Source organism: Streptomyces sp. SP17BM10, from assembly GCF_036322405.1.
Taxonomy (GTDB): Bacteria; Actinomycetota; Actinomycetes; order Streptomycetales; family Streptomycetaceae; genus Kitasatospora.
On sequence record NZ_JAQYXB010000661.1, the window covers coordinates 1 to 230,686 of the forward strand.

Here is a 230,686-nt window from a genome sequence, read left to right on the forward strand (position 1 = left end):
GATGTCAACATATCTGGCGTTGACTTTTGGCACGCTGTTGAGTTCTCAAGGAACGGACGCTTCCTTCGAGCCGCCTTCCAGCGGGCCCTCCGGGCGCTTCGTTCTTTCGTGTTTCCAGCTTATCAGACGTTTTCCGCTCCGTTTTCCGGAGTTTCATTCATCGGATTTGCTTTCCGCTTTCGTCGCCCCGGTCTCCCGCGGCGACTCCGGAACTGTACGGGGCCGGGCCCGCCAGGTGCAAATCGTCCCGCCCTGCTGACGCAGGACGGGACGATCCGCTGATGGGGCGCCGTCAGGCGCGGCCCATCTCCTCGGCGATGGCCGCCGCGAAGGCGTCGATGTCGGCCTCGGTGGTGTCGAAGGCGCACATCCACCGCACCTCGCCGGTGTGCTCGTTCCAGAAGTAGAAGCGGTACCGCTTCTGCAGCCGCTCGCTGACCTCCCGCGGGAGGATCGCGAACACCGCGTTCGCCTGGACCGGGCGCACGACCTCCACGCCGTCGATCTTCCGGACGGCCGCCTCCAGGCGGCTGGCCATGGCGTTGGCGTGGCCGGCGTTGCGCAGGTAGAGGTCGCCGGAGAGCAGCGCCTCGAACTGCACGGAGACGAAGCGCATCTTCGACGCGAGCTGCATCGAGGTCTTGCGCAGGTACTTGATGTTGCGGACCCGCTCGGGGTTGAGCACCACGACGACCTCGCCCAGCAGCAGGCCGTTCTTCGTGCCGCCGAACGACAGGACGTCGACGCCGACGTCCGTCGTGAAGGCGCGCAGCGGCAGGCCGAGCGAGGCGGCGGCGTTGGCCAGGCGGGAGCCGTCGACGTGGACGAGCATGCCGAGCTCGTGGGCGTGCTCGGTGATCGCGCGGATCTCGTCGGCGGTGTAGAGGGTGCCGAGCTCGGTGCTCTGGGTGATCGAGACCGCGAGCGGCTGCGCGCGGTGCTCGTCACCGAAGCCCCAGGCCTGCTGGTCGAGCAGCTCCGGGGTGAGCTTGCCGTCGGGGGTCGGGACGGTGAGCAGCTTGATGCCGCCCATCTTCTCCGGGGCGCCGCCCTCGTCCACGTGGATGTGGGCGGTCTCGGCGCAGACGACCGCGCCCCAGCGCGGGAGCAGCGACTGGAGGGCGACCACGTTGGCACCGGTGCCGTTGAAGACCGGGTAGGCCTCGGCCTTCTCGCCGAAGTGGCGGCGGAAGACGTCCTGCAGGTGCGCCGTGTAGTCGTCCTCGCCGTAGGCGACCTGGTGGCCACCGTTGGCGAGTGCTATCGCGGCGAGGACCTCGGGGTGCACGCCGGCATAGTTGTCGCTGGCGAAGCCGCGGACGGCGGGGTCGTGCCGCCGTACCGCGTCCGTGCGGGTGGAGTCGTTCATCGGGCTGTCAGCCACAGGTGCTGTCCGTTCAGTTCTGCTGCGGGGCGGTCCCAGAGGCCCGCCAGGTGAGTGGCGAGGTCGGCCGTGTCGGTGAAGCCGGCGAACTTCGCGTCCGGCTTCTCTGCCCGCATCTCCGGGCTGACCAGTGCCTTGATCACCAGGATGGCAGCTGCGGCGGTGGGCTCGCCGTCGGCCGAGGTGGTCTCCTTCTTGAAGGAGTCGGCCATGGCGAGGGTCCACGCCTCGGTGGCGGCCTTGGCGGCCGCGTAGGCGGCGCCGCCGGCGGTGGGCTTGTGGGCCGCGGCGGCCGAGACCATCGCGTACCGGCCGGCGGGGCTGCGGACCAGCGCGGGCTGGAAGGCCAGCGAGGTGTGCTGGAGGGTCCGCACGACGGTGTCGTGCAGGAAGTCCCAGTCGTCGAGGCGGGTGTCGAAGAACGTCTTGCTGCCGCGCCAGCCGCCGACCAGGTGGAACAGGCCGTCGACGTGGCCGTGCTCCGCCTCCAGGTGGTCGGCCCAGTCGTGGACCTCCTGCGGGTCGAGCAGGTCGATCACCTGGCCGCTGACCTTCGCCCCGCGCACGGCGACGCGGGTGGCGTCGAGGGCGCTCTCCAGCCGGACGGCGTCGATGTCCGCGCCGATCACGGTGGCGCCGTCGGTGGTGAGGCGGCGCAGCACGGCCTGGCCGGCCGGGCCGCTGGCTCCGGCGACGGCGATGACCTTGCCGGCCAGCGGGGCGTTGGGGGTGGTGGTCACGCGGCGGCTCCCTTGGTTCCGGTGCCGGTGATGCCGGCGGTGGCGGCGATGACGCCGCCGAGCTTCTTGGACAGGGCCTCGTAGAACATGCTCAGCGGGAACTCGTCGGGGAGGACCGCGTCGCACAGCGCCTTGTTGAGGGCCTTGCCGTCGGTGATGTCGAGCGGCAGCGCGTCGGCACCCTTCGCCCAGGTGGAGGCCGGGTGCGGGGTGAGGTAGCGGGAGACGAGCTCGTAGGCGGCGATCCAGTGGGCCGGCTTGGGCCGGTCGATGCCGTCGCGGTACAGGGTCTCGATCTCGGCGCAGAGGTCGTTGGTGACCTGCGGGGCGCGGTCCCAGTCGATGGTGAGGCGGTTGTCGCGCCAGCGCAGCGCGTCGTTCTTGTGGAGGTACGCGAAGAGCAGCTGGCCGCCCATGCCGTCGTAGTTGCGGACGCGGTCGCCGCTGACGGGGAAGCGGAACAGGCGGTCGAAGAGGATCGCGTACTGGACGTCGCGGGCGTGCGCGTTGCCCTCGGCCTCCAGCTTCACCGCCTCCTTGAAGGTGGTGAGGTCGCAGCGGAGCTCCTCGAGGCCGTACATCCAGAACGGGCTGCGCTGCTTGATCATGAAGGGGTCGAACGGCAGGTCGCCGTGGCTGTGGGTGCGGTCGTGGACCAGGTCCCACAGGACGAAGGTCTCCTGCGCGCGCGCCTGGTCCTCGAGCAGGCCCTCGGCGTCGGCGGGGATCGCCAGGCCGAGCTGCTGGACGGCGCTGGTGGTGACGGCGCGGAAGCGCGCGGCCTCGCGGTCGCAGAAGATGCCGCCCCAGGTGAAACGTTCCGGCGCCTTGCGCACGGCGACCGTCTCGGGGAAGAGGACGGCGGAGTTGGTGTCGTACCCGGCCGTGAAGTCGGTGAAGGTGATCGGGACGAACATCGGGTTGTCGAAGCGCGTGCGCTCCAGCTCGGCCAGCCAGTCGGGCCACACGACGCTCAGCAGGACGGCTTCGAGGTTGCGGTCCGGGTTGCCGTTCTGCGTGTACATCGGGAAGACCACGAGGTGCTCGAGGCCGTCGACGCGCTGGTCGGCGGGCTGGAAGGCGAGCAGCGAGTCCAGGAAGTCGGGCTCCCGGTAGCCGGTGTCGGCCCACTTGGCCAGGTCGGCGTCGACGGCGGCCAGGTAGGCCTCGTCGTGCGGGAAGAGCGGGGCCAGCTCGGCGACCGCACCGCGGACGGTGGCGACCAGCGGATCGACCGTGTGCCGCTGGACGGCGGCCAGGTCGATCGAGCCGTCCTTGGACTGCAGCGGGCGCAGGGTCTCGACGGCCTCCTTCAGGCGCAGCCACGCCGGGTGGCCGGCGAGGGTCGAGACCGGGGCGTCGGCCGCCACAGCGAGCCTTGGCGAAAGATTCTGCATCGTGGACTCACTTCGACAGGAGGTTTTCGATGGAGACACCATAGATACGAAAGGTTCTCCTGTTCAAGGGGGCTCCGATCGGAGAACCTCCGGTGGCGGGGGGTTCGGCGGCGCCGCGACCGGATGTCCGGCATGTGGACGCCGCGGTGGATGTTCTGGACACGGAAGCCGTCGGGATGCGAATCTCCCGCCATGCTCCCGGCAGTGATCACGATGACCGAGCGCCACGACGGCCTGTTCCGGTTGCCCTCTCGTTGTCACACCTGCCGTGGCACGCGCGGCCGTTGCCGCTGCCGCCGCTGTTGTCGTTGATCCGCCGATCCGCTCGTCAGCCGATCCGCCGATCAGGCTCGGAGGGCGCCGCGGACGCGGGCCCGTACGCCGACCATGCCGCGTGTGTTCCGGCGCCGCCACCGGGGGAAGTGATCCGCCGGGTCCGCGGCCGCCTCCCGGCCCGGCCGCCGCCTCTCCCGTCCTGCCCGGCCTTCCTTTCCAGGAGCCCTGCCATGACCGACCTCCGTCTCCGCCCCGGCCTCCGCACGTCCACCGCCCTCCCCGTCGCCGTGCTCGTGGCGGCCGCCGCGCTGACCGCGTGCGCGCCGCAGGACGCCAACACCGACGGGACCGCGGCCGCGGGCGCGTCCGGCACGGCGGCCGGCTGCGCTCCCGGGGCGCTGGCGACCCGGACGGCGGGCACGCTGACGATCGGCACCGACAAGCCCGCGTACGACCCCTGGTTCTCCGACGACAAGCCCGAGAACGGCAAGGGCTTCGAGTCGGCGGTCGCCTACGCGGTCGCCGACAAGCTCGGCTACCCGAAGGAGAAGGTGACCTGGGTGGTGGCGCCGTTCAACAAGGCCACCTCGCCCGGCCCGAAGGACTTCGACTTCGACGTCAACCAGGTGTCCATCAGCGCCGAACGCAAGCAGGCGGTGGACTTCTCCTCCGGCTACTACGACGTCCGCCAGGCCGTCATCGCGCTCAAGAACTCCAAGGCCGCGGGCGCGAAGAGCATCGCCGACCTCAAGGGTGCCAAGCTCGGGGCACAGGTGGGCACGACCAGCCTCGACACCATCACCAACACCATCAGGCCGAGCGCCCAGCCGGCCGTCTTCGACTCCAACGACCTGGCCAAGGCCGCGTTGAAGAACGGCCAGGTCGAGGCGCTCGTGGTCGACCTGCCGACGGCCTTCTACATCACCGGCGCCGAGGTCCCGGAGGCCCAGGTGGTGGGGCAGTTCGAGAGCGCGTCGCAGGGCGAGCAGTTCGGACTGGTCCTGGACAAGGGCTCCAGGCTCACCGGCTGCGTGTCGCAGGCCGTGGACGCACTGCGGGCGGACGGGACGCTCGCGAAGCTGGAGAAGCAGTGGCTGTCCGACGCCGTCTCGGCACCGGTGCTGAAGTGAGCGGCGGTGGCGTCGACGTGGATAGTGCCGCGGGCGTACGGGAAGGCGGTGCGCCCGGCCGTGGGGAGGGCCACGGCTACCGTCCGTCCGAGCGCCGGCTCGCCCGGGACGCCTACCGCCGCGGGCGGGCCCGGCGCTCGGCGCTGATCGCGGGCTCGTCGACCCTGCTGACGGCCGTCGTGCTGTATCTGCTCATCGTCAACTCCCCCGGCTGGGCGGTGACTCGACGGACCTTCTTCAACCTCGACTACGCCCGGAAGGCGCTGCCCGAGGTCCTCACCGGGCTCCGGCTCAACCTGGAGCTGATGCTCGGCTGCGGCGTGCTGATCCTGGTGTTCGGCCTGCTGCTGGCGGTGCTCCGAACCCTGCGCGGCCCGGTGTTCCTGCCGGTGCGGCTGCTGGCCACCGCGTACGTGGACTTCTTCCTCGGGCTGCCAATGATCATCTGCCTGCTGGTGATGATCACGGGGGTGCCGGCGCTGCGCCTCACCGGGGTCACCACCGATCCGCTGCTGCTCGGCGGGGCGGCGCTGGTGCTGACGTACTCGGCGTACGTGTCCGAGGTGTTCCGCGCGGGCATCGACTCCGTGCACCCGAGCCAGCGGGCCGCGGCGCGCTCGCTCGGGCTCACCAACGCGCAGGCGATGCGGTACGTCGTGCTGCCGCAGGCGGTGCGGCGGGTGGTGCCGCCGCTGATCAACAACCTGGTCAGCCTGCAGAAGGACACCGGGCTCGTCTCGATCGGCGGGGCGATCGACGCCGTCTACGCGGCGAAGATCATCGCGTCCCGGTCGTTCAACTACACGCCGTACCTGGTCGCGGGGCTGGTGTTCATCGTGCTGACCATTCCGCTCACGCGGTTCGCCGACTGGCTGACCGCGCGCATGAACCGTCGGCAGGTCCAGGGAGGTTCGGTGTGAGCGGCGTCGGCGGTGTGAGCGGCGTGAGCGGCGTGAGCGGGGCCCCGGTGGCTGGTGGGGCGGCCGTGCTGCGGCTGGAGTCGGTGCGCAAGACCTTCGGCTCGCAGGTGGTGCTGCGCGACGTCGACCTCGCCGTGCCCGAGCACTCGGTGACGGCGCTGATCGGGGCGTCCGGCTCGGGCAAGTCCACGCTGATGCGCTGCGTGAACCTGCTGGAGGGCGTCGACGACGGAGCGATCTTCCTGGACGGCGAGGACATCACCGACCCGCGGGCGGACGAGGACGCCGTCCGGCGCCGGATCGGCGTCGTCTTCCAGGCCTACAACCTCTTCCCGCACATGACGGTGCTGGAGAACATCACGCTCGCGCCGCGCCGGGTGCACGGGCTCGGGCGGGCGGAGGCGGAGGCGAAGGCGCTGGAGCTGCTGGACCGGCTCGGGCTGGCGGCCAAGGCGAAGGAGTACCCGGACCGGCTCTCCGGCGGTCAGCAGCAGCGCGTCGCCATCGTGCGGGCGCTGGCCACCGGGCCGCGGCTGCTGTTGCTCGACGAGATCACGGCGGCGCTCGACCCGGTGCTCGTCGGGGAGGTGCTGTCGGTGGTGCGCGACCTGAAGGAGCAGGGCATGACGATGGTCCTGTCGACGCACGAGATGGGGTTCGCGCGCGAGGTGGCCGACCAGGTCTGCTTCCTGGACGGCGGGGTGGTGCTCGAACAGGGGCCGCCGGAGCAGGTGTTCGGCGATCCGCGGGAGGAACGGACCCGCCGGTTCCTCAGCCGGATCGTCGCGTCGGGACGGCTCCAGGGCTGAGGCTGGGCCGGACGGGGGCCGGACGGGACCGGCAGGGTCCGGCGCAGGGGCTTGTCGAGGCAAGCACACGGCGCTCGCGGGGACGCACTCCGCCGGTCACCACCGTGCGCCCCTGCACGCGCCCTGGCCTCCCGGGAGCGGCAGCGGTGATCGTGGACAGGACGAACGCCGCAGAGGACGGGCGGGGGCCGAACAGCTGACAGGTTTCAGATAACAGATTTCGTCATCTGTTATCTGAAACCTGTCAGCTGTTCGCTGCCCGCCGTCCTCCCGTCGCCCAGGAGGCCGCCGTTGCACGGACCCACCCTGGTCAACTGGCTCCTCGCCCTCCTCACCGCCACCGCCGGGGCCCACTGCCTGGCCCGACTCCGGCACGCCCCGGGGTCTCCCCACGCACCAGACGCCCCGCACGCGCTGCACACCGCCTGCGCACCCTCGCCCGCTCCCCCGTCCGCCACCCACCCGACGGGCCCCCGCCGGCTGCTCGCCCGTGAGACCGACGCGGCCGAGGCGCTGATGGGGCTCGGCATGGCCGGAATGGCCGTCACCGGCGCCGCCGTCCCGGCATCCGTCTGGGCCTGGCTGTTCGGCATCCCCGCCGCCGTCTTCCTGCTCGCCGCCGCCGGCACCCCGGACCGCCGCGGACACCGACTGCACCACGCGGTGGGCGGCCTCGCCATGGCCTACGCGGCCCTCGCCATGACCGCCTCCCACGGCCATCACCACCACGTCCCGAGCACCGGCGCCCCACTGCTCACCGGCGCGCTGCTGCTCTACTTCGGCGCCTACTCCCTCTGGACCGGCACCCGGCTCCTGCACGCCCCGGACGGAACCGTCACCGTCGGAACGGCGGGCCTGCCGCAGGCCTGCCGCCTCACCATGGGCATCGGGATGTTCGCGATGCTCCTCGGCCTGTGACCCCACCCCCGCCGCTCGCCCAGCCTGCGGCCGACCGGGCCCCCGGACACTCACCCGGGACCAAGGCCCCGGGGCCGCGTGGCGTTGGTCACTGGCCGGTCGAAAGCCGTTCCACCGGGCGTCGCCAGCGCATAGGTTGGCGAGGAGCGCGCTGTCGCGCTCCGTGCGTACTCGGGGAGCCCATGCGATGACTGCCCTGATCGGCCTGCTGCTGCTCGGCCTGCTGCTCTCCACCGCCGTGCCCCGGCTGCTCGCCCGGGCCCGCTGGGTGGAGCGCGAACCCGTGCTGGCGCTGCTGGTCTGGCAGTGCCTGGTCGTGGCCGTCCTGCTGTGCTGCGCGCTGAGCCTGGTCCTCGCCGCTTCGGCCGCGCTGCCCGAACTGCGCGCGCTGGTGTTCTCGGGCGCACCGCACGGGGTGGAAGCGGCGTACGGGCTCCAAGACGCCGAGGGCTGGGGCCGACTCTGCGCGGCGGTGCTCGCCGCCGGCGGGCTGCGAACGGTGCTGGCGGTCACCCGCGAGGTTCGTTCGGCGAAAGCGCTGCGCGATCACCGCCACGCTCAACTCTCCGACCGTGCGCCCGAGTTGCCGGAGGCCATCGCGGCCGCCCGTAACCGCCGGGAGCGCCTGGTGGTGCTGGAGAACGTCCGGCCCGAGGCTTGGTCGCTGCCCGGTCCGAACTCCCGGCTGGTGGTCACCACGGGTGCGCTCCAGCAGCTGACGGCACGGGAGTTGGCCGCCGTGCTCAGCCACGAGCGCGGTCACGTCCGCGCCCGGCACGACTGGCTCGCGCAGGCCGCCCAGGCCCTCGCGTCCGGATTCCCGGGCGTGCGGGTGTTCAGCACCTTCCGGGACCAGGTCGGCGAGCTGGTCGAGCTCGCGGCCGACGACCGCGCGGCCCGTCGGCACGGCCGGCACACCACCGCCCTCGCGCTGGCCGAACTCAACCTGGACCGCGGGGTGTTCGGCTCCTGTCCGCCCGGCCTCGCGCAGTCCCCGAAGCGGGTGGACCGCCTGCTCGCGGGCCGCCCGCGACTGTCCGTGCCACGACGGCTCCAGCTCACCGTGGCGGCGCTCGCCGCACCCGTGGCCGTCGTACTACTCGCCGCCGCGCCCGGACTCGTCTCACAGTTCTTGCGGTTCTAGCCCCGCCGCCCCGCCGCCCCGCCGCCCGCCAGCCCTTCAGCCTCTCCAGCCGCCATGACGGACCGTCAGCGTCACGCCTCGCAGGGGCCGGTGACCTCGCCGCCGAGCTTGCGAGCGAGCACGTCCCGGTGGAGCGGCCGGGCCTGCCGGTAGCGCTCGCGCCCCTCGTCCGTGAGGACGATCAGGATGCCGCGGCGGTCGTCCACGCACATCTCGCGGGTCACCAGGCCCGCCTTCTCCAGCCGGCCGATCAGCCGGGACAGCGCGCTCTGACTGAGGTGGACGACGTCGGCGAGCTCCTGGACCCGGAGGCGGTGACTGCGGTCGACCGAGCAACCCTCGACCAGGCGCTCCAGCACCTCGAACTCGCTCATCCCGAGCCCGTGCTTCTCACCCAGCTCGCGGTCCAGCGCGCAGGAGGTCTCCGCGTGCCGGGCCAGCAGTTCGCGCCACTGCGCGACGAGACCGGCCTCCGCCGGGGAGTCGAGTTCAGCCACGGCGCCAGCCTACCACCGCCGCCGCAACTTATGCGTTTACATTTTATTCGCTTGCATTGAATGCATGTGCATGTAGTGTCCTCCCCATGACCACCGCGACCGTCACGCAATCCGACGCACCGTCAACCAGCGGGCAGCCCTGGACTCCCCGCCTCTGGGGCACCCTGATCGTGCTCTGCGCCGCGATCTTCCTGGATGCCCTGGACATCTCCATGGTGGGAGTCGCCCTCCCCTCCATCGGATCCGAGCTGCACCTCTCCACCTCCACCCTGCAATGGGTGGTCTCGGGCTACGTGCTCGGCTACGGCGGCCTGCTCCTGCTCGGCGGACGGGCGGCCGACCTGCTCGGTCGCCGCCGGGTGTTCCTGGTCGCCCTCGGCGTCTTCGGCGCCGCCTCCCTGCTCGGCGGGCTTGTCGACGACGGCGGCCTGCTGATCGCCGCCCGCTTCCTCAAGGGCGTCGCCGCCGCGTTCACCGCCCCGGCCGGCCTGTCGATCATCACCACGACCTTCGCCGAGGGCCCGGCCCGCAACCGGGCGCTGTCGATCTACACCACGTGCGGTGCGAGCGGCTTCTCGCTCGGCCTCGTGCTCAGCGGCCTGCTCACCTCGGTCGGCTGGCGCTGGACGTTCCTGATGCCCGTCCCGGTCGCGCTGATCGCCCTCGTCCTCGCCGTCCGCCTGCTCCCCCGCCCGGTCGAGGAGCGCGCCAAGGGCGGGTACGACGTCCTCGGCGCGATCACCGGCACGCTCACCGTCCTGCTGCTCGTGTTCACCGTCACCGAGGCACCGGGCGCCGGCTGGCTCAGCCTGCGCACGCTCGGCTCGTTCGCCGTGGTCGCCGCTCTGGCGGCCGCGTTCCTGGTGACCGAGAGCCGTGCCGCCCATCCGCTGGTGCGGCTCGGCATCTTCCGCAACGGCGCGGTGGCCCGGGCCAACGTGATCGCCTTCACGATGACCGGCGCGTACGGCGGCTTCCAGTTCATCGTGACGCTCTACCTCCAGCACCTGCTCGGCTGGTCCGCCCTGGAGATGGCGCTCGGGCTGCTGCCGGCCGGCGCGTTCATCGCCCTGTCCGCGCCGTTCATGGGCCCGATCGTGGACCGCTTCGGCACCGGCCGGCTGCTGCCCATCGGCGTCCTGTCGCTGACCGCGGCGTTCGCGCTGTTCTTGAGGCTGGACGAGCACAGCTCCTACCCGGCGCTGGTGCTGCCGTCGATGCTGCTGCTCGGTGTCGGCTTCGCACTCGCCTTCCCCTCCGTGAACATCGCCGCCACCGACGGCGTCGCGGACTACGAGCAGGGCCTCGCCTCGGGCCTGGTCAACACGGCGATCCAGGTCGGCACCGCCGTCGTGCTCGCCGGCGCGACCGCGATGATCACCGCAGGAAGCGCCGGCGGCGACAGCCCGCAGGCGCAGCTGGCCGGCTACCGGCCGGCCCTGTTGTTCGTCACCGGGGTCGCGCTGCTCGGATTCCTGATCGCCCTCGTGGGTGCGCTACTTGAGCGACGGAAGAAGGCAACGCCCCTGTCCGCTACGGACGATGACCATCCGTCATGGTTGTCCGAGCCGACCGACCGGGTCGACGTACTGGCCGAGCGCTGATCGCTCCGCCTACATCGGCACCCCGCACCGGACCCCGCCGAGCCGACGCGGATGTCCGCCCCCACCGGTGCAATGCCGCCGGCTCCACCAAACCCCCGTGTTGGTGGAGCCGGCCGTCTTCGTATCGGCCGTCCCCGCACCAGCCGCCCGTGCGCCGCTCGTAGCCGCGGTTCCACGGATCGGCCGTCGGCCCCCCCAGTATATTGGCCGGGAGCCAACGAACGTTCGGAGCAGTCACGATGGCACCTCGCGGGGATTCGGTCAATGAGGAAATGCGTCAGCGGTCGCGCCGGCGCATCATGCGGGCCACCGTCGAACTGATCGACCAGCACGGATACGCCGGGACCACGCTGAGCGACATCGCCGAGCGCGCCGGACTCGCGCGCGGGCTGCTGTCGTACTACTTCGACGGCAAACGGCTGCTCATGCAGTCAGCCACGCACCGGATGATGCACCAGACGCTCAGCGGCGCCCTGGCCGCACTCCCGCCGGACGCGACGCCCGAGGCCCGGCTGGCCAGTGCCATCGACGCCGTCCTCGGCCTCGCCCTGGAGCACCCGCGGGTGATGCGCTCCCACCTGGCGCTGATCCTCGACCCGGACTCGGGCTCCTTCGTCCAGGACCCGGAGCAGCAGCAACTGGGCGCGATCCTCCAGGGCCTGCTGCGGGACTGGGGCGCGCCGGACCCGGCCGCCGAACACGCGGTGCTGCGCAGCGCGCTCATGGGCGGGTGCATCGGCGTCCTGCTGCCGGGAGCGGAGGTGCCGCTGGCGCCGATCCGGGCCGACCTGTTCCGGCGCTACGACCTGTCGTGGGAGCTGGGCCGCCCGCCGCAGCCACTGCCGCCGGAACGCGAACGGCCGCCGGCCCGCGGCTGACGGCGGGTGGGCGGCGACGGGTGGGCCCCCAGGGGAGCGGTTCGGCTGTTGCGGCCCGGCCGGTCCGGGCCCGGTCGGGCCACGTCCGGTCGTTCCACGTCCGCCAGTTCGGCGTCCGACCGTTCGGGCCCGGAGGTCCAGGCCCTTCCGGGCGGAGGCTCAGCGTTCCTTCAGGATCGAGGCGAGCAGGTCTATGGTGCGCTCGGGCGTGAGGCTGTCCACGCAGAGCCGCTCCATGACCTGGATGTAGGCGTCCACGTCGTCCCGCTTGTCGAGGTAGAGCGCGCTGGTGAGCTGCTCCAGGTAGACGACGTCGGCGAGGTCCTGCTCCGGGAAGCGCAGGATCGTGAACGCGCCGGACTCGCCCGCGTGCGCGCCGAAGCGGAACGGCATGACCTGGATGACGACGTTGGCCTGCTCGGCGACGTCGATCAGGTACTGGACCTGGCCCCGCATCACCTTGGGCCCGCCGACCGGGCGGCGCAGCGCGGCCTCGTCGATGACGGCCCACAGGCGCGGGTTGTTGCCCTCGGTCAGCAGCTTCTGACGGCGCAGGCGGAGGCTGACCCGCCGTTCGACCTCCTCCTCGCTGATGACCGGCCGACTCTGGCCGAAAACCGCTCGCGCGTACTCCTCGGACTGCAGGAGCCCGGGGATGAACTGCACTTCGTAGGTGCGGATCAGCTGCGCGGCCTCTTCGAGGCCGACGTAGGTCTGGAACCAGCCCGGCAGCACGTCGTTGAAGCTGTGCCACCAGCCGGACTTGTTGGCCTCGCGGACCAGGCCGAGCAGGGCCTCCCGCTCCAGTCCGTCGTCGACGCCGTAGAGGCTGAGCAGGTCGGCGACGTCGCGCTCCTTGAAGCTGACCCGGCCGAGCTCCATGCGGCTGATCTTGGACTCGGAGGCGCGGATCGCGTAGCCGGCGTCCTCGCGGGTGATACCGCGCGCCTCGCGCAGGCGTCGGAGCTGTGAGCCGAGGAGGATCCGGCGGACCATCGAGCCGCCGCCCGGCTGAACTGTGGTCATGCGGTCGAAACCTCCACCTAGGGCAAACAGCGCACAGTCTGCCATCAGTTGAGCGCTCACGGTGCCGATACTGACGGATGTTCCTATCAGTTCTGCACCCCACACACCAGGATGCACGTGCATCCGGCGCTTGCATATGCCAATAGTGCGACTGCACGTGAATCGACTCTTGCATCTGCAGTGAGCGCAGAGGACCATGGTGCACGTGCACCTGCACATCCCTGACAACCCCGCGGGCTCCGCGTCGACCCCACGCGCGACTCCGTGCACCAGCCCGGCAGCGTCCCCCGCGCCACCGGGCCTTCGTGTGCGCGCGCGCCTCGTCGAGGAGCGGGCCGTGCGGCCGAGCGAGTCGGAGGTGACCGGCATGACCCCGGCGGGTCCAGCCGTGTCCGCCCCCTTATGGGAGGAGCTCTTCATGGGCACCGGTACGGCTTTGGCGGTTGACCCCCATGTGGTCACCTGTACGCTCGCTCCTCGCTTCGAAGCCGTCAGAACCGCACGCGACTTCGCCAGGACCGCTCTGCAGCGCTGGGGGCTGATGGAGCTGTTCGACGACGTCGCGCTGGTCGCGTCGGAACTCGTGACCAACGCGCTGCGGCATGCGATCGGCGCACGGCCCGGCCCGATGGGCGGCGCCCTGGGCGAGTACGACTTTCCCACACAGCCCGTCGGCGACGGCAGACTGCCGATCCGAATAAGCCTCGTGCACCGCGCGCCGCAGATCGTCTGCGCGGTCAGCGACCCGAGCAGCACCGGCCCGGTGGCCCGGGAGGCGGACTTCGTGGCCGAATCCGGCCGCGGGCTGCACCTGGTGGACTCCTTCAGTCACTCCTGGGGCTGGCACCCGCTGGGCGGCGGCAAGGTCGTCTGGGCGCTGTTCGAGGCCGAAGCCCAGGCCGCGACCCCCGAATTCGGTGGCCGGCACCGGCGCTCCGCCTAGCGGCGGACGGGCTCGCACCCCCGCAGCGCGGGCGCGCGTCCCCGGATCGATGGAAACCCCGGGAGCAGCGCAGCCCCGGGAAGAAGCGGCAGTTCACCCCGGCCGGGCCTGCGCCGCAGACTCCCGGTCACCCCGCAGCGCAGTGCGCGGGGCAGGAGTGCGCTGGAGGGCGCAGAAGCCCGGGAAGGTGCACACCACCGAGCGCGTGACCACGCGCTTGACCACGCGCTTGACCCAGCGGCCGATCGGGCACGCAACCGAGCGCGCGACGAACCGCGCGGACGATCGCGGGGCCGAGCCCGCGAAGAAGAAAAAGGCCGTCGTGGTGTCAGCACCCACGACGACCCCCGATGGCTCCGAGTTCGGAGCGGTGGCCGGACCGACGGACGTCCGGTGAAGCGGCCGGACGACCGGACGAACGGCCCGGTGAACAGCCGGTCAGGCGGACAGGTGGTCGAACTCCCCGTCCTTGGCCCCCAGCAGCAGCGCGGCGATCTCGGCCCGCGTGTAGATGAGCGCCGGACCGTCCGGGAAGCGCGAGTTGCGCATCGCCACGTCGCCCCCCGGCAGCGCGGCGAACTCGACGCAGTTGCCCTGGGAGTTGCTGTGCAGGCTCTTCTGCCAGACCACTCCCTCCAACTCGGTGGCGGCCATCCCGTTGTAGGGAGCGTACGAGCCGCCCAGGTCCTGCGATTCGTGCGAGTCGTGCATAGAAGTCTCCCGAAGAGCCCCGGAGTTGCGGTCCAGCGCGGCGCTCCCGGCACCCGCCGAACGAACGGGCCGGCCCCGTACCAGCCCGGCACAACGCCTCACTTGACGCGATGATAGCTGCTGTGCACGTGCATCAGCACGAGACGGTGCAGGTGCACGAGGCCTTTCACCGGCCGACCTGAACTCTTCACGGACCCTTCTCGCGACGGTACGTAAACGGACATAGTCGACCGAACCGTCCACCCTCCGATAACCGGCCGTGAGCGGCCCCCCGCTGAATGTTGATCTTCGAAAGCCGGGAGTCGCGCACTCGTGACGCTCCGTCAGACAGCCCGTCGACTGTGAGACATCTCACGCGCCACGGATGCAACGTGACGCCCTGCCGACCGCGTCTCCAGGAGATACCGGTGGACGCGCGGGGGTTGGGGCAGGTATGTCCGGAATATGACCCAATGACCGCTCATCGGCCCGCGTACGCGGGACCTCCGCGCGCCGCGCACACCACGCTCGCGCGAAACCGGCACGGCAGCCGACTGCAGTCCTGACGGGCCGATGACCTACGATCTCCGCCATGAGCACCGCAGCCATCCCGGGCGCGCCACTGCCCGTTCGCACTCCAGGCTCCCGTGCGCGGGGGCGCCACCGTCGCCCCGAGCGCCCCGAGATCCCGGCCGGCTCCCCGGCCCTGGTGCTCGCCGTGCCCGCGACCGCCGGGCCCGAGTCCCGCTCGGTCGTCGAGGAACTGCTCTCGATCGTCCGCAGCGAGCAGAACGGCGTCCAGACCGCGGTGGGCTACCTCCCCGGCGAGGGCACCGAGGGCGCGGACGGCACCGAGCGCAGCATCGGCGAGCTGCTGGCGTCCGCCGCGGAGGCCGGCGTCCCGGCGCCGATCCTGGTGCCCCTGGTGCCCGGCCCGCACGACTTCCTGCCCGAACTCCACGCGCTCGCCGCCGAGTACGGCGCCCACGTCACCGACGTGCTGGGCCCGCACCCGCTGCTGGCCGAGGCCGTCCACGTGCGCCTGTCCGAGGCCGGGCTGGCCCGCGCCGACCGCGCCCGCCTGTTCGCCATCGCGACCGCCGCGGACGGCGTCGTGCTGACCACCGTGGGCGGCGAGGACGCCGCGGCCGCCGCCGGCATCACCGGCGTGCTGCTGGCCGCCCGCCTGGCCGTCCCGGTCGTCGCCGCCGCGCTCGACGTGCCCGGCTCGGTCGCCGCCGCCGTCGCGCACCTCAAGGAGACCGGCTCGCAGCGCCCCGCACTGGCCCCGCTGGTGATCGGCCCGGAGGCGGACTCCGAGCTGCTCGCCACGGCCGCCGAGGAGACCGGCTGCCCGTCCGCCGCGCCGCTCGGCGCCTACCAGACGGTCGGCCAGCTCATCGCCTCGCTGTACCTGGCCGCGCTGCCGACGCCGTCCGCGGAGGCCCTGGCGGCCGCCCAGGCCCAGGCCGAGGCCGAGGCGGCGGAGGCCGCCGCCGAGGGCTCCCGCGCGGCCCACGCGGCCACCGGGACGGCCCCCGGGGCGCCCGCGCAGGAGGTCGGCGAGTAGCCGCCGACCGCACGCACCGAAAGGGCCCGGAACGACTCCGTTCCGGGCCCTTTCGGCTTGCGGCGTAAAGGAATTAAGAACCTAATGTGCGAGATGTCCGTTCTGTGATTGTTTGCGATCGGGTGACCTTCCGTCATCCGAATCCTGAGCATCTGCCAGTTGTGCACATCCGCAGGTTTATTGCGAGAAAACGATCATTTTCGATCTTGGAAAAGGAAAGTTTTGGTGACTTTCCATAACCCGTGATGCGCATCACAGGTATTTGCAGTTCGAACTTAAGTCTGCTTAACGTGCTCCCCGTTCGTGACCACACGGACCCAGCTCATCCGCAACGCCGAGTCCTGCCGTCGGGTGCGCTGGAAGCGCGAAAACGCACCACGGCAGGAGCGGGGGACCCACAGGTAAGTCGCCCCGGACCGCTCCACGGAACGGTTCTGGGCTAGGGGTGAAGCCGCGCCACAGCGCGGCCGGGCAACTCCGGCCCGAATCCGACAGCTCACCTCGCAGGCGTGGGAGAGGACCGCGTCTTCATGCTGCCCACCAACGGCACTCGCCTGTCCAGCCGCACCCGCCGTGTGATCGCCGCCCTCGGCGTCGCGGGCGTCGGCCTCACCATCCCCTGCCTCACCTCCGGCACCGCCTCGGCCGCCTCCATCGCCACCTGGGACAAGGTCGCCCAGTGCGAGAGCAGCGGCGACTGGAGCATCAACACCGGCAACGGCTTCTACGGCGGCCTGCAGTTCACCTCCAGCACCTGGGCCGCCTTCGGCGGCACCTCGTACGCCCCGCAGGCCAACCAGGCCACCAAGGACCAGCAGATCGCCGTCGCCGAGAAGGTCCTCGCCTCGCAGGGCCCCGGCGCCTGGCCCGTGTGCTCCGTCCAGGCCGGCCTGACCGCTGGCGGCGCCCCGGCCGCGGTCGACACGTCCGCCGCCGCGAGCGCCACGAAGGCCGCCCCGGCCGCCCAGCCGTCCTCGAAGCCCGCCGTCAAGCCCGCCGCCCCGGCGCAGGACCAGGCGCAGGCCCCGGCCGCCGCCGACTCCGCCAAGGGCACCTGGGCGCAGAAGCGCCAGGACTGGGCCCAGGGCGGTGCCCGCACGGGCGCCCAGGCCGGTGCCTCGGACTACACCGTCGTGGCCGGCGACTGGCTGTCGACGATCGCCGACAAGCACAACGTCAAGGGCGGCTGGCAGCGTCTGTACGAGCTGAACCGCGGCACCCTGACCGACGGTCCGAACACCATCTACCCGGGCCAGCACCTGTCCTTCGGCGACTCCGCCCAGGCGCCGGCCGACCAGTCCGGTGACTTCAACTGGTTCGACCGCTCGCAGAAGCCGGGCCAGTCCTCCGCCGGGAACACCGTGAACGCCCAGCCGGCCGCCGCGGCCCAGACCCCGGCCGCCAAGCCGTCCTCGAAGCCCGCCACCCAGACCCCGGCCCCGGCCGTCACCGGCTCGATGGCCGCCGCGGTCGACTTCGCCAAGGCGCAGGTCGGCCAGGCGTACGTCTACGGCGGCACCGGCAACGGCGGCTGGGACTGCTCGGGCCTGACCCAGGCCGCGCTGCGCGCCGCGGGCATCTCGGTGCCGCGCGTCGCCAACGACCAGGCCGCCGCGAGCACCCACGTCTCGCTGGACAGCCTGCAGCCGGGCGACCTGCTGTTCTGGTCCAACAACGGCCAGGACTCCGGCGTCTACCACGTCGCGATCTACATCGGCGGCGGCCAGTACGTCGAGGCCGCCAACCCCAGCGCGGGCGTCCGCCTGCAGACCATCGCCAACTGGGCGCCGGACTTCGCCGGCCGCGTCTGAGGGTCCTTCCGGAACCGTCCCGCCGGGGGCGGTTGACGGATCGCGGGTAGCAGCGCGCAGCTGACAGATAACAGATAACAGCTGACAGATAACAGATTTCAACATCTGTCATCTGTCAGCTGCCACCCGCCCGCCCCCGGGGAGAGACTGGTCGCTCTCCCCGGGGCTTCGCCGTACCCGCACGCACCCGCCCCTCCGCGCACCGGAGCATTCGCATGGTCAAACCCCGGCCCAACGGGCATGCTGCTGCTCTGCACCCGAGGAGGAGTCACCCATGGCCCAGGTCACCGTCACGCTCGACGCGAACCTCGCGATCGACGCGATGATGCTTTCCGGCACCAAGAGTCCTCAGGACGCCGTCGAACTGATCCTGCGCGACTACCTGGCCCGCGGTCGCCGCACCGAGACCCGCACCGGCGACGCCGCCGACGGCCACCGCGTCACCGCCGACCGCCCGGCCGTCCAGGAGGGCTGACCCCGGCCGACCCGTTACGGCGCGCCGAAGGGCCCCGGAGAGCAACCGCCCTCCGGGGCCCTTCCCGCGGCCGTCACGGCCGTCGCCGGCCGGCCCGCCCTCAGCGCGCGCAGGCCCCTGTGGAGCCGCGCATGACCAGCTCCGGCTGGAACATGAACTCCCCGCGCTGGGCGGCGTTCGCGCCCACTTCCTCCAGCAGCGCGTCCACCGCCGCCGTCGCCATCGCCTCGACCGGCTGGCGGATCGTCGTCAGCGGCGGCTCGGTGAAGGCGATCAGCGGCGAGTCGTCGAAGCCGACCACCGACACGTCGTGCGGCACCGACAGCCCCCGCTGCCGCACCGCCCGGATGACCCCGAGCGCCATCATGTCGCTGCCGCACACGATCGCCGTGCACCCCTTGTCCAGCAGCGCGCCCGCCGCCGCGTGCCCGCCCTCGACGCTGAACAGCGTGTGGTGGACGAGCTCCTCGGCCTCCTCCTGCGTCCGCCCGAGGACGGCGCGCATCGCGGCCGTGAAGCCCTCGATCTTGCGCAGCACCGGCACGTACCGCTTCTGCCCGACCGCCAGCCCGATCCGCTCGTGCCCGAGCTCGGCGAGGTGCTGGACGGCCATCCACATCGCGGCCCGGTCGTCCGGCGAGATGAACGGCGCGTCGATCCGCTCGCTGAAGCCGTTGATCAGGACGAACGGCACCCCGCGCCCGGCGAGCCGGGCGTAGCGGTCGTGGTCGGCGGTGGAGTCGGCGTGCAGACCGGAGACGAAGACGATGCCCGCCACGCCCCGGTCCACCAGCATCTCGACCAGTTCGTCCTCGGTGGACCCGCCGGGCGTCTGGGTGCACAGCACCGGCGTGTAGCCGTGTCGGCTGAGCACCTGCTCGATGACCTGCGCGAGCGCGGGGAAGATCGGGTTGCTGAGCTCCGGCGTGATCAGCCCGATCAGCCCGGCGCTGCGCTGGCGCAGGCGGGTCGGCCGCTCGTACCCGAGCACGTCGAGGGCCGCCAGCACGGTCTGCCGGGTGGCGGCGGAGACGTTCGCCTTGCCGTTGAGTACGCGGGAGACGGTGGCTTCGCTGACCCCCGCCTGCGCCGCGATGTCTGAAAGTCGCGCCGTAGTCACGGTCCCAGAGCCTATTGCAACCACGTCAGACCGCCCACCAGCCGGTGCTGTCCGGTGCGAGCACCGTCTCGCCGCCGTCCACGACCAGCTCCGCCGAGGCGAGCAGCAGCCTCCCGGGGGCGGGTATGCGCACCGGCTCGGCACCGGTGTTGACCGTGCAGACGAAGGAGCCGCGGCGGAAGGCGAGCGTGCCCTGCGGGGCGTCCAGCCACTCGACCGCGGTGCCCGCGCCCAGGTCGGGCCGGGCCCGGCGGACGGCGAGCGCGCTGCGGTACAGCTCCAGGGTGGAGGTCGGGTCGCCGGTCTGCGCCTCGACGCTGAGCTCGGCCCACTGGGCCGGCTGCGGCAGCCAGGACGGCCCGCCGGCGACCGGTCCGAAGCCGTACGGCGCCTCGGTGCCGGACCACGGGATCGGCACGCGGCAGCCGTCGCGGTAGCCGTCCTGGCCGGCCTGGCGGAAGAAGGACGGGTCCTGGCGGACCTCGTCGGGCAGGTCGGTGACGTCCGGCAGACCGAGTTCCTCGCCCTGGTAGACGTACGCGGAGCCGGGCAGCGCGAGCATCAGCAGGGTGGCGGCGCGGGCCCGGCGCAGGCCGAGGGCGCGGTCGCCGGGGGTGCGGATCTGGGTGCCGAGGCCGGGCTCGTTGGCGAAGCGGGTGGCGTGCCGGGTGACGTCGTGGTTGGACAGCACCCACGTGGTGGGGGCGTCGACCGGGCGCATCGAGTCGAGCGAGACGTCGATGACCTCGCGCAGCGCGGCGGCGTCCCAGTCGGTCCCCAGGTACTGGAAGTTGAAGGCCTGGTGGAGCTCGTCGGGGCGGACGTAGTTGGCGGTGCGCTGGACGGTCGGGGTCCAGGCCTCGGCGACGCCGATCCGCTGGCCCGGGTACTCGTCGAGGATCTTGCGCCAGCTGCGGTAGATCTCGTGGACGCCGTCCTGGTCGAAGAACGGCATGACGTCGTTGCCGAGCAGCTTGAGCTGGTCGGAGCCGCCGAGGTCGGGCAGGCCGGGGGCCTTGACCAGGCCGTGCGCGACGTCGATGCGGAAGCCGTCCACGCCCATGTCGAGCCAGAAGCGCAGGATCGAGCGGAACTCGTCGGCTACGGCCGGGTTCTCCCAGTTGAAGTCGGGCTGCTCAGGCGCGAACAGGTGCAGGTACCAGTCACCGGGGGTGCCGTCCGGGTTCTCGGTGCGGGTCCAGGCCGGGCCGCCGAAGATGGACTCCCAGTCGTTGGGCGGCAGTTCGCCGCTCTCGCCCTTGCCGGGGCGGAAGTGGTAGCGCTCGCGCAGCGGGGAGGCGGGGCCCTCGCGCAGCGCGCGCTGGAACCACTCGTGCTGGTCCGAGGAGTGGTTGGGGACGAGGTCCACGATGATCCGCAGGCCCAGCTCGTGGGCGTCACGGATCAGCGCGTCCGCGTCCAGCAGGGTGCCGAACATCGGGTCCACCGCACGGTAGTCCGCCACGTCGTAGCCGGCGTCGGCCTGCGGGGAGGCGTAGAACGGCGAGAGCCAGACGGCGTCCACGCCGAGGTCGCGCAGGTAGGGCAGGCGGCTGCGGATGCCCGGCAGGTCGCCCATGCCGTCGCCGTTGGAGTCGGCGAAGCTGCGCGGGTACACCTGGTAGATGACCGCGTCCCGCCACCAGCCTCTGGACGCGCCGACGTTCGCCTCGTGAGCGGTGTCGGCGGCGGGCCGGGAGGTGTCGGCCAGGTTCTGGGTCATGGACGGAATCCCTCGTGGACTAGAGGAGCGACGAGCGCTGAGACGTGTGGTGGCGTTACGACTTGGAGGCGCCGGCGGTCAGGCCGGTCACCAGGTGCCGCTGCACCAGGTAGAAGAAGACCGAGGACGGGATCGCGATCAGCACCGCGGTGGCGGCCATGAAGTTCCACTGGGCGTCGTGTTCGCTGACGAAGGTCTGCAGGCCGACGGCCAGCGTGTACTTGTCGGAGCTGAGCATGAAGGTGGAGGCGAACGCGACCTCGGCCCAGGCGGTCAGGAAGGAGTAGAACGCGGCCACCGCCAGGCCCGGGCGGGCGAGCGGCAGGACCAGGCGCCAGAAGGTGCCGATCGGGCTGAGCCCGTCGACCCGGCCGGCCTCGTCGATCTCCACCGGGATGGTGTCGAAGTAGCCCTTCAGCAGCCAGGCGCAGTAGGGCACGGTGGTGGTCGAGTAGACCAGGATCAGGCCGGTGTAGCCGTCGAGCAGGCCGAGCTCGGACAGGATCGTGTACATCGGCACGATCAGCACCGCGATCGGGAACATCTGGGTGACCAGCAGCGACCACATCAGCGGCTTGTGGCCGGGGAACTTCATCCGGGAGACGGCGTAGCCGGTGGTCGCGGCGACCATGACGCCGAACGCCGTGGTGACGCCGGAGACCAGGAAGGAGTTGCCGAACCAGGTGAAGAAGTCGGTGCCGAACAGCACGTGGTCGTAGTTCGACAGGGTCAGCTTGCCGAGGATCTCGCCGGGGTGGAGGTAGTCCGTCTTGTCCGGGCCGAGGGAGATGTAGAGGATCCACAGCACCGGGAACAGGGCGATCAGGCTGGCGAGGATCAGGGCGCCGTGGGACAGCGCGGTGACCAGCGGGCTGCTCTGGCCGCGGCCGCGGACCTTGGCGGGCCGGGCGGCCGGTGCGGGGCGCGCGGCCTGCGCGGGGGCTTCGGTGGTGGTGCTCATCGGGGGTACCTGCCTTCGTGGGTCAACTGGGTCCGGGGCCACAGCCGTTGGCCGCCTGCTGTTGGCTCGCCGGCCATCGGCCTGCCAGCCGCTGGCCTGCCAGCCGTTGGCCTGCTAGCCGTTGGCCTGCTCGTTGCGGGCGAGCCAACGCCGGTAGAAGGCGGTGAAGACGATGAGGATGGAGAGCAGGATCACGCCGTACGCGGCGGACTGCGCGTAGTCCCGGGGCTGCTGGCCGAAGCCGAGGCGGTAGGCCCAGGTGACGAGCAGCTGGGCGTCGGAGCCGCCGCTGGTGCCGAACAGCAGGAAGATGACGGCGAACTGGTTGAAGGTCCAGATCACGCCGAGCAGGACGACGGTCGAGGAGACGGTGCGCAGTCCGGGCAGGGTGACGTGGCGGAAGCGCTGCCACGGGGTGGCGCCGTCCATCTCGGCGGCCTCGTACAGCTCGGCCGGGATGGACTGGAGGCCGCCGAGCAGCGAGATCATCATGAACGGCACGCCGACCCAGGTGTTGACCAGGACGGCGGCGGCCTTCTGGGCCAGCGGGTCGTCCAGCCAGCCGGGCTGGGGCAGGTGGAGGGCGGAGAGCAGGCCGTTGACGGCGCCGCCGTCGGCGAGCATCAGGCGCCAGGAGAAGACGGTGACGAAGGTCGGGACGGCCCACGGGAGGATGAGCAGCATCCGGTAGACGGCGCGTCCGCGCAGCTTCTTGTTCAGCAGCAGGGCGAGGCCCAGGCCGATGGTGTAGTGCAGGACGACGCAGAGCACCGTCCAGGTGATGGTCCACACGAAGTGGGACCAGAAGCGGTCGTACGAGCCGGGGCCCCACAGGATGTCGGCGTAGTTGTGGAAGCCGACGAACTTGTAGCTGGCCGGGATGTGGTTGACGCCGATGGTGCGGGCCGAGTTGAGGCTGTTGGCGTCGGTGAGGGTGAGCCAGACGCCCTCGACGAGCGGGTAGAGCACGAGCACGCCGAGCACGAGCACGACCGGGGCGATCATCGCGTAGGCGTACCAGTGCTTGGCGTACGAGCGCTTGAGGCGCTCCAGCGGGCCCGGACGCTGCTCGCGCGGCCGGCTGCCCTTGCCGGTGGCGCCCTGCACGGCGACTGACATCGATTGCACCTTCTCGGGGGGAGGTCTCGGGGAGAGCGGGTCCGGCCGCCTCGGGTGGAGCTGGTCGAGCGGGTGGAGCTGGTCCGGCCGCCGGGCCCGCCGGGGGGTGAGGGACGTGGGGGTGTCCCTCACCCCGGCGGCGGGCCGGGCGGCTGACGACTACTTGGCGAAGCCCGGGAGGAGCTTGGCGTAGTCGGTGGCGACGGTGCTCAGCGCGTCCTGGGTGCTGGTGCCCTGGACGGCCTTGCCGAGGTTGGTGCCGAGCGAGGCGAACAGCGAGCTGTACTCGGGCAGTTCGGGGCGCGGCTTGGCACTGGCGAGGACGGCCTGGAAGCCGGCGATGCCCGGGTCGGCCTTGACGTCGGCGGTGAAGGCGTCGGAGCGGGTCGGCAGGGTGGAGTTCTTCTGCGCGATGAACGCCTGGCTCTCGGCCGAGGTCATGAAGGCGGCGAACTTCTCGGCGGCGGCCTTGTGGGCGGCGTCGGAGCCGGCGTAGACAGAGATGTTGTGGCCGCCGGTCGGGGCGCCGGCCTTGCCGCCGGAGCCGGCCGGGACGGCGGCGATGCCGAGGTTCTTCTTGTCGGCGAAGGCGGAACCCTTGTAGATGTTGGTGATCTCCCAGGGGCCCTGGATGATCGCCGCGACCTTGCCGCTGTTGAAGGCGTCCATCATGTGCGCGTAGGCGTCGGTGGTGACGTCGGCCTTGGCGGTGCCGGGCGAGGTGAACATCGACTTGTAGGTCTCGATGCCCTTGACGGCCTCGGGCGAGGTGATGGTGATCTTCTTGCCGGCGGCGTCGACGGTGTCGGTGCCCTCGCCGAACAGGAACGGCATCGCGTAGTAGCCGTCGGCGGCCTTCAGCCAGAAGCCGTCGACGCCGTCCTTGTCCTTGACGGTGGCGGCGTCGGCCTTGAGCTCGTCCCAGGTCTTCGGGGCCTCGGTGATCCCGGCCTTGGCGAAGAGGTCCTTGTTGTAGAGCAGGCCCAGGGTGTCGGTGACCAGCGGGACGCCGTACAGCTTGCCGTCGTACTTGGCCTGCTGGATGAGGCTGGGCTGGAAGGCGGAGGTGTCGGCGGCCGCGGGGGTGCCGTCGAGCGGCTCCAGGTAGCCGGCCTTGGCGAAGGCGGCGGTCCAGCCGACCTCGGAGCGGAAGACGTCGGGCGCGCCCTTGGCCCCCATGGCGGTCTGCAGCTTGTTCTGGGCCTGGTCGAACGGCACGTTGACGAAGTCGACCTTGATGGTCGGGTTGGCCGCCTCGAACTTCTTGACCAGTTCCTGGTAGTTCGGCGCCTCGTTGGTGGCGTTCGAGGTGTCCCAGTACGTGAGGGTGACCGGCCCGTCGGCCTTGCCGTCCGAGCTGGAGCCGCTGCTGCCACAGGCAGCCATCGAGACCGCGAGGGCCACAACGAGGGCAGAGGCCGCGATGCCACGCCGCATGAGAACTCCTTGGGAGGGTGGGGGTGCCCGAGATGTTCGGAGACAGGCGCATAATGGCTGCCTCGTGCCGACTGCACCTTCGCTGCCGTCGGGCTGGAAGGAAGTTAACAGCGGGCGAAACGTCACGGAAACCCCTTGCAGAAACTTTCTGCAAGAAACGGCGATCGTTACAGCCGCGTGTCCTGGATGTTGCCGCACGGTAGTGGACCGTGCCCGGCTATGTCCGAGTTCGAGCGTTTCGCTCCGGCAGCCTGTGCCCTGGAACACCACCCTGTGTGGCGGAAAGCCGCTTGCAGGAGATTCGGCGGCATGCGCATCAGACCAGCCGTGAAGGACGAACTGCCCCTGCTGTGCGGGCTGGAACGGGCCGCCGAATCCCCTTCACCGCCATCGGCATGCCGGAGATCGCCGAGGACGAGACCGCTGCGGCTTCCCCCCCGCTCGCCGACGGCGACCTCACGCCGGGCCTGCGGGAGATCCGCCGCAAGGAGGCCGAGCACGGCCTCGACCGCTGACCCCGGCTCCGCATGCGCCGGGACCCGCCGGAATCCCGGCAGGACTAGTTCGTCCCGAAGCGCAGGACGGTCGTCGAGCGGAACTCCTCCCCCGGGCGCAGCACCGTGCTGGGGAAGTCCGGGTGGTGCGGGGAGTCCGGGAAGTGCTGCGTCTCCAGCGCGATCCCGGCGAACGGCCCGTACGCCACGCCGCTCGCGCCCGTCACCGCGCCCTGGAACTTGTTGGCCGTGTAGACCTGGACGCCCGGCTCGGTGGTCAGCACCTCCAGGGTGCGCCCGCCGGTCGGCTCCTCCAGGAACGCCGCCCGGGCCGGGGTGCCGTCGGCCGGGCGCGGGCGCAGCACCCAGTTGTGGTCGTACCCGCCGGGCCCGGTCAGCTGCGGGTGCTCGTCGTGGACGGACTTGCCGATCGGCCGGGCCGTGGTGAAGTCGAACGGCGTGCCGGCCACCGGTTCGGTCCGGCCGGTCGGGATCTGCCGCTCGTCGGCCGGGGTGTAGGCGTCGGCGTCGAGGGTGAGCAGGTGCCCGAGGACGTCGCCGGAGCCTTCACCCGCCAGGTTGACGTAGGCGTGGTTGGTGAGGTTCAGGACGGTGGGCTTCGTGGTGACGGCCCGGTAGGCGATGGTCAGGTCGCCCCCGGCCTCGAGGGTGTGGTCGAGGGTGTAGGTGACGGTGACGTCGAGGGCGCCGGGGAAGCCCTGGTCGCCGTCCGGGCTGTGCAGCCGCAGTTCGACGCCGCCGGGGACCTCGGTTGCGGCCCACATGCGGTGGGCGAAGCCGTCCGGGCCGCCGTGCAGGGTCATGCCGCCGCCGGTGGGGGCGAGCGGGTGGTCCTCGCCGTCGATGGTGATCCGCGAGCCGTCGATCCGGTTGGCGTAGCGGCCGACGACGGTGCCGTAGTGCCGGGCCGGGCCGAGGATCTGGGCCAGTTCGTCGGCGGCGAGCAGGACTTGGGCGCGGCGGCCGGCCCGGTCGGGCGCGGTGAGGGTGTGCAGGGTGGCGCCGAGGGTGAGCACGCTCGCCTCGTACGGGCCGGCGGTGAGCGTCCAGCGCTGGATCGCGGCGCCCGCGCCCGAGGGGTCGAGGGGTTCGTGGCGCACGCCGGTGGCCTGAGTCGCCATGCCCTGCTGCTCCTCACTGGCGGCCGCGCAGGTGTCGCGGTCGCGCCGAACGGGGGTCGGTCCGGGGGGGCCGGGGGTGGGCCGGGAACACGGTCGGGGTTCGGCCGGGAACACGGTCGGGACGTCGGCCGTGGCCGCCCCGGTGTGCGTCAGCCTAACGACGGGAACGGCCGCGGGGGCGCTCCCGAACCCCCGCGCGCCGCCCGTGCGCTTCCATCCGCCCGGCCCGGACGAACGGTCGCGGATGCCCGTGCGCGGACGGGCGGCGCGCGGGAGGGGTCAGGAGTCGCCCGCCTGCTCCTCCTCCGACTCCCCGATCGGCCCCGTCGGCTGGGCCGGCGTGGTCGGCCGGGTGGGCCGGGTGGCGCGCGGCTGGCCCGGCAGCCCGAGCGCGGTGGCCAGGCCGTCCGGCCCGCTGCCCGCCTTGCGGTAGACCGCGGCCAGCCGCCGGTTGACCAGACTCAGCTGCAGCCCGAGTTCGTCGGCGATCCGCTGCGGCGGCACGCCCCGCAGCGCGAGCTGGGCGACGTCCCACTCCGGCTGGCTGAGCGCCTCGCGGGAGGCGCGGAAGTCGCCCAGACGGTTGGGCCGCAGGCCGTAGTTGGCGAGCTCCCGGCGCGCCTGCTCGACCAGGCCCTCGGCCGAGCAGTGCTGGGCCAGCTCGATGCCCTGGTAGAGGTACTCCTGGGCGTCCTCCAGCCGCCCGACCCGGCGCAGCGCCGCGCCGAGCTCGACCAGCGCGACGGCGTGCTCGTAGCCGGCCGGGGACTGGCCGAGGTAGGTCACGGACTGTTCCAGGAGCTCGACCGCCTGCTGGCCGTCCTCGATCTGGGCGTGCAGGCGCAGCGCGGTGCCGATCGCCGAGGCGGTGCCGAACGTCCGGGCGTCATGGACGGCCTTGTGGGCGTACTCGCGGGCGCGGTCGGGCTCGTCCTGGGCGATGGCGATGGCGAGGTGGCCCGCCCATGGCGCCCAGACGGTGTTGTGCCAGCCGCGGGCCTCCAGCTGGGCGCCGGCCTCGGTGAGCGCGGCGGCGGCGCCGGCGTAGCGCCGCTTGGCGACGAGCAGCTTGCCGTACAGCGAGGGCGCGTCGGGCAGCACCATCGCGGTGTCGTGGTACGGCGGCTGGAAGCCGAAGCCGGTGGCGAGGTCCCAGGCCTCCTCGACGCGTCCGCGCGCGAGCAGGGTGTCGACGAGCACGCCGACGGCGTCCCACGCGAGCGGCAGCTTGGGGGCGATCCGCTCGGAGAGCCGCAGGGCGCGGCGCAGGAAGTCCTCGGCCTCGGCGAGCAGGCCGCGGCGGAAGCGGGCGAGGCCCATCAGGAAGTAGGCGAAGCCCCGGTGGGCACCGCTCCACCCGGCGACCTCGAACTGGACGATGGCGTCGGCGAACAGCCGCTCGGCCTGGGCGATGCGGTCGTTGTAGGTGTAGGTGAGGCCGAGCATCGAGGGCAGTTCGAAGCCCCAGGTGTTGTCGGTCCAGCCGAGGCCCTTGGGCAGCCGGCCGGCCTCCAGGACGTCGTCGGCGTGGGCGAGGGCGTCGGCGGAGGGTTCGCCGCGCAGGGTGAGGTCCCAGGCGCGCATCGCGAGGACGGCGCGGTCGGCGGCCTCGCGGCCGGTGAGGCCCTCGCACATCTCGCCGAGCCGCCGGGAGCGGCCGGGCCCGTCCTCCTCGGACTTGCGGAAGGCGTGCCACATGAACGAGGCGGCCTGCAGGCGCAGCCGGCCCGCGGCGTCGCCGGTGGCGGCGACCTCCTCCTGGCACACCAGCGCGGCCTCGCGCAGTTCGCCGCTGTGCGCGAGCACCTCGGAGAGCCGGAACGTGGCGTCCACCCGCAGTTCGGGGCGCAGCGGCCCCTCCTCCGGGTCGAGGGCGAGCTTGAGCTGGTTGACGGTGGCGACGGGGTCGGTGAGCAGGGCGGAGCAGCCGAGTTCGTAGAGCACCTCGGCGCGGATGTCGTCGGCGGGCGGCTCGTTGAGGGCGCGGTGCAGGCAGCGCTGGGCGGCCTCGGGAGCGCCGATGAGCAGGTGTTCGGCGGCGGCCTTGCGCAGCTTGCGCACGGTGCGGTCGTCGCCCTCGCCCGCGAAGGTCTCGACGAGGTGGCGGGAGGCGGCGAGCAGGCCGAGCCCGGCGTTCTCGATCTCGGCCGCGGCGACGCCGTGCATGCCGGTGCGGGTGGCCTCCGGCATGGTGTTGTAGATCGAGCTGCCGATCAGCGGGTGGACGAACTCCAGGTTCCCGTTGGGGGTCTGGGTCAGGACGCGGTGCTTGCGCAGCTGCTTGATGGACTCGCGGGCACCCTCGGCGCTCTGGGTGGAGATGCGGGTCGCGAGGTCGATCCGGATGTCGGTGCCGAGCATGGCGCAGGCCCAGGCGAAGCGCAGGGTGCTGGCGCCGAGCCGGTCGACCCAGGTCTTGAGGGTCATCCCGTTGGCGTCGACGGCGAGTTCGCGCAGTTGGACGGAGTTCTCCTCGACCGGTTCGAGCTCCTGGTCGCGGACCTGGTCGAGCAGGGCGATGGCCTCGTAGGGGTTGCCGTTGACGACGTTCCAGAACTCGTAGCAGAAGGCGTCCTCGGCCTTCTCGCCGAGTTCCGCGCGGATGATGTCCGTGACCGAGACGAGGGACAGGCGGTTGAGTTCGTGCCGACGGGTGGCGAGCTTGAGGACGGTGGAGTGGTGGGGGTGGGCTTCGGGCTGCCAGTCGTGTTCGTCCTCGCGGAACGCGAAGACGAGCAGGACGGGCAGTTCGCGTGCGCGGACGGCGAACTGGGTGAGCCAGGAGAGGGATTCCAGGTCGGCCCAGTGCAGGTCGTCGACGATCATCACCAGGGGTGCGCTGCGGGGCGCGAGCTGCGTGAGGACGTAGTCCAGTCCGTCGCGCACGCCCTGCGGGTCGAGCCGACGGGCGCCGGCCTTGGGCTGCTTGAGGCCCATGGCCGGTCCGACGACCTCTTCCCAGGTGCCCATCACCTGGCGGAACTCGGCGGGCGGGAGAGCGGTGAGCGCGGGCTGCAGCAGCTGGCGCAGCACGTGGTAGGGCTCCTTGACCTGCTGTTCGCCGCCGCGGGCGAACAGCACGGTGGCACCGTCGCGGAGCTTGGCGGTGCGCCGCACCTCGTGGAGCAGACTGGTCTTGCCGATGCCGGGGCGGCCGGAGATGGTGAGGAGTTCGCCGATCTCGGTGCCGCCGGCGGCGAATTCGCGGCACAGCTTGTCGACGGCGGTCTCGGCGGAGCGCAGTTCCGCGTCGCGGTCGCGCAGTCTGACCCGGGGAGCGGCGCCGTCCCCGTCCCGGCCGGGGCCGGTTCCCGCCCGAAGTCCGTTGCCCTGCTCGGTCACGTCATGCCTCCGCCGCTCCTGCTGGCTGCCTGGTCGTGTGCCGAGGTTAGCGCCGTGGGGGGCGTGCCGTGCGGCATTCGCGCAGGCTGAGACGGACGGTGAGGGTTCGGAAGGCTTGCCAAGGGCAATTGCCCTATATCCCTAACGTCCGATCATTACATCCGATACCCTACGGCCCGCGAGGCGAAGATGATCTTGTCCTGTCACCGTCACCCCCCGAGCCTCGCTGCGCCAACTCCCCCCACACACCGTATCCGAACCGCTAGCGCCCCCACCCTCCGCTGCACCGGGAGTCCGATGTCTGACGACAGCTCACTTCAGATCCCGTTCCCGCACCGCCGCAGTTCCCACATCCCGCACGCCGCCGCGCTGCACCGGGACTGGCTCCACCGCCACCCGTTGCTGCCCGACGCCGATCGCACCGGGTACGCCCACTGGGAGATCGTCGAACTCGCCGCCCTGGGCTACCCGGACGCCGGGCCGGACGACCTCGCGCTCGCGGCCGACCTGATGGGCTTCTACTTCCTCTTCGACGACCAGTTCGACGGCCCGCTCGGCCGCCGGCCCACCGAGGTCGCCCCGATCTGCGAACGGCTCATCGCGGTCCTGCACGGCGCGCGCGCCGACCAGCGATCCCCCGTCGAGACCGCGTTCGCGGACCTCTGGAACCGCAGCGCGCGCGGCATGCCCGCCCGCTGGCAGGCCCGCGCCGCCTACAACTGGGAGTGGTACCTGGCCAGCCACCCGGCCGAGGCCGCCGGACGGATCTCCACCCGCCCGCCGGACCGGGCCGGCTACCTCGCGCTCCGGCGCGGCACCGCGGCCATGGAGACCATCTTCGACATGGTCGAACGGCTCGGCCAGTTCGAGGTGCCGCCCGCCGTCCTGCACCACCCGGTGCTCCGCCAGCTGCGCCAACTGGCGGCCGACATACCCTCGTTGAGCAACGACGTGCGGTCCTTCCCGCTGGAGGCCCCGCGCGGCGACGTCAACAACCTCGTGCTGATCGTCCAGCGCGAGCGCCGCTGCTCGGCCGAGGAGGCCTGCGCGGTCGTCCTCGACGAGGCGCAGATCATGGTGGAGCGCTGCGGCGAACTGCACGCCCAACTCCCCGAGGTCTACCGGGAGCTGGGCCTGTCCCGGGTCGAGGCGAGCATCGCCCAGCGGTACGCCGACGGGCTGCTCACCTGGCTGGCCGGCTACCAGCACTGGGAGTCCCGCACGGGCCGCTACCACTCCGTCTGACACCGCTGCCGCCCGGCGCCACCCGCCGGGACACCGCCCCGTCCGGCACCACTGCGCCGGACGCCACCGCGTCCGACCCCGGACGCCCGCCGGTACCACGCGGCGCGCGGCCGGGCCCCGGCGATCTCCACAACGGCCGGAACGCGCACCCTCCGTACACGAGTTCCGTACGGAACGTATCCGCACCGCGCCGTCGCGACTATCGTGCTCCGCGGCGGACGCCCGAAGGGCGCCCGCCGCGAGCGCGCGTTCACATCCCTCCCGCCGGACCGCTCCCGAACCGGGCGGTCCGGCGCGCCGCCCCGCCACAGGGCGCGGGCAGCGCCCGACGTCGCGAGGAGACACCAGAGCATGACGGTCTACCAGCCGCCCGGCACCCCCGGCAGCATCGTCGCCTACCGTCCGCGCTACGAGCACTGGATCGGCGGCGACCGGGTGCCACCGGTGCGCGGCGAGTACTTCGGGAACCCGACCCCGGTCACCGGGGAGGTCTTCACCGAGGTCGCCCGCGGCACCGCCGAGGACATCGAGGCCGCCCTGGACGCCGCCCACGCCGCCGCGCCCGCCTGGGGACGCACCAGCGCCGCCGAGCGCGCCCAGGTGCTCCTGCGCCTGGCCGACCGGATGGAGGCGAACCTGGAACAGCTGGCCGTCGCCGAGAGCTGGGAGAACGGCAAGCCGGTGCGCGAGACCCTCGCCGCCGACCTCCCGCTCGCCGTCGACCACCTGCGCTACTTCGCGGGCGCGCTGCGCGCCCAGGAGGGCGGCATCTCCCAGCTGGACGAGGACACCGTCGCCTACCACTTCCACGAGCCGCTGGGCGTGGTCGGCCAGATCATCCCGTGGAACTTTCCGATCCTGATGGCGATATGGAAGCTCGCCCCGGCGATCGCGGCCGGCAACGCCGTCGTCCTCAAGCCCGCCGAGCAGACCCCGGCCTCCGTCCTCCTGCTCGCCGAGCTGACCGCCGACCTGCTGCCGCCCGGCGTCGTCAACATCGTGACGGGCTTCGGCGAGGAGGCCGGCGCCCCGCTCGCGGCCAGCCCCCGGATCCGCAAGATCGCCTTCACCGGCGAGACCAGCACCGGCCGCCTCATCTCCCGCGCCGCCAGCGACAACCTGATCCCGGTCTCGCTGGAGCTCGGCGGCAAGAGCCCCAACGTGTTCTTCGAGGACGTCGCCGACGCCACCGACGCCTTCTACGGCAAGGCCGTCGAGGGCTTCGCGATGTTCGCCCTCAACCAGGGCGAGGTGTGCACCTGCCCGAGCCGGGCCCTGATCCAGTCCTCGGTCTACGAGCGCCTGCTGGCCGACGGCCTGGAGCGGGTCCGCGCGATGCGCCAGGGCAACCCCCTCGACACCGAGACCCAGGTCGGCGCGCAGGCCAGCGCCGAGCAGCTGAAGAAGATCCTCTCCTACTTCGACATCGGCCGCGCCGAAGGCGCGAAGGTCCTCGCCGGCGGCGAGCAGGCCGACCTCGGCGGCGCCCTGGCCGGGGGGTACTACGTGACGCCGACGGTCTTCGAGGGCGACAACCGGATGCGGGTCTTCCAGGAGGAGATCTTCGGCCCGGTGGTCTCCGTCACCCGCTTCGCCGACTTCGCCGAGGGCGTCGCGCTCGCCAACGACACCCAGTACGGCCTCGGCGCGGGCGTCTGGACCCGGGACCTCAACACCGCCCACCGCGCCGGCCGTGCCATCCAGGCCGGCCGCGTCTGGACGAACTGCTACCACGCCTACCCGGCCCACGCGGCCTTCGGCGGCTACAAGAACTCCGGCATCGGCCGGGAGACCCACAAGGCGCTGCTGGAGCACTACCAGCAGACCAAGAACCTGCTGGTCAGCTACTCCCCCGACGAGGTCGGCTTCTTCTGAACCGGAACCTCCCGACCGGAATCCTCCCGCTGGATCCCTACCGCTGGATCCCTACCGCTGGCTGCCTCCCGCTGGATCCCTGCGGCCGAACGGGAGCGGGAGGCCGTCACCGGCCTCCCGCTTCGCCGCCACTCCCCGTGGCCCGCGGCGCGGACGCCTGACGTCCGCACCGCATCCCTGCGTTTCAGGGCGAACCGCCCGATCCAGGATGATTCCGGATCAAAGCACATGAATCATCGAATTTTCCGACGCGCCGCCGACATGCCCGGACACGCCCGGCGGACGGCCTAGACAGGAGGCCCGTCCCTTCCACCCCGGGAGTCCCCATGACCATCTCCCCCGCCAAGCTCTCCGACCCGACCGTGCGCGCCTTCGTCACGGCGGTCAACGCCGGCGACCGCGACGCCTTCCTCTCCGTCCTCACCCCGGACGCCACCATGTCCGACGACGGCTCCGACCGCGACCTCGACGACTGGACCGAGCGGGAGATCTTCTCCTCGCGCGGCCGCATGGACGTCCAGACCGAGTCCGCCGGCGGCCACGCCCTCGTCGCCGACTTCACCAACGACACCTGGGGCCAGATGCGCACCGCCTGGCGGTTCACCGTCCACGCCGGGAAGATCAGCCGATTCGAGACCGGCCAGGCGTGAGCGCCACCGTCCAGCGGGCCGGGACGGTCCCGGCCCGCTACCCGTCCAGCCCGAGGCACCCGCGCACGGCGCGGATGAGGTTGCGCGAACGGATGTCCCCGGTGACGCCCGGCTGCATCCCGTTGGTGACGTAGCCGAAACCGAGCCCGAGGTCCGGGTCGGCGAAGCCCAGCGAGCCGCCCCGGCCCGGGTGCCCGAAGCTCGCCCGGGAGGCCATCGGGGCCGTCGGGCCGTGCCGCCAGAAGCCCAGCCCGAACGTGGAGTTGACGATCAGCACCCGGTCCGGGCCGTTCACCGCCGGCCCGACCGCCCGGGCCAGCACCCGCGGCCCGAGCAGCGGGGCGAGCGCGGCGCCCGAGCCGTCGTGCCGGTCCGCCGCCCCCACCAGCGCCGCGTAGAACCGGGCCAGCGAGCGGGCCGTCCCGATCCCGCCCGCCCCGGGGATCTCGGCGGCCTGCACCGCCGGGTCGTTGAGGTCCACCCCCGGACGCACCGAGGCGAACGAGCGGGCGGTCAGCGAGGACGGGTCCTGGTAGGCGTCCCGGACGGACTGCTTGGGCCGCAGCCGCAGCCCGCTCGGCCCGGTCCTCGCCGCCTCGGGGGCGGGCAGGTCGACCAGCTTCCCGACCCGCGGCGCCGCGCCGGCCGGCAGCCCGATCCACAGGTCCAGGCCGAGCGGACGGGCGATCTCCTCGGCGAAGTACCGCCCTACGCTTCGCCCGCTCGCCCGCCGCACCACCTCGCCGACCAGCCAGCCGAAGGTGTACGGGTGGTAGCCGTGCGCGGTGCCGGGCTCCCAGGCGGGTTCCTGCGCGGCCACGGCCGCGGCCGCCCGCTCCCAGGTCAGCACGTCCTCCAGGCGCAGCGGCACGTCCAGCGCGGGCACCCCGGCCCGGTGCGAGAGCAGCCAGCTCACCGGCACCCCGCCCTTTCCGGCCGCCGCGAACTCGGGCCAGTAGGAGGCCACCGGCGCGTCCAGGTCGAGCTCGCCCCGCTCGGCGAGCAGGAGGGCGGTGGTGGCGGTCAGGCCCTTGGTGACCGAGCGCAGCACCTGCGCGGTGTCCGCCGTCCAGGCGACGGCGGGCGCGGGCCGGCCGCCGACCTCCGGCCGGGCGTCGCCGCCCCACACGTCGACCACCTTGCGGCCGCGCACGTACAGCGCGAAGGCGGCGCCGAGCTCGCCGTACTCGCGGAAGTTCCGCGCGAAGGCCTCCCGCACCGGCTCGAAGCCCTCGGCAGTCTCGCCCCAGATCTCCACCATCACGCGCCGTCCTCAGCCCGTCCGTTGCGATCGGCTCCGACCGCACCGGCGTGTTACGTGTCCGGATTCGTTCGTGCCCGCGTTCGAGCCGGGCCCGGAAACCCTAACCTGTCGGTCATGACCAACCCTGCCGCGGTGAACCCCGCCGAGGAACTGCTGGACGTCGTCGACGAGCACGACCGGGTGATCGGGACCGCCGTGCGCGGCGAGGTGTACCGGCTGGGCCTGACCCACCGGTGCGTCTTCGTCCTGGTCCGCGACCCGGCCGGGCGGATCTTCGTCCACCGGCGCACCGACACCAAGCTGTTCGCCCCGGGCGCGTACGACATGTTCGTCGGCGGCGTCGTCGGCGCCGGCGAGACCTACGGCGAGGCGGCCGTCCGCGAGGCCGAGGAGGAACTGGGCGTGAGCGGCATCGCCCCGCGCCCGCTGTTCAAGTTCCTCTTCCGCCAGGACCACCTCTCCTGGTGGTGCGACATGTACGAGGCCCAGTGGGACGGCCCGGTCTCCCCCCAGGAATCCGAGGTCGCCTGGCACGACTGGCTGACCCCCGCCGAACTCCACGCGCGCCTCGCCCGCGACGACTTCGTCCCGGACGGCCGCGAGGCCTACCGCCGCTACCTGGACTTCCACGCCGCATAGGGCCCGTTGCGCCCGCCGGATAAGGTGGCGCGCATGGCCTCCCGTACGCCGTCGCCGACGGCCGCCCGCCGCACCGGACGGACCGCCGGACCGGACCGGACCCCAGCACCCGCCGCGCCCGCCGCCGCACCCTCCGCGGCGGGCGAGCGCCCGCGCCGCCGGCTGAGCGTCGACGAGCGGCGCGAACAGCTGATCGCCGTCGCGCTGGAGCTGTTCAGCGTGCGCCCGCCGGAGGAGGTGTCGATCGACGACATCGCCGCCGCCGCAGGCGCCTCCCGGCCGCTGGTCTACCACTACTTCCCCGGCAAGCAGGCGCTGTACGAGGAGTCCCTGCGCCGGGCCGGACGCGAGCTCGCCGGGCGCTTCGAGGAGCCGCCCGAGGGGCCGCTGTCCGAGCGCCTGTACCGCGTGATGGGGCGCTACCTGGACTTCGTCCAGAGCCACGGGCCGGGCTTCGCGGCGTTGCTGCGCGGCGGCTCGGTGGCCGCCAGCGCGGGCACCTCGGCGGTGATCGACGAGGTCCGGCGGGCCGCCCACGACCAGATCCTCAGCCACCTCGCCATCGCCGACCCGAGCCCCGGGCTGCGGCTGACCGTCCGCGCCTGGATCGCCAACGCCGAGATCACCTCGCTCGAGTGGCTGGCCGAGCGGTCGGTGCCGCTGGAGGAGCTGCAACTGCACCTGGTGCAGGAGTTCGTCGCCGCGCTCGTCCTCACCGCCGCCCGGGAACCGGCCCTCGGCGCCGAGCTCGCCTCCTTCCTCACCGACGAACGGCCGGACGGGCCCACCGGGCGCCTCGTGCACGACCTCGCCGGGCTGCTCGCCGTGCCCGGGATCGCCGAGGCCCTCGGCGCGCTCGCGGCGCCTGTCACTGCGCCGCCGGCTTCGCCGGTCTCTCCGCCTCCCGGTCCGCCGGCCGCTTCGCCAGGCGCCGACGGGCCGTCAGCGCAGGCCACGGAGTAGCCGGCCCCGGGCGGACCGGCCGTCCGGGAGGCGGCCGCCGGTTCTGCCCCGACGTGGGCTCTGATAGGAATGACCACGGCCGGGAACAGCCGCGGACCCCGGCGGCGCGCCACCGGGCGCGCGCCCGGACCACCCGGACACCGACCGCAGACGCACCAGAGCGGGGGGCTCAACAGTTGACCCAGGACGGCCAGTTCGACAGCCAGTTCGGCGGCCGGTTCGACGACCGGTCCACCGCGGAGGCCAATCCCTTCGCCGCCGCGGAGCAGGTCAGTGCGACCCTTGGCACCCTCACCGACGCCCTCTTCGACGGACGCACCTCCCGTCACCCGGTGGCCTCGCTCGACCCGCGGCGCGGTTCGCCGGCCCCGCACCCGGCCGCCGAGGCCCTGTTCGGCCTGCCGCTGGCGCCCAACGGACCGGTGCACGCCGCCGTCGACCGGCTCGGCACCGTCGTCACCGCCGGAACGGCCCGCCCCGGCACCGGCGCGCCGGTCGCGGAACGGACCGTCACCGCACTCCTCGCCCGCTACGGCGGCGGTCCGGTGCGCGGCACCACCGTCGACCGCGCCACCGGTAGCGGCACCACGCCCGCCGCGCTCTTCCAGCTGCCCGTCACCGGCGAGATCGCCGACCCGAAGCTGCGCCCGCCGTTCGCGCCCGCGCTGGCGGCGCTGGCGGGCGGTCAGCAGACCAGGCTGCCCGTCGAACTGGCCACCGGCGCCGGCACCGAGGTCCGCCTGGTCGTCCCGCCCGGCTTCCACTCCCTGACCTCCCCCGACGGGCCCGCGGGCGTCTCGTCCCGCTCGGTGCCGCCGCCGGGCGGCACGCTCGACCGCGGCGACGACCGGGCCGTCGTCGCGGCGGTCGACGGACTGACCGGACACCTGGCCGAGGTCGCCGAGGAACTGTTCAGCGCCACCGACGGCGGCCCGCGCCGCGACTTCGCCGTCATCACGGCCGCCCTCGCCGACGTCGTCCACGCCGCGGGCGCCGTCTACGCGGGCGTCTGCGCCCTGGAGGCGGACGGCCGCACCACCGAGGCCACCCTGGTCGTCTCGCTCGCCCGGCACCCGCTGCCGATCACGGCGCTCGCCACCGAACTCGCCACCGTCCGCCGGCACGCCGAGGTGTGGACGGTCCTGCTGCCGGCCGGACCGGCCGCCGTCCTGGTCGAGGGCCGGACCGTCCCGGTGCCCGCGGCGCTGGCCTCCGACGGGCAGCGGCGCTGGGTGGTCACGTCGGTCGTCGAGGCCTTCGTCCCGCTGCCGGACGGCGTTTCGGTGCTCTGCGTCCAGCTCTCGACGGCGCAGCCGGAGGACTGGGACCTCTACACGGAGGCGTTCGCGGAACTGCTGAAGAGCGTCCAGTTCGGGTGGGACGGCACGCCGGGCGTGCCCGCGCCCGTCCCCGGGTCCGTGCCCGGGTCCGTGCCCGCCGAGCCGGAGACGGCCGCACCCCTGGACCACAACCCGTTCGCCGCGCTCGTCGAGGCGGCGGACGCGCCCGCGACCGAGGAGGAGCCGGCCCTGCCGGACTTCAACCCGTTCGCGGCCATCGCCGAGGAACCGTCCGAGGACGAGCCGGAGCAGGGCGACCCGGCCCTCCGGGGCACGCCCGTCCAGGTGCCCCCGCCGGACTTCAACCCCTTCGCCCCCGAAACCCTCCCGCCCCTGCCGGGCGATGCCCCGGCCGAAGCCGCGCCCGCCGCACCCGCGGTGGCCGCCGACCCGTTCGGCACGGTGGTGGCCGACGAGCCGAGCGACCCCTTCGGCACCACGCTCGCGCCCCAGCGTCCACCCGTCCCGCCGCCGCCGTCGGTCCCGCCGCGCATCCCGGCCCGGACGGATGGCCCGGGGTACGCGGCGGCGGACGAGAACGACGGCGAGGGCCACAAGAACGGCGAGGACGGCGAGGACGACGAGCCGTCCGGCGACCCGGCCCTCCGGGGCACGCCCGTCCGGGTGCCCCCGCCGGACTTCAACCCCTTCGCCCCCGAAACCCTCCCGCCCCTCCCGGGCGATGCCCCGGCCGACACGGCCTCCGACACCCCGGCCACGCCCCCGGTGCCGGAGGCCCGCCCGTTCGGCTGAGCCGACGACGGCGGATGCGGCGACGGCTGCGGCGACGGCGACGGCGAACAGATGACCACTGACAACTAACAGATTTCAGATTTCGTTCGCTGAAATCTGTTAGTTGTCAGCTGTCCGCCGTCAGCCCCCGCCCGACCGCCGCGCGATCACCGCGCCGATCCCGTCGAGCATGCGCGCCACCCCGAACGCGAACAGCGCGTCCAGGCTCATGTCGATCTCCGGTCCCCGGTTCAGCGCGTCGAACATCGGGAACCGCTCCGGGTCCGCCATCAGCTGGTCCCTCTCCTCGACGTCCTGGCGGTCCATCCACTCGTCCGCGGACATCCCGCTGTCCTGGACGGCCTGCGCCTCCCGCTCGAAGTGCACCGCCAGCCCGCACACGAAGGCGGCCAGCGTGACCGACGCCTGGACCATCTCCTCGGCGCCCAGCCCCAGTCCGACGAGCGCGGCCATCGTGCGCTCGGTGTGCACGGCCGCGTCGGGCGCCAGCACCGGCCGGGTGAACGACATCGTGCCCGCCAGCCACGGGTGCCGCCGGTAGATCCGCCACTGCACCCGGGCGACCGTCTCCAGCGCCTCCCGCCACCCCGTCGGCAGCGGATCGGGCAACGGCTCCTCGCCGAAGACCCGGTCCGTCATGAGCCTCAACAGCTCGTCCTTGCCCGGCACATGGCGGTAGAGCGACATCGTCGCCACACCGAGGTCGGTCGCGATGCGCCGCATCGACAGCGCCGCGATCCCCTCCTCGTCCGCCATCCGCACGGCCGTGGTGACGATCCGCTCCCGGGACAACTCCCGGTCCCCACCCCGCTCCACGGCCCGCGCCCGACGAGCAACTGCCGCCCCCGCAGGCTCGGTAGAGGCGATCGGAGCCGCAAGCGGGACCGACGGGGCAACAGCGGCCCCCGCCACCACCGTCCCGACTCCGGGCACCGCCCGGACCAGCCCTTCCTCCCGCAGCCGGCTCAGCACCTTGGTGGCCGTCGCCATCGCGACCCCCCACTCCCGGGTGATCGCCCTGGTCGACGGCACTCGCTCCCCCGGCGCCAACTCCCCCGAGGCGATCCGCCGTCGAAGCTCCGCCAGGATCCGCCCCGACGGCGTCCCGTCCTCCGCCATGCCCAACTCCTCAGCCTCACAGCACAGAAAGCCCTACAGCGCGGAAAGCCCCCAACTCGGAAAGCCCACAGCTCGGAAAGCCCATAGCACCGAAAACCCGCAGCACGGAAAGCCCACAGCGCCGAACCGAACGATCGGGTCTCAGCCGGCCCGAGCCGGATCAGTCCGCGCGCCGCGCCAGGTGCACGACGTCCGGCACGCCCCGGGAGACGGGGACCTCGCGCGAGGCGACGTCCGAGAACCCCGCCGCCCGCAGCGCGTCGTCGAACGCCGCCGACGGCTGCGCGCTCCACACCGCCAGCACCCCGCCCGGCCGGAGCCGGTGCCACAGCACGGCGAGCCCGTCGGCCCCGTACAGCGGCGCGTTGCCGTCGGTGACGGTCCAGTCCGGCCCGTTGTCGATGTCGAGGCACAGCGCGTCGTAGCGCTCGCCGTCGGCGGCGGCGAGGTACTCCAGCAGGTCGGTGTGGAGCACCTCGACCCGCTCGTCCTCCAGCGCGCCGCCGGAGAAGGCGCCGAGCGGCCCGCTCCGGTGCCAGTCGATGATCGCGGTCTCGCGCTCGACGATCGCGATCCGCCCCCAGCGCGGCTCGGCGACCGCATAGGCGAGCGAGAAGCCGACGCCGAGGCCTCCGATCAGCACGGACGGCCGCGCGGCGGCCGCACCCGCGCGGTCGAGCTCGTCGAGCGCGGCCTGGATCAGCAGCCGCTCCGAGCGGCCGTCGGCGGTGTCCATCAGGAAGCAGCCGTTGGCGATGATCTCGAAGTCCCGCCCGCGCCGGCGCAGCACCACCTCGCCGAACGGCCCCTCGCGCCGGTCGAGCGTGACCACGGCGTCGCGGTCGTTCCGTTCGGGCAGTGCGGTCGGCATGCGCATTCCTCGGCGAACTCGGGTGCGGGACGGTCCCGCGGGACCACTACCCGCCCGACAATACCCAAGCCCGCCGCCGTGCCAGCAGCCGTTTTCCTCAGGCCGTGAGCAGCACTCCGGCGTACGAGACGCCCGCGACCATCACCCAGGAGCCGAGGCCGAGCAGGGCGATCCGCCCGCCGGTGCGGACCATGGTCGGCAGGTGGACGGCGCTGCCGAGACCGAACAACGCGGCGGCGAGCAGCAGCTCCTGGGCGTCCCCGGCCAGGGTGAGCGCCCGCTCGGGCAGCGCGCCGGTGGTCCGCAGGACGATCATCGCGAGGAAGCCCGCGACGAACAGCGGGACGATCGGCGGCCGGCTGCCGCTTTTGACCGATTCTTTAGCAGTTGCTCCGCCAATGTTCTCTTTGTCCCATCGCTGCCTGCGCCGCACGGCGACCGCGACCGCGGCGACCAGCGGTGCCAGCAGCACCACCCGCATCAGCTTGACCAGGACGGCCTCGCGCAGCGCACCGGGCCCGCCGGTCTGCGCCGTGGCGACGACCTGCCCGACGTCGTGCACGCTCGCGCCGACCCAGCGTCCGAACTCCACCTCGCCGAGCCCGAGCGGATGCTGGAGCAGCGGCAGCACGGCGATGGCGAGCGTGCCGCACAGCGTCACGAGCGCGACGGAGGCGGCGACGTCCTCCTCGTCGCTGCCGGAGGCCTGGCTGACCGCGCCGATCGCCGAGGCACCGCAGATCGAGTAGCCGGTGGCGACCAGCAGTGGCTGGTCCCCCGGCAGCCCGAGCCTGCGTCCGAGCCACAGCGTGCCGCCGAAGGTGGCCGCGACCACGGCGAGCACCATGAGGACGGTGACCCAGCCGAGGCCGAGCACGTCGCCGAGGCTGAGCTTGAGCCCGAGCAGCACGATCCCGAGCCGCATGAGCCGCTTGCCGGCCGTGGACAGGCCGGGCCGGGCCACGCCGCGCACGACCGGCCGCAGCCCGGGTAGGTGGGCCGCCGCCATGCCGAGCACGACGGCGGCGGTGAGCTTGGGCACGGCCGGCACGGCCGCGTGGACGGCGAGCGCGGCGGCGACGCCCGCGGCCGCGAGGAGCAGACCGGGGGCGTCGCCACCGAGCGGGGGCAGGGAGCGGGTGCGGGTGGTCCGCTCCCGGAGGGTCAGCGCCACGCGTTCACCGCTGCCCGTCGGCGGGCAGCCGGTAGACGCGCCGGATGCTGGTGCCGAGGCGCGAGACGTCGGCGCCATACACGTGGATGGAGATGGCGGTGGTGCTGCACGCGTTGCGCACGAGGTGGATGTCGCCGGGCGGGGCGAAGGCGGCGACGGTGCCGGCCGGCCCGGCGACGTGCTCGGTCTCGACGAGCCGGGCGGTGCGGCCGTCGGAGACGAGGCGGTAGCGGATCTCGCTCTCCTGGCCCTCGTGGACCCCGGCGACGCACCAGGAGACGTGGTCGTGGATCGGGGTCTGCTGGCCGGGCAGCCAGACGAGGGCGACGACGGAGAAGCTGCCGTCCTCCTCGGCGTGCACGACGTGCTGCCGGTAGCGGGCGGGGTCGGCCTCGCGCTGGGCGGGGGTGAGCAGGGCGCCGGGGCCCTCGGGGTCGGCCGAGAGGTGGGGGGCGAGGCGTTCGCCGACCAGGTACGCCGTGAGCTCCGGCGGCAGGCCGCGGTCGACGACGGCGCGGATCTCGCCGATGAGGGCGTTCATCCGCTCGGTGAGACGGTCGCTGCCGACCGTGGCTGAGGCTGTCATGCCAGCAGGTTCGGCCAACCGGACCTATCACGTCCAACGAGGGATCGTAAGCAGTATCCCAACGCGCGCTTATAAGTCCGCAGGCGATCGGACCCCCCACGCCTGCGGCCCCGGGCACCGTCGCCACCCGTCGCCACCCGTCGCCACGCGTTGCCGCCAGCCGCCGCCCCGGCGGCGCACCGGGACCAGGCTCAGCACCCCACCCGGCTCGCCGCCGCCTGCCGCAGGTGGTCGAGCACCAGCGCGGTGGCCGGGATCCGCCGGTGTTCGCGCAGCACGTACGCGCTCACGTGCCGCCGCAGGTGCGGCTCCACGGCCCGCCCGGTGACCTTGCGGTGACACATGAAGGAGAGCACGAGCGCCGGCATCAGCGCGATCCCGACGCCGGCCGCGACGAGGCTCTGCACCGCGAGGTTGTCGTCCGTCGAGAAGACGATGTCCGGCGCGAAGCCCTCCTCCGCGCACACGTGCAGCAGGTTGGCGCGGCAGCGCGGACACCCGGCGATCCACCGCTCGCGGTCGAGGTCGGCGAGCCGCACCGCGTGCCGGCGCCCGAGCGGGTGGCCGACCGGTAGCAGTACCGTGAGCAGGTCCTCCATCAGCGGGATCTCGTCCAGCCCCTCCGGCACGTCGGCGGGGGCGCCGGGGTAGCGGAAGGCCAGCGCGATGTCGCACTCCCCGCGCAGCAGCCGCTGGACGGAGTCCGGCGGCTCGGCCTCCAGGAGCTCGACCCGCACGCCCGGGTGCTCGTCGAGCAGCCGCGCCATCGCCTGCGGTATGAGGGTCGCGTTGGCGCTCGGGAACGCGCAGACCCGCACCCGCCCGGTGCGCAGCCGGGCGAGCGCGGCGAGCTGCTGCTGGGCGGCGGAGAGGCTGCCGAGGATCACCTCGGCGTGCCGGGAGAGCGCCTCGCCGGCCTCAGTGAGGCGCAGTCCGCGTCCGGCGCGGGTGAACAGGGGGACGCCGACGGTGCGTTCGAGCGCCTTCATCTGCTGGGTGATGGCGGGCTGGGTGTAGCCGAGTTCGCGGGCCGCCGCCGAGTAGGACCCGGCCCTGACCACCGCGTGGAACGTCCTGATGTGCCGCGAGTCGAACACCGGCTCCATGGCCCCTCCGCCCGGTCGTCTGCCTCCAGCCTCCGCAATCATAAGTGGAAATTTGAGATTGCGGTCCTGACCCCGAGCGCATCTATGGTTCAGTCGCGAACCAGCCCCCACGTCGGCACGGCGGAACGCACCCGCCACACCCGCCACACCCGCCTCACCCGCCTCACTGCTGCGCCGCCGGCGGCAGTCCCAGCGCCACCTCCGCCTTCGCCACCGGCGCCCCGCCCCGCACGCTCGGGCTGCGCCGGCTGCGCTGCTCGACCCACCGGGCGAGCCAGGAGAGCAGGAGGCACATCCCGATGTAGATCGGGGCGATCACGATCACCACGGGGATGAAGGGGAGGTCGTAGTCGAGGTTGGTCGCGATCAGCTTGCCCGCGTGCAGGAACTCCTCGTAGGTGATCAGGAAGCCGAGCGAGGTGTCCTTGAGCGCGACCACCAGCTGGCTGATGATCGCCGGCAGCATCGCCCGGTTGGCCTGCGGCACCAGCACGTAGGCCATCACCTGGGTCTTGCGCAGCCCGAGCGCGTAGGCCGCCTCACGCTGCCCCTTCGGCACGGCGAGCACGCCGGCGCGGAACACCTCGGCCAGCACCGAGCCGTTGTACAGCACCAGCCCGGCGACCAGCGCCCACAGTGGCTGCACCTTCAGCGCGACGAAGATGAAGAAGATCATCACCAGCAGCGGCATGGCCCGGAAGAACTCGACCACCAGCGTGGAGAACCAGCGCACCACCCGGTGGTCCGACAGCCTCCCGGCCGCGAACAGGGCCCCGAAGGGCAGCGCGAACAGCACCGTCCAGCCGAACGCCCGCAGCGTGTTGCCGAGCCCGCGCAGCAGCAGCTCCTGGACGCCGCGGTACTCGAACGGCTCCCACTTCGCGGCCGTGAACTGGTGCGTGTGGAAGAGCATGTAGACGACCCACCCGATCAGGCCCGCGATCAGCACGAGCGCGATCGCGCCGTACATCCGGTGCCGGGCCAGCGCCTTGGGGCCGGGAATGTCGTACAGCGCCGAGGATTCAACGGTCATCGCGACACCGCCAGTCGTCGTTCGAGGAGGTTGAACACGGCGCTGATGGCCAGGGTGATGATCAGGTAGCCGACGGCGATCCAGACGAACGTCCAGACGATGCTGTAGCCCAGCTCGTTGATGGTCCGGTAGGTGCCCAGCAACTCGGTGACGCTGAACGAGCCGGCGATCGCCGTGTTCTTCGCCAGCGCGATCAGCACGCTGCCGAGCGGCGCGACCACCGACCGGTACGCCTGCGGCAGCACCACCAGCCCCATCGTCTGCCCGAAGGTCATGCCCAGGCTGCGCGCCGCCTCGCCCTGTCCGGTCGGCACGGTGTTGACGCCCGAACGCATCGCCTCGCAGACGAACGCCGAGGTGTAGCAGCCGAGGGCGAGCACCGCGAACGTGTAGAAGGGCAGCGTGATGTCGAAACGGGGCAGGCCCAGCACCACGATGAAGAAGAGCAGGGTCAGCGGCGTGTTGCGCAGGATCGTCACCCACGCCGTGCCGAAGATCCGCAGCGGCTTCACCGGTGAGACCCGGAAGCTCGCGATCAGCACGCCCAGCACCAGCGAGAGCACGGCGCTCACCACGAACAGCGAGAGCGTGCCGAGGAACCCGTGCCAGTAGGTCGACCAGTTGTCGGTCAGTGTTTTCACGGCGAGGCGCCTCTCAGTACCGGTCGATCTGCGGCGGGGTCGGCGCGGGCTCCCCGGACAGGCCGAGGGTCACGTCGAACGCCTTCTTCCAGTCGCCGTTCTGCTCGTGCCGGGCCAGGGCGTCGTCCAGCGCGTACCGCAGCACGGTGTCGTTCTTCGGCGTCCCGATCCCGTACGGCTCCGTCGAGAACAGCGGTCCGACGACCTTGAGCTCGTCCGGCACCTTCGCCGCGTAGCCCAGCAGGATCGCGTTGTCCGTGGTGACGGTGTCGACCTGGCCGGTGATCAGGTTGTCCACGCAGGCCGAGTAGGTGTCGTAGCCGATCAGCTTCGCCTTCGGGTACTGCGACTTGATCCGCTGGTACGGGGTCGAGCCCGCGGCCGAGCACACCTTCTTGCCGTTCAGGTCCTGCGGGCCGTGGATGCTGTTGTCGTTCTTGCGCACCAGCAGCGACTGCCCCGCCACGAAGTACGGCCCGGCGAAGCCGACCAGCTTCTTGCGGTTGTCGTTGATGGTGTAGGTGCCGACGTAGTAGTCCACCTGGCCGTTCTGCAGCGCCGTCTCGCGGTTGGCCGAGGCGATGGTCTTGAACTGGATCTTGTCCGGCCCGAACCCGAGCGAGGCCCCGACCATCTTGGCGATCTCGATGTCGAAGCCCGAGTAGACGCCGGTGGCCGGGTTCTTCTGCCCCAGGTACGGCTGGTCCTCCTTGGCGCCGACCACCAGGTGGCCGCGGCTGCGGGCCGCGTCCAGGGTGGACGAGCCGGTGATCGCGGCGGCGTCCTGCACCTGGTAGCTGGGCAGGGCGCTGGGCTGCGGGCCTTTGGGCGGCGGGGTGCCGGCCTTGCCGCAGGCCGCCGCCAGCACGGCGAGCACCAGCACGGCGGCGGCCCTGCGCCTCTTCCTCACGGCCTTCCTCATCACCGGCGCCGCCTCAGTGCTTCAGGATCTTGGAAAGGAAGTCCTGGGCGCGCTCGCTCTCGGGAGCGCTGAAGAACGCCTCGGGGGCGCGGTCCTCGACGATCCGGCCGTCCGCCATGAAGACCACCCGGTTCGCCGAGGCCCGGGCGAAGCCCATCTCGTGCGTGACGACGATCATCGTCATGCCCTCGTGGGCGAGCTGGCGCATGACGTCCAGCACCTCGTTGATCATCTCGGGGTCGAGGGCCGAGGTGGGCTCGTCGAACAGCAGCGCCTTGGGGTCCATCGCCAGCGCACGGGCGATCGCCACGCGCTGCTGCTGGCCGCCGGACAGCTGCGCGGGGTACTTGTCGGCCTGCGTCGCCAGTCCGACCCGCTCCAGCAGTGTCCGGGACTTGGCGTCCGCCTCCGCCCTGGACCGCCCGCGCACCTTGATCTGGGCGAGCGAGACGTTCTGCAGCACCGTCTTGTGCGCGAACAGGTTGAAGGACTGGAACACCATCCCGACCTCGGCCCGCAGCCTGGCCAGCCCCTTGCCCTCGGCGGGCAGCGGCTCGCCGTCGATCAGGATGGTGCCCTCCTCGATGGGCTCCAGCCGGTTGATGGCCCGGCAGAGCGTGGACTTGCCGGAACCGGAGGGACCGATCACCACGACGACCTCGCCGCGGCCGACCGTCAACTCGATGTCCTGCAGGACGTGCAGGTCCCCGAAGTGCTTGTTGACGCCGCGCATCTCGATCAGCGGCGCGAACCCGGACGCGCCGCCCCGCGCCGGCCCGGGGCCAGTGGTCACCGGGCGCGCCGCCCCTTCAGCAGCCAGCCCAGCGCGCCGCCCGCGAGCAGGGTGGCCAGCAGGGCGATCCACAGCGGCGCGGTGACGGTGAACACCCAGAACTGGATCTTCACCTTGTCGAGGTTGGCGAACAGGAACCACACCGCGAGGACGACGATGACGCCGATCCCGATGTACCGGGTGGGGATCCCGCCGATCTCGCTGCGCTGGGGGCTGGACGAGCCGCCTGAAACTTTGGTCACCGGAGCAGTCTGCGGCCCCCGACCCCGGTTTGCCCGGATGCGCGCCCTTCGGTGCGGGCGGAGTAACCCGCACGGGGCAATCCGGCCCCGCGCGGGTTTGGGACGCGCAGGGCGCGGAGGCCACCGACCCCGAGGCGTACTACCGCTCGTCCCGCCAGGAACGCCACAGCGCCGCGTACGGGCCGCCGGCCGCGACCAGCTCCGGGTGGCTGCCGTACTCGCTGATCCGCCCGCCCTCGACCACCGCGATCACGTCGGCGTCGTGCGCGGTGTGCAGCCGGTGCGCGATGGCGATGACCGTCCGCCCCTCCAGCACCCGGGAGAGCGAGCGCTCCAGGTGCCGGGCGGCGCGCGGGTCGAGCAGCGAGGTGGCCTCGTCCAGCACGAGGGTGTGCGGGTCGGCCAGCACCAGCCGGGCCAGAGCCAGTTGCTGGGCCTGCGGCGGAGTCAGCGCGGCGCCGCCGGAGCCGACCTCGGTGTCCAGGCCCTCCGGGAGGGCGTCCACCCAGGAGCCGGCGTCCACCGCGTCGAGCGCGGCCCGCAGCTCGGTGTCGTCGGCCCCGGGCGCGGCCAGCCGCAGGTTGTCCCGCAGCGTGCCCACGAAGACGTGGTGCTCCTGGTTGACGAGCGCCACCTCGGCCCGCACCCGCTCGGCCGGCATCCGCGCGAGCGCCGCCCCGCCGAGCGTGACACTGCCCCGGCCGGGCGCGTAGATCCCGGCCAGCAGCCGGCCGAGGGTGGACTTGCCCGCCCCGGACGGCCCGACCAGCGCCACCCGACTGCCCGGGGCGACGTCCAGGCTGATCCCGTGCAGGACGTCCGCGCCCTCGCGGTAGCCGAACCGCACGTCCGTGGCCTCGACCCGGCGGCCCTGCGGACGCGCGCCCTCGTCGCCCTCGTGCTCCGGTACCTCGCGGACGCCGACCAGCCGGGCCAGCGAGGCCTGCCCGATCTGCAGTTCGTCGTACCAGCGCAGGATCAGGTCGACCGGGCCGGTGAGCATCTGCGCGTACAGCACCCCGGTGGTCAGCTGGCCGACGGTGATCCACCCGCGGAGGGCGAAGAGGCCGCCCAGCACCAGCGTGGCCAGCACCGCTGAGGCGTAGACAGCGTCGACGGTCGGGAACCACACCGAGCGGAGCCACAGCGTGTACCGCTCCCAGGCCAGCCACTCGCGCAGCTTGCGGTCCGTCAGCCGGACCCGCTGGTCGCCCAGGCGCAGCGCCTCGACCGTCCGCCCGGCGTCCACCGTCTCGGCGAGCACGGTGTTCACCGCGGCGTACCCGGCCGACTCGTTGCGGTAGGACCGCGGCGCGCGCCGGAAGTACCAGCGGGAGCTGGCCAACAGCAGCGGGAGCCCGACCAGCGAGGTGAGCGCGAGCAGCGGCGAGGTGACCAGCAGCGCTCCGAGCACGAGCAGCAAGGAGACGACGGCGACGGCGAGTTCGGGCACCGCCTCGCGCACGGACTTGTCCAGCCGGTCGATGTCGGTGGTGCCCCGGGAGACGAGGTCGCCGGTGCCGGCCCGCTCCAGGACGCCGGTGGGCAGGGCGACCGAGCGGACCAGGAAGTCCTCGCGCAGGTCCGCGAGGACCCGCTCGCCGAGGATCGCGCCGCGCATCCGGGACCAGCCGGTGAAGGCGGACTGCACCGCCAGCGCCAGCAGGTACCAGCCGACGGTCACCCCGATGGAGGCGCGCGCGCCGTCCGCGGCGAGCGACTCGACCAGCCCGCCCAGCACCCAGGGCCCGACCAGCCCGGCGAGCGTGGCCACCGAGTGCAGCGTGACCACCCCGGAGAAGGCCCCGCGGTGGCGCCGCGCGAGCAGCCGCAGGTACGAGCGCACGGCGGCCGGGGAGCCGACCGGCAGGGTGGCGGCCGGCCCCTGCTCCTGATGCAGAGGGGGCTTCATGAGGTACTCCTCGCTGGCGTCGCAGGACAGGTGACGGACGTGCTCACGCGGCACCCTCCCCGGCTCTCGCCGCGACCGGAGCCGCAGCCACAGCCGCCACCGCGGGCACGGCCTCCTCGTCACGGGTGACCACCGACCGGTACGCGGGCTCCGCCCGCATCAGCTCGCGGTGCCGCCCGGCCGCGACCGCCCGGCCGTCGCGGATCAGCACCACCCGGTCCGCCTGGTCGAGCAGCAGCGGACTGGTCGCGAACACCACCGTGGTGCGCCCGGTCCGGACCTCCCGCAAGCCGGTGGCGATCCGCGACTCGGTGTGGGCGTCGACCGCGCTGGTGGGTTCGTCCAGGACGAGCACCGGCGGGTCGGCCAGCAGCGCGCGGGCCAGCGCGAGCCGCTGGCGCTGGCCGCCGGACAGCGACCGGCCGCGCTCGGTGATCAGGGCGCGCATCGGGTCTCCCCCGCACTCCGGCGAGCCCTCCACCAGGGCCTGCAGCACGTCCTCGGAGCGGGCCGCCGCGAGCGCCTCGGCCACCGGCACCCGGCCCGAGGACGGGATGTCGAACAGGCCGGCCAGCGTGCCGGAGAGCAGCACCGGCTCCTTGTCGTGGACCAGCACCGCGGCCCGGGCCTCGGCCAGCGGCACCGCGTCCAGCTCCGTCCCGCCGAGCCGGGCGCAGGGCCGCCGCTCCTCCTCGGCCGCCGGGACGTGCCCGCCGAGCCGCTCGGCGAGCGCCCCGGCGAAGTCCGGGTCGCCGCAGACCACGGCGGTCAGCTCACCGGCCCGGGCGGTCAGCCCCGTCACCGGATCGTGCAGGTCGCAGTGGTCCGGCCGGGTCAGCGAGGCCTGCGCGGCGCCGCTGGTCCGGCGCAGCGAGAGCACCCGGACGGCGCGGCCCGCGGAGACCCGGGCGACACTCCAGGCGTGCGCGGCCTCGCCGAGGATCCGCAGCGGCGCCGCCAGGAAGGCGGTGGCGCCGTACACGGCGATCAGGGTGCCGACGGCGAGCTCGCCGGAGGCCGCCAGCCGGGCCCCGTACCAGGTGACCCCGATGACGAACAGGCCCGGCAGCAGCACCTGTTGGGCCTGCATCAGGGACCACAGCCGGGCCGAGCGGACGGCCGCGGCGCGGACCTTCTGGGAGGCCGCGCGGTAGCGCTCCAGGAACAGTTCCTCGCCGCCGATGCCGCGCAGCACCCGCAGCCCGGCGACGGTGTCGGCGGCGAGCTCGGTGGCCTTGCCGCCGAGCTCGCGCTGCTTCTCGTAGCGCCGCTCGAACGGTCCGATCAGCGGCCAGACGGAGGCCGCGAGCACCGGCACGCCGAGCAGCACGCCGAGGCCGAGCACCGGTTCGCTCACCAGCACCACCGCGCTGACGGCCAGCCAGACGATCACCGCGGCCCGGACGCGGGCGACCAGCTCGACGTACCAGCCGATCCGCTCGACGTCCCCGCTGCCGACCGCGACGACCTCGCCGGTGGCGATCCGCCGGGACAGCCCGGCGCCGAGGTGCGAGGCCTGCCGGGCGACCAACTGCCGGACGTGGGTGGCGGCGTGGATCCAGTTCCAGACCGCCTGGCGGTGCAGCAGGACGGTGCCGAGCGAGGCGACCGCGGCGAGCAGCACCACGAGGGCGCCGGCCCGCCAGATCCCGCCCGCGTCGCCGTCCACGGCGGCCTGGACGCCGTGTCCGAGCGGGACGGGCAGGGCGGCCTGGCCGCCCATCTCCAGCAGCGCCCAGCAGGTGGAGAGCACCTGCCCGCGCCGCTGGGCGCGCTGGAGCCAGCGCAGGAGGGCGAGGGGTGAGGAGAGGTCGGGACGGCCGGGATCGGCCAGGGGGAGGGTTGCGAGCGGCATGACACTCCGATGCCGGTGGTTCGGGGGACGGTCCTGGGCGGCCCGGACCGGCGCGCGGAACGGCGGCACGCCAGACGACGGCACGCCGGTTCGGCGGCACGCGGCCCGCGGCGAGCAGGGCCGCGGTGCGCACGGTCCGGGAGGGTTCGGGATGGTTCGGGGCGCCGCGCGTCACGGACGGCACGGGCGGCAAGGCGACGGAAACGCGCCCGGCGACGGCCCGGGCGGACTGGGGAGGGCACGAAGGGCCCGTGTCTCAGGAGGTCATGGCCGCGAGCCTGCCAACCCGGATGTGATCCGCGCAACAGGTTTTCCGGGCCCGCCCCCGCGGTTCCGCGCCCGGGCACCCCGCGGCCCCGCAAGGTTCACCCGAACGGCGGGAACAAACCCCCCCGGAGCACCAGTTGCCCCACTGGAACCCATGGTCGACCAGGAGGGCACCCCTTCCCGTGAGCAACATCCCCACCGTGACCCTGAACGACGGCACGCGGATCCCGCAGCTCGGCTTCGGCGTGTGGCAGGTCCCGGACGCGGAGGCCACCCCGGCCGTCCGCACCGCCATCGAGGCGGGCTACCGCTCGATCGACACCGCGGCGATCTACGAGAACGAGACGGGCACCGGCCAGGCCGTCACCGAGGCGCTGGCCGGCGGCGTGGCCCGCGAGGACCTCTACATCACCACGAAGCTGTGGAACTCCGGCACCCGCGACTGGTCCGGCGCGCAGGGCCGGGACGCGGTCCTGCGCGAGTTCGACGCCTCGCTGGCCAAGCTCGGCCTGGAGTACGTCGACCTCTACCTGATCCACTGGCCGCGCCCGATGCACGGCACCTACCCGAACGTCTGGAAGGCACTGGAGCAGCTCAAGGCGGACGGCCGGGCCCGCTCCATCGGCGTCTCGAACTTCGGCCCCGAGCAGCTGACCCGCCTGGTCGACGAGGCCTCGGTGGTCCCGGCGCTCAACCAGGTGGAGCTGCACCCGTACTTCCCGCAGACGGAGCTGCGCGCCTTCCACGCCGAGCACGGCATCGCCACCGAGGCGTGGAGCCCGCTGGGCCAGGGCAAGGACCTGCTCACCGAGCCGGCACTGGTGAAGATCGCCGAGAAGCACGGCCGCACGGTCGCCCAGGTCGTGCTCCGCTGGCACCTGCAGAGCGGCATCATCGCGATCCCGAAGTCGGTCACCCCCTCCCGCATCCGGGAGAACCTGGACGTGACCGGCTTCGAGCTGGACGCGGACGACCTGGCCGCGGTCGCCGGCGTCGCCACCGGTGAGCGCATCGGCCCGGACCCGCAGGGCTTCGACTGGAACTGAGCCCCGGCAAGCCGCGACCGGCTGAGCGGCCGGCGCCGCAGCACCCGTAGCCACCAGGCCGACGGTCATATCGAAAGACCGCCCGCTCCTGAACGGAGTGGGCGGTCTTCGGCATGCCCGGAACGAGTCCGTGCCGCACATATGTGAGCACACAAGCACACGATCACTACGACACGGGCCCGAAACCCTCCCCGACCCACCCCCGTCCGACCCAGGGTCGGCCGTACGTTGGCGAATCGTTTTGGCTGGGGTTCAAAAGGGCGAAGGCTAGAGCCTGGCGGCCTTGCCGATCAGCGCGAGCGCCGGGCCGTGCTCGTGCTCCTCCAGCGGCGCCAGCAGCAACTGCTGCACCTTGGCGACGCCGGCAGCCGAGCGGTGCAGGAGGTCCTGGCCCGCCGGCGAGAGCGAGAGCAGGTTGCGCCGCCCGTCCGAGGGGTCGCGGCGGCGCTGCACCAGACCGCGGCGGACGAGACGGCTCACCATCTCGGCCATCGTGGCCTTGTCCAGCGAGGCCAGCTCACCGACCGTGCGCTGGTCCGCGCCCGGTTCCAGCTCCAGCGCGTCGAGCACCGCGTACTGCGGAGCGGTGAGCTCCGCGCCGACGTGCTCCGACCAGAGCTTGGTGTGCACCTGCTGGCTCACCCTGATCAGGTAGCCGATCGCCCGCTGGGCGTCCAGTATCGGCCGCGCGTCGCTGTACACGACCGCCGCGGGCTCCAGCCTGGCTATCTTGGCCATCACCCGGACGATCTCGACCTGCTCGTCCGCGGCGAGCGGCTCGAACAGCGTGCGCTGCACGCGGACCACGCCTCCGGTGGCCTCGCGCACCGCCTGGGCCCCGCTCTGCGACAGAGCGAGGAGCTTGCGCCGGCCGTCGGCCGGGTCGCGCCTTCTCAGCACCAGGCCGCGGCGGACCAGCCGCGCGACCATCTCCGCCATCGTGGCCTTGTCCAGCGAGGCTCGCTCGCCGACCGTCCTCTGGTCCGCGCCCGGTTCCAGCGCGAGGACCAGCAGAACGGCGAACTGCGGAGCCGTGAGATCGGCTCCGACGTGTTCGGACCACAGTCGCGTGTGGACCTGCTGTGCAACGCGGATGAGGTGTCCGGGCGACTGCTGCAGTCGCGCGGACACGCGGGTCGTCGGGATCTCCCCCAGCACCATGTATCCGTCCCGATGTCACACCCGGTGTGTGTGGGACACCCGGGTGGGGCAGTAACGGCGAGTGGGCGTCCAGCTATGAGGGAGGGCGCTCCAGCCGTGCAGCCGGTGGCTGCTGGCGGACACTATACAAACGGCGGGCCCTCGCTGGCAGGCAGGGGCGGATAGTAGACGCAGGTTCGGCAACATTGGCATATTTACGCGCCGCCACGCCTTCTCGGTAACCCGTTCTCAGCAGAAAGCCGACCGGTCGGTCCTTACCCACCGTCACCTGCGCGTCTCCGCCCTGGCCGCCTTCCCTACTCGCCGGTAGGGTGTGGCCAGCGTCACCCGGGGACGCCCTTCCCTGGGAAAATCCTGAGAGAGACGAGAGCGAGCATGACCGAGCAGAGCACCCCCCGGGTCGCCGTCGTCACCGGCGCCGGACGCGGCCTGGGCGCCGCCACCGCCCTCCGGCTGGCCGCCGACGGCTACGCGGTCGCGGTCCTCGACCTGGACGAGGCGGCCGGCAAGGACACCGTCGACCGGATCACCGCCGCCGGGGGCCGGGCCCTCGCGGTCGGCGCCGACGTCTCGGACGCCGGCCAGGTCCAGGCCGCCGTGGACCGCGTCGTGGCCGAGCTCGGCGCCCCCGTCGTCCTGGTCAACAACGCCGGAGTGCTCCGCGACAACCTGCTCTTCAAGATGTCCGAGTCCGACTGGGACACGGTCATGAACGTGCACCTGCGCGGCGCCTTCCTGATGACCCGCGCGGTGCAGAAGTACATGGTGGACGCGGGTTTCGGCCGCATCGTCAACCTGTCCTCCTCGTCCGCCCAGGGCAACCGCGGCCAGGCCAACTACTCGGCCGCCAAGGCGGGCCTGCAGGGCTTCACCAAGACTTTGGCCATCGAGCTCGGCAAGTTCGGCGTGACCGCCAACGCCGTGGCCCCGGGCTTCATCGCCACGGACATGACCGCGGCCACCGCGGCCCGGGTCGGCATGGACTTCGAAGACTTCAAGCGGGCCGCAGCCTCTCAGATCCCGGTCCAGCGGGTCGGTCTGCCTGAGGACGTGGCCCACACCATCTCCTTCCTGGCGAGCGAGGGCGCCGGCTTCGTCTCCGGTCAGGTGATCTACGTCGCGGGCGGCCCCCTCGACTGACCCCTCTCCTGAGCACGGAACCTACACAGGGTGACCACGGGGCGGACGGCCGGGCGGACCGGCCGTCCGCCCCGTTCTTTTTACCGAGCCTTTTGAAGGATGATTCGAACACCACACGGACTTTCGATCGGCGATTAGCCGAAATCACTCCCCGGACCATCCCCCGTCGGCCTGATTGTCGATTTCCCGGGAAAATGACAATTCCCTCCGGAATGGCACCGGACGGATGGGTAGGGTCACCCCCGTGCCCGCCCCGAGTACCTCCCGGCAATTCCCGAACCAGCGAGCGGAGAACACCTCCCGCCGCCCCGCCGGACCGGCCCCCCACAGCCCCGCGCCCCCGGCCCCGGACGGCCGCGCGCCGCTCGGCCCGGCCGCCGCCGAGCCCGGCTGGCCCCCGATGAGCCGCCGCCGCGCCCTCCTGCTCCTCGCCACCTGCGCCGGCTACCTGCTGGTACTCGCCGGTGTACTCCTCAACACCGCCCTGGTCGACCTCGACTGGTCGGTCCGTCTGCTGCGCCCCTACGAGCGCTGGCCCAGCCTGGAACCGCTGCTCGACACCTGGGTGGTCGCCGGCCAGCGCGGCCCCTCCGCGATCGCCGCCTTCGCCTGGCTCGCCTGGCGCGCCCACCGGCTCGGCCGGCTGCGCCCGCTCCTGGTGATGGGCGTCGCCCTGCTGCTGCTCAACGTCACCGTGGGCGCCGTCAAGATCGTCACCGGCAGGCTCGGCCCGCACTACGCCCAGTACGTCGGCTCCCCCGAGCTCTTCTCCGGCGGCACGATCTTCCCCTCCGGCCACACCGCCAACGCGGTCGTCACCTGGGGCGTGCTCGCCTACCTCGCCGTCCGCTGGCGCCGCACCGGCGCGCTGATCGCCGCCGCCACCGCCTGCTCGATCGGGCTGACCACCGTCTACCTGGGCACCCACTGGGTCACCGACGTCCTGGCCGGCTGGGCCGCCGGACTGCTGGTGCTGCTCTCCCTCCCGCTGCTGGAGCCGCTCGTCACCACGGCCGAGCAGTGGCTCACCAGCCGCGGGCGGCGCGGAAGCCGCCGGGACGTCCGGGATGGCTGAGCGACGACGCCGGACCGGCTGAGCGACGGCCGGGTCAACGACCCGCCCCGGGGCCTCATCCCTCCCAGCTACGTTCCACGACGCCGTCGCGCACCGCCAGGTTGAGCCGCCCCTCCCGGTACTCCATGGTGATCACCGCGTCCGGTTCCAGCACCCGGACCGACGCCCACCCGTGCCGCCGGGCCAGTTCCCGCGCCCGCTCGATCCGCAGTCCCGCGTAGCCCTCGGCGTCCCCCGCCACCCCGCCCGACTCCGTCATCGCCCCTCCCCGGCCCGTTCCCCGGACGTACGCTGGAATCGTAGCCCGCACCCGTGCGACCGGGAGGTGAACGGGCATGCGCACCACGACCCCGCGGCGCTGGCGCAGCGGCACCGAGCCCTCGACCGCCCGCAGCGACCTCAAGCTCCGCTACCTGCTGTCGCTCATCTTCACCCCGTTGTTCGCGCTCGCGACGGTGGCCTTCGCGGTCTGGGCGTCCGTCGCCCCGTCGTACGGGGCCCCGAGCAGCGGCACCCTCACCGGGTTCGCGGTCACGATGGGCCTGCTCACCCTGTTCGCCGCCGTCGATCTCGTCGTGGTCATCCGGCGCCGCCGGACCGAGCTCTGACGCGGTGTCTCCCCCGGAGCGGGAAGTCGGCCCCACCGACCTCCCGCTCCGCGCGGCAGCGCGGCAGCGACCGGTCAGCGGTTGCCGACGGCCTGCTTCACCAGCGTCCGCCCGAAGTCCCACATCAGCCCGCTCCCCCGGTGCGCGTCGTCCATGACGTCGGTGAACGCCGTGACGAACCGGTCGACGTCCCGCTCGGTGATGATCAGCGGCGGGATCAGCTTGATCACCTCCAGGTGGTCCCCGGACACCTGGGTCAGGATCCGGTGGCGCTGGAGCAGCGGCACGACCACCATCTGGGCGAACAGCCCCTTGCGGGCCGCCTGGAGCGCGGTCCACCCGGTGCGCAGCTTGAGCGACTTCGGCCGCCCGAACTCGATGCCGATCATCAGCCCCTTGCCGCGCACCTCGGCCAGCAGTTCGTACCTGTCGACGAGCGCGGCGAGCCGCTCCCGGAAGTGGTCGCCGACCTGCCGGGCGTTCTCGACCACCTTCTCCTCGCGCATGACCTCCAGGGTCGCGAGCCCGGCGGCCATCGCCTGGGCGTTGGAGCCGAAGCTGGCCGAGTGGACGAGCACGCGGTCCATCGAGGAGTACACCTTTTCGAAGATCCAGCCCTTGCCGAGCGTCGCCCCCACCGGCACGTACCCGCCGGACAGCGCCTTGGCCGCGCAGACCAGGTCGGGCAGCACGCCCTCCTCGTGCTGGTGGGCGAAGAACTCGCCGGTGCGGCCGATCCCGGTCTGCACCTCGTCGCAGATCAGCAGCGCCTTGTGCTCGTGGAGCAGTTCCTGGGCCGCGCGCAGCCAGCCGGGCGGCGGCGTGAGGACGCCCTTGCCCTGGATCGGCTCGACGATCAGCGCCGCGACGTCGCCGCGCTTCAGTTCCCTGGCCAGCGCGCCGAGGTCGCCGAGCGGGATGGCGGTGTCGGGCAGCAGCGGGTCGAAGCCCTTGCGGAAGCCGCTCTCCCCGTTGACGGAGAGCGAGCCGGTGGTCAGCCCGTGGAAGGCGTGGTCGGCGTAGAGGATCCGCTTGCGGCCGGTGGCGTAGCGGGCGAACTTGAGCGCGGTCTCGACCGCCTCGGTGCCGCTGTTGCCGAAGAACACCCGGTCCAGCCCCGGCGCGTACGAGAGCAGCCGCTCGGCCAGCAGTCCGGGCAGCGGCGAGCAGTCGAAGCGCACGAGGTCGGGCAGGTCGAGGTCCATGACCTGCTGGACCGCCGAGCGCACCACGGGGTGGTGGCGTCCGAGGGCGAAGATGCCGAAGCCGGCCAGCATGTCGAGGTACTCGTTGCCCTCGGCGTCGTAGAAGTACGGGCCCCGCGCGCGCTCGTAGTACTTGTCGAAGCCGATGGTGTGGAGCATCCGCGGCAGCTGCGGGTTGAGGTAGCGGCCGTGCAGCTCGTACCGCTCGGCGCCGCGCTCGGCGAGGAGTGCGGCGAGGTCGAAGCGGCCGTCGGTCGGGGCGGGGTCAGCCGGCATGGCGCGGGTTCGCTCCTCTGGTCGGTAGCAGGTTCTTGGCGAAGACGGCGGTCTGGGCCGCGACCCCGGTGCCGGTCAGCCCGGCCTCCTCCAGGACCTCGCCGCGGGCGGCGTGGCCGAGGAACTCCTGGGGCAGGCCGAGCACCCGCACCGGCACGTCGACGTCGGCGTCGCGCAGCGCCTGGGCGACGGCGGCTCCCACGCCCCCCGTGCGCCCGTTGTCCTCGACCGTGACCACCAGCCGGTGGGCGGCGGCCAGGGCGGGCAGCGCCGGGTCGACGGGCTTGACCCACCGCGGGTCGACGACGGTCGCTGCGAAGCCCTCGGCGATCAGCAGCCGGGCGGCGTCCAGGCAGGCCGGCGCGGTGGTGCCGACGGCGACGAGGAGGATCTCGGGCAGGTCGCCGGTGCGCAGCAGGACGTCCACGCCGCCGATCCGTTCGATGGCCGGGACGGCGGGCCCGATGGTCGCCTTGGGGAAGCGCACGACGGTGGGCGCGTCGGCGACGTCGACGGCCTCGCGCAGCTGGGCGCGCAGCTGGTCGGCGTCGCGCGGGGCGGCCAGTCGCAGGCCCGGCACGACCTGGAGGATCGACATGTCCCACATGCCGTTGTGCGAGGCGCCGTCCGGCCCGGTGACCCCGGAGCGGTCGAGGACGAAGGTGACGCCGAGCCGGTGCAGGGCGACGTCCATCAGGACCTGGTCGAAGGCGCGGTTGAGGAAGGTCGCGTAGACGGCGACGACGGGGTGCAGGCCGCCGGTGGCGAGGCCTGCGGCGCTGGTGACGGCGTGCTGCTCGGCGATGCCGACGTCGAAGGTGCGCTCGGGGTGGGCCTTGGCGAACCGTTCCAGCCCGACCGGTTGGAGCATCGCCGCGGTGATCGCGACGACGTCGGGCCGCTCGGCGCCGATCGCGGCCATCTCGTCGCCGAACACCGAGGTCCACGAGACGCCGGCGCTGGGCGAGATGGGCAGGCAGGTGTAGGGGTCGATCGGGTTGACGGCGTGGAAGCGGTCGGCCTCGTCCTGCTCGGCGGGCCGGTAGCCGCGCCCCTTGACGGTCAGGCAGTGCACGATGACCGGGCCGCCGAAGCCCCGGGCCTGGCGCAGCGCCTGTTCGACGGCGCCGAGGTCGTGGCCGTCGATCGGGCCGAGGTACTTGAGGCCGAGGTCCTCGAACATGCCCTGCGGGGCGAAGGCGTCCTTGAAGCCCTTCTTGGCGCCGTGCAGCGCGTCGAAGATCGGCTGGCCGACCAGCGGGGTGCGTTGCAGCGCGCCCTTGCCGAGGGCGAGGAAGCGTTCGTAGCCCTGGGTGGTGCGCAGGGTGGCGAGGTGGTGGGCGAGGCCGCCGATCGTCCTGGCGTAGGACCGCTCGTTGTCGTTGACGACGATGACGAGCGGCCGGTCCTTCGCGTCGGCGATGTTGTTGAGCGCCTCCCAGGCGAGCCCGCCGGTGAGCGCGCCGTCGCCGATGACGGCGACGGTGTGCCGGTCGTGCTGGCCGAGCAGCTGGGCGGCCTTGGCGAGGCCGTCGGCGTAGGAGAGGGCGGTGGAGGCGTGCGAGTTCTCGACGAGGTCGTGCTCGGACTCGGCGCGCGACGGGTAGCCGGACAGGCCGCCCTTCATCCGCAGCCGGCTGAAGTCCTGGCGCCCGGTGAGGAGTTTGTGGACGTAGCTCTGGTGTCCGGTGTCGAAGACGATCCGGTCGTAGGGCGAGTCGAAGACCCGGTGCAGGGCGATGGTCAGCTCCACCACGCCGAGGTTCGGGCCGAGGTGCCCGCCGGTCCGGGTGACGGCGTCGATCAGGAAGTCGCGGATCTCGTCGGCGAGCAGCGGCAGTTCGGCGGCGGAGAGCTTGCGCAGGTCGGCCGGGGACGTGACGCTGGAGAGCAGTGACATGGGTACACCTCACGACTCGAGTGGTGCGGTGGTGCCTTCGCCCCCGAGGGGCGGGGCCGGCCCGGGCACGGCGCCCGGGCCGGTCTGGAGCGACCGGGCCGCCGGAGCGGCCCCGGTCAGCGGCCGCGCTTGGCGCCGACGGTGTCGGTGATCGCGCGCAGGGACTCCTTGAGCGAACCCATGGTGGCGAGGACGGCCGTCGGCTCGTAGCCGCAGTGGGCCATGCAGTTCTCGCAGCGTGGGTCCTTGCCGCGGCCGTACTTGCTCCAGTCGGTCTTCTCGACCAGCTCGCGGTAGGTGGGCACGTACCCGTCGGCCATCAGGTAGCAGGGCCGCTGCCAGCCGAAGAGCGAGTAGTTGGGGATGCCCCACGGCGTGCACTCGAAGTCCTTCTTGCCCTCCAGGAAGTCCAGGAAGAGCGGACTGTGGTTGAGGCGCCAGCGCTGGCGGTTGCCGCCGGCGAAGGCCTTTCGGAACAGCTCGCGGGTCTGGCTGACGCCGAGGAAGTGCTCCTGGTCGGGGGCCTTCTCGTAGGCGTAGGCCGGAGAGATCATCATCTCGTCGACCTTGAGCTCGTCGTTGAGGTAGTCCAGCACCTCGATGACGGTCTGCGGGGTGTCGGTGTTGAAGAAGGTGCTGTTGGTGGTGACCCGGAAGCCGCGCCGCTTGGCTTCCTTGATCGCCGCCACCGCCTCGTCGAAGGTGCCCTCCTTGGCCACCGACTCGTCGTGCCGCTCGCGCATGCCGTCGATGTGCACGGCGAAGGTGAAGTAGGGCGAAGGCCGGAACTTGTCGATCTTCTTGCGCAGCAGCAGCGCGTTGGTGCACAGGAACACGTACTTGCGGCGCTCCACCAGCTGCCGGACGATCTCGTCGATCTGCGGGTGCATCAGCGGCTCGCCGCCGGCGATCGAGACCATCGGCGCCCCGGACTCCAGCACCGCGCCGACCGCCTGGGCGACCGGCATCCGCTGCTTCAGCACGCCCGCCGGGTGCTGGATCTTGCCGCAGCCCTCGCACGCGAGGTTGCAGGCGAACAACGGCTCCAGCTCGACGATCAGCGGGAACTTGTCCCGCCGTTTGAGCAGCTTCTGCTGCATGAGGTAGGTGCCGACCCGCACGGTCTGGCGCAACGGCATGGCCATGGCTAGCTCGCCTCCTGGGGGAGCGTCGAGGATGTGGGGTGGTGCGGTTCGCTGCGGCCCGTGAGGTCCTGCCGGTACCAGTCGACGAGGGCGGGGACGGTCGCGCGCAGGGTCCGCCAGGCGCGCACCCCCGCGGGGAGCGTCCCGGGGCGGAGCAACTCCCGCTCGGGGGTGTCCACGACCACCCGCAGGACGGCCGCGGGCAGCGCGGGCCGCAGCTCGTGCAGCGCGGCGAGGACGGCGGCGGCCTCCATGTCGACGGCGAGCGCGCCCTGGAGGTACAGGGCCCGCCGTTCGAGGCCGCGGACCACGTGGTCCGCGGTGTGGTGCACCCCGTTGTGCACGGCCAGCCCGCGCTCCTTGAGCGCCCGGGCGAGGTCGGCGGCCGAGCGGACGGCGTACAGGTTGCCCTCGGCGTCGCGCACGCCGTCGGCGACGACGACGTCCCCCGGGGCGATCCCGGGGCCGACGGCCGCGCCGAAACCGGCCACCACGACCGCGCCGTAACCGCCCGGGGCGCAGCCGAGCACCCGGCGCACCGCGTGGCCGGCCCGCCGCCGGCCGACCCCGGTGCGCAGCAGCACCGGCGGGCCGCCCGCCGAGCCGCGCCAGTCCCCGCCGCGCAGGGCCCAGACCTCGGGGCCGAGCGCGCAGAGCACCAGCAGGGGCGGGGTGGTCACCGTGACGCCCCGATCGCCGGGCTGCCGCCCTCCCGCAGGACCGCGGGGCCGCCGCCCAGGTAGCGGCCGAGCGCGGTGACGGGGAAGACCAGCCGGTAGAGGTGGTAGTTGATGGAGAAGTCCCACGGGAAGCCGGTGCCGGTGAACTGCGGCTCGTCCCAGGTGCCTTCGGGCAGCTGGGTGCGCACCAGCCAGTCGACCCCGCGCTCCACCGCCGGGTTGGCCCTGCGGTCCGGGCCCTCGCCGGCGGCGAGCAGCGCCATGAGCGCCCACGCGGTCTGCGAGGCGGTCGAGTCGCCGCGCCCGGCCCAGCGCGCCGGGTCGTCGTAGGAGCGCATGTCCTCGCCCCAGCCGCCGTCGGCGTTCTGGCGGTCCTCCAGCCAGCGGACGGCCCGGCGGATCGCCGGGTGCTCGTCCGGCACGCCGGCCGCGACGAGGGCGGGCAGCACCGAGCCGGTGCCGTAGATGTAGTTGGTGCCCCAGCGGCCGAACCAGGAGCCGTCGGCCTCCTGGTTGCGCAGCAGCCACTCCACGCCGCGCCGGGTGCGCGGGTCACGCGCCTGCCCGACCTCGGCGAGCATCTCGACGACGTGCGCGGTGACGTCGGCGGACGGCGGGTCGACCACCTCGCCGAAGTCGCAGAACGGCAGCTTGTTCGGCAGCGTGCTGGTGTTGTCGACGTCGAAGGCGCCCCAGGCGCCGTTCTTGGACTGCATGCCGAGGTTCCAGCGCACCCCGCGGTCCACCGCCCCGCCGACCTTCGCCGGGTCGGGGTGGGCGACGCGACGCAGCGCGAGCACCACTTCGGCGGTGTCGTCGATGTCGGGGTAGGTGTCGTTCTCGAACTCGAACGCCCAGCCGCCCGCCTCCAGCGAGGGCCGCCGCACGCTCCAGTCGCCGCGCTTGCGGATCTCCTCGCCGAGCATCCAGTCGACGGCGGTCACCAGCGCCGGGTGATCGGCCGGCAGTCCGGCGTCGACCAGCGCGATGGTGGCCAGGCAGGTGTCCCAGACCGGGGACTGGCAGGCCTCCAGCCAGCGCATGCCGTCCTCGGTGTGCACGGTGAAGCGGTCGAAGGCGCGGAGCCCGGCCTGCATCACCGGGTGCTCCAGCTCGTAGCCCTCCAGGTGCAGGGCGATCAGCGAGTAGACGGCGGGCGGCTGGATGCCGCCCCAGCAGCCGTCGGCCTCCTGCCGCTCGACGATCCAGCGGCAGGCCTGGGCGATGGCGTGCTTGCGCAGCGGGCGCAGCGCGCGGTGGTGATAGGCGTGCAGGACCTTGTCGAGGCGCTCGAAGAGGCCGTCCCAGCTGGTGGCGGGGGCGAGCGGCCGGTCGGGGAAGGGGTGCTCGGGGTCGGTGTGCAGCTCGGTGAGCGCGAAGGGCGCCGGACGGACCGGGCGGTGGGCCGAGACGACGGTCAGCGGGACGATGGTCTGGCGGGCCCAGCAGCCGAAGGCGTAGATGTTCAGCGGGAGCCAGCGGGGCAGGAAGATGATCTCGGGCGGCATCTCGGGCAGCCGTTCCCAGGGCCACCAGCCGAAGAGGGCGAGCCAGATCCGGGTGAAGACGCGGGCGGCGGCGATGCCCCCGGCGGAGCGGACGTAGCGCGCGGCGGCCCGCATGTGCGGCGCGTCCGGGTCGTCGCCGGCGAGTTTGAGGGCGACGTAGGCCTCGACGGTCGTGGACAGCTCGGGCGGCCCGCCGTGGAAGGTGGCCCAGGTGCCGTCCTCCCCCTGCTGGGACCGGATCCAGTCGGCGGTGGCCGCGGTCTGCTCCTCGGTGCGGATGCCGAGGAACTGCCGGAGCAGTAAGTCCTCGGCGTCCATGGTGACGTTGGTCTCCAGGTCGCCCTTCCACCAGCCGTCCGGACTCTGCAGCGAGAGCAGGTGGGCGGTGGCCCGGGCCAGCGCCTCCCGGGCGTCGGCCGGGCCCGGGGCCGCCTCCCCGCCCGGCCGGGGCGGGGCGGGGTCCTCCGGTTCCCACCGCCCGGTGCCCAGCGGGGCCCGGGGGCGGTCGCCCACCGCGACCGGCTCGGGATCGTACTCAGGGTCGAGCCGGCCGTCCGCGGTTGCTGTCAACGTAACGTCACCTCTCTCGTACCACCACGAATTCGGCGAGTGCGACGAAGTGCTCGCGCACCGGGTCGGACATGGGCACCTCGTCGAGGGCGGCGAGGGCGGTCGTGTGCTGGCGGCGTGCCTCCTCCTGGGTCCAGGCGCGGCCGCCGGCCTCCTCGATGAGTGCGGCCCGGGCGGCGAGCTCGGGCTCGCTCTCCTCCCCGCGGTGCGAGGGGTCGGCGAGCTGTTCGGCCAGGCGGCGCGACGCGGCGCCGCCCTCGGCCAGAGCGGCGGCGACCGGCAGGGACTTCTTGCGCTGGCGCAGGTCGCCCCAGTGCGGCTTGCCGGTGACCTCGGTGGCGCCCCAGATGCCGAGCAGGTCGTCCACCGCCTGGAAGGCCAGGCCCAGGTGGTGGCCGTAGCGCTGGAGCGCGTCGGAGACCTCGTCGTCGGCCCCGGCCAGCACGGCGCCGATCGCCGAGGCGGCGGCGAGCAGGGCGGCGGTCTTGCCGCCCTCCATCTCCAGGCACTCGGCGACGGTGACGCTGTCGCGCTGCTCGAAGGCGACGTCCATGGCCTGCCCGTCGATGAGCCGTCGGGTGGCGGTGGTGAGCAGCCGCACGGCGCGCGCGGCGTCGACGGCGCTCGCCGGACCGGCCGCGCCGGCGTCGAGCAGCACCTCCGTCCCGAGCGTCGCCAGGGCGTCGCCGACCAGGATCGCCTGGGCCGGGCCGAAGACCGTCCAGGCGGTCGCCCGGTGGCGCCGGGTCTCGTCACCGTCCATCAGATCATCATGGAGCAGCGAGAAGTTGTGTACCAGTTCAACGGCGACCCCACCGGGCACTCCCACCTCGGCGGACGCACCCGCCGCCTGGGCCGACAGCAGGGCCAGCGCCGGACGCACGGCCTTGCCGCCGTCGCCCTTCACGGCGGTGCCGTCCCGGTCGATCCAGCCGAAGTGGTACGCCGCGACGGTGTCCATCGGTGCGGCCAAACGGGCGACGGCGTCGCGCAGCGGCGGGGTGCAGAGCGTGCGGCTGCGGGCCAGCAGCTCCGGCACCGAGACCGGTTCGGCCTGCGCCGTGCCTCCAGCGGCGGTGCCGGTGCGTGACTCCACGTGCGTTCCCTCTCCCTGGTGGTGCCGGACCGCGCGGGCCGGCCGGATGCTTGCGATGTCGGCGCGCCCGGGGTGCCCGGCGCGCCCGGGGGGACGGACGCCGGCTCTCGCGGGGTCGCCGGCGACGGGGCCGCCGGTCACCTCGGCCACCTCCCGTCGCCCCGGTCCACCGGGCGACGGGCGCCGACGGCGGCGAGGGCCGCGTCGGCGGCGGCGTGGCCGCTGCGCACGGCCCCCTCCATGGTCGCGGGCCAGCCGGTGGCCGTCCACGAACCGGCCAGCAGCAGGCCGGGCACCCGGGTGCCCGCCGAGGGGCGCAGCGCCGCGGTGCCGGGGGCCGGGTCGAACGTGGCGGTGCGCTCGCGGGTGACGAAGAAGTCGAGCACCTCCGCGCCCGCCGCGGCGGGCAGCAGCCGGGCGAGCTCCGGGAGGTAGCGCTCGCGCAGGTCGGCGACGGGCAAGTCGATCTCGTCCCGCACCGCGGACTGCGACAGCGCCAGGTACTGGGCACCGGGGTGCTCGCGGCCGAGCGCGGTGGCGGCCAGCCCGGAGTGGTCGGTGCGGTCGAAGACCCACTGCACCGGGGAGCCGAGCGCCGCGAAGAAGGGGCGGCGCAGGACCTTGCGGTCGTAGACGACGTGGACGTTGAGGATCGGCGAGGTGCCGAAGCCGGCCAGGCGCTCCTGAGCGGGGATCGCCTCCGGCGGCAGCAGGGCGGCCGTGCTGTCCTGGGCGCCGGCCAGGACGACCGTCTCGGCGGTGAGCAGCTCACCGCCCTCCAGGCGCACGGCGTGCTGCTGCACGCCGGGCTTGAGCTCCGCCGCGCGGGCGCGCAGCATGACCGTCACGCCGGCGCGCTCCAGCTCGGCGAGCGCCCGGTCGTGGTGGATGGTGCCCAGCGGGACGGCGGCGACACCGATGTCGGAGGCGCCCGGGTCGGAGAGCAGGCCGGTCTTGAACACCATGGCCGCGAGGGCCAGCGACACGTCGTCCGCGTAGGCGTTCAGGGTGGCGACGCCGACCAGGTCCCACAGGGCGGCGAGGGTCCGCTCGTTCTGCCCCTGGCGGCGCAGCCACGCGCCGAAGGACGTGCCGTCCAGCGCCGGGTCCGCGAGGTCGAGGCGCTGGAGGGCGAGCGCGCCGCGGACCACCCGGGCGCGGTCGGCCGGGCCGAGGTGCGGGTAGCGGGCGAGGCTGCCCGCCAGGTGCAGCGGCACGGGCAGGCCGGCCCGGCGCAGCCGGCCGAGGGTGCGCACGGGCGCGTCGGCCGGACCGGTCACGGAGAGCACCGGGACGTCGAGCCGCTCCTGGAGGTAGGTGAGCCGGGTGGCGCCGAGCCGGTCGAGCAGGCCGCGGTAGGCGGTGCAGCAGCGCAGGTAGACGTGCTGGCCGTTGTCGACGGTCAGCTCGCCGCGCCGGAAGGAGAAGGCGAGGCCGCCGAGCCGGGGCCGCCCCTCCAGCAGGGTGACCCGCTGCCCGGCCTCGGCCAGCCGCAGCGCGGCGGTGATCCCGGCCAGGCCGCCGCCGACCACGACGGCGACCGGGCGCGCGGCATCGGCTCGCCCGGTCATCGGCCCTCCCCCTCGCGATCGCTGGACCGCCCGGCGGCGGCTGCCGTGGTCGGCTCGGTCGTGGACAACACGGCTCCACCCATGCGTGATTCCCCGCTGACACAGCGTGACAGAACTGCGGCGAGAATCAAGAACGCCCCCCGGCGAGCCCGGAAAGCGCCACGTACGCCTTCTCCCAGCCCGGCAGCGAGACCCGGCCCCGCAGCACCGACTCGGGGTCGGCCGCGATCCGGCCGAGCAGCCGGTGGTAGATGCCGGCCATCGCGGCCGTGCAGGCCCGGCTGCGGCGGTCGAGCATCGGCAGCAGGCGCAGGCCCTCCTCGAACGCGGCCTGCGCCCGGGCGGCCTCGAAGGCGACCAGGCCGGTGAAGTCCGCGCCGGCCGGCGGCCTGGGCTGGGCGAAGCCCTGCTGGCAGCCGAACCGGACCAGGTCCTCGGTGGGCAGGTAGGTGCGGCCGTTCAGGGCGTCCTCGCGCAGGTCGCGCAGGATGTTGGTGAGCTGGAGCGCGAGGCCGAGGGTGTCGGCGTACCGCGCCCCGAGCTCGGGGTCCTCGCAGCCGTACACGCCGAGCGACAGCCGGCCGATCGCGCCGGCCACGCAGCGGCAGTAGACCTTGAGCTCCTCGTACGTCTCGTACTCGGCGCCCTTGAGGTCCATCTCGACGCCGTCGATCAGCTCGTCGAAGCCGCCGAGCGGGATCGGGAAGCGCCGGGCCGCGTCCGCGAGGGCGACCCTGATCGGGTCGGTGTCGTCCTCGGCGACCTTGCCGGCCCGCACGTCGTCCAGCAGCTCGCGGGTGCGCAGCAGCGCCTCGGCCTTGCGGTCGGCCGGGAGGTCGCCGTCGCCGATGTCGTCCACCCGGCGGGCCAGGGCGTACAGGGCCGACATCGCCAGCCGTTTGGGCTCGGGCAGCAGCCGGATGCCGTAGCTGAAGTTGCGCGCCTGCAGCCCGGTGACTGCCTCGCAGTACCGGTACGCCGCCATGACCTGGGCCGACGCCAGTGGTGATGCCGCCACTCGGGCGTTCACCTTCCCTTCGCGAAGATGGCCGCCGCCAAGGCTCCGAGGCGGCGCTTGTCCGGCTTCGCCTGCTGCGCGAGCACGTCGTACCCGGCGGCCTCGACGGCCGCCAGGGCCGCGTATCCACCTGCGGTGAATCCCGCCAGGAGCAGTCGAAGCCTCCCCCGAACCGTACCTACCAACGGCGCGCCGCGGTCGAGCAGGGTGCGGGCCCGCTCGGCCTCGAAGGCGATCAGCTCGCGGACCGGGCCGTCGGCGCTCGGCGCGGCCAGGTCGGCCTCGGTGACGCCGAAGCGCGCCAGGTCCTCGGCGGGCAGGTAGATCCGGCCGTGGGCGAGGTCCTCGGCGACGTCCTGGATGTGTTCGACGACCTGGAGTGCGGTGCAGATCGCGTCGGACAGCGCGATCCGCTCGGGGGTGGAGACGCCCGCGATGGCGAGCACCAGCCGGCCCACCGGGTCGGCGGAGAGCGTGCAGTAGCCGACGAGGTCGTCCCAGGTGGCGTAGCGGGCGGTGGTCTGGTCGACCCGGTTGGCCTCGATCAGGCGGCGGAAGGGCTCGGGGGTCAGTCCGTGCTTGTCGACCAGCGGGACGAGGGCGCGCATCAGCGGGTGCCGGGGCCGGTCGGCGCCGGACGGACGCAGCGCCGTCTCGAACACCCGGTCGAGGTCGTGCTCCAGCCCGTCGAGCAGGGCGAGCCGGAAGGCGACCTCGTCGGGAGCCGGCGGGCCGCACTGGGCCGAAGGGGTGACGGCGGGGGCCGGGAGGGGGGTGTCGACGCCCAGGAGGCGGGCGGCGCCGGCCGGGTCGGCGAGGTCGCCGTCGCCCGCGTCGTCGACCAGCCGGGCGAAGCCGTAGACCGCCATCAGGTCGCCGCGCCAGGCGGCGGGCAGGAAGAAGGGGGCGACCGGGAAGTTCTCCGCGCTCGCCTTCTTCAGGGTCGCCCCCGCGGTCTGGTCCACGGGCTCGTTGCTGGGCTGGGCCGAAGCCGACACTGCTGTCACTCCCCCGTTCTACACCGATGGGCACCACCGGTCCGACTCGGACACGCGTCCGAGAGCGGGCGTCACGTGCGGCACACGCCCCCCGCGGCTACAGCCTGACACCGCGGACCGCGCCGCAGTAGGGCGCCCCGCCCGGCGCGCGGGGCGCTCACCCCGCCGGGGGCGGGCCACCCGGACTACCGCGCGGCAACGCCGCCCGGGGCCGACACGGGCAGGGGGCCGGCCCCGGCTACTCCCGGGACCGGCCCCCTGTGCGACCGCCGCCTGGTGCTACGGGCGCTCGCCGCGCTCGTAGCGGCCGACGACCTCGTCGGTCGGGCCGTCCATGACCAGCTCGCCGTGCTCGATCCAGATGGTCCGCTCGCAGACCTCGCGGATCGAGTTGTTGTCGTGGCTGACCAGGAAGACCGTACCGGCCGACTGGCGCAGCTCCTCGATCCGCTTCTTGCTGCGCTGCTGGAAGGCCTGGTCACCGGTGGCCAGCGCCTCGTCGATCAGCAGCACGTCGTGGGTCTTCGCCGCGGCGATGGAGAACCGCAGGCGGGCGCCCATGCCGGAGGAGTACGTGCGCATCGGCAGCGAGATGAAGTCGCCCTTGTCGTTGATGCCCGAGAACTCGACGATGTCCTGGTAACGGCGGCGCACCTCCGCGGGCGGCATGCCCATCGCGAGGCAGCCGAGGACGACGTTGCGCTCGCCGGTGAGCTCGTTCATCAGGGCCGCGTTCACGCCCAGCAGCGAGGGCTGGCCGTTGGTGTAGATGCCGCCCTTCTCGGTCGGCAGCAGGCCCGCGATGGCGGCCAGCATGGTCGACTTGCCGGAGCCGTTCGAGCCGATCAGGCCGACCGCCTCGCCCTTGTAGGCGGTGAAGCTGATGCCGCGCACGGCGTGCACCTCGCGCACGCCGGCCGAGCGCTTGCGGCTGACGATGCGGCTGAGCGCCGAGGTGGCGCTGCCCTTGCCGGAGCCGGCGCCGTGCACGCGGTAGACGATGTGCACGTCGTCGACGACGACGGTGGGCTCGCGGGCGATGTCGCCGCCCGGGACGGTGTCGCGCTTGTTCAGGTCTGCGTCAGCCACGGCCGTACTCCTCCTCGGCCTTCCAGAAGAAGACGTATCCGATGATGAACATCCCGACGCCCCAGGCGATGCCGTACGTCCACTGGTGCGGCGGGAGGTCCTGGTGCTTGGCCTGGTGGTGGCTGTAGATGATGGGCGCGAAGGCGTGCCGCAGCAGGTCCATGTAGACCGAGGCCGGGTTGAGGGCCATGATCGTCTGGATGTAGTGCGGCCAGCTGTGGATCTTGTCCTGGATGCTGAACATCACGCCGGACAGGAACATCCACGCCCGCATCACGAACGGGATCAGCTGGGAGATGTCACTGGTCTTGGCGCCGATGCGGGCGAAGACCAGCGAGACGCCGGTGTTGAACATCGTCTGCAGGATCAGCGCCGGGACGATCAGCAGCCAGGTGCGGCCCGGCGCGATGCCCGCCGCCAGCACGGTGCCGACCAGGACCACCATCGAGATCAGCAGCTGCTGGAGCTGGATCACCGTGAAGGCGATCGGCAGGCAGGCGCGCGGGAAGTGCAGCGCGCGGATCAGCCCGAGGCTGTCGGAGATCGCCCGGGTGCCGGACTGCACCGCGTTCTGGGTGAACTGGAAGACGAAGACGCCGATGCACAGCCACGCGATGTAGGTGTCCGGCGGGAAGTTGTCCTTGCTCGCCAGGATCACGCCGAAGACCAGGTAGAACACCGCGCAGTTCAGCAGCGGCGTCATGACCTGCCACAGCTGGCCGAGCTTGGCATCGGTGTACTGCGCCACCAGTCGGGCGGTGGCGAAGGCCCAGATGAAGTGGCGCCGGGCCCAGAGCTGCTTGGTGTAGGCGAACAGGCCGGGACGCCGGCCGCTGACGGCCAGGCCGTACTTGTCCGCAAGCTGCTTGGGGGTCAGGCCCGCGTCCGCCCCCCTGGGGGCTGAGAGGCTGACGGGTTCACTCACTGTCGACACATTCGTCCTTCACGCGGGATCGGTCGGGGCGGCCGGTCGGCGGGGGGTCCGCCGGCCTTGCGCCGATGGGGATCCACTGGATCACGGGGGAGTCCGGCCGGTGTGTGGTCACCGGCCGCAGCGATCGATCACTCGATCTCATGAGATCAGATGACCGGTGGACGGCCCAGCCTGGTCAGTCGCCAAACGGTACGCCACCGCATCGGGCGACGCGGACCGCAAGGTTCGCGCCAGCCCGCCCGGAACCCGCCCCACCAGGCCTTCAGCGCCTCCGGGGAGGGGCGGCGGGCCAGGGTCAGCAGGAACCAGGTTCCCAAGTAGAGAGGCACGAACAGGGCCGGAAGGTTCCGTCTGGCGAGCCAGACCCTGTTCCGCGCCACGTTGTGGAAGTACGTGGCGTGCCGGGCCGGCGAGGTCGTCGGGTGGTGCAGGACCACGTCCGCCCGGTAGTCGATGGCCCAGCCGGCGTCCACCGCGCGCCACGCGAGGTCGGTCTCCTCGTGCGCGTAGAAGAACTCGGCGGGCAGCTGCCCGGCCTGCTCGAACACCGTGCAGCGCACGGCGCTCGCGCCGCCGAGGAAGGTCGTCACCCGGGAGGAGCGCAGCGGGTCGCTCGCGCGCAGCCGGGGCACGTGCCGGCGCGCGGTGACGCCGGTGTCGGGGTCGGCGATCCGGAACGAGACGATGCCCAGCGCCGGGTCGGCGGTGAAGGCCTCGCGCAGGAGGCGGGCGGAGTCGGTGCGCGGCAGGTGGCCGTCGTCGTCCAGGAACAGGACGGCGTCGACGTCCCGCCCGTCGGGACCGAACAGCTCGATGCCGACGTTGCGCCCGCCGGGGATGCCGAGGTTCTCCGGCAGCTCGACGCTGCGCACGCCCTCGGGCAGCGGCGGCAGCGGGGCGCCGTTGGCCACCACGGCCAGCTCGACCGCCGGGCCCTCCTGGGCGCGGACGGACTCGATCAGGGCGTTCAGCTCGGCGGGGCGATTGCCCATCGTGATGATCACGGCACCGAGGCGGAAGGCGTCGGCGGCGCTCCCCGTGGCGGCGGCGTTCGCGGAGGTGTTCGGGGAGGTGTTCGCGGAAGTGTTCATCGGAGCCTGCTCGAAAGGACGATGCTCAGCAGGTGCAGGACGGTCTGCAGCATGGCGATCGCGGCCAGCACGACCACGGCGATCCGGGTGAAGAACAGACCGCCGTGGACGGCGTCGGCGACGCCGGCGGCCAGGATGAACAGCGAGGCCTCGACGGCGCCCACCAGACGGTGGAACTTCAGCAGCGAGGCCGCGCGGCGGGCCTTGGCCACGGCCGCGGAGCGCGGCACCGAGGCGCTGTCCTCGACGGCCGTCAGGCCGCTGCGGGCGCGGGCCACGTCCACCAGGTCCGTCTCGGACTTGATCAGGATCGCGCCGAGCGCGGCCAGCGTGCCGAGGAAGGCCCACTCCCAGTGCGCCGCCGGGCCCTGCCGGTGGAAGAGGTCGCAGCCGCGCAGGCCGAGGCCGGTCAGCAGCGCCGCCTCGGACATGTAGTGGCCGACCCGGTCCAGGTAGACGCCGGTGAGCGAGGTCTGCCGGCGCCAGCGCGCCACCTCGCCGTCCACGCAGTCCAGCAGCAGGTACAGCTGGATCAGCAGGGCGCCCAGGACGGCGCCGGTCAGGCCCGGCACCACCAGCGCGGCCCCGGCCAGGACGCCGGTGACCATCATCAGGTAGGTGAGGCCGTTGGGCGTGATCGCCGTGACGGTGGAGAGCACCCGCGTGACCCGCAGCGAGATGCTCCGCATGTACAGGCGCCCGGCCCAGTGCTCGGCGCTGCGGCGCTGGAGCATGCCCTCCGGGTGGATCACCGCGCGCAGTTCCTCGATCGAGGGCCGGCGGGTCAGGTCCACCGGGGGCCGCTGGGCACCCGCGGTGGAGGGGTCAGCTGTTGACGGCTTGGACATAGTCGGCGTACGCGTCCCTGATTGCTGAGGGGGAGAGGTCGAGGTGCTCGAGGATGGTGAAGCGGCCCGGCCGGGTGTTCGGAGCGTAGTGCACCGCCTCGGTGAACTCCGCCTCGGTGAAGCCGATCTGAGCGGCGGTCACCGGCAGTCCGTGGCGCGCCAGGCGCTCCACGATCAGACCGGTCAGCTCGCGCTCGCCCCGCAGGAAGCTGGCGAACGCCGCGCCGAGGCCGACCTGTTCGCCGTGCTGGGCGGACCGCTTGGGATACAGCACGTCCAGGGCATGCGAGATCTCGTGGCAGGCGCCCGACGAGGGCCGGGTGCTGCCCGCGATGTTCATCGCGATGCCGGACAGTACCAGGGCTTCCGCGAGCGCCGTCAGGAGGTCCTGGTCCGCCAGGTTCCCGGGGTGGCGCAGCAGGTTCTCGCCCGCCGAGCGGGCCATCGCCACGGCCAGCCCGTCCACCGGCTCGCCGGTGACCGCGTGCGAAAGCTCCCAGTCCGCGCAGGCGGAGATGTTGGAGACGACGTCGCCGATGCCGGCCGCCACGAAGCGCGGCGGGGCCTGGCGGATCACGTCCAGGTCGACGACGATGCCGATCGGGCTGGGCACCCCGTAGGAGCCCCGGCCGGCGTCGTTGTCGAGCGTGGAGACCGGCGAGCAGATGCCGTCGTGCGCGAGGTTGGTGGCCACCGCGACCAGCGGCAGGCCGACCCGGGCCGCGGCGTACTTGGCGGCGTCGATGATCTTGCCGCCGCCCAGACCCACGACCGCGTCGTAGTGGCCGCCGCGCATCTCCTCGGCGAAGCGCACCGCGCTGTCCAGGCTGCCGTCGTCCACACTGAACCAGTCGGCGCCGGGCAGCGCCGGCTCCAGGCGCTCGCGCATCGCGGCACCCGAGCCGTTGCTGATGGCCACCGCGATCCGGCCCGAGGCCGACAGCCGCTGGTCCGCGAGGATCCCGCCGAGCGCGTCCAGTGCGCCCGGGCGGACCTCGACGAACAGCGGCGAGGGGACCAGTCGGGTCAGTACCGGCACGCGATCTCCCGTGCCTTCGCCAGGTCGTCGTGGTTGTCGACCTCGACCCAGGAGACCTCGCCGATCGGCTGCACGTCGATCCGCAGGCCCCTGTCGACCATCTCCTGGTAGCCGTCCTCGTAGTACAGCTGCGGGTCGCGCTCGTAGGTGGCGCGCAGCGCGTCGGTGAGGTCCGCGGCGGCGGAGGGGTTGATCACGGTGACGCCGATGTACTCGCCGCTCGCCTCGGCCGGGTCCATCAGCTTGGTGATGCGGCGCATGCCGGCGGCCGGGTCGACGACGACCTTCATCTCCTCGTCGGCGAGCTTCTTCACCGTGTCGAGGGCGAGCAGGATGCCCGGGGCCTCGCCGGCCTCGGTCAGGCGGCGGTTGCCCTCCAGCATGGTGCGCTGGACGGAGGCCGGGTGGACGGTGTCGCCGTTGGCGAGCAGCAGGCCCTCGGCGAAGAGGTCACGGGCGCACCACAGGGAGTAGGCGTTGTTCCACTCCTCGGCCTTGTCGTTCTCGACCAGGTGGAGCTTGACGCCGTACGTGCTCTCCAGGGCGTCCTTGCGGTCGTACACCGCCTCCTTGCGGTAGCCGACGACGATCGCGGCCTCGCGCAGCCCGACCTCGGCGAAGTTGCCGAGGGTGAGGTCCAGGACGGTCCGCTCCCCGTCGACCGGCACCAGCGCCTTGGGCAGGGTGTCGGTGTACGGGCGCAACCGGCGGCCGGCGCCGGCTGCCAGAACGAGGCCGATCATGCGGGGGTCTCCTGATCCGTCGTGCTGTGCGCGGGTGCGCCGGGGCACCGGACCGAGTCGACCGGGCCGCGCGACCGGCGCGCCGGTGCCGGCGCAGATGCGGGCACCTTGTCCTAAGTGATGGTAGGCGACCGGGGCGACCAGCCCGAACGCGGCCGGGGAGCTGGGAGGTCACTGAACGGTGGCTGGGAACGACGGCCGGAGCGGGCGCGCCGGGGCGGGCGCGAACCGCCCCGCCGCGCCTACGGGAGCGCCCGAACGGGTCTCGAACGACTCCGAACCCTTTTGCTAACTCCATGACCCTTCCGGGGCCCTCTGACGTCCTTGTCTGCCCGGAAAAGTCCCCCTGAGGGTCATGATCCGCCAGGTTGTGCGTGGGACCCGTGCCGACCGCCACCCATACGGCAGACTGGAGCCCGACGCCGGCGCCGGTGCCCCCGCTGCGTCCGATGCACCCGCTGCACGCGACGCAACCCGATGCTTCCGTTGCTCACGCCCCCCGAAAGAGGCCGCCCCATGCCCCAGAGTCCGCCGACCAGCCCGACGCACTTCACCTCCGAGATCGACACCGGTCTCGACGTGGAGACCGACGTGACGGCCGACCCCGGGGGCACCGCCGGTGGCGCCGGTCCGGAGATCCTCCTGGAGCTCGTCGACGACGAGGGCGCGACCATCGGAACGGCCGAGAAGCTCTGGGCCCACCAGCAGCCGGGCCGCCTGCACCGGGCCTTCTCGGTGTTCCTCTTCGACCGCCAGGGCCGGCTGCTGCTCCAGCGCCGGGCCCTGGGCAAGTACCACTCCCCCGGCGTCTGGTCGAACACCTGCTGCGGCCACCCCTACCCGGACGAGCCGCCGTTCGTCGCCGCCGCCCGCCGCACCGCGGAGGAGCTGGGCGTCGCGCCGGCGCTGCTGTGCGAGGCCGGGACGGTGCGCTACGACCTGCCGGACGAGGCCTCCGGGCTGATCGAGCGCGAGTGGAACCACCTGTTCGTGGGCCTGGTCACGGCGCCGGTCCTCCCGCACCCGGACGAGGTGGACGACTACGCCTTCGTCACCGCGCAGGAGCTGCGCGAGCTGCGGGCCGAGCGGCCGTTCTCGGTGTGGTTCGAGACGGTCTTCGAGGCGGCGCTGCCGGGGATCCGGGAGATCGCCGGACGGGACTGGTAGCGGCCCGGGTGGTCACGGGCGGTCGTCGTGCCGCGGGGGGACGGGCAGCGAGGCCCAGATGACCTTGCCGCCCTCCCCCGTCCGCTCCACGTCGCACACGCCGCCGGCTTGGAGCGTCACGCTCTTGACCAGGAGCAGGCCGCGCCCCCCGGTGCGGCCGGTGTCGCTCTCCAGCGCCTTCGGGCGGTACGGATCGCCGTCCTCGACCGACACCCGCACCCAGCCGTCGCGCACCGCCAGCTCGGTGGTCACCTCGGGCGAGAGCTCGGCGGCGTGCGTCACGGCGTTGCTGACCAGCTCGGAGACGATCAGCAGCACGTCGTCCACCAGCTCCTGGTAGCGCACCCCGGCCATGCCCTGGGCCAGCAGGCGGTCGCGCACCGCGTGCCGGGTGCGCGGCACCGAGGACGCGCAGGCGGGCACCGGGAAGCGCCAGACGCCCTCGGCCGGCTCCGGCACCGGGCGGGCGGGCCCGTGCAGGGCCCGGTCGCGTCTCGGCTCGGCCTCCGCCGCCCCGCTGATCTGCTCCACGTCCAGCCGCCCTTCGTCCGCGACCCGGGAATCAGGCGTTCCGCTGGCGCCCTCGGTCCACAGAGGCTAGGAGAGCCGCCACCGGGACCGCGGCACCGTCGAGAAGTTGCCCGTGTCGGACCGGTGTCGACCGGTCCTGATCGGCTCAGCGTCAGGATCGGACCGGTTCCTTCGTGGGCTTGTTGCGCCGTGAGGAGCCTCGGCTGCCGGTTCCGGGCGGGGCCGTGGTCCCCGCCGGGGAAACGCAGGTGAGAAGCACTCCAGAACCCTGGTAATGTTCTCTCTGTCGCCGAGGGGGCGAGAAAAACCCCGAAGCACACACCCCGTCCGGGTGGCGGAATGGCAGACGCGCTAGCTTGAGGTGCTAGTGCCCTTTATCGGGCGTGGGGGTTCAAGTCCCCCCTCGGACACCGTCGAATTCCCCGTGGATCCGCAAGGATTCCGCGGGGAATTTTTTGTTTTCCGTCCGCCAGGCCTGGCCGGGCCCGGCCAGTGCGCCGCGCTGCCGCCGCCGCGTTCCGAGGGCGTTGGAGCCCCGGAGACCGGACACGAGATGGCAACAATCGGACGGTTTGAGCTTCCCCTGAGGTAAACGCCCCTTTTCGCCCCATAGGCTGCTGGGCGTTTGTGTCCGGAATGGCGACTCATGACCGCAAAAACCACGACACCACCCGTCGACCCCGAGCGAGAGGACCGATACGTTGAGTGAGCCCGAGCCGTCAACGGCATCGCACCAGAACCACTACCGACGCTCGCTCGGCACCATCAGCCTCACCGCCGTCGGGCTGGGCTCGATCATCGGCTCCGGGTGGCTGTTCGGCGCCGAGCGGGCCGCCAAGCTCGCCGGCCCCGCCTCGATCCTCGCCTGGGTGATCGGCGCCGCCGTGGCCCTGACCATCGCCCTCACCTACAGCGAGCTCGGGTCGATGTTCCCGAAGGCCGGCGGCATGGTCCGCTACGGCCAGTACTCGCACGGCTCGCTGGCCGGCTACCTCGCCGCCTGGGCCAACTGGATCGCCATCGTCTCCGTCATCCCCGGCGAGGCCACGGCGTCCGTCCAGTACATGAGCTCCTGGCACTTCGGCTGGGCCAAGGGGCTGTACGACGGGCAGGAACTGACCGTCAGCGGTGTCGCCCTCGCGAGCGTGCTGCTGCTCGTCTACTTCGCCCTCAACTGGTTCGCGATCACGCTGTTCGCCAAGACCAACACCGCGATCACCGTCTTCAAGGTCATCGTCCCGACCCTGACCGCGGGCGCGCTGCTCCTCGCGCACTTCGACAGCGCGCACTTCACCGACCACGGCGGCTTCGCGCCCAACGGCTGGAGCGCGGTGTTCACCGCCGTCGCCGTCTCCGGCATCGTCTGGGCCTTCAACGGCTTCCAGTCGCCGCTCAACCTGGCCGGCGAGGCCCGCGACCCCGGCAAGTCGCTGCCCAAGGCCGTCATCGGCTCGATCCTGATCGCCCTGGTGATCTACGTCGCGCTGCAGATCGCCTTCCTCGGCGCCATCCCGGCCGCCGACCTGTCCCACGGTTGGGGCGGCCTCGGCTACACCTCGCCGCTCGCCGACCTCGCCATCGCCTGGGGCATCAACTGGCTCGCGATCCTGCTGTACGCGGACGCGTTCATCTCGCCCTCCGGCACCGGCATGATCTACGCCGCCACCACCTCGCGCATGATCCACGGCGTGCAGGAGAACGGCCACCTGCCGAAGCTCTTCGGCAAGGTCGACCCCAAGACCGGCATCCCGCGCCCCGCGCTGGTGCTCAACCTCGGCGTCGCGTTCCTGTTCCTGGCCGTCTTCCGCGGCTGGGGCTCGCTCGCCGAGATCGTCTCGGTCGCCACCGTCATCTCGTACATCACCGGCCCGGTCGCCGTCATGGCGCTGCGTCGCCTCGCCCCGGACCTTCCGCGCCCGGTGCGGCTGCGCGCGATGCCGGTCATCGCTCCGGTCGCGATGGTCTTCGGCTCGCTGGTCCTGTACTGGGCCCGCTGGCCGCTGACCGGCAAGGTCATCCTGCTGATGGCCGCCGGCCTGCCGATCTGGGCCTGGTACGAGCTGCGCAAGCCGTGGGCCGTGCTGCGTCCGCACCTGATCGCCGGCGCCTGGATGGTCGCCTACCTGTTCGTGATGGCGGGCGTCTCGTGGGCGGGCAGTTCCGACTTCGGCGGGCACGGCTACCTGCCGGAGGGCTGGGACCTGCTGATCGTCGCCGCGATCGGTCTCGCGTTCTACCGCTGGGGCGTCGCGAGCGCCTGGGCGAACCCGTCGCTGGCGGAGGTCCGCCGCGAGCTGAGCGAGGCCGAGGAGGCGTCGTCCGGCGCGGCGTCGGAGTCCGGCGCGGACTCGCGCCCGGCGTCGCAGGAGCCGTCGCGGACGTGACGGCCTGAGGGCGGGAGCCGAACACGGGAGTGCCGGTCGAGCTTGGCTCGGCCGGCACTTCTTTGCTCGGATCCAGGGGCAACCGAGGGCTCACAGCCGACGGCGGACGAGTTTCAGCGAACAGATTTCAAAATCTGTTCGCTGAAATCTGTCATCTGTCATCTGTCACCTGTCACCTGTCACCCGCTCACCGTCACCCCCGGCGGGCGCGGCGGATCGCCGAGGTGACGACCGGGGGGAGCAGGTCGCGGGCGGCGCGCTTGGCGACGTTGGCCGGGCGGCGCTGCTCGGCGGCGCGGGCGCGGCGGGCGGCGAGGTCGCGGGCGGCCTCCTCCTGCGACTCCAGGAGCGCCCGGCGCGAGTCCTCGGCGGCCCGGTCGGCCTCGCGGCGGGCGCTCAGCGCGGCGAGCCTCGCTTGGTGGCGGGACGGCCGGAACGGCTCGATGCCCTCCGAGGTGCCGGTCATGCGCAGCAACTGCCCGCCGTTGAGGGTCTCGGTGCTCAGCTGACAGCCCGCGGCGAGGTCCACCCGGTCCAGTAGGTCCCGCTGGAAGGGCCCCGGGTCCCCCCAGGTGCCGTAGAACTTGCACTCGGTGAGCAGGATCGGCCTGAGCCCGTGGTTGAACACCGCCTCCCAGGTGGCTGCGGCGACGCCCGGCGTGTGCTGGGAGCGGTAGTCGTCGAGCACCACGACACCCTGGTCCTGCAGTGCGATGCGGGCCACCTGGAGGTCGCCGACCACGTGCTCGTACAGGTGCGAGGCGTCGATGTGGATGAACCGGAATGCGTCCGCCGCTATCCGCCCGCCCGCCAGCGCCGAGGTCGGCGCCTGGATGATCTCCGGCAGCTCGCTGTGGAACGACAGGTAATTCGACTCGAAGGCCGACCGGGTCAGGGTCTTGCGGTAGGACATGTCCATTTCAGCGGCGTTCTCGTCGTCCGGCGCGTCCGAGTCGAAGAGGTCACAGACGGTGAACGACTCACCGGGCTGGAGGTGCTCCCCGATGACGATGGCGCTGCGCCCCAGGTATGCGCCCATTTCCAGCAGGTCGCCCGTGACACCGGCCTTCTCCTGCCGCCCCAGGAACCATTCGAAGGAATGCCGGTCGTGGTCCCAGAACCACCCCGGCACGTCGTCCAGCGAGGCCGGCTCGGCGGGCCGGTGCTGCTCGTCGGTGAACGCGGCGTCGGTCACGGGGGAAGCTCCTTTTGCGGTACGGATGACCTGCGGAATCGAGCCAGACCTCAGAGCGGTGGCGCCCTGTCGCCCACCGCGGGGGCGCGCGACGTGTCGACGGTGTGCACACGTCCTGCACCCGCCGCCAACCGTAGCCCCCCACAGCTGAGTTCGCTGCAATCTACAGCGCCGTCCGCGCGATTGAGGAGCCTTTCGGGCACAAGGGTTTCGTGAACCGTCGCATCGGGCCGGAAGCCGAACACGGCCGCGCCGATCACGTCCATCCATTGTGCCCGCTCCGCTGCGCTGAGTCACCATTCCCGGGAATGATCTTCGTCGTTTTTCGGCGGCCTACCGTGGAACACCGTCGGCCCCCGTCGCGGCGGCCGGAAACGAGGATCGGAGCGAGATGACGACGACCGGACACGATTTCGCCAAACTGGCGGGGGAATTGACGGCGATGATGGCCGAGGACGCCGCCGCCGCGCGGCTGGCCAACAGCCCCGACCTCGCCGAGCAGGCCGCCTGGCGGCGGCTCACCGCCGGCCACGGGGACCGGCTGGCCGCGATCATGGCCGAGCACGGCTGGCCCACCGAGGCACTGGTCGGGGCGGACGCGGCGAAGGCCGCCTGGCTGATCGCCCAGCACGCCGACCGCCAACTCGACGTCCAGCGCCGGGCCGCGGAGCTGATGGCCGCGGCCGTCGCGGACGGCGCCGCGAGCGGGCGTGACCTGGCGTTCCTTCAGGACCGGCTCGCCGTCAACGAGGGTCGTGAACAGCGGTACGGCACGCAGATCGGCGCGGTCTCGGACGGCCACCCGGTGCCGTGGCCCTGCGAGGACCCGGAGCGGCTGGACGAGCGGCGCGCCGAGGTGGGGATCGAGCCGTTCGCCGAGTACACCTCGCGGTTCGCACCAAGGTGACCGCGAGGTCCGCCGGAGCGGATTGACTCTTGCGCGCGGCCACCCCGGCCGCCTTGACTTGGCCTTTGAACAGCGCTGGTGGTCAGGCGCGGTGGAGCGCGGTCGGAAGGCCAGGCGGACGGGAGGACGGTCGGTGCAGGACGACGCGGGGCGGGACGCGCGGAACGACGGGCGGAACGACGGGCGGGGCGGGGAGCAGCAGGGCGGCCAGTGGTTCGGGGACCACTCGGACCAGTACGTCGACGGCGCCTGGCGCCCGTCCGGTGACACCGGGTCGATCGAGGTGCTGAACCCCGCGACCGAGCGGGTGATCGCCACCGTGCCGGCCGGCGGCGCGGCCGACGTGGACGCCGCGGTCGCCGCGGCCCGCCGGTCGGCGCGGGCCTGGGCCACGAGTACCCGGGAGGAGCGGCTCGCGCTGCTCACCCGGCTCCGGGACGGCCTCGCCGGGGCGCAGGAGGAGATCACCGCGACGGTGGTCGCCGAACTCGGCGCCCCGGTGGGCTTCGCGGCCGCCGTCCACGCCGGGCTGCCGCTGACCGTCGCCTCCTCCTATCTGACGCTGCTCGCCGAGCACCCCTTCGAGGAGCGGATCGGCAACTCACTGGTGCTGGCCGAGCCGGCCGGGGTGATCGCGGCGATCACGCCGTGGAACTACCCGCTGCACCAGATCGTGGCCAAGGTCGTCCCGGCGCTGGCGGCCGGCTGCCCGGTGGTCCTCAAGCCGGCCGAGGACACGCCGCTGGTGGCGCGGCTGTTCGCCCGGCTGGTGCACGAAGCGGGCTTCCCCGCGGGCGTGTTCAACCTGGTGACCGGCACCGGCGCGGTGGCGGGCGCGGCACTCGCCGCCCACCGGGACGTGGACGTCGTGTCGTTCACCGGCTCCACCGCCGTCGGCCGCACCGTCGCCGAGACGGCCGGGCGCGGCCTGAAGCGGGTCGCCCTGGAGCTGGGCGGCAAGTCCGCCAACGTGGTGCTGCCCGGTGCCGACCTGACCCGCGCGGTCAACGTCAACGTGGCCAACGTGTTCGCCAACTCGGGCCAGACGTGCAGCGCGTGGACGAGGCTGCTGGTGCACCGGGACCACTACGAGGAGGCCGTCTCGATGGCGGCGAAGGCCGCCGAGAAGTACGTCCCGGGCGATCCGACCGATCCGCGCACGCGCATCGGGCCCGTGGTCAACGCCAAGCAGCTGGCGCGGGTGCGCGGTTACCTGGAGGGCGCGATCACCGAGGGCGCCCGGGTGGTCGCCGGCGGTCCCGAGCCGATCACCGAGCTGCCCGCCGGCTTCTACGTCCGACCGACCGTACTCGCCGATGTCACACCGGACATGACGGTCGCCCAGGAAGAGGTGTTCGGGCCGGTGCTGGTGATCCTCCCCTACCGCGACGAGGAGCACGCCGCCGAACTCGCCAACGGCACCGAGTACGGCCTGGCCGGCGGCGTCTGGGCGGCCGACACCGACACCGCCGCCGCCTTCGCCCGCCGCCTCGACACCGGCCAGGTCGACCTCAACGGCGGGCGCTTCAACCCCCTGGCCCCCTTCGGCGGTTACAAGAGCTCGGGCCTCGGCCGCGAGCTCGGCCGCCACGGCCTGGAGGAGTTCCTGCAGTACAAGTCGCTGCAGTACTGACCACGGCGCGCGCCGAACCGGGCTCGGGGGCGGGATGCGGCAACGCGTCCCGCCCCCGAGGGCTTCGCCCGTCAGACCAGGTCGACGCCCGGGTAGAGCGGGAAGGGCGCGAGGAGGTCGGCGGCGCGCTTGGCGATGCCGTCACGGAGGGCCTCGTCCAGGACGTACTGGGCCTTCGACGGGGCGCCGTTCGCGGTCGTGGTGGGGCTCGTGCCGCGCAGGACGGTGTCGATGAGGGCGGCGATCTCGTCCATCTCGGCGGCGCCGAGGCCCCGGGTGGTGAGCGCGGGGGTGCCGAGGCGGACGCCGGAGGTGTACCAGGCGCCGTTCGGGTCCCGCGGGACGGAGTTGCGGTTGGTGACGATGCCCGAGTCGAGCAGCGCCGCCTCGGCCTGACGACCCGTCAGGCCGTAGCCGGAGACGTCCGCGAGGACCAGGTGGTTGTCGGTGCCGCCGGTCACCAGCGTCCCGCCGCGGCGCAGCAGGCCCTCGGCGAGCGCCTGCGCGTTGTCCACGACGGCCCGGGCGTACGCCCGGAACTCCGGGCGGCGGGCCTCGGCGAACGCGACCGCCTTGGCGGCCATGACGTGCGAGAGCGGGCCGCCGAGGACCAGCGGGCAGCCGCGGTCGACGTGCTCGGCCAGCTCGGCGGTGGACAGCACCATGCCGCCGCGCGGGCCGCGCAGCGACTTGTGGGTGGTCGTGGTGACGACGTGGGCGTGCGGCACCGGGTCGAAGTCGCCGGTGAACACCTTGCCCGCGACGAGGCCCGCGAAGTGCGCCATGTCGACCATGAGCGTCGCGCCGACCTCGTCCGCGATCTCGCGCATCCGGCGGAAGTCCACGCGCCGCGGGTAGGCGGAGTACCCGGCCACCAGGATCAGCGGGCGGAACTCGCGGGCCGTCTCGCGCAGCGCGTCGTAGTCGATCAGGCCGGTGGCCGGGTCGGTGCCGTAGCTGCGCTGCTCGAACATCTTGCCCGAGATGTTGGGCCGGAAGCCGTGGGTGAGGTGGCCGCCGGTGTCCAGGGACATGCCGAGCATCCGCTGGTTGCCGAGCTCGTGGCGCAGCTGCGCCCAGTCCTGCTCGGTGAGGTCGTTGACGTTGCGGACCTTGGCGCGCTCCAGGGCCGGGCTCTCGACGCGCTGGGAGAGGACGGCCCAGAAGGCGGTCAGGTTGGCGTCGATGCCGGAGTGCGGCTGGACGTAGGCGTGGTCGGCGCCGAACAGGGCGCGGGCGTGCTCGGCGGCGACGGTCTCGACGGTGTCGACGTTGCGGCAGCCGGCGTAGAAGCGGCGCCCGGCGGTGCCCTCGGCGTACTTGTCGCTGAGCCAGTTGCCCATGGCGAGCAGGACGGCCGGGGAGGCGTAGTTCTCGCTGGCGATCAGCTTGAGGGAGGCGCGCTGGTCCTCGATCTCGCGGCCGATGGCGGCGGCGATGCGCGGCTCGACGCCCGCGACGACGTCGAGGGCGCTGCGGAAGGCGGTGTTCGCGGCGGCGCCGGCGGCGGTGTGGGGCTGGAGCGCGGCGTCGAGCGGGGCCTGGGGCCGGTGCTCGGGCTGGGCGGGCTGGGGCTGGGGCTGGGCGGCCAAGGCGGTCTCCTGATGGGGATGCGAAGGGCCCAGGCGCTCGGCAACCGCTCGTGACAGGGCACGGGGCCGCTTCCCGATGGTTGATTCCATCCCTACGCGCCAGTCGCGACCCACCGGGATCCTACCAATACCCGCCAGGGTGTGGCGCAGATCTCAGAATGCGGGACGCCCGAGGTGCTTTGGGAGCTTTTGCCCGTTCTCCTGCGACAGGCGTGTTGCGACGCCGTGAAGCCGACGAGCCGGCCGAAACAATGCGCAACAAATCGACCGGAAGTGATTTGCCGGAGGTCCATCGCATCCGATCTGATGGCAATGTGCCGGACGCCGGGAAACCCTCGGAGACGGCTCGGAAATGCATGTCATCGCCCCCTCACCCCACCGGGCTGCGGAGAATTCTGGAGTACGCCTCGCATGGCCATCGTCGAAACAGTCTCGGCACCCGGTCCAGCCGTCCCGCCGTCCCCGGCCCCGGGCGGTCCGCTCCGCCGGATCCTGCGCGACCGGGTCGGCGCCGCCGCCCTCGCCGTCGTCCTGCTATTCCTGCTCCTCGCGCTCATCGCACCGCTGATCGCCGCCCTGTACGGGAAGAACCCGGCCGAGCACTACGGCCAGAACGCTCCTGACCTGCTCAGCGACGGGGGACTGCCCGTGCTGGCGAACGGCGGCATCTCCGGCGACTTCTGGTTCGGCCTGGAGCCGGGCCTCGGCCGGGACGTGTTCACCCAGCTGCTGTACGGCATCCGCACCTCGCTGCTGATCGCCTTCGCGTCCGCCGCCGCGACGACCGCGCTCGGCGTGCTGGCCGGCGTCGCGGTCGGTCATCTGGGCGGAATCGCGGACCGCCTGTTCGGCTTCCTCGCGAACGTGCTGCTCGCCTTTCCTACGCTGCTCCTGCTGCTCGCGCTCAGTCCGGTCATCCAATCCAGGCTGGTCGATCCGGGCGCCGCGGAACCGGAATGGATGCAGTTCCTGGTGCTGATCCTGGTATTCGCCGCGTTCGGCTGGATTCCGCTCGCTCTTTCCCTCCGGGCCACCGTCCGATCGCTGCGGGAACGGGATTTCGTGCAATCCGCCCGCGCCCAGGGGGCCAGCGGATTCCACGTCGTCGTGCGGGAATTGCTGCCGAACGTCCGCTCGCAACTGCTGGTGCACGTGACGATGGCGGTTCCGGCGTTCGTCGCGTCGGAGGCGGTGCTGTCGTTCCTCGGGGTCGGCATCACCGAGCCGGTCCCGGACTGGGGCCGGATGATCGCCCGCGGCGCCGAGGTGTTCCGGGCCGACCCGACGTACATGGCCTTCCCCGGCGTGGCGCTGCTGCTCTTCGTCCTCGCCTTCAACCTGCTCGGCGACGCCGTCCGGGACGCCCTGGACCCGCGGTCGGGCCGGCGCTGAACCCTCGGTGCGCCGTGACCGCCCTCCCCGTTTTCACCGTTCGTCCTTTCACCGTTCGTCCGTCCGATGGCCCCGCCCGCCGGGGCAAGGAGAGATTCGCCATGCGCTGGACCCGCAGGACCGGTCCGTCCCTCGCCGTCGTCGCCACCGCCCTCCTCGCGACCTCCTGCTCGGCCGGCGCGGGCACGGGTTCCGCCTCGAACCCGGCCGCCGCCAAGGAGACCTCCCCGCTCACCGCCGTGCTCGGCGGGGAGCGGGAGAGCGCCGGGCCCGCCCCGGCCGTGCCGGACGCCCGCAAGGGCGGGACGGTCAACGTGTACAACAGCGTCGAGTTCCGCCACCTCGACCCGCAGAAGGTCTACGCCGGCGCCGCGTACAACGCCTCACTGCTCTGGGGACGCCAGTTGACGCAGTATCAAGTCACCGACGGTAAGGCGAAGTTGGTCGGCGACCTCGCCACCGACACCGGCACCTCCGCCGACGGCGGCCGCACCTGGACCTACCGCCTCAAGGACGGCGTCGCCTGGGAGGACGGCAAGCCGATCACCGCCCAGGACGTCAAGTACGGCATCGAACGAAGCTTCGGCAAGGGCTACGAGGTCGGCCCGCCGTACTGGCCGCAGTGGCTCACCGGCGCGGCGAGCTACGAGGACGCACGCAAGAAGTACGCAGGCCCGCAGGACGGCGAGCTCGCCGCCATCGAGACGCCCGACGAGCGCACCGTCGTCTTCCACTTCCCGCAGCCGCAGGCCGACGTGCCGTACATGGCCGCGCAGTCCTCGTCCTCTCCGGTGCGCCGCGACAAGGACACCGGCACCGACTACGACCGGCTGCCGTTCGCCACCGGCCCCTACCGGATCGCCGAGCACGTCCAGAACACCCGCATGGTGTTGGAGCGCAACCCCTACTGGAAGGCCGGGACCGACCCCGTCCGCAACCAGTACCCGGACCGGTTCGTCTTCACGTACGGCAAGGAGGCGCTCAACATCAACCAGGAGATCCTCTCCGGCCGCGACGGCGGCGCCGACGCCACCACCGCCTCCGACGAGCTCTCCCCCGAGCTGTACCAGAGCGTCGACACCGACCCCGAGGCCAAGGACCTCGTCGTCTCCGGCCGCCAGGGCGCCTTCGTCACCCAACTCGTGATCAACAACGAGCGCGTGCCGGACGCCGAGGTCCGCAAGGCCCTGCACCTCGCCTACCCCCGCCAGCAGGCCCGCCAGGTCCAGGGCGGCTCCCGCGTCGGCGAACTCGCCACCACGCTCAGCTCGCCCGCGCTGATCGACTGGCAGAAGTACGACCTCTACCCGGCCAGGCCCGAGGGCGACCCGGACGCCGCCAAGGCGCAGCTCGCCAAGGCCGGACAGCCGCCCGCGAGCCTCACCTACGGCTACAAGAACACGCCGGACGGGCAGCGCGTGGCGCAGGTGCTCGTCGACGGCTTCGCCAGGGCCGGGATCACCGTCGTACCCAAGCCCGTCGATCCGAAGGCCTTCCTGGACGAGGTGCACCGCGCCGGCTCCCCGTACGACCTGTACGAGGAGACCTCGTCCGTCGACTGGCCGACCCCGTCCACGCTCGTGCCGTTCGCCTTCGACGGCCGCGCCGGCGACGACCTCAACACGGCGCGCTACCGCAACCCGGCGGTCGACCGGGAGATCGACCGGATCAACGGGATCGGCGAGCCGCGCGCCAAGGCGAAGGAGCTGTACGCACTGGAGCAGACCGTCATGAAGGATGCGCCGGTGCTGCCGTTCGTCTACCCGACCGCCAACCAGCTGCGCGGCAGGAACGTCGGCGGGGCGTTCATCCACCCGATCTACGGGACGGTCGGGCTCGCCTGGCTGTACCTGAAGTCCTGATCCGGTCCGCTCCCGAGGTTGCGACGATGCTCTCCTTCGCCCTGCGGCGCGCCCTCCAGGCCCTCGCCGTGCTCGCCGCGGTCTGCGCCGCCGCCTTCGCCCTGTTCCACGCCGCCCCCGCCGACCCCGCCCGCGCCGCCTGCGGACCGCGCTGCGACGGCGGCCAGGTGGCGGCGGTCCGCGTGAGCATGGGCCTGGACCGGCCGCTGCTCGCCCAGTACACCGACTACCTGACCGGGATCGTCGCCGGGCGGGACGTCGGCGACGTCGACGGCTCGGTCATCCACTGCGACGCGCCCTGCCTCGGCTACTCCTACCGGCTGCACCAGCCCGTCACCGAGGCCCTCGCCGACCACCTGCCGGTCACCCTCTCGCTCACCGCCGGTGCGCTCGCCGTGCTCGTGGTGCTCGGGCTCGGCACCGGGTTCGTCTCGGCGCTGCGGCACGGGAGGCGCACGGACCGGCTGCTCTCCGGGTTCACGCTCGTCGGCGCCAGCGTGCAGATCTACTTCCTCGGGTACGTCGCGCAGTGGGCGCTCGTCTACTCGACCGGCCTGCTGCCGCTGCCGTCGTACACCCCGCCGGCCGCCGACCCCGCCGCCTGGGCGGGCGGGATGCTGCTGCCCTGGCTCGTCCTCGGCTTCGTCAACTCGGCCGTCTTCGCCCGGCTCTCGCGCTCGCAGCTGCTGGAGACGATGGGCGAGGAGTACGTCCGCACCGCCCGCGCCAAGGGCCTCGGCCGGTTGCGCGCGCACCTCAAGTACACGTCGCGCGGCGCGGCCGGGCCGCTCGTGCAGCTGCTCGGGCTGGAGACCGGGGCGCTGCTGGGCGGGGCGGTCATCACCGAGACGGTGTTCGGGCTGAACGGCGTCGGGCGGTTCGCCGCGGAGGCGGTGGAGGGGCAGGACCTGCCCGCCGTCGTCGGGGCGGTGCTGCTCGCCGCGTGCTTCGTCGTCCTGTTCGTCGCGCTGGCCGACGTGGTCGTGGCCTGGCTCGATCCGCGCATCCGGCTGGCCTGAGGACGCCGGCCACTGCCGTCCACCGCTACCGTCCGCCGCATGCCGTCTGTCACGTGCCGTCCGCGGTCCGCCGCATGCGCCTGCCACGTGCCGTCCGCCGTCCGAAAGGGAGTTGTTGTCCAGTGTCGTCCGGAGTCAATGCGTCGCGTGTCGCGTCGCGTGTCGCGTCGCGCACGGAACCCGTGCTGAGCGTCCGCGACCTGTCCGTCACCTTCGCCGATCCGCGCGGCGGCCCACCGGTCGCCGCCGTCCGGGGGCTCTCGTTCGACCTCGCCCGGGGTGAAGTGCTCGGCCTGGTCGGTGAGTCGGGCTCGGGCAAGTCGGCGACCGGGCTCGCCGTGCTCGGTCTGCACGACCCGCGGACCACCACCGTCACCGGCTCGATCCGGCTGGGCGGCGATGAGTCGGCGGGCTGCGAGGAGTTGGTGGGCGCCGACGAGTCCGTGCTGCGCGAGGTGCGCGGCGGTCGGATCGCGCTGGTCTTCCAGGACGCGCTCACCTCGCTCAGCCCGTTCCACGGCGTCGGTGCCCAACTCGCCGAGACGTACCGGCTGCACCACCCCGGCACCGGCCGCGCCGAGGCCCGGCGGCGGGCGGACGCGATGCTCGACCGGGTCGGCATCCCCGCGGCCCGTGCCCGCGACTACCCGCACCTGTTCTCGGGCGGCATGCGCCAACGGGTGATGATCGCCATGGCGCTGATGAACGACCCCGAGGTGCTCATCGCCGACGAGCCGACAACGGCCCTGGACGCTCGAGTCCAGCACCAAGTCCTGGACCTGCTGGGCGAGTTGCAGCGCGAAAACGGCACGGCCGTGCTGCTGATCAGCCACGACCTCGGCGTCGTCGCCGAGACGACGGACCGCACCCTCGTCCTGCGCGGGGGCGTCGAGATCGAATCCGCGCCCACCGCTCGGCTGTTGGCCGATCCGCAGGAGCCCTACACCCGCGCACTGGTGGGAGCCGCACTCACGCTCAACTCCGTACCCGGCGCTCCCCTGCCTACTGTTGACGATCCGTCACCTCCCTCGGGATTCGGGGCACGAGTGAAGGCCCCGGAACGCGAGGCGGGACGCTGGCTCGTCGAAGTGGACGACCTCGCCGTCCACTTCCCCGGACGCCGCCGCTTCCCCGGCGGGCGCACCGAGCCCGTCAAGGCCGTCGACGGCGTGGGGCTGCGCATCGCCCCCGGCGAGACCCTCGGCCTCGTCGGCGAGTCCGGCTCCGGCAAGTCCACCACCTCGCGCGTCCTCGCCGGACTCCAGCAGCCCACCGGCGGACGCGTCTCGTACGACGGCCGGGTGATCCACGACGGCTCCGGAACCACCCGGCCCGACCGCGCCCTGCGCCGCCGGCTCAGCCGCGAGATCCAGCTCGTCTTCCAGGACCCGTACGCCTCGCTCAACCCGCGCCGCACCGTCGCCCAGACCCTCGACACCCCGCTGCGCCTGCACACCGCGCTCACCGCCGCCGAGCGGCGCGGGCGCTGCGCCGAACTGCTCGAACAGGTCGGGCTGTCCGGCGGCCACCTCGACCGCTATCCGCACGAGTTCTCCGGCGGACAGCGCCAGCGGATCGGCGTCGCGCGGGCGCTCGCCCCGGGGCCGCGGCTGATCATCGCGGACGAGCCGGTCTCCGCGCTCGACGTGTCCGTCCAGGCGCAGGTGCTCAACCTGCTGATGGAGCTGCGCGAACGGCTCGGCGTCGCCTTCCTGTTCGTCTCGCACGACCTCGCCGTCGTCCGGCACTTCTGCGACCGGGTCGCCGTGATGCACCGGGGACGGCTGGTCGAGTCCGCCGACCGCGACCGGCTGTTCGCCGCGCCGCACACGGACTACACGCGCGAACTGCTCGCCGCCGTGCCGGGGGCGGGTGCGCGGACGGTACCCGAACGGGCCGCCGTGGCCGGCTGAGGCTCGAGGTCGATGGCGAGGTCGATGGCGAGATCGGTGGCGAGGAGGGCGTACAGCTCCATGTCGCGGCGCTCGCCGGCGATCGTGCGGTGGGCGCGCAGCAGACCCTCGCGCCGGAAGCCGGCCCGTTCCGCCGTCCGCAGCGAGCCGGTGTTCCACGGCTCGATGTGCAGCTCAAGCCGGGCCAGCCCGGCCTCGCGCAGCGCCCAGTGCGCGACCGTGCGCAGGGCATGGCCGGCCACACCCAGGCCGCGGGCCGAGGCCGCCGTCCAGTAGCCGATCGTGGCCCGGCCGTCGCCCTGCGGGAACAGTCCGACGAAGCCGACGACCCGCTCGTCGGCGCGGCGGGCGACGGCGAACGGGTAGGCGGCGCCGGCCGCGGACTTGGCCCACTGGCGCTCGACGAAGGCCCGTGCGGCGTCCGCGTCGTAGCGGGCCGGGACGGTCGTCACCAGCGGGATGTACGGATCCGCGGCGGCCTCGCGGAGCACGTCCGCGTCGCTGAGCCGCCAGGGGCGCAGGTCGAACGGACCGGCGGAGAGCGTTGGCACGAACAGGGGGCTGCGGTCCATGCTCGAAGCCTGTCACGAACGACCCGGGAGACCCACCGAATATGTCCGCCGCCGGGCCCGACCCCGTGTCCGCGTCCTGCCCGCACTCCGCTTCGGCACCGCTCTCCGCCGCCCACCAGGAGCTCGTCGACGCCGCCGAGGACGTCGCCCGCCGCTTCGCCCGCGCGGACGAGCACACCGTCGCCGCGGCCGCCCGCAACGCCGACGGGCGGATCGTCACGGCCCTGAACGCCTACCACTTCACCGGCGGGCCCTGCGCCGAGCTCGTCCTCATCGGCGCGGCGGCCGGCCAGGGCGCGTACGACCTCACCGCGATCGTCGCGGTCGGCGACAGGGGGCGGGGCGTCATTGCGCCGTGCGGCCGGTGCCGGCAGGTGCTGCTCGACTACTTCCCCGGCATCGAGGTGCTCGTCGGCCGCGGACCGGACCTGCGGGCCGTCCGGGTGCGCGACCTGCTCCCCGAGGCGTACGTCCAGAGCGATCACCAGAACTGAGCCGGCGCCTTTCGGCGTCCCCGCGCCCCCGCCGTTCGGACCGGATGCGGGAGCGACGGCTCCGCCCGGGGGCTGACGCCCGCGGTCCGTCCGCCCTGGGAGAGTTCACCGAACCGTTGGGCGTGGACCCAGGCGCAGCGGCTCTGGGCGGACGGGGGCATCGGTGGGCGGACGACCCGCAGTGCGGTGGCCGCAGGTCGGGGTGTGCCTGGCCGTGATGGCGCTCGCGGGCGCGGCGGCGGGGAGCTGGCAACTCTTCCAGCAGGACCCGCCCTGCCGGGGCGACGGGCCGCCGTGGCCGGTCCCGGCGCTCGGGGCGGTCGGGCTGGGGCTCCTCGGGGCCGTCGCGGCGGCCCTCTCGTGGGTGGCCGGCTGGTGGCGGCACTCCCGGCGGGCGCGGGCCGCGCTGTGGTCGCTGGCGGTGGTCGCGGTGCTGTGCGGGATCGGGATGGTGCTGCTGGGGCGCACGTGGCCGTCGTCGTGGCCGTGCGGGTGAGCCGGGGGCACGTGGATCAGCCGGTGAACGAGCCGGGGACGCGGACGAGCCCCGGAACGTGCGCCCCAGCCGGGGGCGGCGCGCGGCCGGTCCCGTGGATCGGTCGAGCCGCCGTTCGGCTGCGTCGCGGCGGCCGGAGGCGCTAGCGTGCTGGCGTGGTGCTCCGGCAGGATCCACGGCAAACCCGGCGGACTCGACCGGCCGGGGCGGCAAGCGGACTCCACCGGCAGGGATCGCCAACCGAGGGGACACATGTCTGACGATCTGCTGATCGCGAAGATCAATCACGGGTTCCAGTACCTCGACGCCGACGGCGACGGGCTGATCACCGAGCGGGACCACGTCCTCATGGGCCACTCGGTCGCCCGCTCGCTCGGCCACCAGGAGGGTTCGGAGGCCGAGGCGGTCATCGTCCGCGCCTACCTGACGATCTGGCACGACCTGCACCTCGCCCACCTCCCGGCCGGCACCGAGACGATCACCCGGGAGCAGTTCGTCCGCTCGACGAGCTCACTGGCCGACGACCCGGAGGCCGCCCGCACCAGCCTCGGGGCGCTCGCCGAGGCCTTCCTCGCCGTGGCCGACGCCGACCGCAGCGGCACGGTCGACGCGGGCGAGTTCTTCGTCTTCCAGCGCGGCCACTTCGTCGGCCTCTCGCGCGACGACGCCGACGAGGCCTTCCGGCGGCTCGACCGCGACGGCGACGGCACGCTCTCCGCCGAGGAGTTCACCACCGCCATCATCGAGTTCTGGACCAGCCGCGACCCCGAGGCCCCCGGCAACTGGTGGACGGGCACCCCGCCGCACGCGCTCTGACCCCGGCTGCCCGCCCGGGAGCGCGCGTTCGGCCCGGTCGGGCCTCCGGGACGGTCCGCCCGGCGTCGGCGAGGACGGCGGCGGACTCGTCCTCAGGTGCGGGCAGGCTTGCGGCTGACGCTCACCACCAGGCACACGCCCGCCACCACGATCGCCCCGCCCGCGAGGGTCGGGCCCGTCAGCGGCTCGGCCAGGATCAGCCAGCCGAGGAGCACCGCGACGACCGGGTTCACGTAGGCGTACGTCGAGACCAGCGTCAGCGGCGCGTTCCGCAGCAGCCACGCGTACGCGGTGAAGGCGAGCAGCGAGCCGAACAGCACCAGGTACGCCAGCGCGAACCAGGACCGGCCGGAGACCGCGGCGACGTCCAGCCCGTGCGCCTCGCCGCGCACGAGGCCGACCAGCAGGTCGGCGAGGCCGCCCGCCAGCATCTGGTAGGCGCTCGCCGCGAGGACGTTGCCCGGCATCGGCAGGCGCTTGCTGACGAACGAACCGCCCGCCCAGGTCAGCGTGGCGCAGATGATCACGATCACGCCGAGCGGCGCGATGTCCCCGCCGAACGCGGGCGCGGACAGCACTCCGAGGCCGACGAGACCGAGCAGCACGCCGACCAGCTCGGCGGGCCGGGGCCGCTCGCCACCGGACGCCGTCAGCAGCACCATCCACAGCGGGACGGCCGCGACCAGCAGCGCGGCCAGGCCGGACGGGACCGAGCGCTCGCCGAGCACGACGAGGCCGTTGCCACCGGTCAGCAGGAGTACGCCCACCAGCGCCGAGGACGCCAGCTGGCGGGCACTCACCCGCAGAGCGGCCGGGCCGCTGCGGACCAGCAGGAAGCCGGAGAGCATGAGGCCCGCGGTCAGGAAGCGGGCGGCGGCGGAGAGGAAGGACGGCATCGTCTCGACCGAGATCCGGATCGCCAGGTAGGTGGAGCCCCAGACGACGTAGACGACGGCGAGCGCCAGCCAGACCGCGCCGCCGAGCCGGGCCGGGCGGAGCGGGGAACCGGGGTCAGGAACCGCCGAGGCTCGGGCGGCCGAGTCCCTGGCTGCCGAGTCCCTGGCTGCCGACTCTCTGGCGGCCGAGTCTCTGGCGGCCGGGCCTGAGGAGGCTTCGCCGTCGGTGTCCCCGGCGGAGGCTTCGGGCGATTGGGAGGAAGCGGGCGCTGTCACGGGTGTCCCCCTTTGACGGTCCTGGCAGAACAGTCGATATGACACCGCATCGACGGGCCTGCGCGCCAGTGGGTATCACCAGCCGGGCACGAGGACGTACGGTGGGCGCCCCCGGACGAGAGGTCGAGCCCGTGTCTGATGAGCGCGCGTCCGACGAGGCGCTGCCGTTCTTCGTCTACGGCACCCTGCGCAGCGACGGCCACAACCACGCCGTCCACCTGGCCGGCCGCTGCGCCGACATCCGGCCGGCGGTCCTGGAGGGCGCCGCCCTCCACGGCGGTCCCGGGTTCCCGTGGGCCGTGCCGGATCCGACGCCCGGGCGCCGGATCGTGGGCGAGCTCGTCACCGTCCGCCCGGGCGCGTACGCGGGCGCTCTCGCGGACCTGGACCGGCTGGAGGAGTGCCGGGCCGACGGGACGGGACTGTACGTGCGGCAGCGGCGGGCGGTTCGGACGGCGTCGGGCGAGACCCGGGAGGCGTGGGTGTACCTGGCCGGGCCGGTGGTGGCGGCGGAACTGCGCGCGCGGCCGGCGCTGATCGTCTCGGGGGACTGGGCGGAGCGGTGACCTCGGCGGGCGACGGGGGCCCCGGCCGCAGCGGGCGCGCCGGTGGCGGCGAACAAATGACAGATGACAGCGAACAGATAACAGATTTCGAAATCTGTTATCTGTTCGCTGTCATCTGTTCGCCGAAAGCCGCGTCCGTCGTCGCCCGTCGTCCACCGCCCGTCGCCCGTCGCCCGTCGCCCGTCGCCCGCCCTGATCCTCCGCCAAACCGCCAGGTAGGCTGCCCCGGCTACGTCCGTTTCCCGTTCCCGCCTCACGGCCCGCCACACGACGAGGAGCCACCCGGTGCCCGAGCTGCCACCCCCGATCGCCGTCGTCGGGATCGGGGCCGACGGCTGGCCCGGCCTCGCCGCCACCTCCCGCGCCGCCCTCCACGCGGCCGAGGTCGTCATCGGCGGCCCCCGGCAGTTGGACCTCCTCCCACACGACGAGGTGCCCGCCGACCGCATCCCCTGGCCGTCACCGCTGCGCCCCGCCGTCCCCGGGCTGCTCGCCGCCCACGCCGGCCGCCGCATCGCCGTCCTCGCCAGCGGCGACCCGATGTTCTACGGCATCGGCCGCACCCTCGCCGAGACCGTCGGCGCCGACCGCCTCCGCGTCCTGCCTCACCCCTCCTCGGTCTCCCACGCCTGCGCCCGCCTCGGCTGGCCCGTGGAAGCCACCGAGGTGCTCAGCCTCGTCGGCCGCCCGCTGGACACCCTCGCCCTCGCCCTCCACCCCGGCCGCCGCCTGCTCGTGCTCAGCGCCGACGCCGCCACCCCGGCTGCCGTCGCCGCGCTGCTCACCGCCCGCGGCTACGGCGCCGCCCGCCTGCGGGTGCTCGAACAGCTCGGCTCCCCCGCCGAACGGCACCTCGAGGGCCCGGCCGACGGCTGGCCACACCCGCCCGGCGACCCGCTGAACGTCATCGCGGTCGACCTCGGCGACGGCCCCCGCACCTCCCTCGTCCCCGGCCTGCCCGACGCCGCGTACGAGAGCGACGGCCAGCTCACCAAGCGCCACGTCCGCGCCGCGACCCTCGCCGCCCTCGCGCCCACCCCCGGCGAACTGCTCTGGGACGTCGGCGGCGGCTCCGGCTCGATCGCCATCGAGTGGCTGCGCGCCCACCGCGACTGCCGGGCCGTCACCGTCGAGCGCGACCCCGTCCGGGCCGGACGCATCACCCGCAACGCCGTCGCGCTGGGCGTCCCCCGGCTGCGCGTGGTCACCGGTCCGGCCCCCGCCTCGCTCGCCGGACTCCCCACCCCCGAAGCCGTGTTCATCGGCGGCGGCCTCACCGCGCCCGGCCTGCTGGAGAGTTGCTGGGCCGCCCTGGCGCCCGGCGGCCGGCTGGTCGCCAACACCGTGACGCTGGAATCGGAGGCGCTGCTCACCGACTGGTACCGGCGCCACGGCGGCGAGCTCGTCAAGCTCGCCGTCGCGCACGCCGTCCCGGTCGGCGGGTTCACCGGGTGGCGGCAGGCGATGCCGGTCACCCAGTGGTCCGCCGTCAAGCCCAACACCCCCCAGGAGAAAGCCTCGTGACCGTCTACTTCATCGGTGCCGGCCCGGGCGCCGCCGACCTGATCACCCTGCGCGGCCAGCGGATCCTCGCCCGCGCCGAGGTCTGCCTCTACGCAGGCAGCCTGGTGCCGCGCGAGCTCCTCGACGAATGCCCGGCCGGCGCCCGGCTGATCGACACCGCCCGGCTCAACCTCGACCAGATCGTCGCCGAGCTGGTCCGCGCCCACGAGGCCGGGCAGGACGTGGCCCGCCTGCACTCCGGCGATCCGTCCGTGTTCTCCGCCGTCGCCGAGCAGATGCGCCGCCTCGACGCGGCCGGCGTCCCCTACGAGGTGGTCCCGGGCGTGCCCGCCTTCGCGGCCGCGGCGGCGGCGCTGAAGCGCGAGCTGACCGTACCGACGGTCGGCCAGACCGTCATCCTCACCCGGATCGCCAAGCGCGCCACGCCTATGCCGGAGGGCGAGGACCTGGCGACCCTCGGCCGCAGCGGCGCCCTGCTGGTGCTGCACCTGGCCGCCGGTTACGTCGACGACGTCGTCGAGCAACTGCTGCCGCACTACGGCGCCGACTGCCCCGTCGCCGTCGTCGCGATGGCGAGCCGCCCCGACGAGCTGGTGCTGCGCGGCACGCTCACCGACATCGCGGAACAGGTGAAGGCGGCCGGCGTGGTCCGCACCGCGGTGATCATCGTCGGACGGACCCTCGCCGCCGAGCAGTTCCGCGACAGCCACCTCTACTCGGCGGACCGCGAGCGCCCGCACGAGCCCTGCGGGGCGTGACCGGGTGGCCCGCCACGTCCTGATCCTCGGCGGCACGACCGAGGGCCGGGCCCTCGCCGGCGAACTCGCCGGGCACCCGGACCTGCGCGTGACCAGTTCGCTGGCCGGCCGGGTGGCCCGGCCCCGGCTGCCCGCCGGGGAGGTGAGGGTCGGCGGCTTCGGCGGTCCGGACGGCCTCGCGGCCTGGCTGCGCGCCGAGCGCGTGGCCGCCGTCGTGGACGCCACCCACCCGTTCGCCGCGGGGATGTCCCGCAACGCCGCCGTCGCGGCCGCCGCCACCGGCGTACCGCTGCTGGCGCTGCGCCGGCCCGGCTGGTCGCCGGTCGACGGCGACCGCTGGCACCCCGTCCCCTCGCTCGCCGCGGCGGCCGAGGCCCTGCCCGCCCTCGGGCGACGAGTGTTCCTCACCACCGGGCGACAGGGCATCGCCACCTTCGCGCACCTCGACGGTCTTCACTTCACGGCCCGCTCGGTCGACCCGCCCGAGCCGCCGCTGCCTTCCTCGCTCGACATCCTGCTGGATCGCGGCCCCTTCACCCTGGAGGGCGAACGCGAGCTGCTGCGCGAGCACCGGATCGACGTCCTCGTCACGAAGGACAGCGGCGGCGCGGCCACCGCCCCCAAGCTCACGGCCGCCCGCGAACTCGGCCTGCCCGTGGTCGTCGTGGAGCGCCCGCCGCTGCCCGACGGCGTCCCGGTCGCGCCGGACGTCCCCGGCGCGGTCCGCTGGCTGGCCGCCACGGCCGGGGCCTCGCTGGGCCAATTCGGCTAGTCCGCAGGGCCTCTCGGTCGGGCCGCCCGGGAACTCGGCTGCGCCACAGCGTCGTTGGACACCCGGGCCGCTTCGGCGGGGAGATCCGCCCGCTTCGCCCGATCTCCGTTCCCCATGCTCGACGAGCGCCGCCGGCCGAACGGGAAGGACCACGGAACCACGCATGCGGACCCGCCAAAACGATCGCGGAACCCCGGGCCCCTCGGCCCCCTTGAACGAGATCGCCCCCGGGCTCTGGATGGGCGGGCACTACTGGACCCCGCCCGGCGGCGACCTCGAACCCGTTGTCGTGGGCTACGAGTTCGACGTGGTCGTCAGCCTGTTCACGCTGCCGGGACACGGGCCCGCCCCGCACGTGGAGCACGTCGTCCGGGCAGTGCCGGACGACGTGCTCTCCGCCGCCCAGCTCCGGGCCGTCCAGGACGCGGTCGCGCTCACCGCGGAAGCCGTCCGCCGGGGCCGCCGGACGCTCGTACGCTGCCGCTCCGGCTACAACCGCTCCGGCCTCGCGGTGGCGGGCGCCCTCACGCTCCTCGGGCACGACACCGGCCGGGCCATCGGGCTGATCCGGGAACGGCGTTCGCCCTGGGCGCTGAACAACCCGGTGTTCGTGGAGTACCTGAACACCGGGTTGGACGTGGCCCTGCTGCTGTCTGGCCTCGACGGGTCAGCCCCCTGACCGCCCGTCAAAGTGCTGACGCCAGAGGTCAGATGTCGCGGAACGTCTCGATCTGCGCGCCGATCGAGTTGAGGCGCTCGGCGAGGTCCTCGTAACCGCGGTTGATGACGTAGACGTTGCGCAGCACCGAGGTGCCCTGCGCGGCGAGCATCGCGAGGAGGATGACCACGGCGGGCCGCAGCGCGGGCGGGCACATCATCTCGGCGGCGCGCCAGCGGGTCGGGCCCTGGACGAGGACGCGGTGCGGGTCGAGGAGCTTGACGTCCGCGCCGAGCCTGGTCAGCTCGGTGAGGTAGATCGCGCGGTTGTCGTACACCCAGTCGTGGATCATCGTCGTGCCGTGCGCCGCCGCGGCGATGGCGGCGAAGAACGGCACGTTGTCGATGTTGATGCCCGGGAACGGCATCGGGTGGATGGTGTCGATCGGCGCGGTCAGCTTGGACGGGCGCACGGTGAGGTCGACCAGCCGGGTGTGACCGTTGTGCGCCCGGTACTCCGGGGTGCGGTCGTAGTCCAGGCCCATGCCCTCCAGCACCGCGAGCTCGATCTCGAGGAACTCGATCGGCACCCGGCGGATCGTCAGCTCGGAGGAGGTGACGACGGCGGCGGCGAGCAGGCTCATCGCCTCCACCGGGTCCTCGGCCGGCGTGTAGTCGACGTCGCAGGTGATCTCCGGGACGCCGTGCACGGTGAGGGTCGTGGTGCCGATGCCCTCGATCTTCACGCCCAGCTTCTCCAGGAAGAAGCACAGGTCCTGGACCATGTAGTTGGGCGAGGCGTTGCGGATGACGCTGACGCCGTCGTGGCGGGCAGCGGCCAGCAGCGCGTTCTCGGTGACGGTGTCCCCGCGCTCGGTCAGCACGATCGGACGGTCCAGCGGGACGCCCTGCTCGACCGAGGCGTGGTAGGCGCCGCCGGTGGTGGCGACCTCCAGGCCGAAGCGGCGCAGCGCGGTCAGGTGCGGCTGGACGGTGCGGGTGCCGAGGTCGCAGCCGCCCGCGTACGGGATGGCGAAGCGCTCGGCGCGGTGCATCAGCGGGCCGAGGAACATCAGCACGCTGCGGGTGCGGCGGGCGGCCTCGACGTCCATCGCGGCGAGGTCGAGCTCGGCCGGCGGGGTGAGTTCGAGGTCGCGGCCCTCGTTGATCCAGCGGCTCTTGACGCCGATGCTGGTGAGGACTTCCAGGATGCGGTAGACCTCCTCGATCCGGGCGACGCTGCGGATCGTGGTGCGGCCGGTGGTGAGGAGCGAGGCGCAGAGGATCGCGACGCAGGCGTTCTTGCTGCTGCGGACGTCGATCGCACCGGAGAGTCGGGTGCCGCCGGCGACGCGCAGGTGCATCGGACCGGAGTAGCCGAGGGAGACGATCTCGCTGTCGAGGGCTTCGCCGATGCGGGCGATCATCTCAAGGCTGACGTTCTGCTTGCCCTGTTCGATGCGGTTGACCGCGCTCTGGCTGGTGCCGAGGGCCTCGCCGAGCTGCGCCTGGGACCAGCCGCGGTGCTGGCGCGCGGTACGGATGAGGGTGCCGATACGGGTGAGATAGTCGCCTGTCACTCGGCAGACCATATCTCACGCTTGAGATGGCGACGGAATCAGGACGCGAATCCTTGCTCTATTTGTCCGTTTCTCACCCCGTATGGGTGTCAGATCTTCACATCACCATGAGATATTGCTGAGCTTTCCGCGCATTCCTGGGAGTTCACGGCCCCGGTTCCTGCGACCTCACGGCCCGAAGTCCTGTGACCTCACGGCCCGAGCGGTTCGGCCCGTCCGACGATGGTGCCCGCGCGGTCGATGCAGATGACGTCCACCGCCACCGGGGAGCCGACGAGCACGCCGAGCGCCGTCGCCCGGGCCGCCTCGGCGACCAGGTCCCCCAGCGGCACGCCCGCCGCCCGGCACAACTGCACCGCCTCCAGGCCGGTGTTGGCCGCGGCCACCGCCGCGGCGAGGTCCTCGTCCGCGCCTCCGCGCCGGGCCAGGCCGGCGAGGTAGCCCTTGTCCACCTGGGAGCGCGCCGAATGCAGGTCGAGGTGGCCGGCCGCGAGCTTGGACAGCTTGGCGAAGCCGCCCGCGATGGTCAGCCTCGGCACCGGATGGCGCTTGAGGTACTTGAGGACTGCGCCGGCGAAGTCGCCCATGTCGAGCAGCGCGTCCTCGGGCAGTCCGTGCACGGCGACGGCGACCTTCTCCGACGTCGAACCGGTGCAACCCGCCACGTGCGTACGGCCCGCCGCGCGCGCCACGTCCACGCCGCGGCGGATCGAGTCGATCCAGGCCGAGCAGGAGTAGGGGACGACGATGCCGGTCGTGCCCAGGATGGACAGGCCGCCCAGGATCCCGAGCCGGGGGTTCCAGGTGGAGCGGGCGATCTCCTCGCCGTGGTCGACGGAGACCTCGACGACGACGTCCCCCGTCCCGCCGTGCTCCGCGGCCACCTCGGCGACGGCGTCACGGATCATCTGCCGCGGCACCGGGTTGATGGCGGGCTCGCCGACGGGCAGCGGCAGCCCGGCCTTGGTGACCGTACCCACCCCGGGACCGGCCCGGAACACCACACCGGCGCCGGGCTCGCCGGCCCGCACCGTCACGCGGATGAGGGCGCCGTGCGTCACGTCGGGGTCGTCGCCGGCGTCCTTGACCACGCCGGCCATGGCGCTCGGGCCGTCGGAGGTGTCCGGACCGTCCGGGATGTTCGGGCCGTCGGGGATGTTCGGGCCGTGGGGGTCGTCCGGGCCGTCGGGGATGTTCGGCCCTTGGGGCGTGTTCGGCCCTTGGGGCGTGTTCGGCCCTTGGGGCGTGTTCGGCCCTTGGGGCGTGTTCGGCCCTTGGGGCGTGTTCGGCCCGTGGGGCGTGTTCGGCCCGTGGGGCGTGTTCGGCCCGTGGGTGCTCGCCGGTTTGAGCTCCTCCGCGGCCAGGGCGAAGGCGGGCTGCTGCCCCTTGGGGAGGGTGATGCTCACCGGATCCGGGAACTCGCCGGTGAGCAGCGCCGTGTACGCGGCCTTGGCGGCGGCGGTGGCGCAGGCGCCCGTCGTCCAGCCGTGCCGCAGGCCGCTGCTCTTCAGCTGCCCGGCCCGGCCTCCCGGCCCGGCCACGTCCGGTTCGGCCACATCCGCCTCGCTCGCTGTCTCGGTCGCCGTCGTGGCCGCTGCTCCCGTCGCCGCAACGGCCTCCGCTCCCGATTTTCCCCCATGGACCAGGGCGGACGGCGACCGGGGCCCTCGGCGGACGTGGGCGCGGGTGCGGACTCGTGCGGGCGGGGGTGCTGATGGGAACGGTGGGGGGCGGTGGTGGGGGCGGCGGAAATCTCTGCCTCGAGTTACCGAGAAGTTCTCTGCACGGGTCTCGAAACCTCCACCTACCAGTGAGTAATCTGTCGCTCCGCCAGATGCGGGTTCATGACACGGGGCCCGGGACCGGAGCGACCGGCCGGGCCATCAGAATGCGGGGTTTTCGTGGCAGGGATGAGTCGGCGTACGTTCGTGACGGGTACGTCGGTGGCCGCCGCCTGGGCGGCCCTTTCGCTGGGCGGCGCGCAGTTCGCGTCCGCGGCGGCGCGTGACCGGGCACTGGCGGCCACCGCCGCGAGAGCCGTCCAGGTGACCGGGACCACGCTCGACCAGGTGGCGACGCCGGTCGGCAGCGGCTCCTACAAGCGGCTGACGGCCGGGCCGGGCTGGCCGCTGGTCGTCCGCGGCGACATCGCGGCCCCGGGCAGCGGGCGCGACGACCGCCGCACCGGCCTGGCCAGCTTCGTGCAGTTCTCCGACCTGCACCTGGTCGACACCGAGTCGCCGTTCCGCTTCGAGTACCTGGCCAAGTTCCTCGGTGCCGCGCACCGGCCGCACGAGACCCTGAACGCCCGCGGCGTCTCGGCCCTCGTCGAGCGCGTCAACTCGCTCGCCGCAGGCCCCTACACCGGGATGCCGTTCAGCCTGGTGATGGCCACCGGCGACAACACCGACAACCACGAGCACGTCGAACTCGACTGGTACCTCGCGGTGATGGGCGGCGGACGCCTCGCCCAGAACACCGGTGACCCGAACCGCTACGAAGGCGTGCAGAACTCCGGCAGCTCCGCCTACTGGAACCCCGAACTGTCCTTCCAGGACGGCTACAAGGCGAAGGGCTTCCCGCAGATACCCGGCTTCCTGTCGGCCGCCGGCCGCCCCTTCGACGCGCCGGGCCTGCGCACCCCCTGGTACACGACGGTCGGCAACCACGACGACAGCCTCGAGGGTTCGCTCCCCGACCTCGGCCTGCTCAACGACCTCTACACCGGCCGCTACAAGCTGGAGGGCTGCGACGACGCCGAGGCCGGCCGGCTGATGGAGGCCCTGCGGCACGACCCGGCGAGCGCCGCGCTGCTGCTCGGCAAGCTGCTGGCGACCGGCGACGCGGTGCGCGAGATCACCCCCGACGAGCGCCGTCGGCCGTTCACGCTCAAGGAGTTCGCGAAGGCCCACCTCGATCCGGCGGTCACCGGCGCGGGCCCGCACGGGCACGGCTTCACCTCGGACATGGTCAACAGCGGCAAGCTCTTCTACACCTTCCGCATCTCAGAGAAGGTGCTCGGCATCAGCCTGGACACCACCAACCAGGCCGGATTCGCGGACGGTTCGATCGGCACCTCGCAACTACGCTGGCTGGAGCAGCAGTTGAAGGCGCACAGCGGGCACTGGTACGACGGCGACGGCCGGAAGGTGACGGGCGGCAGCACCGACGACCTGATCCTGGTCTTCAGCCACCACACCAGCGGCACCATGGGCAACCTGCTGCCCGACCCGCGCAACATCTTCGAGAAGCGCCACGACGGCAACGAGCTGGTGGCGCTGCTCCAGCGCTACCCGAACGTCGTCGCGTGGGTGAACGGCCACACCCACATGAACAAGATCACGGCGCACGGGCACGCGGTGCCGGAGCGCGCGTTCTGGGAGATCAACACCGCCTCCCACATCGACTACCCGCAGCACGGTCGGATCATCGAGATCGCGGACAACGGGGACGGCACGCTGTCCCTGTTCACGACGCTGATCGAGTCCGACGCCCCGTACGGGACGGACTTCGGCAGCACGTCCGACGCGAACCTGGCGGCGCTCTACCGCGAGCTGTCGTACAACGACCCGTACGGGCGGCCGGCCGCGCTGCTCGGCGCGGGGCAGGACCACAACACGGAGCTGCTGATCACCAAGCCGACGCGGTGACGGGAGCGGGCGTCAGCCGACCGGCAGCCGTCGGCTGACCGCTGCCGGCTGCGGGCTGCCGAGTAACAGATGACAGCTGACAGATTTCGTTATCTGTCAGCTGTCATCTGTTTGCCGTTCGCCGTTCGCCGCTACTCCGGGTACCGCCGCGGCGTCCAGACGACCTCGACGCCGGCGCCGCGCTCGACGGCCTGCGTCTGCGAGGAGCCGATCAACAGGATCGTCCGCATGTCGACGAGCGCCGGGTCCAGCTCCCCGAGCCGAACGATCCGGACCCGCTCGGTCGGGCCGCCGACGTCGCGCGCCATCACGACGGGCGTCTGCGGCGCGCGGTACTCCAGGAGGAGGTCCCGGGCCAGGCCGACCTGCGTCGTCCGCGACCTGGAGCCCGGGTTGTACAGCGCGAGCACCAGGTCCGCCTCCGCCGCCGCGCGCAGGCGGCGGGCCACCGCGTCCCACGGCTTGAGCCGGTCGGACAGCGAGACCACCGCGTAGTCGTGCCCCAGCGGAGCGCCGGCCCGGGAGGCGGCCGCGTGCGCCGCGGTCATACCGGGCAGGACCCGCACCGGCACGTCCCGGTAGGCCTCCTCGCAGGCCACCTCCAGCACCGCCGTCGCCATCGCGAAGACGCCCGGGTCACCCGAGGACACCACGCAGACCCGCCGGCCGCGCCGGGCCAGGTCGAGGGCGAACTCGGCGCGCTCGGACTCCACCTTGTTGTCCGAGCCGTGCCGCACCTGGCCCGGCCGCTCCGGCACCCGGGCCAGGTAGGTGGTGTAGCCGACCAGGTCGGTGGCCTCGGCGAGCGCGCCGCGCGCCTCCGGGGTGAGCCAGAGCGGCCCGGCCGGTCCGGTGCCGACGACGGTCACGCTGCCGGTCCCGTCCACCGTCCGAACGACCGGCTCCAGCGGGGCGACCTTGCTCGGCAGCACCGCCACCGAGAAGTACGGCACGGTCTCGCCGTCGATCTCGGCGAGCGGCGCGATCCGCTCCCCCTCCATGAACGCGCGCTCGACGTACTGCGCGTCCTCCAGCCGGCCGGCCCGCTCCAGCGCGCGGCGGACGGCCGGGAAGGTGCGCCCGAGCTTCATGATCACGGCCGAGTCGGCGGCCGCGATCCGCGCCGCCAGCTCCTCCTCGGGCAGCGTGCCCGGGATGACGGTGAGCGTCTCCTCGGCCTCCGTCAGCGGCTGGCCGAGCCGGGCGGCCGCCGCGCTGACGGAGGTCACGCCCGGCACCACCTCGGTCGGGTAGCGGTGCGCGAGCCGCTTGTGCATGTGTTGGTAGGAGCCGTAGAACAGCGGGTCGCCCTCGGCGAGCACGACGACGTCGCGCCCGGCGTCCAGGTGGGCGGCCAGCCGGGCGGCGGCCTCCTCGTAGAAGTCGTCCAGCGCGCCCCGGTAGCCCCCCGGGTGGTCGGTGGTCTCGACCGTGATCGGGTAGACGAGCTTCTCCTCGATCTGACCACCTGTCAGGTACCGCTCGGCGATCGAGCGCGCGATGGACCGCCCGTGCCGGGCGCTGTGGTACGCCACCACGTCGGCCTTGCCGATGAGTTCGGCGGCGCGGACGGTCACCAGCGACGGGTCGCCCGGACCGAGCCCGACGCCGTAGAGCCGTCCGGTCGAGTCGTCCTGGAGGTCGCCCTGGCGATCGTTTTGAGGCTTCCGCTGGCGATCCGTCACTCTTCTTCGCTCGCAATCGCGTTGATGGCGGCGGCGGCCATCGCGCTACCGCCACGGCGGCCGCGCACCACCAGGTGCTCCAGGCCGGAAGGGTGCTCGGCCAGGGCCTGCTTGGACTCGGCGGCGCCGATGAAGCCGACCGGCACGCCGATCACCGCGGCGGGGCGCGGCGCGCCCGCCTCGATCATCTCCAGCAGCCGGAAGAGCGAGGTCGGCGCGTTGCCGACGGCCACCACGGCGCCTTCCAGGCGGGGCAGCCACAGCTCCATGGCGGCGGCGCTGCGGGTGTTGCCCATCTTGCGCGCCAGTTCGGGGACCGACGGGTCGGTGAGGGTGCAGACGACCTCGTTGTCGGCGGGCAGCCGCTTGCGGGTCACACCGCTCGCGACCATGTTGACGTCGCACAGGATCGGCGCACCGGCGTGCAGCGCGGCGCGCGCGGAGGCGACCACGCCGGGCGAGTACACCAGGTCCTCGACCAGGTCGACCATCCCGCAGGCGTGGATCATCCGCACCGCGACCTGGGAGACGTCCGCCGGCAGGGCGGCCAGGTCGGCCTCCGCGCGGATGGTGGCAAAGGACTGGCGGTAGATGGACGCGCCGTCCTTCTCGTACTCGATCACTTCGTGGTCCTCCTGGCCTCGGCGACCGCCTCGGCCATCTCCTCGTTCGTCACATCCACGGCGGAAACCTCCATCGCGAAAGCCTCCATCACGGGAGCCTCCATCACGGAAGCCGCCGTCACGGAAGCCTGCCCGGCTGCACCGGATGCACCCACCGCTCCGTCCGGACCGGCCGCTCCGGCTCCCGGCCCGTTCACCGTCACCCGGTAGCCCTGCCCGGTGGCGAGCACGTCCACCCACCGCCCGGCCGGGTGGCCGCAGCGCCGTTCACAGCCCGACCAGTGCACGGGCAGGCCGCCCGCGGCGGCCGAGTCCAGGGCGCGGGCCGCGTCCGCCCGCACGTCGGCATGCGACTTGGCGCACCCGGGCAGCCCGGTGCAGGCGGAGGCCCGCTCCCAGGGCGAGCCGGGCAGCGTCCGGAACCCGGCCTCGGCGAGACCGGCCAGCCGCCCGGCGGGGGCGCCCGGCAGGACGGCTCCGCGCCAGGGCGTCAGGCGCAGTTCACCGGCGCAGGCCGCGACCAGCGCGCGCCACTGAGCCGCGCTCGCCCTGCCGAAGCGCAGACCCACCGACAGTCCGCCGGGCAGCGCGCCGACGGCGGGGGCGGCGCCGGTGAACGCGGGCAGCGGCACGGTGCCGGCCGGCAGCAGGTCCGGGACGTCGCGCAGGTGCCAGGCCTTGCGGCCGTCCGCGCGCAGCGCGTCCAGGAAGGAGCGGGCCGCGTCCAGCACGGCCGTCACCTCCCGCCCGGCCTCGACCGGGTGTCCGGCGGCGTCCCGCCCGAGACGCAGCAGGTGGGTGCCGTCCGGGCCTGCGATCAATGTCACATCGGCGTCGAGCGCGGCGACGTCACCGCAGCCGTCGTCCAGCGCGAAGAGGAACTTGCCGGAGAGTCCGGCCGCCCAGTCGCTCGCGCACAGCCGCGCGTCCAGTTCCCGCACCCAGGCCTGCACGTCGGCGGCCGGGTGGGCGTCGAGGCCGGCGAGTGGCGAGGCGACGACGTTGCGCACCCGCTCGTGGGTGTCGGAGGGGAGCAGCCCGACGGCGCGCAGCCGGTCGGCGAGGTCGGCCGCGCAGTGCGAAGCCAGGCCCCGGAGTTGGACGTTGCCGCGGGAGGTGGTCTCCAGTTCGCCGTCGCCGAGGGCCTCGGCCGCGTCGGCCAGCGCGAGTGCCTGACGGTCCGTCAGGAGGCCGCCGGGCAGACGGACCCGGGCCAGGGCGCCGTCGTCGGCCGTGTGCAGACGAAGCGCCCCTGGACAGGCGTCCGCGCGCCCCCGGTCGGGCACCGCGGCGCCCGGCGCGGTGGCGTCGGGTGTCGGTGGCATGGCGGCGAGCATACAGATGATCCGATCGGTTGCCTCCGTCCGCTGCATCACACTCGGGATCACGCTCGGGATCGCGCTCCGGATCGCCCCCGGGGCCGCGCGCCGGATCGCGCTCCGGCTCCCGGCAGGCGCCTCACGCTCACCTCGCCACCGCACACCCGGCACACACTCACCGCGCCCCGGCGGCCGTGCTGTCCCCGCGCCACCCGCACACCTCCCCCGCGCCCGCGTCGGCACCGGGCCGGTCGAAACTCGCTCTCCCCCAGGTCAGCCGCACCCCGTACGATGCTGGCGGGCGGTCCCCGCGGACCGCCCGACGCCAGCGACGGCGCAGGGGAGGAAACCGGTGCAAGCCCGGTGCGGTCCCGCCACTGTGACCGCGGCTCACCGGGACGCCCGGTGGCCGCGGGAGCCAGGAACTCCCGCCGTCCTCCACCGGCCCGGGGCGCGGACCCCGAGGAAGGCAGAAATGCACCACCGCTGTCGCATGCCCGCGCCCGCGTCCCCGGCCACCACCGAGGCCATCGGGGCCGCCGCCGTCGCGGCCGCCCCGGCCACCACCGAGGCCGGGAGGGCCTTCGCATGATCCTGCTGCTGTCGACGTCCGACACCGACCTGCTCAGCGCCCGCGCCTCAGCCGGCCCCGTCCCCTACCGGCTCGGCAACCCGGCGCGGCTCGCCCCCGCAGACCTGCCCGCCCTGGTCGAGGGCACCGACCTCGTGGTGGTGCGCCTGCTCGGCGGGCGCCGCGCCTGGCAGGAGGGGCTCGACGCGCTGCTGGCGGGCCCGCGCCCGGTGGTCGTCCTGACCGGCGAACAGGCCCCCGACGCCCAGCTGATGGAGCTGTCCACCGTCCCGGCCGGCATCGCCGCCGAGGCGCACGCCTACCTCGCCCACGGCGGCGCGGCCAACCTCGCCGAGCTCGGCGCGTTCCTCTCCGACACCGTGCTGCTCACCGGCCACGGCTTCGCGCCGCCGGCCTCCGCCCCCGCCTGGGGTCCGCTGGAGCGCGAGGCCCGCACCCAGAGCGGTCCGACGGTCGCCGTGCTCTACTACCGCGCCCACCACATGAGCGGGAACACCGCCTTCGTCGAGACGCTGTGCCGGGCGATCGAGGACAAGGGCGCCCGCGCGAAGGCCTACTACTGCGCCTCGCTGCGCGGCGCCGAACCCGAGCTGCTGGCCGCCCTCGGCGAGGCCGACGCGATCGTCACCACCGTGCTCGCCGCCGGCGGCACCCGCCCCGCCGACGCGCAGGCCGGCGGCGACGAGGAGGCCTGGGACGCGGGCGCGCTCGCCGCGCTGGACCGCCCGATCCTCCAGGCGCTGTGCCTCACCTGGTCGCGCGCCCAGTGGGAGGCCAGCGACGACGGCCTGTCCCCGCTGGACACCGCGACGCAGATCGCCGTGCCGGAGTTCGACGGCCGCCTGATCAGCGTCCCGTTCTCCTTCAAGGAGCTCGACGAGGACGGCCTCACCGTCTACGCCGCCGACCCGGAGCGCGCCGCCCGCGTCGCCGGCACCGCCGTCAAGCACGCCCGCCTGCGGCACGTCCCGGCCGCCGAGCGCCGCCTCGCGCTCGTCCTGTCCGCCTACCCGACCAAGCACGCCCGCGTCGGCAACGCCGTCGGCCTGGACACCCCCGCCAGCGCCGTCCGCCTGCTGCACCGGCTGCGCGAGGAGGGCATGGACCTCGGGGACAGCCTGCCCGGCCTGGACGACGCCGTGGAAGAGGGCCACGAGGGCGACGCGATCATCCACGCCCTGATCGCCGCCGGCGGTTACGACCAGGACTGGCTCACCGAGGACCAGCTGGCCCGCAACCCGGTCCGCATCCCCGCCGCCGACTACCGCCGCTGGTACGCGGGGCTGCCGCAGGCCCTGCGCGAGCAGGTCGAGGAGCACTGGGGCCCGGCCCCCGGCGAGCTGTACGTCGACCGCTCGCAGAACCCCGACGGCGACATCGTGCTCGCCGCGATCCGCTCCGGGAACCTGCTCGTCCTCATCCAGCCGCCGCGCGGCTTCGGCGAGAACCCGGTCGCGATCTACCACGACCCCGACCTGCCGCCGAGCCACCACTACCTCGCCGCCTACCGCTGGATCGAGGCCGCGCAGGAGGACGGCGGCTTCGGCGCCCACGCCGTCATCCACCTCGGCAAGCACGGCAACCTCGAGTGGCTGCCCGGCAAGACCGCCGCGCTGTCCGCCGAGTGCGGACCCGACGCCGTCCTCGGCGACCTCCCGCTCGTCTACCCGTTCCTGGTCAACGACCCGGGCGAGGGGACCCAGGCCAAGCGCCGCGCCCACGCCACCCTGGTCGACCACCTGGTGCCGCCGATGGCCCGCGCAGACTCCTACGGCGACATCGCCCGCCTGGAACAACTCCTCGACGAGCACTCCAACATCGCCGCGATGGACCCGGCCAAGCTGCCCGCGATCCGCGCCCAGATCTGGACCCTCATCCAGGCCGCCAAGCTCGATCACGACCTCGGCCTCGACGAGCGCCCCGAGGACGACGGCTTCGACGACTTCCTGCTGCACGTCGACGGCTGGCTGTGCGAGGTCAAGGACGCCCAGATCCGCGACGGTCTGCACGTCCTCGGCCAGGCCCCGAGCGGCACCGACCGGGTCAACCTCGTGCTCGCCATCCTGCGCGCCCGCCAGATCTGGGGCGGCGTCAGCGCCCTGCCCGGCCTGCGCGAGGCCCTCGGCCTGGACGAGGCCGCGCTGACCCTCGGCGCCACCGACGCGGCCGAGGCGCAGGCCCGCGCCCTGGTCGAGGCCATGGAGGCCGAGGGCTGGGCGCCGGAGGCGGTCGAGAAGGTCGCCGCCGGGCACCCGGAGGCCGTCCGCGACGTGCTCGACTTCGCCGCCACCCAGGTCGTGCCGCGTCTGGCCGCCACGACCGACGAGCTGGACGCCGTCCTGCACGCGCTCCAGGGCGGTTTCGTCCCGGCCGGGCCCTCCGGCTCCCCGCTGCGCGGCCTGGTCAACGTGCTGCCCACCGGCCGCAACTTCTACTCCGTCGACCCCAAGGCCGTGCCCAGCAAGCTCGCCTGGGAGACCGGCCAGGCCCTCGCCGCCTCGCTGGTCGAGCGCTACCGGGCCGACAACGACGGCGCGTTCCCGCCCTCGGTCGGGCTCTCCCTGTGGGGCACCAGCGCGATGCGCACCGCCGGCGACGACATCGCCGAGGCCTTCGCCCTGCTCGGCGTCCGCCCGGTCTGGGACGACGCCTCGCGCCGCGTCACCGGTCTGGAACCGATCCCGCTGGAGGAGCTCGGCCGCCCGCGCATCGACGTCACGCTGCGCATCTCCGGCTTCTTCCGCGACGCGTTCCCGCACGTCGTCGCCCTGCTGGACGACGCGGTGCGCCTGGCCGCCGCCCAGGAGGAGGCCGGGACGGACAACTTCGTCCGCGCCCACGTCCAGGCCGACCTCGCGGTCCACGGCGACGAGCGCAAGGCCACCGTCCGCGTCTTCGGCTCCCGCCCCGGCACCTACGGCGCGGGCCTGCTCCAGCTCATCGACAGCCGCGACTGGCGCACCGACGCCGACCTCGCCGAGGTCTACACGGTGTGGGGCGGCTACGCGTACGGGCGCGGGCTCGACGGGCGCCCGGCGCGCGAGGAGATGGAGACCGCGTACAAGCGGATCACCGTCGCCGCGAAGAACACCGACACCCGCGAGCACGACATCGCCGACTCGGACGACTACTTCCAGTACCACGGCGGCATGGTCGCCACCGTCCGCGCCCTCACCGGCAAGGCCCCGACCGCCTACATCGGCGACTCGACCCGCCCGGAGACCGTCCGCACCAGGACGCTCACCGAGGAGGCCGCCCGCGTCTTCCGCGCCCGGGTGGTCAACCCGCGCTGGATCGAGGCGATGCGCCGCCACGGCTACAAGGGCGCGTTCGAGATGGCCGCGACCGTCGACTACCTGTTCGGCTACGACGCCACTACGGGTGTGGTCGCGGACTGGATGTACGAGAAGCTGACCGAGGAGTACGTGCTGGACCCGGTCAACCGGGAGTTCCTCGCCGGTGCCAACCCGTGGGCGCTGCACGGGATCAGCGAGCGGCTCCTGGAGGCGGCGAGCCGCGGGCTCTGGGAGAAGCCGGACCCCGAGCTGATCGAGCAGTTGCAGGCCGCGTTCCTGGAGACCGAGGGGGACCTGGAGGGCGGCGAGGGCGGCGAGGGCTGAGAGGCCGAGGCCGGGCCGACCCGTCCAGGTGTTCCGAACGCCTTCACTGCACCCATCCGGGTGACGTGAACACTGGTGACACCTGGAGTCCGAGCGGACAATACGGGGCATGTCGCGACGCCTCGCCCCCAGCCGTCCGTCCTCCCCCGCGTCGTTCCCCCGCGAGCCGGGTGCCCCGGGCTCCCCGGACGACCCGGCCGGCGCCGGGCCGCCCCGGCCCGCCCACCGGTACCGGGCGCGCCTCGGGGCGCTGGCGGCCGGAGCGCTGCCGGTGCTCGCGTTCCCGCCGCTGGGGCTCGCGTGGCTGGCGTGGGTCGCGCTCGTGCCCGGCCTGCTGCTGATGCAGCGGGCGCCGTCGGGCCGGGAGGCGGCGGTGCGCGGGTGGTGGTTCGGCGCGGGCTTCATCCTGACGGCGATGTACTGGCTGGTCCCGTCGATCGGGCCGGGCCTGCCGGTGCTCGCCGTCCTGTTCGGAGCGCTGCAGGCCGTCGTCGGGTACGGCGTGCACCGGCTGCTGCGCCCACCGCTGACGGCCCGCCGGGCGCTGCTCGCCGTGGCCGTCGTCCCGGCGCTGTGGCTGACCACCGAGTACGCGCGCTCCTGGCACGCGCTCGGCGGGCCGTGGGCGCTGCTCGGCGCCACCCAGTGGCAGCACCCGGCGGTCCTCGCGCTGGCGTCGGCGGGCGGGATCTGGCTGGTCAGCGCCGCGGTGGTGGCGGTCAACACGGGGGTGCTGGTCGTGCTCACGGCCGCGCCGTGGCGCCCGCGGGCGGTCGCGGCGCTGACCGCCGTCCTGGTACTGGTGGCCGGGCCGCTGCTGTTCGCGCTGCGCGACGCGCCGGCGCGGACGGGGGCGGTGATGGTCGCGCTCGTCCAGCCGGGGATCGTCGACGACCCGCGGGCCAGGTTCGACGCGAGCGCCCGGGCCACGGCGGAGCTCGGCGGGCGGCCGGTGGACCTGGTCGTCTGGGGCGAGAGCAGCACCACCTCCGACCTGGACCGCGACCGCGCGGTGTCGGACCGGCTGCGCGAGCTGTCCGCCGCCACCGGCGCGCAGGTCATCGCCGGGGAGGACGCGCGCAAGGCCGACGGGCGGATCTCCAAGGACGCCGTCCTGGTCTCCCCGGCGGGCGTCGTGGACCGTTACCGCAAGATCCGGCTGGTGCCGTTCGGCGAGTACATCCCGCTGCGGCCGGTGCTCGGGTGGATCGCGGGCGTCAGCCGGGCGGCGGGCGAGAACCGGGCACCCGGCAGCTCCTTCCACGTGCTGCCGGCCACCGACCGGACCGGCGGCGCGCTGCCGCTCGGGGCGCTGATCTGCTTCGAGTCGGCGTTCCCCGACATGGCCCGGACCGCGGCGCGTGACGGGGCCCGGGTGCTGGTCTACCAGTCGTCCACCTCCACCTTCCAGCACACGTGGGCGCCCGCGCAGCACGTCTCGCTCGCGGCGATCCGGGCCGCCGAGACCGGCCGTCCGGCCGTGCAGGCCTCGCTGACCGGGGTCTCGGCGGCCTTCGACGCTCAGGGCCGCGAACTGGCGCGGCTCGGCACCGACGGCACCGGGGCCCTGACCGTACGGCTGCCGCTCACCGCGCCCGACACACTGACCTGGTACGACAGCGTCGGTGACGTGGTGCCGCTGACCGCCCTGCTCGTGACGGCGGGGGCGGCGGCCGCGGTGTGGCGGGGGCGCCGCGCGGTGCGGGCGTCCGGTGCGGACTCCGGGGACGATCAGCCGTCGTCGCCGGCGCGGTAGACCCCGAACACCGCTCCCTGGGCGTCGCGCAGGACGCCGATGCGCGGGCCGTCCGGGACGTCCGTCGCGGGCATCAGCACGTCGGCGCCGAGGACGCCCGCGCGGGCGACGGTGTTGTCGACGTCCGCGACGGCGAAGTACGGCAGCCAGTGTGCCGGGACCTGCGCCGGGAAGCGGTCGTCCATCACGATCATGCCGCCGAAGTCCGCACCGGCCAGGCCCCATTGGGTGTACTGGGGGGACGCGGTGACCGACCAGCCGAACACCGTCGGGTAGAAGGCCGTCGCGCTCTCCGCGTCCCGGGTGGCGAGTTCCACCCAGCCGAGCGCGCCGGGCTCGTTGAACACGCCCGCGCCCTGGAACGCGCGGGCCTGCCAGAGCGCGAAGACCGCACCGGAGGTATCGGCGACCACCGCGAACCGGCCGAGGTCGAACACGTCGGCGGGCTCCATCAGCGCCGTGCCGCCGCGCGCCTTGATCGTCGCCACGGTGGCGTCGGCGTCGGCGACCGCGAAGGACACCGTCCAGGCCGTCGGCTGCCGGGGCGCGTAGAGCGGGGTGACGGCGGCGGCCGGCGCGTCGCCGAGGAACATCTGCGTGTAGCCGTCGGCCTCGGGCCGCACGTCTGTCTCGGCCCGCCAGCCGAACAGCTCGCCGTAGAAGGACCGGGCCGCGGTGGGGTCCGAGGTGCCGAGCTCGACCCAGCAGGGGGCGCCGATGGTGGCGGAGTTCTGCTTCATGCGCTTCTCTCTTGCCGTTCCCGCATCAGTGAGTGTCCGTCAAATCTGATAGCTCTCAGGAGATTTCGAGCACGAGCTTGCCTTTCGCGTGCCCGGACTCCACGCGGGCGAGCGCCTCGGCGGCGTGGGCCAGCGGGTAGCGGGCGGTGATGTGCACGTCCAGCTCGCCGGCGGCGACGAGGGCGGCCAGGGCGGCGAGGCTCTCGGAGGTGGTGGAGCGCGTGACGTAGCGGCCGCCGAGCTCGGTGGCGGTCGCCGGATCGGCGGTGCTGACCAGCTTCGAACGGTCGGCGAGGACGCCGACCGCGTCGCGCAGCGCGTCGCCGCCGACGAGGTCGAGGATGCCGTCCACACCATCCGGGGCCGCCTGCGCGATCCGCTCGGCGACGCCGTCGCCGTACCGGACGTCCACGGCGCCGAGCGCCTCGACGTGGGCGCGGCCGGCCTCGCTCGCGGTGCCGATCACGCGCAGGCCCCGGCCGCGGGCGATCTGCGCCGCGGCGCTGCCGACGCCCCCGGAGACGCCGAGGACCAGGAGCGTGGCGCCGGAGCCCAGACCCACGTCGCGGACGGCGTCGTCGGCGGTCGCGGTGGCGACGGCGAGGGTCGCGGCCTGGTCGAAGCCGACGGCCGCGGGCTTGAGGGCGCTCATCCCGGCGCGCAGCAGCGTCTGTTCGGCGAAGGCGCCGGCGGCGGCGACCCCGAAGACCTCGTCGCCCGGGGTGAAGGCGGTCACGTCCGGGCCGACCCGCAGGACGACGCCCGCGGCCTCCTGGCCCATGACGAAGGGCAGGGCGCGGCCCTGGCGGCCGAGGAGGCCGCTGCGGACCTTCCAGTCCACGGGGTTCACGCCGGCGGCGCGGACGGCGACGGCCAGCTGCCCGGGGCCCGGCAGGAGCTCCGGGCGGTCCAGGAACTCCTGGGTCTCCGGCCCGCCGTACTCGACGAACCCGAACGCTCTGGCCATCGGTGATCCCACTCCTCGGATAGCCCCCGCTGATCGCCCCGACCCCGCCCCGCCCAGCATGCGGGGCCGCCCGGGGGCGGGCCGCCGGTGCTGCGCCGAACGGGGCGCTCCGGTGGGCGAGGGCGGGGTGGGCGAACAGAGAACAGATGACAGATAACAGATTTCGAAATCTGTTATCTGTCATCTGTTCTCTGTCTTCTGTTACCCGCCACCCACCCCCGCTACCGCGCCGCCCGCACCACCGGCACCCACAGCTCGGCCTGCGCGTCGCCCGTCCCCGGGACGAAGCGGGTGCGTAGCAGCTCCGGACCCGGCCGCGACTCGTACGGGTTGGACGGGAACCACTGGCTCGCCACGTCGCCCCACATCCGCTGGAGCGCCTGCGGGAACGGGCCGGTGCTCGCGAACACCGCCCAGGTGCCGGCCGGGACGTCCAACACCTCCAGGTCGAACGGGAGTTCGCCCTCCGGGCCCACCACCGCCGCGTGCCAGTAGTCGAGTTCGGTCCCGTCCTCGCGGTTGCCCGGCTCGTGGTCCGTCACCGAGACGATGCCGTCCGGGTCCTGGTCGGAGAGCGCCGCGATGCGCGCGACGGTCTCCGCCCCGAGCCCCTTGATGAACTCGGCGATCGCCGGGTTCACGCCCTCGCAGAGCTGCGTCACCCGCGCCTTCTTGCCGACGATCCGGAAGTCCGGCTTCTCGACGATCCGGTATTCCATACTGCTCGCTCCTTCCACGACGAGTCGGAAGGACATCAGGGGCTGGGACTTGAGCACCGCGCCGCACCGCCGGGCCTCACCGGGCCCGACCCCGTGCATGGCCCGGAACGCCCGGGCGAAGGCCTCGCCCGACGTGTAGCCGTGGCGCACCGCGATGTCGAGCAACGTCCGTTCGCCGGCGAGCACTTCGGCCCCCGCGAGGGTCAGCCGCCGGCGCCGGACGTACTCCGACAGCGGCATCCCCGCGAGCATCGAGAACAACCGCCGGAAGTGGTACTCCGACGTCATCGCGATCCGCGCCAGCTCGGCCGCCTCGACCTCGTGGTCCTCGTGGTCCAGGCTCCGCTCGATGTGCTCCATCGCGCGGTTCAGGTGCTCCAGCACTCCGGCCCCGTCCTTCCTCGTTGATCTCCACCGTAGGAAGGGCCCACAATGCCGCACCCGACGATCGGTGCCCGCTGCGGTCGGGTGGCGGCTCCGGCGGGCCGCCACCGCACAACGGGCGCCGGCTCCAGGCCCGATCGGACCAGGCCCTGCGCCAGCATCGCGTCCGCGACGAGCTCGAAGCCCGCGATGTCCGCGCCCACCACGTGGTTGCCCGGCTGCCCGTAGCGCTCGGCGGTGGTGGCGCACGCCTCGTGGATGTTCCGCATGATGCCGGCCAGCCGCTCCTCGGTGCGGGCGAAGGTCCACGAGTCGCGCGAGGCGTTCCCGCGCCCAGGAAACTCAAGAGAATCTCGCAGTGTCCCCGGCACGGCTCCCGGCTCATCCACATACTGAAACCCCCCTGGCCCCGCGGCCGTTACGATCCCTCAGCCCCCTCGCGTCCACACTGAGCCCGGCTGAACCCGGCCGAACCCGGCTGAACCCGGCTGGACCGCCGGCCGGGGCGCCGGCCGAAGAAGCCGCGGCCCGTCCGGCCTGGAAATCACGGAACGTAGTCCCGCTATCGGGAACAGTCGGGGCGGACGCGGTGTTGTGGGCCTCCGTCGTCGTTCTGCGTAGTCGCCCCGGGTACGGACAGTACGCAGTTGTTCAAATTGGAACGACCGAGTACGGTCGGAGCCCCGTCCACCCCGACGGGGACAGAAACCCCCGGCAATCCGCCCCACGCCATCGGAGGCCCGCCCATGCCGCAGCCCGGCTCCGCCACGGTGCGCTCACGCGTGCGCATCCCGCTGACCTTCCCGGACGGCTACCGCGCCGACGCCGAGGTCTTCACCTTCCACGGCCTGGCCGACGGCGCCGAACACGTGGCGCTCGCCTTCGGCGAGGTGCCGCAGGGCGGGACGCCGCTGGTGCGGCTGCACTCCGAGTGCCTGACCGGCGACGTGTTCGGCTCGGACCGCTGCGACTGCGGCCCGCAGCTGCGCGAGTCGGTCGAGCGGATCAGCGCGGCCGGCGGCTACCTGCTCTACCTCCGCCAGGAGGGCCGCGGCATCGGGCTCTACAACAAGCTCGACGCCTACGCCCTGCAGGACTCCGGCCTCGACACCTACGACGCCAACACCGCCCTCGGCCTGCCCGAGGACGGCCGGGACTACACCGCCGCGGCCCAGATGCTGACCGCCCTCGGCACCACCGGCATCGAGTTGCTGAGCAACAACCCGGACAAGGCCGCCCAACTGGCCGCCCTCGGGATCACGGTCGAGCAGCGCGTCCCGACCGGCGTCCACCTCTCGGAGAGCAACGTCCGCTACCTGCGTGCCAAGGTCGAGCGGACCGGCCACTCGATCGAGCTGTCCCGTCTGGTCGGCTGACAAGCCGGCAACGGCCCTCAGCGGCCCGGCGCGCGGGCGGCGGTCCGGGCGATGGTTCGCTGGATGCCCAGGCAGGCGAGCGGCAGGGCGATCAGGATGGCGGCCCAGAAGGCGCTGTGGCCCCAGAGTTCGGCGGTGCCCCGGTAGAGCGGCTCCGCCACCGGGATGCGCAGGGCCTCCATCGGTCCGAGGGCGGTGGGCCAGGCGCCGAGCAGCAGGGTGGCGAGGATCCACAGGGCGAACAGGCGGCGGGCGGTGCGCGGGCCGGCCAGGGCGGCGGCGACCGAGGCGGTGGCGAGCAGCAGCGTGAAGCCGGCCTGGTAGACGGCGCCGGTCTGGCCGGTGCCCCAGGACGCCGGGGTCCGGTGGTGCCCGACGGCGGCGAGCCGGACCTCGACGGTCGCCCACAGCAGGACGACCAGGACGGCGGTGGAGCCGAGCGCGAACGCTGCGCGGTCGCGCGCGCCGGGGGCGCCCGCCCGCCAGGACGCCGCCGCGGGCCGCGGCCAGGACGGCGCCACGGGCACCACCGGTGCCGCGCGGCCGTCGGCCAGGCTCCGCCACTGGGCCGCCGTCCGCCGCCGCGCCGCGTGGACCGGGCCGAGCAGCCTGGTGGCGCGCCCGATCAGGACGAGGGCCAGGACGATCCCGACGGTGGCCGCCACCCCGGACCAGCTGCCCATTCCGCCCTCGAAGGTCACCACCCGGTCGGCCAGCGCGGGCGGCGGCTTGAGCACCGTCATCGGCGGCCCCAACCGCAGGTAGCCGATCGCGCCGGCGCCGGCGGCGGCCAGGGCGAACGTCCCCCGGCCGACGCGGGCGGGGAAGAACACGAGGGTGAGCGCGGCGGCCAGCGCCGCGCCGAGCTGGGGAGCGACCATCCGGGCCGCGTGGTCGCCGGCGGTCCGCAGCGGACCGCCGAGCAGGCTGTTCGGCAGGATCTTCAGCTGGTTGCCCGCGTCGACGCTGATCCGGGCGAGCGCGCCGGCCCAGAGCACCAGCGCGAGCGCGACGAGCACGAGCAGCGCCGCCCCGGCCTGCCGGGGCAGCGCTGGGCCGCAGGTGGTCCACCAGGTCGCGGCCCACGCGCGCCAGGGCCTCGGCCGCCCGGCGCGCCCGGCCCCAGCCCACCGGCTCGTCCCCGGCTGCCCGTTGCGGCCGAACCGCCCGGCCCACCCGGTCTGCCCGGCCTGTCCGGCCTGTCCGGCCTGTCCGGTCGCGGACGCCCGGCCGCCGGCCGTCCGCCGGCCCCGGAGCACCTCGGCCGCGATGAGCGCCGCGCTGCCGTGCACCGTCGTGGGGTCGGCGCCGACCGCGCGACGGCGCAGCGCGGACCAGCGCCGCCGCACGTCGTCCGCCGGGCGGCGGCGCGCCGCGCCCCAGGCCCTCGCCACGGAGTCCGCAAGGACGGCCGCGGCCAGGGCCGTCATCGCCGCCACCCGCCCGGACAGCGGCAGCCGGTAGAGCGCGGCCGGCAGCGGGGAGAGCCGGGCGAGCAGCCGGGCGTGCTCCTCGGGCTGGACGGTCAGCCAGACCGCCAGCCGGTAGGCGTGAGCCCGCTCGTCGACGGTCAGGCCGTCGCCGGTGCGCCCGCCGCCGCCGAGTTCGCGGGCGAGGCGGTCGGTCTCGGCGACGACCTGCGGGAGGCGGACGAGGGCGAGCAGCCGGCCACAGTGCTCGCCGGAGCACTCGGGGTGGTCGCAGTCGTAGCGGGCGGCGACGGCCGGCACGGAGGCGGCGAGCAGTTCGTCGAGGACGGCGACGACGTCGGGCTCGGTGCCGATCCGGGTCAGTCCGGCGGCGTCGACCGGGCGCTCGCGGTAGTGCGGGACGGCGGAGGGCGCGAACGCGGCGCCGAAGGCGAGCACGGCGAGCGCGGCGGCGCGGGCCCGCCCGGTGCCCCGGGCGCGGTCGACGTCGTGGAGGTAGTGCAGGTCGAAGAGGGTGTCGCGGACGTCGTCCCGCAGCCAGGACAGCAGCCGCCGCGCGCCGCCGTCGACCAGCCACTCGGCGGCCTCGCCGGAGCGGTTCAGCATCGTCCAGGCGAGGACGGAGGGGGCGTGGTAGGGGTCGCCGAGGAAGGTGACCGGCCGGTGGGCGTGGCCGGCGCCGGCGGCCCCGGCGGGCGCCTGGGTGCGGACGACGGCCGGGCTGGCGCCGTCCAGCCACTGCCTGACCTGCCCGGCCTGCCAGCGGTGGGCGGGGTTCCTGGTGAACAGGCCCTGGAGCAGGAGGCGCCGGCGCGGGTCGGTGACGGCGGAGAGGTCGACCTCCTCGGAGAAGACCAGGTCGTACTGGAGGACCTCGTCGCTCAGCAGGAGGCCGTCCTGGTCCAGGTAGCGGGGGCGGCCGGTGAACAGCTCGTACAGGACGTTGCCCAGGCCCCACCAGGGGCCCGCGGGGTGGTTGGAGCCGGCCAGTTGCTCGGGGGCCATGTAGGCGACGGTGACCTGTATCTCGGGCGAGAAGCTGCGGCTGGCGGTGAGCTTGGCGACGCCGCCGAAGTCGGCGATGACGAACTGGCCGGGGCCGGCGCCGGGGCGCACCAGGATGTTGGCGGGCTTGAAGTCGACCGGGTTGCGGGCCACGCGCCGCTGCCAGAAGTCCAGCATCGCGACGAGTTCGCGGACGATGGGGTCGGTCGCGCGCGGGTCGGTGTGCCGGCCGGCGCGGCTCAGCTCGGCGATGCGGTCGGCGAGGGTGACCGGGAGGTACTCCATCGCCACCCAGTCGCAGCCGATGCCGGCGTGCTCGACCTGGCCGTAGTCGACGATCCGCGGGACGTGGCGCAGGTAGGCCTCGTCGCGCAGGTGGTCCAGGAGCTCGGTGTCCATGGCCTGGCCGGTGCGGGTGACCTTCACCGCGGCGTCGCCGCCGCCGTCCAGGCGCCGGACCTGCCAGACGGTGCCCTCGGTGCCCGAACCGGCGACCTGGTGCGGCTCGTACCGGTTCAGCAGGGCCGCCGGGAAGGCGCCCCCGAAGTGGCCGCCGCGCGAGGGGGCCGCGCGGCGGGTCTCGGTGGGCGGGGTGGCGGCCTGCGGCCTGACCCGGGTCGGTGCCTCGGGGCCGGTCCGCACCCGGGTCGGTGCCTCGGGATCGACGCGCACCCGGGTCGGTGCCTCGGGATCGACCCGGACGCGGGTCGGTGCCTCCGGATCGGCGCGCAGCCGCCGGAGCCGCGAGGGCGGGAGGTCGTGGTTCCGGGTCCGCTCGCGGCGGGTCCGCGGCCACTGGTCCGTCCGCGTCGGCGGGACCGCGTCCGGGACCGCATCCGTCGGCGTGCCGTCGCCCATCCTGCCGTTCTCCCTCCACCGCCCGCGTGACGCATCATCATGTCGTGCGACCGGGCCACTCGTTCCCGGTTTCGACCGCTTTGGGGAACGCCTGTGGCCAAGCCGTTACGCGGCGGGTACGCGGGGCGGCCGAAGGGCCCTATCGCTGCCAGACCCGGACGTAGTCGATCATCAGGGTGGCCGGGACGGTCGTGGGGCCGCCGATCGTCGGCTGGACGGCGTTGTCGATCATCAGCCACATGGGGTCGGAGGTGATGCCCTGGTTGAGGGTGGCCGCGTAGACGCCGTCCCGGTAGTAGTCCACGTGCCCGTCCTGCCACTGAGCGCCGAAGACGTGCCAGCCGGTCAGGTCGCCGTCGGCGCAGCTGCCGGTGGAGGCCGTGGCGGAGTTGAAGTACGCGCAGATCTTGCCGTGCAGCCCCTCCATGACGTCGTTCTCCCCGCCGCTCGGCCAGTCGGCGCCGACGGCCCAGAAGGCGGGCCAGTTGGCGACCGAGCCGTCGGGGGCGGCGGGGACGTAGACCCGGGCCTCCATGGCGCCGAAGGCGAAGGAGAACCTTCCCTTGGTGTTGACCATGCCGGAGACGTACGGGAGCGTCTTGCCGCCGCACTCCTGCTGCCGCTGCACGGCGGTGATGCGCAGCGTGCCGTCGCGCACCGCGACCTGGCCCGCGTCGTAGCAGTCGAGCTCCTGGCCGCCCACCGGCGGGGTGATCCGCTGCGGTTCGACGTACGGGTTGCCGACGTTCCACCGGGAGGTGTCGAGGGAGGTGCCGTCGAACTCGTCCTGGAAGATCAGGTGCCAGTCGCCGGGGATGCCGGTGGGCAGGACGGGGTGCGGCGTTGCGGAAGTGCTCGCGGCCGGAGAAGGCGGGGAGGGGGCGGACGGCACCGCCGACGTCGCCGCGGCCGGGCCGCCGCCGGTGCCGGAGCAGCCCACGAGGGCGGTGAGCAGGAGGGCGAGCGCCGCGGCCGGGACGGCGCACTTCGGTGCGCGGCGGCGGTGATCCATGGCGCGCCCACCTCCTTGCCGATCAGCGTTCCACCGCCGGGCGGCGCGCGCATCCCGTGTTCCCGGCCCCCTGCACCGGCCCGGCACCGGCCAGGTCAGGGCTGGGTCCGCCAGATGTCCCCGATGGGCGCGGCGTCCGCGGCCGCACCGGTCGGCGGCAGGCCGTAGGCGTCCTCCAGGGTGCGCAGCAGCCGGTAGTGGTCGATCCGCTCGCCGTAGCTCCCCGGCGCGACCGGCCCGCCGGCGACGACGGTCGCGATCCGGTTGCCCTGGTTGTCGTCGTCCTCGTCCCAGGTGACGACCAGCAGGCTGTTGTGGGTGCGGGCCCAGTCCGCGTAGGCGGCCAGGTTGGCCTTCAGCCAGTCGTCGCCCTGCCGGACGGTGCCGTCGTGCATGTCGTGGGTCAGGTTCGGCACGACGAAGGAGAGCGCCGGGAGGGTGCTGTAGTCCCCGGGGAAGGCCGTGAAGGGCTGGTTGACGACGGGAGGCAGGGCAGCGAAGTCCACCCACGGGTTGTGCTTGCGGGCGTAGCCGCCGGCGGCGCAGCCGGTGTAGCCGGCGACGGGGAGGTCCTCGGAGTAGCCGGTGAAGGTCAGGCCCGCGGCGAGCAGGGCGGAGCCGAGGTTGGCCGTGCCGAAGGACTCGGGGCACGAGTCGTCGGTGACGCCCTGGACCGAACCGGAGAACAGCGCCAGGTAGTTGGGCTGGCTCGGGTGGGCGACGGCGTAGGACTGGCTGAAGGACGCTCCCTGTGCGGCCAGCGCGTTGATGTACGGCGCGTCGGCGGCGTTGCCGATCACGTCGGCATAGGACTTGTTCTCCTCGACGACCACGACGACGTGATCGGGCCGGGGAACGTGCCCCGGGGCCCCCGTGCTGCCCGCGGGGGCCGGGGAAGAGCCCGGGGGCCGGCCACCGCCCGAGCCCGCACACCCGGCCAGCAGCACGGCGGAGAGCACGGCCGCACCGGCGGCCGCACGCACCCGGCGGCGCCGGCCGCCACCGTGGACGTCCGTACGGATCACAGACTCCAGCCTGGGCGCCCGGGAGGACCGCGGCAAATCAGGCCGGGCGGGTGGGGGGACGGAGGGTCGCGGGGCTCCGACAGGGTGTCAACTGCCCAGCGGTTCGACTACTCCACGTCACAGGCGATGCGCATTTATTGCCCATATATGGGGCGAAATACAGGGCAGAAAGGCCCTTTCCTCGCCGTCGTATTGACTGAAGGTGACCATCGGGCTGAGGATGGGAGACAGTACCGCTGACACTTCGGTGACGCACGCCGGTGACGCGCGCCGGAGACGAGGATCCCAGCCACTCCGGGAGCCCGACGATGAGTGACGCGCAGGCCCCGGCGGCACTCTCCACGGCGGAACGTTCCAGCCGCCCGTCCTCACCGCGCTCCGGCTCCGACGAGCCGTCCCGCAGCGCCGATCTGTACCTGGACGCCACCGAGCTGACGGCCCGGCTGGTCACCGCCGTCGAAGAGTCCCGTCGTGCCACCTCCCACCCCGCCGTACCCGGCCTCTCCGGAGCCCGCCTGCTCGACGCGTTCCTGCTGAGCGCGGGGATCTGCCAGGTCGTCGAGGACCGGCTCCAGGGCGCTTCCTGGGGCGCCCGGCGCCTGGTGGACCACCTCACCCCGGGAGCGCGCGGGCCCGCCGCGCGCTCCGCCCTGCGGGCCGCACGCCTCGGCATCGGGCTGTCCGCCGGGGCGTTCGGGTCGGTGGGCCCCGGGCGCGGCCTGCGACGCTGGGGCGGCGGGATGGCCACGCTGCGCGACCGGCTCGCCGGAGCGGTGGTCGACGGGCTCCTCGGCGGTGGCCCCGGCACCGCCCCGGGCCGTGACGTCGTCCGGGCCGTCCACGAGGCCGCCGCCCGGCTCGCCGCGCTGCCCGCCGCCGGGGCCCTGCTCGGCGGCGAGTACCTGCGCCCGCCGTCCTGCTTCCGCAGTTTCGACCAGCACCCGGCGGACGCCGTCGAGCTGGCCCGCCGCTTCAGCCGGTCGTACGGCGCCGGGGACCGGCCGCTCCTGGTCCTCGGGGTGCGCACCTCGGGCAGCTACCTGGCGCCACTGGCCGGCGCGACCCTGCGCCGGCTGGGCCACCGGTCGGTGGCGGTCGGCACCACCCGGCCCGGACTGGCACTGCTGCCCGGCCGGGCGGCGGCCGTCCGCGCCGTCCGCGAGGGCGGGGGCGCCGTCCTCGTCCTCGACGATCCGCCGGCCAGCGGCGGGTCGCTCGCCGCCGTCGCCGCGGCTGCCGAGCGCGCGGGCTTCCCCGCCGACGCCGTCGTCCCCCTGTTCGCGACCTTCGAGGACGACGGACCGGTGCCCGACGTCCTGCGGAGGTACCCGTGCGTGGTGCTGCCCGGCGGGGACTGGGAGGTCCGCCGCCGCCTGGCGGCAGCATCGCTCACGAGCCTGCTGCCCGAACTGCTGCCGGGCGCGGGAGGGCCGGCCGCCCACGCGCCCGAGATCGGCGCGGCGGGCCCGCTCTCCCGCTGGTCGCACCTCTCCGTCCCCCTGACCGCGCACGTCCGGGACGCCGACGGCCGTGAGCGCGCCCTGCCCCTGCTCGCCCAGTGGGCGGGGGTCGGCTACCTCGGCCGGCAGGCCGTGACCGTCGCCCGGGCGCTGGACGGCCTGGTGCCGGAGGTCCACGGCTTCGCGGACGGCGTCCTGCTGCGCACCCGCCTGTACGGCGAACCGGCGCCGGGACCGGGAGCGGCCCCGGACACCGCCCGCCCCCGCCCGGCCGAGGTCGCCCGGTACGTCGCGGCCCGCCAGCGGCTCCTCGCGGTGCCCGCCGACCGGAGTCTCGAGCTCATCGGACGCCAGCCGGTGTGGGAGGTCGCGGCGCGCGTCCTGGCCCCCGTCGGCGGCCGCCTCGACCCGGTCCTGCGCCCCGCGCTGCTGTACCCGCTGACCCGCTCCCTGCTGGCCGCTCCCCGGCCGTGCGTCGTCGACGGCCGTACCGTCGACGGCCCTACCGGGGACGGACGCTGGATCCCCGACGGCGCCGGCGGCCGGGTGAAGACCGGCTTCGCCGACGGCGCGTTCAGCAACCTCGACCTGGCGACCTACGACGCGGCCTTCGACCTCGCCGGCGCCGCCACAGAACCGCCCGGCGGCCCCCCGAACCCCTCCGCCCACGAGGCCGAACTCCTCGCCGCTTACCATCAGTTGACGGGCCACCGAATCGACCCGGCACGCTGGTGCCTGCTGCGGTTGGTCCAGAACTGGGACGCGGCGCGGCTGGCCGGCACGGCGGACCCGGCCCGCGCACACCTCGTCCGCGCCCATGAGCGGCGGGCGCAGGCGGCGGCCGTCCGGCGTTTCCTCGCCGACGCGTACCTGGCCGATCTCGACACCGGCTCCCGAGGACCCTGGTGCGTCCTGGACATCGACGGGGTGCTGGAGTCGGACGTCCTCGGCTTCCCCGCGTCCTCGCCGCAGGGCATGCTCGCCCTGCGGGCCCTGCGCGCGCACGGCTACCGGGTGCTGCTCGCCACCGGCCGCTCGCTGCCGGAGGTGCGGGACCGCTGCGCGGCCTACCGGCTGGCCGGCGGCGTCGGCGAGTACGGCGCGGCGGCCTTCGACGCGCTGACGGGGACCACCCTCCCCCTCAGCGGGACGGAGACCACCGGCCTGCGGCGCCGACTCGCCGCGCTGCCCGGCGTGTTCGTCGACCCGTACGCCCGGTGGTCCCTGCGCGCGAGCGCCGGGGACGGCCCGCACCGCACCGCGCTGCCCGCCCGGACGGCCGCCGCTCTGCTGCGCGAGCCGCCGTACGGGCCCCGGTTCACCGTGGTGCCCGGCGACGCCCAGTCGGACTTCGTCCCGCGCGGCGTCGACAAGGCCCGAGGGGTGCGCGCCCTGCTGGCGGCGCTCGGCGACGCGACGGCCGTCCCCGCGCTCGCCGTCGGGGACACCGCCGCCGACCTTCCCCTCCTCACGTGGGCCCGGCGCGCCGCCGCCCCGGCGAACGCGGCGCCCGCCGTGGCCGCCGCGGGCGTCCCGGTGGCCCGGCACCCGTACCAGGCCGGGCTCGCCGAGATCATCGGCCGGCTGATCGGCCACCGGCCGGGCGGCTGCCCGGCCTGCCGGGCGCCCGCACACGCGCCCGAAGTCCGCGCGCTGCTGGCCCTGTTGGCCGTGCCCGAGGCCGGCCGGGCGGGCTCGGCATCCCGGCTCGCCGCCCTCGCCCGGGCCACCGGCCGGGCCACCGCGCGAGCCCGCGCCGCCACCGACGGGGAGCACCCCGGATGAAGAACCCCGCAGCCCGGCCCGACTCCCCCGCCGCCGCCCGACGCCCGCCCGACGCCCGCGGACGGACGGCCGCGCGCCACGTCGACCCGCTGCTGCGCAACGGGCACCTGCTCACCGCCAGTTCACTGGTGACCGCCGGCGTCGGCGCCGGCTACTGGGCGCTGGCCGCCCGCCTGTTCACGCCCGCCGCGGTCGGCACCGGCTTCGCCGCCGTCTCCGCGATGATGTTCCTCGGCGGGGTCGGGCAGCTCAACCTCGTCAACACCATGATCCGCTTCGTCCCGCCGGCCGGGCGACGGACCGGACGCCTGGTGGCCCGGGCCTACCTCGCGGCGGCGGGCTGCGGGCTCCTGCTCGGCGCCGGGTTCGTCCTGCTCGTCCCCCGGCTCTCCCCCGGGCTGGACTTCCTGCGCTCCCCGCCGGTCGCCGCCGGGTTCGCCGCCGCCACCGCGGCGTACGCGCTGTTCGTCGTCCAGGACGGGGTGCTGACCGGGCTGCGCCGCGCGGACTGGGTGGTCCTGGAGAACACCCTGTTCGCCCTCGTGAAGCTCCTGCTGCTCGTGCTGTTCGCCGCCGCCGGCGCACGGGCCGCGATCCTCGGCTCCTGGGGCGCCGGGCTGGCCTTCTCCGTGCTGTTCACGAACACCTTCATCGTCTGCCGCGCCATCCCCCGGCACGCACGCCGGGCCGCCGAGGACCCGGGCCCGCCGGCCGGCGCCCGGCGGCAGGCCCCCACCCCCGGTTACCTGGCGGCCGACTGGACCGGCTCGCTGTGCTGGCTCGCCGCCACCACCCTGCCGCCGCTCATCGTGCTGGGCCGGCTCGGGGCCGCCGCGGGCGCGTACTTCTCGATCGCCTGGCTGGTCGCCTACGCGCTCTACCAGTTCGCGATCAACATGAGCGCCTCCCTGATCGTCGAGGCGACCAGTCCGGCGGACTCCCGCGACGCCGCCGAGCAGTTGCTGCGCCACTGCCGGCGGGTGCTGCGCCACAGCGGGGCCGTGCTGGTGGCCGCGGCGCTGGCGGTGACGGCGGCCGCCCCGGGGGTGCTGTCCGTGTTCGGCCCCGACTACGCCCGCGCCGGCACGGCGACGTTGCGGCTCCTCGCGCTCTCGGCCCTGCCCAACCTGGTGGTCGCCGTCGCCGTCGCGGCGTGCCGGGTGCAGCGCCGGCTGCGGGTCGTCCTGACGGTCCTCGCCACCCAGGCCGCCCTGGCCCTCGGGCTGACGGTGCCGCTCCTGTCGCTCCTGGGGGTCACGGGCGCCGGGCTGGCCTGGCTGGTGGCGCAGAGCGCGGTGGCCGGGGCCCTGCTGTGGCGCCGCTCCTGGTGGCTGCCCGGCCGCGCCCGGGCCACGACGCCGTCCTCGGCCCCCGGCCCGGCCACCGCCGCCCGGCTCGCCGTGGCCGGGCTGCTGCCGATCCGCCGCCCGGCCCTCCTCTACCGGCCCGTCGACGGCCTGACCACCCGGCGACTCGCCCGCCGGATCGAGCCCGCCCGCGGCGCCACCGCCCACCGCAGCTCCCAGGGCCGCTCGGACGTGCTCGTGTTCCGCCTGAACGGCGCGGCCCCGCCGCCGCTGGCCGTCAAGCACCCCCGGAGCGCCCCCGCCGTCGCCACCCTGGCCCGCGAGTGGGAGGCGCTGCGCCGGCTGGACGCCGACCCCCGGCTGGGCGAGTGGCGCCGGCTGCTGCCCCGCCCGGTGGACCGCCGCCTCGACGGGCCGCTGCCGCTGGTCACCCAGGACTGGCTGCCGGGCGTCACCGCCGACGCCCTCCTCGCCCGCTTCCCCGAACACGCCCCCCGCGTGGCGGCCGCCGCGCTCGGCGTCCTGGCCGAACTGCACCGGGCGACCGGACGCACCGAACACCTCGCGGACCGGCTCGACGACTGGGTCGAGCCGCGCCGCGCCCTGCTGGCCGCGCAGATCGGCTGGTGCCGCACCGGCCCCGGCGCCGAGCACCTGGACGCCCTCGTCGGCCTGCTGCACCGGGAACTGACCGGTCGGCCGACCACCGTCGCCTGGTTCCACGGGGACTTCGCCCCCGGCAACGTCCTGCTCGACGAGGACGGCACCCGGGTCACCGGCGTGCTCGACTGGGGCGGCGCACGGCCGGACGGCCCGGCCGGGGTCGACGCGTGCACCTTCGTCATCGCGCTGCGCGCCCGGCTGTCCGGCCGCCCCTGGGGCGCCCTGATCACCGACGCCGTCCGGGCGGGCTCGCTCTCGCCCGCCGACCTGCGGCTGCTGCACGCCGCCGGGTTCGACGATCCCCCCGGCGGCCTCGGGATCCCCCTCCTGGCCTGGCTCTGGCACGTGACCTCGAACCTGGAGAAGTCGACGCGCTACGGGCGCAGCCACTGGTGGGTCACCGCCAACGTCGTCCCCGTGCTGAAGGAGACCGGAGCCGTCCCGGAAGCACGGGAAGCGACCGCCGCGCCGGCCCGGTGGCCGCGATGACCAGGCCCGCGGCGCCCGCGCCCCGCGGCGTCCGCACCGACCGACGGCCGTCGACGGGAGTCGGCGCAGGGCCGCAGCGGTTCTCCGTGCGCACGCTCGTCACGCGCGGCGCCCTCCCGGTGGCCCTGGCGCTCTGGCTGGTGTCGCTGCGCCACGTGCACCTGGAACGGATGGACGACCTCGGGCTGATCGAGGTCCTGCCGGTGCTGTTCTGGGTCGCGCTCGGCCTGCTGACCCTGGGCTTCGCCGTCCAGTTGCGCGGCCCCCGGCTCAGCCACGCGTGGTCGGCCGCGTACGTGGTCGGGCTCATCGCGCTCGTGCACGCCACCCCCGGCCTGCTCCACCCCGACCTCCGGTACTCGTGGGCGTGGAAGCACGTCGAGGTGGTCGACGCCTTCCTGCGGCACGGCGGACCGGTGCCGCGGCCGGGCTGGCTGGACATCTACAACCAGTGGCCGGGCTTCTTCGCCGTCAACGGCCTGGTCCTTCGCGCTACCGGCCTGCCGTCGGCGATGGGCTACGCCCACTGGGCCTCGCCGGTGGCCGACGTGCTGCTGATCGGCCCGCTGATCCTGCTCTACCGCACGATCACCCGGGACTGGCGACTCGTCTGGGGGGCCGTGTGGATCTTCTTCTCGTGCCTGTGGATCGGGCAGGACTACTTCGCGCCGCAGACCTTCGGGTTCCTGCTCTTCGTCACCGTGCTGGCCGTGGTCCTGAAGCAGCTGACGCCGGTGCGACCACCCGACGCGCCCGCCGACCCACCGCCCGCCGGAGCAGCCGGCACCGCGGCGGTGCGCGAGGGCTGGCGGCCCGCCCGGTTCCTGATGGTCCTGCTGCTGGTGGCGGTCCTCGTCACCTCGCACCAGCTCACCCCCCTGATGCTGATCGTCTTCCTGGCCGCGCTGTCCGTCCCGCGCCGCAACCGCCGCGTGGTGCTGCCCGTCCTCGCCGGCGCCGTCGTCCTACAGGCGCTCTGGCTGGCCACCGCGGCCCGCCCGTACATCTCGGCGAACCTGCGCGGCTTCATCGCGGCGATCGCCTCACCCGGCGAGAACACCCCCACGTGGCTGACCGGGCTCGGCTCCCCCGCCCCCGGCCAGGTGCTGCTCGCCTGGGTGGACCGCGGGCTGTCCGCCGCCGTCGTCCTGCTGGCCGTGCTCGCGCTGCTGCGCCGGCCGTGGACCCGCCGGACGGCCCTGCCGTACCTGCTGATCGCCCCGATGCCGATGCCGGCGCTCAACAGCTACGGCGGCGAGATGATCTTCCGCTCCTACCTGTTCGCCCTGCCCGCCGCCGCGATGCTGGTCTCCGCGCTGGTGCTGGGCACCGGGGCGCGGGCGCGGTGGCGGGTGCGGCTGCGGGCCGTCGCCTCGTTCGCGCTCCTGCTGGCCTTCCTCGGCGGCCTGGTGTTCGGCTACTACGGCAAGGAGATGATGGAGTCCTTCACCTCCCGCGAGGTCGCGGCGACCGAGTTCCTCTACCGGACGGCGCCGGCCGGCTCGCTGGTCGTGACGGTCACGAACAACGTCCCGGACATCGACAAGGACTACGACCAGCACGACCGGGTCGTCATCGCCTGGAACCAGCCGGACAACCGCCGACTCCTCGTGAAGGACCCGCTCGCGGGCCTGGAACAAGCCGTGGCGCTGGCCGCCCCGCCGGGCCCGGTGTACCTCGTCCTCAACCGCGCCCAGACGGCCGAGTGCTACATCACGGGCGTGCTGCCCGCCGACACCGTGCCCCGGCTGGAGGCGGCGGTGGACGGCTCGCACCTGTTCGCCCCCGTGTTCCGCGACTCCGACGCCGTCGTGTACGTGCTGGTCGACCACAACGCGCCCGAGATCCAGCCCCATCCGCAACAGCCGCAGCCGTCCCGGCCACAACAGCAGCACGGAGGCCAGCCATGACCCGCCTCCCGGTCCGCCTTCCCGCGGGCCTGTCACCCGCCGAGGCCGTCCTCACGGTGTCCGGCTGGGTGGCCCTCGCCGCCACCACCCTGCCCGCGCCCCTGCTGCCGCTGCGCGCCGTCGTCGTGGCCGCCTTCCTGCTGCTCTGCCCGGGTGCGGCGGCCCTGCGCGTGACCCACGCGGTGCGCGCCGGGCGCCGCCGGGACCCGCTCGAAGCCGTCGTCCTCACCGTCGCGTTCAGCATCGCGATCGACACGGCCGTCGCCGAGGTCTTCTTCTTCACGCGGTCCATCAGCACCGCGCGGGCGGTCGGCGCGGTCGCCCTGATCACCTCGCTGCTGGTCCTCGTGCCGGCCGCCGTCCGGCACCGCGGACGCGCCGCGGCGCCCACCGCGGACCGGCCGTCCGGAGGGAGGCCACCGGCATGAGGCTCCGTGCGCCGCGGGCGGGCCGGGCGGGCCGGGTCGGCCGGGCGGGCCTGGTGGGCCGAGTAGGCCGGGCGGCCGGCGCCGGGCTGTTCGTCCTGCTGGCCGCCACCGCCGGCTGCTCCGCCGGGCAGGCGCCCCGGCCGGACGCGCCCGGGTCCTGGCACCTGGTGTTCAAGGAGGAGTTCGGCGGGTCCGCGCTCAACTCCTCGCGCTGGGTGACCTGTTACGACTGGAACGACAACGGGTGCACCAACGCGGGCAACCGCGAGTCGCAGTGGTACCAGCCCGGTCAGGTGTCCGTCGGCGGCGGCGCCCTCACCCTGCGGGCCGAGCGCTCCGCGACACCGGGCTCCGACGGCCGGACGTACCCGTGGACTTCGGGCATGGTCTCCACCGGGCGCGAAAGCTGGAACGCCACCCCGCACTTCACCTTCACCCGGGGCTACGTCGCGGCGGCCGTCCGCATCCCCGCGGAGCAGGGCGTCTACCCCGCCTTCTGGCTCTCGCCGGTCACCCGCGTCACCCCGCCGGAGATCGACGTGGCGGAGTTCCTGGGGACCTCGCGGAACGTCCAGATGTCCGTGCACTGGGCGGGCCCGAACGGCACCGACCTGTCCTCCGCGGGCCACTACGGGCCGCTGGACTTCCCGGCCGGGTACCACGTGTTCGCGCTCGACTGGGAGGCCGACTCCCTCACCTGGCTGGTCGACGGCCAGGCCAGGTACTGGATGACCGACAAGGCGGACATCCCGGACGTGGCCATGGAGGTCCTGTTGAGCCTCGCCGTCGGCGTCCCCGACCAGCCGCCCACCACGGTCGACTCGGCGCAGATGCAGGTGGAGTGGGTGCGGGTCTGGCAGCACTGAGCCGCCCGCCTCCCCGATCAGCCCCCATCAGCCCCCATCAGGGCTCGGCCGGACCGCCCACCGGGTGCCCGAGCCCGGCCCGCAGCCGGCGGTAGCCGCGCCACGCCCTGGTGCGCACGGACTCGGGGTACGGCGCCACCCGCGCGCCCTGCCCGAGGGTCCAGCCGTGGAACACCTCCGGCGCCGTGTCGGCCCGGACGGTCAGCCGGGCCACGCGCAGCGGATCGTCCGCGGCCGAGCTGAAGGCGTCGCGCACCGCGCAGCCGGAGGTCCACCCGTACTCGCGCAGCCGGCGGCGCACGACGGCGCTGGAGTAGCCGTGCGGGTAGGCGAAGGAGTCCACCTGGTGGCCGAGCACCTCCTCCAACTGCCGCTTGCAATAACCGATCTCGGCGTCCAGCGCGCCCCAGGACAGGGTGTCCAGCTGGGCGTGGGTGCGGCCGTGCCCGCCGATCTCGACCCCGCCGAGGACGTCCAGATTGGCGATCTGACGCCACGTCAGCATCGACGCGGGCGGCAGCAGGCTGCCCTCCGGCGCACCGCCGGGCGGGTGGACGGCGCCGGTGGTGACGAACAGGGTGGCCGGCAGGCCGCGGTCGGCGAGCTGCGGGGCCACCGTCCAGAAGAAGTCCTCGAAGCCGTCGTCGAAGGTCAGCACGGCCGCGTGCGGGGGCAGCCGGGGACCGCCGTGCAGGGCCGCGACGAGCCGGTGCAGCGGCACGACGGTCAGTCCGCTGTCGGCGATCCGGTCGAGCTGCTCGGCGAAGGCCCGCGGGGAGACGGTGAACGGCGCGATCCAGGACGGCGGGTCCTCGGCGACCGAATGGTAGAGGAAGACGGGCACGGCGGTCACGGCGGGCCCCCGCCCGGCCCGGCTCCGCGGGCGGACCGCTCGCCGTGCGGGCGCACGCGCCGGCGCAGCGAGCCGACCGCGTACCCGAGCGACGCGGCGAAGACGCCCCCGAGGAGGGCCCCGAGCGTGCGCAGCCCGCGGCCGCCGCCCGCCCGCGCCTCCCGGAGGGCGGCCCGGGGCAGGGTGGAGCGCAGGTAGCGGCGTTCGCTGGACAGGGCCGGGCCCGCGCCCGCCCGGCCGGCCACGGCGGCCTTGGACAGGCCCTCGCAGTAGCAGCGCGAGCGGAAGTACCGCCAAGTCGTCCTGGTGTCCGGCACGTGGTGGCGCACGGCCGCCGACGGCTCGTACAGCAGCAGGCCGCGCGGGCGGCGGGCGGCCAGGCGCAGGCACAGCTCGGTCTCCTCGCAGCCCAGCGGGCGCTTGCCGACCCGGCCGAGGTCGGTGCGGAAGCCGCCGGCCGCGAGCACCTCGGCGCGCCGGAAGGACATGTTGGCGCCGATGAAGTTCCGCACGGGGGCGGGCCGTTCGGGCAGACCCCGGTAGGAGCAGCCGACCACCCAGTCGAACTCGGGCGGGAACCAGGCGGGCCGCCCGGCCTCCCACCAGGGCCGCACGAGGCCGCCGACGCCGAGCACCCGCGGGTCGCGGTAGCCGGCCAGGAGGCGGCCGGCCCAGTCGGGTTCGGCGGCGGCGTCGTCGTCCAGGAACGCCACGACGTCGCCGTGTGCCGCGCGCACCCCGCTGTTGCGCGCGCCGGACAGGCCGCGGCGCTCGCTGTTGGTGACGACCCGTACGGACGGGAAGCGCTCGGCCGCGCGGGCGACGAGCTCGGGGCAGTGGTCGACGACGAGGACGACCTCGTCGGCGGGCCGGTGCTGGCGGGCGACGGAGGCGAGGCAGGCGCAGAGGTCGTCCCAGCGGTCCGTCGTGTAGGCACAGACCACCACGGTCAGGCTCGGCACGGCGGTCGGGTCCGCTTCCGTGCGCGTCCGCGGGTACGGGTCCGGATGCGGCTGCGGGCGCGGGTGCGTGGTCCTGACGGTCCGGTGGGCGGCGTCGGTCATGGTGTCCGTCAGCCCCTCCGGTTGTCGCGGTGGGCGCGGTGCGCGGCGGCCAGGTAGCCGAACGGCCCGTACAGCAAGCCCTGGAGCTCCAGCCGGGAGAGCCGCCACGACCAGGCCTCGTCCGCTCTCGGCCGGGCGCGGGCCCGGCCGAGGGCGAGGGCCATGCCGCGCGGGAGGCGGCGCAGCAGCGCGGGCAGGAGCCGCGGCTCGTGGAGGACGGCGGCGGCCAGGTAGGCGCCGAGGCCGCTGCCGTACCCGAAGGCCTGGACGGCGAGCGCCTCCTCGGTGCGGCGGTGGCGGTGCCAGACCACCGCGTCGGGCTGGTAGACGAGTTCGCGGCCGGCGGCCAGCACCCGGAAGAAGGCGAGCAGGTCCTCGCCGCCCCTGGCCGGGGTGCCGGGGCCGGTGGCCAGGTCGAAGCCGCCGAGGGCGCGCAGCAGGTCGGCCCGGATGGCCATGTTGCCGCCGGAACCGAAGCGCCCGGCGGTGAACGGGAAGAGGGGGTCGGGTGGCGGGTCGGCGAGGGACCACCGGCGCAGGGTGAAGCCCTTGTCGAAGTCCGCGTGGCGCACGACGGCGGCCTGGGCCTCGGTGACGAGTTCGGCGGGCAGGATCAGCCCGGTCACGCAGCCGGTCCGGCGGGACCCGGCGAAGGCCTCGGCGATCGCGGCCGGCCAGGCCGGGTCGACGACGATGTCGTCGTCGACGTAGGCGATCAACTGCCCGGCGGCGACGGCCAGTCCGCGGTTGCGCGCCCGGGCGAGGCCCGCGATCGGCTCGCGCAGGTAGCGGACCCGGCCCTGGTAGCGCTCGCGGACCAGGCGGGCGGCGTCCTCGCTGTGCGGCGCGTTGTCCACGACGACGACCTCGAGCCGCGGGTAGCCCGCGCGCAGGACGGAGTCCAGGCAGTCCCGCAGCATCCCGGCGCGGTCGTGCGTGCACACGACCACGCTGATCAGGGGTGCGTCGAGGAGGGTGTCCGCCCGGGCCGCGAGGCATGGATGGTGCACACGGGCGGACGCTCGGGGAGGGCGCGGGCGACGGTCGGGCGCGGGTGGCGTCCGGTCGGCCGCGAGGTGGGCGTCGATCCGGGCGGCGAGGTCCCGGTGGGCGGCGTCGACGAGGGCCTGGAGCAGCGCGCCGGGGTCGTCGGCGCTCGCGCCGACCATGCCGAGCGGGTGCCCGTGCAGCCGGACCAGGGCCAGGGCCCGGCCGCTCACCCCGGTGGCGTCGGTGCCGTCGGGCCTGCGCAGCCGCGCGCGGCCGGGGCCGGGGCCGGGGCCGCCCATGGATCCGGCGTCGGGTTCGGGGCCGGGTTCGGGGCCGAGGTCGAGTTCGAGGTCGAGCACGTGCCCGGGCCGGCACAGCGCCGCGCCGAACCCCTCCGTGGAGACGGCCCCGGACCGGGCGCCTCCGTCCGCCGCGTCGACGCCCGTCGTGGCGTCCGTCGTCGTGGCATCGGGCCACTTGGTGCCGCGCATCGTTCCCTCCTCGCGGTGGCGATGGGGCTGGACCGGTTCGGGCGGGGTCCGCGTCAGCGCGGACCGGCCCGGTGAGCGGACGGGCACCCGGGGCGCGGCGACCCCGACCGGGCCGCGCTCCGGGCGTCCGCCCGCGGTGGCGCCGCAGGACCCGCGGCGCCTCGGATCGGCCTGCGGCCGGTGTGGTCGGTGCGGCCGGTGCGGCCGGTGCGGTCCGTCCACGAGCCGTCCGTGCACGGGCCCGCGGGCACCCGGGCGCGTCCGGCCCGACCGGGACGCGCCGCGGGTGTCGCGGTGGACGGGGCGGGAACCCGCGGTTCCCGGGGGGAGGCGTCGACCAGCGCCCGGTGCGGCGCGGCAGGACCGCCCGCCGTACCGGTGGCCGTGACCAGGCCGGGCAGGTGTCCGTGCAGCCGCACCGACGCCGACACGCGGCCGGCCGGGTCGACGCGGCCGCGACCGCCGGGTGCGCGCGAGGCCCCCGGCTCGTCCGGATCCGGCTCGACGACGCGGACGGGGGTGTGGAGCGAGTAGCGGGCGGCAGGGCGCGGGCAGGCCGCCTCGGTGCGCCGGTCGGTGCCCTCCATCAGCGCTCCCCCAGGGGGGCGGCCGCCGAGGACCGGGCGCCGGGACGCTCGGCGATCAGGGTCCTGAGCACCCGGCGGCCGTCGGAGACGGCGTGCAGGTGCGAGTGACCGCTGCGGCGGGGGAGTTCCAGGCTCGGCACCTCGGCGATCCGCAGCCCGGAACGCAGCGCGTGCGCGATCATCTCGGCCTCGATCTCGAAGCCGGTGGAGCGCAGGTCGAGGGCGTCCAGGAAGGAGCGGCGGAAGGCGCAGTAGCCGTAGCACAGGTCGGTGAGGCCGGCCTCGTAGAGGCGGTTGACGACGGCGAGCAGGAAGCGGTTGCCGAGCGAGCGGACCCGGGTGAAGTCCAGCGAGCCGCCGCCGGCGATGCAGCGCGAGCCCTTGACGAAGTCGTAGCCGTGGTCGAGGAAGTGCAGGTAGTGCGGGATCTCGCCCGGCCACATGGAGCCGTCGGCGTCCATCATGACGACGTACTCGCCGGTGGCGGCCGCGAACCCGGTGCGCAGCGCGTTGCCCTTGCCCGGGGCGCTCTGCTGGACGCTGCGGACGGTCGGCAGGCACTGCCGGGCCATCGGCACGGTGGCGTCGCTGGAGGCGCCGTCGACCAGGATGACCTCGTCGACGCAGCGCGGGATCTGCTCGAACACCCAGGCGATGTTGCGGGCCTCGTTCTGGGCGGGGATGACGAGGCTGACGGTGTGGGTGGTGGCGGGGCGGTCACCGGCCCGGCGCATCGGACGGTGGTCGAGGACCCGGTCGCTGGCGCGCCGGTGCGGGTGCCGCTCCGGCGCGGCGCCGGTGGGCCGACCGGCGTACGGGTACGGGACGGTGGTGGGAGGCAGGGTGGTACTCATGGAGGGCCTCTCGAACGAACGGAGGCGGGGGCGGTCGGCGACGCCCGGGAGCGGCGCGACGCTGCCCTTGGAGGTGGGGCGAACAGGACGGGGCGCGGACGGATACGCGCACGCGCAGCCTGGGGAGGTGGCCTGTGGGGACCGCCTGAACTGTCGAGAGCGCCTGCGGCGGCCGAAGGTGGGGTGCGCACCGCCGCGGGTTCTCGCACGGCGCCGAGGGCGCCGTCGGTCGAACCGGCCCGCCGCGTCCGGGGGACGCGGGCTGTGCCAATGACTCATCGTCCGTCGGTACGCAGGGTTACGTCAAGGGGTTTTTGTCCGATTTTTAAGGTAACTTCCCATGATCCGCCGTGACGCCGAGTCACCAATCCCGTTCCTCTTCGACCTCCGGGCCGCGCCGGACGTCAGAGCTCGCCGACCGGGCGGCCATACGGCTCCTCCGCGATCCGGCGGGCGATCTCGGCCGGCCGCACCGGGCGCCCGAAGTGCCAGCCCTGCGCCCAGTCGCAGCCGATGGTCCGCAACCTCTCGGCGTCCTTGCGGGTCTCCACGCCCTCGGCGGTGACGGTCAGCCCGAGCGCGTGCGCCATCGACACCAGACCGCTGACGATGCGCCAACCGGTCGACTCGTCCTTGCCCGGGTCGTGCAGGTCCCCCACGAAGGACCCGGCGATCTTCAGGCCGGAGACCGGCAGGTCGCGCAGGTAGGCGAGGTTGGACCAGCCGGTGCCGAAGTCGTCCACCGCCAGCGAGACCCCGAGGTCCACCAGGCCGTGCAGGGTGCGCAGCGCCTCGTCCTCGGGCCCGACCACGGTGGACTCGGTGATCTCCAGCTGGAGCCGGGCCGGATCCAGGCCGCTGCTGTCCAGGATCCGGCCGAGGTCGGTGACCAGCGCCGCACTGCGCGCCTGACGGACCGCCAGGTTGACGTTGAGCTGGGGTGCGGCGTCGCCGAACTGCTTGATCCACTCGGCCGCCTGGCCGCAGGCCTGCTCCAGCACCCAGCGGCCGAGCGGCATGATCAGCCCGGTCTCCTCGGCGGTGGTGACGAACTCGTCCGGGCCGAGCACGCCCAGTTGCGGGTGGCGCCAGCGCACCAGCGCCTCCACGGCGGCGAGCCGGCCGTCGCCGAGCGCGTAGAGCGGCTGGTAGTCGATGAAGAACTCGCCGCGGTCGAGGGCGGCGGGCATCCGCACCGACACCGCGTACCGGCTGACCGCGCGGGCGTTCTCCTTGGGGTCGAAGAGCGTCCAGCGGCCCCGGCCGGCCTCCTTGGCCCGGTAGAGCGTCAGGTCGGCGGCCCGGACGGCGGCGCCCGGGGTGGTCGTGGACACCCGCCGCTCCAGCACGCCGACGCTCGCGCCGACGGCGAGCTTGTGATCGCCGATCAGCACGGGCCCGGCCAGCGCCTTGAGGACGGTCTTCGCGGCGGCCACGGCCTCCTGCTCGCCCCGGCACTTCTCCAGCAGGACGACGAACTCGTCTCCGCCGAGCCGGGCGACCAGGTGGCCGAGCGGGGAGAGCGCGGCCTTCAGGCGGGCGGCGACGGCGGAGAGCAACTGGTCGCCGGTGTCGTGGCCGAGGCTGTCGTTGACGATCTTGAAGCCGTCGAGGTCGACGTAGCACAGGCCGAAGCGGTCGCCCGGCTCCGGCTCCTCGAACAGCTTCTCCAGGCGCTCGAAGAAGGCCGCCCGGTTGGGCAGTCCGGTGAGCGGGTCGTGGGTGGCCTGGTGGCGCAGCCGCTCCTGGAGGCGGTAGCGGTCGGTGATGTCCTCCAGCATCGCGACCTGGTACTGCGGCCGGCCGTCGTCGTCGCGGATCAGCGAGACCGTGAGGTGGGTCCAGATGACCTCGCTGTCCTGGCGGTAGTACGGCTTGTCGAACTGGAAGTAGTCCCGCTTGCCGCTGATCAGGTCCTCGTACGCCTCCCACACGCCGGGGGTGTCCTCGGGGTGGACGAGGTCCCCGACCCTGCGCCCGATCATGTCCTCCGGGCCGGCGCCGAACAGGTCCTGCAGGGCCTTGTTCACGGCCAGGATGTTGCCGTCCGTGTCACCGATGCCGATGCCGATCGCCGCGCTCTCGAACAGGGCGCGGAAGCGGGCCTCGGAGGCGCGCAGCGCCCGTTCGGCCTCCTTGCGGGCGAGGTCCGCGGCGGCGCGGATCGCCTCCTGCTCGCGCAGCGTGCGCTCGCGCAGGGCGGCCGCCCAGCCCGCGGCGAAGGCGCCGGTCAGGGCCGGGCCGCGGTCGTCGCCGACCGGCTGGGCGTGCAGCAGCTCCACCGCGCGGGCGAGCACGACCGGGTCGGTGAAGTGGGCGTCGACCAGCTCCGCGCCGGCCTGGGCGGCCAGGTGCGGCTCGAACGGCTCGTCCTGCTGGGCGCGGTGCAGCAGCGCGGCGGTGCGGGCCACCAGTCGGCCGAGCAGACCGGGGTGGACGGCGGTGCCGTGGTCGCCGGAGAGCAGCCGGGCCCACTCCTCGTGGAACCGCTCCGCGCCGCCGGGAGCCGGGGTGGCACTCATGCGACCGCCGCCCCGGTGGGGGTGTTCCGCGGGGTGGTCCGTCCGGTGAGCCCGCCGCGTCCGCTCAAGGACGGAACCCCACGCCCGCCACCCCGCTCATCCGCTCGGGGTGGTCGCCGACCGACTCCGGCTGGTCCGGGCGCCACTGCGGCAGGTAGACCACACCCGGCTCCACGAGCTCGAAGCCCTCGAACATGTCGGTGACCCGCGCGCGGGTCCGCATGGTCAAGGGGGTCGGCGTCATCCGGTACAGGTTCTGGTGGTCCTCCGCCTGGTCGGGGCGGCCCTCCGAGGAGGCGTGCGAGAGGACCAGCGCGCTGCCGGACGGGAGCGCGTCGCGGATCGTCGCGATCAGCTTCCACGGGTCCTCGTCGTCACTGACGAAGTGCGCCACGGCCACCAGCAGGACGCCCACCGGCTCGCCGGCCGCCAGCAGCCCGGCCACCTCGGGGCGGGCCAGCAGGTCCGCGTCGCGCAGGTCGGCCTGGACGACGGCGCACCGCGGGTCGTCCGCCAGCATCAGCCTGCTGTGCGCGACGGCCACCGGGTCGCGGTCCACGTAGACCACCTGCGCCTCGGGGCGGATCACGCGGGCGATCTCGTGCACGGCGCCGAAGGTCGGGATGCCGGAGCCGATGTCCAGGAAGCGGGTGATGCCGCGCTCGGCGAGGAGGGTCACGGCGCGGCGCAGGAAGGCCCGGTTGGAGCGCATGATCTGGGGCAGCTCCGGCCACAGGGCGAGCGCCTTGCGGGCCATCTCCCGGTCCACCTCGAAGTTGTGCGATCCCCCGAGGTAGTAGTCGTAGACCCGTGCGGCGTTCGGTTTGTCCAGGTCCGTGCCCTCCGGTACCCAGCTCGGTCGCCGCATGCCTGTGACTCCTTCACTCCGGTTCTGGGGCAGCAGCGATCGCCGGCCACTGCTGTGACAGATGAGACTACAAGCACAGAAGATCCTCCCCCGCACCCCGAACGGGTGCAAGCGGAGTGTCCCCCTCCCTGCCTGCGCGGCCGGGTCTCCGGGCGGGGGGCGGGCGACGGGAACCGGGTCTCCGGGCGAGGGCGGGCGACGGGAACCGGGCCGCCGGGCGGGGGCGGACCATGGGAACCGGGCCGAGAATGGGGGGTGATGGCCGGACGCATCGAGGACTACGCCCTCATCGGCGACCTGCAGACCGCCGCCCTGGTCGGCCGGGACGGTTCGGTCGACTGGCTGTGCCTGCCCCGCTTCGACTCCCCCAGCTGCTTCGCCGGCCTGCTCGGTGGCCCCTGTCACGGCGCCTGGCGGCTCGCCCCCGCGGGTGCGGGCGCCTGCCGCACCCGCCGCTACCGGGGCGACAGCCTCGTCCTGGAGAGCGAGTGGCACACCGCGGCCGGGCGGGTCAGGGTCACCGACTTCATGCCGCAGCGCGGCCCGGACGGGCGGCGCGCCCCGCAGCTGATCCGCGTCGTCGAGGGCCTCACGGGCAGCGTCCCGATGCACGGGGCGCTGCGGCTGCGCTTCAACTACGGGCGCGTCGACCCCTGGGTGCGGCGCACCGAACACCACCGGGTCGCCGTCGCCGGGCCCGACTCCGCCTGGCTGCGGGTGCCCGACGGCGTCCACACCTACGGCCTCGGCGGGGTCACCACCTCCGAGTTCACCGTCACCGCCGGGCAGCGCGTGCCCTTCGTCCTCACCTGGCAGCCGTCCCACCTGACCACCACCCCGCGCACCGACCCCGACCCGGCGCTGCTGGACACCGTCTCCCGGTGGCAGCAGTGGGCGGCCGGGTGCCGCTACCAGGGCGAATGGCGGGCCGCCGTCCTGCGCTCGCTGATCACGCTCAAGGCGCTCGCGTACGCGCCCACCGGCGGGATCGTCGCGGCTCCCACGGCCTCGTTGCCCGAACGGATCGGCGGGGCGCGCAACTGGGACTACCGGTTCTGCTGGCTGCGCGACTCCTCCATGACGCTCTCCGCCCTCCTGCGCAGCGGCTTCCGCGAGGAGGCCGTCGCCTGGCGCCGCTGGCTGCTGCGCGCCATCGCCGGGGACCCGGGCGACCTCCAGGCCGTCTACGGGGTGGCCGGCGAGCGCGTCCTCGGCGAGACCACCGCCGACTGGCTGCCCGGCTACGAGGACTCGCGGCCGGTGCGGTTCGGCAACGCCGCCGTCGGCCAGCTCCAACTCGACGTCTACGGCGAAGTCGTGGACACCCTGCACCTCGCGCTGCTGGCCGGCCTGCCGATGGAGCGGCACGTGTGGACGCTGCTGCGGGCGCTCATGGCCTACCTCGAGCGGCACTGGCGCGAACCGGACGAGGGACTGTGGGAAGTGCGCGGCGAGCGGCGGCACTTCGTGCACTCCAAGGTGATGTGCTGGGTCGCCGCCGACCGCGCCGTCCGGCTCGCCGACGCCACCGGGCTGCCCGCGCCGACGGAGCGCTGGCGGGCGATGCGCGACGCCGTCCACGCCGACGTGTGCGCCCACGGGTACGACCGGCGGCGCGGCGTCTTCGTCCAGCACTACGGGGGGCCGGGGCTGGACGCGGCCACCCTGTTCGTCGTCAAGAGCGGGTTCCTGCCGCCGGACGACCCGCGGGTCGTGCGCACCGTCGACGCCGTCCGCGACGGGCTCGACCACGGCGGACTGGTCCGGCGCTACCGGACGGGGCGGACCGGCGGCGGGCCGAACGGGAGCGCTGCTTCCGGGGACGGGCTGGCCGACGGCGAAGGCGCCTTCCTCGCCTGCTCGTTCTGGCTCGCCGACGCGCTCGCCGCCACCGGGCGGGCGCACGAGGCGCGCGAGCTCTTCGGGCGCGTGGTCGGTCTCGCCAACGACCTGGGCCTGCTCTCGGAGCAGTGGGACCCGCACACCGGACGCCAACTCGGCAACACCCCACAGGCGTTCACCCATGTCGCGCTCGTCAACACCGCGTTCGCGCTGACCCGGCCGGACTAGGCTGGGGGCGTGGACCCCAACCACTACCGCTTCCGGGGCGTGTGGCAACTCGCCGCGCCCGCACCGGAGGTGCTCGCGGCGCTGGAGGACGTGCGGAGCTACCCGCTGTGGTGGCCGGAGATCCGGGAGGTGCGACAGGCGGGCGAGGACGAGGGCGAGGTGGTCGTGCGCGCACTGCTGCCGTACACGCTGGTGATCGAGCTGGAGGCACGCCGTCGCGACCCGGCGGCGGGAGTGCTGGAGGTCGCCATGCGGGGCGACCTCGTCGGGTGGTCCCGGTTCACCGTCACACCGGAGGGCGCGGGCCGCTGCCGCGTGCTCTTCGAGGAGGACACCCGCCCGGGCAAGGCCCTGCTGCGCCGGCTCGCCCTGCCGCTGCACCCGTTGTTCCGGGCGAACCACGCGGTGATGATGCGGCGGGGGCGGCGCGGCCTGGCGCGGTACCTGGCGGCGCCGGGCGGGTGACGGGCGGGTGACGGGCGGTGGGCGCCAGCGGACGGGTTTCAGCGAACAGATTTCAAAATCTGTTCGCTGAAATCTGTTATCTGTTTTCTGTCATCTGTCATCTGTCACCGGTCATCTGTTCCCTGCCATCCGCCCCCGGTCACTTGTCCGCCGGGAACAGCCACCGCCGCAGCCACCGCGTCACCAGCGGCAGCGCCGCGTACGTCATCAGCCCGCTGATGAGCGGCGCGGTGACCAGCGGGCGGACCGGCACCGGCAGGCCCGCGAGGTACGGGCCGATCAGCATCGCGGACGCCACGACGAGCGGCGCGATCGCGATGGTCGAGGCGACCGCCATCCGCCAGCGCACCGGCGGGCGGCGCTGCGCCGCGCCAGGCGTCGTGGCGAACCAACCCTCCATACCGAGGATCTCGTGCCGGTGAACCTCGTGGTGGTGTCCGTCCGCCTTCTCGAAGCAGGCCGCCCGCGCCGGGGAGTCCTGCCAGGCGCGGAACGCCTCGCCGTCGCGGAAGTGCAGCAGCAGGTGCCAGGGTTCGCCGGGCCCGGCCGGGCGCAGCAGCCCGGTGCCGAGGTTGCCCTCGTGGGCGGAGGCGGCGGCGAGGATGTTCTTCGCCCACCTCTCGAACGCCTCCTCGTAGCCCGGTTCGACCCGCCGGGCCACGAACAGCGTGACCTCGTCGCCCTGTTCGGTGGCCGTCTCCTGCGCCGTCATCGCCATCCGCACCGCCCGCCCCTCCCCCGTGTTCCCGCCGTTCGCAGGCCGCCCGGAGCATACGGCCCGCCGCCCGCACCACGCCCGCCCGGCCCGAAGCGTGGGACGGGCCGGCCCCGCCGGGGTTAGCGTGGCGGCGCACGCCCGACGCCCCGGAGGCCCGCCGTGAGCCGCAGCCCGAGCACCCCGCACGCCACCCCCACCCCCGGCACCACCCCCACCCCCACCGCCGGCGCCCCCACCCCCGGCAGCACCCCCGCCTCCTCGCCCGACTTCGGCTTCGGGCGGCCCTTCGACCGGTCCGGGACCGGGAGCAGCAAGTGGGCGCGGGCGGCGGCGCCGGGCGTGATCGCGATGGGCCTCGCCGACATGGACCTGCCCGGCCCGCCGGCCGTCGCCGAGGCACTCGCCCGCCGGGCCCGGCACCGGGCGTACGGGTACACGGTGTGCGACCCGGCCGGTCGGGAGCTGGTGGCGCGCTGGTACCGGGCGCGGCACGGGGTCGCGGTCGACCCGGACTGGGTGCTGCTCCTGCCGTTCGGCCCGCGCACGGCGGTCCGGTTGCTGCTGGAGGCCGTACGCCCCCACGCGCCCGTCGCCTTCCCCTCCCCGGAGTGGGGCGGCTTCGCCCAGGTCTGCCGGGCGGCGGCCCTGTCGTACCGCGAGCTGCCCCTCGACCTCTTCCCGGCCGACGGCTACCGCCTGCCCTCCGGCGTCCTCCCCCGACCCACCTCCGTCGTGCTGCTCAGCAGTCCGCACAACCCGTCCGGTCGCGTCTGGCCCGCCGAGGGCATCCGCGCGCTCGCCGAGGAGGCGGCCGAGGCGGGCGCGCTGCTGGTCGCCGACGAGGTGCACGGCGACCTCACCCATTCCGGCCACACCCACCCCGTCGCCGTCACCACCGTCGATGAGCGGCTCCGTGCCCGCACCGTCACGCTCAACTCCGTCGGCAAGACGTTCAACGCCTCCGGCCTCCCGAGCAGCTTCGCGCTCGTGCCCGATCCCGCTCTGCGCACCCGACTGCTCGACACCATGGCGGGCTACGGCTTCTGGGAGGGCGGTCTCGTCGAACAGGCCGTCCAGCACGCGGCGCTGAGCGAGGGCGGCCCCTGGCTGGACGCCCTGCTCGCCCACCTCGCCGCCGCGCGCGACCGCCTGACCGGCCTCCTCGGCCCCGCCGTCCGCTCCGCGCCGCAGGCGTCCTACCTGCTCTGGCTCGACGCCGTCGCGCTCGGCCTCCCGCCCGCCGACGCCCGCCGGGCCCTCCTCGACCGCTGTGCGCTGGAGGCCTCCGACGGCGCGGAGTTCGGCGGTGACGGCGGTGACTCCGGCGGCCCCGGCGGCCGCTGCACCACCGGCACCCCCACCGGCACCACCGGCCACGGCGCGCTGCGCCTGAACTACGCACTGCCACAACCCGTGCTGGAGACCGTCCTCGAACGCCTCGCGAGGATCCGCACACGCCCGTGAAGACCCCCGGGGCACCCCGTGAAGGCGTCCTCGAACTGCGCACGGATTGCCGCCGAAGGACGGTCAAGGACGGCCCGATTCACCCGATTGCACCGCCTTTGACCTGCGAAGACGAACATTCACGCGAATTTTGCGGGGCGCCCCCGCATGCTCCGTAGCAGACTGGGCAAAGTAGACCGGGCCGCAATCGTGATCCCGAGGATGGTGAGTCCGGTGATACCCGTATCCCCGACCACTCCGCCCGACCGGCAGAGCCCCCCGCCGACCCCGACCGGGGTCACCCCGTTGACGGAGTCGGGGGCGCGCAGCCACGTGTCGGGGGTGTGCTTCAAGATCGGTCCGCCCCGGCTGGTCGGTGTCGAGGTCGAGTGGTTCGTCCACGACGACCGATGTCCCACCGAGCCCGTCCCCCCCGAACGGACCCGCGCCGCCCTCCGTTCGCTGCCGCTCGGCGGCGAGGACGGCACCTCGCTCCCCTCCGGTTCGCGCCTCACGCTCGAACCCGGCGGACAGGTCGAGCTCAGCTCCCGGCCCGCCACCGGCCTCCTGGCCTGCGTCGAGGACACCCGGCGCGATCTGACCGCCCTGCGGGCCGCGTTCGCGGCACAGGGCCTGCGCCTCACCGGCACCGGCACCGACCCCCTCGCCCGCCCGCGCCGGATGGTCCTGGACCACCCCCGCTACCTCGCGATGGAGCGGCACTTCGACTCCGCCGGTCCCTGGGGCCGCATCATGATGACGGGCACCGCGTCCCTCCAGGTGTGCCTGGACGCCGGCGACGCGGACGGCCCGCACGCGGCGGACCGGCGCTGGCTGCTGGCCCACCGGCTCGGCCCGGTGCTGGTCGCGGCCTTCGCCAACTCGCCGCTGCTGGACGGCAAGCCGACCGGCCACCGCTCCACCCGGCAAATCGTGTGGTCGCGGATGGATCCGACCCGCACGCTCGCCCCGGCCCCCGACCACGGCGACCCTCGCGAGGCGTGGGCGCAGTACGTGCTGGACGCCGAAGTGCTGTGCGTGCGACGCCCGGACGGCATCCCCTGGACGGCTCCGCGCGGCCTCACCTTCCGCGACTGGCTCCGCGGCGCCGGCGAACGCCCGCCCACCCTGGCCGACTTGGACTACCACCGCACCACCCTCTTCCCACCGGTGCGCCCACGCGGCCACCTGGAGCTGCGGATGATCGACGCCCAGCCCGGCGACGGCTGGGTGGTGCCCGCCGCCCTGGTCACCGCACTGCTGGACGACCCGGTGGCCGCCGACGCCGCGCTCGCCGCTCTGGAGCCGCTGGAGGCGCTGGAGGCGCCGCGGACACCCGGGCCGCAGCAGGGCGCGGACTCCCCGCGCGCGCCGCGCAGCGACGTCTGGCGCCGGGCCGCCACCCTGGCCGTCGCCGACCCCGAGCTGCGCCGCGCCGCGCTCGCCTGCTTCGCCGCCGCCGACGCCGCGCTGGGCCGCCTGCCCGGCGCCGGACGGCTGCGCGCCACCGTGGCCGGGTTCGCCGAGCGCTACCCCGCGCGCGGCCGCTGCCCGGCCGACGACCAGCTGGACGCCCTGCGCGCCGGCACCCGACGCACTCCCCCGGAGGAGGCCGCCCCATGACCGACGTCCGACCCCCCGCCGAGGCGCCGGCCGGCACCGAGTCGCTGCGCGACGCCATCGCCGCCGAACTGCTCGCCGCCCGTGCCCGTACCGCCGCGCTCACCGACTGCGTCGAGGACCACGACCTCACCGCCCAGCACTCGCCGCTGATGTCGCCACTGGTCTGGGACCTGGCCCACATCGGCAACCAGGAGGAGCTCTGGCTGCTGCGCAACGTCGGCGGCCACGACCCGATGCACCCGGAGATCGACCCGCTCTACGACGCGTTCCAGCACCCGCGCGCCGAGCGCCCCAGCCTGCCGCTGCTGCCGCCCGGCGAGGCCCGCGCGTACGCGCACGAGGTGCGCGGCCGGGTGCTCGACCTGCTCGCGGCGAGCCCGCTGGAGGGGGCGCCGCTGCTGGACGCCGGGTTCGCGTTCGGCATGATCGCGCAGCACGAACAGCAGCACGACGAGACGATGCTGATCACCCACCAGCTCCGCAAGGGCGAACCGGCCCTCGCCGCGCCCCCGCCACCGCCCGCACCCGCGGACGCCGCCACGCTGCCCGCCGAAGTCCTCGTCCCCGCGGGGCCGTTCACGATGGGCACGGACATCGAGCCGTGGGCGCTGGACAACGAGCGCCCGGCCCACGTCGTCGACCTCCCGGCGTTCCGACTCGACACCACCCCCGTCACCAACGGCGCCTACCTGCGCTTCATCGCCGACGGCGGCTACGACGAGCCCACCTGGTGGACCCCCGAGGGCTGGGCGCACCGGCAGCAGGCCGGCCTGACGGCCCCGCTCTTCTGGCGCCACGAGGACGGCCAGTGGCTGCGCCGCCGCTTCGGCACGCTGGAGCCCGTCCCGCTGGACGAGCCCGTGCTGCACGTCAGCTGGTACGAGGCGGACGCGTACGCCCGCTGGGCCGGGCGGCGGCTGCCGACCGAGGCGGAGTGGGAGAAGGCCGCCCGGCACGACCCGGTGACCGGCCGTTCGCGCCGCTACCCGTGGGGCGACGGGAGCCCGGCGCCCGAGCACGCCAACCTCGGCCAGCGCCACCTGCGCCCGGCCCCGGCCGGCAGCTACCCGGCGGGCCAGTCCCCTTACGGTGTCCGGCAGTTGATCGGCGACGTGTGGGAGTGGACGGCGAGCGACTTCCGCCCCTATCCGGGCTTCCGGGCCTGGCCGTACGAGGAGTACTCGGAGGTGTTCTTCGGCCCCGAGTACAAGGTGCTGCGCGGCGGCGCCTTCGCGGTCGCGCCGGTGGCCTGCCGGGGCACCTTCCGCAACTGGGACTACCCGGTCCGGCGGCAGATCTTCTCCGGTTTCCGCACCGCCGCCGACGTCTCCGACCACGGAGAAGCCTGATGTGCCGCCACATCGCCTACCTGGGGCGGCCACTGGCTCCGAGGGAGCTGCTGGTCGTGCCGCCGTACGCGCTGCACCGCCAGTCCTGGGCGCCACGTGCACAGCGGTACGGCACGATGAACGTCGACGGCTTCGGCCTCGGCTGGTACGCGGACGGCGACGAGATCCCCGCCCGCTACCGCCGGGCCGGGCCGATCTGGGCGGACGCCGCCTTCGCCGACCTCGCCCGGGTGATCCGCACCCGGGCGCTGCTGGCGGCCGCCCGCTCCGCCACCGACGGCTGCGCGGCCGGCGAGCAGGCCGCCGCGCCGTTCGCCGCCGGGCGCTGGCTCTTCAGCCACAACGGCGCGGTGGCCGGGTGGCCGGACAAGCTGGACGCCCTCGCCGGGCTGCTGCCCGCCGCCGAGCTCCTGGACCTGGAGGCGCGCACCGACTCCGCCCTCGTGTGGGCGCTCACCCTGCACCGGCTGCGCGCCGGGGCGGGGCTCGGCGAGGCGCTCACGGCCACCGTCGCGGACGTCACCGAGCACACCACCGCGCGCCTCAACCTCCTGTTGACCGACGGCCGCTCGCTCGCGGCGACCACGTGGGGCGACACGCTGCACCACCGCACCCTGCCGGGCGGCGGCCTGGTGGTCGCCTCCGAGCCCTACGACGACGAGCCCGGCTGGACGGCCGTCCCCGAGGGCTCGCTCCTCGTGGCAGGGGCGGAAGCCTCGGCCGACACGGAAGCCTCGGCCGACACGGAAGCCCTGGACGGCGCGGAAGACCTGGACGGCACGGAAGCCTCGGCCAGTGCTCCGGCCGTCATCGTCCATCCGCTCCCCTACCGCGGCTGAGTCCGCGCCCTTCCTTCATCTTCTGAACAGAGGACCACCCTGTCATGAACAGCTTCGACCTCACCCGGCTGCTCCCCGTCGACCACTTCAGCACCGCCTTGCGCCATGACGTGCAGCACGGCCTGACGTCCGAACCCAAGCGGCTGCCGCCGAAGTGGTTCTACGACGCGCGCGGCAGCGAGCTGTTCGAGGAGATCACCCGGCTGCCCGAGTACTACCCGACCCGCGCCGAACGGGCCATCCTCACGGCGCGGGCCGGTGAGATCGCCGCCGCGACCAAGGCCCGCACGCTCGTCGAGCTCGGCTCCGGCTCCTCCGAGAAGACCCGGCTCCTGCTGGACGCCCTGAACGACCTCGGCACGCTGCGCACCTACGTCCCGGTGGACGTCAGCGAGAGCGCGCTCACCTCGGCCGGTGAGGCCCTCGCCGCCGACTACCCGGGGCTCGCGGTGCACGGCGTGCTGGCCGACTTCACCGCCCGCCTCGGCCTGCCACCGGACGGCGCCCCGCGCCTGGTCGCGTTCCTCGGCGGCACCCTCGGCAACCTGCTGCCCGACGAGCGCGCCGGCTTCCTGCGCGGCCTCCGCGCGACCCTCGACCAGGGCGACCACCTGCTGCTCGGCACCGACCTGGTCAAGGACCCCGCGGTGCTGGTCGCCGCCTACGACGACGCGGCCGGAGTGACCGCCGAGTTCAACCGCAACGTGCTGAACGTGCTCAACCGCGAGCTGGCCGCCGACTTCGACCCGGACGCCTTCGAGCACGTCGCCCTCTGGGACGCGGAGCGGGAGTGGATCGAGATGCGGCTGCGCTCGCTGCGCTCCCAGACCGTGAAGATCCCGGTCCTGGACCTGCCGGTGCACTTCGACCGCGGCGAGGAGCTGCGCACCGAGGTGTCGGCCAAGTTCCGCCACGAGCGGGTGGCCGAGGAGCTGGCGGCGGCCGGGATGCGGCTGACCCACTGGTGGACGGACGAGGAGGGCCGCTTCGGGCTGTCGCTGTCCGCGCCGATGTGAGGCCCGGCGTCGGGCCGCCAGGGCGCGCGGCCGGTCCGCGGCCGGACTGCAGCCGGTTCGCGGGCCCCGGCGACCCCAATTTGCTTGTTCACCTTACGAATTCTCAGAGCAAAACTTGAGGATCCCGGTGTACAAGAGTTAAACAAAGAGGGGTTACGATCTCGGCTACCGAGCTCAGCGTTGAGTACCAGGAGTCAAGATCGTGAGCGTCACCCAGAAGCCCTCCGGGGCGGTCGAGGCCCCCGTGCCCGGCCGCCTCGGCTTCGTCGTCTTCATCACCGCGGCCGCCGCCCTCGGCGGGTTCCTGTTCGGCTACGACAGCTCCGTGATCAACGGCGCCGTCTCGGGCATCCAGGCGAAGTTCGGCGTCGGCGACGGCGTGACCGGCCTGATCGTCTCCTCGGCCCTGCTCGGGTCGGCGATCGGCGCCGCGGTGGCCGGCCGGTTCGCCGACCGCTACGGCCGCATCAAGGTCATGAAGGCGGGCGCGCTGATGTTCGCCGTCAGCGCCGTCGGTTCGATGCTCCCGTTCTCCGCGTGGGACCTCGCGTTCTGGCGCGTGCTGGGCGGCGCCGCCATCGGCATCGCCTCGGTGATCGCGCCGACCTACATCGCCGAGGTCGCGCCGACCCGCTACCGCGGCCGCCTGGCCTCCTTCCAGCAGGCCGCGATCGTGCTCGGCATCGCGATCTCCCAGCTGGTCAACTGGGTGCTGGCGGACGCCGCCGGCGGCGACACGCGCGGCAGGCTGCTCGGCCTGGAGGCCTGGCAGTGGATGCTCGGCGTGTGCGTGGTCCCGGCCGCCGTCTACTTCGTGCTCTCCTCGGTCATCCCCGAGTCCCCGCGCTACCTGATCCAGGCCGGCCGTCTCGACGACGCCCGCACCGTGCTCGCCGAGGTCGAGGGCGAGGGCATCGACACCGACGCCCGGATCGCCGAGATCCAGGGCCTGATCGCCTCCGACCACCGCCCGCGCTTCCGCGACCTGCTCGGCGGCCGCTTCGGCCTGCTGCCGATCGTCTGGGTCGGCATCGGCCTGTCGGTCTTCCAGCAGCTCGTCGGCATCAACGTGATCTTCTACTACTCGTCGATCCTGTGGCAGTCGGTCGGCATCGACCAGAGCAACTCGCTGCTGATCAGCTTCATCGGCTCGGTCATCAACATCCTCGGCACCGTGATCGCGATCCTGCTGGTGGACCGGATCGGCCGCAAGCCGCTCGCCCTGATCGGCTCGGCCGGCATGGCCGTCGCCCTCGGCGCCGCCGGCTGGGCGTTCTCCTCGGCCACCGGAAGCGGCGACAACGTCACCCTGCCCGACCTCCAGGGCACCGTCGCGCTGATCGCCGCCAACGCCTTCGTGCTGTTCTTCGCGATGTCGTGGGGCGTGGTCGTCTGGGTGATGCTCGGCGAGATGTTCCCCAACCGCGTCCGCGCCGCCGCGCTGTCCGTCGCGGCCTCCGCGCAGTGGATCGCCAACTGGGTGATCACCGTGTCGTTCCCGTCGATGTCGCGCTGGAACCTGTCGGCGACCTACCTCATCTACGCCGCCTTCGCCGCGCTGTCGATCGTCTTCGTGGCCAAGTACATGAAGGAGACGAAGGGCATCCGCCTGGAGGACATGGGCTGACGGGAGCCCGGCCCCACGCGAAAGCGCCGGCCGCTCCGCCGGCCCCGGCCCTTCGGCCCCCGCACCCTAGCGCGATCAGCGCGGGTGCGGGGGCCGAATCGTTCACTCCCTGCGGCGGGCGGTGCGGCTCCGGTACTCCTGTTCGGCAGGAGGGATGTCTTGATCTTCAACCTGCTTCGCGCCCGCAGACTCGCCGCCGCACCCGCCGGCGGCTGCCCGTACGCCCACACCCACCCCGTCGCCCACCCCACCGGGCCACACCCGACCGACCCCCGAGCCACCGGGCCCCAAGCCGCCGGGCTTCACGATTCCGTGCTCCACGGAAGCGGGCCCCACGGCAGCGCTCCCCACGGCTCCGGGCACCTTCCTGCCGGGCCCCGCACCTCCCCCGGCGCGGGCGACGCGCTGCTCCCGGCGGACCCTCCGTTCACCGACCCCGACCAGGCCGCCTCGTTCATCCGGCAGTTCCACCACGAGCAGCCCTCGGCCGACGGCGACCCGGACGAGCGGATACGCGCCGTGCTCGACGAGATCGACCGCACCGGCACCTACGAGCACACCCCCGCCGAACTCGCCTACGGCGCCAAGCTCGCCTGGCGCAACGCCGCCCGCTGCATCGGCCGGCTGTACTGGCGCAGCCTCGTGGTGCGCGACCTGCGCCACCTCGCCTGCGCCGACGACATCGCCGCCGAGTGCTTCGAACACCTGCGGCTGGCCGGCAACGGCGGCCGGATCCGCCCGGTGATCTCGGTGTTCGCCCCCGACCGGCCCGGCCGGCCCGCCGCGCGCATCCTCAACCAGCAGCTCGTCCGCTACGCCGGCCACCGAACGGCGGACGGCGGCCCGGACGGCGGCGTCACCGGTGACCCGGCCGGCGTCCAACTCGCCGCCCGCGCCCGGGACCTGGGCTGGAAGTGCGCCGAGGACCGGTTCGAGGTGCTGCCCCTGCTGATCCAGGAACGGCCCGGCGAACGCCCCGAGTGGTACCAGCTGCCGGACGACACCACACTCGAAGTCCCGCTCTCCCACCCCCAGTTCGCCTGGTTCGCCGAACTCGGCCTGCGCTGGTACGCGGTACCGGCGATCAGCGACATGACGCTGGAGATCGGCGGCGTGCGCTACCCCGCCGCGCCCTTCAACGGCTGGTACATGGGCACCGAGATCGGCGCCCGCAACCTCGCCGACGCCGACCGCTACGACATGCTCGCCACCGTCGCCGGGCGGCTCGGTCTGGACACCTCCACCGACCGCACCCTCTGGCGGGACCGCGCACTGGTGGAGCTCAACGTCGCGGTCCTGCACTCCTTCCAGGAGGCGGGCGTGACGATGGCCGACCACCACACCGAGTCGGAGCGCTTCCTCAGGCACGTCGCCCAGGAGAAGCGCCTCGGCCGCCCCACCCCGGCGGACTGGAGCTGGATCGTACCCCCGGTCTCCGGCGGGCTGACCCCCGTCTACCACCGCTACTACGACCCGGTGGACCCGTCGCTGCGCCCGGCCTTCATCACGCGCGAGCCCTGGTGACGCAGGGGCGCCGGACGGCCGGCGCATGCTACGCGCCCGCGCCGGTGATGCGCTCGAAGCGCAGAGCGAGCCCGTCGAGGAGCGCCTCCAGACCCGTCTCGAACGCGGCCTCGTCGACGCTGCCCCCGTGGCCGGCCAGCCGGTGCGCCTCGCCGAGGTGCGGGTAGTCGGCCGCGTCGTACAGCTCCGCGTCCGCCGGGAACCCGGCCGCGAAGGAGGCCAGCGCCGAGCCGGTGACGAAGTAGCGCATCAGCGCGCCGATCCTGGTGGCCTGGCCGCGCGGCCACCCGGCGTCCACCAGGTGCCCGAACACGGCGTCGGCCAGGCGCAGCGCGTGCGGCCGACGGCCGGGGCCCTGGGCGAGCACCGGGACGATGTTGGGGTGGGCGGCGAGCGCGGCGCGGTAGGAGCGGGCCCAGTCGCGCAGCGCGTCCGGCCAGGGGGTCGGCGCCTTCGCCGCCCCTGCCGAGGGCGCCGGGCCGGACGGCGTGCCGGTCTCCGGGTCGGACGCCGGGTCGGTCTCCAGGTCGGACGCCGCCTCGGGCGAGCCGCCGAACATCGACAAGTCGACTTCACCGATCACGGTGTCGACGACCGCGTCCAGCAGCTCGTCCTTGGTCGCGAAGTGGTTGTAGAGCGACGGCCCGCTGACCGACAGCTCGGTGGCGAGTCGGCGGGTGGAAAGGGCCTCCAGGCCCTCGGCGTCGATCAGCCGCAGAGCGGCGGCGACGATGCGCTCGCGGCTGAGCAGCGGGGTGCGCGGGCGGGCCATCGAGCGGCTTCCTCCGGTTCCTCCGACCGGATCCTCCGGCCGGGTGGGTGGGGACCGATTCTGACAGGCGCCTCTTCCCAGCACGGGCCGGTCGGAGCTACAGTCCCCTCGTAAAACTTGCAGCGCTAGTTTAATGGGCACGGAAGGTCGGTGGGCGCGAACGCCCGACGCCGGGCCCGGAACCGGGAGCCGCCGTGAATCTGGAGCTGTCCGAGGAGCAGACCGCCGTCCGGGAACTCGCCGCCGAGTTCACCGACCGCGAGATCACCCCGTACGCCGCCGCGTGGGACCGCGCCGAGTCCGTGGACCGCGCGATCATCGGCGAACTCGCCAAGCTGGGCTTCCTCGGCCTCACCCTGCCCGAGGAGTACGGCGGCAGCGGCGGCGACCACCTCGCCTACTGCCTCGTCCTGGAGGAGCTCGGCCGCGGTGACTCGGCCGTGCGCGGCATCGTCTCCGTCTCCCTCGGGCTCGTCGCCAAGTCGATCAACAGCCACGGCACCGAGGAACAGAAGCGCCACTGGCTGCCCCGGCTCACCTCCGGCGAGGCCCTCGCCTGCTTCGCCCTCACCGAACCCGGCACCGGCTCGGACGCGGCCAACCTCACCACCCGGGCCGTCCGGGACGGCGACGACTGGCTGATCAGCGGCGCCAAGACCTTCATCACCAACGGCACCTGGGCCGACGTCGCCCTCGTCTTCGCCCGCACCGGCGGCGAGGACCCCCAGCAGCGCGGCCACAAGGGCATCACCGCCTTCCTCGTCCCCACCGGCCTGCCCGGCTTCACCCGCACCGAGATCCACGGCAAGCTCGGCCTGCGCGGCCAGGCCACCGCCGAACTCTCCTTCGACGCGGTCCGGGTGCCCGACGGCGCGCGGCTCGGCGCCGTCGGCAAGGGCTTCGGCGTCGCGATGGGCGCCCTCGCCAAGGGCCGGATGTCGGTCGCCGCCGGATGCGTCGGCATCGCCCGCGCCTGCCTGGAGGCCGCCGTGCGCTACGCCGGGGAGCGCGAGCAGTTCGGCAAGCCCATCGCCTCGCACCAGCTCGTCCAGGAACTGCTGGCCGGCATCGCCGTCGACGTCGAGGCCGCCCGGCTGCTCACCTGGAAGGTCGCCGACCACATCGAACGCGGCCTGCCGTTCGCCACCGAGTCCTCCGTGGCCAAGCTCTACGCGAGCGAGGCCGCCGTCCGGGCCGCCAACAACGCGCTCCAGGTGTTCGGCGGCTACGGCTTCATCGACGAGTACCCGGTCGGCAAGTACCTGCGCGACGCGCGGGTCATGACCCTCTACGAGGGCACCAGCCAGATCCACCAACTGCTCATCGGCCGCGCGCTCACCGGCGTCAACGCCTTCTGACCAGCCCCCCGGCCAGGACACCCTTTCCCGGGGCACCCCCCACCCCTCCATCCCTCCCCCTCCACTGGACAAGGAGCCCGACGACGTGCGTCCCGTCTACTTCGCCGCCGCCCGCCGCACACCCATCGGCCGGCTGCGCGGAGCGCTCGCCACGGTCCGGCCGGACGACCTCTCGGCCACCGTGCTGCGCGCCCTGCTCGCCGACGTTCCCGCCCTCGACCCCGCCCGCATCGACGACGTCTACTGGGGCGCCGCCAACCAGGCCGGCGAGGACAACCGCAACGCCGCCCGGATGGCCGTCCTGCTCGCCGGCCTGCCCGACACCGTCCCCGGCGCCACCGTCAACCGGCTCTGCGCCTCCGGCCTGGAGGCGGTCACGCTCGCCGCGCGGGCGATCGGCTCCGGCGAGGCCGACGTCGTGCTCGCCGGCGGCTGCGAGTCGATGACCCGCGCCCCCTTCGTCCTCCCCCGCCCCGACGAGGCGCTCCCGCACCGGATCGAGACCTTCGACACCCGGCTCGGCTGGCGGCTCACCAACCCCCGGATGGCCGAACTGCACGGCGTGCTCAGCATGGGCGAGACCGCCGAGGAGGTCGCCGGCCGGCACGGCATCGGCCGCGAACGCCAGGACGCCTTCGCGCTGCGCAGCCACCAGCGGGCCGCCGCCGCGCGCAAGGACGGGCACTTCGACGCCGAGCTGGTCCCGGTCGAGCGGCCGGACGGCGTGACGGTGAGCCAGGACGAGGGCATCCGCGAGGACACCAGCCTGGAGAAGCTCGCCCGGCTCAAGCCCGCGTTCCGCCCGGACGGCACCGTCACCGCCGGGAACGCCTCGCCCATGAACGACGGCGCCGCCGGGCTCGTCCTGGTCAGCGAGGAGGCGCTGCGCGACCTCGGCCTGGAGCCCCTCGGCCGCTACGTCGCCGGGGCCTCCGCCGGGGTGCACCCGGACGTCATGGGCATCGGCCCGGTGCCCGCCACGCGGAAGGCGCTCGGGCGCAGCGGCTGGACGATCGCCGACGTCGACACGGCCGAGCTGAACGAGGCGTTCGCGGCCCAGGCGCTGGCTTCGATGGACGGGCTGGGCATCGACCCCGAGCGGGTCAACCCGAGCGGCGGCGCGATCGCCCTCGGCCACCCGCTGGGCGGTTCCGGCGCCCGCATCCTGACGACCCTGCTGCACCGGATGCACCGCACCGGCGCGCGGCGCGGGCTCGCCACGATGTGCGTGGGGGTCGGCCAGGGCACCGCCGTGCTGGTCGAGAACGCCTGACGCCACGCCGGTTCCGGCGCGCGCTGTTTCCGACGTGGCGCCGTTTCCGAAGCCGCGCTGATTCCGACGTCGCGCTGTTTCGGACGTGGCGCTGCTTCTGACGTCGCGCTGTTTCCGACGTCGAGCTGTTTCCCACGTCGTCTTGTCCGGAACTTGTTTTATCCGGACATCCCTTTGTCTACATATCCACCCTCAGCACTCACCCCCAGGGAGTACGAAGTGTCGCGTTTCGCAGGAAAGGTCGCCGTGGTCACCGGTGCGGCGCAGGGCATCGGCGCGGCGACGGCCCGCCGGCTGGCCGAGGAGGGCGCGACGGTCGCCGTCGTCGACCTCACGGCCGAGCGCGCGGCCCAGACGGTCGCCGAGATCACCGCCAAGGGCGGCACGGCGCGGGCGTACGGCTGCGACGTGGCCGACTACGACGCCGTCGAGGCGGTGTTCGCCCAGGTCGCCGCCGACCTCGGCGGCGTGCACATCCTGGTCAACAACGCCGGGATCACCCGGGACAACCTGTTCTTCAAGATGCCGAAGGCCGACTGGGACGCGGTGCTGACGGTCAACCTGACCAGCGCCTACAACTGCAGCCACGTCGCGCAGAAGTACATGGTGGCGCAGAAGTTCGGCAAGATCGTCTCGCTCAGCTCGCGCTCGGCGCTCGGCAACCGGGGCCAGGCCAACTACGCCGCCGCCAAGGCCGGCATCCAGGGGCTGACCGCGACCCTGGCCATCGAGCTGGGCCCGTACAACATCAACGTCAACGCCGTCGCGCCCGGCTACATCGCCACCGCGATGACCGCCGCCACCGCCGAGCGGGTCGGCAGCTCGGCCGAGGAACACCAGGCCGAGGTCTCCGCGCGCACCCCGCTGCGGCGGGTCGGCCAGCCGGAGGAGATCGCCGCCGTGGTCGCGTTCCTGGCGAGCGAGGACGCCTCGTACGTCAGCGGGCAGACTCTGTACGTCAACGGCGGGGCGCGCTGACCCGACGAAGGCTTACCCTGCGCCGATGAACTTGGTAAAGTTGGCCAACACGGTGAAAACTGTGAAATCGGCACGACTTCCCGACGCGTAGTCAACGGGCCGTCCCAGCAGCGGAGTTACTTTCCCCTGGGACGGCCTTTACCTTTTCGCGTGGCCGAAGATGACCATGCCGTTGGTACGACCACCACACGAAATGACTATGGCATGATCATGTGGCAATCGATGGGATGGCCGGACCGACCCGACCGGACCAAGGTCGGGCCCTGCGTCCACCAAGGAGTTCCATGGGCAGCCCCGCTTCCCTCCGCCGCGCCCTGGCTCTGCTCGCCGTCGGGGCCACCGCCCTCACGGCCGGCACCATCTCCGTACCGGCGGTCGGCGCCGCCGCTGCCGCCGCGCCCGCGCACGACCTGGCCGGCGTCCACGTCCAGCCCGCCTCGACCGGACACCGCCTCGCGACGACGCGCCCGGCCCCGCTGAGCACCACCCAGTGCGTCAGCCAGATCGGCATCCACTGCTACTCCCCGCTGCAGTACCGGACCGCCTACAACCTGAACCCGCTGTACCAGGAGGGCATCACCGGCAAGGGCCGCACGATCGTCATCGTCGACTCCTTCGGCTCGCCGACCATCCAGCACGACCTGGAGGTCTTCGACAAGCAGTGGGGCATCCAGGACACCAACGTCGAGGTGGTCAAGTGGGGCAACGTCCCCGTCTTCGACCCGAAGAACCCCGACCACACCGGCTGGGCCGGCGAGACCACGCTGGACGTCGAGTACGCCCACGCGATGGCCCCCGACGCCCACATCGTCCTGGTCGAGACCGGTGTCGCCGAGACCGAGGGCACCACCGGCCTGCCCGAGATGATGGACGCCGAGAAGGACCTCATCAAGAAGGGCGTCGGCGACGTCATCTCGCAGAGCTTCGGCGCCACCGAGAACACGTTCCCGGGTTACGACAAGGGCGACTTCAAGTCCCTGACCGACCTGCGCTACGCGTTCAAGTCCGCCGCGGCCCACAACGTGACCGTGCTCGCCGCCTCCGGCGACAACGGCGCCACCGACGCGCAGACCAACGGCACCGACCTGTACCCGTACAAGGTCAACTCGTGGCCGTCCTCGGACCCGCTGGTCACCTCGGTCGGCGGCACCCAGCTGACCCTGGACGACAACGGCAACCGCACCGCGGCCGACAAGGTGTGGCACGACAAGTCGGGCGCCGGCGGCGGTGGCGTCTCGGGCATCTTCGACCGTCCGTGGTACCAGGCCGGCGTCGCCAACGTCACCGGCAACCACCGCGGCACCCCGGACATCAGCATGAGCGCCGCCGTCGACGGCGCCGCCTGGACGTACGAGTCGTACGACCCGACCGCGGTCGGCTGGCACCTCACCGGTGGCACCAGCGAGGCCACCCCGCTGTTCTCGGGCATCGTCGCCATGGCCGACCAGGCCGCCGGCTACCGCCTCGGCCAGATCAACTGGCGCATGTACGGCCTGAGCCTGCTCCCGAGCAACTGGAGCGGCATCACGGACGTCAAGGAGGGTGACAACGGCTGGAACGGCGTCACCGGCTACAACGCGACCGAGGGCTACGACCTCGCCAGCGGCCTCGGCACGATCGACGGCACGAAGTTCGTCCACGCCCTCGCGGGCCGGTGACGGACCTTCAGCGGTCACAGCAGGGACGCAGCACGGTAGCTGCGCGCGGTAGGGATCACCGGTAGAGAGCTCCGGCAGGGACCTGCGCGGCAGCGACAGCACATGCACTGGGCGGGAAGCCGGCGGCGGCCGGCTTCCCGCCCAGTGGCGTTCGGGGGCGTGGTACAGGGGGGGCGCGAACAGATAACAGCGAACAGATAACAGATTTCGAAATCTGTTATCTGTTCGCTGTTATCTGTCAGCCGATGGTTGTCGCCGGTCAGCTACCCGGCGCCGCCAGCTGGGCGAGGTAGCGCTCGGCGGCGCGGAGCTTGCGGCCCTCGGGCCCGGGGAGGTAGGCGCGCAGCTCGATGATCTCCGGCGCTATCCGGATGGCCTCCGTCCGGTCCTTGATCGCCCGCCAGCAGGCCTCGGCGTTCGTGGCCGCCTGCTGGGTCTCCGGGTGATCGGCGCCCTGCGAGCGGAGCAGGGTCAGCGCCACCTCGCGGTAGATGTCCGCGGCCTCGGCCGGCTTGCCCGCCAGCCGGCACACGTGCGCCCGGACCTGCCGGACCTGGAGGACCGGCTCGGAGACCGCGCCGTGCTCGGCGATCGCCTCCAGTTCGAGGGCGAACGCGAGGTCCGTGGCGGCTGCGTGGTCCCCGGCGTCCGCGCTCCGGACGATCCGGCCGAGCGTCTCGCGGTAATCGGCGCGGGGCTCGGGGCGGGCGGGCGCCGGGTCCTCCGCCGCGGGCTCGTCCGATGCCTCCGGCTCGGCCTCGGGCTCGACCTCGGCCTCGACCTGGGCCTCAGGCTCGGGCTCGGGCTCGACCTGGGCCTCGGGCTCGGGCTCAACCTCGGGTGCCTCTTCGAGCGGAGCGGGCTCGTCGAGCGGAGCGGGTTCCTCCACCGGGGCCTCCCCCTCGAACTGGGGCTCCTCCACCAGGACTTCGGCCTCGGGCTGGAGCTCGTGCTCCAAGCCGGGAGCCGCCACATCGTCGGGCTCCGGCTCGACGACGGCGTCCTGCGGCTCGTCCACGGCCGGGGGCGCGAACGGGACGGGCGGCACGACCTTCGCGAGCCTCACGCCCGACGCCGGCGTCGGGGTGACGTTCTCGACGGCGATGTCCTCGACCTCGGGCTCGACCTCGGGCTCGACCTCAGGCTCGACCTCGGCATCGGCATCGGCATCGGCCAGCATGAGCGCGCGGAGCGTCATGGTCTTCGGTACGTCCGGCAGTTGCTTCTGCAGGCTGACCGGGCGGGCCGGCGGCGGCGGGGTGGGCGGCACACCGGCCTTGCGGAGGCTCACCAAACCCTCGACGGTGCCCTCGGGAGCCTGGTCCTCCTCGGTGTCCTCCGTGACGCCGGCGTCGGACACGAAAGCTTCGGGCTCGTCGGCCTCGGGCTCAATGGCCTCGGGCTCGGGCTCAATGGCCTCGGGTTCGGGTTCGGGATCCGGCGCCGCAGCAGGGACCGGAGCCAGCGACTGGGCCGGCACGGCCTCGACCGGCGCGGCGTCCGCCGCCACCGGCCCGTCGGCGCGGCGGGCGGTGTTGCGGAAGACCGGGCGCTCCGGAGCGTGCGTCGCGACGATCACCACGTCCGGGCGCAGCACCGAATACACCTGCTGGCGCAGCTGTTCGGGCGCGAGGACCTCGCCCGCCCCCGGGCGGCCGCCGTGCAGGGCCTCGATGAGCGCACGGGTGAAGGTGCCGACCTGCTCCGGGTCCGGGCTGACGACGGCCCACAGCGGGACGCCGTCGCTCAGCGGAGCGGCGGCGCCGGGACCGCCGGGCTGAAGGAGGGGCCAGGCGTTCTGGTCGGCGCTGAGGTCGGCGATGACGAGTGTCTGCCAGTCGGCCGGGCGGTGGCTCAGCTCGGCGGCGATCGCCTGCCAGGGCAGGCCGTCCTGGCGGATGCTCGCGGCCTTGGAGTCGCGCAGGGTCAGGTGGAGCTGCCCGCCGCGCCTGTCGGCGATCAGGTGGCCGCCCAGGTGGACGAGCAGCGGCCCGGGGTGGCGGGCGGCGGCGCGCAGGTGGGCGAGGACGGTGTGCGGGTCGCTGGCGCCGGGCAGGTGGACGGCGTCGACCGCGTCCGCGGCGAGCAGCACCTGGGGCGAGACGGCGGCGAGCATCGCGGACAGCACGGTCGCCTGGGTGGGGACGCCACGGCCCCAGGTGCGGCGGCCGGCGTTGCCGTAGCCGCCCTCGACGACCAGGATCCGCCCGCGCGGAGCCGTCCCCAGCCCGCCGCCACCGACGCCGGGCACCGCGAACGGCTGCGGCGTCGCGAAGGCAGGTGCCGCGGTGGGCACCACGGCCGGGGCCGACACGGGCGCGGGGCCCGGGGCGCCCACGGCGGGCATGCCGGTGAGGGTCCATCCGGTCGGTGCGGTCGGCGGCATCGCCGGTGCCTGCACGGGCGCAGGCGCTGGCGTGGACGCAGGCGCTGGCGTGGACGCAGGCGCTGGCGTGGACGCAGGCGCAGGCGTGGACGCAGGCGCTGGCGTGGACGCAGGCGCAGGCGAGGGCACCGAGACGTCCAGCGGCTCGTACAGGGCGGCCGGGCCCGGCGGGTGCTCGTCGCCCGGGGTGCGCGGGGACGGCGGCACGGCGTCCAGGGGCCCCGCGTCCGCTGCCGGTTCGGGGCCTCCCGGGACACCTGTCGTTTCCGCCATCTTCTGGTCACCGCCCCACCCCGCCGCTCGTGCGGCGTCTGATGCCCTTGCTGCGTGGTGCTCGGCACCACTCCCGTTTCGGCCACCCTACGAGATCGCGGCGGGCCCGAGCCAGGCCGGGTCGCCGATCGGCGACCCGGAGGGCCGGGGGCCCGAGCGCCGTCCGTCAACTCCCGCTCCGAGCAGACGCATTGGCGGAGCGCGCGAGGGACCGGCGCGGCGCTCTCCCGTCGTGTGCGGATTCCGGCGGCGCGGTGATCGAACTGTGCCCGCGCGGGCACCGCGTGACTCCCCCTCCGGCGGCGGGCGGACCCACCGCCGGAGAACGGGGGTCAGGAGCCGGCCAGGAGGTCGCGGAGGAGAGCGACCGTGTCGGCGTCAAGGTCGCGGCCGGTGCGGCGGCTCAGGGCGTCGAGCCGGTTGACGGCGCGCAGGAGCTGGTCCCGGGCGCCGGCGGAGGCGTACGCGTAGAAGAGGTCGCGGTGCAGCAGCTCGACGTCGGGGGCGACCGCGAGGCCGCGGAAGACGGCGGCCTCGGCGCTGCGGTGGTCGCCGTACTGCAGGCGGCGAGCGGCGAGCTCGTGCGCGGTGTCGACGATGGCGGCGATCATGTCCTGGCGCTCCGCCTCGGCCCACCCGTAGGACGCGGGCGGGGCCTCGGCGAACGGGGCGCCCCGGACCAGGGCCAGGGCGTGGGCCAGCGCGGCGTCCGCCGTGGCGCTGGTGCTGCGCATGCCGCGCCGGTAGAGGCTGCGGAACTCGTCCCAGTCGCACGTGACGGTCGGGGCGTAGGAGTAGCCGTCGGCGGTGTCAGTGGGCAGGAACGCGCGGCCCTCGGGGGTTGCGCCGAGCCAGGCCGCGAGGCCCGCGATCTTGCCGGTCAGCGGGCTCTCGGCGGCGGCCGTGGTGGGGTGCGGGTCCAGGTGGGCCGCGCCCGGGTGGAGGTCGTGGTCGAGGGCCGTGTGGTCGGCGCCGGGGCGCAGCGCGAGGTAGGCGGCGAGCTCGGTGAGCCGGGGCAGGTGGCCGGGCTCGACGGTGCCGAGGGCCCCGACCACGTCGACCGGGCCGAGCAGGCGGATCCGGGGCGCGTTGCGGGCGCTGTGGGCCTCCGGGGAACGGAGGATGGCGAGGAGGTCGTCGCTGTCGGTGCGTCCGGCCGTCGTGGCGACGGTCGCCGTGGCACCTGCGGTCGTGACCGCGGCGGGGGCGGTGGCGGCGGGGCCGGTACCGGCCTCCGGACGGGCCGGCACCCGCGGAGCCGCGCCGGTGGGCGCCGGCGCCGGGTCGTGCGTCGGCGCGGGCTCGACGGCCGGCTCGACGGCCGGCTCGACGGCCGGCTCGGCGACCGGCTGGACAGCGGGCTCGGCGGCGGGCGCCGGAGCCACCTGCTCCGGAACCCCCTGCCCCGCAACCACGGCCTCCGGCGCGACCGGCTGGACCGGCAGCACGACGGCGGCCGGACCCGGCACCCGCAGGTCCCGGGTGCTGTCCGCGCCGCCGCCCTCCCCGAGGCCCTTGTCGACCGGCTGCTCGACCGGCCCGACCGGCCCGACCGGCCCGAGCGGGGCGACCGGCCCCACCGGAAGAACCGGCGGCAGGACTGGCGGCAGGACCGGCGACACCTGCCCCGTCACCGCCTTGCGCCCGAGCCCGTTGACGGCGTGCCGCCCGGTGCCCGTCGTCGGCGCCGCCGGATCGGTGCTCGCGAACGGGCTCGCGCCCGTGCCGATGACCCGGGTGAGCGCCCGGGCCCCGGCCCCCGTCCCAGCCCCGGTCCCGGCCCCGGCGGCGTCCGCGCCCACGAGGCCCGCGCCCTCCACGGCCGGGCCGCCGACCGTGGCCAGCACCGGCACGGCGGCGGGCAGTTCGGCCGTCTCGGAGTCGTCATCGAAGCCGTCGTCGGCGTCGTTGTTGCCGGGCCCGTCCAGGGTCCACGCGGGCGCCGGGTGCTGGGTGGCGTCGTCGGCGGCCCGGAGCAGTTCGGTGACCTGGTCGTACTGGGCGCCGGTGAGCCGCTGGAGCTCCACGGTCAGGTGCAGGCCGGGGATGGTGGCCTGGCCGGTGGTCGGGAGGGTCCAGCGGGCGACCGGGCCGGTGCCGCGCTCGGGGGCGCGGGTGACCACGGCGACGCAGGTGCGCGGCCGGGCGTCGAGCAGGCGGCCGAGTTCGGCGGGGATGCCGCCGCCGGGCTGCTGGGCGCAGAGCACGATCTCCGGGGTCCAGGACTCGTCGGCCTGGCCGCGGCTGCGGGCTTCGCGCGGGCTCGTGGCCTCGGCGGCGACGAGGGTGGCGCGGGCCTTGGCGGTGCGCGGGCCGAGGGCGGCGAGCGCGGCCTCGAGGGTGGGGTGGCGGTGGACGCGTTCGGCGGCCGGGCCGCTGATCGGCACCTCCTCGGCGAGGTCGACGAGGTGGAGGTGGAGCCGGTCGGCGAGCGGGCTGTGGGCGAGCTCGATGGCGAGGGTGCGCAGGACGTCACGGGCGTCGTCGGGGTGCCCGGAGAGGTGGAGGAGGCGGACGGTCTCCAGGTCGGCGAGGACGACCGAGCCGTCCGGCGCGGTGCCGAGGGTGACCAGGGCCGGGTAGGGGGCGGCGGTCTTGCGGGCCTGGGCGGCGCTGAGGAGGTCGCCGGCGTCGGGGCTGCACCACCACACGTTCGGGGCGTGCGCGGCGCGGAACGGCGCGATGGGCGCGGCCGGGCCGGAGAGGTGGAGCTCGACGGTGTGGCCGGGGGTGATCCGGGCCGCGATGATCGCGGGCAGCCGCTTGCCGCCGCGGACGGTGTTGCGGGCCATGGTGCGCAGGGCGCGGTCGAGCAGGTCGAGGCCGGCGTCGTCCTGCCGGGCCCTGAGCTCGTTCTCGAAGGAGGCGGCCTCGGCCTCGGGCATGGTGATGCGGTGCCTGGGGCGGCGCGCGCGCAGCTGGCCGCCGCGCTTGTGGGCGACGGTGCCGATCATGATGGCGGCGAGCAGGACGCCGACGGTGGAGGCGGCGAGGGCGACGGAGTAGTCGTCGCTGGGCGCCGGGTCGGCGTGGGCGGCGGGCGCGGGCGCGGCCTGTTTGGGCGTGGGCGCGGGCACCGGGGCCTGGGCGGCGGGAGCCTGCGTGGCGGGCGGCTGGGCAGCGGGCGGCTGGGTGGCCGGGGCCGACGGCGCGGGCGCCTGCTGCGCGGGGGCCGGGGCCGGGTCGGGCGTCGGTGCGGGCGCCGGAGCCGGAGCAGGCACAGGAGCCGGCGCGGGGGCAGGGGCGGCAGCCGCGCCGGGGACGGTGAGCACCATGCCCGGCACCAGCTGGTCCGGGTCCGTCAGGCGCTCGCCGTCCGGGGCCTGGACGCCCTTGTTGGCGTCGAAGATCTTCGGCCAGGCGTCACCGTCCCCCAACTCGCGCTGCGCGATGGCGGAGAGGGAGTCCCCTTCCTCGACGGTCACCGTCCCGTGGCCGCCGGCCGCCTGGGCACCCGCCACGCCCGCGGGCTCCGTCCCCGCCTGGGGGGTCTGCGGGGCCTGCTGGGTCTGCGTGGGGGCCGAAGCGGAGGCCGAAGCGGAGGCCGAAGCCGGCGCCGAGCCGGGCGCCGGGGCCGGCGACTTGGCCTCGTCCGGCTTCGCGTCGGCGGGCATGAGGAGCTCCCAGCCGGGCTGGATCGGCCGCTCGGCGTCGAAGCGCGCGCCCGAACCGTCCATCGCCCGGCCGTCGTTGAGTCTGGCGATCTCCACCCACCGCTCCCCCGAGCCCAGTTGCCGCTCGGCGATGGACCACAGGCTGTCGGCGGGCCGGCTGTCGCGCACCGTGTAGGTGGGGTGCTGCTCGGCGGCGGCCGCGAGGGCCGGCGCGGCGTGCGCCGCCGGCAGGGCGGCGCGCTGCACACCGGGCGTCAACTGGGCCGGAGTGGTGGCCGCCTGGGGGCGCTCGGACACGGCCGCGAAGGACGAACCGGCCACCGGCAGCAGCGCGAGCACCGCGCCGACCAGCCCGGCGGCCATCCGCTGGCTCCAGCCGAACGCCGGGATCCGGCGGGCGATCCGCCCGCGCAGCTGCGCCGGGACCTCCAGGAGCACGGAGAGGGCGAAGCAGGCCCAGGCCAACCAGCCGACGACGACCAGCAGCCACAGGAACAGCCGCCCGTCGTCCGGGCCGGTGAGGGCCTGGCCGATGCCGTCCGGGGCGACGTCGCCCATCGCGGCGACGGCCTGCGTCCCGTAGAGCAGGAGGGCGGGCAGGCCCAGCAGCAGGGCGGCCAGGGTGACCAGCGCGGCGAGCGCGGTGATCACGGCCCCGGCGCGGCCGCGCCCGCCCCGCGGGCGCCGGGCGGGGGCCTTCGGGACCCGTTTGTGACTCCGGGCGGTCCGGGCCTGGTCCGGGGCGGGTCGGGCCTGGTCCTTGGCACGTGGCGCGGCCATCAGTCGGTCTCCGCTTTCTCGACTCCGTGGACGAGGGTGGCACTGCCCTTGCCCGTTACCTTCCGCTCGCCGAGGGAGCCCAGCAGGACGGGCCGGAAGTCGCTCACCACGGTGACGGTGACGACCTTGCCGTCCTGCGAGAACTCGACCTTGGCGGCCTTGAGTCCGTACAGCCCCAGGTAGGCGTCGGCGGCCTCCTGGGCGTAGTCGTGTTTGACCTGGATGCCCTTGCCCTGGAGGACGAGGGCCTGGTCGAGCTGCTGTCCGCCGACCCGGGCCGCCTCCTGTGCGTAGGCGTCGGTGCGTTCGGCGACCCGCAGCCGGCCACCGACGTCGACGACGATGGCGATCACGAACACCAGGTAGACGGCGCAGATCGCCACGAAGAGCGAGACCGCGCCGCGGTCGGACCGGCGCCGCAGCCGGCCGGCCGACCGGCCGCGCAGCCCGGCTCCCTCACGTGCACGCACCTTCACACCCCCTCGGACTTCCGCACCGCTGCTCGCCCCCCGGCCCTTCGTGGCAGTTCGTCCCCGTTCGTCCCCAAGCCGTTCGCCCCCAAGCCGTCCGACCCCGCCCCGACCGCCCTCGACGACCCCCGGCGGCCCAACGACCCCCGAGCCCCGACGAGCCCCGACAACCCCCGACGGCCCCGGCGGCCCCCGACCCCCCACCGGGCGCCGCCCGGCCCCGTTCCGTCATCGCCCGAGCGCTCTCCGCTTGCGTCTCCCCCGCCCGGGCCGTCCCCAATCCCCGGATCCGGCCCACCTGTTGTCACGCGCCCCGGTAGCGGTCCACCACGGAGGTGAACTCCCCGGCCAGGGTCTTCGTCCCGGGCACCCCGGAGAGCCCACCGAGCAGGTCGCCCAGCCCGACGTCGCACACCACCCGGACCTTGACGGTGGCGACGGCACCGCCCGGCAGGTCCAGTTCCCCCTGGGTGACGGTCACCGAGAGGTTGGCGCAGGAGACGCCCTGCTGCTTCAGCTGGTCGCGGGCCGCCTCCGTGGCCGGCTCCGCCATCCCGTCGAAGCTGCGGACGAGCGAGGCCGTGCGGGCGGCCGAGCGCGCCGCCGCCTCGATCGTGCCGGAGGTGGTCTGCAGGCGCCCCGCCGCGATCGCGATCAGGACCAGCCCGACCACGTACGGCGCGATGATCGCCGCCTCGATGGCCACGCCGCCGCGGTCCGGCCGTCGCCGCACCGCTCGCGGACGCCACCGCGAGCGCGCGCAGGGCCCGCTCACGGCGCGGCCGCCGGCGGGACGAAGCGCTCGCGCGGCGCCTGCGCGAACTGGGTGATGTGCGGCGCGGTCAGGCCGGGGATCAGCAGCGTCGGGGTCAACCGGACGGTGACCCGGACCTGTTGCGCGGTGCTGCCCTCGGTGCTCACCTCGTACGAGCCGCCGCCCTGCCGGTGCAGGAAGTCCTCGGCCTGCGCGCGCGCCGCCGCGTCCTTGCTCTTGTCGTCCGCGGCGCCCTGCGTGCGGCCGGCCTCGACGCCCTCGCGGGCGGCGGTCAGCGCGACCTGCCGCGCGTACCACCACAGCGAGGCCTGGACGACCAGCAGCAGGAGCAGCAGGACCACCGGGAAGACGATGGCCAGGCTCAGGCTCATCGCTCCCCGGTCGCCGCCGGCACGGCTCCCGCCGCTGCCACCAGTGCCACCCCTGCCGCCACCGCGCGAGCGGCGCATGTCGCCCGTCATCAGGTTGACGCGCCGCCCGGGTACTTCGGGTCCTGCTCGACCTTGGTGGACACCTTCTTCTGGAGGATCACCAGCGAGGCCGCGACGGCGCCCGCGACGACCACCAGCGCGATGATGGCGAGGGCGAGCTCGATGCTGATGGCGCCGCGGTCGCCGCGGGCCCTGGCGGCGCGCAGCCGGCCGAGCCGGAAGGTGAACAGCAGCAGCGCGAACTGGACGGGCAGGAGCACGGGCCGCAGGAACAGCCCGGCCAGGTACTTGAGCCGGACGGCCAGGTGTGTCATCGGGTTCTCCCGGTGGTGTGGTGAGGTGCGGTGCGGGCTCACCCGCCCGGCGGGTGCCGGGCGGGCGTCAGGCGAGCATCTGGTGGAGCGCGGGGAAGACGATCAGGACGGTCATCAGCAGGGTCAGCGCGGACCCCGGGGCGACCATCCGCTCGCTGTCGGCGTTGGCCCGGGCCAGGTCCTCGGCGAGCAGTTCGCCCCGCAGGCCCTTGGCGCGGGCCCGCAGGGTGTCGTACACGGCGGCGCCGTCGGTGCCGGACAGCCGCATGATGTCGGCGACGTCCTGGAGCGGGGTGAGGCCGAGTTCGCCGGCCAGCGCGTCCAGGCCGGCCCACGGCGGCAGGCGGTCGGTGGCGGCGCGGTCGAGGGCGTCGCGGATGCGCAGGAACACCGTGCCGCGCCCGACCGAGGCGGCCCGGCGCAGCGCCTCGGCGGGCCCGCAGTCGGCGGCCCGTTCGAGCGCGACGAGTTCGAGGTAGGCGGCGATGCCGTGCAGGTACTCGATGCGCGCCTCCTTGGCCTCGCCGGCGACGATGGCGTCCGGGACGAACCAGAGCAGCGCGGCCAGCAGCGGTCCGGCCACCAGCGGCAGGGCGAAGGGCAGTTGGACGTCCACGACGGCGAACACCGCCGCCAGGTAGGCGGGCAGCATCAGGCCGATCACGGCGAACAGCAGCTTGTGCACCATGAAGCGGGCCGGGGTGCGGCCGATCAGGGCGAGTTCGCGGTGCGGCAGGCGCACCCCGCGCACGGCGACGGAGCGCTCGCCGATCCGGTCGTACCAGCGCGGGCGCTCGTCCGGGTCCTCGGGGCGGTCGGCGGGGGCGCGGTGCAGCCGGTCCAGGGCCTGGCGCAGGTCCGGTGGCGCCGGGCGCAGTTCGGCGATCAGCAGCGCGACGCCGCCGGCCGCGACGGCGCCGGCCAGGATCGACCACGGCGAGATCATCGGGCCTCCCCGAGCAACTCCGGGGCCTCGTGGGCGTCCTGGGCGGGGGCGGCGCCGCGGCGGCCGGTGCGGCTGCGCCGGTCGGCGACCAGCAGCCGGGGCACCGGCGGGTGGGAGGCGAGCGCGCGCATCCACGCGATGATGGCGACGAACAGCGCGGCGACGACGGCGAGCACGACCTGCCCGACGACGGTGGTGTAGGGGCGGGTGTAGTCGGAGTTGAACGCGCCGACCACTATCACCAGCGTGATGATGCCGACCAGCCAGCGGATGGTGGTGCGGTGCTTGGAGCGGTCGGCCTCGATGGCGCGGCGCTGGCGCACCTCCTCGCGCACCGAGTCGGCCATGTCGGCGAGCGCGCGGGCGAGGCCGGGTCCACTGTCGCCGGCCCGCAGGAGGAGCGCGGCGAGCACCTTGTCGGCGGTGGCGTCGGCGAGGCTGTCGGCGAAGGCGCGCAGCGCCTCCTCGGGGCGCCAGCGGGCCTGGAGGCGGGCGGCGAGCTCGCCGATCTCCTCCTCCAGGGCGGCGGGGGCGGTACGGCGGCTGGTGACGATGGCCTGGTTGAGGCCGACGCCGAGCAGCAGCACGTCGGCGATGCGCTGGGTCCACTCGGAGAGGGCCTCGAGGCGTTCGATCCGGTGGGTGTCGGAGCGGGTGGTGTCGAACAGCCAGGGCAGGCCGAACACGGCGAGCGGCACCAGCAGGGCGCTCAGCGGGATGCCGGTGAACAGCCAGCCGAGCGCGGCGCCGATCAGCGCGAGCGGCAGCTGGATCCGGCGCAGGCGCACCATCCGGGCGGAGGCGGTGCCGGAGGCGCCGTACCAGAGCACGTGGGCCCGGGTGGCGAGCGGGTTGTGCGCTCCGTCGCCGTCCGTCTCCGGGGCCGGTTCGCCGCCGCGGGCCCACGCCACCAGGGCGACGAGGCCGCCGGTGACGAGCAGCCCGCACAGCACGAAGAGCAGCATCACCGAACACCACCGCCGATCCGCAGCTGGAGCTGGGAGGTCCAGCTCCCGTACCGGGCTCCGAGGAGCGAGGCGTCGAAGCCGGCGCGGCGCAGGTCGTCCAGGCACTGCGGCGGGGTGTGCGGGACGGCGCGCGGCTCGCCGAGCTCGGGGCGCGGGCCGAACACGGTGTTCAGCGCGGGCCGACCGCTCTCGCCGAGGCCGGTGACCTCCAGGACGTGTGAGACGAAGCGGTGCCGGCGTCCGCCGACGGCCGTCTCGTCGACCATGGCGACGTGCACGATCAGGTCGAGCGCGTTGGCGGTGAGGCGGTAGGCGAGGCCGTCGGTCATGTGCGAGCCGTACTCCAGGCAGAGTTCGGCGATGCGGTCGACGACCATGTGCGGGCCGCGGGCGTGCAGCGTGCACATCGAGCCGCCCTCGCCGTTGGTCATGACGCGCAGCATCGGCACGACCTCGCCGGAGCGGACCTCCCCGACGATGATGCGCGAGAGCGTCATCCGCAGCGCCGCCGGGATGAGGTCGCCGATGGTCAACTCACCGGCCAGGCGGCCCTCCACGCGCTCGCCGTTGCCCTCGCGGGCCTCCATCGGGACGACCTGGCGCAGGTGGCCGAGGGTGTGCAGCCAGAGCTCGAACTCCGACTCCAGGGTGCCGATCCGCTCGTCCGGCGGGATCTCGGCGGCCATGGCGCGCAGCAGGCTGGTCTTGCCGACGCCCTGGGTGCCGGTGATCATCACGTTCTTCCGGGCCCGGATGGCGGCGGCCAGGAAGGCGGCCAACGTGCTGTCCAGGGTGCCGAGTCGGACCATCTCCTGCAACGTCGCGGAGGCCACCCGGTGGCGGCGGATCGCGACGTACGGGCGGGGCGTGACCTCGGTGAGCGCCTGGAGGCGCATGCCGCCCTCCAGGCGCAGGGCGAGGGTCGGACTGGCCGTCGAGAGGCTGCGCTCGCCGCCGCCGTGCTGGCGGGCCAGGTCCTGGAGCAGTTCGACGAGTTCGGCGTCGGTGTCGGCCACCGGCGGCACCTGGCGCAGCGGCTGGTGGACACGCGAGACCCAGACGTCGTCGCAGCCGTTGATCAGGATGTTCTCGATCTCCGGGTCGTCCAGGTAGGGCTGGAGCCGGCCCGCGCGGAACAGCAGGTCGAAGACGGCCTCGGCGAGCGCGCGGTCCTGTTCGCGGGTGGGCGGGATGCCGTGGGTCTGCGCGTAGGCGTCCGACCAGCGCGCGACGGCCTCCTCGATCAGCGCCCGGCCGCGCTGGCGGCGGGTGGCGCGGTCCGGCTCGGCGCCGGTGCCTGAGGTCAACCGGGCGATCTGCTGGTGCAGTTCGGCCGCGACCTGGCGCTTCAGCTCGCGCGCGACCTGCGGGTCGACGGCCGGCCGGGTCGCGGCGCCACGCAGGTCGAGCGAGGGCAGCTGGGACGGGACGGCGGTGGGCCCGGCCGGCGCGGCCTCGTACGCGGACTGCTGGGCGTACGGCGGCTGTTGGGCGTGCTGCTGGGCGGGCGGCTGGGACGGCTGGGGCGGCTGGGGCGGCTGGACCGACTGACCGGGCGCCGGCTGCGGACGGACCGGCCCGGTCGCGGGCAGCGGACCCGACCACGGGAGCGCGGCCGGATCGGCGGACGGACGCTGGTGCAGGGGGCTACCGCGCACGGAGCACCTCCCCGGGGCCGTGGGGCCGGCCGTTCACCGGGGGCTGCTGCTCCTGGTGCGGGTCCGGCTCCTGGACGTGCTGTTCTGGGACCTGCTGCTGTGGGGCGTGAGGCTGTTGGGCGTACGGCTGTTGGGCGTAAGGCTGTTGCGCCTGCTGCCCGTGGCCCTGCTGCTCGTAGGCCTGGTGGCCGTACGCCGCCGGAACCTGCCCGGGGAACGGCGCGGGCGCAGCCGGCTGCGGCGCGAGCCCGGCGAGCGGCGCCACCGGGCCGGTGACGATCACCGGCGCGACCGGCTGCGGCGGGGACGGGAACGGCGGCGGCGGCGGCTGCGGCTGCGGCTGCGGCTGCGGCTGCGAATGCGAATGCGAATGGAACTGCGGCTGGGCCTGGGACCGCTCGGACGACTCCACGGCCGACTGCAACCGCGCCTGAGCGTACGGACGTTGCTCACTCCCGACGCCCGATGGCGCAGCCACGGCGGCAGGGGCCGGCGTCGCGACCGGACCCGCCTGCGCGGGCGACAGCCGCTGCCGCCGTCGGCGCACCGCGAGCTGCGCCTCGTCCGCCGCCGACCGGGCCGTGCGCATCAGTTCCGACCGGATGAACCGCCGGTCGGTGATGTCCCCGCCGTCGGAGAGCACCCGCGCGGTGCGCACCGCGTGCGGCAGCAGCCCGAGCACCGGCAGGCCGAACTCGCGCGACACCTCCGCCCCCGAGTACGGCCCCTCCGCGACGAGCAGCAGCCCGAGCGCGTCCGCCCCGGTGCCGGCCGTCGCGAGGTCCTCGGCGAGCGCGGCCAGCCGGGGCCGGGCCGCGCTCAGCCCGCGCAGGGTCGTGCGCACGGTGGCCACGACGACGTCCGCCCGGCGGGCGAGGACGGCGCTCGCGCCGGTGGCGCCGGAGCGGCCGAGGTCCACGATGACGTCGTAGCCCTGCTGTTCGAGCCCGTGCAGCACCTCGGCGAGCGGCTCCCAGGTGTAGGCGAGGCCGGGCGCCTGGCTCGGGTCGGTGAGGCCGGGCAGCAGGAGGCGGTCGGCGGTGCCGTCCGGGGAGAGGTCGACGAGCTGTTCCCAGAGCGTCTGGGCGAGCAGGCCGCGCCGGTCGGCGATGGCCAGGTTGCGCAGCCCGTACACCGCTTCGACGCGCCCCTCCAGGGCGCCCGCGAGCACGGCGCCGCCGTCCGGGTCGGCCTCGACGAGGAGGATCCGGCGGCCGGGCTCCAGCGGCCAGGCGAGCAGCAGGGCCAGCGCGGACGTGGTCGCACCGGGTGCGCCGGGGCCGCCGGCCACCGCGATCACCGCCATCAGGCCCCACCCGCCCCTGCGCTGCGGCTCGCGCCGGCCGACGGGCTGGCGGCAGGCGGCGCCCCGGCGGCGGAGGTCCCGGGCGCGGGAGTGCCCGGTGCCGGTGTGCCGGCGGCCGGGGAGGCGGGCGCCGCGGGGGCGGGGGTGGACGCCCCGGCGGCCGGCGGCGCGTCCCCGGCGGCGGCGCGCGGCGCGAGCAGCACCTGGATCCGTCCGCTCGCGACCCACTGGGCCAGCCGGGAGCCGTCCGCCGTGCCGACCGCGACGTCCGTCACGACGCTGCCGTCGGTGTCCGGGCGCCCGACCGTGATGACCGTCGCGGTCAGCGAGTCCGCCCGGCCGTTGTCGGGGGTGTAGACGATCACGACCTGCATGCCCGGCTGGAGCCGGGAGGCGGGCAGCTGGCTGCGGTGGGCCGCCACGCCGACGATGATCTGCCCCGGCTGCACGGCCAGCGACTGGGCGAGGTCGCCCTTGGTCAGCATCGCGCCGCGCTTGAGGTCGGTGGCGGCCCGCAGGCCGATCGCACCCGACCGGTCCTGCGCGGACACCGGGCGCAGCGCCGGGTCGGAGGCGATCCGCGCGACCACGAGGTCGTCGTCGGTGATCACCTGCCCGTACGGCACGTCCCGGGCGAGCGCCAGCACGGCGACCCGCTGCCCGGTGCTGTTGTAGAGGACGGCGCCGCCGAGCCCGCCGGCGGCGATCAGCGCGATCGACATGGCGAGCACGGCCGGACGGCGGCGCCGGGCCCGGAGGGTGCGGGCGGGAGCGTGCGGCGCGGCGCGGCCCTTGCCGCCCTTGCCCTTTCCCCCGCCCTGGCCCTGCGGCTGTTCGGGAACGGCCACGGACACCCCGGCGCCTGCGGGTGCGCCGGGTCCCGGCGTCGCGTACGTACGGTTCTCCACCGGGTTCCGGCCTTTCGCGTGTCGTCGTGCTCGTCGGTCGTGCGTGCGGGGTCGGCGGGGCCGGTCAGTTGAGGACCTGCACCTCGGCGACCTTGAGCTGGAAGGTGGCGGTCTGCGGCATGGGGATCTCGAAGTTCCTTGTGTTCAGACCGGTGACGGTGACCGCGCCCACCCAGTTCGCCGTGGCGGACACGGTGAACGCTCCGCCGGGCTCGCCGGCCGAGCCGGTCGCGAACTCGTAGCCGCAGTCGGGGGACTTGGCGCCGCCGTAGCCGTCCTCGTACGGCGTGCCGGGCTTGTCGCAGGTCAGCGAGAGCTTGTCGCCGAAGTTCCAGACCACGTTCTTCAGCCGGGGCGTGACCGTGACGGTGACGCCCCGGAGGGTCAGGGAGACGGGCTGCGGCGCCTGGTGGCCGTTCACCCAGAGCCAGACCGGCGACTTCACCACGGCCGTGCCGAGCGGCCTGGCGGTGGGCGCGGGGGCGGGGAAGGCCATCTTGTCCTTGAGGATCTCCAGGGCGAGCGCCCGCGGGTCCGGCGGCGGCGCGGCGGGCGCGGAGGCGCTGAACCGGATCGCGCCCGGGGAGAACCCGCCCCCGGCCTGCGGGCACGACGGCAGGTACAGCGACCCCTCCGACGGTTTGTGCCCCTCCCACGCGGGGTCGTCGGCCGGTTTGTCGACGGTGGTGTAGTAGCAGCCGTCGCTGTTGCTGAACCAGCCCATCTCGGGGTCGTGGCAGGGCCATTCCTGCCCGTGGTAGCCGCAGAGCAGCGGGCCGTCGCCACTGCTCCCGCCCCCGCCGCCCCCGCCGGTGCCCCCACCGCCGGTGGACGTTCCTCCCCCACCGTGGATGTCGCCGCAGATCACGTTCGGGGCGCATTGCTGCGCGCCGCCGCCCGGTGTTTCGTCCGCGATCGCCGGAACGGCCGCCGACATCAGCAGCAGGGCCGCCGACACCGGGACGAGCGCCGCGCGGCGCCGAGCGGTGTTCCTGGTGCTCAGCATGTCCGGTCCGCCTCCCGCTTGAAGTCGTAGATCAGCCAGCGTGCTTGGAACCAGCGCAGGGACGCCGTCGCCACGTACCGCTCGACCCGGCCCACCGGTTCGCGTTCGGCCTTCGTGGCGGCGTCGACCCGGTGCCAGTCGGACAGGTCGAGGCAGTCCTCGATCACGGCGGTGTGCGGATCGGCTTTCAGGTCGACCGACGTCACGACGGCGGAATTGCGCGGTGCTCCGGTCATGACCAGCTTGGCGTCGTGGAGTTGGCGCAGTCCGACGAGCGTATCGGCGAGCGCCCGGCCGGAGGAGTACGTCTCCAAAGCGATTCCGTCCGAATCCGTTCGGCCGAATGCCTCGGCCTGGGCCCGCCACCAGTCCTGATAGGTGTTCATGGCCAGTCGCCCGGCGGATCCTTCCGGACCGGTGGTCGGCGCGATCGTGGCGTTTGGAGAACCACCCGAAGGAGTTAGCGGGTTCACTTGCGCGACGCTCGGCGCACCCGTCCCGAGACGATCCACGGAACCGCCCGACCCACCGCTCGCGCACGCGCCGAGCAGCATCGCCAGAACCACCCCACCGACCCCAACCGCCCCAGGGCGCAACACATTTCCGCGCTGCCGCATCGCCCCACCTCATCGCGACCGAACCCGACCGAAGTCCGTGGCCGCCGGAAGAATTCCGCCGTCCCACCGATGTTTCCGCGGGGCATCGATTCTTCGCCAACCCACCCCATCACGGCAACACCTCGGGCCCCCTGACCTTACGCGGAAGGCGGATCCGTCGGGGCACTTTCGCGCCACAGGACGGCCAACAGTTCTTCGGAAAGCGACAATCCGGCCAATGCGCCCCGCACGGCCGCCCGATTGCGCATCAAGAGGCGCCCGCCCTGCGGCGGAACGAGCAGGCGCGCGCCCGGCGCACCCGAACTTCCGGCCGGTTGCGCGGCGTCCGCGAGCGCGGCGACGGCGGGCTGGAGGTCCAGCGGCCCGACGGCGGCCGGCGCCCCCGGCAGGCCCTGGCGTAGCACGGTGGTGAGGGCGTGGCTGAACGATCCCTCACCCCCGGGCAGGACGGCGTCCCGGCCGCGTCTACCGGGGACGTAGCGGCCGATCCGGCCCCAGAGCGGGACGCGGGAGTAGCTCAGCAGCTCGCCCGCGCCCTCCTGGCCGGAACGGGCGTCGGCCCCGCGTTCGAGCGCCGCCCAGGTGTCCCGGTCGGCGACGGCATCGACGAGCAGCAGCGCCTCCTCGTGGGCGCCGTGCACCATCGCGCTGACCACCCAGTCCCAGGCGAGGCCGCGGCGGTAGGCGTTGTCGGCGGTGCTGCCGGCCGTGACCAGCGCGAGCCGGCGCCCGCGCGGGTCGGCGACCAGCTGGCCGAGCAGGCAGACCACCAGCCAGCGACCGGGGTGCTGCGCGGCCGAACGGACGGCGGTGAGCATCGCGTTGGCGTCCGCGTCCGGCGCGACGGCCGTGACCCGGCAGCCCCCCGCGCCGGCGTCGAAGCACATCCCGGGCAGGTCCCCGGCGAGCAGGCGGGCACCGTCCGGCGCGTGCGCCGACCCGCCGAAGGCCTTGTCGGGGCCGCCGTCGGCCCCGATCACCACCAGATCCACCCCGCCGACCATCCGCACGCCCCCTCCTCGCCGGCCCCGGCGCACCCGGGGCCGCCCGCCGGGCAGGCTACCGCCCCCGGCCGTCGCCGACGGGGCTCCCGACCCCTCCGCTCCGGGACCATGGGCCCTATCGGCCCGCGCGGCGACCGGAGGACGATCGGACGCATGGAGCCCGACGACCGTGTGGAGACCCTGAGCGAGACCGAGTGCCTGCGGCTGCTCAGCACCGTGCCCGTCGGGCGCGTGGTGTACACCGAGCACGCGCTGCCCGCGGTCCTGCCGGTTTCCTTCGAGGTCGTGGAGGGGCGGCTGCTGCTCGCCGTGCGCCGGGGGAGTGCGACCGCGCGCGGGCTCGACGGCACCGTGGTGGCGTTCCAGGCGGACCTCCTGGACCCGGTCACCCGCACCGGGTGGAGCGTGCTGGTGCACGGGCGGGCGAACGCCGTCGGCGACCCCGAGCAGGTGCGGCGGGCGCTGCGCTCCGGACTGCGGCCGTGGGTGGGGGACCCGGAGCCGATGTACTTCGCGCTGGTGCCGGAGCTGGTGAGCGGGCGCCGGCTGCTCCCGGCCGGACGCGGCGTGCTGTGGTCGTGAGGCGCCGGCCGGGGAGTTCCGCGGTCGTCGGGGAAAACGGGAAGAGGTGCGGGACCCGCTCCTGACAGGTACCGGGGAGTAGGCATACCCTGCCGACGTCCTGATCACCGGGCTGCGGCCCGTCCCCCTCCAGGAGCGACCGTGACGAACTTCGCCTCCCTCGCCGACCTCACCGCCGCCGTCGGCACCGAGCTGGGCACCAGCCAGTGGCACACGATCGATCAGCGGCGGATCGACCTGTTCGCCGAGGCGACCGGCGACCACCAGTGGATCCACGTGGACCCGCAGCGGGCCAAGGAGAGCCAGTTCGGCTCGACGATCGCGCACGGGTACCTGACGCAGTCGATGATCCCGGTGCTCGCGAAGGAGTGCTACAGCGTCGAGGGGGTGCGGATGGCGCTCAACTACGGGTCGGAGAAGGTCCGCTTCCCGGCGCCCGTACCGGTGGGCACCGCGATCCGGGCCACCGCGGAGCTCGTGTCGGCCACCGAGGTGCCGGGCGGGGTCCAGGCGGTCGTCCGCTTCACGATCACCAGCGCGGAGAGCGCCAAGCCGCACTGCGTCGCGGAGACGATCACCCGCTTCTACGCCTGACCCGCGGCCGGGGACGGGCCCGTCGCCGCGGACGGGCCTGTCGCCGCGGGCGGGCCCGTACTCCGATTGGCCCGCACGGGCGTCTCCACCAGGTCCGGACGGCTCACGGGGCGTAATCTCCGACGAGATGGTTGTCGCACCGCCGGGGGCCGCACCCGGCCCGCCCCGCAGCGCGCCCCCGGCATGCCCGGTAGCCGTGACCGTCCCTGGAGGAGCCGTGCCCCGCCCTGCCCCCTGGTTCTCCCGCCTCGCCGGTCTGACGTCCCAGCTCGCTCCCGCGCCCACGCGGCCGGCGCCCGGCCCGGGATCCGGCCTCGCCGCACTGCCCCGCGCGGCCTGGCACCGCGTGCGGGCCGAGGCCTTCGGGGCCGACCCACGCGGCGAACGGCTGGCCCGCATCCTCCGCTCCCCGCAGTTCGCCGACGGCTCCTTCCGCAACCCGCTGCCCACCCGCCGGCTGGTGTACGAACGCAGTCCGCTGGAGATCACCCTCGCGCAGCTGTCCGGCGACAAGACCCGCCGCGCGCCGGCCGCCGCCGTGCCGGTCCACCGACTCCTGCCCTCCGACCTCGCCGAGCCGCCGGAGTCCGGGCTGCGGCTCACCTGGCTCGGGCACGCGACCGTCCTCGCCGAGATCGGCGGACGCCGGGTGCTGATCGACCCGGTCTGGGGCGAACGGTGCTCCCCGTTCGCCTGGACGGGCCCCAAGCGGCTGCACCCGGTGCCGCTACCGCTCGCCGAACTCGGACCGGTGGACGTGGTGGTGGTCTCGCACGACCACTACGACCACCTCGACATGGCGACGGTCCGCGCGCTCAACGGGACAGGCGCGGTGTTCGCCGTGCCGCTCGGGGTGGGCGCGCACCTGGAGCACTGGGGGGTGCCGGCCGCGCGGATCGTCGAGCTGGACTGGTGGGAGTCGGCCGAGGTGGCGGGGCTGACGCTGACGGCCACGCCCGCCCGGCACTACTGCAGCCGGGGGCCGCGCACGAGCGCGCTGTTCCTGTGGGCGTCCTGGGTGATCGCCGGCGGCGGACACCGGATCTTCCACAGCGGGGACACCGGCTACTTCCCCGGCTTCGCCGAGATCGGGCGCCGGCTCGGGCCGTTCGACGCGACGATGATGCAGGTCGGGGCGTACAGCGACTTCTGGCCCGAGGTCCACATGACGCCCGAGGAGGGCGTGCGGGCGCACCTGGACCTGGGCGGTGAGCTGCTGCTGCCGATCCACTGGTGCACGTTCAACCTCGCGCTGCACCCGTGGGAGGAGCCGGCCGAGCGGGTGGTCACGGCCGCCCACGCGCTCGGCGCCCACCTCGCGGTGCCCCGCCCCGGCAAGCCGTTCGAACCGGTGAACCCGCCGGCGCTGCGGCTGTGGTGGCGGGCCGTCGCGGCGGCGGCGCGCGGGAGCGTCGACCCGGTGGTGGTGCGGGAGACGGGTTTCAACGAACAGATTTCAAAATCTGTTCGCTGAAATCTGTTATCTGTTATCCGTCAGCTGTTCCCTGTCAGCTGTCATCCGTCACCCGTCCGCCCTACTCCCCCAGGACGTCCCGCAGCGCTCGGGCCTCCTTCACCACCCGGCCCGAACCGCCCTTCGTCGCCGCGGCCGTCACCTCGGCGATCGGGCCGCGCGCCCCCGTCCGGCGGGCGCAGTCGGCGGCCAGCGCGACGAGGTCCCCGAGGCCGCGCACGCCCTGGTCCCCTGCCAGCAGGACGGGCAGCGCGGCGCCGAGCACCGACCACACCGTCCCGTACGCCCCCGTCCCGGCCGCGAGGCCGAGCGCCGAGGCGAGCCGGGTCGGCTTCACCGCACCGCACTCCACCAGCGCACCCAGCTCCCGCCCGAGGAGCGCACCGTCGAGGTCGCCGCGGGCCGCCAGCACGAGCAGCGCGTCGACCGCCGCCGTCCGGTCCTCGGTGTGCCGGGCGCCGAGCCCGTACCCGACGACCAGGTGCAGGGCGAGCCCCGCCCGCCCACCGCCCTCGGCCAGCACCGGCAGCACCGCCCCGGCTCCGCGCTCGTCGAGGTCGGCCACCGCGGCGAACCGGTCGAGCCAGCGCGCCGCCAGCTCCTCCCGGTGCCACGGCAGCATCGCCGCCCAGTGCGCCGTCGGCATCCACAGCCACTGCCGCTGCGCCCGGACCCGCGCCACGCTCGGCTCCGTACCCTCCAGCAGCGCCCGGAATTCGCCCGCGAGCCGCTCGCCCGCCGGCCCCTGCGGCCCGGCCCCGAGGCCCGGCTGGGCGACGGCGACGCGGTGCAGGTCCTCCCACCAGCGCTCGCCGTAGCGGTGCGAGCTCCTCGCGCCCCGCCCCGGTGCGAAGACCACCCGCTCCGACGGCTGGGCGGGCACTCCACCGCCGCGCAGCCACTGCGCCACCCACCGCCCGGCGGGCGTGGGCACCGCCTCCGCCGCCCGGAGCACGCCGACGCCGGCCGGACCGACCCGCAGCAGCGCCGAGCAGAGGTCCGCCTGGCCCGGCGTGACGCCCGCCGCCGCGTACCCGGCCAGCCGCTCGACCAGCACCGCCGCCTCCAGCGCGCCGGTCGCGTCGGTGGGCGTGGCCAGCAGGTACGGCGGCCGGTTCGCGGTCACCTGCCACGCCGCCTCCTCCAGCCGGGCGGCGAGCACCCGGCCGTGCGACGTGGTGTGCTCGCCGCGCAGCGGGGAGCGGCCCTTGCCGCCGAGGAAGTCCCGGAGCCGGTGCGGCGGCGTCCGGCCGGCCGCCGCCGTCGCGACGTAGAGGACGTCCTGCGGGCCGCAGTCCTGCCAGCGCCCGACGCCGTTCCACCCGTGCACCCGCAGGACCGGCTCCAGCGCCCCGACGAGCGCGGCCCGGTCCTCGCACGCGTGCCGCACGAGCCCGTCCAGGACGCGCTCGAACACCACGACCTCGGGCGCCGGGGACGCGAGCAGCGCGGACAGCTCCTCCGCGACCTCGGCGGCCGAGGCGATCGGCACCCCGAGCGCCACCGGCTCGGGAACGGGCGGCAGCAGCTCGTTCCACCCGGTGTCCGGGTCGTCCCCGCCGACCGGCGCGCCGAACAGCTCGCCCGCCTTCGGATGGTGGACGGGGTTCAACCCCTCGGCGGCGAAGAGGAGTTCGGGCAGCACCGCGCTCCCGGCCGCCTTGAGGTGACGGGCCACCAGGTTCAACGCCCGCTCCTGGAGGCCCGCGTCGGGGTGCCCGAACGCCCCGGACGCGGCGAGCACCACCGTGCCCGCCCGCTCCGGTGAGCGCCGGGCCGCCCCGTCCAGCCACCCCAACTGGGCGCGCACCAGCTTCTTCTCGGCCCGGAACAGCACCACCGCCGAGGCCTCGCCCAGCAGTTCGGGCTCGATCAGCCCGGCCTCGTCCAGCCCGGCCAGCACCTCCTGCGCGTACCCGGCGATGACCGCCAGGCCGTCCAGCATCGCCACCAAGTCCCGCGCGCGAGCCGCGAACTCCTCGGGCGCGGGCGCGAGGGCGCGCAGCACCTCGGCGAAGAGCCGCTGGTCGGCGGGCCGCCCGCCGCGCAGCAGCCGGGCCAGGCAGCGGTCGAGCACCTCGGCCCGCTGCAGCACCCCGGACGAGGCGAGCTCCGCGAGGGCCTCCGGGAACACGTCCCCCGGCCGGTCGCTGAGCCGCCAGGACAACAGCTGCCCGACGTCGTCGAGTTCGAAGACCTTCGGTATCAGCACCGGGGTGAAGGCATCGACGCGCAGCTCCTGCGCGAGCGTCGGGCGCGCGCCGGTGCGACCGATCCGGCCGTTCAGCCACTCCCGCACGAACGGCTCGCTGCGCGGCACCGCGCACCCGGTGCGCCGCACCACGGCCTCGACCACCGGGTGGAGCGACCAGCCCCAGCTCGGCACCGCCCGCTCGGCCAGCCGCGCGGCCACCTCGACCTGCCACTCCACCGGCTGCGCCGCGACGACCACGGCCAGCTCCCGGGGCAGCGTGCCGCTGCGCCCGCCGAAGTCCCGCCCGCCGATCCAGGTGGCCGCCCCGGCCGGGCCCGCGTGGCAGCCGGCCCCGGCGACCAGCAGGGCGGCGGCCCGCGCGTTCGCGAGGTTCGACCACTCGCCCCGGATCTCCCGGCGCTGCTCCTTCAGCCCGGGTACGCAGGCGCGCCGCTGCGCCGGGTCCAGCGCGGCGACCAGCGCGGGCACCGCCCCCACCGCCCCGCTCCGGACGGCCGCCAGCAACTCGCCGACACCGTCCGCCGAGGACCCCGTCACCGCGTCCTCCGAAGACGCCGATGCCACCACGCTCATGCCCCGGCCTCCTTGCCGTCCCGGACGATCCCCACCGCGAGCGCGTGCTTGCACGGCCCGCGCCCGCCGCGGTACTTCGCCCACCACGGACAGGTGCAGCTCACCCGGCCCGCTTCGTCCGTCCGCACCCGCTGGACGTGGTCGTCCACCGTGACCACGGCCGTCGCACCGCGCTCCTCCAAACGCACCGCGCCCGCCGCGACGAGCGCCCGCGCGGCCCGCAGCCGCGGGTTCGCCGCCTCGGCCCGCCCGGCGTCGTAGGGCAGCTGCCGGTGGAAGTGGGCGGCCTCGGCGGTGTCGTAGCCGATCTGCCCGGCGGTGCCGAGCCTGGTCAGCGCGGCCCGCACCCGCTCCGGGGTGAGCCCGGACTGCTCGGCGAGGTCGGCGACCTCGATCCGCGGCTCCCACGCGAGCAGGACGGACACGAGCTCGGCGTCCCGCTCCACGGTGCCGGTGGCCAGGGCCCCGAGCACGCCGCCCTCGCCGGAGAAGCCGCGCGAGGCGTCCGGGGAGAGCGTCAGCGTCAGTCGCATGCCCGGCAGCACGACCTCCCACGCGGAGGCCGCCGGAGCGGCCGGGGCCGCGCCGGCCACCGGCCCGTACACCCGCAGCGCGAGCGCGTGCCGCAGCACCCGCCCCAGCGCGACCAGCCGCTCCGGGCCGGGCAGGCAGACCGCTCCCGGCGCCGGCCGGGTGGTCGGCCGCAGGGTGCGCCCGGCCGGGACGACCCATCCGACGCTGCTGCGCCCGCCGCGCGGCAGCGAGCGCAGGAATCGCACCGCCTCGGCGGCGGGCAGCTCGGCCCGCAGGTCGAAGCCGGCCGCGGTGACCTGCGTCTCGGCGAAGCCACGCAGCCAGCGCTCGGGCAGCGGCACCTTCTTCTCCACGACCGGACCGTCGAAGGTGGTGACCTCCAGCGCGTCCGGCCCGACCGCGAGGTGCAGCGGCTCGGCCGGGCCGATCCGGGTGAGGGCCTCGCGCAGCGGGTTGTTGACGTCCACGTTGGTGGTGCCGTGGCCGATGTCGTCGCCGTCGAGCCCGGCCTCCAGCACGTCGAGCCGGGCGTAGACGCCGCAGCAGCCGGAGAAGGACTCGAAGCGCAGCCGGTCCCCGTTGGCGGTGACCACCGGGTCGAGCGAGGCGCGCAGCCGCGGCTGGTAGTAGCGGGCGGCGGCGACGTCCGCGACGGCGAGCAGCGCGGCGGCGGCCGGCACCGGGTCGGCGAGGAAGCCCGCGAAGAACCGCGGGTTGGCCGCCTCGCCGAGCGGCGTGGCCCCGCCCGAGGTGGCCAGGTCGAGCCGCCGGGCGGCACCCGCGGCGTCCGGGCCGAGGACGGCGGAGGGCCGCAGATAGGCGTACGCGTGTGCGGATTGCGTCATGCCGAGCACGCTAGGTGAGGGCACTGACAATTACCGGCCCGCTGGGCTACTGGAACAGGTTCTACATACGTTTCGCCCCCCGGATGGTTACCCACGTCACACCACCACCGGTTGGCATCTGCCACTATGGGCCCGTGACCGACCTGACCGAACAGGCGAGACGAGCCGGAGCCCCGGCCGGTTCCTTCGCCGCGCTGCTGGAGATCGAGCGGCTGGACGAGAACACGTTCCGGGGCCGCTGCCACGCCGGGGCACCGATGCGCGCGTTCGGCGGACAGGTCGCCGCGCAGGCGCTGACCGCCGCCGGACGCACCTGCGACGGCGAACGCGCGGTGCACTCGCTGCACAGCTACTTCCTGCTGCCCGGCGACCCGACCGAGCCGATCCGCTACGAGGTCGACCGGGTCCGCGACGGCATGTCCTACACCACCAGGCGCGTCACGGCGGTGCAGAACGAGAACGCGATCTTCACGCTCTCCGCGTCCTTCAAGCGCCCCGAGCCGGCCGCCGACCGCCACCGCCCGATGCCCCCCGTGCCCGGCCCCGACGGCCTGCCGGACGCGTTCTCGCTCTGGGAGCCGGCCGCCCGCGAGGCCCTCGCCCGCACCGAGGGCTTCCGCGAGCTCGAACTGCGCTTCGTCCCGGACGACGCGCCCGGCCTGCCGGAGGCCGTCCCGGGGATGCCGCAGCAGTTCGTCTGGCTGCGCACCGGCTCCCCGCTGCCGGACGGCGATCCGCTCCTGCACACCTGCGCGCTCACCTACCTGTCCGACCTCACCCTCGCGTCCACGGCCGGACTGCAGGTGCAGCCGAACTTCTTCCGGCGCATCGAGCCGCCCCGGCTGCTGATGGCCTCGCTCGACCACGCGATGTGGTTCCACCGCCCGTTCCGGGCCGACGAGTGGCTGCTGTTCGCCCAGCGCAGCCCGTCCTCCTCGGACGGCCGGGGCCTGTCGCTCGGCGAGTTCTACGACCGGGACGGGCGGCTCGTCGCCTCGGCCGTGCAGGAGGCGCTGATCCGCGAACGGCGCTGATCCGGGCCCGGTCCGACGCCCGGCACCGCCCCGCTCGGTGCCTCCCCGGCACCCCGGCGACCGCCCGACGGACGGAAGGGGGCCGGTCGGCGTCATACTCCTGAGCGGCCCCGGCCCGTATCATGGTGCGGGTGACCAAGGTTGACCTGTCACCACGGCCGGTGGAGGCGATGTCTCCGCGTCAGCTCGAACGCCGCGAAAGCCTGATCGCGGCGGCGCTCGCCCTGGTGAACGAGATCGGCGTCGAGCGGCTGCAGATGAAGCAGGTCTGCGAGCGGTCCGGAGTCGCCCTGGGGACGGCGTACCGCTACTTCTCCTCCAAGGACCACCTCCTGGCGGCGGCGATCGCCGAGTGGCACCGCCTGCTGCTGGCGGACCTGGTGGCCGAGCTGCGCGGACCACGCGCCGGCCTGGGGGCCACGGACCGGGCGGTGCGGTTCGTCCGCGGCGGGATGCGCGCCTACCAGCGGCAGCCGGAGCTGGCGCGGCTGCGGGTGGCCGTCGCCGCGTCCACCGACCCCTTCGCCAGCGAGGCGCTGCAGGGCATGGCCCGGGCCGACAGCGCCGCCCTCCAGGCGCTGATGGGCGAGGTGCCGGGGGCCGCGAGCGACCTCGTGCGGCACATCGTGGGCCACGCCTGGCAGGGCGAGCTGACCGCGTGGGTGACCGGCCGCACGACGCTCGGGGACGCCAGGCGGCGCCTGGAGGACGTGGTGCGGCTGGTCCTGGCCCCGTACGAGACGCCCTACCCGGCGCCCTACGAGGTCCAGGCCGCGCTCCAGACCGCGGTCCAGACCGGTGCCGCACCGGGCACGGCGGTCCAGACCGCGGCGGTCCCGACCACGGCCTAGGCGGGCCGCCGCCTAGACCGGGCCTCCCCCGGACGCCCCTGCCGCGACCACCGTCACCGGGTGGGCCACCACCGCGCCGAACAGGTAGCCCTCCCGGTTGAACTCCGCCGAGCGCGGCTGGGTGCCGCCCCGGCGGTCCGTGGCGCGCGCGAGCAGCTCGTGGCGGCCGGGCCGCGCGGGGCGCCAGGCGATGCTCCAGCGCGTCCAGTCGCGGGCGCGCGGCTCGTCGTGCAGGTCGGCGCGCCGCCACGTCCGCCCGCCGTCGTCGCTCACCTCCACCCGGAGCACCGCGGCCCCGCCGGACCACGAGCGACCGTGCAGCCGGTGGGTGCGCCCGGCCGCCAGCACGGCGCCCTCGGCGAGCTCGAAGGCGCACTTCGGCACCTGCCGGGTCAGCGGGGCGCTGCCGCCGGGCGGGTGGCCGGGGCCGAACATCCGGTAGAAGTCGGTGTTCCACGGCGAGGACAGCGGTCGGTCGGCGACCTCGATCGAGCCGAGCCACTTGATCGAGGCGATGCCCACCCAGCCGGGCACGACCAGGCGGGCCGGTGCGCCGTGGTCGGGGGTCAGCGGTTCGCCGTTCATCCCGTAGGCGAGCAGCACGTCGTCCAGGGCCTTGGCGAGCGGCAGCGGTCGGCGCACCGGGCCGTGGTCGACGCCGTCGAGGACGTAGTGCGGGTCGAGCCCGGCCGGCAGCAGGTCGACCGCGCCGGGGCCGAGCCCGGCCTCGCGCAGCACGTCCGCGAGCCGGACGCCGTACCAGCTCGCGGAGCCGACGCCGCCGAGCGCCCAGGGCGTGCCCGGGACGCGCTGGTGCTGGCGGCTCGCGTAGTAGCCGCGGCCGTTGCCGGCGCACTCGATCAGGGCGCTGATCCGGGTGCGGGGCAGGGCGCGCAGGTCGTCGAGGGAGAACTCGACCGGCCGGTCGGCGGACGGGGAGCCGCGCAGGCCGGTGCCGAACAGCCGCAGCCGCCACGCGCCGGGGTCGATCAGCGGGGTGCGGGTGTGGTTGCGGACGAAGAACCGTTCCACCGGGACGTGCCGGCCGATCGCCGCCCCGCCGTCCGCGTCGCGCAGCGCGTCCCAGCGCATCTCGGCATTGGTGTCGTGCGGCACGAACCAGGCCGCGGGCAGCGGCTTGACGATCCCTGGCACGTGGACGAACTCGTCAACGGGCGGCGTGACCGCCGCGCGGGCGGGCGCATGGACGTCGTCGGCCATGGGCGGGCTCCTTCCCTCCGGACGGAAGGCACCGTGTGCCACCGTTCCGTCACGCTCCGGATGGTACGGGCACGCCCGGCCGCCCGTAAGACGGCCGGAGGGCTTGACCTTCTCACCGGTGTGAACACCTACCGTACGGACGAGCCGCGGCCCCACCCACCGACAGGAGCACCCACGATGGCGTCCACCACCTTCCCCCCGCTCGCCCGGATCGTCCGCGGCACCGGCCCCGGCCTGCTGCTCGCCCACGGCGCCGGCGGCAGCGCCCGGGACAACTGGGGCCCGCTGCTGGCCGACCTCGCCGACCGCCGCACCGTCGTCGCCCCCGACTATCCCGGCTCCGGCGACACCCCGTACGAGGCCGGCGAGCCCACCCTCGACGACCTCGCCGACCGGCTCGTGGCGACCGCCGACGAGGAGGGCCTCGGCACCTTCGACCTGGCCGGCTACTCGCTCGGCGCCGCCGTCGCCGTCCGGGCCGCCACCCGCCATCCCGGGCGGGTCCGCTCGCTGCTGCTCCTCGCGGGCGTGGCCGGCGGCTCGGCGCGGCTGCGGCTGCTGGCCGACCTCGCCGTCGACCTCGCCGACCGCCCGGCGGACCTGACCCGCCTGATGCTCACCGTCGTGCTCGGCGGGACGTGGATCGACGCGCTCTCCCCCGACGACCTCGCGTTCCTGCGGGAGTCGCTCGACTCGCCCGTCCCGCAGGGCTTCCGGCAGCAGTTCCGGCTGGCGGGCCGGGCCGACGTCCGCGCCGAGCTCGCCGCGATAGCCGTGCCGGCCCTGGTCGTCAGCACCACCGAGGACCAGCTCGTGCCGCCCGGCCAGCACCGTCTCCTCGCCGACGGCATCCCCGGCGCCCGCCTCGCCGAGATCCCCTCCGGCCACCTCCCCGTGATCGAGCGCCTGCCCGAACTGCGTTCCGTGGTGCTCGACTTCCTCGAGGAACTGGACGCCGTCGGCGCGTGAGCCGCGCCGGGGAACACCGCCCGCTGACGGGACGTTCGCCCGGTCATGCGCATCGGAGAAGTGTCCCGCCTGACCGGGGTGTCCACCCGCCTGCTCCGCTACTACGAGGAGCAGGGCCTGCTCGAACCGGCCCGCTCGGCCGCCGGCTACCGCGAGTACGCCGAGGCCGACACCGTCCGGGTCCGGCAGATCCGCAGCCTGCTCGCGGCCGGCCTGTCCACGCGCGTCATCGCCGAGATCCTCCCCTGCGCCACCGGCCCGATCCCGGCCCTGGAGGCCTGCCCGGACCTCCTCACCACGCTGCGCGGCGAACTCGCCGACATCGACTCGCGCATCGACGAGCTGACCCGCAGCCGCCAGGCCCTCGCCCGGTACCTCGCCACCGCGCACACCCCGACGCGCGAGTACGCGGCCTGACCTGCCACGGGGGCGGCGTGACGGGACGCGAGTCCCCTCGCGCCGCCTGCCCGGCGCGCCCTCCCCGCCCTCGCGGCGCGAACTGGACATAGTGCGACATGCGGCCGAATCCCCGCCATGCCGCCGCACCGGTCCGCCCCGCGAGGTACGGGAGGTACGCCCGATGAGCAGCCAGCCGCCGCAGTCCGAGGCCCGCCGCAAGGGCCCGGACGAACCCGCCGCGCCCCCGTCGACCGGGCGGTGTTCGGGGTCGGCGCCGCCCTGGTCCTCGGCTCGCTGTCCAGCCGGGGCTCGCTGCACCCGCGCACGTGGCCGGTCGTGGTGTGGGGCGTGCTCATGGGCGGCGTCGCCGCCGCGCTGCTGCTCGCGGGCGGGCTCACCGCCCTGCAGAACGCCACGATCCTCGTGGCGCTGCCGTTCGTCGTCGTGATGCTGCTGCTCCGTGTGTCCCTGGTGCAGGAGCTGCGGGAGGACCCGGCCGCCGGTCCGTCCCGCTTCCACCCGGCCCACGGACTGCGGGACGCGGTGCGCGTCGCGGTCGGCGAGGCGCTCGCCGACGCGGGCCACCGTGGCCGCACACCACCCGCCTGACCAGCTACGACACCGCACCCGAGGCAGGGTGGGGTGCATTCGCCCAGGCCGTCGTCCAACCCCCGTCCGGACTTAACCCGTGCGTACCGACCGTTCATTCCGTCCTGCCACCCTCCGTGACATGAACGCCTTCCCTTCGGCGACCTACCAGGAACCGCGCTTCCCGCTCCCCCAGCGCCACCGCCGCCTGCTCGCCTGCGCCGCCGTCCTCGCCTCCATCGCCCTCGGCACCTTCGGCGTCGGCGCGACCGTGGAGACCGTCCGGCACGACACCGTGACGATGACCGCCACCGCCACCGCCGGCAAGTAGCCCGACCGCCCCACCAGCACCGCCCCCCACAGGCGCGGTGCTTTCGCATGTCCGTGGCGCGGGGTCCTCCAGACGGGAGGGGCTGCAGGAGGGAAAGCTCTAATCGCCCTCGTCCCGGCGGGAGTGGCGGCCCGTGCCCGGGGAGGGGCGGAGGTCCAGGGCGGGGGCGTAGCGGGCGGCCGGGGGGCGCAGGAGCCAGGCCGGGGGCCGGGTCGCGTGCGGGGCGGGGGTGATCAGGCCCAGGCGGTGCAGGAGGTCGAGGGCGTCGCGGCGCAGCGCGGTGCGGTCGGCGAGGTAGTCGCGGCGCCAGCCGGCCGGAAGGCCGTACTCGTCGGCGATGTCGCCGAGGACGCCGTCTATCAGCGCGTCGGGGATCGGCACGTCGCCGTCGGTCGGGTCGCCGGGCAGCGGGCGGACCTCCTCGACGAGGCGCTCGACGAGCAGCAGGGCGGCCTGCGGCAGGGTGCCGGCGCCGGGCAGGGCGAGGTCGGTGAGCTCGTCGGCCGGATCCAGCAGGGCGACCCCTTCGGCCCTCAACTCGGCCTCCAGGCCGAGGAATTCGCCGAGCGCGGCGGGTCCGCTGAGCCGGTGGTCGCGCAGCCAGGCGCGCTGCTCGCCGGGGAGGTCGGCGGCGAGGACGGCGGGGGTCTCGGCGAGCAGGCGGCGCACGGCGGTGGCGGGTTCGGCGTCGGCGGCGCGGCGGACGAGGTCGGCGGCGCCGTCAGCGAGGACGGGCGGGCCGGCGGGGACGGCGCGGGCCAGTTCGCGGTCGACGGTGAGCACGTGGGAGCGGTCGACGGCGGCCGGATCGTCCGGGAGGCCGTCGAGCACCTGCCAGTCGGCGAGGACGGCGAGGGCCATGGCGCGGTCGTCGGGCGCGGCGGGCAGCTCGGGCGCGGCGGCGCGCATGGCCTCGAGCAGCCGCCCGTGCGGGAGTTGCTCGGGGGCGTCGACGAGCAGCGCGAGCGCCAGGGCGAGCTGGGCGTAGCCGGCGGGGGTGAACGGGGCGCCGGTGCCGGGGTGGTGGAGACGGCGGGCGGCGGCGGGGCCGAGGCCGGCCTTGTAGAGGCGGGCGTGCCAGGGGCCGACGACGAGGCGGTAGCCGAGCAGGGTGTCGAAGCGCTCGGTGAGCCAGTCGCGGTGACGGCGGATCAGCGGGAAGCCGTCGGCGTGCGGACCGGAGGCGGTGACGAGGGGGTGGGCGAGCAGCAGCCGGGCGGCGATGCGGCGTTCACGCTCCTCGGCCTCCCGCCCCAGAGCCGAACACTCCTGGGCCGCATGCTCCTGGACCGCACGTTCCTGGGCCGAACACTCCTGGCCCGCCTGCTCCTGAGCCGAACGCTCCTGGACGGAACGATCCTGCCCTCCGGGCAGCGGCCGCGTCCGCTCGGGCTTGCGGTGCCTGCCGGGCTTACCCGCCTTGGCGTCCGAGCGCACGACCGGCAGCGCGGCGGCGTCCCGGCGGGCACGGCGCAGGCCGCGCACCGGCCGGGCCTCGCGGACCCGGCGCACGGCGGCGGCGTGCGCCGTGGGGCCGTGCCACCAGCTGGTGTCGGCGTCGGCGGACGCGTCGGCCGGAACGCCGAAGTGACGGGCCGGGTAGAGACCGAAGGACGCGGTGCACAGGTCGTCGGCGGTGCCGGGGCTCGCGGCGGCGAACCAGTGCGCGAGCCGCAGCAGCCCCGGATCCGGCGACAGCTCCCGCTCCGCCGGGAACCGCCCCGCCGCACCGTCAGACCTGCTGCCCGGCGCCGGGACGGACGGCGTGACGGATGCACAGGAGGCGGCGGGCGCAGCGGCGGGGGCGGGTACGGCGAGGACGGCGTCGGTGGTCCCCCGCCCCGTTCCGCCCGTGCGTCCGTCCGGCCTGCCGTCCGCCACCCGGGTGGCGGAGGCCGCGTACTCCTGCTGCTCCATGTCGGGAACCAGACTAGACGGTGGCCGGGTCACCCGCAGGCAGCAACCGGGCCCCGGGCGGACATCCCGGCCAAGTGGCCGCCAGCCCTCCGCTACGCCGCCGACGGCCCCCGCGCCCCGCAGCCGTGGTCCCCGCACGCCCCCACCGGGGCGTCATCCGCCGCTCCCCGGCGGGGTTACGCACCGGTAACCCGATCTACCGCCGCTCCGGGCGGTCGCCTAGGGTTCGAGCGCGACACCCGTTCCCCACCCCGTCCCCGGAGGTCAGCAGCCGCATGAGCATCCGTACGACCACCCGAGCCGTCCTCGGCGGGCGCCTGCGCTCGACCACCGGCCTGCTGGGCGGCTTCGCGGCCACCTCGGCGGCACACCTGGGCGCGATCCTCTCCGGCTCCTCGGTGCTGCGCAACGCCACCAAGCCCGCCCTGATGCCCCTGCTGGCCGCGCACAGCGCCTCGGCGGCGACCGCGGCGGAGCGGGAGGCACCGAAGCTGCTGACGCCGGCGCTGCTGCTGAGCGCGGGCGGGGACGTGCTGCTCCAGCTCAAGGACGACACGGCGTTCCTGGCCGGAATGGGCTCCTTCGCGGCGGCGCACGTCTGCTACGTCACGATGTTCGTGCGCCAGGGCGCGCTCACCGACCGCAGGCGCGCCCTCCTGGTGGCGGCCGCGTACGCGGGGGCGTGGGCCGCCATGATCGGGCAGCTCTGGCCGGACCTCGGGGACCTCCGGGTGCCGGTGGCGGGCTACAGCCTGCTGCTCGCCTCGACCGCCGTCACCTCGGCGGGGCTGGGCTGGCGCACCGGCCTGGGCGGGGCGCTGTTCCTGCTCTCGGACACCCTGATCGCCACCCAGCTGGCGAAGTGGCGGGAGCTGCCGGGGCATCAGTTCTGGATCATGGCGACGTACGTCCTCGCCCAGTACCTGCTGGCCAGTGGCGCCCTGAAGGCCGAGGAGCGGGCGGCCTGAGCCCGCCCGGGGGGGGCTCAGGCAGTTCCATCGGCCACGCGGCCGCGGCCGCGTGGCCGATGGAACTGCCCGGAGCGGGCCGGCCTCCGCTCCCCCGGCGCTACGGGACACCACCGCGCCGCCGGTCCGATGACACGGTCCGGCGGCGCGGCGGATGCGAGCGGGAAGCACGCAAAGGGGCCGTCAGGCACCGCGCCTGCGCAGCAGCCAGAAGCCGCCGAGGCCGCCGGCGACGAGCGCCAGACCGCCCGCCAGCTCGGCCGGGTCGCTCGCGACCGAGCCGCCGAGGCCGGTGTGGACGGAACCGTGCGGGGCGACCTGCTGGTTCCCCGCGCCGGACTGGCCTAGCGAACCGGCCCACTCCCCGGCCTCCTTGCCCCAGTCGCCCAGGCCTTTGTCGGTGCCCTTGTCGGGGCCCTTGTCCGGGCCCGCGACGGTGGCGACGGTGACCGACGTGGAGAAGGCGCCGCCGTCGGGACAGGTGCCGTCGACCTTGCTGTCCCCGCTGTGCTGGCCGGCCAGGCGGGCGGAGCCGCTGTGCTTGCCGTCGGGGCCCAGGGTGAGGGTGGCCGGGCCGCCCTCGAAGGCCGCCGAGTGGGCGGTGATGGTCTTGGCGTCGGGCTTGTCCGACTTCTCGCAGGAGACCGTGACCGTCACGGTCTGGCCCGGTGCGGCCTGGGACGGGCTGACCGAGGCCGCGCCGTCCCTGGCGATCGCGAGGGGGGCCGTCAGACCGGTCAGTACCGTCGCGCCGATCAGGGCGGCGGCGGCCGTACGCGTGGGGCGCATGCCGGAACCTCCGGGATTCTCGGGCGCGGCCGGGGACTCCCATGTCCACGTGGTCGAACAACCGCACCCGGTCACTCACCGACAGTAGGCAGCTCCTCGGCGGCCGGCCACCGCGCAGGACCGTTCGGGTTACGGGCGGTAGCTGTGCGTCGTCGCCGGACGTCGCCGGGCCCGGATCACAGGTCCAGGTCGACGACCACCGGCGCGTGGTCCGAGGTGCCCTTGCCCTTGCGCGCCTCGCGGTCGACGTAGCTGTCGGTGACGGCGTCGGCGAAGGCCTTGTTGGCGAGGGTGAGGTCGATGCGCATGCCCCGGTTCTTCGGGAACGCCAGCTGGCGGTAGTCCCAGTAGGTGTAGGGGCGGTCGTACTTGAGCGGGCGCGGCACGACGTCCTGCAGGCCGGCCTCGTGGAGGGCCGTCAGCGCGGCCCGCTCCGGCGGGGTGACGTGGGTGAGGCCCTCGAAGGCGGCGACGTCGAACACGTCCTCGTCGGTCGGGGCGATGTTGAAGTCCCCGAGGACGGCGAAGGGGCGCGGCCCGGCGGCGTCGTCGGCGGAGGCCTTGCGCAGGGCCTCCAGCCACTCCAGCTTGTAGCGGTAGTGGGCGTGGTCGACCTCGCGGCCGTTGGGCACGTAGACGGACCAGACCCGGACCGGGCCGCAGGTGGCGGCGATGGCGCGGGGCTCGACATCGGGCAGCAGGGCGTCATCGGCGAGGTAGCCGGGCTGGCCGGGCAGGCCGCGCACGACGTCGTCGAGGCCGAGCCGGGAGACGATCGCCACGCCGTTCCACCGGCCGGTGCCGTGGGCGGCCGTCTCGTAGCCGAGCGCGCGGACCTCCTCGTAGGGGAAGGAGTCGGCCGCGCACTTGAGCTCCTGGAGGCAGAGCACGTCGGGCTTGGCGCTCTCCAGCCACTCCAGGAGCTTGGGCAGCCGCGCGGTGACGGAGTTGATGTTCCAGGTGGCGATGCGGACGGTCACGGCGGGCGGCCTTCCCGGGTCGTACGGACGGCGGACGGGGCGGGCACCCGCTGGGAGCGCCCACCCCGAACATACCGCCCGCTACCGACAATCCCGGCAGGCTCCGGTGCGCAGCCCGGACCACTGCCCGGACCCTGGCCCGGACCGCGGGTCAGCCCGCGGGCCGGACCACGGCTGCCGCGCCGCCGCCGCGCCGCACGGGTTCGGCCGCGGCCACCCAGCGGCCGTCCGGCAGCCGTTCGACGCCGGTCGCGGCGCCGATCTCGTCGACCGGGCCGAAGCTCTGACCGAGCGCCTCCAGCCCGGCCCGCTCGGGCAGCGCGAGGAAGCCCGGCTCGGCCTGGGTGGTGGCGGCGTTTCGCTGGCTGGCGCGCGGCGCGGCGATGGCCTGCTCCAGGCTCAGGCCGCGGTCGAGCCGGCCGAGGAGCACCTGGAGGGTGGTGGTGATGATGGTCGCGCCACCGGGGCTGCCGGTGGCGAGCAGCGGCTCGCCGTCGCGCAGCACGATGGTGGGCGACATCGAGGAACGCGGCCGCTTGCCGGGCCCGGGCAGGTTGGGGTCGGGCACGCCGGCCGCGAGCGGGGCGAAGTCGAAGTCGGTCAGCTCGTTGTTGAGCAGGAAGCCGCGGCCGGGGACGGTGATGCCGCTGCCGCCGGTCTGCTCGATGGACAGGGTGTACGCGACGACGTTGCCCCAGCGGTCGGCCACGGTGAGGTGCGTGGTGTTCTGGCCCTCGTACGGCTCGGGGGCGGCCTGGCCGCCGGCCGCGCACTCGGCCGGGTCCGCCGGGTCGTACGGGTCGCCGGGGGCGAGCGGGCTGGTCAGGGCCTTGTCCGGACTGATCAGGCAGGCCCGGGAGGCGGCGTAGTCGGGCGAGAGCAGTTCCTTCGTCGGCACGTCCGCGAAGCGCGGGTCGCCGACCCAGCGGTTGCGATCGGCGAAGGCGATCCGGGAGGCCTCCAGGAAGTGGTGGTAGTACTGCGTGCTGCTGTAGCCGGAGACGTCGCCGTTCTCGAGAATGCCGAGGGCCTCGCCGACGGTGGTGCCGCCGGAGCTGGACGGGGCGATCGAGTAGACGTCGTAGTCCCGGTAGGCGACGTGCGTCGGGGCCTGGCGGCGGACCGCGTAGGAGGCGAGGTCGGCCGTGTCGACCTTGCCGGGGCGGGCGTTGCGGCCGGAGGCGGGGTCGACGGGCGGGTGCCGGAGGGTGTCGACGACGTCCCGGCCGATGTCGCCCTGGTAGAACGCCTTGGTGCCCTCCTTGCCCAACTGCCGGTAGGTGGCGGCGAGATCGGGATTGCGCAGGACGGAACCGACCTCGGGGAGCTTGCCGCCGGGCAGGTACAGCTTCGCCGTCGCCGGGAAGTCCTTGAATCGGCTGTAGTTGTCCTGCGTCATGCCGCGGAAGGTGGCGTTGACGACGAAGCCGTCGTCGGCGATCCGCTCGGCGGGCCGCAGGTTCTCGGCGAGCGAGCGGGTGCCCCACTGCTTCAGCGCGTCGTCCCAGGTGGCCGCGGTGCCGGGGACGCCGACCGACAGGCCGCTGGTGACGGCGTCGGGGAAGGCGAGCGGCTTGCCGCCCTCCAGGAAGAGCGCGGTGTCGGCGGTGCGGCCGGCGCTCTCGCGGCCGTCGATGGTGTGCACGCGGCCGGTGGCGTGGTCGTAGTAGACGAAGTACCCGCCGCCGCCGATGCCCGACGAGTAGGGCTCGGTGACGCCGAGGGCCGCGGCGGCGGCGACGGCCGCGTCCACCGCGTTCCCGCCCTTGCGCAGCACCTCGATCCCGGCGGCGGTGGCCTCCGCGGACACCGTGGACACGGCCCCGCCCCACCCGACCGCCTCCGGCACGTGGGCCGGCGGCGCCACCGCCCCGGCCGGTCCGGCGGCGGACCACACCAGAGCACTCGCGAGCAACAACGGTGGCGCGAGACGGGTCAGAGCCCTCATCCCATTCCTCCTGAGTCGACGTCAACTCCGTTGTTTCACAGGAGGCGTGATCCCGACAACCACCCGGCGCGGCTGGGCGCCGGAAGCCCGCGGGCGGGGGACGGCGGACAACCGACGGCGAACAGATGACAGAAAACGAAATCTGTCGTCTGTTATCTGTTCGCTGAAAGTTGTTCGCCGCCCCCGCCCGGCTACCGCCTCGCCCGCTTCCTCGCTCTCCCGCCCTGCCCGCCCCCTCGTTCCCTCGTTCCCTCGCTCCCTCGCTCCCTCGTTCCGCCTCCTACGACGCGCTGCGCTCGACCCGGCGGCGCTTGATCGTGCGGAAGCGGCGCGCGACCTGGCGGGCGAGGTCGGCGGCGCCGACCAGGCCGGCCTCGTTGCCGAGGGCCGCGTGGACGATGGCGGCCTCGGGGCGGAAGCCGCGGCCGGTGAGGGTGCGGCGGAAGGTGTCCCGGGCGGGGCCGAGCAGGAGGTCGCCGGCCTCGGAGACGCCGCCGCCGATGACGAACCGGCCCGGGTCGAGGGCCGCGGCCAGGTTGGCGATGCCCACGCCCAGCCAGGTGCCGACCTCGTAGAGCAGCTCGGTCGCCGTCGGGTCGCCGGCCTGCGCGGCCTCGGTGACCAGCGGGCCGGTGATGCCGTCGACGGTCCCACCGGCCAGGGCCAGCAGCGGCTGCACGACCGGCGACTCCTCCGCGACGAGCTCGCGCGCGTCGCGCACCAGCGCGTTGCCGGAGGAGTACTGCTCCCAGCACCCCCGGTTGCCGCACGGGCACCGGTGGCCGCCGGGCACCACCTGCATGTGCCCGAACTCGCCCGCGAGCCCGTACTTGCCGCGGTCGACGTAGCCGTCGCGCACGACGGCCCCGCCGATGCCGGTGCCCAGCGTGAGCATCACCATGTGGTCCTCGCCGCGCCCGGCGCCGAAGCGCCACTCGGCCCAGGCCGCCGCGTTGGCGTCGTTCTCGACGATCACCGGGAAGCGCAGCCGTTCGCTGAGCGCCTGCTGGAGCGGCTCGTTGCGCCAGTTGAGGTGGGGGGCGAAGAGCACCTTGGAGCGGCCGGCGTCCACCCAGCCGGCGGCGCCGACGCCGACCGCGTGGACGTCGTGCCGATCGGCGAGCTCCAGCACCAGTTCGACGATGACGTCCTCGACGACCTTGGGGCTCTTGCTCTTGTGCGGGGTGTCGGTGCGCAGCTTCTCCAGCACCTTGCCCTCGCCGTCCACGACGCCCGCGACGACCTTGGTGCCGCCGATGTCGACGCCGATGGTGGGCAGCCGCAGTATCCCGGCGGGCAGGGCGCGGCGGCGGCGTTCGGCGCGCGGGCCGAGGCCGAGCAGGCTCGGCAGGACGGCCGGCCGGGTGCTGCCTTGGGGGCTGTTCACGGCTGCGGACGCTCCTCACGGGTGTCGGAACTGGTCTCGGAATCGGTCTCAGAACTGGTGTCGGAACTGCTCTCGGAACTCGTGCCGGTAGGAGTCTCGTCGGCGCCGGACCCGCCGCGAGGGCCACCGCCGACGCTCGGCCGCGCCAGCTCGTGGGAGAGCTCGGCGAGGTCGGAGCCGCCCGCCATCTCGGTGGTGAGCTCTTCGAGCCCGATCGCGTCGCGCGGGTGGCTGCCCGCCATCCGGCCCCGCTTGAGCAGGGTGAAGTGGTCGCCGACCAGGTACGCGTGGTGCGGGTTGTGCGTGATCAGGACGACCCCGAGCCCGGCGTCGCGCGCCGCGGTGACGTACTTGAGCACGACACCCGACTGCTTGACGCCGAGGGCGGCCGTCGGCTCGTCCAGGATGAGCACCTTGGCACCGAAGTGGACGGCGCGGGCGATGGCCACGCACTGGCGCTGTCCGCCGGACAGGGTGCCGATCGGCCGGTCGACGTCGTGCAGGTCGATGCCCATCCGGGCGAGCGCCTCGCGGGTGGTCGCGCGCATGCCGTCAGCGTCGAGGCGCAGCCCGCCCCAGCGGCGCAGGCCGCGCTCGGAGCCGAGGAAGAAGTTGCGCCACACGGGCATCAGGGGGACGACGGCGAGGTCCTGGTAGACGGTCGCGATGCCGCGGTCGAGGGCCTGGCGCGGGGAGTCGAAGCGGACCTCCTCGCCGCCGACGGCGTAGACGCCCTCGTCGTGCCGGTGCAGCCCCGCGATGATCTTGATCAGGGTGGACTTGCCCGCGCCGTTGTCGCCGAGCACGCAGCTGATCTCGCCGGCCCGCAGGGTCAGCGAGACGTCCTGCAGCGCCCGGACGGTGCCGTAGCTCTTGCCCACACCCTCGAGGGAGAGGAGTTCCGTACTCACGCGCCCACCTCGCTCCGCTCGGCAGGGGCGTTCGCCCGTGCGCGCCTCTTGATGGTTCGCTCGCTCCGCCCGCTCATCGCGGCCCCCGCTCGGCCCGGCGCTTGACGAAGGCGTTCAGCAGGGCGGCGAGCAGCAGCATCGCGCCCAGGAAGAACTTGAACCAGTCCGGGTTCCACTGCGCGTACACGATGCCCTTGCTGGCCATGCCGAAGATCAGCGCGCCGAGCGCCGAGCCGGCCACCGAGCCGTAACCGCCGGTGATCAGGCAGCCGCCGATGACGGCCGCGACGATGTAGATCAGCTCGTTGCCGACGCCCTCGCCCGACTGGACGGTGTCGAAGGAGAACAGCAGGTGCTGTCCGAGCACCCAGGCGCCGAAGCCGACGCCCAGGTAGAGGACGGTCTTCGTCCGGGCGACGGGCACGCCGACCGCGCGGGCCGCGGCCGCGTCGCCGCCGACGGCGAAGATCCAGTTGCCGAAGCGGGTGCGCAGCAGCACCCAGCTGCCGACGGCGAGCATGCCGAGCCACCACCACACGGTGGCCCTGATCGTCAGCCCGCCGACGGTGACCTCGGAGGCGAAGAGCCAGCGGCAGGAGGCGAAGCCCTGCATGTCGGAGATCGGCTTGGTCGACACGGTGCCGGAGACGAGCTTGGTGACGCCGAGGTTGGCGCCGGTCAGCATCAGGAAGGTGCCGAGCGTGACGATGAAGCTCGGCAGCCTGGTGCGGCCGAGCATCCAGCCGTTGAACCAGCCGACCGAGAGCGCGACAGCGAGCGAGACGACGACGCCGACCCAGGTGACGGCGGTGAACTGGTAGGAGACCATCGACGAGGTCAGCGCGGCGGTGGTGACCAGCACGCCGGCCGACAGGTCGAACTCGCCGCCGATCATCAGCAGCGAGACCGGCACCGCCATGATCCCGATGGTGGACGCGGCGTAGAGCACGGTGCCCAGCGACGAGACCCGCAGAAAGGGTTCGGCGGCGGCCGCGAAGACCAGGAAGACGGCAGCGGCGGCGATCAGCGCCCCGAGCTCGGGGCGTGCCAGGAGGCGCCGCAGGGCCGCCGGACGGTCCTGGGCGAGGAGGTCCGCAGCACCCGACGGGGCGCCCGACGGACTGCTCGACGGGGTGCTCAACGGGTCCCCCTCGCGACGTACTCGGCGAGCGCGTCCGCGTCGTTCTTCGTGAGGATCTGCGGGCCGGTCGCGACCGGCTTGCCACCGCCGAGCATGTCCAGGTTGGACTTGTACAGCCACAGCAGGTCGACGCCCTCGTAGCCCTGGAGGTAGGGCTGCTGGTCGACGGCGAAGCCGACGCTGCCCGACTTCAGTCCGGCGACGACCTGGGTGCCGAGGTCGAAGGTGTCGAGCTCGACCTGGCGGCGGGCGTCCTGGACGGCCTGGAGGCCGGTGGCGGCCATCGGGCCGGAGAGGGTCAGCACGGTGTCGATGGCCGGGTCGGCCTGGAGCTTGGCGGAGATCGCGGCCCGGGCGTCGGGCATGTTGACCCCGTCGACGTAGAGGACCTGGAAGGAGGCGCCGGACAGTCCGGAGCCGGACTGGGCGCCGGAGCAGCGCTGCTCCTGGCCGACGTTGCCCTGTTCGTGGATGACGCACAGGACGTCCTTGCGGCCGCGGGAGGCGAGCTCGGCGCCGGCGGCCTGGCCGGCGGTGGTCTCGTCCTGGCCGATGTGGGTGAGCGCGCCGAACTTGGAGGAGTACTCCTGACCGGAGTTGATCGTGATCACGGGGATGCCGGCGGCCTTGGCCTTGGCGAGAACGGCGGCCATGGCGTCGCCCTTGGCGAGGGTGACGAGCAGGCCGTCGACCTTCTGGTCGATGGCGGCCTGGACGAGCTGGACCTGGTTCTGGGTCTGGGCGTCGTTGGAGTACAGGAAGGTGATGTTGTCCTTGGCGGCGGCCTGCTCGGCGCCCTTGCGCACGCTGTCCCAGAAGGCGTCGCCGGGCCCGGCGTGGGTCACCATGGCGACCTTCCAGCGCGGGGTCGTGACGGCGCTGCCGCCGGCGGCCGCGGCCTTGGCGCGGGCCTCCTCGGCGCGTCTGCCTCCGGTACTGCTGCAGCCGGCCACGGCGACCGCGACCGCGAGGGCGGCGAGGGCGGGCCGAAACCGGCGGGACGGGCGAAAGCGGGTTGTGCTCATCCCACGATTCTCTCCGTAGCCGCCGCGCGGGCTCGCACCGCCTCGCCCGGCGGCCGGGGCGGCGCGGACGGTAAGGTGCCCCTGGGGGCCTTCCTGAGCGTTGGCTGGACACCTCGTCCGGAGGACGACCGTCCGGGTGGCAGACTAGGCGCCGACCCGAAAGAGGAACGTCACAGAAACGTGATGTTCCTCTCAGGTTCCGCACAGATTTGGATGGCAACCGATCTCCGGTTCAACGCCGTCCCTTGCCATTGGAGTGCGCGCGGGCGAGTGGGGCCCGGGCGGCTTGCGATCCGGATAACGAGAACTCATGCAACTGACAGGTACGCCCTTCTTCATCCTCACGGTCATCCTCGTGCCGGTGTCGATCGCGGTCGCACTGTTCTTCTGGGGCAAGGTGCGCGGACCCGAACCGGTCAAGGTGCTGTCCCGGCTGGTCATGATCGTGTTCTGCCAGATCACCGCCGTGCTGATGGTCTTCGTGATGGTGAACAACGCGAACCTGATCTACGGCAGCTGGGACGACCTGCTCGGCACCGGCGACCACGTCCGCGCGGTGCCCGCCGTGCCCAAGGACGACCCGGCGGGCCAGGCCAAGTCCGGCGGGGACGTCAAGTCGCCGGCGAAGGTGCTCCAGCAGTTCGGCGGCGTGAACGACCCGGCGGTGCCCGGCGACGTCAAGAAGACCGAGCTCAAGGGCCAGGTGTCCGGCGTGGACGGCGAGGTGCTGGTCTGGACCCCGCCGCAGTACGACGACCCGGCCTACAAGGACAAGAAGTTCCCGGTCGTCGAGCTGATCCCGGGCTACCCCGGCTCCTCCTCCACCTGGTACGGCACCCTCAAGGTGTCCGAGCAGCTCAAGCCGCTGATGCAGCAGGGCAAGGTCGCCCCGTTCATCCTGGTCTCGCCGCGCACCCTGATCCTCGGCAACCACCAGGACGCCGGCTGCACCGACATCCCCGGCAAGGTCAACGCCGACGCGTGGGTCACCCGGGACGTGCCGCAGATGATCATGGACAACTTCCGCGCCGACCCCTCCCCCGAGCGCTGGGCGATCGCCGGCTACTCGGCCGGCGCGCACTGCGCCGCCAAGCTCTCCCTGGCCCACCCGAACCGCTACCGGGCCGGCATCAGCCTCTCCGGCTACAACGACCCGGGCCAGGAGCCGGACTCGCTGGTCGGCAAGGACGTGAAGCTGCGCGAGGCCAACAACCCGGTCAACATCCTGAAGACCGCCCAGACCCCGCCGAAGGTCTCGCTGTTCATCAGCGGCGCCAAGGGCGACGGCTGGGAGGACGCCCAGTCGCTGGCCGCCGCGGCCAAGGCCCCGACCATCGTCCAGGTGCAGGAGAGCACCGGCCCGCACACCACCGACCTGTGGAAGAAGATGGTGCCGGGCGTCTTCGAGTGGCTGACCGGGATCATCCCGGCGCAGTAGCGACACCCCGACGACGAAGGGGCCCGCCGCGAGCGTTCGCGGCGGGCCCCTTCGTCGTGCTCGTCATGCTCGTCGTGCTCATCATGCTCGTCGCACTCGTCGCACTCGTCGCACTCGCCGTGCTCGCCGTGCTCGCCGTACTCGTCGTGCCGTCAGGCCAGTTCGAGCGCCAGGTAGAAGTCCACCCGGTCCTCCAGGCGCGAGAGGTCCCGGCCCGTCAGCTCCTCGATGCGGCCGATCCGGTAGCGCAGCGTGTTGACGTGGACGTGCAACTGCCCGGCGCAGCGCGTCCAGGAGCCGTCCGAGCGAAGGAACGCCTCCAGGGTGCGCACGAGGTCGGCCTGGTGCTCGATGTCGTAGCCGATCACCTTGTCCAGCAGGCGACTGCGGAACGCGCGGCGCACCTCGTCGGGGACGGCGGCCAGCAGGAGCACGTGCGAGGCGAGCTCCTCGGGGCCGGCCACGCACACCCGCCCGACCCGGGCGGCGGCGATCCGGCGGGCGTGCCGGGCCTCCTCCAGGGCGCCGCGCAGGCCGCCGGCCTCGGAGGCGGGGGCGGAGACGCCGAGGGTGATGCGGCCCTCGGAGCCCAGGCCGGCCTCCAGCGGGGCGAGCAGTTCGCGCAGCGTGTCGGCGGGCACGGCGGCCTCCAGCACGGGCATCACGACGACCGCGCCGGTGCCGGCCCCGGCGACCAGCGCCCGGTCGGTGGTGCCGCCGAGCGCCTCCTCCAGGACGGCCCGCACCATGCCCTCGGGCAGGCCGGTGCCGTCGGCGCTGAGCACCAGCCAGGAGCCCTCCGGGGCCTGCGGCTTGGGCTCGACGTTCTCGTAGCGCGCGGCCATCGCCGAGGAGGCGTAGAGGGTGCGGCTGATCTCCGCCGGGTCGGCGTCGCGGCGCAGCCGGTCGAGCAGTTCGTCGGCCAGGCGGCGGCGCAGCCGGCGGCCCTCGTCGCGGCGCTGGCGCTCGGCGGCGACGAGGCGGGCGAGGTTCTCGGCGAGCTGCTGGCGCTTGGTGGTCCATTCGGTGACGTCGCCGGCGACGGCGAGCACCCAGTCGGCGAGCGGCGCCTCGTGCTCGGCGTCGGCGGTGGCCGGGGCTGGCAGCAGCGAGTAGGCGCCGGTGGCGAGGCGGGCGCGGTGCGGGGGGCGGCGGCGCTGGCGCTGGGCGGCGAGGTGGGCGCGCACCAGCTGGTCGCGGTCCTCGGCCGACAGGTGGTCGGCGGGTCCGGCGATCACGGCGCCGGTCGGGGTGAGCACCCAGCAGTCGAGGTCGAGGTCGCCGCCGAGCAGGTCCAGGACGGCGTCCAGTCCGCCGCCGCCGGCCGCCGAGACGAGCAGGCGGTGGCGGTCGACGAGGGCGGCGAGGTCGGCGGCGCGGTCGGCGGAGACCTGCCGGCCGACGAACTCGGTGACGGTGCCGAAGGCGATGTCGTCGGGGACGGCCAGCAGGGGCATCCGGTGGCGGCGGCAGGCCTCGACGAGGTCCTCGGGCACCGGGCCGACCTCCGCCTCGCCGGCCGCGAGGGCGACGGCGCCGCCGGCCGCGATGGTGCGCACGAAGCGCTCCGAGTCGGCCGGGCCGGTGCGCCAGAGCATGCCGGTGAGCACCAGCTCGCCACCGTGCAGGTAGCGCCCGGGGTCGTGCAGGTCCGTGGTCATGACGCCGCTGACCTGCCGGTCCAGCTCGTCCTCGGCCGCGAGCAGGCGCAGTCGCGGGGCGCCGGGGGCGAGCAGGTCACGGACACGCATCCGCGGACTCCTAACGGGCTGGATCGGTGGGGGTGAGGGGCCCGGGCGCGCTGCCTGGGGTGACAGTGTGCCCGAACATCCGTGCTTGGCGTTACGTCCGTCCGGGGCCGCGGGTCACGGGCCCGTGGCTCCCGAATCACGGCCGGATTACGGTCGTAAGTAGCGCCTGGTGAATAGCTGGACTGCGACGTTGTCCTCCTTAGAGGAACGTACAGGATGCCGGGCGGGACCACAGCCGGGGCTTCATGCCATCGGTGACTGCCAGTGGGCCCCGTCACAGCGGTTCACTGGCCACACGCCGCCGGACACAGCCCGGTGACCGGGATCCGACGCCGAGGCGACGAAACGGTGGGCAGGTCCCGAACACCGGGTTCCGGGCAAAGAGCCCACCCGTCCGGCCGGCGACGACTTGAGGAGACACCCGCATGGAGTTCCTTCGGCCCGCTACCTGGGACGAGGCACTCGCGGCGAAGGCTGAGTACCCGACCGCGCTGCCCATCTCGGGCGGCACGGACGTCATGGTCGAGATGAACTTCGACGTGCACCGGCCATCCGCGATTCTCGACCTGAACCGCATCACCGAGCTCACCGAATGGTCCAACGACGGCAGCGTCGTGCGGCTCGGCGCCTCGGTCCCCTACGCCCGGATCATCGACGAGCTGTCCGGGCCGCTGCCCGGCCTCGCACTGGCGTCCCACACCGTCGGCTCCCCGCAGATCCGCAACCGCGGCGGCGTCGGGGGCAATCTCGGCGGCGCCTCCCCGGCCGGTGACGCGCACCCCGCGCTGCTGGCGGCCGGGCGCGACGTGTTCGTCGAGGCGGCCTCCGTGCGCGGCACCCGGATGATCCCGATCGACGAGTTCTACGTCGGCGTGAAACGCAACAGCCTGGCGGCCGACGAGCTGATCCGGGCCGTGCACATCCCCGTCGCCGACGGCCCCCAGCAGTTCTCGAAGATCGGCACCCGCAACGCGATGGTCATCGCCGTGTGCGCCTTCGGCTTCGCCCTGCACCCCAGGAACGGCACCGTCGGCACCGGCATCGGCTCGGCCGCCCCCACTCCGCGCCGCGCCGTCGAGGCCGAGGAGTACCTGCAGGGCGTGCTGGCCGAGCGCGGCCTGTGGGAATCCGGCGACCTGCTGGGCACCGAGGTCATCCAGCGCTTCGGCGAGCTGGTGAAGGCCGCGGCCTCCCCCATCGACGACGTCCGGGGCACCGCCGAGTACCGGCGCCACTCCCTGGCCGTCATGGCCCGCCGCACCCTCACCTGGTGTTGGAACGACTACAGCAAGCAGATCAGGAGCGCGGCATGAGGGTCACTTTCACCGCCAACGGCAAGCCGGTCGAGGCCGACGACGTGTGGGAGGGCGAGAGCCTCCTGTACGTGCTGCGCGAGCGGGTCGGCCTGCCCGGCTCCAAGAACGCCTGCGAGCAGGGCGAGTGCGGCTCCTGCACCGTCTACCTGGACGGCGTGCCGGTCTGCTCCTGCCTGGTCGCGGCCGGCCAGGTGCAGGACCGCGAGGTGCGCACCGTCGAGGGCCTGGCCGACGAGAACGGCGAGCTCGGCCTCGTCCAGCAGGCGTTCGTCGACGCCGGCGCGGTCCAGTGCGGCTTCTGCACCCCCGGCCTGCTGGTGCAGACCGACGCCCTGCTGGAGCGCGACGAGCAGCCCAGCGACAACGACATCCGCGAGGCGCTGTCGGGCAACCTGTGCCGCTGCACCGGCTACGAGAAGATCATGGACGCGGTGCGGCTCGCCTCCGCCCGCAAGTGCGCCGGGAAGGCGGAGTCCGCATGAGCACGCGCACGATCCAGGGGCAGAAGAACCTCCAGAACATCGACCAGGCGTCCAAGGACGGCATCGGCGGCTCCCCGCTGCGCCCGGACGGCAACCTGAAGGTCAAGGGCGAGTTCGCGTACTCCTCCGACCTGTGGCACGAGGACATGCTCTGGGGTATGGCGCTGCGCTCGCCGCACCCCCGCGCCAACATCCTGAGCGTCGACATCTCCGAGGCGCTCAAGGTGCCCGGTGTGTACGCCGTCCTCACCCACCAGGACATCCCGGGCTCGAAGTTCTACGGCCTGGAGATCCAGGACCAGCCGGCCCTCGCGATCGACAAGGTCCGCTACCACGGCGAGGCGATCGCGCTCGTGGCGGCCGACCACCCGGAGACGGCCCGCCGCGCGGTGAAGAAGATCAAGGTCGAGTACGAGGTGCTCACCCCGATCGTCACCGAGGAGCAGTGCCTGGACCCCGAGACCCACGGCTACGTGCACGAGCCGCACGAGTTCAAGTCGCACGGTTACGGCAACATCTGCCACGAGCAGAAGCTGGTCTCCGGCCTCGGCGTCACCGACGAGGTCCGCGCGCTCGCCGACATCATCGTCAGCGGCGACTACGAGGTCGGCATGCAGGACCAGGCCTTCCTCGGCCCCGAGTCCGGCCTCGCCGTGCCCGCCGAGGACGGCGGCATCGACCTGTACATCGCCACCCAGTGGCTGCACGTCGACCGCGAGCAGATGGCCCCGGTGCTGAACCTGCCCGAGGAGAAGGTCCGCCTCACCCTCGCCGGTGTCGGCGGCGCCTTCGGCGGCCGCGAGGACATCTCGATGCAGATCCACGCGTGCCTGCTGGCGCAGCACACCGGCAAGCCCGTCAAGATCGTCTACTCGCGCGACGAGTCCTTCTACGGCCACGTGCACCGCCACCCGGCGAAGATGCACTACGAGCACGGCGTCACCCGCGACGGCAAGCTCGTCTTCGCCGACTGCCGGATCGTGCTGGACGGCGGCGCCTACGCCTCCGCCTCCCCGGCCGTCGTCGGCAACGCGGCCTCGCTCGGCCACGGCCCGTACGTGATCCCGAACGTGAAGATGCACGCCATCGCGCTCTACAGCAACAACCCGTCCTGCGGGGCGATGCGCGGCTTCGGCGCGGTGCAGGCCGCGTTCGGCTACGAGACGCAGATGGACCGCCTCGCCGCCGAACTGGGCATGGACCCGGTCGAGTTCCGCCAGCTCAACGCCATGGCCGAGGGCGACTTCATGCCCACCGGCCAGCGGATCGACTCGCCGGCCCCGGTCGCCGACCTGCTCCAGCGGGTCAAGGACATGCCGCTGCCCCCGCCGCTGGACACCGCCCACCTGGACGTGCGCCAGCTGCCCGGCGCGCTGTCCAACACCTCGCACGGCGAGGGCATCGTGCGCGGCGTCGGCTACTCGGTCGGCATCAAGAACGTGGGCTTCTCCGAGGGCTTCGACGACTACTCCACCGCCCGGGTGCGCCTGGAGGTGATCGGCGGCGAGCCGGTCGCCATGGTGCACACCGCGATGGCGGAGGTCGGCCAGGGCGGCGTCACCGTGCACGCCCAGATCGCCCGCACCGAGCTCGGCGTCGAACTCGTCACCATCCACCCGGCCAACACCGAGGTCGGGTCGGCCGGTTCGACCTCCGCCTCGCGCCAGACCTACATGACCGGCGGCGCCGTCAAGCTCGCCGCCGAGGCGGTCAAGCGCGCGCTGATCGACAAGGGCCGCCGCCGCTACGGCTGGCTGCACGACGACATCACCCTCGTCGGCGGCAAGGTCGTCTCCGAGGCCGCGGGCCCGCTGGTGTCCATGGTCGACCTGCTCGGCGACGAGGCCATCGACCTCACCCGCGAGCACCACCACCGCCCGACCCAGGCGTTCGACAAGGAGACCGGACAGGGTTTCGGCCACGTCCAGTACACCTTCTGCGCCAACCGCGCGGTCGTCGACGTCGACGTCGAGCTCGGCCTGGTCAAGGTGGTCGAGCTGACCGCCGTCCAGGACGTCGGCAAGGCGCTCAACCCGCTCTCCGTCGTCGGCCAGATCCAGGGCGGCTGCACCCAGGCGCTCGGCCTCGCCGTGATGGAGGAGATCATCGTCCGGGACGGGAAGGTGCGCAACGCCTCCTTCACCGACTACCTGATCCCCACCATCCTCGACACCCCGCCGATCCCCGTCGAGATCCTCGAACTGCCCGACCCCCACGCCCCCTACGGGCTGCGCGGCGTCGGCGAGGCCCCGACCGTCTCGGCCACCCCGTCGATCGTGGCGGCCATCCGCAACGCCACCGGCCTCGCGCTCAAGCGGATCCCGGTCCGCCCCGAGCACCTGACCACCGAACAGCCCGGCTGAACCCGGCACTTCACGGACCTCCCCGGGGCGGCGACCGTCTTCCCCGCCGCCCCGGGGCAGCACCACCCCCACCTCGCAGTAGAGGCGACCGCCATGCACCACGAGCCGATACGCGAGCGCACCATCCCGCTGCCTCTCCCACGCCGGGGTTCTGCAGCGGTGCGCACCACCTACGCACCGCCGGCACAGCCACAGAGTGCGCCCAGTGAGTCGATTAGTCCCCCTGCGCCGGATTCGTTGCCTGGCAGTCAGGTCGGCTCGCCCACCCCAACCCCCTTTGAACCTTGGGAGTGGACATGACCCGGATCCCCACGGAGCCCGGCACCACCGAAGACAGACCCGCAGACACACCCGCCGAGGACGACACCCCCACGTCGGTCCCGGCAGCACGGCCGAACAGCGCACTCGACGCGTACTTCAAGATCTCGGCCCGGGGATCGACGCTCGCCAACGAACTACGCGGTGGTCTCACCACCTTCATGGCGATGGCGTACATCATCCTGCTCAACCCGCTCATCCTGAGCGGCGCGGACGTCAACGGCGTGAAGCTCGACCACGCCGCGCTGACCACCGCGACGGCCCTCGCGGCCGCCGTCACCACGATCCTCATGGGCGTGGTCGGCAACGTGCCGCTGGCCCTCGCCGCCGGCCTCTCCGTCTCCGGCGCGGTCTCCGCCCTGGTCGTCCCGCACACCACGTGGCCGCAGGCCATGGGCCTGTGCGTGATCTACGGCCTGCTGATCGTCCTGCTGGTCGTCTCCGGCCTGCGCGAGAAGATCATGAACGGCATACCCCTGCCGCTCAAGCACGCGATCACCATCGGCATCGGCCTGTTCGTCACCGTCATCGGCCTGTACAAGGCCGGCTTCGTGCACACCGGCGGCCCCACCCCGCTGTCGCTGGGCCCCTTCGGCGAGCTCTCCGGCTGGCCCGTCCTGATCTTCTGCCTCACCCTGCTGACGATCTTCGTGCTGATGGCGCGGAACGTGCGCGGCGCGATCCTGATCGGCATCGCCGGCGGCACCGTGGTCGCCATCGTCGTCAACAAGCTGGCCCACGTGCCGGCCAAGGCGTGGGCGAACTCCGTCCCGGTGTGGCCCGGCAGCCCGGTCGCCGCGCCCGACTTCGGACTCTTCGGCCACGTCGACCTGTTCGGCGCCTTCGGCAGCAAGGGCATGGGCGCGATCAGCGCCTCCGTCGCCGTCTTCACCCTCGTCCTCGCCGGCTTCTTCGACGCGATGGCCACCATCATCGGCGTCGGCACCGAGGCGGGCCTGGCCGACAAGCAGGGCCGCATGCCGGGCCTGTCCAAGGCCCTGTTCATCGACGGCGCCGGCGGCGCGGTCGGCGGCCTGGCCGGCGCCTCCGGGCAGACGGTCTTCGTCGAGTCCGCCACCGGCGTCGGCGACGGCGCCCGCACCGGCCTCGCCTCCACCGTCACCGGCGGCCTGTTCGCCCTGATGCTGTTCTTCTCCCCGCTGGCCGGCATCGTCCCGGTCGAGGTCGCCTCCGCCGCGCTCGTCGTCATCGGCTCGATGATGCTCAGCCAGGCCCGGCACATCGACTGGTCCGACCGCGAGGTCGCCATCCCGGCCTTCCTCACCTGCGTCCTGATGCCGTTCACCTACAGCATCACCGCGGGCGTGGCCGCCGGCGTCATCTCGTACACCGTCATCAAGGCCGGCCAGGGCAAGTGGCGCGAGCCCGGCGTCCTGATGTGGATCCTCACCGGCGTGTTCGTCGTGTACTTCGCGCTCTCGCCGATCAAGTCCTGGCTGGGCGTGCACTAGCCGCGGCGGCGTCCCGGGGCACCCGGGGACACGCTTTCGCGGCGACGCCGCCGTACGGGATCGTTTCCCGTACGGCGGCGCCCCCGCTACTGTCGAAACCGTGTAAGGAGCCTCCCGACATGCAGGACATCGCCGAGCAGTTGCAGGCCTGGCACGCGTCCGGGCGCTCCTTCGCCGTGGCCACCGTCGTCGGCGTCTCGGGCAGCGCCCCCCGCGACCCCGGCGCCGCCCTCGCCGTCGACGCGGACGGCGAGGCGATCGGCAGCGTCTCCGGCGGCTGCGTCGAGGGCGCGGTCTACGAGCTGTGCCAGCGCGCCATCGCGAGCGGCGAAGGCGTCCTCGAACGCTTCGGCTACAGCGACGAGGACGCCTTCGCCGTCGGCCTGACCTGCGGCGGGATCCTCGACGTGTTCGTCCAGCCGGTCGTGCCCGGGGCCGACCCCGGCCTCGACGCCGGCATCGCCCACATCGCCGCCGGCACGCCCGTCGCGCTCGCCCGGGTCATCGCCGGACCAGGCGGCCTCGTCGGCGCGACCCTCGCCGTCACCGCGGACGGCGAATGCGGGGCCCTGTCGGTCGGCCCGTCGACCGTGGGCGCCCTCCAGCGGGCCATCGTCGCCGAGGCCCGCGCCATGCTCGACGCCGGACGCACCGGCACGATCGTCCTCGGCCTCGACGGCCGCCCCTGCGACGAGCACGACCAGGGCACCGTCACCTGCTTCGTCGAGTCCTACGTACCCGCGCCACGCATGATCGTCTTCGGCGCCATCGACTTCGCCGCCGCCGTCGTGCGGATCGGCCGCTTCCTCGGCTACCACGTCACCGTCTGCGACGCCCGGCCCGTCTTCGCCACCGCCCGCCGCTTCCCCGACGCCGACGAGGTCGTCGTCGACTGGCCCCACCGCTACCTCGACTCCCAGCTCGAGCGGATCGACGGACGCACCGTGCTGTGCGTCCTCACCCACGACGCCAAGTTCGACATCCCCCTGCTGGAGCGCGCCCTGCGGCTGCCCGTCGGCTACGTCGGCGCCATGGGCTCCCGCCGCACCCACCGCGAACGCAACGCCCGGCTGCGCGAGGTCGGCCTCACCGACGCCGAGATCGCCCGGCTGCGCTCCCCCATCGGCCTCGACCTCGGCGCCCGCACCCCCGAGGAGACCGCCGTCTCGGTCGCCGCCGAGATCATCGCCCACCGCCGCGGCGGCAGCTGCCTGCCGCTCAGCGCCGGCGACGGACCGATCCACCACGACCTGGCGACGGCCGAACGCGACGGCGCCCAGGCCCCGCACGCCGCCTGACGGGCGGGGTCGCCGGTCCGGCGGCGGCCCGCCGGTGGCCGCCCGGGTGACGTTGCGTGGCCACCGGGGCGGCGGGAAGCTGGTGTTGGGAACAACCACCGAGCGGGAAGGGGTGGCGACCATGCGCACCCTGCTGCAGATCAGACTCGGCACCGAAGCGTCCAACGGGCCCATCGCCGACGGCACGATGGGGCAGAAGTTCGAACGGATCATGGCCGCGCTCAAGCCCGAGGCGGCCTACTTCTACGCCAGCGGCGGCCGCCGGGCCATGACGATCGTGGTCGACCTCCCCGACGAGGCCGCGCTGCCGTCCGTCTGCGAGCCGTTCTGGGTCGAGTTCAACGCCGAGGTCGACGCCTACCCGTGCATGGACGGCGACGCACTGCGCGAGGGCCTGTCCCGCCTCGGCGGGTGACCAACCGCTCCGGGCGCGTCAGTCGGACAGCGCGAGCACGGTCGATGTCACCGGCCCGTGGCGGCCGCTCACGTCACGTTCAGGCGGGCGGCCAGGCGCAGGAGGGCGGGGCTGAGACGGCTGAGGAGGCGGGCGAACTTGGCCTCGGGGGTGACGGGGACGACGGGCTTCTTCGTGCGGACGGCCTGGAGGATCGCGGCGGCCACCTTCTCCGGCGGGAAGCCGCGGCGGGCGTAGAGCCTGGCGGCGCGGGCCTGCTTGGCGGCCTGCTCGTCGGCGGTGGTCGCGGAGAAGGTCGACGTGCGGGTGATGTTGGTGTTCACGATGCCGGGGCAGATCGTGGAGACCCCGATGTCGTGGGAGGCCAGGTCGGCGCGCAGGCAGTCGGAGAGCATGAACACCGCGGCCTTGCTGGTCGCGTAGGCGGTGAGCGCCTTGGACGGCAGGTAGGCGGCGGCCGAGGAGACGTTGACGATGTGGCCGCCCTCGCCGCGCTCGGCCATCAGGGCCGCGAAGGCGCGGCAGCCGTGGATGACGCCCCACAGGTTGACGTCCAGGACGCGCCGCCACTCCTGCTCGGTGGTCTGCAGGAACGTCCCGGAGTGTCCGATGCCCGCGTTGTTGACCACGACGTCGGGCACGCCGTGCTCGGCGGCGACGGCCTTCGCGAACGCGTCCACCGCGGCGCCGTCGGCGACGTCCACCCGGTAGGCGTGGGCCTGCGGGCCGATGAGGGCGGCCAGTTCGGCGGTGCGCTCGGCGGCTGCGAGGTCGAGGTCGCACACCACCACCCGGGCGCCGTCCTCGGCGAAGGCGAGCGCGGTGGCCCGCCCGATGCCGCTGCCGCCGCCGGTGACGACGACCAGCGGGCCGTCGCCCTTCGCGGGCCGCCCCTCGCCCGCCTGCGTCTTCGCCGTGAACTCGCGGACCATCCCGGCCACGTGCGCTCCCTTCTCCAGCAGCGCCGACCAGTGGCCGGCCCGCAGCGTCCGTCGGGTGAGGTCGGGGGCCCAGCGCTCCAGGCCCTCGGAGAGGTAGGTGCCGACGTAGCGGTCCTTGGTGAGGGTCACCAGCTGGACCGGCACCTTCGTCGGCCGCTCGCGCGGATTTCCCAGGGCGGGGCGGAAGTTGGCCCGGTACAGCTCGATGCCGCGCACCGCGTCCCGGCGCAGGCCCGGCTGCGGGTGGTCCGGCCGCGGGGTGACGTGCTCCAGGTCGCGCAGCACCCGCGGCCACGCGCGGGCGAGGCCGAGGCGCCACACGCCCGGGGCGAGGAACGGCAGGTGGAACGCGGTGATGTACCAGGAGTGCAGGCCCTGGTGGAGCAGCTGCCCGAGGTGGCGCGGGGTGGGGCGGCGCAGCCGGTGGCGCAGCCAGTACCCCATGTGGTCCAGGCAGGGCCCGGAGATCGTGGTGTAGGACGCGATCCGGGTCTCGGCGCCGGGCGAGGTGACGGCCTCCCACGACTGGACCGAGCCCCAGTCGTGGGCGACGACGTGCACCGGGCGGCCGGCGCTGACGGCGTCGGCGACGGCGAACAGGTCGTCGGCGAGCTGCTCCAGGCGGTAGCCGTCGCGGGTGGCGGGGACGCCGGAGCGGCCGGCGCCGCGGACGTCGTAGCGCACCACGTGGTGGTCGCGGGCGAGGTCCTCGGCGACGTCGTCCCAGACGGCGTGGGTGTCGGGGTAGCCGTGCACGAGGAGGACGGTGGGGGCGTCCGGGTCTCCCTGCTCGTAGACGGCGAGCGGGAGGCCGCCGGAGTGGACGGTCCTGCGGGTCTTCGGGCGCTGGCTCATCGGGCGGCCTCCAGGTCGGCGGGCGCGGGCCCGGGCTTGGACTCGGGCTTGGACTCGGGCGCGGGCCCGGGCTTGGACGCCGGCTCGGACGTGGGCGCCGACGCCCAGCGGCGGACGTGCGGCAGGTCGTCGTCGAGCCAGTAGGCGTCGTCCTCGGTGACGACCAGCAGCTCCTCGAACTTGATACCCACGCCCCGGAACGCGATGTGCGGCTCCACCGCCCACAGCCCCGGGGTGGGCGCGTGCCGCGACGAGCGTCCGTCCGCCCACAGCGGCGAACGGCCGTGCAGGCGCTCGGAGACCAGCTCGCGGCCGAGGGTCTGCAGGGTGCGCACGCCGAAGCCGAAGAGGGTGACCCCGGCCGGGCCGCGCACGGTCGTCCTGGTCACCTGGTGGCCGATCACCCGGCCCGGGTAGACCCGGTGGCGGTTGTCGTAGCCGTGCTCGGCGAGCTGCGCGTCCACGGCCGCGTACACCTCGTTCAGCGGGCGGCGGGCGCGCACCTCGGCCAGGATCAGCTCCCGGTAGACCCGCAGGTCGGCCGCGAGGCGGTCCCACACCGGATTCTCCCCGACCTTGCCGCCGTAGCCGATGTCCGCCGTGTAGCCGTCGACGATCGGCGCGCAGTCGAGGACGTACGGCATGCCCTCCTCCAGGCGGCGGTTGCCGGCGAAGAACTGCAGCGGGGTGTGGAAGTGGCGGAACGCCGTCCGGTCGCCGAACCACGCGAACGGGACGTGGAAGAAGTCCTGCACCCCGGCCGCCACCAGGCGCCGGCGCAGCTCGGCGGTGGCCTGCCGCTCGGTGACGCCGGGCTCGATCCAGGCGGCGACCTCCTCGGCGCAGTCGTAGGCGAGTTGCTGAGTCTCGCGGAACCGGGCGAGGTCACGCTCGTCGTACGGGAAGGACGGGGTCGGTTTCACCGTCGGGCCCGCCGTCGGGGCCGGTTTCGCGGTCGGGTCCGCCGTCGGGGCCGGTTTCGCGGTCGGGGGCATCGGGGGCTCCTTCTGCAGGTCGAGCGCGCTCGTGGGGAACGCCTGGATGTCAGGGGTCCGGCTACAGGTCCAGGACGAGGGTCTCGCCCTCGGCGGCCCGGGAGACGCAAGGCAGCAGGGCGCCGGCGGCGCGCCGCTCGGGGGTGAGGCGGCGGTCCCGGTGCTCGGGCTCACCGGCCAGCACGCGGACCTCACAGGTGCCGCAGAAGCCCTGGTGGCAGGAGTACGGGAGGTCCGGCCGGGCCTCACGCAGCACATCCAGGGCGGACCGGTCGGCCGGCACGGCGAGCGCCGGACCGTCCGCGCCGAGCCGCACCGTGAACGGCTCGCCACCGGTGATCGGGCCGGCCCCGAAGCGCTCGAAGTGCAGGGCCCCGGCCGGGGACGCGTCCAGCGCCCGCTGGACGGCGGCCAGCATCGGGGCCGGCCCGCAGCAGTAGACGGCGGCGCCGCGCGGGGCGTGCGCCAGCAGCTCCGCGCCCGTCGGCACGCCGCCGTGCTCCTCGTCGGTGCGCAGCACGACCCGGCGCGGGTCGAGGGCGTGCAGCTCGTCCGCGTACGGGAGGGTGTCGGCGCTGCGGCCGACGTGGACCAGGCGCCAGTCGAGGCCGTGGCGCTGCGCCTCGCGGGCCATGGGGAGGAGGGGGGTGATGCCGATGCCGCCGGCGAGGAGCAGGACGGTGGGCTCGGCGCAGAAGGCGAAGCCGTTGCGGGGGCGGCGGGCGCTGAGGCGGGCGCCGCGGTGGAGGGTGTCGTGGATCTCCACGGACCCGCCGCCGCCTCCGGGCAGCCGGCGGACGGCGATCCGGTAGGTGGTGGGGTCGGCGGGGTCACCGCTGAGGGAGTAGTGGCGTTCGCGGCCGGAGGGCAGGGTGAGCCGCAGGTGGGCGCCGGGCTGCCAGCCGGGCAGCGGGCCACCGGAGGGGTCGGCGAGCGTCACCTCCACTACGTCGGTGGCGAGTTCGCGCCGGTCGGCGACGACAAGCTGCAGCGGCGGGGTGGGCCTGCTGAACGGGCGGCGGGGGTTGCGGCGCAGCAGCGGGCCACCGAGGGCCGGGGAGTAGCGGTCGCCGAAGGCGGTGAGCCGCCGCATGAAGCCGTCGGCGCGGGGGCGGCCGTAGAGGTCGGGGGGCGGGTTCAGCAGGTCCATGCGGCGGGGTCCTTGGCGTCGGTGCGGGTGGGGTGGCGGGTGGGGCGGCGGGAGACGAGCGACAGCCGACAGCTTTCAGATGACAGAAAACGTTATCTGTTATCTGAAAGCTGTTATCTGAAACCTGTCATCTGTCATCTGTCAGCCGCCCACCGTCGCCCGTTCCCCACCCGCCGCCGCGGCGCGGGCGGCCGGAGAGGTCGCGAGGTAGCCGAGGGCCTGACTGGAGGAGCCCTCCTGGGTCGGGTGGTAACCGGGCTTGAGGTAGCGCAGGCCCGAGCGGATCGACTTGACCGGGTCGGGCAGCAGGCCACGCTTGGCGATCCGGCCGGCCTCGCGCCAGGTGGGCTTGATCCGCCCGTCCAGCGTCGGGTCGGCGGCGAGCATGAACCGGGCTCCGCGCACCCACAGGTGCACCAGCAGCGGGCCGGAGACGGCCATCCCGCGGATCCGGCGCAGGTAGCCCGGGTCGAGGTGGACCATCAGGTCGTAGGCGACGCTGCGGTGCTCGACCTCCTCGGCGCCGTGCCAGCGCAGCAGGTCGAGCATCGTCGGATCGGCCTTGGCGCGGTCCAGGCCGGGCGAGTTGAGCACCCAGTTGCCGAGGAAGGCGGTGAAGTGCTCGATGGCCGCGATGAACGCGACCCGCTCGATGATGTTCTCGCGCCGCCGGGCGGGCGAGAGGCCGGGCTTGTCGCCGAGCACGCGCTGGAACAGCCAGGCGATCTGCCGCACGTACGGCCGCGGGTCGAGCCCCTGCCCCAGGAGGTGGTCGAGGACCTCCTGGTGGGCCTCCGCGTGGATGGCTTCCTGCCCGATGAACCCGAGCACCTCCTCGCGGAGTTGCTCGTCCCGGATCAGCGGCAGCGCCTCCTTGAAGACCTTGACGAACCAGCGCTCCCCCTCCGGCAGCAGCAGGTGCAGCACGTTGATGACGTGGGTGGCCATCGGCTCGTCGGGGATCCAGTGGAGCGGGAGGGCCGCCCAGTCGAAGCGGACGTCCCGGGGTTCGAGGACGAGGCTTTCGTGCACGCGGGCCGCGGGGGCGGCGAGGGCGGGGACGGGGGTGGATCGGGGCATGGCGGGCCCTCCTGACCTGGGGCGACGGCTCTGGGCGGCGGCTCGGCTCTGCTCGGCTCAGGGAAACGTACTCGCGGGTAGCGACTCGGACAAGGGTTTCGGCGACTCTTATCGACATCGAGTCTAATAAGTGATGTGCACCGCCGGACGCCCCGGGAAACGCTCGGGGCCCCACCGGCTCTCCGGTGGGGCCCCGTTTGACGGGCGGCCGCGCTCAGACCGCCATCGCCAGCATCACCGGCGCCGCCCGGGCCGCGAGCAGTTCGGCCGCCGCCCGCAGCCGGTGCACGTTGTCCACCGGCATCGACATCGCCAGGCAGCCGACCGTGTTGCCCGCCGTCACCGGCACGGCCGCGCACACCGTGCCGAGTGCGTACTCCTGGATGTCCAGCACCGGGACGGTGGCCGGCTGCCGCTCCAGACGGTGCATCAGCTGGTCGGCGTCGGTGACGGTACGGGAGGTGAGCCGGGCGACCGGGTGGCGGGAGAGGTGGTCGCGCCGGCCGTCCGAGTCGAGCTGGCTGAGCAGGCACTTGCCGATCGCGCTCGCGTGCGCGGTGGCCCGGAAGTCCACCCACTCGTGCACCGGCGGGGCGTACTCGGAGGAGGAGACGGCCTCGACCGTCAGTTCCCCGTCGTGGTAGCGGCCGAAGTACACGGCGGCGCCCAGCTCGTCGCGGATCTCGGCGAGCTTGCGGTTGAGCCGGGCCCGGACGAGCTGCTCCCGGTTGTGCTGGCCGAGCAGCGCGAAGGTGCCGCCGAGCACCCAGCCGCCGTCCTGGCACTGGAGGTAGCCCTCGATCTCCAGGATCTCCGCGAGCCGGCGCACGGTGGGCAGCCCGAGCGAGGTCTCCCGGGCGAGGGCGACCAGGGTCGCGCCGTCGGGGTGCCGGTCGACGGCTTCCAGCAGTCTGAGGGCGTGCTGCAGGGAGGTGAACGGACCGGGCAGTCCCTGGTCCAGCGCGGCGTGACGACCCGGGGCTGGTGTCGACATGTCGTCCCCTTCCGATGTCCCCCACGGAGCGACCGCGGGCGTCCTCCAGCCTATCGACCCGAGGGCTCCGGCAACTGCTCTCCGTGAATATTCCGTGCAGCTCCGTATTCACGGAACGCCCAGCGGCGCACGGAGGCGCGCAGGGGCGGGAAACACCGCGACGGGCCCTCCCCCACTGCCCAGGGGGAAGGCCCGTCGTGCGGCCGCCGGGGTGCGGGCCCCGGCGGCCGGTGAGGGTGGAGGAGGAGCGGAGGGAGGAGGAGCGGAGGGAGGAGGAGCCTTCGTCAGCCCTCGTCGCCCGCACGGAGCTTGGCTACGGCCGCCTCCAGGCGGGCACCGTACTCCTCGTCCGCGGCGTGGAAGTGGGCCAGGTTCTTCTCGACGATGTCGTCGCGCGTCACCTGGGCCAGGAAGCCCGCGATGTTGTTGATCAGGCGGGTCTTCTCGCCGGCCGACATGAGGCGGTAGAGCTCGCCGGCCTGGAAGAAGTCGTCGTCCTTGGTGTGGGCCGGCGTGGTGTAGGTACCGGTGTGACCGTCCAGCTTGACCGACGCGGCGAGCGCGTTGTCGGTCTGGGCCGGGCCGTCGTACGAGTTGGGCTCGTAGTTCTTGGCGCGGCCGGCGCTGTTGGCGGCCATGAAGCCGTCGCGGCCGTAGTTGTTGACCTCGGTGGCGCGCGGCGCGTTCACCGGCAGCAGCGTGTGGTTGACGCCGAGTCGGTAGCGCTGGGCGTCGGCGTAGGCGAACAGGCGGCCCTGGAGCATCTTGTCCGGGGACGGGCCGATGCCGGGCACGAAGTTGTTCGGCGAGAACGCGGACTGCTCGACCTCGGCGAAGACGTTCTCCGGGTTCTTGTTGAGCACCAGGCGGCCGACCTTGACCAGCGGGTAGTCGGCGTGCGGCCAGACCTTGGTGAGGTCGAAGGGGTTGAAGCGGTAGTCCGCGGCCTCGGCGACCGGCATCAGCTGGACGTAGAGGGTCCAGGACGGGAACACGCCGCGCTCGATGGCCTGGTGGAGGTCGCGCTGGTGGGAGTCGGCGTCGGCGCCGAGCACCTCGGCGGACTGGTCGCCGTCCAGGGAGCGGATGCCCTGGTTGGTCTTGAAGTGGTACTTCACCCAGTACGCGTCGCCGTCGGCGTTGACCCACTGGTAGGTGTGGGAGCCGTAGCCGTTCATGTGGCGGTAGGAGGCCGGGATGCCGCGGTCGCCGAACAGCCAGGTGATCTGGTGGGTCGAGGCCGGCGAGTGGGCCCAGAAGTCCCAGACGTTGTCCGCCTCCTGCACGCCCGTGTAGGGGTCGCGCTTCTGCGAGTGGATGAAGTCGGGGAACTTCACCGGGTCCTTGATGAAGAAGACCGGGGTGTTGTTGCCGACGAGGTCGTAGTTGCCCTCGGCCGTGTAGAACTTCAGCGCGAAGCCGCGCGGATCGCGCACCGCGTCGCTGGAGCCGAGGGCACCGGCCACGGTGGAGAAGCGCAGGAAGACCTCGGTGCGCTTGCCGACCTCGGAGAGGAAGTCCGCCCGGGTGTACTGCGAGACCTCGTCGGTGACCTCGAAGTAGCCGTAGGCGCCGGAGCCGCGGGCGTGCACGACGCGCTCCGGGATGCGCTCGCGGTTGAAGCGGGCGAGCTTCTCCAGCAGCTGCTGGTCCTGGATCAGCAGCGGGCCGTACTCGCCGGCCGAGGCCGAGTTCTGGTTGTCGGCGACCGGGGCGCCGGACTCCGTGGTCAGGATCTTGGACATGGAGGGGTCCTTCAGGTGTCGATACAGGCGGTGCGTGGAGAGGGCGTGGAGAGGGAGGGCGAGGGGCCCCGGACGCGGAGCTGGACTCGGACGCCGTGGGGAGGTGCGGGCGCCGGCGGGAGGTGCGGGCGCCGACGGGAGGTGCGGGGCCAGCGGGACTCAGACGCCGAGCAGGCGCCAGAGCGCCGAACGGCGCCGGGAGGAGTGCTCGCCGTCGGGGCCGTCGGCCGGCTGGAGCACGGCGACGGCGGCGGTGGCCGCGGCCGGGCCGGCCAGCGGGCGGGCGGCGGTCAGCGCGGCGGCCTCGTCGGCGCTCAGGCCTGCCTCGGTCAGCGCGGCGGCGGCCTCGGCGGCCGGGACGGCGTTGAACCAGCGCAGCGCGAGGGCCGCACGGCCCGCCTCGGTGAGCCGGCCGGTGAGCCGCAGGCGGGCGAGGCCGCCGTCCGGGTAGACGTTGATGCGCACGTGGGTCACCGGGCGGCCGACGTCGAGCCGGAAGCGGTGGCGGGTGTCGGGCTGCAGGCGGGTGCGGGGCAGGATCTCGAACCACTCGCCGTCGGCGCCCTCGGAGGGGTTCCCGCCCGTGGAGGCGTCGAAGCCGACGAGGTCGGCCCAGCCGGGGGCATTGGCGACGAAGTGGGTGGTGTCCACCTCGGCGGCCAGGACCTCACCGCCCCCGGCCAGGGCGATCTGCACCCAGTCGTTGGCCTTGTCGCGCCGACGCCGGGTCTCCCAGCCCTCGCCCATGACGGAGGCGCGACCGGGAGCGTTCAGGTTGTGCGGGGAGGAGAAGTAGCGGTCGGACGCCGCCTCGGCCACGCCGCCGTACTCCTGGGCGGCGAGGTCGAAGGTCAGGCCGTCGAGCTCGCGCGGGTCGGGCAGCACCTCGCCGTGCACGCGCAGACGGGCGACGCCGCCGTCCGGGAATATGCTCAGCCGCACGTGGGTGTAACGGGTGTCGTCCTCGACGGCGAACTCGTGGGCGGTGTCGCCCTTGAGCGCCGTGCGCGGCACCAGCGTCGTCCACTGGGCGGCGGCGACCTCCTCGGGCGAGGGGTGGCCCGGTACGGACGCGGCCTCGACGGAGGCGCTCTCCGGGTAGTTGCCGGTGAAGTGGGCGGTGTCGACGATCACGCCGCGGATCACGCCGCCGGTGCCCAGCCGCACGATCGTCCAGTCGTGGTCCTGGTCGGTGGGGTGCGGCTGGTCGGCCGAGACGCCGCGGCGGCGCTTGGACTCCCAGCCGTCCATGATCTGGCCCTTGTGGCCGAAGGTGTGCGGGCGGAACTCGGCGGGCTTGGCGACCAGCAGGTTCTCGGCGTCGGCGAAGGTGTCCTCGTTGGTGGCGACGACGCCGGCACCCAGCAGCCGCGAGGCCAGGTTGACCAGCTCTGTGAAGGGAGCGCTCGGGATGTCGGCGGTGGTCACGTCGTCTCCTCTGTTCGAGTCGGTGCGAGTCGGTGCGAGTCGGTGCGACTCGGGAGTGCGGGCGGGGCGGGCGGCGCGGGTCAGTTCGCGCCGGACCCGGACCCGGCCTCGCCGGCGGCCGCGGCGGCGTCCGGGCGGGCCAGCTGCCGGCCGAAGGGCTCGGCGGCGGTGTCCACGACCCGGCCGCGCAGCCAGGTGGTGCGCACGACACCGGCCAGGGTCCGCCCGGCGTACGGGGTCACGGGGTTGCGGTGGTGCAACCCGCTGGCGTGGACCGCGAATTCGCCGTCCGGGTCGAAGGCGACCAGGTCCGCGTCGCGGCCCACCTCGATGGCGCCCTTGGTGGCACTCAGCCCGGCCAGCTCGGCCGGTCCGCAGGCCATCCAGCGCACGACGTCGCCGAGGGTGTGGCCGCGGCGACGGGCCTCGGTCCAGATGGCCGGCAGACCGAGCTGGAGGGAGGCGATGCCGCCCCAGGCCGCGGCGAAGTCGCCGCTGCCGCCGTGCGCGGGCAGCAGTTTGAGGTCGGGGGTGGACGGCGAGTGGTCGGAGACGACGGCGATGAACTCGCCCGCCGCCAGGGCCGCCCAGAGCGCGTCCCGGTTGGACTCGTCGCGGATCGGCGGGCAGCACTTGAACGCCGTGTCGCCGTCCGGCACCTGCTCGGCCGCGAGGGTCAGGTAGTGCGGGCAGGTCTCCGCGGTCACCCGCACCCCGTCCTCGCGGGCCCGGCGCAGCAGCGGCAGGACGGCGGCGGTGGAGACGTGCAGGATGTGGACGCGGGCGCCGGTGCGCCGGGCGGTGTCGAGCAGGTGGGCGACGGCGGCGGTCTCCGCGTCGGCGGGGCGCGAGGCGAGGAAGTCCCGGTAGTGGACGCCGGGTTGCTGCGGGGCGGCGGCGAGGACGGCGGGGTCCTCGGCGTGGATGATCGCGAGGGCGCCGATCCGGGCCTGCTCGGCCAAAGCGGTCTCCAGGTCGGCCGCCTCGACGTGCGGGAACTCGTCGACGCCGGAGGGGGCGAGGAAGCTCTTGAAGCCGAACACGCCCTCGCGGTGCAGGGGTTCGAGGTCGGCGGCGTTGCCGGGGATCGCCCCGCCCCAGAAGCCGAGGTCGACCCAGGCCTGGCCCTCGGCGGCCTTCCGCTTGACCTCCAGGCCGTCCACCGTGGTGGTGGGCGGGACGGAGTTGAGCGGCATGTCGATGATCGTGGTGACGCCGCCGGCCGCGGCGGCCCGGGTGGCGGTGGCGAAGCCCTCCCACTCGGTGCGGCCGGGCTCGTTGACGTGCACGTGGGTGTCGACCAGGCCGGGCAGGAGCGCGGTGTCGCCGAGGTCGACGAGCCGGCGGTCACCGGCGAGGAGCGAGCCGTGTCCGGCGATCTGCGCGATCTTCCCGTCCCGGATCAGCACGTCCGCGGGGCGCTCGCCGTCGGGCAGGACCACCCGCCGGGAGCGGATCACCGTGGGCTGGCTGACAGGCATGGGGGCCTCCGAAACCTGGGAACTGGGGGGGGCGGGAACGCCGGAGCGGACTGGGCGGGCGGTCGTCCGGGGCGGTCCGGGAAGGCGGGAACCGAAGGATTGCCGGGAGCCTAGGCCCGCCTTCAACAAAACGTCAATGGAGGAACGTACGAGTGTTCGCGCGCCGTGGCCGCCACGCGTGCGCGGGTGCACGGCTCAGCCGCCCAGCAGCGCCCCGGCCAGCCGCTCCCCCGCGGTCTCGGCCAGTTCGGCGGCCCTGGTCATGCTGTCGCCGGGCTGTTCGGCCAGGTCGGTGAGGGCGATCGCGGCGGTGAAGCCGGCCGAGCGCCACTCGCTCTCCGACAGCTCCAGCCGCCCCGCCACAGCGGCCACCCGAACCCCCGCCCGGGTGGCCGCCGCGGCGACGCCGGCGGGGGCCTTGCCGTGGAGCGTCTGCGCGTCCAGGCAGCCCTCACCGGTGACGACGAGGCGTGCCCCACGCACGGCCTCGTCGAAACCCAGCAGTTCGAGCAGCAGCTCGATACCGGGTCGCATGGTGGCGCCGAGCAGGGCGAGGGCGGCGAAGCCCACCCCGCCCGCGGCCCCGGCGCCGGGGGCCTCCCGCACGTCCCGCCCGGTCGCCTCGGCGACCTTGTCCGCGAAGCGGGTCAGGCCCTCCTCCAGGATCACCAGGTCGTCGCCGTCCGCGCCCTTCTGCGGGCCGTAGACGGCGGTGGCGCCGCGCGGGCCGAGCAGCGGGTTGTCGACGTCGCAGGCCACGACGACCTCGACACCGGCCAGGGCGTCGGCCAGCGGGCCGAGGTCGATCGTCGCGAGCCTGCGCAGCGCCGCGCCGCCGGGCGCGAGCTCGTTGCCGTCCGCGTCGCGCAGGCTGACGCCCAGCGCCTGGACCATGCCCGCGCCGCCGTCGGTGCAGGCGCTGCCGCCGAGGCCGAGCACGATCCTCTTGGCACCGAGCGCGACCGCCCGGCCGATCAGCTGGCCGACGCCGAAGGAGCCGGCCGCGAGCGGGGCGGTGCGTCCGCCCGGAAGCCGGGCGAGGCCGGAGGCCTGGGCCAGCTCGACCACGGCGGTGTCGTCCCGCACGGCGAGCGCGGCGGCCACCGGCAGGCCGGTGGGGCCGGCCACTTTGGCCGGGACGCGGGCGAAGCCGGCCGCGAGCGCGGCGGCCAGGGTGCCCTCGCCGCCGTCGGCGACGGGCAGTTCGCGCACCTCGGTGCCGGGCGCGGCGCGGCGGATGCCGGCGGCGATCCTGGCGGCGACCTCGGCGCCCTCCAGGGTGCCCTTGAACTTGTCGGGAGCTACGACCACATGGCCCAGGTGGGGGGTGGCGGGCATGGCGCGGTCCTCACTTCCGTACGGGTGCGGCTGGTTCTTCAAGCTTGGGGCCGGAGGGCCCGGGGGTGCCATCCCCTTCCCGGACGATGCCGGGCTGTGCCGGGAGGCGCCGGGTCTCAAGGGCGCCGGGACGGCCCCGGAGGGCGGCCCCCTCCCGCCGTTCCCCTCGTCCCGCTTCCGACGTACGAGGGGCTCCCCTCGGCAGGGAGGGGGCCGGGCGACGCGTCACTGGCACGACCGAAGTGCCCCCGACAGGGAGGACGCGTCACCGGCTGGGTCGACCGGCAGGCGGGCGGATGAGCCCCGGCCCGGCTGCCGGTCGGGCCTGGCCTCCTGGTGGCGCGGGCACGACCGGATAGGTACACGCCACCAGGAGGAGTCTGTCCGGGCCCGGCCGGGCCCGGTGGGGTGTTACTTGACCTCGCGGCCCGAGAGGCGCTCGACGCCGCGCAGCAGCGCCGAGTGGTCGAGCGAGCCGTCGCCGTTGGCGCGGGCGGAGGCGACGAGCTGGGCCACCACGGCGCCGACCGGCAGCGCGGCGCCGACGGCGCGGGCGGCGTCGGTGACGATGCCCATGTCCTTGTGGTGCAGGTCGATCCGGAAGCCCGGGGCGAACTCGCGGTTGAGCATGTTCGCCTTCTTGCGGTTGAGCACGGTCGAGCCGGCCAGGCCGCCGCCGAGCACGTCCAGCGCGGCGGCGAGGTCGACGCCCGCGTTCTCCAGGAAGACCACGGCCTCGGCCAGGACCTGGATGTTGACGGCCACGATCAGCTGGTTGGCGGCCTTGACGGTCTGCCCGGCGCCGGACGGGCCGACGTGGATCACCGTGGTGCCGAGGGCGTCGAACAGCGGCTTGGCCTCGGCGAAGTCCGCGGCCTCGCCGCCGACCATGATCGACAGGACGGCCTCGACGGCACCGGCCTCGCCGCCGGACACCGGGGCGTCCAGGGCGCGCACGCCCTTCTCGACGGCGGCCTTGCCGACCTTGATGGAGGTCTGCGGGGTGATCGAGGACATGTCGATCACGAGGGTGCCGGCCTTCACGTTCTCCAGCACGCCGCCCTCGCCGAGGATGACCGCCTCGACGTGCGGGTCCGCCGGGACCATCGTGATGACGACCTCGGCGTCCTTGACGGCCTCGGCGATGCTGGCGGCACCCCGGCCGCCGGCCGCGATGACGGCGTCGATCGAGGCCTGGGAGAGGTCGAAACCGGTGACGTCGTGCCCGGCCTTGACCAGGTTGATGGCCATGGGCTTGCCCATGATGCCGAGGCCGACGAAGGCGATCTTGCGGCTCATCGCGTCGTTCCTTTGTACGTAGGTGGGGAGGGCTGGGTGGTGGCCGCCCGCCGGGGCGGGCCCGGTCGCGCCGGCGGCCGGTGCCGCTCGGCGGCGCGGCGTTACTTCGCGGCGCGCAGCTCGCGCGGCAGCCACCCGAAGCTGTCGGCGCTGACGCCGGTGGAGGGGCGGTACTCCAGGCCGATCGAGCCGGTGTAGCCGGCGGCGGTGAGGCGGCCGAAGAGGTCCTCGAAGTCCAGGCCGCCGGTGCCGGGCTCGTTGCGGCCAGGGTCGTCGGCTATCTGCACGTGGCCGATGCGGTCGGCGTAGGCGTCGATGACGGCCGCCAGGTCCTCGCCGTTCTTGGCCAGGTGGTAGAGGTCGCACAGGAACTTGGCGTTGCCGAGCCCGGTGGCCGCGTTGACCTCGTCGACGATCGCGACCGCGGCGGGGGCCGACACCAGCGGGTAGTCGGGGGACTCGACCACGTTGAGGGCCTCGATCAGCAGGATCGCGCCGACCTCGTGCGCGGCCTTCGCGGCCAGCACCAGGTTCTCCAGCGCGAGCGCGTCCTGCTCGGCCGGGTCGACGCCCTCCACCCGGTTGCCGTACAGCGCGTTGAGCGCGGTGGCACCGAGGGAGGCGGCGAACTCGGCGGCGACCGGGACGTTGGCCCGGAACCGCTCCTTGTCGGCCGGCACAGAGACCGTACCGCGGGCGCCCTTGGAGAGGTCGTCCAGGAAGTTGAGGCCGGTGAGCCGTACGCCCGCGTCGGTGAAGGCCTTGCGGAGCGCGTCCAGCTCGGCCGGCGAGGGGTCGTGCTCCTCGCCGAAGGGCCACCAGAGCTCGGCGGCCGTGAAGCCGGCGGCGGCGGCCGCGGCCGGGCGCTCCAGCAGCGGGAGTTCACCGAACAGGATCGACAGGTTGACCGTGAAGCTGTGCCGGGAAGCTGCCGTCACGTCACTCACCTCTCACTCTCTTCCGACATCCTCAACTTCCACGATCCGGAAGAGGGATTCTGCGTGGTGGAAGCATCTCCGCCCCGCCGATCGACTGTCAAGGGTGGCGCAACAATTTGTTGAAGTGGCCCGGAAACCCCTCCCGGAAGGGCCGGCCACTGTCCGATCACCCAGGCCCTGCCCCGCCCCACCCCCGCTCGCTACAGTGAGCGGGTGCGATTGATGGTGGAGTTCACGACAGAACCGTTCGAACTGGACACGTTCCCCGAGCACGCCGCGGCGGCCCGCAAGGTCGTCGACGAGGCCGGCCTCGCCGTCTCGGTCGGCCCCTTCGGGACCGGCGCCGAGGGCGAGGCCGACCAGGTCCTCACCGCGGTGACCAGACTGCTGCGCGAGACCCTGGACGCCGGGGCGACCCGGATCTCGGTCCAGGTCAGCGTGCTGGGCGACGGCGGTGGCAACGGCGGCGCGGCGGCCGACGCGACCCGGGAGGAGGGCGGCACGCCGTGACCGAGCACGCGGAACACCCGCTCGTCGCGGCCGTCAAGCCGCTGCTGGACGCGATCGGCGCCACGCCCGTCCCGCTGGAGGAGGCGAGGGCCGAGGACGTCGTCCTGGAGTGGGAGGGCGCCCCGGCGCTCGCCGTCCGACTGCCACACCTGAGCAGCGCGCTGGACCGGCTGCTGGCCGAGATGACCCGCCAGTTCGACGGCCGACCGCTGGCCGAGCTCGACCGCTGGGAGAAGCAGCGGGTCGTCGCCCTCCTGGAGGAGCGCGGCGCCTTCACCGTCCGCCACGGCGTCGAGACCGTCGCCACGGCGCTCGGCGTCAGCCGCTTCACCGTGTACAACTACCTCAACCGCCAGGACGGCTCGAAGTCCTCCTGAGGCCTCCCGGGCCCCGGAAAGACGGGCGGCCCCGCCGGTGCGGTCCAGTGTGGATCACCCCCCGGCGGGGCACACTTGGCGAATCGCACACGAAACGGCCCGGCAACACGGGCCCACCCAAAACGTAACCACCAACCGTTAAACAAAGTGTTGACGGCCGGGTGGGGCCGATCTAGCTTGTGCGGGTGGCACCACTCTTCAGGAGGTCCACCCGTGACCAACCACCCCCACGCCCTCGACGCCCTCGCGGCGGCCGACGCCGCCGAGCTTGAGGCGATCCTGCTGGAGATCTGCTCCAGCCCCAGCTGGGCCGCCGCCGTCGCGCAGGCCAAGCCCTGGTCGGACCGCAGCGCCCTGCTCGCCGCCAACGCGGCGGCGATGCAGTCACTGACGGTCGCGGACCTGCACGACGCGATGGCCGGCCACGCCCGGATCGGCAAGCCCAAGGCGGGCGACGCCACCTCCGAACGCGAGCAGGCCGGCATCCAGGGCGTGGACCAAGCGCTCCTCGACGAACTGCACGAGGCCAACGCCGCCTACGAGGCGAAGTTCGGCCACGTGTTCCTGATCTGCGCGACCGGCCGTACCGCGGCCACCATGCTCGCCGCCCTGCGCGAGCGCCACCCCAACGACCCCGCCACCGAGGCGGAGATCGTCCGGGGCGAGCTGCGCAAGATCAACGACATCCGCATCAACCGGCTGCTCGACGAGTCCTGAGCCGGTTCTGACGTATCGTCAGTTCCGTTTCCCGGCACGACCCGCGACCGACTCAGCGAATCCTCTGTCCTGACGATTCGTCAGATCATCATCGCGAGGCCGCGCCGCGCTCGGCGAAGCATCCTCACATCTGCCATCAGTAAGGTCACTTCACCCATGACTGGCATCTCCACCCACGTGCTCGACACCAGCCTCGGCCGCCCGGCCGAGGGCGTTCCCGTCGAGCTCGCACTGCACACCGAGGGTGGCTGGAAGGTGCTCGGCACCTCCGCCACGGACTCCGACGGCCGGGCCAAGGACCTGCCGGCCGTGGAGGCGGGCTCGGTCGTCCGGCTGCTCTTCGACACCGCCGCGTACCACGCGCAGCGGTCCGCCGAGCAGCCGTTCTTCCCCGAGGTCTCGATCGTCTTCACGGTCGCGCCCGCGCAGCACCACTACCACGTGCCGCTGCTGCTGAACCCGTTCGGATACTCGGTCTACCGCGGAAGCTAGTAGACCGACCTGGAAGCTCAAGGAGCCAAAGTCATGGCCCACGTGCTCGGTCAGAACCAGTACGGCAAGGCGGAGAACCGCATCGTACGCGTCTACCGCGACTCCACCCGGCACGAGATCAAGGACCTGAACGTCTCGGTCTCCCTCCAGGGCGAGTTCGAGGACGTCCACCTCACCGGCTCCAACGCCAACTGCCTGCCCACCGACACCACCAAGAACACCGTCTACGCCTTCGCCAAGGAGTACGGGATCGAGTCGGCCGAGGCCTTCGGCATCATCCTCGCGCGGCACTTCGTCGACGACACCGAGCGCGGCGTCGTCCACAGCGCCCGCATCCGGATCGAGGAGTACGCCTGGGACCGGATCAAGACCCCGGACAACTCGGCCCGCTTCATCGGCTCCGAGGAGGTCGGCCACTCCTTCGTCCGCACCGGCCAGGAGACCCGCACCACCGAGGTCGTCTACGACGGCGCGAGCGTCCAGGTCATCTCCGGCCTCAAGGACCTCATCGTCATGAACTCCACCAACTCGGAGTTCTGGGGCTACATCAAGGACAAGTACACCACCCTGCAGGAAGCCTACGACCGGATCCTCGCCACCCAGGTGACGGCCCGCTGGAAGTACGGCTACAGCGGCCGCGACGGCGAGGCCCAGCCCAACTGGAACCGCTCCTACACCCACGTGAAGCGGCACCTGCTGGAGGCCTTCGCCGAGACCTACTCCTACTCGCTGCAGCAGACCCTGCACTCGATGGGCACCCGGGTCCTCAACAACCGTTCCGAGGTGGACGAGGTCCGCCTGGAACTGCCCAACAAGCACCACTTCCTCGTCGACCTGGAGCCCTTCGGCCTCAAGAACGACAACGAGGTCTACTACGCCGCGGACCGCATGTACGGCCTCATCGAGGGCACCGTGCACCGCGAGGGCGTCGTCCCGGTCATCCCGGTCGTCTGACCTCCCCCACCATGGACACCGCCCGGCGTCGCCGCACCCTCCGGCCCTCAACGGCCGGCCGAGTCCGGGCGGTCCGCACCACCCCCAGCACCACCCCTTGCGCCACCCTTGTCACTACCTGTTCCACGTGTTTCTCCACCCCCACCCACCGGAGTTCGTGTCTGCCTCGCGGCGGCCGGCCCGGGGCACTGGAGAGGCCGGCCGAGGGACCCTTGCACCGCCGTCCCGCCCTCGGCCAGGGAAGTATCCGGCAGTCTCCAGCGCCACGGGCGCGCCGGGAGCCACGGGCACAAGAGGGGCTCGACATGGCACCCAGCAACACCAGCACCACCGACGGCGGTTCCACCCCAGCGAGAACACCCGGCCCGGGCGGCGCGTCAGCACGCCTCCCCGGCGAACCGTCCGGGCCCGGGACCCACCCCGTGGACGAGTTGCTGTCCCCGGTGAAGCTCGTCTCCACCGGACTCCAGCACGTCGCCGCGATGTACGCGGGAGTCGTCGCACCCCCGCTCATCGTCGGCGCCGGCGTGGGGCTCTCCCCCGCCGAACTCGCCCTGCTCATCTCGGCCAGCCTGTTCACCGCCGGACTGGCCACCCTGCTCCAGACCCTCGGCGTCTGGAAGATCGGCGCGCGGCTGCCGTTCGTGAACGGCGTGTCGTTCGCTGGCGTCGCGCCCATGATCGCCATCGCCAAGGGCTCCATCGACAGTACGGGAGGACCGAAGCACGCCCTCCCGGTGATCTTCGGCGCGGTGATCGTCGCGGGGACCCTGTGCTTCCTCGCGGCGCCGTACTTCTGCAAGCTCATCCGGTTCTTCCCCCCGGTCATCCAGGGCACCGTGATCACCCTCATCGGGGTGTCCCTGCTGCCGGTGGCGGTGAACTGGGCGCGCGGCGGCTCGCCGGGCGCCCCCGGATTCGGCTCCATGCGGGCCATCGGCCTCGCCGCGATCACCCTCGTCGCGGTGGTGCTCTGCAACCGGCTGCTGCGCGGCTTCTGGCAACAGCTCTCCCTGCTCGTCGGCCTGGCGTTCGGCACCCTGATCGCCTTCCCGCTGGGCCTCGCCGACTTCGGCCCGGTCAAGGACGCGAAGGTCTTCGCGCTCCCCTCCCCGTTCCACTTCGGCGCCCCCGAGTTCGACGCCGCCGCCATCGTCTCGCTGTGCATCGTCATGGTGGTCTCGATGACCGAGTCCACCGCCGACATGCTCGCGCTCGGCCGAATAGTCGACCGCGAGGCCGACGAACCCACCCTCGCCGCCGGCCTGCGCGCCGACGGCCTGGCCACCGCGCTCAGCCCGGTCTTCAACGGCTTCGCCGCCAGCGCCTTCGCCCAGAACATCGGGCTCGTGGCACTGACGAAGATCCGCAGCCGCTACGTCGTCGCGACCGGCGGAGGCATCCTGGTCCTGCTCGGGCTCTTCCCCGTGCTCGGGTCACTCGTCTCCCTCGTGCCGCAGCCCGTCCTCGGCGGCGCCGGGATCGTGCTCTTCGGCACGGTCGCGGCCAGCGGCATCCGCACCCTCGCGGAGGCCGGCATGGAATCCGGTTCGAACACCATCCTGGTGTCGGTCTCGCTCGGCGTCGGCATCGTGCCCATCGCCGTACCCGCGTTCTACGACTCCTTCCCGGAGGCCGTCCGCACCCTGATGCACTCCGGGATCTCGGCCGGCACCGTGACGGCCGTCCTGCTCAACCTCCTCTTCCACCACGTCGGGTCCGCCCGCCGCACCGCGGCCGGCGAACCGCCCGGCACGACGGTGCCGACGGTGACACCGTCCTGACCGGCGGGAGGGAGCGCGCCCCCGCTCGGCGCGCCCCCTCCCCCGCCCTCCCCCATAGGAGCAACACCATGGCAGTCCAGCCCCCACCCGCCGACCAGCGGATCGTCATCGAGAACGCCGCCATCGCGACGGTCGACGCCAACGACACCGAGTACGCCCGCGGCCACGTGGTCATCCTCGGCAACACGATCGAATCGGTCGGCAGCGGCCCCGCCCCCGCCTGGCTGGACAACGTCGTGCGCCGGATCAACGCCGAGGGCCACCTCGTCACCCCCGGCCTGGTCAACACCCACCACCACTTCTACCAGTGGATCACCCGCGGCCTCGCCCAGGACAACATCCTCTTCGACTGGCTCGTCGCCCTCTACCCCACCTGGGCCCGCATCGACGAGAAGCTCGTCCACGCCGCCAGCCAGGGCTCCGCCGCCGCGCTCCTCAAGTCCGGCTGCACCACCGCCTCCGACCACCACTACGTCTTCCCGAAGGACGGCGGTGACGTCCTCGGCGCGTCCATCGAGGCCGTCCGGGAACTCGGCCTGCGCTTCACCGCGCTGCGCGGCTCCATGGACCGCAGCAAGAAGGACGGCGGCCTGCCCCCGGACCACGCCGTCGAGGAGCTCGACGACATCCTCGCCGCCTCCGAGGCCGCCGTCGACACGTACCACGACTCCTCCTTCGGCTCGATGCTGCACGTCGCCATCGCGCCCTGCTCCCCGTTCTCCGTCTCCACCGACCTGCTCCGGCAGTCCGCCGAACTCGCCCGCCGCAAGGGCGTGCGGCTGCACACCCACGGCTCGGAGACCGCCGAGGAGGAGCAGTTCTGCAAGGAACTGTTCGGCATGGGTCCCACCGACTACTTCGAGTCCGTCGGCTGGCTCGGCGAGGACGTGTGGATGGCGCACTGCGTCCACATGAACGACTCCGACATCGCCAAGTTCGCCGAGACCGGCACCGGCGTCGCCCACTGCCCGTCCTCCAACGCCCGCCTGGCCGCCGGCATCGCGCGCGTGCCCGACATGATCAAGGCCGGCGTACCGGTCGGCCTCGGCGTCGACGGCACCGCCTCCAACGAGTCCGGCGAGCTGGGCACCGAGCTGCGCAACGCCCTGCTCATCAACCGCCTGCACGGCTACCCGACGGCCCTCACCGGGCGCCAGGCGCTGCGCCTGGGCACCATGGGCGGGGCGCGGGTGCTCGGCCGGCAGAACGAGATCGGCTCCATCGAGGTGGGCAAGCTCGCCGACCTGGCGCTGTGGAAGATCGACGGGATCATGCACTCGTCCATCGCCGACCCGGTCGCCGCCCTGACGTTCGGCGCGCTGCCGCCGCTGTCCGTCCTCTTCGTCAACGGCAACGCCGTCGTCGAGAAGGGCCGGCTGACGACCGTCAACGAGGACCGCATCGCCCGCGACTGCGCCCGCGCCGCGAAGGAGCTGGCGGCCCGCCCGGTCTGACGGACCGGTAGCCCGCTCCTCCTCGGTTCCCCGTACTCCGGGCCGCCCAGGGACGGTGCGTGACCCGGACTCCGCGCGCCACACCCGGCGCACGGAACGCAGCCCCGGACCCACGGCGAGGGTCCGGGGCTGCGGTGCGTCCGGGGGTGGGGGGCCGGGAACGACAAACAGGTGACAGATAACAGATGACAACTTTCGTCATCTGTTATCTGTCACCTGTTATCCGTTCGGGGGCCGCCGCGTCAGGCGGTGCGCCCCAGCGTCGCCAGGTAGGCCCGCCAGCCTCCGTGGTGGGTGATCTCGCGGTGCACGCCACGCTCCAGCTCCCCGCGGGCGAGCAGCATCGACAGGCACGCGGAGCCGTCCTCCAGCTCGATCACGCCGAGCTCGAGTTCGAGCGGCTCGCCGGGCAGGATCACGTCCCGCAGGCGCTCCAGGCTGATGTCGTAAAGCTCGCCGTCGATCGCGGTGTCCACGCCCGGGTCGGCCAGCAGCCCCGGGCAGACGTCCGTCCCGCCGCTGTGGTCGATGGAGAAGAAGCGGTAGCCGGGGGCGGTCCGGGCCGGGCCGATCAGGGCGTCGGCGACCTTGGCGTGGAACGGTCCGCCGACCATCGCCTGCCCGTTGAAGAAGATGCGTGCCATGGGTGAACTCCTCACGAGGACAAAGAGCGTGACAAAGGGCCCGACAAAGAGCCCGACAAAGAGCGTGACGAAAAAAGCCGTTCCGTACGGCGACGAGAGGACAGGTGGATTCGTCGCCGTACGGAACGGAGTAGTGGCCCGCCGGTATGCGCCACCTCGGCAGACGTGCGACCGTGGCGCCGGCGGATAGCGTGGGGTCAGTCGAGCAGGGGAAGCGCGGGGAGGGTCAGGAAGTCCGCGAACTCCTCGGCCAGGGCGACCTGTTCGAAGAGCTGAGCGGCCTCGCGCCAGCGGCCACCGGCGTACCCGGCCTCGCCCAGCTCGGCGCGGAGCTCGGCCAGCTCCGTGGCGACCAGGGCGCGCACCAGGTCGGCGGTGGCCTTCTCACCGGTGTCGGAGAGCACGACGCCGTTGTGGATCCACTGCCAGATCTGCGAGCGGGAGATCTCGGCGGTGGCGGCGTCCTCCATCATGTTGAAGATGCCGACGGCGCCGAGGCCCCGCAGCCACGCCTCGATGTAGCGGACACCGACCTGGACGGCGTTGTGCAGCCCCGCGTGGGTGCAGGTGCCGCCGGCGCCGGCGATGTCGAGCAGCTGGGCCGCGGTGACCGGCTCGGCGGGCCCGGGGTTGTCCTTCTGGTGGGGCCGCTCGCCGAGCACGGCGTCGAAGGAGGCGCGGGCGACCGGGACGAGGTCCGGGTGGGCGACCCAGGAGCCGTCGAAGCCGCTGCCCGCCTCACGGTCCTTGTCGGCCCTGACCTTCTCCAGG

Annotated in this window: 190 protein-coding genes, 1 tRNA gene, 3 pseudogenes and 3 riboswitches (1 of these 197 cut by a window edge); of the genes and pseudogenes, 86 read left to right on the top strand and 108 right to left on the bottom strand. The window is 73.8% G+C overall.

All coding sequences use genetic code 11. The features are described from left to right. Positions 1-292 precede the first annotated feature (292 nt). The 3 genes from PUR71_RS30765 to PUR71_RS30775 are packed head-to-tail and all read right to left on the bottom strand — an operon-like array spanning position 293 to position 3,521. Positions 293-1,369 (bottom strand): threonine aldolase family protein, encoded by a 1,077-nt coding sequence (locus tag PUR71_RS30765; protein WP_329930863.1) that lies wholly within the window; start codon positions 1,367-1,369, stop codon positions 293-295. Continuing rightward, positions 1,366-2,124, bottom strand: coding sequence for an SDR family NAD(P)-dependent oxidoreductase (locus PUR71_RS30770; protein WP_329930446.1), 759 nt, complete (start codon positions 2,122-2,124; stop codon positions 1,366-1,368). Before PUR71_RS30770 ends, PUR71_RS30765 begins: the two co-directional genes overlap by 4 nt. After that, entirely contained in the window at positions 2,121-3,521 is a 1,401-nt protein-coding gene (locus PUR71_RS30775; RefSeq protein WP_329930447.1) for a DUF6421 family protein, read from the bottom strand. The genes PUR71_RS30770 and PUR71_RS30775 overlap by 4 nt, the downstream gene beginning before the upstream one ends. 506 nt (positions 3,522-4,027) lie before the next feature. Here PUR71_RS30775 and PUR71_RS30780 point away from each other — a divergent pair. The 5 genes from PUR71_RS30780 to PUR71_RS30800 all read left to right on the top strand — a co-directional run bounded on the left by PUR71_RS30780 (position 4,028) and on the right by PUR71_RS30800 (position 8,718). After that, the gene (locus tag PUR71_RS30780; protein WP_329930448.1) at positions 4,028-4,927 is read left to right on the top strand and encodes an ABC transporter substrate-binding protein; all 900 of its coding nucleotides are present in this window, start codon (positions 4,028-4,030) and stop codon (positions 4,925-4,927) included. Positions 4,928-4,944: 17 nt separating this feature from the next. Beyond that, the gene (locus PUR71_RS30785) at positions 4,945-5,847 is read left to right on the top strand and encodes an amino acid ABC transporter permease (protein ID WP_329930864.1); all 903 of its coding nucleotides are present in this window, start codon (positions 4,945-4,947) and stop codon (positions 5,845-5,847) included. A gap of 47 nt (positions 5,848-5,894) precedes the next feature. Further along, positions 5,895-6,656 carry an amino acid ABC transporter ATP-binding protein gene (locus tag PUR71_RS30790; RefSeq protein WP_443077652.1) on the top strand — a complete coding sequence of 254 codons (762 nt, stop codon included), beginning with the start codon at positions 5,895-5,897 and terminating at the stop codon, positions 6,654-6,656. A gap of 291 nt (positions 6,657-6,947) precedes the next feature. Then, positions 6,948-7,574: a DUF5134 domain-containing protein gene (locus PUR71_RS30795; RefSeq protein ID WP_329930449.1), complete on the top strand. Its 627-nt coding sequence runs from the start codon at positions 6,948-6,950 to the stop codon at positions 7,572-7,574. A 187-nt stretch (positions 7,575-7,761) separates the two neighbouring features. Next, the gene (locus tag PUR71_RS30800) at positions 7,762-8,718 is read left to right on the top strand and encodes a M56 family metallopeptidase (protein WP_329930450.1); all 957 of its coding nucleotides are present in this window, start codon (positions 7,762-7,764) and stop codon (positions 8,716-8,718) included. Positions 8,719-8,789: 71 nt separating this feature from the next. Here the strand turns inward: PUR71_RS30800 and PUR71_RS30805 are convergent, their stop codons facing one another. Further along, positions 8,790-9,215, bottom strand: a complete 426-nt coding sequence (locus tag PUR71_RS30805; protein WP_329930451.1) for a MarR family winged helix-turn-helix transcriptional regulator — start codon at positions 9,213-9,215, stop codon at positions 8,790-8,792. 86 nt (positions 9,216-9,301) lie between these two features. Between PUR71_RS30805 and PUR71_RS30810 the strand changes: the two genes are divergently transcribed. After that, a complete protein-coding gene (locus tag PUR71_RS30810) occupies positions 9,302-10,819 on the top strand; it encodes an MFS transporter (RefSeq protein ID WP_329930452.1) in 1,518 nt (505 codons plus the stop codon). A gap of 272 nt (positions 10,820-11,091) precedes the next feature. Continuing rightward, positions 11,092-11,697 carry a TetR/AcrR family transcriptional regulator gene (locus PUR71_RS30815; RefSeq protein ID WP_329930453.1) on the top strand — a complete coding sequence of 202 codons (606 nt, stop codon included), beginning with the start codon at positions 11,092-11,094 and terminating at the stop codon, positions 11,695-11,697. A gap of 159 nt (positions 11,698-11,856) precedes the next feature. Here the strand turns inward: PUR71_RS30815 and PUR71_RS30820 are convergent, their stop codons facing one another. Further along, a complete protein-coding gene (locus PUR71_RS30820; RefSeq protein WP_329930454.1) occupies positions 11,857-12,723 on the bottom strand; it encodes a helix-turn-helix domain-containing protein in 867 nt (288 codons plus the stop codon). 418 nt (positions 12,724-13,141) lie between these two features. Here PUR71_RS30820 and PUR71_RS30825 point away from each other — a divergent pair, with 418 nt between their 5' ends. Next, entirely contained in the window at positions 13,142-13,666 is a 525-nt protein-coding gene (locus PUR71_RS30825) for an ATP-binding protein (RefSeq protein ID WP_329930455.1), read from the top strand. A gap of 187 nt (positions 13,667-13,853) precedes the next feature. Beyond that, positions 13,854-14,063 (top strand): hypothetical protein, encoded by a 210-nt coding sequence (locus PUR71_RS30830; protein ID WP_329930456.1) that lies wholly within the window; start codon positions 13,854-13,856, stop codon positions 14,061-14,063. A 41-nt stretch (positions 14,064-14,104) separates the two neighbouring features. Here PUR71_RS30830 and PUR71_RS30835 read toward each other — a convergent pair whose 3' ends face one another. Next, positions 14,105-14,377 carry a DUF397 domain-containing protein gene (locus PUR71_RS30835; RefSeq protein WP_329930457.1) on the bottom strand — a complete coding sequence of 91 codons (273 nt, stop codon included), beginning with the start codon at positions 14,375-14,377 and terminating at the stop codon, positions 14,105-14,107. A 571-nt stretch (positions 14,378-14,948) separates the two neighbouring features. Between PUR71_RS30835 and PUR71_RS30840 the strand changes: the two genes are divergently transcribed. The 3 genes from PUR71_RS30840 (at position 14,949) to PUR71_RS30850 (ending at position 18,212) form a co-directional block, all read left to right on the top strand. Continuing rightward, complete coding sequence (locus tag PUR71_RS30840) at positions 14,949-15,926, top strand: sirohydrochlorin chelatase (RefSeq protein WP_329930458.1); 978 nt, start codon at positions 14,949-14,951, stop codon at positions 15,924-15,926. Positions 15,927-16,287: 361 nt separating this feature from the next. Further along, positions 16,288-16,449, top strand: a riboswitch (cyclic di-AMP (ydaO/yuaA leader). Between the two features lie 7 nt (positions 16,450-16,456). Then, positions 16,457-17,737: a transglycosylase family protein gene (locus PUR71_RS30845; RefSeq protein ID WP_443077653.1), complete on the top strand. Its 1,281-nt coding sequence runs from the start codon at positions 16,457-16,459 to the stop codon at positions 17,735-17,737. A 274-nt stretch (positions 17,738-18,011) separates the two neighbouring features. After that, a complete protein-coding gene (locus tag PUR71_RS30850) occupies positions 18,012-18,212 on the top strand; it encodes a hypothetical protein (RefSeq protein WP_329930460.1) in 201 nt (66 codons plus the stop codon). 100 nt (positions 18,213-18,312) lie between these two features. Here the strand turns inward: PUR71_RS30850 and PUR71_RS30855 are convergent, their stop codons facing one another. The 5 genes from PUR71_RS30855 to PUR71_RS30875 form a co-directional block, all read right to left on the bottom strand. Continuing rightward, complete coding sequence (locus tag PUR71_RS30855; RefSeq protein WP_329930461.1) at positions 18,313-19,332, bottom strand: LacI family DNA-binding transcriptional regulator; 1,020 nt, start codon at positions 19,330-19,332, stop codon at positions 18,313-18,315. Positions 19,333-19,357: 25 nt separating this feature from the next. Further along, a complete protein-coding gene (locus PUR71_RS30860; protein WP_329930462.1) occupies positions 19,358-21,055 on the bottom strand; it encodes a glycoside hydrolase family 13 protein in 1,698 nt (565 codons plus the stop codon). Between the two features lie 55 nt (positions 21,056-21,110). Then, positions 21,111-22,016 (bottom strand): sugar ABC transporter permease, encoded by a 906-nt coding sequence (locus PUR71_RS30865; RefSeq protein WP_329930463.1) that lies wholly within the window; start codon positions 22,014-22,016, stop codon positions 21,111-21,113. A 114-nt stretch (positions 22,017-22,130) separates the two neighbouring features. Next, positions 22,131-23,135 (bottom strand): carbohydrate ABC transporter permease, encoded by a 1,005-nt coding sequence (locus PUR71_RS30870; RefSeq protein WP_329930464.1) that lies wholly within the window; start codon positions 23,133-23,135, stop codon positions 22,131-22,133. 159 nt (positions 23,136-23,294) lie between these two features. After that, positions 23,295-24,572 carry an extracellular solute-binding protein gene (locus PUR71_RS30875; RefSeq protein ID WP_329930465.1) on the bottom strand — a complete coding sequence of 426 codons (1,278 nt, stop codon included), beginning with the start codon at positions 24,570-24,572 and terminating at the stop codon, positions 23,295-23,297. Between the two features lie 421 nt (positions 24,573-24,993). Here PUR71_RS30875 and PUR71_RS30880 point away from each other — a divergent pair. Further along, positions 24,994-25,087 (top strand): annotated as a pseudogene (locus tag PUR71_RS30880) (GNAT family N-acetyltransferase); the annotation flags it as partial. A 44-nt stretch (positions 25,088-25,131) separates the two neighbouring features. On the opposite strand, the gene PUR71_RS30885 reads toward PUR71_RS30880, so the two are convergent. Beyond that, on the bottom strand, positions 25,132-26,208 hold the full coding sequence (locus tag PUR71_RS30885; protein WP_329930466.1) for an aldose epimerase family protein: 1,077 nt from the start codon (positions 26,206-26,208) through the stop codon (positions 25,132-25,134). A gap of 279 nt (positions 26,209-26,487) precedes the next feature. Next, positions 26,488-29,550, bottom strand: coding sequence for an ATP-binding protein (locus PUR71_RS30890; RefSeq protein ID WP_329930467.1), 3,063 nt, complete (start codon positions 29,548-29,550; stop codon positions 26,488-26,490). A 297-nt stretch (positions 29,551-29,847) separates the two neighbouring features. Between PUR71_RS30890 and PUR71_RS30895 the strand changes: the two genes are divergently transcribed. The 3 genes from PUR71_RS30895 (at position 29,848) to PUR71_RS30905 (ending at position 33,320) form a co-directional block, all read left to right on the top strand. Further along, on the top strand, positions 29,848-30,795 hold the full coding sequence (locus PUR71_RS30895; protein WP_329930468.1) for a terpene synthase family protein: 948 nt from the start codon (positions 29,848-29,850) through the stop codon (positions 30,793-30,795). A 351-nt stretch (positions 30,796-31,146) separates the two neighbouring features. Further along, positions 31,147-32,670 (top strand): acetaldehyde dehydrogenase ExaC, encoded by a 1,524-nt coding sequence (gene exaC, locus PUR71_RS30900; protein ID WP_329930469.1) that lies wholly within the window; start codon positions 31,147-31,149, stop codon positions 32,668-32,670. Positions 32,671-32,996: 326 nt separating this feature from the next. After that, entirely contained in the window at positions 32,997-33,320 is a 324-nt protein-coding gene (locus tag PUR71_RS30905) for a nuclear transport factor 2 family protein (protein ID WP_329930470.1), read from the top strand. A 37-nt stretch (positions 33,321-33,357) separates the two neighbouring features. Here PUR71_RS30905 and PUR71_RS30910 read toward each other — a convergent pair whose 3' ends face one another. Continuing rightward, positions 33,358-34,581 carry a serine hydrolase domain-containing protein gene (locus PUR71_RS30910; RefSeq protein WP_329930471.1) on the bottom strand — a complete coding sequence of 408 codons (1,224 nt, stop codon included), beginning with the start codon at positions 34,579-34,581 and terminating at the stop codon, positions 33,358-33,360. A 117-nt stretch (positions 34,582-34,698) separates the two neighbouring features. Here PUR71_RS30910 and PUR71_RS30915 point away from each other — a divergent pair, with 117 nt between their 5' ends. The 3 genes from PUR71_RS30915 (at position 34,699) to PUR71_RS30925 (ending at position 38,279) form a co-directional block, all read left to right on the top strand. Next, entirely contained in the window at positions 34,699-35,223 is a 525-nt protein-coding gene (locus PUR71_RS30915) for an NUDIX hydrolase (protein WP_329930472.1), read from the top strand. A 162-nt stretch (positions 35,224-35,385) separates the two neighbouring features. Further along, a complete protein-coding gene (locus PUR71_RS30920) occupies positions 35,386-36,186 on the top strand; it encodes a TetR/AcrR family transcriptional regulator (protein WP_329930866.1) in 801 nt (266 codons plus the stop codon). A gap of 176 nt (positions 36,187-36,362) precedes the next feature. Further along, a complete protein-coding gene (locus tag PUR71_RS30925; protein ID WP_329930473.1) occupies positions 36,363-38,279 on the top strand; it encodes a hypothetical protein in 1,917 nt (638 codons plus the stop codon). Between the two features lie 120 nt (positions 38,280-38,399). Here PUR71_RS30925 and PUR71_RS30930 read toward each other — a convergent pair whose 3' ends face one another. From PUR71_RS30930 to PUR71_RS30985, 12 genes are all read right to left on the bottom strand, one after another. After that, the gene (locus PUR71_RS30930) at positions 38,400-39,398 is read right to left on the bottom strand and encodes a TetR/AcrR family transcriptional regulator C-terminal domain-containing protein (RefSeq protein ID WP_329930474.1); all 999 of its coding nucleotides are present in this window, start codon (positions 39,396-39,398) and stop codon (positions 38,400-38,402) included. Positions 39,399-39,558: 160 nt separating this feature from the next. Beyond that, positions 39,559-40,269 carry a spermidine synthase gene (locus tag PUR71_RS30935; RefSeq protein WP_329930475.1) on the bottom strand — a complete coding sequence of 237 codons (711 nt, stop codon included), beginning with the start codon at positions 40,267-40,269 and terminating at the stop codon, positions 39,559-39,561. 97 nt (positions 40,270-40,366) lie between these two features. Next, the gene (locus PUR71_RS30940) at positions 40,367-41,443 is read right to left on the bottom strand and encodes a YeiH family protein (RefSeq protein ID WP_443077629.1); all 1,077 of its coding nucleotides are present in this window, start codon (positions 41,441-41,443) and stop codon (positions 40,367-40,369) included. 4 nt (positions 41,444-41,447) lie between these two features. Continuing rightward, on the bottom strand, positions 41,448-42,029 hold the full coding sequence (locus PUR71_RS30945) for a cysteine dioxygenase family protein (protein WP_329930476.1): 582 nt from the start codon (positions 42,027-42,029) through the stop codon (positions 41,448-41,450). A gap of 191 nt (positions 42,030-42,220) precedes the next feature. Next, the gene (locus PUR71_RS30950) at positions 42,221-43,126 is read right to left on the bottom strand and encodes a LysR family transcriptional regulator (protein ID WP_329930868.1); all 906 of its coding nucleotides are present in this window, start codon (positions 43,124-43,126) and stop codon (positions 42,221-42,223) included. Positions 43,127-43,298: 172 nt separating this feature from the next. Next, on the bottom strand, positions 43,299-44,168 hold the full coding sequence (locus tag PUR71_RS30955) for an amino acid ABC transporter permease (RefSeq protein WP_329930477.1): 870 nt from the start codon (positions 44,166-44,168) through the stop codon (positions 43,299-43,301). Next, complete coding sequence (locus PUR71_RS30960) at positions 44,165-44,809, bottom strand: amino acid ABC transporter permease (RefSeq protein ID WP_329930478.1); 645 nt, start codon at positions 44,807-44,809, stop codon at positions 44,165-44,167. Before PUR71_RS30960 ends, PUR71_RS30955 begins: the two co-directional genes overlap by 4 nt. 13 nt (positions 44,810-44,822) lie before the next feature. Beyond that, positions 44,823-45,731, bottom strand: a complete 909-nt coding sequence (locus PUR71_RS30965) for a glutamate ABC transporter substrate-binding protein (RefSeq protein ID WP_329930479.1) — start codon at positions 45,729-45,731, stop codon at positions 44,823-44,825. Between the two features lie 13 nt (positions 45,732-45,744). Continuing rightward, positions 45,745-46,464, bottom strand: a complete 720-nt coding sequence (locus tag PUR71_RS30970) for an amino acid ABC transporter ATP-binding protein (protein WP_329930869.1) — start codon at positions 46,462-46,464, stop codon at positions 45,745-45,747. A 56-nt stretch (positions 46,465-46,520) separates the two neighbouring features. Further along, complete coding sequence (locus PUR71_RS30975) at positions 46,521-46,766, bottom strand: LapA family protein (protein ID WP_329930480.1); 246 nt, start codon at positions 46,764-46,766, stop codon at positions 46,521-46,523. A gap of 139 nt (positions 46,767-46,905) precedes the next feature. Next, positions 46,906-48,678, bottom strand: a complete 1,773-nt coding sequence (locus tag PUR71_RS30980) for an ABC transporter ATP-binding protein (protein WP_329930481.1) — start codon at positions 48,676-48,678, stop codon at positions 46,906-46,908. Between the two features lie 43 nt (positions 48,679-48,721). Further along, positions 48,722-50,533: an ABC transporter ATP-binding protein gene (locus PUR71_RS30985; RefSeq protein WP_329930482.1), complete on the bottom strand. Its 1,812-nt coding sequence runs from the start codon at positions 50,531-50,533 to the stop codon at positions 48,722-48,724. Between the two features lie 449 nt (positions 50,534-50,982). On the opposite strand from PUR71_RS30985, the gene PUR71_RS30990 reads away from it, so the two are divergent. Continuing rightward, complete coding sequence (locus tag PUR71_RS30990; protein WP_329930483.1) at positions 50,983-51,846, top strand: aldo/keto reductase; 864 nt, start codon at positions 50,983-50,985, stop codon at positions 51,844-51,846. 267 nt (positions 51,847-52,113) lie between these two features. Here PUR71_RS30990 and PUR71_RS30995 read toward each other — a convergent pair whose 3' ends face one another. Next, positions 52,114-52,977 (bottom strand): MarR family winged helix-turn-helix transcriptional regulator, encoded by an 864-nt coding sequence (locus tag PUR71_RS30995; RefSeq protein ID WP_329930484.1) that lies wholly within the window; start codon positions 52,975-52,977, stop codon positions 52,114-52,116. 405 nt (positions 52,978-53,382) lie between these two features. Between PUR71_RS30995 and fabG (PUR71_RS31000) the strand changes: the two genes are divergently transcribed. Next, complete coding sequence (gene fabG, locus PUR71_RS31000; RefSeq protein WP_329930485.1) at positions 53,383-54,147, top strand: 3-oxoacyl-ACP reductase FabG; 765 nt, start codon at positions 53,383-53,385, stop codon at positions 54,145-54,147. A 244-nt stretch (positions 54,148-54,391) separates the two neighbouring features. After that, positions 54,392-55,222, top strand: coding sequence for a phosphatase PAP2 family protein (locus tag PUR71_RS31005; RefSeq protein ID WP_329930486.1), 831 nt, complete (start codon positions 54,392-54,394; stop codon positions 55,220-55,222). Positions 55,223-55,277: 55 nt separating this feature from the next. Here PUR71_RS31005 and PUR71_RS31010 read toward each other — a convergent pair whose 3' ends face one another. Beyond that, complete coding sequence (locus tag PUR71_RS31010) at positions 55,278-55,481, bottom strand: I78 family peptidase inhibitor (RefSeq protein WP_329930487.1); 204 nt, start codon at positions 55,479-55,481, stop codon at positions 55,278-55,280. Between the two features lie 76 nt (positions 55,482-55,557). Here PUR71_RS31010 and PUR71_RS31015 point away from each other — a divergent pair, with 76 nt between their 5' ends. Continuing rightward, positions 55,558-55,830, top strand: coding sequence for a DUF6343 family protein (locus PUR71_RS31015; protein ID WP_329930488.1), 273 nt, complete (start codon positions 55,558-55,560; stop codon positions 55,828-55,830). A 74-nt stretch (positions 55,831-55,904) separates the two neighbouring features. Here the strand turns inward: PUR71_RS31015 and PUR71_RS31020 are convergent, their stop codons facing one another. The 15 genes from PUR71_RS31020 to PUR71_RS31090 all read right to left on the bottom strand — a co-directional run bounded on the left by PUR71_RS31020 (position 55,905) and on the right by PUR71_RS31090 (position 73,541). Continuing rightward, positions 55,905-57,311 (bottom strand): aspartate aminotransferase family protein, encoded by a 1,407-nt coding sequence (locus PUR71_RS31020; RefSeq protein WP_329930489.1) that lies wholly within the window; start codon positions 57,309-57,311, stop codon positions 55,905-55,907. Next, positions 57,301-59,211, bottom strand: a complete 1,911-nt coding sequence (dxs, locus tag PUR71_RS31025) for a 1-deoxy-D-xylulose-5-phosphate synthase (protein ID WP_329930490.1) — start codon at positions 59,209-59,211, stop codon at positions 57,301-57,303. Before dxs ends, PUR71_RS31020 begins: the two co-directional genes overlap by 11 nt. A 116-nt stretch (positions 59,212-59,327) precedes the next feature. Continuing rightward, positions 59,328-60,356 carry an adenosyl-hopene transferase HpnH gene (gene hpnH, locus PUR71_RS31030; protein WP_329930491.1) on the bottom strand — a complete coding sequence of 343 codons (1,029 nt, stop codon included), beginning with the start codon at positions 60,354-60,356 and terminating at the stop codon, positions 59,328-59,330. Positions 60,357-60,358: 2 nt separating this feature from the next. Further along, the gene (locus tag PUR71_RS31035; protein ID WP_329930492.1) at positions 60,359-61,036 is read right to left on the bottom strand and encodes a phosphorylase family protein; all 678 of its coding nucleotides are present in this window, start codon (positions 61,034-61,036) and stop codon (positions 60,359-60,361) included. Next, positions 61,033-63,114 carry a squalene--hopene cyclase gene (gene shc / locus PUR71_RS31040; RefSeq protein WP_329930493.1) on the bottom strand — a complete coding sequence of 694 codons (2,082 nt, stop codon included), beginning with the start codon at positions 63,112-63,114 and terminating at the stop codon, positions 61,033-61,035. Before shc ends, PUR71_RS31035 begins: the two co-directional genes overlap by 4 nt. A gap of 7 nt (positions 63,115-63,121) precedes the next feature. Beyond that, positions 63,122-64,210, bottom strand: coding sequence for a polyprenyl synthetase family protein (locus tag PUR71_RS31045; RefSeq protein WP_443077630.1), 1,089 nt, complete (start codon positions 64,208-64,210; stop codon positions 63,122-63,124). Positions 64,211-64,347: 137 nt separating this feature from the next. Beyond that, entirely contained in the window at positions 64,348-65,781 is a 1,434-nt protein-coding gene (gene hpnE / locus PUR71_RS31050) for a hydroxysqualene dehydroxylase HpnE (protein ID WP_329930494.1), read from the bottom strand. A 127-nt stretch (positions 65,782-65,908) separates the two neighbouring features. Further along, positions 65,909-66,766 carry a presqualene diphosphate synthase HpnD gene (hpnD, locus tag PUR71_RS31055; protein WP_329930871.1) on the bottom strand — a complete coding sequence of 286 codons (858 nt, stop codon included), beginning with the start codon at positions 66,764-66,766 and terminating at the stop codon, positions 65,909-65,911. A gap of 41 nt (positions 66,767-66,807) precedes the next feature. After that, positions 66,808-67,764 (bottom strand): squalene synthase HpnC, encoded by a 957-nt coding sequence (gene hpnC / locus PUR71_RS31060; RefSeq protein WP_329930495.1) that lies wholly within the window; start codon positions 67,762-67,764, stop codon positions 66,808-66,810. 312 nt (positions 67,765-68,076) lie between these two features. Next, positions 68,077-68,886, bottom strand: a complete 810-nt coding sequence (locus PUR71_RS31065; protein WP_329930496.1) for an ABC transporter ATP-binding protein — start codon at positions 68,884-68,886, stop codon at positions 68,077-68,079. Then, the gene (locus tag PUR71_RS31070; protein WP_329930497.1) at positions 68,879-69,820 is read right to left on the bottom strand and encodes an ABC transporter permease; all 942 of its coding nucleotides are present in this window, start codon (positions 69,818-69,820) and stop codon (positions 68,879-68,881) included. Before PUR71_RS31070 ends, PUR71_RS31065 begins: the two co-directional genes overlap by 8 nt. A gap of 146 nt (positions 69,821-69,966) precedes the next feature. After that, positions 69,967-70,812: a glycosyltransferase family 2 protein gene (locus PUR71_RS31075; protein WP_329930872.1), complete on the bottom strand. Its 846-nt coding sequence runs from the start codon at positions 70,810-70,812 to the stop codon at positions 69,967-69,969. 95 nt (positions 70,813-70,907) lie between these two features. Next, the gene (locus tag PUR71_RS31080) at positions 70,908-71,645 is read right to left on the bottom strand and encodes a CDP-alcohol phosphatidyltransferase family protein (RefSeq protein WP_329930873.1); all 738 of its coding nucleotides are present in this window, start codon (positions 71,643-71,645) and stop codon (positions 70,908-70,910) included. Positions 71,646-71,736: 91 nt separating this feature from the next. Further along, on the bottom strand, positions 71,737-72,798 hold the full coding sequence (locus tag PUR71_RS31085) for an iron-containing alcohol dehydrogenase family protein (RefSeq protein WP_329930498.1): 1,062 nt from the start codon (positions 72,796-72,798) through the stop codon (positions 71,737-71,739). Next, positions 72,786-73,541: a phosphocholine cytidylyltransferase family protein gene (locus PUR71_RS31090; RefSeq protein WP_329930499.1), complete on the bottom strand. Its 756-nt coding sequence runs from the start codon at positions 73,539-73,541 to the stop codon at positions 72,786-72,788. The genes PUR71_RS31085 and PUR71_RS31090 overlap by 13 nt, the downstream gene beginning before the upstream one ends. A gap of 516 nt (positions 73,542-74,057) precedes the next feature. Between PUR71_RS31090 and idi the strand changes: the two genes are divergently transcribed. Then, a complete protein-coding gene (gene idi, locus PUR71_RS31095; RefSeq protein WP_329930500.1) occupies positions 74,058-74,708 on the top strand; it encodes an isopentenyl-diphosphate Delta-isomerase in 651 nt (216 codons plus the stop codon). A 12-nt stretch (positions 74,709-74,720) separates the two neighbouring features. Here the strand turns inward: idi and PUR71_RS31100 are convergent, their stop codons facing one another. Then, positions 74,721-75,230 (bottom strand): ATP-binding protein, encoded by a 510-nt coding sequence (locus PUR71_RS31100; RefSeq protein WP_329930874.1) that lies wholly within the window; start codon positions 75,228-75,230, stop codon positions 74,721-74,723. A gap of 334 nt (positions 75,231-75,564) precedes the next feature. On the opposite strand from PUR71_RS31100, the gene PUR71_RS31105 reads away from it, so the two are divergent. After that, positions 75,565-75,649: transfer RNA gene (locus PUR71_RS31105), tRNA-Leu, on the top strand. 291 nt (positions 75,650-75,940) lie between these two features. Then, positions 75,941-77,623: an APC family permease gene (locus tag PUR71_RS31110; protein WP_329930501.1), complete on the top strand. Its 1,683-nt coding sequence runs from the start codon at positions 75,941-75,943 to the stop codon at positions 77,621-77,623. Between the two features lie 193 nt (positions 77,624-77,816). Here the strand turns inward: PUR71_RS31110 and PUR71_RS31115 are convergent, their stop codons facing one another. Continuing rightward, entirely contained in the window at positions 77,817-78,818 is a 1,002-nt protein-coding gene (locus PUR71_RS31115; RefSeq protein ID WP_329930502.1) for a class I SAM-dependent methyltransferase, read from the bottom strand. Between the two features lie 391 nt (positions 78,819-79,209). Between PUR71_RS31115 and PUR71_RS31120 the strand changes: the two genes are divergently transcribed. Continuing rightward, positions 79,210-79,725: a DUF6624 domain-containing protein gene (locus tag PUR71_RS31120; RefSeq protein WP_329930503.1), complete on the top strand. Its 516-nt coding sequence runs from the start codon at positions 79,210-79,212 to the stop codon at positions 79,723-79,725. Positions 79,726-80,002: 277 nt separating this feature from the next. Further along, positions 80,003-81,358 (top strand): aldehyde dehydrogenase family protein, encoded by a 1,356-nt coding sequence (locus tag PUR71_RS31125; protein ID WP_443077655.1) that lies wholly within the window; start codon positions 80,003-80,005, stop codon positions 81,356-81,358. 71 nt (positions 81,359-81,429) lie between these two features. Here the strand turns inward: PUR71_RS31125 and PUR71_RS31130 are convergent, their stop codons facing one another. Further along, positions 81,430-82,950: a glycine hydroxymethyltransferase gene (locus tag PUR71_RS31130; protein ID WP_329930505.1), complete on the bottom strand. Its 1,521-nt coding sequence runs from the start codon at positions 82,948-82,950 to the stop codon at positions 81,430-81,432. Between the two features lie 20 nt (positions 82,951-82,970). Then, a riboswitch (ZMP/ZTP riboswitch) is annotated at positions 82,971-83,067 on the bottom strand. 294 nt (positions 83,068-83,361) lie between these two features. On the opposite strand from PUR71_RS31130, the gene PUR71_RS31135 reads away from it, so the two are divergent. The 4 genes from PUR71_RS31135 (at position 83,362) to PUR71_RS31150 (ending at position 89,136) form a co-directional block, all read left to right on the top strand. Beyond that, positions 83,362-84,342 (top strand): ABC transporter permease, encoded by a 981-nt coding sequence (locus PUR71_RS31135; RefSeq protein ID WP_329930506.1) that lies wholly within the window; start codon positions 83,362-83,364, stop codon positions 84,340-84,342. 101 nt (positions 84,343-84,443) lie between these two features. Further along, positions 84,444-86,204, top strand: a complete 1,761-nt coding sequence (locus PUR71_RS31140) for an ABC transporter substrate-binding protein (protein WP_329930507.1) — start codon at positions 84,444-84,446, stop codon at positions 86,202-86,204. A 26-nt stretch (positions 86,205-86,230) separates the two neighbouring features. Beyond that, positions 86,231-87,223 carry an ABC transporter permease gene (locus tag PUR71_RS31145; protein WP_329930508.1) on the top strand — a complete coding sequence of 331 codons (993 nt, stop codon included), beginning with the start codon at positions 86,231-86,233 and terminating at the stop codon, positions 87,221-87,223. 74 nt (positions 87,224-87,297) lie between these two features. Then, complete coding sequence (locus PUR71_RS31150; protein WP_443077631.1) at positions 87,298-89,136, top strand: dipeptide ABC transporter ATP-binding protein; 1,839 nt, start codon at positions 87,298-87,300, stop codon at positions 89,134-89,136. Here PUR71_RS31150 and PUR71_RS31155 read toward each other — a convergent pair. After that, complete coding sequence (locus PUR71_RS31155; protein ID WP_329930510.1) at positions 89,058-89,708, bottom strand: GNAT family N-acetyltransferase; 651 nt, start codon at positions 89,706-89,708, stop codon at positions 89,058-89,060. The genes PUR71_RS31150 and PUR71_RS31155 overlap by 79 nt on opposite strands. A 41-nt stretch (positions 89,709-89,749) precedes the next feature. Between PUR71_RS31155 and PUR71_RS31160 the strand changes: the two genes are divergently transcribed. The 3 genes from PUR71_RS31160 to PUR71_RS31170 all read left to right on the top strand — a co-directional run bounded on the left by PUR71_RS31160 (position 89,750) and on the right by PUR71_RS31170 (position 91,514). Continuing rightward, positions 89,750-90,202 carry a cytidine deaminase family protein gene (locus PUR71_RS31160; protein WP_329930511.1) on the top strand — a complete coding sequence of 151 codons (453 nt, stop codon included), beginning with the start codon at positions 89,750-89,752 and terminating at the stop codon, positions 90,200-90,202. Positions 90,203-90,383: 181 nt separating this feature from the next. Then, complete coding sequence (locus tag PUR71_RS31165) at positions 90,384-90,698, top strand: hypothetical protein (RefSeq protein ID WP_329930512.1); 315 nt, start codon at positions 90,384-90,386, stop codon at positions 90,696-90,698. Between the two features lie 252 nt (positions 90,699-90,950). After that, positions 90,951-91,514, top strand: coding sequence for an EF-hand domain-containing protein (locus PUR71_RS31170; RefSeq protein ID WP_329930513.1), 564 nt, complete (start codon positions 90,951-90,953; stop codon positions 91,512-91,514). 92 nt (positions 91,515-91,606) lie between these two features. On the opposite strand, the gene PUR71_RS31175 is transcribed toward PUR71_RS31170, so the two are convergent. Next, positions 91,607-92,686: an EamA family transporter gene (locus PUR71_RS31175; protein ID WP_329930514.1), complete on the bottom strand. Its 1,080-nt coding sequence runs from the start codon at positions 92,684-92,686 to the stop codon at positions 91,607-91,609. A 131-nt stretch (positions 92,687-92,817) separates the two neighbouring features. Between PUR71_RS31175 and PUR71_RS31180 the strand changes: the two genes are divergently transcribed. The 5 genes from PUR71_RS31180 to PUR71_RS31200 all read left to right on the top strand — a co-directional run bounded on the left by PUR71_RS31180 (position 92,818) and on the right by PUR71_RS31200 (position 96,985). After that, entirely contained in the window at positions 92,818-93,252 is a 435-nt protein-coding gene (locus PUR71_RS31180) for a gamma-glutamylcyclotransferase family protein (RefSeq protein ID WP_329930515.1), read from the top strand. A 285-nt stretch (positions 93,253-93,537) separates the two neighbouring features. Further along, positions 93,538-94,776, top strand: coding sequence for a precorrin-6y C5,15-methyltransferase (decarboxylating) subunit CbiE (gene cbiE, locus PUR71_RS31185; RefSeq protein WP_443077632.1), 1,239 nt, complete (start codon positions 93,538-93,540; stop codon positions 94,774-94,776). After that, positions 94,773-95,534 carry a precorrin-4 C(11)-methyltransferase gene (gene cobM / locus PUR71_RS31190; RefSeq protein WP_329930516.1) on the top strand — a complete coding sequence of 254 codons (762 nt, stop codon included), beginning with the start codon at positions 94,773-94,775 and terminating at the stop codon, positions 95,532-95,534. The genes cbiE and cobM overlap by 4 nt, the downstream gene beginning before the upstream one ends. Positions 95,535-95,538: 4 nt before the next feature. After that, positions 95,539-96,306, top strand: a complete 768-nt coding sequence (locus PUR71_RS31195; RefSeq protein ID WP_329930517.1) for a cobalt-precorrin-6A reductase — start codon at positions 95,539-95,541, stop codon at positions 96,304-96,306. 211 nt (positions 96,307-96,517) lie between these two features. Further along, positions 96,518-96,985 (top strand): protein-tyrosine phosphatase family protein, encoded by a 468-nt coding sequence (locus PUR71_RS31200; protein WP_329930518.1) that lies wholly within the window; start codon positions 96,518-96,520, stop codon positions 96,983-96,985. Between the two features lie 28 nt (positions 96,986-97,013). Here PUR71_RS31200 and PUR71_RS31205 read toward each other — a convergent pair whose 3' ends face one another. Further along, positions 97,014-98,543: a UDP-N-acetylglucosamine 1-carboxyvinyltransferase gene (locus PUR71_RS31205; protein ID WP_329930519.1), complete on the bottom strand. Its 1,530-nt coding sequence runs from the start codon at positions 98,541-98,543 to the stop codon at positions 97,014-97,016. 191 nt (positions 98,544-98,734) lie between these two features. After that, positions 98,735-100,099 carry a cobalt-precorrin-5B (C(1))-methyltransferase gene (locus PUR71_RS31210; protein WP_329930520.1) on the bottom strand — a complete coding sequence of 455 codons (1,365 nt, stop codon included), beginning with the start codon at positions 100,097-100,099 and terminating at the stop codon, positions 98,735-98,737. Between the two features lie 354 nt (positions 100,100-100,453). Here PUR71_RS31210 and PUR71_RS31215 point away from each other — a divergent pair, with 354 nt between their 5' ends. Beyond that, positions 100,454-102,193 carry a TIGR03767 family metallophosphoesterase gene (locus tag PUR71_RS31215; protein WP_329930521.1) on the top strand — a complete coding sequence of 580 codons (1,740 nt, stop codon included), beginning with the start codon at positions 100,454-100,456 and terminating at the stop codon, positions 102,191-102,193. A gap of 131 nt (positions 102,194-102,324) precedes the next feature. Here PUR71_RS31215 and PUR71_RS31220 read toward each other — a convergent pair whose 3' ends face one another. From PUR71_RS31220 to PUR71_RS31230, 3 genes are read right to left on the bottom strand one after another with little or no spacing between them, the layout of a single operon-like run. Further along, positions 102,325-103,878 carry a precorrin-2 C(20)-methyltransferase gene (locus PUR71_RS31220; protein WP_329930522.1) on the bottom strand — a complete coding sequence of 518 codons (1,554 nt, stop codon included), beginning with the start codon at positions 103,876-103,878 and terminating at the stop codon, positions 102,325-102,327. Further along, complete coding sequence (locus PUR71_RS31225; protein ID WP_329930523.1) at positions 103,875-104,501, bottom strand: precorrin-8X methylmutase; 627 nt, start codon at positions 104,499-104,501, stop codon at positions 103,875-103,877. Before PUR71_RS31225 ends, PUR71_RS31220 begins: the two co-directional genes overlap by 4 nt. Continuing rightward, positions 104,498-105,826: a cobalamin biosynthesis protein CobG gene (locus tag PUR71_RS31230; RefSeq protein WP_329930524.1), complete on the bottom strand. Its 1,329-nt coding sequence runs from the start codon at positions 105,824-105,826 to the stop codon at positions 104,498-104,500. The genes PUR71_RS31225 and PUR71_RS31230 overlap by 4 nt, the downstream gene beginning before the upstream one ends. Positions 105,827-106,162: 336 nt before the next feature. Further along, positions 106,163-106,248, top strand: a riboswitch (cobalamin riboswitch). 160 nt (positions 106,249-106,408) lie between these two features. Between PUR71_RS31230 and cobN the strand changes: the two genes are divergently transcribed. Both cobN and lnt read left to right on the top strand, forming a co-directional pair. After that, positions 106,409-110,032 carry a cobaltochelatase subunit CobN gene (cobN, locus tag PUR71_RS31235; RefSeq protein ID WP_329930525.1) on the top strand — a complete coding sequence of 1,208 codons (3,624 nt, stop codon included), beginning with the start codon at positions 106,409-106,411 and terminating at the stop codon, positions 110,030-110,032. Between the two features lie 109 nt (positions 110,033-110,141). Further along, complete coding sequence (gene lnt, locus PUR71_RS31240) at positions 110,142-111,788, top strand: apolipoprotein N-acyltransferase (protein WP_329930526.1); 1,647 nt, start codon at positions 110,142-110,144, stop codon at positions 111,786-111,788. Here lnt and PUR71_RS31245 read toward each other — a convergent pair. The 4 genes and pseudogenes from PUR71_RS31245 to PUR71_RS31260 form a co-directional block, all read right to left on the bottom strand. Beyond that, a complete protein-coding gene (locus PUR71_RS31245) occupies positions 111,764-112,528 on the bottom strand; it encodes a VOC family protein (protein WP_329930527.1) in 765 nt (254 codons plus the stop codon). The genes lnt and PUR71_RS31245 overlap by 25 nt on opposite strands. A 55-nt stretch (positions 112,529-112,583) precedes the next feature. Then, on the bottom strand, positions 112,584-113,495 hold the full coding sequence (locus tag PUR71_RS31250) for an NADP-dependent oxidoreductase (protein ID WP_329930528.1): 912 nt from the start codon (positions 113,493-113,495) through the stop codon (positions 112,584-112,586). A gap of 221 nt (positions 113,496-113,716) precedes the next feature. Beyond that, the gene (locus tag PUR71_RS31255) at positions 113,717-114,598 is read right to left on the bottom strand and encodes an AraC family transcriptional regulator (protein ID WP_329930529.1); all 882 of its coding nucleotides are present in this window, start codon (positions 114,596-114,598) and stop codon (positions 113,717-113,719) included. A gap of 140 nt (positions 114,599-114,738) precedes the next feature. Then, positions 114,739-114,924: pseudogene (locus PUR71_RS31260) on the bottom strand (NADP-specific glutamate dehydrogenase); the annotation flags it as partial. A gap of 420 nt (positions 114,925-115,344) precedes the next feature. Here PUR71_RS31260 and PUR71_RS31265 point away from each other — a divergent pair. After that, a complete protein-coding gene (locus PUR71_RS31265; RefSeq protein WP_329930530.1) occupies positions 115,345-115,974 on the top strand; it encodes a GTP cyclohydrolase II in 630 nt (209 codons plus the stop codon). Between the two features lie 17 nt (positions 115,975-115,991). Here the strand turns inward: PUR71_RS31265 and PUR71_RS31270 are convergent, their stop codons facing one another. The 3 genes from PUR71_RS31270 to PUR71_RS31280 form a co-directional block, all read right to left on the bottom strand. Next, positions 115,992-119,267, bottom strand: a complete 3,276-nt coding sequence (locus PUR71_RS31270) for a protein kinase domain-containing protein (protein WP_329930531.1) — start codon at positions 119,265-119,267, stop codon at positions 115,992-115,994. A 139-nt stretch (positions 119,268-119,406) separates the two neighbouring features. Continuing rightward, the gene (locus PUR71_RS31275; RefSeq protein ID WP_329930532.1) at positions 119,407-120,279 is read right to left on the bottom strand and encodes a glycoside hydrolase family 16 protein; all 873 of its coding nucleotides are present in this window, start codon (positions 120,277-120,279) and stop codon (positions 119,407-119,409) included. A 95-nt stretch (positions 120,280-120,374) separates the two neighbouring features. Next, on the bottom strand, positions 120,375-121,304 hold the full coding sequence (locus PUR71_RS31280) for an alkaline phosphatase family protein (protein ID WP_329930533.1): 930 nt from the start codon (positions 121,302-121,304) through the stop codon (positions 120,375-120,377). A 308-nt stretch (positions 121,305-121,612) separates the two neighbouring features. Between PUR71_RS31280 and PUR71_RS31285 the strand changes: the two genes are divergently transcribed. Genes PUR71_RS31285 through PUR71_RS31305 form a run of 5 tightly spaced genes read left to right on the top strand, consistent with a single transcriptional unit; the run spans position 121,613 to position 130,212 of the window. Then, positions 121,613-124,549 (top strand): HAD hydrolase family protein, encoded by a 2,937-nt coding sequence (locus tag PUR71_RS31285; protein ID WP_329930534.1) that lies wholly within the window; start codon positions 121,613-121,615, stop codon positions 124,547-124,549. Then, positions 124,546-127,008, top strand: a complete 2,463-nt coding sequence (locus PUR71_RS31290; protein ID WP_329930535.1) for a phosphotransferase — start codon at positions 124,546-124,548, stop codon at positions 127,006-127,008. The genes PUR71_RS31285 and PUR71_RS31290 overlap by 4 nt, the downstream gene beginning before the upstream one ends. After that, entirely contained in the window at positions 127,005-128,918 is a 1,914-nt protein-coding gene (locus PUR71_RS31295) for a glycosyltransferase (protein WP_329930536.1), read from the top strand. The genes PUR71_RS31290 and PUR71_RS31295 overlap by 4 nt, the downstream gene beginning before the upstream one ends. Continuing rightward, on the top strand, positions 128,915-129,346 hold the full coding sequence (locus PUR71_RS31300; RefSeq protein ID WP_329930537.1) for a hypothetical protein: 432 nt from the start codon (positions 128,915-128,917) through the stop codon (positions 129,344-129,346). The genes PUR71_RS31295 and PUR71_RS31300 overlap by 4 nt, the downstream gene beginning before the upstream one ends. After that, entirely contained in the window at positions 129,343-130,212 is an 870-nt protein-coding gene (locus PUR71_RS31305) for a glycoside hydrolase family 16 protein (RefSeq protein WP_329930538.1), read from the top strand. Before PUR71_RS31300 ends, PUR71_RS31305 begins: the two co-directional genes overlap by 4 nt. Positions 130,213-130,249: 37 nt before the next feature. Here PUR71_RS31305 and PUR71_RS31310 read toward each other — a convergent pair whose 3' ends face one another. The 7 genes from PUR71_RS31310 to PUR71_RS31340 all read right to left on the bottom strand — a co-directional run bounded on the left by PUR71_RS31310 (position 130,250) and on the right by PUR71_RS31340 (position 138,441). Further along, positions 130,250-131,065 (bottom strand): polysaccharide deacetylase family protein, encoded by an 816-nt coding sequence (locus PUR71_RS31310; RefSeq protein WP_329930539.1) that lies wholly within the window; start codon positions 131,063-131,065, stop codon positions 130,250-130,252. Continuing rightward, positions 131,062-132,129, bottom strand: a complete 1,068-nt coding sequence (locus tag PUR71_RS31315) for a glycosyltransferase (protein ID WP_329930540.1) — start codon at positions 132,127-132,129, stop codon at positions 131,062-131,064. Before PUR71_RS31315 ends, PUR71_RS31310 begins: the two co-directional genes overlap by 4 nt. An 8-nt stretch (positions 132,130-132,137) precedes the next feature. Further along, entirely contained in the window at positions 132,138-133,610 is a 1,473-nt protein-coding gene (locus tag PUR71_RS31320; RefSeq protein ID WP_329930541.1) for a glycosyltransferase family 2 protein, read from the bottom strand. A gap of 53 nt (positions 133,611-133,663) precedes the next feature. Further along, positions 133,664-134,197, bottom strand: a complete 534-nt coding sequence (locus PUR71_RS31325) for a hypothetical protein (RefSeq protein ID WP_329930542.1) — start codon at positions 134,195-134,197, stop codon at positions 133,664-133,666. Continuing rightward, positions 134,197-135,051, bottom strand: a complete 855-nt coding sequence (locus tag PUR71_RS31330) for a glycosyltransferase family 2 protein (protein WP_329930543.1) — start codon at positions 135,049-135,051, stop codon at positions 134,197-134,199. The genes PUR71_RS31325 and PUR71_RS31330 overlap by 1 nt, the downstream gene beginning before the upstream one ends. A gap of 404 nt (positions 135,052-135,455) precedes the next feature. After that, positions 135,456-137,573 (bottom strand): putative bifunctional diguanylate cyclase/phosphodiesterase, encoded by a 2,118-nt coding sequence (locus PUR71_RS31335; protein ID WP_329930544.1) that lies wholly within the window; start codon positions 137,571-137,573, stop codon positions 135,456-135,458. A 64-nt stretch (positions 137,574-137,637) separates the two neighbouring features. Next, positions 137,638-138,441 carry an SAM-dependent methyltransferase gene (locus tag PUR71_RS31340; RefSeq protein WP_329930545.1) on the bottom strand — a complete coding sequence of 268 codons (804 nt, stop codon included), beginning with the start codon at positions 138,439-138,441 and terminating at the stop codon, positions 137,638-137,640. A 258-nt stretch (positions 138,442-138,699) separates the two neighbouring features. On the opposite strand from PUR71_RS31340, the gene PUR71_RS31345 reads away from it, so the two are divergent. Next, entirely contained in the window at positions 138,700-140,511 is a 1,812-nt protein-coding gene (locus PUR71_RS31345) for a glycoside hydrolase family 15 protein (protein ID WP_329930546.1), read from the top strand. A gap of 9 nt (positions 140,512-140,520) precedes the next feature. After that, positions 140,521-140,976, top strand: coding sequence for an SRPBCC family protein (locus PUR71_RS31350; protein WP_329930547.1), 456 nt, complete (start codon positions 140,521-140,523; stop codon positions 140,974-140,976). Positions 140,977-141,115: 139 nt separating this feature from the next. Here PUR71_RS31350 and PUR71_RS31355 read toward each other — a convergent pair whose 3' ends face one another. After that, positions 141,116-141,688, bottom strand: a complete 573-nt coding sequence (locus tag PUR71_RS31355; protein WP_329930548.1) for an antibiotic biosynthesis monooxygenase — start codon at positions 141,686-141,688, stop codon at positions 141,116-141,118. A 165-nt stretch (positions 141,689-141,853) separates the two neighbouring features. Here PUR71_RS31355 and PUR71_RS31360 point away from each other — a divergent pair, with 165 nt between their 5' ends. The 7 genes from PUR71_RS31360 to PUR71_RS31390 all read left to right on the top strand — a co-directional run bounded on the left by PUR71_RS31360 (position 141,854) and on the right by PUR71_RS31390 (position 151,115). Further along, positions 141,854-143,158 carry an aminotransferase class I/II-fold pyridoxal phosphate-dependent enzyme gene (locus PUR71_RS31360; protein WP_329930549.1) on the top strand — a complete coding sequence of 435 codons (1,305 nt, stop codon included), beginning with the start codon at positions 141,854-141,856 and terminating at the stop codon, positions 143,156-143,158. 321 nt (positions 143,159-143,479) lie between these two features. Continuing rightward, positions 143,480-144,760: an ergothioneine biosynthesis glutamate--cysteine ligase EgtA gene (gene egtA, locus PUR71_RS31365; protein ID WP_329930550.1), complete on the top strand. Its 1,281-nt coding sequence runs from the start codon at positions 143,480-143,482 to the stop codon at positions 144,758-144,760. Continuing rightward, on the top strand, positions 144,757-146,109 hold the full coding sequence (gene egtB, locus PUR71_RS31370) for an ergothioneine biosynthesis protein EgtB (protein ID WP_329930551.1): 1,353 nt from the start codon (positions 144,757-144,759) through the stop codon (positions 146,107-146,109). The genes egtA and egtB overlap by 4 nt, the downstream gene beginning before the upstream one ends. Continuing rightward, the gene (gene egtC / locus PUR71_RS31375; RefSeq protein WP_329930552.1) at positions 146,109-146,948 is read left to right on the top strand and encodes an ergothioneine biosynthesis protein EgtC; all 840 of its coding nucleotides are present in this window, start codon (positions 146,109-146,111) and stop codon (positions 146,946-146,948) included. Before egtB ends, egtC begins: the two co-directional genes overlap by 1 nt. Before the next feature lie 44 nt (positions 146,949-146,992). Beyond that, positions 146,993-147,964: an L-histidine N(alpha)-methyltransferase gene (egtD, locus tag PUR71_RS31380; protein ID WP_329930553.1), complete on the top strand. Its 972-nt coding sequence runs from the start codon at positions 146,993-146,995 to the stop codon at positions 147,962-147,964. Positions 147,965-148,163: 199 nt separating this feature from the next. After that, positions 148,164-149,591, top strand: a complete 1,428-nt coding sequence (locus PUR71_RS31385; protein WP_443077656.1) for a sugar porter family MFS transporter — start codon at positions 148,164-148,166, stop codon at positions 149,589-149,591. A gap of 405 nt (positions 149,592-149,996) precedes the next feature. Further along, the gene (locus PUR71_RS31390; RefSeq protein WP_329930876.1) at positions 149,997-151,115 is read left to right on the top strand and encodes a nitric oxide synthase oxygenase; all 1,119 of its coding nucleotides are present in this window, start codon (positions 149,997-149,999) and stop codon (positions 151,113-151,115) included. A gap of 28 nt (positions 151,116-151,143) precedes the next feature. On the opposite strand, the gene PUR71_RS31395 is transcribed toward PUR71_RS31390, so the two are convergent. Then, complete coding sequence (locus PUR71_RS31395) at positions 151,144-151,887, bottom strand: TetR/AcrR family transcriptional regulator (protein WP_329930555.1); 744 nt, start codon at positions 151,885-151,887, stop codon at positions 151,144-151,146. A 194-nt stretch (positions 151,888-152,081) separates the two neighbouring features. Here PUR71_RS31395 and PUR71_RS31400 point away from each other — a divergent pair, with 194 nt between their 5' ends. The 4 genes from PUR71_RS31400 (at position 152,082) to PUR71_RS31415 (ending at position 157,154) form a co-directional block, all read left to right on the top strand. Continuing rightward, positions 152,082-153,245, top strand: coding sequence for an acyl-CoA dehydrogenase family protein (locus PUR71_RS31400; RefSeq protein WP_329930556.1), 1,164 nt, complete (start codon positions 152,082-152,084; stop codon positions 153,243-153,245). Between the two features lie 85 nt (positions 153,246-153,330). Beyond that, the gene (locus PUR71_RS31405) at positions 153,331-154,518 is read left to right on the top strand and encodes a thiolase family protein (RefSeq protein ID WP_329930557.1); all 1,188 of its coding nucleotides are present in this window, start codon (positions 153,331-153,333) and stop codon (positions 154,516-154,518) included. A 219-nt stretch (positions 154,519-154,737) separates the two neighbouring features. Continuing rightward, the gene (gene fabG / locus PUR71_RS31410; protein ID WP_329930558.1) at positions 154,738-155,496 is read left to right on the top strand and encodes a 3-oxoacyl-ACP reductase FabG; all 759 of its coding nucleotides are present in this window, start codon (positions 154,738-154,740) and stop codon (positions 155,494-155,496) included. A 284-nt stretch (positions 155,497-155,780) separates the two neighbouring features. Next, positions 155,781-157,154 carry a S53 family peptidase gene (locus tag PUR71_RS31415; RefSeq protein ID WP_329930559.1) on the top strand — a complete coding sequence of 458 codons (1,374 nt, stop codon included), beginning with the start codon at positions 155,781-155,783 and terminating at the stop codon, positions 157,152-157,154. Between the two features lie 259 nt (positions 157,155-157,413). On the opposite strand, the gene PUR71_RS31420 is transcribed toward PUR71_RS31415, so the two are convergent. The 14 genes from PUR71_RS31420 to PUR71_RS31485 form a co-directional block, all read right to left on the bottom strand. Then, positions 157,414-159,501: a hypothetical protein gene (locus PUR71_RS31420; protein WP_329930560.1), complete on the bottom strand. Its 2,088-nt coding sequence runs from the start codon at positions 159,499-159,501 to the stop codon at positions 157,414-157,416. A 644-nt stretch (positions 159,502-160,145) separates the two neighbouring features. Continuing rightward, positions 160,146-164,207, bottom strand: coding sequence for a LysM peptidoglycan-binding domain-containing protein (locus PUR71_RS31425; protein WP_329930561.1), 4,062 nt, complete (start codon positions 164,205-164,207; stop codon positions 160,146-160,148). Next, positions 164,207-164,677, bottom strand: coding sequence for a hypothetical protein (locus tag PUR71_RS31430; RefSeq protein WP_329930562.1), 471 nt, complete (start codon positions 164,675-164,677; stop codon positions 164,207-164,209). Before PUR71_RS31430 ends, PUR71_RS31425 begins: the two co-directional genes overlap by 1 nt. Positions 164,678-164,981: 304 nt before the next feature. Further along, a complete protein-coding gene (locus tag PUR71_RS31435) occupies positions 164,982-165,383 on the bottom strand; it encodes a TadE/TadG family type IV pilus assembly protein (RefSeq protein ID WP_329930563.1) in 402 nt (133 codons plus the stop codon). Positions 165,384-165,448: 65 nt separating this feature from the next. Next, positions 165,449-165,823, bottom strand: a complete 375-nt coding sequence (locus PUR71_RS31440) for a TadE/TadG family type IV pilus assembly protein (protein WP_329930564.1) — start codon at positions 165,821-165,823, stop codon at positions 165,449-165,451. Positions 165,824-165,912: 89 nt separating this feature from the next. After that, positions 165,913-166,197: a hypothetical protein gene (locus PUR71_RS31445; protein WP_329930565.1), complete on the bottom strand. Its 285-nt coding sequence runs from the start codon at positions 166,195-166,197 to the stop codon at positions 165,913-165,915. A gap of 67 nt (positions 166,198-166,264) precedes the next feature. Next, positions 166,265-167,143, bottom strand: coding sequence for a hypothetical protein (locus PUR71_RS31450; protein ID WP_329930566.1), 879 nt, complete (start codon positions 167,141-167,143; stop codon positions 166,265-166,267). Further along, positions 167,140-168,108: a type II secretion system F family protein gene (locus PUR71_RS31455; protein WP_329930567.1), complete on the bottom strand. Its 969-nt coding sequence runs from the start codon at positions 168,106-168,108 to the stop codon at positions 167,140-167,142. The genes PUR71_RS31450 and PUR71_RS31455 overlap by 4 nt, the downstream gene beginning before the upstream one ends. Beyond that, complete coding sequence (locus PUR71_RS31460) at positions 168,108-169,769, bottom strand: CpaF family protein (protein ID WP_329930568.1); 1,662 nt, start codon at positions 169,767-169,769, stop codon at positions 168,108-168,110. The genes PUR71_RS31455 and PUR71_RS31460 overlap by 1 nt, the downstream gene beginning before the upstream one ends. Further along, on the bottom strand, positions 169,759-171,075 hold the full coding sequence (locus PUR71_RS31465) for a hypothetical protein (RefSeq protein ID WP_329930569.1): 1,317 nt from the start codon (positions 171,073-171,075) through the stop codon (positions 169,759-169,761). The genes PUR71_RS31460 and PUR71_RS31465 overlap by 11 nt, the downstream gene beginning before the upstream one ends. Next, positions 171,075-171,929, bottom strand: a complete 855-nt coding sequence (locus tag PUR71_RS31470) for an SAF domain-containing protein (protein WP_329930570.1) — start codon at positions 171,927-171,929, stop codon at positions 171,075-171,077. Before PUR71_RS31470 ends, PUR71_RS31465 begins: the two co-directional genes overlap by 1 nt. 118 nt (positions 171,930-172,047) lie before the next feature. Next, positions 172,048-172,989 carry a hypothetical protein gene (locus PUR71_RS31475; RefSeq protein ID WP_329930571.1) on the bottom strand — a complete coding sequence of 314 codons (942 nt, stop codon included), beginning with the start codon at positions 172,987-172,989 and terminating at the stop codon, positions 172,048-172,050. Beyond that, complete coding sequence (locus tag PUR71_RS31480; protein ID WP_329930572.1) at positions 172,983-173,555, bottom strand: hypothetical protein; 573 nt, start codon at positions 173,553-173,555, stop codon at positions 172,983-172,985. The genes PUR71_RS31475 and PUR71_RS31480 overlap by 7 nt, the downstream gene beginning before the upstream one ends. Before the next feature lie 188 nt (positions 173,556-173,743). Further along, on the bottom strand, positions 173,744-174,616 hold the full coding sequence (locus PUR71_RS31485; protein ID WP_329930574.1) for a hypothetical protein: 873 nt from the start codon (positions 174,614-174,616) through the stop codon (positions 173,744-173,746). Between the two features lie 147 nt (positions 174,617-174,763). Between PUR71_RS31485 and PUR71_RS31490 the strand changes: the two genes are divergently transcribed. The 3 genes from PUR71_RS31490 to PUR71_RS31500 all read left to right on the top strand — a co-directional run bounded on the left by PUR71_RS31490 (position 174,764) and on the right by PUR71_RS31500 (position 177,260). Next, positions 174,764-175,192 (top strand): pyridoxamine 5'-phosphate oxidase family protein, encoded by a 429-nt coding sequence (locus PUR71_RS31490; protein ID WP_329930575.1) that lies wholly within the window; start codon positions 174,764-174,766, stop codon positions 175,190-175,192. A gap of 141 nt (positions 175,193-175,333) precedes the next feature. Beyond that, complete coding sequence (locus PUR71_RS31495; protein ID WP_329930576.1) at positions 175,334-175,786, top strand: MaoC family dehydratase; 453 nt, start codon at positions 175,334-175,336, stop codon at positions 175,784-175,786. Positions 175,787-176,108: 322 nt separating this feature from the next. After that, a complete protein-coding gene (locus PUR71_RS31500) occupies positions 176,109-177,260 on the top strand; it encodes an MBL fold metallo-hydrolase (RefSeq protein WP_329930877.1) in 1,152 nt (383 codons plus the stop codon). A gap of 61 nt (positions 177,261-177,321) precedes the next feature. Here the strand turns inward: PUR71_RS31500 and PUR71_RS31505 are convergent, their stop codons facing one another. Both PUR71_RS31505 and PUR71_RS31510 read right to left on the bottom strand, forming a co-directional pair. Continuing rightward, positions 177,322-180,048: a DUF6493 family protein gene (locus PUR71_RS31505; protein WP_329930577.1), complete on the bottom strand. Its 2,727-nt coding sequence runs from the start codon at positions 180,046-180,048 to the stop codon at positions 177,322-177,324. After that, on the bottom strand, positions 180,045-181,427 hold the full coding sequence (locus tag PUR71_RS31510) for an SWIM zinc finger family protein (RefSeq protein WP_329930578.1): 1,383 nt from the start codon (positions 181,425-181,427) through the stop codon (positions 180,045-180,047). Before PUR71_RS31510 ends, PUR71_RS31505 begins: the two co-directional genes overlap by 4 nt. Positions 181,428-181,561: 134 nt before the next feature. Between PUR71_RS31510 and PUR71_RS31515 the strand changes: the two genes are divergently transcribed. Both PUR71_RS31515 and PUR71_RS31520 read left to right on the top strand, forming a co-directional pair. Further along, entirely contained in the window at positions 181,562-182,461 is a 900-nt protein-coding gene (locus tag PUR71_RS31515) for an acyl-CoA thioesterase (protein WP_329930579.1), read from the top strand. A 131-nt stretch (positions 182,462-182,592) separates the two neighbouring features. Beyond that, positions 182,593-183,312 carry a TetR/AcrR family transcriptional regulator gene (locus tag PUR71_RS31520; protein WP_329930580.1) on the top strand — a complete coding sequence of 240 codons (720 nt, stop codon included), beginning with the start codon at positions 182,593-182,595 and terminating at the stop codon, positions 183,310-183,312. A 12-nt stretch (positions 183,313-183,324) separates the two neighbouring features. On the opposite strand, the gene PUR71_RS31525 is transcribed toward PUR71_RS31520, so the two are convergent. Then, a complete protein-coding gene (locus PUR71_RS31525) occupies positions 183,325-184,575 on the bottom strand; it encodes a sulfite oxidase (protein WP_443077635.1) in 1,251 nt (416 codons plus the stop codon). A gap of 135 nt (positions 184,576-184,710) precedes the next feature. On the opposite strand from PUR71_RS31525, the gene PUR71_RS31530 reads away from it, so the two are divergent. The 4 genes and pseudogenes from PUR71_RS31530 to PUR71_RS31545 all read left to right on the top strand — a co-directional run bounded on the left by PUR71_RS31530 (position 184,711) and on the right by PUR71_RS31545 (position 186,820). Continuing rightward, positions 184,711-185,502, top strand: coding sequence for an alpha/beta fold hydrolase (locus PUR71_RS31530; RefSeq protein ID WP_329930582.1), 792 nt, complete (start codon positions 184,711-184,713; stop codon positions 185,500-185,502). 45 nt (positions 185,503-185,547) lie between these two features. Beyond that, the gene (locus tag PUR71_RS31535) at positions 185,548-185,919 is read left to right on the top strand and encodes a MerR family transcriptional regulator (RefSeq protein ID WP_329930583.1); all 372 of its coding nucleotides are present in this window, start codon (positions 185,548-185,550) and stop codon (positions 185,917-185,919) included. A 255-nt stretch (positions 185,920-186,174) separates the two neighbouring features. Further along, a pseudogene (locus PUR71_RS31540) lies at positions 186,175-186,510 on the top strand (BCCT family transporter); the annotation flags it as partial. A gap of 121 nt (positions 186,511-186,631) precedes the next feature. Next, positions 186,632-186,820: a hypothetical protein gene (locus PUR71_RS31545; RefSeq protein ID WP_329930584.1), complete on the top strand. Its 189-nt coding sequence runs from the start codon at positions 186,632-186,634 to the stop codon at positions 186,818-186,820. Positions 186,821-186,919: 99 nt separating this feature from the next. Here PUR71_RS31545 and PUR71_RS31550 read toward each other — a convergent pair whose 3' ends face one another. Next, the gene (locus PUR71_RS31550; protein ID WP_329930585.1) at positions 186,920-188,737 is read right to left on the bottom strand and encodes a DUF2398 family protein; all 1,818 of its coding nucleotides are present in this window, start codon (positions 188,735-188,737) and stop codon (positions 186,920-186,922) included. Between the two features lie 275 nt (positions 188,738-189,012). Between PUR71_RS31550 and PUR71_RS31555 the strand changes: the two genes are divergently transcribed. After that, complete coding sequence (locus PUR71_RS31555) at positions 189,013-189,705, top strand: lysoplasmalogenase (RefSeq protein WP_329930586.1); 693 nt, start codon at positions 189,013-189,015, stop codon at positions 189,703-189,705. Positions 189,706-189,888: 183 nt separating this feature from the next. Here PUR71_RS31555 and PUR71_RS31560 read toward each other — a convergent pair whose 3' ends face one another. The 7 genes from PUR71_RS31560 to PUR71_RS31590 form a co-directional block, all read right to left on the bottom strand. Beyond that, complete coding sequence (locus PUR71_RS31560) at positions 189,889-190,494, bottom strand: hypothetical protein (RefSeq protein ID WP_329930587.1); 606 nt, start codon at positions 190,492-190,494, stop codon at positions 189,889-189,891. A gap of 176 nt (positions 190,495-190,670) precedes the next feature. Beyond that, entirely contained in the window at positions 190,671-191,474 is an 804-nt protein-coding gene (locus tag PUR71_RS31565; RefSeq protein WP_329930588.1) for an exodeoxyribonuclease III, read from the bottom strand. 151 nt (positions 191,475-191,625) lie between these two features. Further along, positions 191,626-193,422, bottom strand: a complete 1,797-nt coding sequence (gene ggt / locus PUR71_RS31570) for a gamma-glutamyltransferase (RefSeq protein ID WP_329930589.1) — start codon at positions 193,420-193,422, stop codon at positions 191,626-191,628. Positions 193,423-193,702: 280 nt separating this feature from the next. Continuing rightward, on the bottom strand, positions 193,703-194,764 hold the full coding sequence (locus tag PUR71_RS31575; protein WP_329930878.1) for an ROK family glucokinase: 1,062 nt from the start codon (positions 194,762-194,764) through the stop codon (positions 193,703-193,705). 41 nt (positions 194,765-194,805) lie between these two features. Next, a complete protein-coding gene (locus PUR71_RS31580) occupies positions 194,806-195,720 on the bottom strand; it encodes an ATP-binding cassette domain-containing protein (RefSeq protein WP_329930591.1) in 915 nt (304 codons plus the stop codon). A 73-nt stretch (positions 195,721-195,793) separates the two neighbouring features. After that, positions 195,794-196,783, bottom strand: a complete 990-nt coding sequence (locus tag PUR71_RS31585) for an ABC transporter permease (RefSeq protein ID WP_329930879.1) — start codon at positions 196,781-196,783, stop codon at positions 195,794-195,796. A 74-nt stretch (positions 196,784-196,857) separates the two neighbouring features. Beyond that, positions 196,858-197,886, bottom strand: coding sequence for a substrate-binding domain-containing protein (locus tag PUR71_RS31590; protein ID WP_329930592.1), 1,029 nt, complete (start codon positions 197,884-197,886; stop codon positions 196,858-196,860). 310 nt (positions 197,887-198,196) lie between these two features. Between PUR71_RS31590 and PUR71_RS31595 the strand changes: the two genes are divergently transcribed. Next, a complete protein-coding gene (locus tag PUR71_RS31595) occupies positions 198,197-199,324 on the top strand; it encodes an alpha/beta hydrolase (protein ID WP_329930593.1) in 1,128 nt (375 codons plus the stop codon). A 152-nt stretch (positions 199,325-199,476) separates the two neighbouring features. Here PUR71_RS31595 and PUR71_RS31600 read toward each other — a convergent pair whose 3' ends face one another. Next, the gene (locus PUR71_RS31600) at positions 199,477-201,075 is read right to left on the bottom strand and encodes a PucR family transcriptional regulator (protein ID WP_329930594.1); all 1,599 of its coding nucleotides are present in this window, start codon (positions 201,073-201,075) and stop codon (positions 199,477-199,479) included. Between the two features lie 425 nt (positions 201,076-201,500). Here PUR71_RS31600 and PUR71_RS31605 point away from each other — a divergent pair, with 425 nt between their 5' ends. From PUR71_RS31605 to PUR71_RS31630, 6 genes are all read left to right on the top strand, one after another. After that, entirely contained in the window at positions 201,501-202,388 is an 888-nt protein-coding gene (locus tag PUR71_RS31605; RefSeq protein ID WP_329930595.1) for an FAD binding domain-containing protein, read from the top strand. Further along, complete coding sequence (locus PUR71_RS31610; protein ID WP_329930596.1) at positions 202,385-202,873, top strand: (2Fe-2S)-binding protein; 489 nt, start codon at positions 202,385-202,387, stop codon at positions 202,871-202,873. Before PUR71_RS31605 ends, PUR71_RS31610 begins: the two co-directional genes overlap by 4 nt. Beyond that, positions 202,870-205,236, top strand: coding sequence for a xanthine dehydrogenase subunit D (gene pucD, locus PUR71_RS31615; protein WP_329930597.1), 2,367 nt, complete (start codon positions 202,870-202,872; stop codon positions 205,234-205,236). The genes PUR71_RS31610 and pucD overlap by 4 nt, the downstream gene beginning before the upstream one ends. Before the next feature lie 296 nt (positions 205,237-205,532). Next, positions 205,533-207,026 (top strand): NCS2 family permease, encoded by a 1,494-nt coding sequence (locus PUR71_RS31620; protein ID WP_329930598.1) that lies wholly within the window; start codon positions 205,533-205,535, stop codon positions 207,024-207,026. A 119-nt stretch (positions 207,027-207,145) separates the two neighbouring features. Further along, positions 207,146-208,324: an XdhC/CoxI family protein gene (locus tag PUR71_RS31625; RefSeq protein WP_329930599.1), complete on the top strand. Its 1,179-nt coding sequence runs from the start codon at positions 207,146-207,148 to the stop codon at positions 208,322-208,324. A gap of 121 nt (positions 208,325-208,445) precedes the next feature. Then, positions 208,446-208,739, top strand: coding sequence for a hypothetical protein (locus PUR71_RS31630; protein WP_329930600.1), 294 nt, complete (start codon positions 208,446-208,448; stop codon positions 208,737-208,739). A 68-nt stretch (positions 208,740-208,807) separates the two neighbouring features. On the opposite strand, the gene PUR71_RS31635 is transcribed toward PUR71_RS31630, so the two are convergent. From PUR71_RS31635 to PUR71_RS31685, 11 genes are all read right to left on the bottom strand, one after another. Further along, a complete protein-coding gene (locus PUR71_RS31635; RefSeq protein WP_329930601.1) occupies positions 208,808-210,535 on the bottom strand; it encodes an SDR family oxidoreductase in 1,728 nt (575 codons plus the stop codon). Then, complete coding sequence (locus tag PUR71_RS31640) at positions 210,532-211,530, bottom strand: M24 family metallopeptidase (protein WP_329930602.1); 999 nt, start codon at positions 211,528-211,530, stop codon at positions 210,532-210,534. The genes PUR71_RS31635 and PUR71_RS31640 overlap by 4 nt, the downstream gene beginning before the upstream one ends. 61 nt (positions 211,531-211,591) lie before the next feature. Continuing rightward, entirely contained in the window at positions 211,592-212,680 is a 1,089-nt protein-coding gene (locus PUR71_RS31645) for a PDR/VanB family oxidoreductase (RefSeq protein ID WP_329930603.1), read from the bottom strand. Positions 212,681-212,821: 141 nt separating this feature from the next. Beyond that, entirely contained in the window at positions 212,822-213,760 is a 939-nt protein-coding gene (locus tag PUR71_RS31650; RefSeq protein WP_329930604.1) for a metal-dependent hydrolase, read from the bottom strand. A gap of 214 nt (positions 213,761-213,974) precedes the next feature. Further along, positions 213,975-214,754 carry an IclR family transcriptional regulator gene (locus PUR71_RS31655; protein ID WP_329930605.1) on the bottom strand — a complete coding sequence of 260 codons (780 nt, stop codon included), beginning with the start codon at positions 214,752-214,754 and terminating at the stop codon, positions 213,975-213,977. A gap of 284 nt (positions 214,755-215,038) precedes the next feature. Next, a complete protein-coding gene (locus PUR71_RS31660; protein ID WP_329930606.1) occupies positions 215,039-216,499 on the bottom strand; it encodes a catalase in 1,461 nt (486 codons plus the stop codon). 159 nt (positions 216,500-216,658) lie between these two features. Further along, positions 216,659-217,927 (bottom strand): allantoicase, encoded by a 1,269-nt coding sequence (gene alc / locus PUR71_RS31665; protein WP_329930608.1) that lies wholly within the window; start codon positions 217,925-217,927, stop codon positions 216,659-216,661. A gap of 80 nt (positions 217,928-218,007) precedes the next feature. Further along, positions 218,008-219,408 (bottom strand): allantoinase AllB, encoded by a 1,401-nt coding sequence (gene allB / locus PUR71_RS31670; protein WP_329930609.1) that lies wholly within the window; start codon positions 219,406-219,408, stop codon positions 218,008-218,010. Positions 219,409-219,603: 195 nt separating this feature from the next. Then, on the bottom strand, positions 219,604-220,746 hold the full coding sequence (locus tag PUR71_RS31675) for a glycerate kinase (RefSeq protein WP_329930610.1): 1,143 nt from the start codon (positions 220,744-220,746) through the stop codon (positions 219,604-219,606). Between the two features lie 411 nt (positions 220,747-221,157). After that, positions 221,158-222,045, bottom strand: a complete 888-nt coding sequence (locus PUR71_RS31680) for a 2-hydroxy-3-oxopropionate reductase (RefSeq protein ID WP_329930611.1) — start codon at positions 222,043-222,045, stop codon at positions 221,158-221,160. Between the two features lie 101 nt (positions 222,046-222,146). Further along, positions 222,147-222,992, bottom strand: coding sequence for a TIM barrel protein (locus PUR71_RS31685; protein WP_329930612.1), 846 nt, complete (start codon positions 222,990-222,992; stop codon positions 222,147-222,149). 213 nt (positions 222,993-223,205) lie between these two features. Between PUR71_RS31685 and PUR71_RS31690 the strand changes: the two genes are divergently transcribed. The 7 genes from PUR71_RS31690 to PUR71_RS31720 all read left to right on the top strand — a co-directional run bounded on the left by PUR71_RS31690 (position 223,206) and on the right by PUR71_RS31720 (position 229,271). Next, positions 223,206-223,493 carry a thiamine-binding protein gene (locus PUR71_RS31690; protein ID WP_443077657.1) on the top strand — a complete coding sequence of 96 codons (288 nt, stop codon included), beginning with the start codon at positions 223,206-223,208 and terminating at the stop codon, positions 223,491-223,493. Then, positions 223,490-223,870, top strand: a complete 381-nt coding sequence (locus PUR71_RS31695) for a helix-turn-helix domain-containing protein (protein ID WP_329930614.1) — start codon at positions 223,490-223,492, stop codon at positions 223,868-223,870. Before PUR71_RS31690 ends, PUR71_RS31695 begins: the two co-directional genes overlap by 4 nt. A 213-nt stretch (positions 223,871-224,083) precedes the next feature. Further along, complete coding sequence (uraD, locus tag PUR71_RS31700; RefSeq protein ID WP_329930615.1) at positions 224,084-224,587, top strand: 2-oxo-4-hydroxy-4-carboxy-5-ureidoimidazoline decarboxylase; 504 nt, start codon at positions 224,084-224,086, stop codon at positions 224,585-224,587. 156 nt (positions 224,588-224,743) lie between these two features. Next, entirely contained in the window at positions 224,744-225,079 is a 336-nt protein-coding gene (uraH, locus tag PUR71_RS31705) for a hydroxyisourate hydrolase (protein ID WP_329930616.1), read from the top strand. A 33-nt stretch (positions 225,080-225,112) separates the two neighbouring features. Then, complete coding sequence (gene pucL / locus PUR71_RS31710) at positions 225,113-226,033, top strand: factor-independent urate hydroxylase (protein ID WP_329930617.1); 921 nt, start codon at positions 225,113-225,115, stop codon at positions 226,031-226,033. A gap of 305 nt (positions 226,034-226,338) precedes the next feature. Next, the gene (locus tag PUR71_RS31715) at positions 226,339-227,817 is read left to right on the top strand and encodes a nucleobase:cation symporter-2 family protein (RefSeq protein WP_329930618.1); all 1,479 of its coding nucleotides are present in this window, start codon (positions 226,339-226,341) and stop codon (positions 227,815-227,817) included. 68 nt (positions 227,818-227,885) lie between these two features. Continuing rightward, positions 227,886-229,271: an 8-oxoguanine deaminase gene (locus PUR71_RS31720; RefSeq protein WP_329930619.1), complete on the top strand. Its 1,386-nt coding sequence runs from the start codon at positions 227,886-227,888 to the stop codon at positions 229,269-229,271. A gap of 242 nt (positions 229,272-229,513) precedes the next feature. Here PUR71_RS31720 and PUR71_RS31725 read toward each other — a convergent pair whose 3' ends face one another. Beyond that, positions 229,514-229,915 carry an allophanate hydrolase-related protein gene (locus tag PUR71_RS31725; protein WP_329930620.1) on the bottom strand — a complete coding sequence of 134 codons (402 nt, stop codon included), beginning with the start codon at positions 229,913-229,915 and terminating at the stop codon, positions 229,514-229,516. A gap of 197 nt (positions 229,916-230,112) precedes the next feature. Further along, on the bottom strand, positions 230,113-230,686 hold the 3' end of the coding sequence (gene aceB / locus PUR71_RS31730; protein ID WP_329930621.1) for a malate synthase A. The gene runs 1,076 nt beyond the window's last position; 574 of the gene's 1,650 nt are visible here — the last part of the coding sequence; its start codon lies beyond the right edge, outside the window; its stop codon occupies positions 230,113-230,115.

Coding starts and splice junctions, on each gene's coding strand:
- PUR71_RS30865 (WP_329930463.1), bottom strand. CDS start 22,016: ATGAGCACCACCACCGAAGCCCCCGCGCAGGCCGCGCGCCCCGCACCG.
- PUR71_RS30985 (WP_329930482.1), bottom strand. CDS start 50,533: ATGCCGCTCGCAACCCTCCCCCTGGCCGATCCCGGCCGTCCCGACCTC.
- PUR71_RS30775 (WP_329930447.1), bottom strand. CDS start 3,521: ATGCAGAATCTTTCGCCAAGGCTCGCTGTGGCGGCCGACGCCCCGGTC.
- PUR71_RS31715 (WP_329930618.1), top strand. CDS start 226,339: ATGGCACCCAGCAACACCAGCACCACCGACGGCGGTTCCACCCCAGCG.
- PUR71_RS31720 (WP_329930619.1), top strand. CDS start 227,886: ATGGCAGTCCAGCCCCCACCCGCCGACCAGCGGATCGTCATCGAGAAC.
- PUR71_RS31445 (WP_329930565.1), bottom strand. CDS start 166,197: ATGACACACCTGGCCGTCCGGCTCAAGTACCTGGCCGGGCTGTTCCTG.
- PUR71_RS31625 (WP_329930599.1), top strand. CDS start 207,146: ATGCAGGACATCGCCGAGCAGTTGCAGGCCTGGCACGCGTCCGGGCGC.
- PUR71_RS31550 (WP_329930585.1), bottom strand. CDS start 188,737: ATGGAGCAGCAGGAGTACGCGGCCTCCGCCACCCGGGTGGCGGACGGC.
- PUR71_RS31395 (WP_329930555.1), bottom strand. CDS start 151,887: ATGGCCCGCCCGCGCACCCCGCTGCTCAGCCGCGAGCGCATCGTCGCC.
- PUR71_RS31725 (WP_329930620.1), bottom strand. CDS start 229,915: ATGGCACGCATCTTCTTCAACGGGCAGGCGATGGTCGGCGGACCGTTC.
- egtD (WP_329930553.1), top strand. CDS start 146,993: ATGAACAGCTTCGACCTCACCCGGCTGCTCCCCGTCGACCACTTCAGC.
- PUR71_RS30850 (WP_329930460.1), top strand. CDS start 18,012: ATGGCCCAGGTCACCGTCACGCTCGACGCGAACCTCGCGATCGACGCG.
- PUR71_RS31510 (WP_329930578.1), bottom strand. CDS start 181,427: ATGACGCAATCCGCACACGCGTACGCCTATCTGCGGCCCTCCGCCGTC.
- PUR71_RS31325 (WP_329930542.1), bottom strand. CDS start 134,197: ATGGAGGGCACCGACCGGCGCACCGAGGCGGCCTGCCCGCGCCCTGCC.
- PUR71_RS31145 (WP_329930508.1), top strand. CDS start 86,231: ATGCTCTCCTTCGCCCTGCGGCGCGCCCTCCAGGCCCTCGCCGTGCTC.
- cobN (WP_329930525.1), top strand. CDS start 106,409: ATGATCCTGCTGCTGTCGACGTCCGACACCGACCTGCTCAGCGCCCGC.
- PUR71_RS31120 (WP_329930503.1), top strand. CDS start 79,210: ATGACGACGACCGGACACGATTTCGCCAAACTGGCGGGGGAATTGACG.
- PUR71_RS31660 (WP_329930606.1), bottom strand. CDS start 216,499: ATGTCCAAGATCCTGACCACGGAGTCCGGCGCCCCGGTCGCCGACAAC.
- PUR71_RS31465 (WP_329930569.1), bottom strand. CDS start 171,075: ATGGCGGTGATCGCGGTGGCCGGCGGCCCCGGCGCACCCGGTGCGACC.
- PUR71_RS31250 (WP_329930528.1), bottom strand. CDS start 113,495: ATGGCCAGAGCGTTCGGGTTCGTCGAGTACGGCGGGCCGGAGACCCAG.
- PUR71_RS30820 (WP_329930454.1), bottom strand. CDS start 12,723: ATGACCACAGTTCAGCCGGGCGGCGGCTCGATGGTCCGCCGGATCCTC.
- PUR71_RS30815 (WP_329930453.1), top strand. CDS start 11,092: ATGCGTCAGCGGTCGCGCCGGCGCATCATGCGGGCCACCGTCGAACTG.
- PUR71_RS30965 (WP_329930479.1), bottom strand. CDS start 45,731: ATGAGGAAGGCCGTGAGGAAGAGGCGCAGGGCCGCCGCCGTGCTGGTG.
- PUR71_RS31555 (WP_329930586.1), top strand. CDS start 189,013: ATGAGCATCCGTACGACCACCCGAGCCGTCCTCGGCGGGCGCCTGCGC.
- PUR71_RS30945 (WP_329930476.1), bottom strand. CDS start 42,029: ATGACAGCCTCAGCCACGGTCGGCAGCGACCGTCTCACCGAGCGGATG.
- PUR71_RS31315 (WP_329930540.1), bottom strand. CDS start 132,129: ATGACCGACGCCGCCCACCGGACCGTCAGGACCACGCACCCGCGCCCG.
- PUR71_RS30935 (WP_329930475.1), bottom strand. CDS start 40,269: ATGCCGACCGCACTGCCCGAACGGAACGACCGCGACGCCGTGGTCACG.
- PUR71_RS31160 (WP_329930511.1), top strand. CDS start 89,750: ATGTCCGCCGCCGGGCCCGACCCCGTGTCCGCGTCCTGCCCGCACTCC.
- PUR71_RS31490 (WP_329930575.1), top strand. CDS start 174,764: ATGGAGCCCGACGACCGTGTGGAGACCCTGAGCGAGACCGAGTGCCTG.
- PUR71_RS31640 (WP_329930602.1), bottom strand. CDS start 211,530: ATGCCCCCGACCGCGAAACCGGCCCCGACGGCGGACCCGACCGCGAAA.
- PUR71_RS31295 (WP_329930536.1), top strand. CDS start 127,005: ATGACCAGGCCCGCGGCGCCCGCGCCCCGCGGCGTCCGCACCGACCGA.
- PUR71_RS30860 (WP_329930462.1), bottom strand. CDS start 21,055: ATGACCCAGAACCTGGCCGACACCTCCCGGCCCGCCGCCGACACCGCT.
- PUR71_RS31675 (WP_329930610.1), bottom strand. CDS start 220,746: ATGCCCGCCACCCCCCACCTGGGCCATGTGGTCGTAGCTCCCGACAAG.
- PUR71_RS30915 (WP_329930472.1), top strand. CDS start 34,699: ATGACCAACCCTGCCGCGGTGAACCCCGCCGAGGAACTGCTGGACGTC.
- idi (WP_329930500.1), top strand. CDS start 74,058: ATGCCCCAGAGTCCGCCGACCAGCCCGACGCACTTCACCTCCGAGATC.
- PUR71_RS31610 (WP_329930596.1), top strand. CDS start 202,385: ATGAGGGTCACTTTCACCGCCAACGGCAAGCCGGTCGAGGCCGACGAC.
- PUR71_RS31630 (WP_329930600.1), top strand. CDS start 208,446: ATGCGCACCCTGCTGCAGATCAGACTCGGCACCGAAGCGTCCAACGGG.
- PUR71_RS31415 (WP_329930559.1), top strand. CDS start 155,781: ATGGGCAGCCCCGCTTCCCTCCGCCGCGCCCTGGCTCTGCTCGCCGTC.
- PUR71_RS30780 (WP_329930448.1), top strand. CDS start 4,028: ATGACCGACCTCCGTCTCCGCCCCGGCCTCCGCACGTCCACCGCCCTC.
- PUR71_RS31450 (WP_329930566.1), bottom strand. CDS start 167,143: ATGATCTCGCCGTGGTCGATCCTGGCCGGCGCCGTCGCGGCCGGCGGC.
- dxs (WP_329930490.1), bottom strand. CDS start 59,211: ATGTCACTGCTCTCCAGCGTCACGTCCCCGGCCGACCTGCGCAAGCTC.
- PUR71_RS30955 (WP_329930477.1), bottom strand. CDS start 44,168: ATGACCGTTGAATCCTCGGCGCTGTACGACATTCCCGGCCCCAAGGCG.
- PUR71_RS31140 (WP_329930507.1), top strand. CDS start 84,444: ATGCGCTGGACCCGCAGGACCGGTCCGTCCCTCGCCGTCGTCGCCACC.
- uraH (WP_329930616.1), top strand. CDS start 224,744: ATGACTGGCATCTCCACCCACGTGCTCGACACCAGCCTCGGCCGCCCG.
- PUR71_RS31475 (WP_329930571.1), bottom strand. CDS start 172,989: ATGCTGAGCACCAGGAACACCGCTCGGCGCCGCGCGGCGCTCGTCCCG.
- pucD (WP_329930597.1), top strand. CDS start 202,870: ATGAGCACGCGCACGATCCAGGGGCAGAAGAACCTCCAGAACATCGAC.
- PUR71_RS31270 (WP_329930531.1), bottom strand. CDS start 119,267: ATGGGCGACGGCACGCCGACGGATGCGGTCCCGGACGCGGTCCCGCCG.
- PUR71_RS31245 (WP_329930527.1), bottom strand. CDS start 112,528: ATGAAGCAGAACTCCGCCACCATCGGCGCCCCCTGCTGGGTCGAGCTC.
- PUR71_RS31680 (WP_329930611.1), bottom strand. CDS start 222,045: ATGAGCCGCAAGATCGCCTTCGTCGGCCTCGGCATCATGGGCAAGCCC.
- PUR71_RS31650 (WP_329930604.1), bottom strand. CDS start 213,760: ATGCCCCGATCCACCCCCGTCCCCGCCCTCGCCGCCCCCGCGGCCCGC.
- PUR71_RS31230 (WP_329930524.1), bottom strand. CDS start 105,826: ATGCCACCGACACCCGACGCCACCGCGCCGGGCGCCGCGGTGCCCGAC.
- PUR71_RS31300 (WP_329930537.1), top strand. CDS start 128,915: ATGACCCGCCTCCCGGTCCGCCTTCCCGCGGGCCTGTCACCCGCCGAG.
- PUR71_RS30800 (WP_329930450.1), top strand. CDS start 7,762: ATGACTGCCCTGATCGGCCTGCTGCTGCTCGGCCTGCTGCTCTCCACC.
- PUR71_RS31290 (WP_329930535.1), top strand. CDS start 124,546: ATGAAGAACCCCGCAGCCCGGCCCGACTCCCCCGCCGCCGCCCGACGC.
- PUR71_RS31635 (WP_329930601.1), bottom strand. CDS start 210,535: ATGAGCCAGCGCCCGAAGACCCGCAGGACCGTCCACTCCGGCGGCCTC.
- PUR71_RS31655 (WP_329930605.1), bottom strand. CDS start 214,754: ATGTCGACACCAGCCCCGGGTCGTCACGCCGCGCTGGACCAGGGACTG.
- PUR71_RS31075 (WP_329930872.1), bottom strand. CDS start 70,812: ATGGGCAATCGCCCCGCCGAGCTGAACGCCCTGATCGAGTCCGTCCGC.
- PUR71_RS31605 (WP_329930595.1), top strand. CDS start 201,501: ATGGAGTTCCTTCGGCCCGCTACCTGGGACGAGGCACTCGCGGCGAAG.
- PUR71_RS31155 (WP_329930510.1), bottom strand. CDS start 89,708: ATGGACCGCAGCCCCCTGTTCGTGCCAACGCTCTCCGCCGGTCCGTTC.
- PUR71_RS31265 (WP_329930530.1), top strand. CDS start 115,345: ATGCCGCAGCCCGGCTCCGCCACGGTGCGCTCACGCGTGCGCATCCCG.
- PUR71_RS31535 (WP_329930583.1), top strand. CDS start 185,548: ATGCGCATCGGAGAAGTGTCCCGCCTGACCGGGGTGTCCACCCGCCTG.
- PUR71_RS30875 (WP_329930465.1), bottom strand. CDS start 24,572: ATGCGGCGTGGCATCGCGGCCTCTGCCCTCGTTGTGGCCCTCGCGGTC.
- PUR71_RS30970 (WP_329930869.1), bottom strand. CDS start 46,464: ATGCGCGGCGTCAACAAGCACTTCGGGGACCTGCACGTCCTGCAGGAC.
- PUR71_RS31320 (WP_329930541.1), bottom strand. CDS start 133,610: ATGCGCGGCACCAAGTGGCCCGATGCCACGACGACGGACGCCACGACG.
- PUR71_RS31215 (WP_329930521.1), top strand. CDS start 100,454: ATGAGTCGGCGTACGTTCGTGACGGGTACGTCGGTGGCCGCCGCCTGG.
- egtC (WP_329930552.1), top strand. CDS start 146,109: ATGTGCCGCCACATCGCCTACCTGGGGCGGCCACTGGCTCCGAGGGAG.
- PUR71_RS31645 (WP_329930603.1), bottom strand. CDS start 212,680: ATGGACCTGCTGAACCCGCCCCCCGACCTCTACGGCCGCCCCCGCGCC.
- PUR71_RS31560 (WP_329930587.1), bottom strand. CDS start 190,494: ATGCGCCCCACGCGTACGGCCGCCGCCGCCCTGATCGGCGCGACGGTA.
- hpnD (WP_329930871.1), bottom strand. CDS start 66,766: ATGGCGGCGTACCGGTACTGCGAGGCAGTCACCGGGCTGCAGGCGCGC.
- PUR71_RS31620 (WP_329930598.1), top strand. CDS start 205,533: ATGACCCGGATCCCCACGGAGCCCGGCACCACCGAAGACAGACCCGCA.
- PUR71_RS30910 (WP_329930471.1), bottom strand. CDS start 34,581: ATGGTGGAGATCTGGGGCGAGACTGCCGAGGGCTTCGAGCCGGTGCGG.
- PUR71_RS31545 (WP_329930584.1), top strand. CDS start 186,632: ATGAACGCCTTCCCTTCGGCGACCTACCAGGAACCGCGCTTCCCGCTC.
- pucL (WP_329930617.1), top strand. CDS start 225,113: ATGGCCCACGTGCTCGGTCAGAACCAGTACGGCAAGGCGGAGAACCGC.
- PUR71_RS31590 (WP_329930592.1), bottom strand. CDS start 197,886: ATGAGCACAACCCGCTTTCGCCCGTCCCGCCGGTTTCGGCCCGCCCTC.
- PUR71_RS31420 (WP_329930560.1), bottom strand. CDS start 159,501: ATGCCCGCCGTGGGCGCCCCGGGCCCCGCGCCCGTGTCGGCCCCGGCC.
- PUR71_RS30930 (WP_329930474.1), bottom strand. CDS start 39,398: ATGGCGGAGGACGGGACGCCGTCGGGGCGGATCCTGGCGGAGCTTCGA.
- PUR71_RS30895 (WP_329930468.1), top strand. CDS start 29,848: ATGTCTGACGACAGCTCACTTCAGATCCCGTTCCCGCACCGCCGCAGT.
- PUR71_RS31505 (WP_329930577.1), bottom strand. CDS start 180,048: ATGAGCGTGGTGGCATCGGCGTCTTCGGAGGACGCGGTGACGGGGTCC.
- PUR71_RS31530 (WP_329930582.1), top strand. CDS start 184,711: ATGGCGTCCACCACCTTCCCCCCGCTCGCCCGGATCGTCCGCGGCACC.
- PUR71_RS31425 (WP_329930561.1), bottom strand. CDS start 164,207: ATGGCCGCGCCACGTGCCAAGGACCAGGCCCGACCCGCCCCGGACCAG.
- PUR71_RS30835 (WP_329930457.1), bottom strand. CDS start 14,377: ATGCACGACTCGCACGAATCGCAGGACCTGGGCGGCTCGTACGCTCCC.
- PUR71_RS30825 (WP_329930455.1), top strand. CDS start 13,142: ATGGGCACCGGTACGGCTTTGGCGGTTGACCCCCATGTGGTCACCTGT.
- PUR71_RS31170 (WP_329930513.1), top strand. CDS start 90,951: ATGTCTGACGATCTGCTGATCGCGAAGATCAATCACGGGTTCCAGTAC.
- PUR71_RS30845 (WP_443077653.1), top strand. CDS start 16,457: ATGCTGCCCACCAACGGCACTCGCCTGTCCAGCCGCACCCGCCGTGTG.
- ggt (WP_329930589.1), bottom strand. CDS start 193,422: ATGAGGGCTCTGACCCGTCTCGCGCCACCGTTGTTGCTCGCGAGTGCT.
- PUR71_RS31135 (WP_329930506.1), top strand. CDS start 83,362: ATGGCCATCGTCGAAACAGTCTCGGCACCCGGTCCAGCCGTCCCGCCG.
- PUR71_RS30765 (WP_329930863.1), bottom strand. CDS start 1,369: ATGAACGACTCCACCCGCACGGACGCGGTACGGCGGCACGACCCCGCC.
- fabG (WP_329930485.1), top strand. CDS start 53,383: ATGACCGAGCAGAGCACCCCCCGGGTCGCCGTCGTCACCGGCGCCGGA.
- PUR71_RS30885 (WP_329930466.1), bottom strand. CDS start 26,208: ATGGCGACTCAGGCCACCGGCGTGCGCCACGAACCCCTCGACCCCTCG.
- PUR71_RS30980 (WP_329930481.1), bottom strand. CDS start 48,678: ATGAAGCCCCCTCTGCATCAGGAGCAGGGGCCGGCCGCCACCCTGCCG.
- PUR71_RS31305 (WP_329930538.1), top strand. CDS start 129,343: ATGAGGCTCCGTGCGCCGCGGGCGGGCCGGGCGGGCCGGGTCGGCCGG.
- PUR71_RS31285 (WP_329930534.1), top strand. CDS start 121,613: ATGAGTGACGCGCAGGCCCCGGCGGCACTCTCCACGGCGGAACGTTCC.
- PUR71_RS31010 (WP_329930487.1), bottom strand. CDS start 55,481: ATGACGGAGTCGGGCGGGGTGGCGGGGGACGCCGAGGGCTACGCGGGA.
- PUR71_RS31090 (WP_329930499.1), bottom strand. CDS start 73,541: ATGATCGGCCTCGTTCTGGCAGCCGGCGCCGGCCGCCGGTTGCGCCCG.
- PUR71_RS31355 (WP_329930548.1), bottom strand. CDS start 141,688: ATGACGGCGCAGGAGACGGCCACCGAACAGGGCGACGAGGTCACGCTG.
- PUR71_RS31440 (WP_329930564.1), bottom strand. CDS start 165,823: ATGAGCCTGAGCCTGGCCATCGTCTTCCCGGTGGTCCTGCTGCTCCTG.
- PUR71_RS30840 (WP_329930458.1), top strand. CDS start 14,949: ATGAGCACCGCAGCCATCCCGGGCGCGCCACTGCCCGTTCGCACTCCA.
- allB (WP_329930609.1), bottom strand. CDS start 219,408: ATGCCTGTCAGCCAGCCCACGGTGATCCGCTCCCGGCGGGTGGTCCTG.
- PUR71_RS31080 (WP_329930873.1), bottom strand. CDS start 71,645: ATGCTCCAGCGCCGCAGCGCCGAGCACTGGGCCGGGCGCCTGTACATG.
- PUR71_RS31600 (WP_329930594.1), bottom strand. CDS start 201,075: ATGCGTGTCCGTGACCTGCTCGCCCCCGGCGCCCCGCGACTGCGCCTG.
- PUR71_RS31150 (WP_443077631.1), top strand. CDS start 87,298: ATGCGCCTGCCACGTGCCGTCCGCCGTCCGAAAGGGAGTTGTTGTCCA.
- PUR71_RS31330 (WP_329930543.1), bottom strand. CDS start 135,051: ATGAGTACCACCCTGCCTCCCACCACCGTCCCGTACCCGTACGCCGGT.
- hpnE (WP_329930494.1), bottom strand. CDS start 65,781: ATGACCGGGCGAGCCGATGCCGCGCGCCCGGTCGCCGTCGTGGTCGGC.
- PUR71_RS31020 (WP_329930489.1), bottom strand. CDS start 57,311: ATGCCGGCTGACCCCGCCCCGACCGACGGCCGCTTCGACCTCGCCGCA.
- PUR71_RS30810 (WP_329930452.1), top strand. CDS start 9,302: ATGACCACCGCGACCGTCACGCAATCCGACGCACCGTCAACCAGCGGG.
- PUR71_RS31595 (WP_329930593.1), top strand. CDS start 198,197: ATGCAACTGACAGGTACGCCCTTCTTCATCCTCACGGTCATCCTCGTG.
- PUR71_RS31015 (WP_329930488.1), top strand. CDS start 55,558: ATGCGCACCACGACCCCGCGGCGCTGGCGCAGCGGCACCGAGCCCTCG.
- PUR71_RS31340 (WP_329930545.1), bottom strand. CDS start 138,441: ATGCGGCGACCGAGCTGGGTACCGGAGGGCACGGACCTGGACAAACCG.
- PUR71_RS30870 (WP_329930464.1), bottom strand. CDS start 23,135: ATGTCAGTCGCCGTGCAGGGCGCCACCGGCAAGGGCAGCCGGCCGCGC.
- PUR71_RS31275 (WP_329930532.1), bottom strand. CDS start 120,279: ATGGATCACCGCCGCCGCGCACCGAAGTGCGCCGTCCCGGCCGCGGCG.
- PUR71_RS31690 (WP_443077657.1), top strand. CDS start 223,206: ATGGTGGAGTTCACGACAGAACCGTTCGAACTGGACACGTTCCCCGAG.
- egtB (WP_329930551.1), top strand. CDS start 144,757: ATGACCGACGTCCGACCCCCCGCCGAGGCGCCGGCCGGCACCGAGTCG.
- PUR71_RS31335 (WP_329930544.1), bottom strand. CDS start 137,573: ATGAGTGCCACCCCGGCTCCCGGCGGCGCGGAGCGGTTCCACGAGGAG.
- PUR71_RS31455 (WP_329930567.1), bottom strand. CDS start 168,108: ATGCTGCTCTTCGTGCTGTGCGGGCTGCTCGTCACCGGCGGCCTCGTC.
- PUR71_RS31345 (WP_329930546.1), top strand. CDS start 138,700: ATGGCCGGACGCATCGAGGACTACGCCCTCATCGGCGACCTGCAGACC.
- exaC (WP_329930469.1), top strand. CDS start 31,147: ATGACGGTCTACCAGCCGCCCGGCACCCCCGGCAGCATCGTCGCCTAC.
- PUR71_RS30905 (WP_329930470.1), top strand. CDS start 32,997: ATGACCATCTCCCCCGCCAAGCTCTCCGACCCGACCGTGCGCGCCTTC.
- lnt (WP_329930526.1), top strand. CDS start 110,142: ATGTCGCGACGCCTCGCCCCCAGCCGTCCGTCCTCCCCCGCGTCGTTC.
- hpnH (WP_329930491.1), bottom strand. CDS start 60,356: ATGGCCATGCCGTTGCGCCAGACCGTGCGGGTCGGCACCTACCTCATG.